General features: G+C 37.1%; 176 protein-coding genes, 3 rRNA genes, 4 pseudogenes, 2 riboswitches and 1 other annotated feature (2 of these 186 cut by a window edge). Of the genes and pseudogenes, 145 read left to right on the top strand and 38 right to left on the bottom strand.

From position 1 onward, the window contains the following. From CEF18_RS07550 to CEF18_RS07575, 6 genes are all read left to right on the top strand, one after another. Nucleotides 1-1,522 carry the 3' portion of a two-component system sensor histidine kinase NtrB gene (locus CEF18_RS07550; RefSeq protein ID WP_110935897.1) on the top strand. Its footprint begins 209 nt before the window's first position, so 1,522 of the gene's 1,731 nt are visible here — the last part of the coding sequence; its start codon lies off the left edge, out of view; it ends in the stop codon at nucleotides 1,520-1,522. 414 nt (nucleotides 1,523-1,936) lie between these two features. Next, the gene (locus tag CEF18_RS07555) at nucleotides 1,937-3,877 is read left to right on the top strand and encodes an ATP-dependent DNA helicase (protein WP_110935898.1); all 1,941 of its coding nucleotides are present in this window, start codon (nucleotides 1,937-1,939) and stop codon (nucleotides 3,875-3,877) included. 278 nt (nucleotides 3,878-4,155) lie between these two features. Next, entirely contained in the window at nucleotides 4,156-4,341 is a 186-nt protein-coding gene (locus CEF18_RS07560; protein ID WP_110935899.1) for a hypothetical protein, read from the top strand. A gap of 185 nt (nucleotides 4,342-4,526) precedes the next feature. After that, nucleotides 4,527-5,048 (top strand): P-loop NTPase family protein, encoded by a 522-nt coding sequence (locus CEF18_RS07565; protein ID WP_110935900.1) that lies wholly within the window; start codon nucleotides 4,527-4,529, stop codon nucleotides 5,046-5,048. A 57-nt stretch (nucleotides 5,049-5,105) separates the two neighbouring features. Next, entirely contained in the window at nucleotides 5,106-5,378 is a 273-nt protein-coding gene (locus CEF18_RS07570) for a DUF3986 family protein (protein ID WP_190238681.1), read from the top strand. Nucleotides 5,379-5,471: 93 nt separating this feature from the next. Continuing rightward, nucleotides 5,472-6,326 carry an HAD family hydrolase gene (locus CEF18_RS07575; RefSeq protein ID WP_110935902.1) on the top strand — a complete coding sequence of 285 codons (855 nt, stop codon included), beginning with the start codon at nucleotides 5,472-5,474 and terminating at the stop codon, nucleotides 6,324-6,326. Between the two features lie 460 nt (nucleotides 6,327-6,786). Here the strand turns inward: CEF18_RS07575 and CEF18_RS07585 are convergent, their stop codons facing one another. Next, a complete protein-coding gene (locus CEF18_RS07585; protein ID WP_110935904.1) occupies nucleotides 6,787-7,044 on the bottom strand; it encodes a hypothetical protein in 258 nt (85 codons plus the stop codon). Nucleotides 7,045-7,234: 190 nt separating this feature from the next. Here CEF18_RS07585 and CEF18_RS26810 point away from each other — a divergent pair, with 190 nt between their 5' ends. Together CEF18_RS26810 and CEF18_RS07590 are read left to right on the top strand one after the other, a co-directional pair. Further along, the gene (locus CEF18_RS26810; protein ID WP_259457935.1) at nucleotides 7,235-7,360 is read left to right on the top strand and encodes a hypothetical protein; all 126 of its coding nucleotides are present in this window, start codon (nucleotides 7,235-7,237) and stop codon (nucleotides 7,358-7,360) included. Next, nucleotides 7,324-7,407, top strand: a riboswitch (ZMP/ZTP riboswitch). It overlaps the preceding gene by 37 nt. A 143-nt stretch (nucleotides 7,408-7,550) precedes the next feature. Further along, nucleotides 7,551-8,750, top strand: coding sequence for a phosphoglycerate dehydrogenase (locus CEF18_RS07590; RefSeq protein ID WP_110935905.1), 1,200 nt, complete (start codon nucleotides 7,551-7,553; stop codon nucleotides 8,748-8,750). Between the two features lie 99 nt (nucleotides 8,751-8,849). Here the strand turns inward: CEF18_RS07590 and CEF18_RS07595 are convergent, their stop codons facing one another. Next, nucleotides 8,850-10,004, bottom strand: a complete 1,155-nt coding sequence (locus tag CEF18_RS07595) for an MFS transporter (protein WP_110935906.1) — start codon at nucleotides 10,002-10,004, stop codon at nucleotides 8,850-8,852. Between the two features lie 241 nt (nucleotides 10,005-10,245). On the opposite strand from CEF18_RS07595, the gene CEF18_RS07600 reads away from it, so the two are divergent. From CEF18_RS07600 to CEF18_RS25820, 15 genes are all read left to right on the top strand, one after another. Next, nucleotides 10,246-11,361, top strand: a complete 1,116-nt coding sequence (locus CEF18_RS07600; RefSeq protein ID WP_110935907.1) for a DUF6946 family protein — start codon at nucleotides 10,246-10,248, stop codon at nucleotides 11,359-11,361. A gap of 185 nt (nucleotides 11,362-11,546) precedes the next feature. After that, nucleotides 11,547-11,930: a GntR family transcriptional regulator gene (locus CEF18_RS07605; protein WP_110935908.1), complete on the top strand. Its 384-nt coding sequence runs from the start codon at nucleotides 11,547-11,549 to the stop codon at nucleotides 11,928-11,930. Further along, nucleotides 11,927-12,832: an ABC transporter ATP-binding protein gene (locus CEF18_RS07610; protein ID WP_110935909.1), complete on the top strand. Its 906-nt coding sequence runs from the start codon at nucleotides 11,927-11,929 to the stop codon at nucleotides 12,830-12,832. The genes CEF18_RS07605 and CEF18_RS07610 overlap by 4 nt, the downstream gene beginning before the upstream one ends. Continuing rightward, nucleotides 12,804-14,804, top strand: coding sequence for a hypothetical protein (locus tag CEF18_RS07615; protein WP_110935910.1), 2,001 nt, complete (start codon nucleotides 12,804-12,806; stop codon nucleotides 14,802-14,804). Before CEF18_RS07610 ends, CEF18_RS07615 begins: the two co-directional genes overlap by 29 nt. Nucleotides 14,805-14,942: 138 nt before the next feature. Further along, the gene (locus tag CEF18_RS07620) at nucleotides 14,943-15,287 is read left to right on the top strand and encodes a hypothetical protein (RefSeq protein WP_110935911.1); all 345 of its coding nucleotides are present in this window, start codon (nucleotides 14,943-14,945) and stop codon (nucleotides 15,285-15,287) included. A gap of 312 nt (nucleotides 15,288-15,599) precedes the next feature. Next, nucleotides 15,600-16,619, top strand: coding sequence for a GGDEF domain-containing protein (locus tag CEF18_RS07625; protein WP_183041121.1), 1,020 nt, complete (start codon nucleotides 15,600-15,602; stop codon nucleotides 16,617-16,619). 402 nt (nucleotides 16,620-17,021) lie between these two features. Continuing rightward, entirely contained in the window at nucleotides 17,022-21,620 is a 4,599-nt protein-coding gene (gene gltB / locus CEF18_RS07630) for a glutamate synthase large subunit (RefSeq protein ID WP_110935913.1), read from the top strand. Between the two features lie 2 nt (nucleotides 21,621-21,622). After that, nucleotides 21,623-23,107 (top strand): glutamate synthase subunit beta, encoded by a 1,485-nt coding sequence (locus CEF18_RS07635; RefSeq protein ID WP_110935914.1) that lies wholly within the window; start codon nucleotides 21,623-21,625, stop codon nucleotides 23,105-23,107. Nucleotides 23,108-23,990: 883 nt separating this feature from the next. Then, a complete protein-coding gene (locus CEF18_RS07640) occupies nucleotides 23,991-24,833 on the top strand; it encodes a SurA N-terminal domain-containing protein (RefSeq protein WP_110935915.1) in 843 nt (280 codons plus the stop codon). 348 nt (nucleotides 24,834-25,181) lie between these two features. Further along, nucleotides 25,182-26,135, top strand: coding sequence for an alpha/beta hydrolase (locus CEF18_RS07645; protein ID WP_223292267.1), 954 nt, complete (start codon nucleotides 25,182-25,184; stop codon nucleotides 26,133-26,135). Between the two features lie 555 nt (nucleotides 26,136-26,690). After that, entirely contained in the window at nucleotides 26,691-27,248 is a 558-nt protein-coding gene (locus CEF18_RS07650; RefSeq protein WP_110935916.1) for a DEAD/DEAH box helicase family protein, read from the top strand. A gap of 62 nt (nucleotides 27,249-27,310) precedes the next feature. Beyond that, complete coding sequence (locus CEF18_RS26815) at nucleotides 27,311-27,433, top strand: hypothetical protein (protein WP_259457936.1); 123 nt, start codon at nucleotides 27,311-27,313, stop codon at nucleotides 27,431-27,433. 276 nt (nucleotides 27,434-27,709) lie between these two features. After that, a complete protein-coding gene (locus CEF18_RS25815; RefSeq protein ID WP_183041122.1) occupies nucleotides 27,710-27,862 on the top strand; it encodes a hypothetical protein in 153 nt (50 codons plus the stop codon). Between the two features lie 343 nt (nucleotides 27,863-28,205). Next, nucleotides 28,206-28,940, top strand: a complete 735-nt coding sequence (locus CEF18_RS07655) for an SDR family NAD(P)-dependent oxidoreductase (RefSeq protein ID WP_110935917.1) — start codon at nucleotides 28,206-28,208, stop codon at nucleotides 28,938-28,940. 124 nt (nucleotides 28,941-29,064) lie between these two features. Beyond that, the gene (locus tag CEF18_RS25820; protein WP_183041123.1) at nucleotides 29,065-29,232 is read left to right on the top strand and encodes a hypothetical protein; all 168 of its coding nucleotides are present in this window, start codon (nucleotides 29,065-29,067) and stop codon (nucleotides 29,230-29,232) included. Between the two features lie 63 nt (nucleotides 29,233-29,295). On the opposite strand, the gene cysI is transcribed toward CEF18_RS25820, so the two are convergent. Next, nucleotides 29,296-31,014 carry an assimilatory sulfite reductase (NADPH) hemoprotein subunit gene (gene cysI / locus CEF18_RS07660; protein ID WP_110935918.1) on the bottom strand — a complete coding sequence of 573 codons (1,719 nt, stop codon included), beginning with the start codon at nucleotides 31,012-31,014 and terminating at the stop codon, nucleotides 29,296-29,298. Nucleotides 31,015-31,041: 27 nt separating this feature from the next. Next, nucleotides 31,042-32,865: an assimilatory sulfite reductase (NADPH) flavoprotein subunit gene (locus CEF18_RS07665; protein WP_110935919.1), complete on the bottom strand. Its 1,824-nt coding sequence runs from the start codon at nucleotides 32,863-32,865 to the stop codon at nucleotides 31,042-31,044. A gap of 526 nt (nucleotides 32,866-33,391) precedes the next feature. On the opposite strand from CEF18_RS07665, the gene CEF18_RS07670 reads away from it, so the two are divergent. The 17 genes from CEF18_RS07670 (at nucleotide 33,392) to rrf (ending at nucleotide 58,490) form a co-directional block, all read left to right on the top strand. After that, on the top strand, nucleotides 33,392-34,387 hold the full coding sequence (locus CEF18_RS07670) for a substrate-binding domain-containing protein (protein WP_110935920.1): 996 nt from the start codon (nucleotides 33,392-33,394) through the stop codon (nucleotides 34,385-34,387). A gap of 24 nt (nucleotides 34,388-34,411) precedes the next feature. Next, the gene (locus CEF18_RS07675; RefSeq protein WP_110935921.1) at nucleotides 34,412-36,226 is read left to right on the top strand and encodes a cache domain-containing sensor histidine kinase; all 1,815 of its coding nucleotides are present in this window, start codon (nucleotides 34,412-34,414) and stop codon (nucleotides 36,224-36,226) included. Nucleotides 36,227-36,230: 4 nt separating this feature from the next. Further along, a complete protein-coding gene (locus CEF18_RS07680; protein WP_110935922.1) occupies nucleotides 36,231-37,424 on the top strand; it encodes a response regulator transcription factor in 1,194 nt (397 codons plus the stop codon). 383 nt (nucleotides 37,425-37,807) lie between these two features. Next, nucleotides 37,808-38,926, top strand: a complete 1,119-nt coding sequence (chvE, locus tag CEF18_RS07685) for a multiple monosaccharide ABC transporter substrate-binding protein (protein ID WP_110935923.1) — start codon at nucleotides 37,808-37,810, stop codon at nucleotides 38,924-38,926. A gap of 82 nt (nucleotides 38,927-39,008) precedes the next feature. Next, on the top strand, nucleotides 39,009-40,559 hold the full coding sequence (gene mmsA / locus CEF18_RS07690) for a multiple monosaccharide ABC transporter ATP-binding protein (protein ID WP_110935924.1): 1,551 nt from the start codon (nucleotides 39,009-39,011) through the stop codon (nucleotides 40,557-40,559). Continuing rightward, nucleotides 40,543-41,709 carry a multiple monosaccharide ABC transporter permease gene (gene mmsB, locus CEF18_RS07695; protein ID WP_110935925.1) on the top strand — a complete coding sequence of 389 codons (1,167 nt, stop codon included), beginning with the start codon at nucleotides 40,543-40,545 and terminating at the stop codon, nucleotides 41,707-41,709. The genes mmsA and mmsB overlap by 17 nt, the downstream gene beginning before the upstream one ends. 251 nt (nucleotides 41,710-41,960) lie before the next feature. Continuing rightward, a complete protein-coding gene (locus tag CEF18_RS07700; protein ID WP_110935926.1) occupies nucleotides 41,961-42,965 on the top strand; it encodes an LLM class flavin-dependent oxidoreductase in 1,005 nt (334 codons plus the stop codon). 170 nt (nucleotides 42,966-43,135) lie between these two features. Further along, a complete protein-coding gene (locus CEF18_RS07705) occupies nucleotides 43,136-43,981 on the top strand; it encodes a protein-glutamine gamma-glutamyltransferase (protein ID WP_110935927.1) in 846 nt (281 codons plus the stop codon). Between the two features lie 330 nt (nucleotides 43,982-44,311). Next, nucleotides 44,312-44,593: a DUF3219 family protein gene (locus CEF18_RS07710; protein ID WP_110935928.1), complete on the top strand. Its 282-nt coding sequence runs from the start codon at nucleotides 44,312-44,314 to the stop codon at nucleotides 44,591-44,593. Nucleotides 44,594-44,806: 213 nt separating this feature from the next. Next, entirely contained in the window at nucleotides 44,807-47,362 is a 2,556-nt protein-coding gene (locus CEF18_RS07715; protein ID WP_110935929.1) for a helicase-related protein, read from the top strand. A 131-nt stretch (nucleotides 47,363-47,493) separates the two neighbouring features. Next, nucleotides 47,494-47,750, top strand: a binding site (T-box leader). A 67-nt stretch (nucleotides 47,751-47,817) separates the two neighbouring features. Further along, complete coding sequence (locus CEF18_RS07720; RefSeq protein WP_110935930.1) at nucleotides 47,818-49,497, top strand: 2-isopropylmalate synthase; 1,680 nt, start codon at nucleotides 47,818-47,820, stop codon at nucleotides 49,495-49,497. Nucleotides 49,498-49,534: 37 nt separating this feature from the next. Then, nucleotides 49,535-50,434, top strand: a complete 900-nt coding sequence (locus tag CEF18_RS07725) for a fumarylacetoacetate hydrolase family protein (protein ID WP_110935931.1) — start codon at nucleotides 49,535-49,537, stop codon at nucleotides 50,432-50,434. Between the two features lie 489 nt (nucleotides 50,435-50,923). Next, the gene (locus CEF18_RS07730) at nucleotides 50,924-52,444 is read left to right on the top strand and encodes a sodium-dependent transporter (RefSeq protein ID WP_110935932.1); all 1,521 of its coding nucleotides are present in this window, start codon (nucleotides 50,924-50,926) and stop codon (nucleotides 52,442-52,444) included. Further along, nucleotides 52,444-52,548, top strand: a complete 105-nt coding sequence (locus tag CEF18_RS07735; RefSeq protein WP_110935933.1) for a methionine/alanine import family NSS transporter small subunit — start codon at nucleotides 52,444-52,446, stop codon at nucleotides 52,546-52,548. The genes CEF18_RS07730 and CEF18_RS07735 overlap by 1 nt, the downstream gene beginning before the upstream one ends. Nucleotides 52,549-53,395: 847 nt before the next feature. Then, nucleotides 53,396-54,963: ribosomal RNA gene (locus CEF18_RS07740) — 16S ribosomal RNA — on the top strand. A 394-nt stretch (nucleotides 54,964-55,357) separates the two neighbouring features. Next, nucleotides 55,358-58,297: ribosomal RNA gene (locus tag CEF18_RS07745) — 23S ribosomal RNA — on the top strand. A 77-nt stretch (nucleotides 58,298-58,374) separates the two neighbouring features. Further along, nucleotides 58,375-58,490: ribosomal RNA gene (gene rrf / locus CEF18_RS07750) — 5S ribosomal RNA — on the top strand. The 16S, 23S and 5S rRNA genes sit together here, the layout of an rRNA operon. Before the next feature lie 587 nt (nucleotides 58,491-59,077). Here the strand turns inward: rrf and CEF18_RS07755 are convergent. Further along, nucleotides 59,078-59,359 carry a YqhV family protein gene (locus CEF18_RS07755; RefSeq protein ID WP_110935934.1) on the bottom strand — a complete coding sequence of 94 codons (282 nt, stop codon included), beginning with the start codon at nucleotides 59,357-59,359 and terminating at the stop codon, nucleotides 59,078-59,080. 524 nt (nucleotides 59,360-59,883) lie between these two features. Between CEF18_RS07755 and CEF18_RS07760 the strand changes: the two genes are divergently transcribed. Both CEF18_RS07760 and CEF18_RS07765 read left to right on the top strand, forming a co-directional pair. Further along, nucleotides 59,884-61,161 (top strand): PcsB-like coiled-coil domain-containing protein, encoded by a 1,278-nt coding sequence (locus CEF18_RS07760; protein WP_223292268.1) that lies wholly within the window; start codon nucleotides 59,884-59,886, stop codon nucleotides 61,159-61,161. 461 nt (nucleotides 61,162-61,622) lie between these two features. Then, nucleotides 61,623-62,114 carry a YajQ family cyclic di-GMP-binding protein gene (locus CEF18_RS07765; RefSeq protein WP_110935935.1) on the top strand — a complete coding sequence of 164 codons (492 nt, stop codon included), beginning with the start codon at nucleotides 61,623-61,625 and terminating at the stop codon, nucleotides 62,112-62,114. Between the two features lie 78 nt (nucleotides 62,115-62,192). Here the strand turns inward: CEF18_RS07765 and CEF18_RS26820 are convergent, their stop codons facing one another. Then, nucleotides 62,193-62,327 (bottom strand): hypothetical protein, encoded by a 135-nt coding sequence (locus CEF18_RS26820; RefSeq protein WP_259457970.1) that lies wholly within the window; start codon nucleotides 62,325-62,327, stop codon nucleotides 62,193-62,195. Between the two features lie 158 nt (nucleotides 62,328-62,485). On the opposite strand from CEF18_RS26820, the gene CEF18_RS07770 reads away from it, so the two are divergent. The 3 genes and pseudogenes from CEF18_RS07770 to CEF18_RS07780 all read left to right on the top strand — a co-directional run bounded on the left by CEF18_RS07770 (nucleotide 62,486) and on the right by CEF18_RS07780 (nucleotide 64,583). Continuing rightward, nucleotides 62,486-62,809, top strand: coding sequence for a toprim domain-containing protein (locus CEF18_RS07770; protein ID WP_110935936.1), 324 nt, complete (start codon nucleotides 62,486-62,488; stop codon nucleotides 62,807-62,809). Nucleotides 62,810-62,999: 190 nt separating this feature from the next. Continuing rightward, nucleotides 63,000-63,967, top strand: a pseudogene (locus CEF18_RS07775) (calcium/sodium antiporter). A 28-nt stretch (nucleotides 63,968-63,995) separates the two neighbouring features. Further along, nucleotides 63,996-64,583 carry a DNA-3-methyladenine glycosylase gene (locus CEF18_RS07780; protein WP_110935937.1) on the top strand — a complete coding sequence of 196 codons (588 nt, stop codon included), beginning with the start codon at nucleotides 63,996-63,998 and terminating at the stop codon, nucleotides 64,581-64,583. Between the two features lie 604 nt (nucleotides 64,584-65,187). On the opposite strand, the gene CEF18_RS25825 is transcribed toward CEF18_RS07780, so the two are convergent. After that, nucleotides 65,188-65,343, bottom strand: coding sequence for a hypothetical protein (locus CEF18_RS25825; protein ID WP_183041186.1), 156 nt, complete (start codon nucleotides 65,341-65,343; stop codon nucleotides 65,188-65,190). Nucleotides 65,344-65,583: 240 nt separating this feature from the next. Beyond that, entirely contained in the window at nucleotides 65,584-65,784 is a 201-nt protein-coding gene (locus CEF18_RS07785; RefSeq protein ID WP_110935938.1) for a hypothetical protein, read from the bottom strand. Nucleotides 65,785-66,753: 969 nt separating this feature from the next. Here CEF18_RS07785 and CEF18_RS07790 point away from each other — a divergent pair. From CEF18_RS07790 to trpB, 5 genes are all read left to right on the top strand, one after another. Then, a complete protein-coding gene (locus CEF18_RS07790; protein WP_110935939.1) occupies nucleotides 66,754-67,542 on the top strand; it encodes an HAD family hydrolase in 789 nt (262 codons plus the stop codon). Between the two features lie 224 nt (nucleotides 67,543-67,766). Then, nucleotides 67,767-70,046 carry a beta-L-arabinofuranosidase domain-containing protein gene (locus CEF18_RS07795; RefSeq protein ID WP_110935940.1) on the top strand — a complete coding sequence of 760 codons (2,280 nt, stop codon included), beginning with the start codon at nucleotides 67,767-67,769 and terminating at the stop codon, nucleotides 70,044-70,046. Between the two features lie 228 nt (nucleotides 70,047-70,274). Then, a complete protein-coding gene (locus CEF18_RS07800) occupies nucleotides 70,275-71,096 on the top strand; it encodes an alpha/beta fold hydrolase (RefSeq protein ID WP_110935941.1) in 822 nt (273 codons plus the stop codon). Between the two features lie 160 nt (nucleotides 71,097-71,256). Continuing rightward, on the top strand, nucleotides 71,257-72,399 hold the full coding sequence (locus CEF18_RS07805) for a glycosyltransferase family 4 protein (RefSeq protein WP_110935942.1): 1,143 nt from the start codon (nucleotides 71,257-71,259) through the stop codon (nucleotides 72,397-72,399). A 128-nt stretch (nucleotides 72,400-72,527) separates the two neighbouring features. After that, nucleotides 72,528-73,694, top strand: coding sequence for a tryptophan synthase subunit beta (gene trpB / locus CEF18_RS07810; RefSeq protein ID WP_110935943.1), 1,167 nt, complete (start codon nucleotides 72,528-72,530; stop codon nucleotides 73,692-73,694). A 75-nt stretch (nucleotides 73,695-73,769) separates the two neighbouring features. Here the strand turns inward: trpB and CEF18_RS07815 are convergent, their stop codons facing one another. From CEF18_RS07815 to guaC, 3 genes are all read right to left on the bottom strand, one after another. After that, nucleotides 73,770-75,059, bottom strand: a complete 1,290-nt coding sequence (locus tag CEF18_RS07815) for an MFS transporter (RefSeq protein WP_110935944.1) — start codon at nucleotides 75,057-75,059, stop codon at nucleotides 73,770-73,772. A gap of 15 nt (nucleotides 75,060-75,074) precedes the next feature. After that, complete coding sequence (locus CEF18_RS07820; protein WP_110935945.1) at nucleotides 75,075-75,818, bottom strand: glycerophosphodiester phosphodiesterase; 744 nt, start codon at nucleotides 75,816-75,818, stop codon at nucleotides 75,075-75,077. Between the two features lie 330 nt (nucleotides 75,819-76,148). Next, nucleotides 76,149-77,132 (bottom strand): GMP reductase, encoded by a 984-nt coding sequence (gene guaC / locus CEF18_RS07825; RefSeq protein WP_110935946.1) that lies wholly within the window; start codon nucleotides 77,130-77,132, stop codon nucleotides 76,149-76,151. 290 nt (nucleotides 77,133-77,422) lie between these two features. Between guaC and CEF18_RS07830 the strand changes: the two genes are divergently transcribed. Further along, on the top strand, nucleotides 77,423-78,592 hold the full coding sequence (locus CEF18_RS07830) for a TraB/GumN family protein (RefSeq protein WP_110935947.1): 1,170 nt from the start codon (nucleotides 77,423-77,425) through the stop codon (nucleotides 78,590-78,592). Between the two features lie 186 nt (nucleotides 78,593-78,778). On the opposite strand, the gene CEF18_RS07835 is transcribed toward CEF18_RS07830, so the two are convergent. From CEF18_RS07835 to CEF18_RS07845, 3 genes are read right to left on the bottom strand one after another with little or no spacing between them, the layout of a single operon-like run. Next, nucleotides 78,779-79,786: a substrate-binding domain-containing protein gene (locus CEF18_RS07835; protein WP_110935948.1), complete on the bottom strand. Its 1,008-nt coding sequence runs from the start codon at nucleotides 79,784-79,786 to the stop codon at nucleotides 78,779-78,781. Between the two features lie 11 nt (nucleotides 79,787-79,797). Further along, nucleotides 79,798-81,360 (bottom strand): response regulator transcription factor, encoded by a 1,563-nt coding sequence (locus CEF18_RS07840; protein WP_110935949.1) that lies wholly within the window; start codon nucleotides 81,358-81,360, stop codon nucleotides 79,798-79,800. A 4-nt stretch (nucleotides 81,361-81,364) separates the two neighbouring features. Continuing rightward, on the bottom strand, nucleotides 81,365-83,107 hold the full coding sequence (locus tag CEF18_RS07845) for a cache domain-containing sensor histidine kinase (RefSeq protein WP_110935950.1): 1,743 nt from the start codon (nucleotides 83,105-83,107) through the stop codon (nucleotides 81,365-81,367). Nucleotides 83,108-83,479: 372 nt separating this feature from the next. On the opposite strand from CEF18_RS07845, the gene CEF18_RS07850 reads away from it, so the two are divergent. The 8 genes from CEF18_RS07850 to CEF18_RS07885 all read left to right on the top strand — a co-directional run bounded on the left by CEF18_RS07850 (nucleotide 83,480) and on the right by CEF18_RS07885 (nucleotide 100,491). Continuing rightward, nucleotides 83,480-84,586 carry an ABC transporter substrate-binding protein gene (locus CEF18_RS07850; protein WP_223292269.1) on the top strand — a complete coding sequence of 369 codons (1,107 nt, stop codon included), beginning with the start codon at nucleotides 83,480-83,482 and terminating at the stop codon, nucleotides 84,584-84,586. A 100-nt stretch (nucleotides 84,587-84,686) separates the two neighbouring features. Further along, entirely contained in the window at nucleotides 84,687-86,210 is a 1,524-nt protein-coding gene (locus CEF18_RS07855) for a sugar ABC transporter ATP-binding protein (RefSeq protein ID WP_110935951.1), read from the top strand. After that, a complete protein-coding gene (locus CEF18_RS07860) occupies nucleotides 86,207-87,247 on the top strand; it encodes an ABC transporter permease (RefSeq protein ID WP_110935952.1) in 1,041 nt (346 codons plus the stop codon). The genes CEF18_RS07855 and CEF18_RS07860 overlap by 4 nt, the downstream gene beginning before the upstream one ends. Beyond that, nucleotides 87,234-88,250 carry a galactofuranose ABC transporter, permease protein YjfF gene (gene yjfF / locus CEF18_RS07865; protein WP_110935953.1) on the top strand — a complete coding sequence of 339 codons (1,017 nt, stop codon included), beginning with the start codon at nucleotides 87,234-87,236 and terminating at the stop codon, nucleotides 88,248-88,250. Before CEF18_RS07860 ends, yjfF begins: the two co-directional genes overlap by 14 nt. A gap of 51 nt (nucleotides 88,251-88,301) precedes the next feature. Further along, nucleotides 88,302-91,862: a LamG-like jellyroll fold domain-containing protein gene (locus CEF18_RS07870; protein WP_110935954.1), complete on the top strand. Its 3,561-nt coding sequence runs from the start codon at nucleotides 88,302-88,304 to the stop codon at nucleotides 91,860-91,862. Nucleotides 91,863-92,294: 432 nt separating this feature from the next. After that, nucleotides 92,295-96,761, top strand: coding sequence for a family 43 glycosylhydrolase (locus CEF18_RS07875; RefSeq protein ID WP_110935955.1), 4,467 nt, complete (start codon nucleotides 92,295-92,297; stop codon nucleotides 96,759-96,761). Nucleotides 96,762-97,173: 412 nt separating this feature from the next. Then, entirely contained in the window at nucleotides 97,174-99,852 is a 2,679-nt protein-coding gene (locus CEF18_RS07880; RefSeq protein ID WP_110935956.1) for an immunoglobulin-like domain-containing protein, read from the top strand. A 477-nt stretch (nucleotides 99,853-100,329) separates the two neighbouring features. After that, entirely contained in the window at nucleotides 100,330-100,491 is a 162-nt protein-coding gene (locus CEF18_RS07885) for a YqcI/YcgG family protein (RefSeq protein WP_223292362.1), read from the top strand. 20 nt (nucleotides 100,492-100,511) lie between these two features. Here the strand turns inward: CEF18_RS07885 and CEF18_RS07890 are convergent, their stop codons facing one another. Together CEF18_RS07890 and CEF18_RS07895 are read right to left on the bottom strand one after the other, a co-directional pair. Continuing rightward, nucleotides 100,512-101,534, bottom strand: a complete 1,023-nt coding sequence (locus CEF18_RS07890; RefSeq protein WP_110935957.1) for an alpha/beta fold hydrolase — start codon at nucleotides 101,532-101,534, stop codon at nucleotides 100,512-100,514. Beyond that, nucleotides 101,515-101,916 carry a hypothetical protein gene (locus CEF18_RS07895; protein ID WP_110935958.1) on the bottom strand — a complete coding sequence of 134 codons (402 nt, stop codon included), beginning with the start codon at nucleotides 101,914-101,916 and terminating at the stop codon, nucleotides 101,515-101,517. Before CEF18_RS07895 ends, CEF18_RS07890 begins: the two co-directional genes overlap by 20 nt. 258 nt (nucleotides 101,917-102,174) lie before the next feature. On the opposite strand from CEF18_RS07895, the gene CEF18_RS07900 reads away from it, so the two are divergent. After that, entirely contained in the window at nucleotides 102,175-103,542 is a 1,368-nt protein-coding gene (locus CEF18_RS07900) for a cytochrome P450 (RefSeq protein ID WP_110935959.1), read from the top strand. Nucleotides 103,543-103,606: 64 nt separating this feature from the next. On the opposite strand, the gene CEF18_RS07905 is transcribed toward CEF18_RS07900, so the two are convergent. Then, nucleotides 103,607-104,266 carry a DsbA family oxidoreductase gene (locus CEF18_RS07905; RefSeq protein WP_110935960.1) on the bottom strand — a complete coding sequence of 220 codons (660 nt, stop codon included), beginning with the start codon at nucleotides 104,264-104,266 and terminating at the stop codon, nucleotides 103,607-103,609. Between the two features lie 253 nt (nucleotides 104,267-104,519). Between CEF18_RS07905 and CEF18_RS07910 the strand changes: the two genes are divergently transcribed. Beyond that, complete coding sequence (locus CEF18_RS07910; protein WP_110935961.1) at nucleotides 104,520-105,461, top strand: D-2-hydroxyacid dehydrogenase; 942 nt, start codon at nucleotides 104,520-104,522, stop codon at nucleotides 105,459-105,461. Between the two features lie 65 nt (nucleotides 105,462-105,526). On the opposite strand, the gene hmpA is transcribed toward CEF18_RS07910, so the two are convergent. Next, the gene (gene hmpA / locus CEF18_RS07915) at nucleotides 105,527-106,756 is read right to left on the bottom strand and encodes an NO-inducible flavohemoprotein (protein WP_110935962.1); all 1,230 of its coding nucleotides are present in this window, start codon (nucleotides 106,754-106,756) and stop codon (nucleotides 105,527-105,529) included. Between the two features lie 217 nt (nucleotides 106,757-106,973). On the opposite strand from hmpA, the gene CEF18_RS07925 reads away from it, so the two are divergent. The 6 genes from CEF18_RS07925 (at nucleotide 106,974) to CEF18_RS07950 (ending at nucleotide 111,823) form a co-directional block, all read left to right on the top strand. Further along, a complete protein-coding gene (locus CEF18_RS07925; RefSeq protein WP_110935964.1) occupies nucleotides 106,974-107,408 on the top strand; it encodes an Rrf2 family transcriptional regulator in 435 nt (144 codons plus the stop codon). A 490-nt stretch (nucleotides 107,409-107,898) separates the two neighbouring features. Then, entirely contained in the window at nucleotides 107,899-108,594 is a 696-nt protein-coding gene (locus CEF18_RS07930; RefSeq protein WP_110935965.1) for a 2-phosphosulfolactate phosphatase, read from the top strand. Then, nucleotides 108,591-109,388, top strand: a complete 798-nt coding sequence (locus CEF18_RS07935) for a phosphosulfolactate synthase (protein WP_110935966.1) — start codon at nucleotides 108,591-108,593, stop codon at nucleotides 109,386-109,388. The genes CEF18_RS07930 and CEF18_RS07935 overlap by 4 nt, the downstream gene beginning before the upstream one ends. Then, the gene (locus CEF18_RS07940; RefSeq protein WP_110935967.1) at nucleotides 109,372-109,770 is read left to right on the top strand and encodes a VOC family protein; all 399 of its coding nucleotides are present in this window, start codon (nucleotides 109,372-109,374) and stop codon (nucleotides 109,768-109,770) included. Before CEF18_RS07935 ends, CEF18_RS07940 begins: the two co-directional genes overlap by 17 nt. A gap of 448 nt (nucleotides 109,771-110,218) precedes the next feature. Next, on the top strand, nucleotides 110,219-110,869 hold the full coding sequence (locus CEF18_RS07945; protein WP_110935968.1) for a serine/threonine protein kinase: 651 nt from the start codon (nucleotides 110,219-110,221) through the stop codon (nucleotides 110,867-110,869). Between the two features lie 207 nt (nucleotides 110,870-111,076). Next, entirely contained in the window at nucleotides 111,077-111,823 is a 747-nt protein-coding gene (locus tag CEF18_RS07950; protein ID WP_110935969.1) for a gamma-glutamyl-gamma-aminobutyrate hydrolase family protein, read from the top strand. Nucleotides 111,824-111,945: 122 nt separating this feature from the next. On the opposite strand, the gene CEF18_RS25830 is transcribed toward CEF18_RS07950, so the two are convergent. Further along, complete coding sequence (locus CEF18_RS25830) at nucleotides 111,946-112,083, bottom strand: hypothetical protein (protein ID WP_183041187.1); 138 nt, start codon at nucleotides 112,081-112,083, stop codon at nucleotides 111,946-111,948. Between the two features lie 130 nt (nucleotides 112,084-112,213). Between CEF18_RS25830 and CEF18_RS07955 the strand changes: the two genes are divergently transcribed. Further along, nucleotides 112,214-112,726 (top strand): CBO0543 family protein, encoded by a 513-nt coding sequence (locus tag CEF18_RS07955; RefSeq protein ID WP_110935970.1) that lies wholly within the window; start codon nucleotides 112,214-112,216, stop codon nucleotides 112,724-112,726. A 76-nt stretch (nucleotides 112,727-112,802) separates the two neighbouring features. Further along, nucleotides 112,803-113,447: an SDR family oxidoreductase gene (locus CEF18_RS07960; RefSeq protein ID WP_110935971.1), complete on the top strand. Its 645-nt coding sequence runs from the start codon at nucleotides 112,803-112,805 to the stop codon at nucleotides 113,445-113,447. A gap of 52 nt (nucleotides 113,448-113,499) precedes the next feature. On the opposite strand, the gene CEF18_RS07965 is transcribed toward CEF18_RS07960, so the two are convergent. Then, nucleotides 113,500-113,880: a hypothetical protein gene (locus CEF18_RS07965; RefSeq protein WP_110935972.1), complete on the bottom strand. Its 381-nt coding sequence runs from the start codon at nucleotides 113,878-113,880 to the stop codon at nucleotides 113,500-113,502. A gap of 321 nt (nucleotides 113,881-114,201) precedes the next feature. Between CEF18_RS07965 and CEF18_RS07970 the strand changes: the two genes are divergently transcribed. Then, complete coding sequence (locus CEF18_RS07970; protein WP_110935973.1) at nucleotides 114,202-114,645, top strand: HEAT repeat domain-containing protein; 444 nt, start codon at nucleotides 114,202-114,204, stop codon at nucleotides 114,643-114,645. 63 nt (nucleotides 114,646-114,708) lie between these two features. Here the strand turns inward: CEF18_RS07970 and CEF18_RS07975 are convergent, their stop codons facing one another. After that, nucleotides 114,709-115,002 (bottom strand): hypothetical protein, encoded by a 294-nt coding sequence (locus CEF18_RS07975; protein ID WP_110935974.1) that lies wholly within the window; start codon nucleotides 115,000-115,002, stop codon nucleotides 114,709-114,711. Between the two features lie 186 nt (nucleotides 115,003-115,188). On the opposite strand from CEF18_RS07975, the gene CEF18_RS07980 reads away from it, so the two are divergent. From CEF18_RS07980 to CEF18_RS08010, 8 genes are all read left to right on the top strand, one after another. Next, entirely contained in the window at nucleotides 115,189-116,430 is a 1,242-nt protein-coding gene (locus tag CEF18_RS07980) for a hemolysin family protein (protein ID WP_110935975.1), read from the top strand. Nucleotides 116,431-116,719: 289 nt separating this feature from the next. After that, the gene (locus tag CEF18_RS07985; protein ID WP_110935976.1) at nucleotides 116,720-118,099 is read left to right on the top strand and encodes an MATE family efflux transporter; all 1,380 of its coding nucleotides are present in this window, start codon (nucleotides 116,720-116,722) and stop codon (nucleotides 118,097-118,099) included. A gap of 140 nt (nucleotides 118,100-118,239) precedes the next feature. Then, on the top strand, nucleotides 118,240-118,404 hold the full coding sequence (locus CEF18_RS25835; protein ID WP_183041189.1) for a hypothetical protein: 165 nt from the start codon (nucleotides 118,240-118,242) through the stop codon (nucleotides 118,402-118,404). A gap of 6 nt (nucleotides 118,405-118,410) precedes the next feature. Next, nucleotides 118,411-119,133 (top strand): sensor domain-containing diguanylate cyclase, encoded by a 723-nt coding sequence (locus tag CEF18_RS07990; RefSeq protein ID WP_259457976.1) that lies wholly within the window; start codon nucleotides 118,411-118,413, stop codon nucleotides 119,131-119,133. A 277-nt stretch (nucleotides 119,134-119,410) separates the two neighbouring features. Next, nucleotides 119,411-120,850: an MDR family MFS transporter gene (locus tag CEF18_RS07995; protein ID WP_110935977.1), complete on the top strand. Its 1,440-nt coding sequence runs from the start codon at nucleotides 119,411-119,413 to the stop codon at nucleotides 120,848-120,850. Nucleotides 120,851-121,074: 224 nt separating this feature from the next. Next, a complete protein-coding gene (locus tag CEF18_RS08000; protein WP_110935978.1) occupies nucleotides 121,075-122,496 on the top strand; it encodes an MDR family MFS transporter in 1,422 nt (473 codons plus the stop codon). Nucleotides 122,497-122,524: 28 nt separating this feature from the next. Further along, a complete protein-coding gene (gene cuyA / locus CEF18_RS08005) occupies nucleotides 122,525-123,517 on the top strand; it encodes a D-cysteate sulfo-lyase (protein WP_110937626.1) in 993 nt (330 codons plus the stop codon). Between the two features lie 176 nt (nucleotides 123,518-123,693). Beyond that, the gene (locus tag CEF18_RS08010) at nucleotides 123,694-124,674 is read left to right on the top strand and encodes a Gfo/Idh/MocA family protein (protein WP_110935979.1); all 981 of its coding nucleotides are present in this window, start codon (nucleotides 123,694-123,696) and stop codon (nucleotides 124,672-124,674) included. A gap of 21 nt (nucleotides 124,675-124,695) precedes the next feature. Here CEF18_RS08010 and CEF18_RS08015 read toward each other — a convergent pair whose 3' ends face one another. After that, on the bottom strand, nucleotides 124,696-125,739 hold the full coding sequence (locus tag CEF18_RS08015; RefSeq protein ID WP_110935980.1) for a cytochrome d ubiquinol oxidase subunit II: 1,044 nt from the start codon (nucleotides 125,737-125,739) through the stop codon (nucleotides 124,696-124,698). 15 nt (nucleotides 125,740-125,754) lie between these two features. Next, a complete protein-coding gene (locus CEF18_RS08020) occupies nucleotides 125,755-127,086 on the bottom strand; it encodes a cytochrome ubiquinol oxidase subunit I (protein WP_110935981.1) in 1,332 nt (443 codons plus the stop codon). Between the two features lie 440 nt (nucleotides 127,087-127,526). Here CEF18_RS08020 and CEF18_RS08025 point away from each other — a divergent pair, with 440 nt between their 5' ends. The 24 genes and pseudogenes from CEF18_RS08025 to CEF18_RS08135 all read left to right on the top strand — a co-directional run bounded on the left by CEF18_RS08025 (nucleotide 127,527) and on the right by CEF18_RS08135 (nucleotide 155,624). Beyond that, entirely contained in the window at nucleotides 127,527-128,660 is a 1,134-nt protein-coding gene (locus CEF18_RS08025; protein WP_110935982.1) for a peptidoglycan-binding protein, read from the top strand. 146 nt (nucleotides 128,661-128,806) lie between these two features. Then, entirely contained in the window at nucleotides 128,807-129,415 is a 609-nt protein-coding gene (locus CEF18_RS08030; RefSeq protein ID WP_110935983.1) for an RlpA-like double-psi beta-barrel domain-containing protein, read from the top strand. A 292-nt stretch (nucleotides 129,416-129,707) separates the two neighbouring features. Next, a complete protein-coding gene (locus CEF18_RS08035) occupies nucleotides 129,708-130,427 on the top strand; it encodes a 3-ketoacyl-ACP reductase (protein WP_110935984.1) in 720 nt (239 codons plus the stop codon). Nucleotides 130,428-130,694: 267 nt separating this feature from the next. Further along, on the top strand, nucleotides 130,695-132,890 hold the full coding sequence (locus CEF18_RS08040) for an RNA degradosome polyphosphate kinase (protein WP_110935985.1): 2,196 nt from the start codon (nucleotides 130,695-130,697) through the stop codon (nucleotides 132,888-132,890). Between the two features lie 446 nt (nucleotides 132,891-133,336). Further along, on the top strand, nucleotides 133,337-134,725 hold the full coding sequence (locus CEF18_RS08045; protein WP_110935986.1) for a sigma-54 interaction domain-containing protein: 1,389 nt from the start codon (nucleotides 133,337-133,339) through the stop codon (nucleotides 134,723-134,725). 64 nt (nucleotides 134,726-134,789) lie between these two features. Then, entirely contained in the window at nucleotides 134,790-135,593 is an 804-nt protein-coding gene (gene ablB, locus CEF18_RS08050; RefSeq protein WP_110937627.1) for a putative beta-lysine N-acetyltransferase, read from the top strand. Nucleotides 135,594-135,958: 365 nt separating this feature from the next. Further along, nucleotides 135,959-137,380 carry a lysine 2,3-aminomutase gene (gene kamA, locus CEF18_RS08055; protein WP_110935987.1) on the top strand — a complete coding sequence of 474 codons (1,422 nt, stop codon included), beginning with the start codon at nucleotides 135,959-135,961 and terminating at the stop codon, nucleotides 137,378-137,380. A gap of 2 nt (nucleotides 137,381-137,382) precedes the next feature. After that, complete coding sequence (locus CEF18_RS08060; RefSeq protein ID WP_110935988.1) at nucleotides 137,383-137,658, top strand: YokU family protein; 276 nt, start codon at nucleotides 137,383-137,385, stop codon at nucleotides 137,656-137,658. Between the two features lie 32 nt (nucleotides 137,659-137,690). Next, complete coding sequence (locus tag CEF18_RS08065; RefSeq protein ID WP_110937628.1) at nucleotides 137,691-139,037, top strand: aspartate aminotransferase family protein; 1,347 nt, start codon at nucleotides 137,691-137,693, stop codon at nucleotides 139,035-139,037. Next, the gene (locus CEF18_RS08070; RefSeq protein ID WP_110935989.1) at nucleotides 139,034-139,726 is read left to right on the top strand and encodes a CoA transferase subunit A; all 693 of its coding nucleotides are present in this window, start codon (nucleotides 139,034-139,036) and stop codon (nucleotides 139,724-139,726) included. The genes CEF18_RS08065 and CEF18_RS08070 overlap by 4 nt, the downstream gene beginning before the upstream one ends. After that, nucleotides 139,711-140,373, top strand: a complete 663-nt coding sequence (locus tag CEF18_RS08075; protein ID WP_110935990.1) for a 3-oxoacid CoA-transferase subunit B — start codon at nucleotides 139,711-139,713, stop codon at nucleotides 140,371-140,373. Before CEF18_RS08070 ends, CEF18_RS08075 begins: the two co-directional genes overlap by 16 nt. A 22-nt stretch (nucleotides 140,374-140,395) precedes the next feature. Continuing rightward, nucleotides 140,396-141,676, top strand: coding sequence for a peptidase (locus CEF18_RS08080; RefSeq protein ID WP_110935991.1), 1,281 nt, complete (start codon nucleotides 140,396-140,398; stop codon nucleotides 141,674-141,676). Nucleotides 141,677-141,685: 9 nt separating this feature from the next. Beyond that, a complete protein-coding gene (locus tag CEF18_RS08085) occupies nucleotides 141,686-142,006 on the top strand; it encodes an LOG family protein (protein ID WP_110935992.1) in 321 nt (106 codons plus the stop codon). A gap of 191 nt (nucleotides 142,007-142,197) precedes the next feature. Further along, entirely contained in the window at nucleotides 142,198-142,461 is a 264-nt protein-coding gene (locus tag CEF18_RS08090) for a stage VI sporulation protein F (RefSeq protein WP_110935993.1), read from the top strand. A 152-nt stretch (nucleotides 142,462-142,613) separates the two neighbouring features. Continuing rightward, a complete protein-coding gene (locus tag CEF18_RS08095; protein WP_110935994.1) occupies nucleotides 142,614-142,973 on the top strand; it encodes a hypothetical protein in 360 nt (119 codons plus the stop codon). 350 nt (nucleotides 142,974-143,323) lie between these two features. Next, nucleotides 143,324-145,684 (top strand): nitrite reductase large subunit NirB, encoded by a 2,361-nt coding sequence (gene nirB / locus CEF18_RS08100; RefSeq protein ID WP_110935995.1) that lies wholly within the window; start codon nucleotides 143,324-143,326, stop codon nucleotides 145,682-145,684. Nucleotides 145,685-145,730: 46 nt separating this feature from the next. After that, nucleotides 145,731-147,869, top strand: a complete 2,139-nt coding sequence (gene nasC / locus CEF18_RS08105) for an assimilatory nitrate reductase catalytic subunit NasC (RefSeq protein WP_110935996.1) — start codon at nucleotides 145,731-145,733, stop codon at nucleotides 147,867-147,869. A gap of 519 nt (nucleotides 147,870-148,388) precedes the next feature. Further along, on the top strand, nucleotides 148,389-148,934 hold the full coding sequence (locus CEF18_RS26990; protein WP_310793589.1) for an amidohydrolase: 546 nt from the start codon (nucleotides 148,389-148,391) through the stop codon (nucleotides 148,932-148,934). A 43-nt stretch (nucleotides 148,935-148,977) separates the two neighbouring features. Next, entirely contained in the window at nucleotides 148,978-149,517 is a 540-nt protein-coding gene (locus CEF18_RS26995; protein WP_310793590.1) for a M20/M25/M40 family metallo-hydrolase, read from the top strand. A 234-nt stretch (nucleotides 149,518-149,751) separates the two neighbouring features. Continuing rightward, nucleotides 149,752-150,087 (top strand): PNPOx family protein, encoded by a 336-nt coding sequence (locus tag CEF18_RS08115; RefSeq protein WP_259457977.1) that lies wholly within the window; start codon nucleotides 149,752-149,754, stop codon nucleotides 150,085-150,087. Nucleotides 150,088-150,294: 207 nt separating this feature from the next. Continuing rightward, nucleotides 150,295-151,389, top strand: a pseudogene (locus tag CEF18_RS08120) (CotS family spore coat protein). Then, entirely contained in the window at nucleotides 151,386-152,807 is a 1,422-nt protein-coding gene (locus CEF18_RS08125; protein WP_110935997.1) for a glycosyltransferase family 4 protein, read from the top strand. The pseudogene CEF18_RS08120 and the gene CEF18_RS08125 overlap by 4 nt, the downstream one beginning before the upstream one ends. 217 nt (nucleotides 152,808-153,024) lie before the next feature. After that, the gene (locus CEF18_RS08130) at nucleotides 153,025-154,128 is read left to right on the top strand and encodes a CotS family spore coat protein (protein WP_110935998.1); all 1,104 of its coding nucleotides are present in this window, start codon (nucleotides 153,025-153,027) and stop codon (nucleotides 154,126-154,128) included. Then, nucleotides 154,125-155,624 (top strand): glycosyltransferase family 4 protein, encoded by a 1,500-nt coding sequence (locus tag CEF18_RS08135; RefSeq protein ID WP_110935999.1) that lies wholly within the window; start codon nucleotides 154,125-154,127, stop codon nucleotides 155,622-155,624. The genes CEF18_RS08130 and CEF18_RS08135 overlap by 4 nt, the downstream gene beginning before the upstream one ends. Nucleotides 155,625-155,775: 151 nt before the next feature. Here the strand turns inward: CEF18_RS08135 and CEF18_RS08140 are convergent, their stop codons facing one another. The 3 genes from CEF18_RS08140 to CEF18_RS08150 form a co-directional block, all read right to left on the bottom strand. Further along, nucleotides 155,776-157,011: an IS110 family RNA-guided transposase gene (locus tag CEF18_RS08140; RefSeq protein WP_110936000.1), complete on the bottom strand. Its 1,236-nt coding sequence runs from the start codon at nucleotides 157,009-157,011 to the stop codon at nucleotides 155,776-155,778. Between the two features lie 328 nt (nucleotides 157,012-157,339). Continuing rightward, on the bottom strand, nucleotides 157,340-158,290 hold the full coding sequence (locus CEF18_RS08145) for an NAD-dependent epimerase/dehydratase family protein (protein ID WP_110936001.1): 951 nt from the start codon (nucleotides 158,288-158,290) through the stop codon (nucleotides 157,340-157,342). Next, nucleotides 158,287-159,567 (bottom strand): UDP-glucose dehydrogenase family protein, encoded by a 1,281-nt coding sequence (locus CEF18_RS08150; protein WP_110936002.1) that lies wholly within the window; start codon nucleotides 159,565-159,567, stop codon nucleotides 158,287-158,289. The genes CEF18_RS08145 and CEF18_RS08150 overlap by 4 nt, the downstream gene beginning before the upstream one ends. Nucleotides 159,568-159,795: 228 nt before the next feature. Here CEF18_RS08150 and CEF18_RS08155 point away from each other — a divergent pair, with 228 nt between their 5' ends. Then, on the top strand, nucleotides 159,796-160,620 hold the full coding sequence (locus CEF18_RS08155; protein WP_110936003.1) for a UTP--glucose-1-phosphate uridylyltransferase: 825 nt from the start codon (nucleotides 159,796-159,798) through the stop codon (nucleotides 160,618-160,620). Nucleotides 160,621-160,741: 121 nt separating this feature from the next. On the opposite strand, the gene CEF18_RS08160 is transcribed toward CEF18_RS08155, so the two are convergent. From CEF18_RS08160 to CEF18_RS08175, 4 genes and pseudogenes are all read right to left on the bottom strand, one after another. Continuing rightward, entirely contained in the window at nucleotides 160,742-161,815 is a 1,074-nt protein-coding gene (locus tag CEF18_RS08160; protein ID WP_110936004.1) for a DNA alkylation repair protein, read from the bottom strand. A 39-nt stretch (nucleotides 161,816-161,854) separates the two neighbouring features. After that, nucleotides 161,855-162,283, bottom strand: a complete 429-nt coding sequence (locus CEF18_RS08165; RefSeq protein ID WP_110936005.1) for a VOC family protein — start codon at nucleotides 162,281-162,283, stop codon at nucleotides 161,855-161,857. A gap of 241 nt (nucleotides 162,284-162,524) precedes the next feature. Next, nucleotides 162,525-163,358 (bottom strand): annotated as a pseudogene (locus tag CEF18_RS08170) (RNA-guided endonuclease InsQ/TnpB family protein); the annotation flags it as partial. Between the two features lie 420 nt (nucleotides 163,359-163,778). Next, nucleotides 163,779-163,910, bottom strand: a complete 132-nt coding sequence (locus tag CEF18_RS08175; protein WP_407690388.1) for a helix-turn-helix domain-containing protein — start codon at nucleotides 163,908-163,910, stop codon at nucleotides 163,779-163,781. A 513-nt stretch (nucleotides 163,911-164,423) separates the two neighbouring features. On the opposite strand from CEF18_RS08175, the gene CEF18_RS08180 reads away from it, so the two are divergent. The 3 genes from CEF18_RS08180 (at nucleotide 164,424) to CEF18_RS08190 (ending at nucleotide 169,174) form a co-directional block, all read left to right on the top strand. Then, nucleotides 164,424-164,717, top strand: coding sequence for a DUF5316 family protein (locus tag CEF18_RS08180; RefSeq protein ID WP_110936006.1), 294 nt, complete (start codon nucleotides 164,424-164,426; stop codon nucleotides 164,715-164,717). A gap of 336 nt (nucleotides 164,718-165,053) precedes the next feature. Continuing rightward, nucleotides 165,054-166,772, top strand: coding sequence for an ABC transporter ATP-binding protein (locus CEF18_RS08185; RefSeq protein WP_110936007.1), 1,719 nt, complete (start codon nucleotides 165,054-165,056; stop codon nucleotides 166,770-166,772). 452 nt (nucleotides 166,773-167,224) lie between these two features. Further along, entirely contained in the window at nucleotides 167,225-169,174 is a 1,950-nt protein-coding gene (locus CEF18_RS08190) for an aconitate hydratase (protein ID WP_110936008.1), read from the top strand. 99 nt (nucleotides 169,175-169,273) lie between these two features. Here the strand turns inward: CEF18_RS08190 and CEF18_RS25840 are convergent, their stop codons facing one another. Together CEF18_RS25840 and CEF18_RS25845 are read right to left on the bottom strand one after the other, a co-directional pair. Further along, nucleotides 169,274-169,447, bottom strand: coding sequence for a hypothetical protein (locus CEF18_RS25840; RefSeq protein WP_183040937.1), 174 nt, complete (start codon nucleotides 169,445-169,447; stop codon nucleotides 169,274-169,276). Continuing rightward, nucleotides 169,447-169,593 (bottom strand): hypothetical protein, encoded by a 147-nt coding sequence (locus tag CEF18_RS25845; RefSeq protein ID WP_183040936.1) that lies wholly within the window; start codon nucleotides 169,591-169,593, stop codon nucleotides 169,447-169,449. Before CEF18_RS25845 ends, CEF18_RS25840 begins: the two co-directional genes overlap by 1 nt. 230 nt (nucleotides 169,594-169,823) lie before the next feature. On the opposite strand from CEF18_RS25845, the gene CEF18_RS08195 reads away from it, so the two are divergent. Together CEF18_RS08195 and CEF18_RS08200 are read left to right on the top strand one after the other, a co-directional pair. Then, nucleotides 169,824-170,495, top strand: coding sequence for a TVP38/TMEM64 family protein (locus CEF18_RS08195; protein ID WP_110936009.1), 672 nt, complete (start codon nucleotides 169,824-169,826; stop codon nucleotides 170,493-170,495). A 68-nt stretch (nucleotides 170,496-170,563) separates the two neighbouring features. After that, the gene (locus CEF18_RS08200; RefSeq protein ID WP_110936010.1) at nucleotides 170,564-171,949 is read left to right on the top strand and encodes an FAD-dependent oxidoreductase; all 1,386 of its coding nucleotides are present in this window, start codon (nucleotides 170,564-170,566) and stop codon (nucleotides 171,947-171,949) included. A 329-nt stretch (nucleotides 171,950-172,278) separates the two neighbouring features. Here CEF18_RS08200 and CEF18_RS08205 read toward each other — a convergent pair whose 3' ends face one another. Beyond that, a complete protein-coding gene (locus CEF18_RS08205) occupies nucleotides 172,279-173,367 on the bottom strand; it encodes an FUSC family protein (protein ID WP_110936011.1) in 1,089 nt (362 codons plus the stop codon). Between the two features lie 165 nt (nucleotides 173,368-173,532). Here CEF18_RS08205 and addB point away from each other — a divergent pair, with 165 nt between their 5' ends. From addB to aceA, 6 genes are all read left to right on the top strand, one after another. After that, nucleotides 173,533-177,048, top strand: a complete 3,516-nt coding sequence (gene addB, locus CEF18_RS08210) for a helicase-exonuclease AddAB subunit AddB (protein ID WP_110936012.1) — start codon at nucleotides 173,533-173,535, stop codon at nucleotides 177,046-177,048. After that, the gene (addA, locus tag CEF18_RS08215) at nucleotides 177,023-180,769 is read left to right on the top strand and encodes a helicase-exonuclease AddAB subunit AddA (protein WP_110936013.1); all 3,747 of its coding nucleotides are present in this window, start codon (nucleotides 177,023-177,025) and stop codon (nucleotides 180,767-180,769) included. Before addB ends, addA begins: the two co-directional genes overlap by 26 nt. A 19-nt stretch (nucleotides 180,770-180,788) precedes the next feature. Continuing rightward, nucleotides 180,789-181,961 (top strand): exonuclease SbcCD subunit D, encoded by a 1,173-nt coding sequence (locus CEF18_RS08220; RefSeq protein WP_110936014.1) that lies wholly within the window; start codon nucleotides 180,789-180,791, stop codon nucleotides 181,959-181,961. Continuing rightward, nucleotides 181,958-185,338 carry an AAA family ATPase gene (locus CEF18_RS08225; RefSeq protein ID WP_110936015.1) on the top strand — a complete coding sequence of 1,127 codons (3,381 nt, stop codon included), beginning with the start codon at nucleotides 181,958-181,960 and terminating at the stop codon, nucleotides 185,336-185,338. Before CEF18_RS08220 ends, CEF18_RS08225 begins: the two co-directional genes overlap by 4 nt. A 310-nt stretch (nucleotides 185,339-185,648) precedes the next feature. Further along, nucleotides 185,649-187,250 (top strand): malate synthase A, encoded by a 1,602-nt coding sequence (aceB, locus tag CEF18_RS08230; RefSeq protein ID WP_110936016.1) that lies wholly within the window; start codon nucleotides 185,649-185,651, stop codon nucleotides 187,248-187,250. 1 nt (nucleotide 187,251) lies between these two features. After that, nucleotides 187,252-188,535 carry an isocitrate lyase gene (gene aceA / locus CEF18_RS08235; RefSeq protein WP_110936017.1) on the top strand — a complete coding sequence of 428 codons (1,284 nt, stop codon included), beginning with the start codon at nucleotides 187,252-187,254 and terminating at the stop codon, nucleotides 188,533-188,535. Nucleotides 188,536-188,619: 84 nt separating this feature from the next. On the opposite strand, the gene CEF18_RS08240 is transcribed toward aceA, so the two are convergent. Next, on the bottom strand, nucleotides 188,620-190,218 hold the full coding sequence (locus tag CEF18_RS08240) for an ABC-F family ATP-binding cassette domain-containing protein (protein WP_110936018.1): 1,599 nt from the start codon (nucleotides 190,216-190,218) through the stop codon (nucleotides 188,620-188,622). A gap of 284 nt (nucleotides 190,219-190,502) precedes the next feature. Between CEF18_RS08240 and CEF18_RS08245 the strand changes: the two genes are divergently transcribed. The 5 genes and pseudogenes from CEF18_RS08245 to CEF18_RS08265 all read left to right on the top strand — a co-directional run bounded on the left by CEF18_RS08245 (nucleotide 190,503) and on the right by CEF18_RS08265 (nucleotide 197,070). Continuing rightward, nucleotides 190,503-191,459, top strand: coding sequence for a hypothetical protein (locus CEF18_RS08245; RefSeq protein WP_110936019.1), 957 nt, complete (start codon nucleotides 190,503-190,505; stop codon nucleotides 191,457-191,459). Nucleotides 191,460-191,702: 243 nt separating this feature from the next. Then, nucleotides 191,703-194,299: pseudogene (adhE, locus tag CEF18_RS08250) on the top strand (bifunctional acetaldehyde-CoA/alcohol dehydrogenase). Nucleotides 194,300-194,621: 322 nt separating this feature from the next. Further along, entirely contained in the window at nucleotides 194,622-195,557 is a 936-nt protein-coding gene (locus CEF18_RS08255) for a hypothetical protein (protein WP_110936020.1), read from the top strand. Nucleotides 195,558-195,607: 50 nt separating this feature from the next. After that, nucleotides 195,608-196,171 carry a sugar O-acetyltransferase gene (locus CEF18_RS08260; RefSeq protein ID WP_110936021.1) on the top strand — a complete coding sequence of 188 codons (564 nt, stop codon included), beginning with the start codon at nucleotides 195,608-195,610 and terminating at the stop codon, nucleotides 196,169-196,171. A gap of 32 nt (nucleotides 196,172-196,203) precedes the next feature. Then, nucleotides 196,204-197,070: a gamma-glutamylcyclotransferase family protein gene (locus tag CEF18_RS08265; RefSeq protein ID WP_110936022.1), complete on the top strand. Its 867-nt coding sequence runs from the start codon at nucleotides 196,204-196,206 to the stop codon at nucleotides 197,068-197,070. Nucleotides 197,071-197,081: 11 nt separating this feature from the next. Here CEF18_RS08265 and CEF18_RS08270 read toward each other — a convergent pair whose 3' ends face one another. Then, the gene (locus CEF18_RS08270) at nucleotides 197,082-197,606 is read right to left on the bottom strand and encodes a hypothetical protein (RefSeq protein WP_110936023.1); all 525 of its coding nucleotides are present in this window, start codon (nucleotides 197,604-197,606) and stop codon (nucleotides 197,082-197,084) included. A gap of 208 nt (nucleotides 197,607-197,814) precedes the next feature. Then, nucleotides 197,815-198,017: riboswitch (cobalamin riboswitch) on the top strand. 239 nt (nucleotides 198,018-198,256) lie between these two features. On the opposite strand from CEF18_RS08270, the gene CEF18_RS08275 reads away from it, so the two are divergent. The 20 genes from CEF18_RS08275 (at nucleotide 198,257) to CEF18_RS08365 (ending at nucleotide 224,023) form a co-directional block, all read left to right on the top strand. After that, nucleotides 198,257-200,467 carry a ribonucleoside-diphosphate reductase subunit alpha gene (locus tag CEF18_RS08275; protein ID WP_110936024.1) on the top strand — a complete coding sequence of 737 codons (2,211 nt, stop codon included), beginning with the start codon at nucleotides 198,257-198,259 and terminating at the stop codon, nucleotides 200,465-200,467. A 30-nt stretch (nucleotides 200,468-200,497) separates the two neighbouring features. Then, nucleotides 200,498-201,535 (top strand): ribonucleotide-diphosphate reductase subunit beta, encoded by a 1,038-nt coding sequence (locus CEF18_RS08280; protein ID WP_110936025.1) that lies wholly within the window; start codon nucleotides 200,498-200,500, stop codon nucleotides 201,533-201,535. Between the two features lie 200 nt (nucleotides 201,536-201,735). Continuing rightward, nucleotides 201,736-201,906, top strand: a complete 171-nt coding sequence (locus CEF18_RS25850) for a hypothetical protein (protein WP_183040933.1) — start codon at nucleotides 201,736-201,738, stop codon at nucleotides 201,904-201,906. 51 nt (nucleotides 201,907-201,957) lie between these two features. Continuing rightward, nucleotides 201,958-203,262 (top strand): prenyltransferase, encoded by a 1,305-nt coding sequence (locus tag CEF18_RS08285; protein WP_190238682.1) that lies wholly within the window; start codon nucleotides 201,958-201,960, stop codon nucleotides 203,260-203,262. Nucleotides 203,263-203,363: 101 nt separating this feature from the next. Beyond that, the gene (locus CEF18_RS08290) at nucleotides 203,364-203,786 is read left to right on the top strand and encodes an organic hydroperoxide resistance protein (RefSeq protein ID WP_110936027.1); all 423 of its coding nucleotides are present in this window, start codon (nucleotides 203,364-203,366) and stop codon (nucleotides 203,784-203,786) included. A 178-nt stretch (nucleotides 203,787-203,964) separates the two neighbouring features. Continuing rightward, complete coding sequence (gene msrA, locus CEF18_RS08295; RefSeq protein WP_183040931.1) at nucleotides 203,965-205,113, top strand: peptide-methionine (S)-S-oxide reductase MsrA; 1,149 nt, start codon at nucleotides 203,965-203,967, stop codon at nucleotides 205,111-205,113. Nucleotides 205,114-205,394: 281 nt separating this feature from the next. Continuing rightward, nucleotides 205,395-205,931: a peptide-methionine (S)-S-oxide reductase MsrA gene (gene msrA, locus CEF18_RS08300; protein WP_110936029.1), complete on the top strand. Its 537-nt coding sequence runs from the start codon at nucleotides 205,395-205,397 to the stop codon at nucleotides 205,929-205,931. Between the two features lie 89 nt (nucleotides 205,932-206,020). Further along, a complete protein-coding gene (locus CEF18_RS08305; protein WP_110936030.1) occupies nucleotides 206,021-206,977 on the top strand; it encodes a serine hydrolase domain-containing protein in 957 nt (318 codons plus the stop codon). A gap of 133 nt (nucleotides 206,978-207,110) precedes the next feature. Next, on the top strand, nucleotides 207,111-208,073 hold the full coding sequence (locus tag CEF18_RS08310; protein WP_110936031.1) for a ring-cleaving dioxygenase: 963 nt from the start codon (nucleotides 207,111-207,113) through the stop codon (nucleotides 208,071-208,073). Between the two features lie 76 nt (nucleotides 208,074-208,149). Continuing rightward, nucleotides 208,150-209,598, top strand: coding sequence for a cardiolipin synthase (cls, locus tag CEF18_RS08315; RefSeq protein ID WP_110936032.1), 1,449 nt, complete (start codon nucleotides 208,150-208,152; stop codon nucleotides 209,596-209,598). A 428-nt stretch (nucleotides 209,599-210,026) separates the two neighbouring features. Continuing rightward, entirely contained in the window at nucleotides 210,027-211,076 is a 1,050-nt protein-coding gene (argC, locus tag CEF18_RS08320; RefSeq protein WP_317624101.1) for an N-acetyl-gamma-glutamyl-phosphate reductase, read from the top strand. Between the two features lie 15 nt (nucleotides 211,077-211,091). Continuing rightward, nucleotides 211,092-212,318 (top strand): bifunctional ornithine acetyltransferase/N-acetylglutamate synthase, encoded by a 1,227-nt coding sequence (argJ, locus tag CEF18_RS08325; RefSeq protein ID WP_110936034.1) that lies wholly within the window; start codon nucleotides 211,092-211,094, stop codon nucleotides 212,316-212,318. Nucleotides 212,319-212,328: 10 nt separating this feature from the next. Then, entirely contained in the window at nucleotides 212,329-213,132 is an 804-nt protein-coding gene (gene argB, locus CEF18_RS08330; protein ID WP_110936035.1) for an acetylglutamate kinase, read from the top strand. Continuing rightward, the gene (locus CEF18_RS08335; RefSeq protein WP_110936036.1) at nucleotides 213,125-214,330 is read left to right on the top strand and encodes an acetylornithine transaminase; all 1,206 of its coding nucleotides are present in this window, start codon (nucleotides 213,125-213,127) and stop codon (nucleotides 214,328-214,330) included. Before argB ends, CEF18_RS08335 begins: the two co-directional genes overlap by 8 nt. Next, a complete protein-coding gene (locus CEF18_RS08340) occupies nucleotides 214,327-215,424 on the top strand; it encodes a carbamoyl phosphate synthase small subunit (protein ID WP_110937629.1) in 1,098 nt (365 codons plus the stop codon). Before CEF18_RS08335 ends, CEF18_RS08340 begins: the two co-directional genes overlap by 4 nt. Continuing rightward, nucleotides 215,403-218,660 carry a carbamoyl-phosphate synthase (glutamine-hydrolyzing) large subunit gene (gene carB, locus CEF18_RS08345; RefSeq protein WP_110936037.1) on the top strand — a complete coding sequence of 1,086 codons (3,258 nt, stop codon included), beginning with the start codon at nucleotides 215,403-215,405 and terminating at the stop codon, nucleotides 218,658-218,660. Before CEF18_RS08340 ends, carB begins: the two co-directional genes overlap by 22 nt. Then, nucleotides 218,648-219,607 (top strand): ornithine carbamoyltransferase, encoded by a 960-nt coding sequence (argF, locus tag CEF18_RS08350; RefSeq protein WP_183040930.1) that lies wholly within the window; start codon nucleotides 218,648-218,650, stop codon nucleotides 219,605-219,607. Before carB ends, argF begins: the two co-directional genes overlap by 13 nt. A gap of 72 nt (nucleotides 219,608-219,679) precedes the next feature. Beyond that, nucleotides 219,680-220,903 carry an argininosuccinate synthase gene (locus CEF18_RS08355; protein ID WP_110936038.1) on the top strand — a complete coding sequence of 408 codons (1,224 nt, stop codon included), beginning with the start codon at nucleotides 219,680-219,682 and terminating at the stop codon, nucleotides 220,901-220,903. Between the two features lie 286 nt (nucleotides 220,904-221,189). Beyond that, complete coding sequence (gene argH, locus CEF18_RS08360; RefSeq protein WP_110936039.1) at nucleotides 221,190-222,560, top strand: argininosuccinate lyase; 1,371 nt, start codon at nucleotides 221,190-221,192, stop codon at nucleotides 222,558-222,560. A 389-nt stretch (nucleotides 222,561-222,949) separates the two neighbouring features. After that, on the top strand, nucleotides 222,950-224,023 hold the full coding sequence (locus CEF18_RS08365) for a branched-chain amino acid aminotransferase (RefSeq protein WP_110936040.1): 1,074 nt from the start codon (nucleotides 222,950-222,952) through the stop codon (nucleotides 224,021-224,023). A 183-nt stretch (nucleotides 224,024-224,206) separates the two neighbouring features. Here the strand turns inward: CEF18_RS08365 and CEF18_RS08370 are convergent, their stop codons facing one another. Beyond that, a complete protein-coding gene (locus CEF18_RS08370; RefSeq protein ID WP_110936041.1) occupies nucleotides 224,207-224,950 on the bottom strand; it encodes an amidohydrolase family protein in 744 nt (247 codons plus the stop codon). A gap of 425 nt (nucleotides 224,951-225,375) precedes the next feature. Here CEF18_RS08370 and putP point away from each other — a divergent pair, with 425 nt between their 5' ends. The 6 genes from putP (at nucleotide 225,376) to CEF18_RS08395 (ending at nucleotide 230,114) form a co-directional block, all read left to right on the top strand. Further along, a complete protein-coding gene (putP, locus tag CEF18_RS08375) occupies nucleotides 225,376-226,863 on the top strand; it encodes a sodium/proline symporter PutP (RefSeq protein WP_110936042.1) in 1,488 nt (495 codons plus the stop codon). A gap of 272 nt (nucleotides 226,864-227,135) precedes the next feature. Beyond that, complete coding sequence (locus CEF18_RS08380; protein ID WP_110936043.1) at nucleotides 227,136-227,606, top strand: DUF6884 domain-containing protein; 471 nt, start codon at nucleotides 227,136-227,138, stop codon at nucleotides 227,604-227,606. Continuing rightward, nucleotides 227,603-228,130, top strand: coding sequence for a DNA-deoxyinosine glycosylase (locus CEF18_RS08385; protein ID WP_110936044.1), 528 nt, complete (start codon nucleotides 227,603-227,605; stop codon nucleotides 228,128-228,130). The genes CEF18_RS08380 and CEF18_RS08385 overlap by 4 nt, the downstream gene beginning before the upstream one ends. Next, the gene (locus CEF18_RS08390) at nucleotides 228,123-229,007 is read left to right on the top strand and encodes a 5'-3' exonuclease (protein WP_110936045.1); all 885 of its coding nucleotides are present in this window, start codon (nucleotides 228,123-228,125) and stop codon (nucleotides 229,005-229,007) included. The genes CEF18_RS08385 and CEF18_RS08390 overlap by 8 nt, the downstream gene beginning before the upstream one ends. A gap of 39 nt (nucleotides 229,008-229,046) precedes the next feature. After that, on the top strand, nucleotides 229,047-229,196 hold the full coding sequence (locus CEF18_RS25855) for a hypothetical protein (protein ID WP_183040929.1): 150 nt from the start codon (nucleotides 229,047-229,049) through the stop codon (nucleotides 229,194-229,196). Between the two features lie 75 nt (nucleotides 229,197-229,271). Beyond that, a complete protein-coding gene (locus CEF18_RS08395; RefSeq protein ID WP_110936046.1) occupies nucleotides 229,272-230,114 on the top strand; it encodes a cobalamin-binding protein in 843 nt (280 codons plus the stop codon). A gap of 2 nt (nucleotides 230,115-230,116) precedes the next feature. Here CEF18_RS08395 and CEF18_RS08400 read toward each other — a convergent pair whose 3' ends face one another. Continuing rightward, complete coding sequence (locus tag CEF18_RS08400) at nucleotides 230,117-230,515, bottom strand: thiol-disulfide oxidoreductase DCC family protein (RefSeq protein ID WP_110936047.1); 399 nt, start codon at nucleotides 230,513-230,515, stop codon at nucleotides 230,117-230,119. Nucleotides 230,516-230,540: 25 nt separating this feature from the next. Beyond that, nucleotides 230,541-230,686, bottom strand: the final stretch of a protein-coding gene (locus tag CEF18_RS08405) for an AbrB family transcriptional regulator (RefSeq protein ID WP_110936048.1). The gene runs 913 nt beyond the window's last position; the window shows 146 of its 1,059 coding nt (coding positions 914-1,059); its start codon lies beyond the right edge, outside the window; it ends in the stop codon at nucleotides 230,541-230,543.

Genomic DNA, 230,686 nt, shown 5'->3' on the forward strand with positions numbered 1-230,686 from the left:
AGCTTTTTACATGGCATCTCTTTTCATCTTTGGGATAGAAGAAACTTTATTCTTATTGCTTTTAAGCAATATGTTATTTGCACTGATCCGACGTGAAATAAAGATTTGGAAACATACTTTCAACCTTTCCGTATACTCTTTAATGATCAGTGCTTCTTATTATGTTTTTATCATGTTTGCTGGAGAAGTTGGAGCTCCTATTCAACCATTAATGATTTATCCTTATTTATTTGCGCTAATTGTATATTATACTCTTAATAGTATACTAGTATCGAGTTACTTTTATTTCTTATATTTAGAAAAGTTTGGTTCAGTAATTAAAAGTTTTATAAAAGAATCATTTTCAAATTATTTTATTACTCTAGCTTTTTCGTATATTTTAGCTGTTATATTAACAGATGAAAATCCCATTTTCGGAGTCCTTATATTCACGTTTATTGTTGTTTTGTTATCAATTATCTTTAGAAAAAATCACCACCTATATGAAGAAATATCTAAAGACAAAATGTACCGGGAACAAATACTTAACTCACTGCCTGTAGGTATTATTACAATAGAAGACGAAAATACGACGGTGGATTTAAATCTTTCTGCAGAAAAGCTATTGAACAGAAATGCATCCGAAGTAAAGGGATATTTAGTCGATAATTCAGAAGCTCATGACAAAGAGAACAGAAATTTTTGGGGAAATGTTTCTTCAAAAAAGAAATACAACCAAGTGAAAACTCATTATGCTTCCAGAGATAAGAACTATCTTTTTTTGATGTCACAAACGGAACTTATTGACCAATACGATCAATTGATAGGAAGAATTATTTATTTCTTAGATGTTACGGATACAGAAAACCTTGAAAAAAGGATAGGTGAAAGTGAAAGTCTTGCAGTTTTGGGGCAATCAGCCGCGGGGGCAGCTCATGAAATACGAAACCCCCTTACTGTCATAAAAGGGTTTTTGACACTCGTTGAAGAATCCTTAGGCGATAAAGACAACCACAAATTTCAAATTCCTTTACTGTTAAGGGAGATTAAACGAATTGATTCTATTGTCGGGGATATGTTACTAGTTGCAAAGCCTGTAACCCCAACATTAGAGAAAGTGTACTTGGAAGACATTGTTAGTGACATTCTCCCTTTGTATGATTACGCAATTACTGATCAACAAGTTTACATTCATGTAGATCTTATCAAGGTACCACTTCTTTTAGATGCAAAACAGATAACGCAGGTATTATATAACTTGCTTCGAAATAGTTTTGATGCAATCGGTGAAAAAGGAACTGTTCATATCTATTCTAAAGTGGCAGGCAATTATTATCAGCTTTATATTGAAGATTCTGGACCTGGTATTCCACCCGAATATAGGGATGATCTATTTGAGCCATTTCATACAACAAAAGAAACAGGTACTGGGTTAGGTTTAACCATTGTCCAACGGATCGTAAAAAATCATCACGGAACGATAGAATTACTACCTGGAAAGGGAGCGACATTTAGAATTTCGTTTCCAATACAGGTGCAATAGGAGTTTATAAGGGTGCTGAAAAAGTTTTTTTCAGCACCCTTTTTGAAGAGAGAAGAAAGTTCACCGATACCTTTACAATTCTTTAATGTTGTTTCGGGCTACCCTCATCAATATTTTATTGGGATTGCAAAATAAACGTATTTTTTTAGATGTTTCAAACTTGCTTTTTTAGTACAGATAACTTATAATTTTGCAGCTACCTATAACTTCATTACAGAAGGTAGCAATGGGTAAGGTAATAGAAATTTCAATAATTTCATGCTTATTAAAAAGTTTCGAACTTTTACGTGTATAAAAAAACAAACTGCATTGTAGTTTTTCTTAACAAATAGCTGGCATGATATATTGTAGAATTACTTTCTCAATAAGAAACACAAGAATCGTTCCACTAACAAAAAAGGGGCTATATTTTTAATGGCAAAATCACTTCCGTTTACAATTTCAAAAACAGAAAACTTCTTTGATCGTCTTGGGGATTTTGTAGGTGATGTGTTTTACGACACGTTACCGGAGCAAGGGTATGAACTTCGAGATGAGCAAATCTATATGGCATTTCAGATTGAACAAGCATTTAAAAATTCATCAACAATCTTTGCTGAAGCAGGCGTTGGTACAGGGAAAACATTTGTATATCTTTTATATGCTATTTGTTACGCGCGGTATAAACGAAAACCGGCTATCATCTCCTGTGCTGATGAAACGTTAATAGAGCAGCTTGTGAAAGAAAAGGGAGATATCGAAAAGCTCGAAAAAGCACTTGGTATATCCATTGATGTGCGATTGGCAAAAGCACGTGAACAGTATGTATGTATGAAAAAATTAGATCCACTTGCCCATAAAACTTCCGATGAAGATATCCTGCGTGTTCATGATGAGATTCCTGATTTCGTCTATGAGCAAGGTTCTTCCATGCAAACATTTGAGCGTTACGGTGATCGAAAAGAATATCCATGGGTACCAAATGATGCATGGGAAAAAATTTCTTGGGATCCCATTCAACAGTGTTCCACCTGTGATTGGCGTCATCGCTGTGGTCAGACGCTAAACCGAGATTATTATCGACATGCCGAGGATCTAATCATCTGTTCTCATGATTTTTATATGGAACACGTTTGGACCAAGGATTCTCGGAAGCGTGAAGGACAAATGCCATTGTTGCCAGAGGCGAGCTGTGTGGTTTTTGATGAAGGTCATTTATTGGAGTTTGCTTCACAAAAGGCTTTAACGTATCGGTTTGATTCACAAACATTAGCTACTATTCTAACCGAATACATGAGTCAAGATGTACGAGAAGAATCATTACTGTTAATCGAAGATATCTTAGCTCTCCACGATGAGTGGTTTGATTTATTAAAAGAGACGGCCACATTTGTTGAGGGTTCTAACCGAAAAGAAGTTCCCAGATCAAAAAAAATGATGGAACTTGCGACAAAAATAAATGAAAAAGTACAATCATTATTAGAGCAGCTAGTTTTTGATGGTGACATGTTTACCATTGAAGATTACCATGTGAAAATAATTGAAGAATATTTAGAATTTTTCTCTTACGGATTAGCAGTCCTATTAGAAGGAAATCAAGGAGTATTTTGGCTGGAAGAAACGGAATCAGAGAGTTCATTTGTGATTATGCCTCGACTAGTTGAGGATGTCTTGAAAAAAGAAGTCTTTTCTCAGTCGATTCCTTTTATCTTTTCATCAGCAACGATGTCGCAAGCTGGAGATTTTAGTTATATTGCTGATAGTTTAGGCATTGAACGCTATGATTCCTTTACTGTTAAATCTCCATTTGATTATGAGCAACAAATGCGTGTATATGGTCATGTTCAAGAAACGGAAGAAGAGAAGTGGCACGAAATAAGAAATGAACTACTAGAGAGCAATGGAAAATCATTAGTTTTATTCTCTTCGAAGGAAGAAATGACTCAATTCCGTGAGTGGTCCGATCAAAACACTTGGAATTTCTCTATTTTTTACGAGGGCGACCGTGAAATTAGTGAACTGGTTAAAAAGTTTCAGGACGATCATTCTTCTGTGCTATGTTCGTACAACTTGTGGGAAGGGTTAGATGTACCAGGAGAATCATTATCGCAAGTGATCATCGCATCCTTGCCATTTCCACCACATGATCCGGTATTTCAAGCAAAACGTAAACATGCAAACAATGCTGTTGAGGAAGTAGACATGCCTTACATGATCCTTCGTCTAAGACAAGGGATTGGCCGACTAATTCGAACGAGCACAGATAAAGGGACGCTTCACATTTGGATGAACAAAACACAAAAAGAAGCCTACAAAAACGACATCCAACAAATCCTGCCAGAAGAAACAAGGGGACGGTTCTCTGCTTCTTTTTAGGTGAGATAAAGGGAACGTTGGTTCTCTGCTTCCGATAAGTTTTTAGTGTATAAGAACTTAAGGGACAGGATGGTTTATAAGACATTCCGACTATTTTTGAATTAAATAATGGATTAATAGCCTTGTAAAGAGTAGAATACCCATCTGTCGAATGAAGCACAGAACCGTCCCTGCGAACTTTTTTAATTTGTATGCAGGAGATAAGGGCTCTTGGGAGGAATATTTAATGGAGGACAAATGATAACACGTCCAACAAATTAGAAAGGTGGTCGTTGTCTTTGAATCAAAATGTTACCTTGCAAGAAATCGCCGAAAATATCTCTAAGCCGCTATTAAACGCTTCTGACAAAGAATTGGAAGGTTTTCGCCAAATCATCGAGGAAACGATTAAAATAAGAGATTCACATATAAATTTGAAGAAAATGGTCAACAACTATGCTAGTTCTAAGATTCAACGATCTTAAAAGTTAACTGCTGAAAAAGGTTGTCCTCAATGAAGAATACTGAAAAGTCGATGTGGACTTTTTCAGTGTTCTTTTTTGCTGAAATTGACGAAGTCTGATATCAATCATTCAGATCTTCAACAAGCATTACTTTTCCATGTGAAAAATACTCACCAATAAATCATTTGTTAGGGGATGTTTGCAGAATGAATCGCATTATGGTGATGGGTGTTTCAGCTGGTGTGGGGAAGTCTACGTTTGCACGAACGTTAGGACAATCTCTAACTATACAAGTTTATCATTTGGACACTATATACTGGAAACCAAATTGGATAGAAGCTTCGTCCGAAGAATTTTCTGCTCGACAGCAGGAGATTGTTTTGCTGGATAGTTGGATCACGGAAGGTAATTATAATAGTACATATAGTATTCGAATGGCAAAAGCAGATACAATTATTTATTTAGAACTCCCACTAATTATTTGTTTATACCGAGTTTTCAAACGGTGGATGACTAATATTGGTAAAACTCGGCCGGACATGGGCGAAGGCTGTAAGGAAAAACTAGATTACCAATTTCTTAAATTCATCTGTACTACTTACTATCCACGTAAAAAAATGATGAAATCCAAATTACAAGCTTTCAAAGAAATAGATTCTGAAAATAGGGTTATTACGTTGAAAAGTAAAAAAGACATCCACTCATATTTAGACTCATTAAACACTTAAACGCTATCTTCAACTACATAAAATAAAACATCTGTTTAAAGAAAAGTGGTGAAAATTTTGCTGTTTGATCAACGATATCATCTTCATGTAGGCTATTATGATAACTCAAAAGACATCGAGGCAATTTGCCTGAAAGTTTTAAATGAGGATATTTGGTGTATGTTCTTAGATAATGATTTTTATAAACTGCCTCTCCCAGGCTCCGATTATCCTTCTCTAGAATCATTTGGATTATTGATTGGTATCTTTAACTTTACTACGAAAGAAATGTCCTATGACATAGGAGCAAAACTGTTTGAAGACTTCCTTAAGACAGAGAACATCATTTAAAGAGACTGAATAGCGACTAATTTTTTTATTTTAAGCAGACATCAGTGTATACTTACCAAAGACATTCGTTTTATAAAATTAGGGGGAATCAGCGTGGTATTAAATCCTAAGGTAATTTTCTTAGACATGGACGGAACAGTATTAAATCATTTTAATAAGGTAAGCATTCATACAAAAGAAATTATTGATGAGTTACGAAACCGAGGTATATTTGTTTTTATCGCAACAGGAAGGTCAGCAGGTGAAATTTCAGGAGTAGTGCCTCCGGGTTTTCAAGTCGATGGTTTAATTACCTCAAATGGCATGGCAGGTTATATTGGGGATGAAGCAGTATATGAGCATTCACTTTCGCTGGAATTAGTGGAAAGAATCATTGAAAAAGCTAGAGAAAACAACGTTTATTATGAACTCTTCCCTTATGGAAGACCTCGCATTACATTGAAGCAAGATAAAGAGTATGTAGAAGATGAAGTGAAAGATCCTAAGCCAGAAAGTGTTGGAATAAATGAGTGGCTTTCCCGAAAACAAGCAGTCAAAGAAGAAATTGATTGGAAGGAAAACATTGAGGGCAGTGCGTTTTCGAAGTTTTATTTTTTTGCCCGATCTACAGAGCATATCGATCAATGGAAAGATGAGCTTGATCAGCTGAAAAAAGAAATGAATTTTACGACTTCCATTTCTTCTATTCATAATGTTGAGGTAATGGTTGCGAACGTAAACAAGGCAACAGGAATGAAGCAGATGTTACAGCATTTTGGGTTATCTGAAGAGAACACTCTCGCTATAGGAGATAGTAACAATGATTTGCCAATGTTAGAGTACGCTAGCTACTCAGTTGCGATGAAAAATGCAGCTGATTTAATTAAAGAGAAAGCCGATGAGGTTACGGAATTTAATTGTGATGAAGACGGCGTATATCATTTTCTAAAAGCTAAATTTGACCTGTAATTTTTGTCAGTTTGGAAAACATTGTTTGTTGAAAAAGGAGTACCTTTTAGTGATGAAAAGAAGGTACTCGAAACGATGTACTTGATTTATAAAATAATCCAGTAGAAATGAACTGAAAGTGGTGAATAGAACGTCACCAATGGATGTGTCCATGAAACAAATGAAGCAGAGAACCGTCCCTACTTGCTTTTTTTAGAATGAATTCATCGACTAACCATTTGATGACAACTGCCTTAATAATGTAGATGGGGAAAGAGTAAATGTATCTCCAGTTATCGAGGTTATAAATCTCGAGCCAAACAGTCATAGGTTCAAAAATAACCGCCATGGTAAAATTTGCTATGATAAAGCTTCTCCATTTAGAGAAGTATTGATACAGAAACATATGAGCAACGATGATGATGCCTTGATCGATTGAAATTAGCCTTGGCATGATATTGAAAAGTTGATAAGGATAGGACTACAATTGTAATTCTAACCCAATATCATCCATCATTAACACAAGAAGGCTCATCAACGTTCCATACAATAATATTGGTGCAATTCTATTTGTATCAACAAACCGCCACCAGATAATCCACGGAATTATCAATACAGCTAAAAGTAGAAACCATTGAAATGAAAACAAGTCATGATTCAACCACTTTTCTAATCTCATTTCAAACAATCGTTCATTAAAACTTTGTATTTGCTCATGACTTGGATAGTTTTCTGGCATTGTAAGTTATCCTTTTTAGTAAAATATCTAACATTAAACCTTCATTCAAAATCACTTGCTCTTATATGGTGTACATTTTTCGTGACTTACACTCTCTTAAATGTATAAATAATAATTTTTATATTTCCCGGGGAAGCGCATGATCCGCCTTTATTCTTATATGGGGATCATTTAATCGAGAGAATTAGTAATGATTCAACAATACTTGTCAGGATATGCAACTAAAATATTTTATATCTTGAAGGTTGCGGCAGAATTTGATACGATAAAGGAAATAAAGAATCTATGTGTAACTGGCGTACACGGATTACCGTGAGGGAGCACATATTGATTGGAAAGTAGCCGTTCGCCTGGGCAGAGGTAAGGGATGTACAGGTACATCCTTTACCTCTTTCTGTTTATTTTTAGGGGGGATAGCTTAGTAGTTTGAATGTTATTGAATGAGAAGATCACACTAATTATTTCCACAGCAGTTTAAATATGAAAAGATGAAAGAGGCGGATAAAATGAGCTCAGTTATTTTAGACAATAAAAAAACAATTAAAACGTTAAACAATATTGCAGAGTCAGGTTTAAAGATCTTTAATAAAGATAATTATACGATTGATAATGAAAGTGAAAATCCTGATGCAATTGCTGTGCGTAGTTTTAACATGCATGATCTTGAATTTGGGGATAACCTGAAAGCTATTGCTCGTGCCGGTGCTGGTGTAAATAATATTCCCGTCGATAAATGTACGGAACGCGGAATTGTTGTTTTTAATACGCCTGGGGCAAATGCCAACGCAGTAAAAGAACTTGTATTAACATCTTTAATTGCTTCTTCACGGAACCTTTTTGAAGGAACCACTTGGGCAAGGACGTTAAAAGGCAAGGGAGACCAAATTTCAAAACATGTTGAGACCGGCAAGAAACAATTTGTAGGTAAAGAAATCAAAGGTAAAACTTTAGGTGTCATTGGTTTAGGAGCAATCGGTGCACTTGTTGCAAATGATGCGCTTAATTTAGACATGGACGTCATCGGCTTTGACCCGTTCATCTCTGTTGATACTGCTTGGAACTTATCTCGTACAGTACATCGTGCTATGACGATCGAAGAATTGTTTGCTAACTCCGATTACATTACTGTACATGTTCCGTTAACGGACGACACGAAAGGGATGTTCAATGAAAAAACATTCAGCATCATGAAAAATGATGTTACTATTTTGAATTTTTCACGTGACGGTCTTGTAAATGAATCGGATATGGCGGCTGCGCTTGAAAGTGGAAAAGTCGGCAAATTTATTACTGATTTTCCAAGTGAAGAAGTCTTGAATATGAAAAACGTTGTTCCATTCCCTCATCTTGGGGCTTCTACGAAAGAGTCTGAAGAGAATTGTGCTGTGATGGCGTCTCATCAAGTCAAGGATTTTCTTGAAACAGGGAATATCAAAAATGCTGTTAATTTTCCGAATGCATCTTTACCTTACACAGGAAACCGCCGTTTTACTGCGTTCCATAAAAATGTACCAAACATGGTTGGTCAAATTACCTCCGCTTTATCGAATTATGACTTAAACATTGCTGACATGGTAAATAGAAGTCGAGGCGATTATGCCTATACGATGATCGACATCGATAACAAAGTAAACGGAGATATCATTCCTAGTATCGAGGCAAACATTACAGAGATCGAAGGTATTATTGCCGTTCGTTTGATTTAATTCATTTCTAGCTTAATACTGAAAAAGCCAAGCCATTCTTTCCTTGTGAAAGTAAGGCTTTTTTTCTGTTTTCCTTTGAATAGATTACCTCGAATTCCTTTAGGTAGGTACTTTTTGCAGCGAAATACCCCCCTTAAGATACCCACTAATTGTTAGTACAATCATTCCGATTAGGAAAGCAACAAAGTATGGTGATACGGTGTCACGAATGATTCCAGTAACAGAGGAACTAACAATGATACCTAGAGAGAAAATGGCTGACATATAACCAAAGGCCCGGCCATGAACTGCTTTAGGTGCATTTTCTGTGATGGAGGTCGCCATTGCCGGCATAATAAGACCAAAGAACACACCCATCATAAATAAGAGAACGGGTAACTGTAAGAGATCACTTATTAAAGCAAAGAGTGTCATCGACATTCCGAACAAACCTGTCATAAGCCTCAAAAAAGGGCTAAACCGATTAATGAAAAAGAAAGAGAGTGTAATAAACGTCCCAATAGCCATATAGCTGAATAATTGGCCGGTTTGAAAAGTAGACAGTCCCCTTTCAACAGTTAAATAAGGAATTTCGAAAATAAGTACACCGTGGATATACATCACTGCAAAAGCTATTAAATAAACGATGGGTAGGTTGGGCGTCGATAGAATTCCACCGCCTTCAGATCCCTGTTTATGCTTTATTACCGATGTGACTTGTCTATCTTTTAGAAAAACGACAGAATACGTTGCGGTAAAGATCATTGCAGTCCCTATAAAAAAGTAGGTATTTGCGTAACCAATCCAAACGACCATTTGCCCACCGAGTAGTGGAGCAATAATACTCGCAATTGTTGATAACATACCATTAATGGCAATATTTTTCCCTTGTTCCCGACTATTTTTTGCATACCCCGAGAGTAGGGTAAAAGCGGCAGGAATTAAAAATGCTAAAGCAAAGCCGTTTAAACCATGCAGTACTAACAAATCCATAGAGTCTCCTGCGAGTCCGTGCGCGATAAATAACCCTCCGGAGGCAAATAATGGCAGAGTGATGAATAATTTCTTACCAAAGCGATCTACCAGAGGCCCTGCAATCAAATTTCCGGTTAAATTACTGAGTGAAGTAACACTTATAATAACACCAATTAAGATACTAGATGCCCCGAACGCAGCTGCATATGGAGTAAATACTGGAATTTGAATTCTCATGATCAAACTAATAAAAAACATGACAATAAAGATATTCAATTTATCTTGTGTTACTTCCCTCATACTGTTCACCTCAGAAATAATGTATGTCGGACCTTTCGTGAATAGACGAGCAGTTTTATATATGTTTTATATTCTTTTTCGAACACCAAAATAACAATAATAGGTTATAAAGATATTTTTGCAGGATAATCGCTAGTTTTATTGAAATAAGCATTATACTCAACAAGCATGAATCAATTTTACCATTTTATAGAAAGACAGCTATATGAAGACCATGTTTGAAAACTAAGGAGGGAAATCTGTGGGGAGTTATTATACAGAGACACAAGGAATCGAATCGTGGAAAAAGGAATTATCCGAACCGGAAAAACAGTGGAAGTCTGGTTTATCAGCGAAGGAACTAGCTTTGAGTTGGGAAGAGGCTAATGGTTTTCCGCTTAGTATTCAAGAAGCTTTTCAAGACAGTGGTATCCCTCTTTTTAAAAATACGACTTTTTTATTTGGATTTCCTGAATATAAGATCCCATTACCGGGTGGCGGAACTAGTTCGCAAAATGACCTTTACGTTTTAGCAAAAGCCAGTGATGAATTACTTACAATTATGGTAGATGGAAAAGTATCGGAACCTTTTGGGAAAACAGTCGGATTTTGGAGAGGAACGGACCCCAGCAGCGCTAAAAGAAAAAAGTTAGCCAAGTTACTAACCACACTTAAGTTAGAGGAAGAGGATGTATTGAATAAACGGTATCAATTACTGCATCAAACTGTATCTGCACTAATTGAAGCAAAAAGAGTCCAGGCAAAAAATACGCTTTTACTTATACATTCTTTTAGCAAGACAGCATCAGGCTTTGATGAATACTGTGAATTTGTAAAGATGTTTGAATTAATGCCCCTACGTAACTCTGTTGTTGGACCCGTTCTACTTAACGGTGTCGATGTTTATTTTGGTTGGGTCACGGAAGTAAACAACAATATAAATATGGAAGAAAACGAGACACCACAAGCCATTAAGGAGAAAAACACAACAATAAAGAAAGATACGAACAAGTTTGTTACAAAAATAAATCATGAAGTGATGTATTCTGCCGATCAATTTAATAATGATATAAATATTGGAGAATTTGTAAACACTACATTAATAGGCTTAATTAAAAACAGGCAGTTATCAAATGAGATGGTAGAGTGGTTAACGGACACTGAGTATTGTAAGGAAGTGTTTGATATTAACTACCCTGTGCTGAAGAAACTCGATGAAACGGTTCCTTCTTCCGAGCAGCGGAAGATACGAGGGTATAACCGCTACTGGACGAAGATCGTTTACATTCATCAGGCAAGGTACCTTATATGTAATGATTGGCATGAGAGAAACAGAGTTAAATATCAGAGATGGTTGGTAAGGGTTGAGAATAAATAGAGACAAGGTTTAAATCTAGTTCTGAATAGAAAGGTACATACACTGACAGCCGTATTCTCAAAACTGAGAACGGCTGTTTTTTTATGTTAAACATTCCTCATATGGAAAATAATGCTTGATTTTTGTATCATCCGTATTATAATGGGTAATACAGATAGTTTAATTCAAGATAAGGGGGTCCGAAGATGTTTAAGCTTGATACACGAAGTCGAGTCGCTATTTATGAACAACTAATGGAACAATTAAAGACGATGATTATTCGTGACGTCCTTCAAAAAGACGAAAAATTACCTTCCGTAAGAAATCTGGCTCAAGAATTAACGATCAATCCTAACACCATTCAGAAGGCTTACCGTGAATTAGAACATGAAGGTTTTATTTATACGATACCTGGTAAAGGCAGTTTTGTTTCTCCGCTTGATAAAAGTCCGAATAAGAAGAAACTTGCTTCCCTTAAACAAGATATTGAACAGAGAATCAAAGAATTCTTATTTTTGGGTGGTACTAAACAAGAACTGATCGATTGGCTAATACAGGGAAGCGAGAGAGAAGAGGGGGAAAGAGAATGATTAAAGCTGAAGCAGTGAATAAAAAATTCGAAGACTTGCAAGCAGTTCGAGATTTAACTCTTCATGTAAAAAAAGGATCTATTTATGGATTGCTCGGCTCCAATGGAGCAGGTAAATCAACGTTTTTAAAAATTATAGCGGGTGTGTACAAACCTGATAATGGTAAGTTAACAATAGAAGATCAACCTATCTATGAACAACCTGATACGAAACAAACGGTTCTTTTTATTTCCGATCAACCTTACTTCTTTAATCTTGCAACTCTTCAAGACATGGCTGATTTTTATGCAGGCGTGTACGAGCGATGGAACATGAAAAGATATGAGCAACTCACGAAGCATTTTCGGATGGATCCAAAGAAGAGATTAAACCGCATGTCAAAAGGAATGCAACGTCAAGCAGCATTTATTCTAACGTTGGCAACCATGCCAAATGTATTGGTTCTTGATGAGCCTTTTGATGGACTCGATCCGGTCATTCGTCAGCAAATGAAAAACTTGATTATGCAAGATGTTGCAGATCGTGAGCTTACATTAATCGTCTCCTCTCATAACTTACGAGAGATGGAGGATTTTTGTGACTATGTTGGTGTTCTCCATGAGGGTTCTTTATTGTTTGAAAGAGATTTAGATGAGTTACGGACAGATATTCATAAGTTACAGCTTGCTTTCAAAGAAGTGCCAAATGAGGATAGCCTCAAGCAAGACTTGGATGTTCTTCATTATGAGTTAAAAGGGAGTGTCGTATTTTTGATTGTTAAAGGACAAAACGATGAAATTCTTGCTAAAGTAAATCGACTTAATCCCGCAGTGGTGGATATGCTTCCATTGACATTAGAGGAAATATTTATTTATGAACTAGGAGGTGCCGGCTATGAAATCGAAAATCTCATTGTGGAATAAAGCCTTATTTAATTTACAGTTACGCACTGTTACTTGGTTTGGCATCCTACTTACATTGGCGCTTCTTGTCATGTTGCCAATTAGTATCTTTGTACAAGAAGTTCGTTTTGGACCAGAGTCGAATCTATGGTTTTATTCTGCAAACAGCACGCTAAACACCTTAAGTGAATTTTCACTTCCATTTCAATTAATTGTTTTTGCTATTTTCCCTGTTCTATTAGGTATTGTGTTGCTAAATTATTCGACGAAAAAAGAAGCTACGTATTTTATGCACAGTTTACCATTCACAAGACAAACCCTTTTAACCAATACGTATTTAGCTGGTTTCGTCGCATTGTTGTCACCTATTCTGATAACAGGTATTGTGTTAGGAATTTTAAGGTTTTTCCTCGAAGATCCTTTTTATTCTTTCGTTGATCTGTTCGCATGGATCGGATTATCCACGTTTATCTTAGTATTTGTATTCATCGTTACGATGATGATCGGTATTCTGGTAGGCAATGGTCTCCTTCATGGTGCGCTAACTTATACTGTCATTGCTGTGCCTGCACTATTAATTGTATTAACACTTCTCAATCTACAATATTTTATTTCAGGAGTAGCCCTTACTTCATATACGGAAACACTTGTAACAAAAGGGATATTTTTCGTTCGCTTAACCGATTTATACACCAATAGCTTTTCCATCTTAGAATATGTCATTTACATATTTATCATGGTAAGTCTCGTTCTTCTCTCTTACCTGATGTATGCCAAACGACCATCAGAGGCATCCGATCAAGCCATTGTTTATCCAGTAGTTCGATCAATTTTTCTCTACGGGCTGACTTATTTTGCGATGCTAGCAAGTGGGGTTTATTTTACGGAAGCCTTGCAGGGGGGATTTGCATGGACAATGTTCGGCTATGTCTTAGGGGCTTTTATTGCCTATACAATCTTGCAAATGATTTTGCAAAAAGCAATTCGACTTACGTGGTATTGGAAAGGATTTTTGGGCTACGTTGTTGTTATTGTCCTATTAATGATTCCAGTAAACATTGGCGGAGGCGTATATGAAAACAAAATTCCCACTACTGCAACTGTTGAATCCGTTGCGATTTATAGTTCTTATTCTTATGGAAACGAAGAGTCAGGTGAAGTACCTCGTTTGACCGACGAATTATCTATTGAGCAAGTGACGGAGTTGCACAAAGAGTTGAAAGACTATGACCATGATGATGAAGAATTTTATAGTTGGAATACAATTACATTTGATTATAAGCTGGAAGACGGCAGTTCATTAAGAAGAGAATACAGTTTAGGAGAAACAGGCAGTAAAGTCACCGAAGACCTAAGAAATAACGCTGAATTCAAGCAGGCCTATGACCCAATTTTTCAACTTAATGATTTAGATGTTACGTATGCTTCGATTCACGGTAATTTACAAGGTGACGAAAAAAGAATTTCAGATCCTGAGGAATTACAGACGTTAATCAATCTTCTTGAAGAGGATGTTACAGAAAATCCGTCACAAGTTCTTGCGCAAGAAAATGCAGTTAGTCTTGGTGACCTTCAATTTAATATTGCTCGTGGTAAAGATATTCACAGGGATGAATATGTTATGCATGACGTTGGATATGTCATGTTAACAAAAGATCACCTACGAACAATAAACTGGCTAAAAGAAAATGACTACGCCGATTCCCTATTATTGTCTGAAAATATAGATTCAGTTACTGTTGTTCCATCAACAGGAGATGACTTTTATATGGAAATAGATGAGGTTATTTATTCCTCAAACTCTATTTCAGATAAATTTCCTGATGCTTTAGTAATATCGGAGGCAAGTGAAATAGAAGAATTATTAGATGCGGGTCAAAATCACTCTAATGAAGATTATGTCGTTATTATTAATAACGAAAATGATTATCGACATTATTTCTTTATTGATAAGGAAGACATACCTGATTTTGTTTTAGAAGGATTAGAATAAATTCCTAAGACTTAGTTTGTTGCACGCGTATAAAATTGGAAGGTTACTAGAGTAAAGTGTGAGAACTTCTCTGATTAGCATAGCCTTCCTTCATAGCAATAATGTGTGAAACTCAATACAAGAAGGAGTGATTAGTCAATGGCAAAAATAACATCCATATGTGTATTACTCTTTCTTGTTTTTGTGTTCATAGGGTGTCAAAAAGATAGTATAGATTTCGATGAAAATGATCTCACTCATATTGAGGTAAATGAATGGGTGGATAATAACCACGTCGCAACAATAATCGGTCGAAATTCCATCACCCGACTAGTAAATGAAATAGAAACTACCAGCGCAGATTCACTTGTGAATACCGAGCGTGTGACCCCAGACTGTAAAGTCATATTTAAAAACAACGAAGAAATAATTTATGAAATGAATTACTATACAAATAGCGGGGACGGTTACATAGCATCCTTTTGTGACATTCCAAGGAAGTAGGGGACGGTTCTCTGCTTCTTTTTTGTGCGTTACATTAAAAGAAAGAGTTGTAAAAAACCTATTTCATAGATTTCTAAACTTAAAGTATAAAGCATAAATTTACCTGTTGAGGCAATTACTCAACAGGTTTTTAAAAGTTTTGATAATCGACAAATTTCTCGGGATTATTTATAGGTATAATGGTATAGTGCAAATGTAGACTAAATGAATGATCAGAAACTGGAGGTAAGTTTCCAGATTAGATACCACTTTGTGCCTTATTCACTTATTAATCGTTTTGAAGGAAGTCTCTAAATGATCAGGAGGGTTGTTATGAAAAGTATATTGAAAGACACACGTGAGTACAATAAACTTGCAAGTCTTGATTTTAATAAAATTATAACAGGTGTAATCATTTCGCATGGAATTTGGGCTTGTACTTTTATATATTTAAATATTCCTATATTAGTTTGGAGTTCTATCATTACGATTGCCATACAAGTAATTAACTTCAGGCTTGTTAAGAATCAATACTTCCAACTTTATTTTCTCGCCATTTTCTTACCTACTATAACAGCTGTAATAATAGCGACAATAACGATAGGTTGGGGTGCTGGTTTCCATTATTACATTCTGATATTCCCATTATTTGTTAGCTTTGTATCTAAAGGTTTGATAAAATATTTCATCATATTTTCTAGCACTATCGCGTATATTATCCTCTATTATTTAGTAGCAAAAAACACCGATATTGTTCCATTATATGTGTTTGAAACTTTTCATATTTTGAATTTCATAGGATTACTAGTTTTTACGGTATTTACGACGTCATTATACCAACGCACAAACATCTCTATGCTCCATAAATTACAAGGCATGGCTATGATAGATCCATTAACTGGTATTTATAATAGACGAACCATGTATGTTTTTTTAAATAATGCCGTGAAGGAAAATAGAGCCGGTTATGTATTATTAGTGGATATTGATGATTTTAAAGAAATAAATGATAAATACGGTCATGATTGCGGAGATGCCGCATTAATTTTCTGTTCAGAAATATTTAAGAAAATGATTACAGGTCAAGGAATTGTTGCTCGATGGGGTGGGGAAGAGTTTTTGTTTCTTATTTACAGCGATCGTGAGGAGATTGCAGAACAAATTGCCTATAACATCAAGGAAGCTATGGAACGAGAAGGTGCCTTTAGCTATGAAAAATGCGAAATAACCCTTTCTATTACAGGTGGACTGGCAAAAATAGATGACTCATCAGATATTGAAGAAACAATTAAAGCAGCAGATAAAGCTTTGTATATAGGAAAAAATAGCGGGAAAAACCAAATCGTTATATAGGGACGGTTCTCTGCTTCCTTTCTTAAGAGTTGCGGTAGGATTATTAATTGACTAAACAAAAACGATTGCTCAATGGAGCAATCGTTTTTGTTCATATTTACACCTCTAAATTATTTAAGTATATTTATTATTTCTGATTACTTTTTTGCTCATGTTGATGGATAGCCCAGTATAGTTCTTCATCTGTGTATAGGGACAAATCAATATTTTTCGTGTTTTACCCCTCCTTTGTTCTTTGTAATTACTAGTATAGTCCATGGAATCTAAGAGATGTTGTATAGCGTAAGGTTTTGTAACAGACAATTTTGGAAGCAGAGAACCGTCCCCTGCATTCCTATGTATTAAATAAAGTTGTCTTGTAAACATTAATTACAATGATGTTTGGACAGGGGTGGTTTTAGGATGAATAGGCACAATTTTCCGGCTAAGCAGGGTTTATATGATCCAGAAAATGAACATGAAGCCTGTGGAATTGGAATGGTAGCTAATATCAATGGGGAGAAAAAACATGAAATTATAACGCATGCGATTACTATTCTATGTAATTTGGAGCATAGGGGCGGTCAGTCAGCGGATACAAGTACTGGAGACGGGGCAGGTATACTGACTCAAATTCCTCATGTTTTTTTTGAAAGAGAATGTGATAAATATAATATTATTTTACCTGAAGAAGGTGGATATGGAGTAGGGATGGTATTTTTACCACAAGATCCTGAAATAAGAGCTAAAACTCAGAAACAAATTAGAACGATCGTTGAAGAGGCGGGACAAGTGTTTTTAGGTTGGCGAACAGTTCCTGTAAATGATTCGTTCGTCGGTGATATGGCAAAAAAATCGGAACCATTTATCCGGCAAATGTTTATTGCTCCTTCTGATGAAAAAATGGATCAGGATACATTTGAACGAATATTATATGTGATTCGTAAGCGGTTGGAAAAACAGATGAATGCCTCGGATATTGAACACCAAAAAGGCGTGTATATTTGTAGTTTATCGACAAGAACAATCGTGTATAAAGGCATGTTAATTCCAGAACAACTCGGTTCCTTTTTCATTGATTTAAACAATCGTTATTTCAAATCAGCGCTGGCACTTGTACATTCGCGGTTTAGTACAAATACATTTCCAAGTTGGGAACGATCACACCCGAATAGGATGACAATACATAACGGCGAATTCAACACGATTAAAGGAAATGTCAAGTGGATGCAGGCAAGAGAAGGACAGTGCAAACCGAAAATGTTTCGACCAGATGATTATAAGCACTTATTTCCAGTGATTGATAAAGATGGAAGTGATTCCTCTATGTTTGATAATTGTTTTGAGTTTTTACACCTAACTGGTCGATCACTCGCCCATACGGCGATGATGATGATCCCTGAACCATGGGTGAACGATGACAGAATGGGTGACGAGAAAAAAGCATTTTATGAATACCATAGCTCGTTAATGGAACCTTGGGATGGTCCGGCAGCGATTGTTTTTACAGATGGAAAACAAATAGGCGCATGTTTGGACAGAAATGGACTTAGACCTGGGAGGTACTATGTCACCAAAGATGGCATGATTATCTTAGGCTCTGAAGTAGGTGCGCTAGATGTGTCTGCTGAGGATATTGAATACAAAGAAAGGCTTCATCCAGGGAAAATGCTGCTAGTGGATTTGGAAAAGGGAAAAATTATATCCGATGAAAAAATTAAAAGTCACATCATTTCCGAACATCCTTACAAACATTGGTTAGCAGAAAATCTTGTTCATTTAAACGATTTACCGGAAAACACCCATAATACTGCCGATAGATTTACAGAAGACGATCGAAACAGGCAACAACTTGCCTTCGGATATACGAATGAAGAGTTAAATAAAATACTGAAACCTATGATTACAGATAAAAAAGATCCCATTGGTTCGATGGGCTATGATTCCCCACTAGCTGTATTATCAAAAAAACCACAGATGTTATACAACTATTTTAAACAAATGTTTGCACAAGTTACGAACCCACCGATAGACGCAATTAGAGAAAAAATTATCACTTCTGTAAGAACGACAATTGGACCTGAAAAAGATTTAGTTCGACCAGAACCTGAAAGCTGCAGACAGATTCAAATTGACACGCCAATATTGAAAAATAGCGAGCTGCGAAAACTCTATGACTCAGATTTTCCCAGTGTAACTTTCTCTATCTTATTTCCAGTTAATCAGGAAGAACAAGAGTTTTCAAACAGATTATCGAAGCTTTTTAATGACGTAGACACGGCCATTGAGCAAGGAGCGACACTGCTCGTTTTATCTGATCGAGGGGTAAATGCCGACTATGCAGCCATACCGACATTACTCGCAGCTTCGGGTTTGCACCATCATCTGGTTAGAAAAGGGACGCGTTCACTAGTTAGTATTATAACTGAAACTGCCGATGCAAGAGAAGTTCACCATTTTGCATGTTTACTTGGCTTTGGTGTAGAAGCGATAAACCCATATTTAGCTTATGAATCATTACAAGGTTTAATTGAAAGAGGAGACCTTCGTGATATTTCAATGGATCAAGCGGTGGATGAATACATAAAAGCCGCAACAGATGGGATTGTGAAGGTATTATCTAAAATGGGGATCTCCACCATTCAAAGTTATCGCGGAGCACAAATTTTTGAAGCCATTGGGATAGAGAAAGATGTTATTGACCAATATTTCACAAGAACAGCCTCAAGAATTTGTGGAATCGGTCTGGACATCATTGCTCAAGAAGTATTGATGAGGCACCGTCGTACTTTTGAAGAAAAGAGAGGATCAGAAAATTCTCTAGAACCCGGGGATGATTTCCAATGGCGTGAGGATGGAGAAGATCACCAATATAATCCCAAAACCATCCATCTTCTTCAACAAGCTTGCCAAACGAATAATTATACACTTTTCAAACAATATTCTTCACTTCTGACAGATACTGATTTGAATTTACAAGCTATTCGAGGATTACTATCATTTAAAAAGAGAGAGGCTATTCCATTAGAAGAAGTGGAACCAATAGAAGAAATCTGTAAAAGGTTTAAAACAGGAGCGATGTCGTATGGGTCTATTAGTATTGAAGCCCACGAAGCGCTTGCGATCGCAATGAACCGGATTGGGGGCAAGAGTAACTCAGGAGAAGGTGGAGAAACCGCGGACAGATTTACCCGGGATGAAAATGGGGACTGGAGGAGGAGTGCAATAAAACAAGTTGCTTCAGGACGTTTCGGGGTCACAAGTCATTACCTTGTAAATGCTGCCGAGATTCAAATTAAAGTTGCTCAAGGCGCAAAACCAGGTGAAGGCGGACAACTGCCAGGGATGAAGGTATATCCATGGATTGCTGAAGTGAGAAACTCAACACCAGGAGTAGGATTAATTTCACCGCCTCCTCACCATGATATTTATTCCATCGAAGACCTGGCAGAATTAATTCATAATTTAAAGAATGCTAATCCAGAGGCACGAATAAGTGTCAAACTCGTATCAGAAGTTGGTGTTGGCACGATCGCGGCTGGGGTAGCTAAAGGAAGAGCGGACCTCGTTCTCATAAGTGGATACGATGGCGGAACAGGTGCTGCTCCGAGAACAAGTTTGAAACATACGGGATTACCTTGGGAGCTAGGATTAGCGGAAACACATCAGACCTTGCTTTTGAATCGTTTGAGAGATCGAATTGTGGTAGAAACAGACGGGAAAATGATGACAGGAAGAGACGTTATAGTTGCTGCATTACTCGGCGCTGAGGAATATGGTTTTTCCACTGCACCGTTAGTTGTATTAGGTTGTATTTACATGCGTGTTTGTCACCTAGATACGTGTCCCGTTGGTGTAGCAACGCAAAATCCTGAGCTTAGAAAAAAGTTTCCTGGTAAAGCAGATTATGTCGAAAATTTCATGCGGTTTATTGCAACCGAGGTAAGAGAGTTGATGGCGGAACTCGGATTCAGAAAAATAAATGACATGATTGGAAGAACGGATGTGTTAGAAACAAATCAAGCAATTACACATTGGAAAACAAAAGGAATAGATTTAACGGAGCTGCTCTATCAACCGGAAGTACCGGAGAATGTAAGTCGTTATGCGACCGTTGAACAAGTTCATGGACTTGATAAAACAATGGACAAACAAGAACTTATTCCATTTTGTAAAGAGGCGATTGAAAATCAAGAACCTGTCGAAGGTACTTTTTCGATTCGAAATATCAATCGAGTAACAGGGACACTTTTAGGAAGTGTTATTACGAAGCGATATGGTGCAGAAGGGTTACCCGTGGATACGATACGGTTAACCTTTAAAGGCTCTGCTGGACAAAGCTTCGGAGCCTTTATTCCACCCGGTCTAACATTAAGACTTATTGGAGATGCCAATGACTTTATCGGCAAAGGAATGTCCGGTGGAAAAATAATCGTCCGTCCTTCTAGAAGGAGTACTTTTACCGCAGAGGAAAATATTATTGTTGGAAACGTTGCGTTTTATGGAGCAACTGCTGGAGAAGCTTATATAAATGGCATTGCCGGAGAACGATTTTGTGTCAGAAATAGTGGAGCAAGTGTGGTTGTAGAAGGTGGTGGAGATCATGGTTGTGAATACATGACAGGTGGGAAAGTTGTTGTACTTGGTGAAGTAGGGAAAAACTTTGCGGCGGGCATGTCCGGTGGAGTTGCCTATGTGTTGGATGAATCAAAAGATTTTCGTAACAAATGTAATCAGGAACAAGTTTTACTCGATTCGATTTCGGATGAAGAGGAATTGTCCATGATTTATAAAATGGTGGAGAACCATGTCTATTACACAGAAAGTGATTTCGGTAGCCAAGTAATCAAAAAATGGGCATCAATGAAAAAGAAATTCATTCGCGTGATTCCCGTTGATTATTTAGAGATGCAAAACAGAATCCGACATTTTGAAACAAGCGGATTAGATAAATATAAAGCGGCACTTGCAGCATTTGAAGAAAGTAAAAAAATAGTTAATTCCATAAAGGATGGAGGTTAACAATGGGGAAACCAACTGGTTTTATAGATTTTAAACGGCAATCGCGCCCAGAACGTGATCCAGCTGAGCGGACGAAAGACTGGGAAAGTTACATGTTGCCGTATGAAGAAAAAGAGCTCAAACAACAGGGTGCTCGTTGTATGGACTGTGGCATTCCGACTTGTCACACAGGTACCATGTTAAATGGCATGACTTCTGGTTGTCCTGTGCACCATTTAATACCTGAGTGGAATGATTTAGTTTATCAAGGTCAATGGAAAGAAGCCTTGAAACGGGAACACAGAATGAATAATTTTCCTGAGTTTACTGGTTTGGCGTGTCCAGCTCCTTGCGAAGGTGCCTGTGTTCTCGGGATTAATGAGCCGCCGGTTGCCATTCGGTCAATTGAGTTAGAAATTGTTGAAAGAGGATTCAAGGAGGGTTGGGTGAAGGCGTCGATCCCGGAAACTCGGACAACTAAAAAAGTTGCCGTTATTGGTTCCGGACCTGCAGGATTAGCTTGTGCTGCTCAGTTAAATAAAGCTGGACATCACGTAAAGGTGTTTGAAAAGAGTGACCGTGTCGGTGGACTTTTAACCTATGGGATACCTGAAATGAAACTTCCTTATTCGGTTGTTGAACGCAGAGTGAACCTTTTGAAGGAAGAAGGAATTAGCTTTGTAACAAATACGGAAGTCGGAAAGGATTTTTCAGTTTCAGCCCTTCAAACGGAATTTGATGCCGTCGTTCTTTGCGGAGGTGCGACAAAGCACCGGGATTTGGAAGTAGAGGGAAGAGAGCTTAAGGGCATCCATTATGCGATGGATTTTCTGCACGCAAATACGAAAAGTTTATTGGATTCTAATTTTGAAAACAATGATTATATTTCTGCAAAAGATAAAGATGTCATTGTTATCGGTGGTGGCGATACAGGAACAGACTGTTTAGCTACCTCCGTAAGACATGATTGCAAAAGTTTAACGCAATTTGACATTTATGAAAAAAAAGGAGATGTACGTGAGGATGATAATCCTTGGCCCCAGTGGCCTGTTATTCACCGAGTCGAATATGGACATAAGGAAGCAGCGGCTGTTTTAGGTGAAGATCCTCGAGCGTATGCTGTCATGACAACAAAGTTTGTTGGTGATGACAATGGTCACGTAAAAGAAGTCCATACGATAAGTGTGGAAACAACCATTGATGAGAATGGGGAAAAAGTTCGTAAAGAAATACCAGGCTCTGAAAAAGTATGGCCTGCTCAGTTAGTATTGTTGGCGATCGGATTTAGTGGGCCGAAACAAGAACTGATAAAGGAACTTTCTCTTGAAACAGATGAACGATCGAATGTTAAGGCAGAATACGGGAAATATGAAACAAATGTAAAAGGTGTTTTTGCAGCAGGAGATATGCGGAGAGGTCAAAGTTTAATCGTGTGGGCCATTAATGAAGGCCGAGAAGCCGCAAGAGAATGCGACAGATACCTAATGGGCGACACAAGATTACCATGAAGCGGGGGGATGCAAGGGACGGTTCTCTGCTTCATACTATAACTACTAGTGGCTATGACTTTGCTTTTTCATTATAGCTTAATCAATTTTAATCTAATGAAAGAGACAAGAAACGATTGCCCTTTAGAGCAATCGTTTCTTGTCTTATGTTCAGAGATAAGAATTCAAATAATCGCAGCTACCTTCACACCGCACGTATCAAGGGAAACCCACCCTTCCTTTCGAGTAGCACCTACACGCACTACGTAGGTGCTACTCGGGGCGGTGGAAGCTAACACTGTATTTAACAAAAGACGCTTTGCGTTTTTCTTAGTATTATTTTACTGCAAGTTTAGTATGTTTACTTTTACTTTTTTGCTCATGTTGATGAATAGCCCAATACAACTCTTCATCAGTATAGAGGGACAATTTAATATTCTTCATATGTTATCCCTCCTTTGTTCTTTGTAATTACAAGTATAGACCAAGTAATTTAAGGGATGTTGTTTTGCGTAAGATTTCATAACAGAGAAATTTGGATATGAGCAGGACGATAATCTGCATTTCTGGTATAAGCTTGGTTTATATCTTACGAAAAACTGCTTGATTTCCCTGAGTGATTCGCGAGTAATTGAACTAATTACAGCATAGCGGGGCTCGCTTGGATCATTCTTCAAACAAGAAGCAGAGAACCGTCCCTTGTTATTACATACTTTTACAATTTCAATCAATCTTACATCATAATTTGCCGATATCACTAGTATTTTGAAGATATTCAGAGATATTTTATGATTATTTTTGAGGATTTTCATCTTTTTGGTCTATTGAAGCCTAGTTACAGTTTTACGCTCCGGAACGATATGTTAAGATTAGCATCAAGTTCAATATAGAGAGGGGAATATCAATGAATAAAAAACACCTATTAAGTTTATCACTTGCAGGATTAGTTGCTGTGAGTGTTGCATGTAGTAACGATGAAGAGACAAATCAAGGTGGAAATGAAGGAAACGCAACACAAGAAGAAACAACAAATAATGAAGCTACAGAATCGCAGGAGGAAGAGCCCGCTGAAAATAACGAAACAGCTGTAGAGGATGAGGAAGCCTCAGAACAAATGGAAATGCCTGAACCTGACTTAGAAGGCGTTCCAGATATCGTGGCCGAAGTAAACGGAGAAGAAATACCTAAAGAAGAATTCGAAGTTACTTACGAAGGGCAATTTCAACAAGCCGCTATGCAATCACAAATGACAGGCGAAGAGGTTGACCAAGATCAATTAAAGCAACAGATTGTAGAGAGTATGATTGGTACGGAGCTTCTCATACAGGCTGCGGAAAACGGTGATTTTGAAGCTTCAGAAGAAGACATTCAGGAAACATTGAATCAAATAGCTGCACAAAACGGCATGGAATCAGGAGATGAATTTATTGCAGCTATAGAAGAACAGGGTACTGATGAAGAAGAAGTCATGTCTCAGTTAGAAGTGCAAGTTAAAATTGATCAACTGATTGCGAGCGAGACAGGGGAAATAAACCCGACGGATGAAGAGTTACAAGAATTCTATGATCAGATGATCGCACAACAAGGAGAAGTAGAAGGAGAGAATGGGGAAGAGGCAGAAGTCCCTTCTTTCGAAGAAGTAAAACCACAAGTTGAAGAACAAGTTAGAAGTCAAAAAGAAGCAGAAGCAGCACAATTACTTGTAGAAAAACTGCGTGAAGATGCAGATGTCACAATTAACTTATAAAAATATGTAAGACGACTTAATATTCATTAGGTTCTGTTTTTCTTAAATATAATAAAATAGTGAGGCAGCTAAATCAGATTGATTATAGCTGTCTTTTTGCTTTGTAAATACCTGAGGGACAGACTACTCTTAAAATAATACATTCTTCTTAGTAGTAACTTTTATCTTAAATAAAGAAGTTCATTTACTACATACAGCTGATAAATGTTGAATTATTTTAGTCGACAACGCTTTAAAAACATTTATAATTGAATGAGAAGCTTCATTAATATTTGATTCACAATTATTGCCAAATTTATGAAGCTCCAAAACATAGATTAGAACACCATAGGACGGAGAGAGAAGTTCGTGAAAAAGTTTATTAGTATCATAAGTAGTTTGATAGTTTTAGTAATCATTGCACTCATGATAGGGGGAGATTATTTTTATCGTGAAGCAGTAAAACGGGGAACAGAGGTCGAATTGCACCGCGAGGAAGACGCAATCCCTGCAATGGTAAATGAGAAAAACGAAGATATGATTAACGAAGCAGCTACTTGGTATGAAGAACAGAATTTTGAAAAAAGAACAATAACTACCTATGATGATCTTATATTAGAAGCGGATTTTCTAAAGAACGAAGAATCAACTGGTAAAGCCGTGATCCTTGCTCATGGTTTTAGAAGTCAACGAGCAGATATGAGTGATTTTGTTCAATTTTATCATGAGCAAGGTTTCGATATTTTGATCCCAGATTCCCGAGGTCATGGGGAGAGCGAAGGGGATTATATTGGTTTTGGTTGGCATGATCGCCTAGATTATCAGAAATGGATTAAAGAACTTATCGATGAAGAAAACAGTAGCGATATTTTCCTTCATGGTGTTTCCATGGGTGCTGGAACCGTGTTAATGACAAGCGGAGAAGATCTTCCTAATGAAGTAAAAGGCGTTATCGCCGACAGTGGATATACATCAGCAGAAGATATTTTAACGTATCAACTGCAACAAATCTATCAATTGCCTGCGTTTCCAATCATCCAGATCACCAGTGGTTTAACAAACGTTCGAGCCGGCTTTAGTTTTGGTGAAGCATCTGCAGTAGCCCAAGCTGCAAAAAATACGAGACCACTTTTTATTATTCATGGGGAAGCTGACGAACTCGTTCCAACTGCAATGGCTGATGAAATATATGAAGCTGCTGGTGGGGATAAAACGTTATGGACTGTTCCGGGAGCAGGCCATGTTAAATCTTATACAGTGGAAACGGTAGAATACCAAGACCGTTTGATGAAATTTTTTGAAGAAAGTATGAAAAACAATTGATTTAGAGAGAGTTTTTCCTAAAAAAATTTTGTTGCATTAGTGCATGGGATATCTAAAAGTGAAATAGAGAAAAGATTATGTGCTTCGAGCTGCTAACACAGCTCTTTTTTTTGAATCAAAGTCCAATTAACTGGAAAATGATGATAAAATATATTTAATCGATGTTGACCATAAAGACCTTAACAGCCCAGAATCCAATTTTTATTTATAGTTACAATACATGAACCAATTTCATAATACAATTTTTCAACTTTTTCAACGAACGTTTGAATAAATACTGATATCAATATTCGTGAAAAAACGAATGATTGAAGTGCAAGACGGCGAATCCTGTGGGATCAGCGAAGTCTGAAAATCCATTCAGACGGAGATTTTCGGAGGAGGAATTAGTTGAAGACGAGCCCCACGGAAAGCGTCCGTCTGAAATGGAGATCATTTAGAACGTTCGGAAATCAATATACAACGATGACTTATGAAATTCATTCACATATGAATTTATTTAAATAATTCGGTTTTTAAACTTCACAGTTAATATCAATCGTTTAGGAGGCTTATATGAATTTTATTTTAATATTTGGACCACAAGCAGTTGGTAAGATGACAGTTGGACAGGAAGTAGAAAAACTGACGGAATTAAAGCTTTTTCATAACCATATGACGATTGATATGCTTTATCCTTTATTTGGATTTGGTCCGGAGACATGGAGGTTATCAACATTATTTAGACAAGAGATATTTAAAGAAGTCGCTTCAAGCAACATGGCAGGATTGATTTTTACATTTGTATGGGCATTTGATGAGAAAGAAGACTGGGATTTTGTGAATAGTATTTGCGATATTTTTGAGTCCAAAGAAGGTAGTGTATATTTTGTCGAACTTGAGGCGGATATAGAAGAGAGACTCGTGCGTAATAAAAGTCACCATAGACTCGAGCATAAGCCTACCAAACGAGATATTGAGCAGTCTGAATATAATTTAAAAATTACAATGGAGAACCATAGACTAAACTCTATGGAAGGAGAAATTACACGAGAAAACTATATTAAAATTAACAATACACATTTAAGCCCTGAAGATGTTGCTTCTATTATTACAGATAGGTTTCAAATTTAGTTGTCGTACTATGAAAATTCTGAGCATTTGAAGAAAACCAAAAACTATTGGAGGAAGAATGTATGTGGATTTTATTAACTCTTATTATTATAGGAGTGGGCACAATTATTGGACAATTAAAAGAACAAACGAATCAAAATGAAAGAATAATAGAGCTTCTAAAAGAATGTAATAAAAACAATTAAATACTTGGATATAATGCATGTTTTCATACAGAACTGTGGATCGAAATAAATACAAATCTAAGAAACTTACTTTAACTAATATTCAGATTTGTCGAAGTTTTTCACTCGAATTTTTTAGAATAAAACCCCTATTAAATATACAAAAGATATCAATAATTGTTGCATAAAAATTGTATATATTTTATAAATTGGTATCTTTACCATTTTTCTTTTTGTATATAATGCACTTTATTGTAAATTATATGGAAGTGAGCAAAATATGATTAAGTGGGGAGAATGAGTGCGGAAAATTTTCACCCAACAAATGAAGAACGTCGTTTAAAATTAATCATGCAATTGTTTATACATTTACAGGGAATTTTAGATTGGCAAAAGAAGTCATTGATCCGGATGCTTTTGTATATACCTGTTTGCTCAGTGAAAGCCTAGCTATTAAAACAGTCATTTAGAAAATCGTTTTAGAGAAAAAAGGAAAATTGACTATTTAAGATGGTATACCTTTGCTTTGTGACATTCAAAGGAGTTTGTCTCTTGTGAATGTTACTATTCAAACTATTTAGTAACATTCGATCTTTAATTTAGGGTAGATTTGTTACTAAACACCCTGATCTATTCTATTCAACATTAACTTATCACATCCATTGTAATAAGAATTCAATCATATCAAAACTGGTTAATGTTTACATTATTTTGCGGAAATTTAAAATATAAGTGTAATTATCTGAAGCCGAGTTTAAACTTTTAGAATTCATTTAATAAAGGAGAGGTTTCTGTGAAATTAGAAAACAAAGTAGCTGTCATTACGGGAGGAGCATCAGGAATTGGTGCTGCTACAGCAAGACTATTTGTTGAAGAGGGTGCAAAAGTAGTACTTGTTGATTTAAATGAAGAAAAAGGAAAATCTTTCGAAGCTGAATTAAAAGAGCAAAATGTCGAAGCGATTTTTCTAAAAGCAAACATCACTATTGAGGAAGAAGTACAAGAAGTTTTCAAAAAGACTATGGATAGATTCGGAAAAGTAGATGTCGTATTTAATAATGCAGGGATAGGAAAAGTGACACCAACAGATGAGCTTTCCTATGATGAATGGCGTAACACAGTTAATGTGGATTTAGATGGGGTATTTTTAGTCGCTCGTGAGGCAATCCGTGAAATGTTAAAGTCAGGAGGAGGATCTATCATAAACACCGCTTCCATGTATGGGTGGGTCGGATCACCGGGATCGGCAGCATATAATGCAGCAAAAGGTGGGGTTCTCAACTTAACACGCTCGCTTGCATTAGAATATGCTACCAAAAATATCAGGGTAAATTCTTTAGCTCCAGGTTTTATTGACACACCAATAATTCCTGAAGAAAGCAAACAGGAACTTGCTTCTATTACCCCAATGAAACGTCTTGGCAAATCAGACGAAATGGCAAAAGCTGTGTTATTCATGGCTTCGGATGATTCATCTTATATGACAGGAAATTCATTGACAATTGATGGTGGATATACAGCTCAATAATAAAGAATTTGTCTATGAAAACTAGAGAATATATATTGTTTAAAAGTGAATTTCATCTAAAAAGGGTAACTTTCTTTTCTTCTGGAGATCATAAGACAATCACGAATAGACAGGAGTGGGATATATGAAAGACAATGAGCAAAAGGTACAACAATCAGTGTCCGATACTAACCAAATTCCAGATACGAAAGAAGCTACTCAAGAGCATGACAGTAATACGAATAACAATAAAAATGAACAGATTCAATCTGAAAAAATGAGATACAAACATGCTGACGAAATCTATGAATAAGAAATGAGGGGTGTCGTTTAAAAAGTCATTAAGACTTTTTACGACACCCCTTATTGTATATTCTTATTTGTGAAAATTCGTACCATCTGTTGTTGCTTCAATGACGCCGGCACGAATGACAAAGTCACCGAAATGCTCAGCATCGTTTCTTTCTTTTGCATAGCGGGAGAGGAGGGTGTTCAGTTCACTAAGAATTTCTTTTTCTCCAATGTTTTCCCGATACATTTTATTTAATCTACTACCATCAAATGCAGCGCCTAAATACATATTGTATTTACCTGGGGCTTTACCAATAAAGGCAATCTCTCCAAGAGATGGGCGTGCGCAACTGTTTGGACAGCCTGTCATACGAATAGTAATTTCTTTGTCTCGTAGTCCATTCTCATCAATGATTTCATCAATTTTACCGATGAGTTCCGGCAGATAACGCTCTGCTTCTGCCATTGCAAGACCACAGGTTGGCATCGCGACACAGGCCATAGAACTTCGTCGAATCGCTGAAAAATATTTGCCGTCTGTTAGACCATATTGATCAATTAATTCATTGATTTTCTTCTTTTTTGCGGAAGTAACATTTGCAATAATTAAATTCTGATTGGCGGTTAAGCGGATGTCACCTGTATGAATAGAGGCAATTTCACGCAATCCCGTCATCAGTTTATACCCGTCCGTATCGGCAATGCGACCACCTTCTACAAAAAGGGTATAATGCCATTTACCTTTGACACCTTTTTGCCAACCGTAACGGTCTCCGTTATCGTCAAAATGGAACCGCTTGGCTTCTGCCAAACTCCAACCCAACCGATTTTCAAGTTCTTCTCTCACTGCATCTAGTCCAAGACGATCAATTGTATACTTGAATCTAGCGTATTTTCGAACAGAACGGTTCCCGTAGTCGCGTTGAATTGTGATAATCTTTTCTGCCAGATCAATAATTTGCTCGGGCTTACAAAAACCGATCAACTTTCCAACTTGAGGATATGTTTTATCGTCCCCGTGAGTCATACCTAGTCCGCCGCCGATAGTTACGTTAAATCCGATCAGTTGACCTTCTTCAACAACAGCAATGAGTCCAAGATCTTGAGAAAAGACGTCAATATCGTTAGACGGGGGTACGGCAATACCAATTTTAAACTTACGCGGTAAGTAAAGTGGTCCATACATTGGTTCTGGATCTTCGACTTCTGGTGTTCCTGCTACTTTTTCTTCATCCAACCAGATTTCGTGATACGCCCTTGTTTTTGGAAGTAATTCATCACTTAGCTTCTTTGACCATTCATATACTTCACCATGTACATCAGACTGATAGGGGTTCGGATTACACATCACGTTACGGTTAACGTCACCACAGGCAGCAATGGTATCTAAAAGAGAATTGTTGATTTCTTGAATAGTATTTTTCATATTCCATTTTAGAATCCCGTGCATTTGAAACGTCTGACGTGTTGTTAGTTTTAATGTTCCATTCCCATGTTTATGTGCAAGCTCATCCATAACGAGCCATTGTTTTGCTGTTGAGACGCCGCCAGGCATTCTTACGCGAAGCATGAATTGAAAGGCTGGCTCAAGCTTTTGTTTTTGACGCTCGATTCTCTGGTCACGATCGTCCTGTAAATAGCTTCCATGATGCTTCATTAAGCGATTATCATCGTCAGAAATCCCAGAACTGATCCGCTCTAGCATCGATTCTTTTAATGTGCCACGTAATAAATTACTTTCTTGTTTTATGCGTTCCACGTCACTTGGTGGACCCTCAGGTGCTTTTAAATTATGATTAACCATTTTAAATGAACTCCTTTCAATCCCAAATCAATATACATCTCGCTGATATCGTTTTTGTTGTTGCATATCCGCTAAATACGCTTCTGCTTGTTCACGGTTCATGTTACCCTCTTTTTCAATCATTTCAATAAGAGTGTTTTGAACATCATGAGCCATGTTTTTCTCATCACCACATACATAGAGGACAGCCCCCTGTTGCAGCCATTCAAATAATTCTTTGCTATGCTCCTTAAGTCTATGCTGCACATAAACTTTCTTCTCTGTATCACGAGAGAAGGCAACATCCATTTTCGTAAGAACCCCATCCTTCAACCATTTCTGCCATTCAATCTGGTAAAGGAAATCGCTCATGAAGTATTGCTCACCGAAAAATAACCATGATTTTCCTTCCGCCTCGATTTCTTCCCGTTCTTGCATGAAAGAGCGGAATGGAGCGATCCCTGTGCCAGGTCCAACCATAATGATCGGAGTCTCAGGATTTTCGGGTAACTTAAAGTTTTCGTTATGTTGAATATAAACCGGAAGCGTATCTCCTGGCTCTAATCGTTCAGAGCAAAGAATGGAACATACGCCATTCCGTTGGCGTCCAAACGATTCATATCGGACAGACCCGATTGTTAAGTGTACTTCTTCCGGGTTTGCGTTCAAACTACTTGAAATCGAGTAAAGACGAGAAGGCATTTTTCTGAGAATAGAGACAAACTCTTGCACCGTTGAGTTCCACGGACCATAATCGCTCACTAAGTCTAGTAAATCCCGACCAAGAATATATTCTTTAACTTGGTCTTCTTTTCCAGGTGATAAAAGGTCTTGCAAAGATTCATTTTCAGAAAGCTTAGCAGCTTTTTCGAGAAAAGGTTTTGATAAAACAGTAATCTCAAAATGAGAAATCAGTGCATCCTTTAATGGTAAAGACTCGCCTTTTTTATTCACTACTACTTGTTCTTCAGCGTTCCATTTCATTTCGTTTATAAGCATATCTACAAGTGCAGGATCATTTTCCGGATATACACCAAGACTGTCACCTGGTTTAAATTCCAATCCAGAACCTTCTAATGAAAGCTCAAGATGGCGAGTTTCTTTATTAGAACCCCGACCGTTCAAATTAATGTTTTCCAATACTTCTGCGTGAAAAGGATTTGTTCTAGAATAGATGGTATCTGTTGACTCAGCAGTTGTGTCTTGAGCAGGGGCAGTGGTGCTACTTTCTTGAGCCTCACTCAATCCGTTAATGACACCCGTCAACCATTCCTCCGCAGGTTCATCAAAGTCTAAGTCACAATCAACTCTAGGGTGTAAACGTGTAGCTCCAAGTTCTTCTAATCGCTGATCAAAATCGGCTCCTGTTTTACAGAAAAACTCGTAAGAAGTGTCTCCAAGTGCCAAGACAGAAAAACGAAGATCGTCAAGTTTCGGAGCACGTTTGCCGAGCATGAACTCGTGGAAGGTTATTGCATTGTCCGGTGGATCACCTTCCCCGTGCGTACTTACTACAATAAGCAGATTCGACACCTTTTTTAGTTGTTTTGGTTTGAAATCACTCATTGACGAAACTGTTACATCAAATCCACGGGACGATAATTTTTTACCCGCATCTTCTGATAATCCCTGAGCATTCCCAGTTTGAGAACCATAGAGGATCGTGACATCTTTTGATACAGGCTGTGCAGATTGTTCAACTGGACTTTCTTTTAAATCCTCTCCAGCAACAGAAGCAGAAGCTGCCGTTTGGGACGCAGACAGATACCCGTTAAGCCATAGCTTTTGCGATTCTGTTAACGTAGGCAGAAGACGATTAAGTAGCTCTGCTTGTTCTTGATTAAATGGACTGTTCGTTTCTAGAAATTGCAACAATATTCACCTCACAAAGAATATAAACTATCTTTTAAAAATTAACCTTACTTACTAAACTTCCATTTCATTTTAAAAAATCAATCTTCAGAATTCATATAAAAAAGACTAATTCTATTATAGCTTTATTATTCCTATAAATTCAATCGGTTTTATTGGGATATTCAAAAAATAGTGAATTTTCATCAGTTATTGACTAAAAAATTAGTTAAAAACAATTATTTATTTAAAAAACGACACTATTAGATAATAAATAACTTCTTAGATTTAGTAAATGGTCAAATCACTCGAATACTCGGAGATGATAAAAAGGAGAAATTGTGATTATAAATGAGAAATTTGGATGGGCAACATAAAAAGGGGAACTAAGACAGCTTTTTGCACCTCGAGTTTCTAATCCGACAACACGCTTATTTAATAAAGAAGGTTGCCGAAAGGCGGAAATTTAGGTACAATTTCGATACAATATCATTCTAATGAACTACGCCTTTATATATTCAGAACAGTTTTGAAAGGGGTTTCACTATTGAGGATCTTGCTTTTCTTCTATTTGTTATTAATTGGTTTATTTGTAGGATACGTTTATAACTATCAAACAACAGATTCGATCGAACGAGAGTGGTCGGAAAATGAACTTACAGGAAATATGGATGAAACTTATGTAATGGTAACATTTCAAGTAGGAATTGATTATTGGAAACGATCATTAAAAGGCTTTGAAGATGCAGCTGAAGCAATGAATGTTTCCGTTGAATATCGAGGTGCAACGCAATATGATGTAGATGAAGAAATTACTGTTCTTGAACAGGTCATTGCAAAAAATCCTGCGGGAATTGCTGTATCAACGATGGACCCAAGAGCATTAAATCCTGTTATTGAAAACGCAGTGGATGCTGGTATTCCTGTGGTTATGTTTGACTCCGATGCACCGGAAAGTGAAGCTTATTCTTTCTTAGGAACCGATAATTATAACGCTGGGGTAGAAGCAGCAAACAAGATGGCAGAATTACTAAATGAAGAAGGAGAGGTGGGTGTGATTACACAGCCACATCAATTGAATCATCAAGAACGTACTCAGGGCTTTCAAGATACTATATTTGTCGAATATCCTAATATGAAAGTCGTTTCTATTAAGGATGGCAGAGGAGAACAGATGCTCTCTAAAGCTGCTGCAGAAGATATTATGAGGGAGTACCCTGATATAGCTGGAATTTTTGCCACGGAAGCAAATGGAGGAGTTGGAGTCGGACTTGCTACTGTAGCTAATAATCGTCAAGATTTGATTAAAATTATCAGTTTTGACACGGGAAAAGGGACCCTTGATATGATAGAAGATGGTGTTATATCTGCAACATTAGCACAGGGCACGTGGGAGATGGGGTATTGGTCATTGCAATTTTTATTCCATCTTCAACACGATATTGTTGAACAAGAAAATGACAGCATGCCATTACCGCGCTTTGTAGACACGGGAGTGACGATCGTAACAAAAGAAAATGTGGATTCTTATTATCCGCAATAAACCCTCAAGAATGGATTGATTATATTGAAGCGCTGGATCCAAATTAATAATTTACCGATTCGATATAAGTTGATCTCTCACTTTTTAATTATTAGTATTATTCCGATTATTTGTTTAGGAATGTTAATTAATTGGACAGTTGAACGTGTACTGGAGCAACAGGTCAATGAAAATACGTTACAGCTTATCAGTAAAGTCAACGAAACCTTTGAATTTCATATAAATAACTTACAAAGTATCACTTATTTTATTGCTTTTAATGATGATGTTCAAAATTTTTTTAATCAACAAGATGACCAACTAAATATAGATACGAATACGGAGTATGATATCCAACGCTATCTCCGTAATTTTACGACATTAGCTCCCGAAGTAGCTGGATTGTTGATTGTCAACAACGATGGAAACTATGTTAGTAATGAATTCTATGCACAAGCAACAGAGGATTTAACAAAGGAATCCTGGTATAAAGAAGCAGTGGATAATAAAGGTATTTTTAAAATCATCGGTCAACCGGAAAACCGAAATATATCTTCCTTAGTAAATTATCAAAATGATGATGTCGTTTCTGTAGTTCGAGCAGTAGTAGACCCTTACACACAGGAAGTCCAGGGAGTTATATTAATTGATTTGAAATTAAGAGTGATTGCTGAAACATTGGTAGATGTCCGTTTAGGGAAAACCGGTTATTTAATGGTTGTTGATGATCAAAACCAAAATATTTATCAGCCTGATGATCCTTTAATTGACACAATTCCAAACGAATGGTTAGAAGGGAAAAATTCTGGTACTTTCTCCAAAGAAATAAATTCTCAAAAATTACAATTTATTTTTCAGGAATCTTCGTTTGCTAACTGGACGACAATAGGGGTCTTTCCAGCTGAAGAAACAATTTTCGAAATGCGGGAGATTAGATTTTATTTAGTTGTTTTTGTTTTTGGCCTTATGTTATTTGGGATACCAGTTTCTTATTTTTTATCAAATTCGATATCTAAACCGATCTCACAATTAATGACCTTTATGCGAAAAGCAGAAGGTGGGAATCTTAACGTTCGTTACAAGGAAAAACGGGATGATGAAATTGGCTTACTAGGGCGCAGTTTTAACAAAATGTTAACCCAAATAAATCACTTGCTTCGATTAACAGAGCGGCATGAAAGGCAAAAACGAGAAGCAGAGTTCAGAAGTCTCCAAGCAAATATTAATCCACATTTTCTGTACAACACACTCGATACGATACAGTGGATGGCTAGAAAACAAAAGGCAGAGGATGTAGCAGAGGTAGTTGAGTCGCTGGCAAAATTATTCCGGATAGGTTTAAGTCAAGGCAGAGACACGATTACATTAACAGAGGAAATTGATCATATAGAAAGTTATCTAATGATACAAAAGACAAGGTATCGTGAGAAGTTGAATTATCACATTGATGTCGATGGCGGTACTCGTTCTTTCTATGTTTTAAAATTTATTCTACAGCCGATTATTGAGAACGCCATCTATCATGGTATTAAGGAACGAAGAGGCCCTGGCCATATTAGTGTTAAAGCGAAAGAAATAGAAGACCAATTAATGATTGTTATCCAAGATGATGGAGTAGGAATGTCGGAATTAAAACTTCAAGAAATGCGCCATTCATTAAGTGAGGCTATTATGAGAACAGAAAACCAAGGTGACACAAGAGATAAAAAAGGATATGGCATGTTGAATGTACAAGCTCGCATCAAACTTGCCTTTGGAGATCGCTACGGTATGTATATCCAGAGTGAAGAAAAAGTTGGTACTATAGTTGAAATTTCATTACCAATTCTAGTAAACGATATGATTGTAAAAGGGGATTAACACAATGAAAAAATGGAAGGTATTAATCGCAGATGATGAATTCATAATACGTGATGGTATTCGTTCTTCCGTTGACTGGGAAAAATATAATATGGAAGTCATAGGCGAAGCGGAAGATGGAGAGGAAGCTGTGGAATTAGCAATTACACATCAGATTGATATCTTATTGATTGATATAAATATGCCGATTATGAATGGTTTTATTGCAATGAAGCAATTGAAAGAGCAACTTCCCAATTGTAAAATGCTAGTCATATCGGGTTACGATGAGTTCAGCTATGCACAAGAAGCTATTCGTTTGCATGTTGAAGACTATTTACTGAAGCCAGTAAATCCAGAAAAATTGCAAATTTTGCTAATGGAAATAAAGGAAAAGCTAGACATAGAAGTGAATAAGGAAGTTTACTTAAAACAAGCGGCCAGCCAAATCAAAAAAAATCAAGCTCAAATGAAGAGAAGGTTTTTTCAGGATTGGATTGAACGTAATCTATCATCTGATGAAATTAAAGAACAGTTACATTTTATCGATTTACCTGTCAGTTCACCAAAACAGTACATGGTAATCAGGTGGCCAGAGTATCATCAAAACCAAACGTATATGCAGGAGAACGATCGGCAAATTTTCTTGTTCGCTATTGAAAATATTGTGGAAGAGAAATTAGCAGCTGAAATGTCTGCTGTTTTTCGTGACCAATCAAATCTATTTAATGTATGTTTATGGGAAACAGTGGATAATGACCAAATGAAAGAAATAGAAGAAGCAATTTTAAAATACCTTAAAATCAAAGTATATTGGCATATAGAGGACGTTGACGTTGACGACTTAACGAATTTATATAAAACCTATGAAATGTGTAAATTAAAAGTAGATAAACAAATAAGAGTTTCCCCAATCGTTAAAGAGGCACAACTCTATGTGCAACAGAATTATCAGGATTCTTCCCTTACGTTAGAAAGGGTTGCGGAACAATTGCATGTATCATCTGTATACTTAAGCCGTATGATGAAACAGGAGTTAGCCATTTCTTACGTCGGCCTTTTAAAACAGATGCGCATAAATAAAGCTACTGATTTATTGAAAACAACGGATATGTCCATTCGTGCCATCGCAGAGGAAGTTGGTTTTGACTCTCAGCATTATTTCAGTACAACTTTTAAAAAAATGGTAGGCGTATCACCAAATCAATTTAAGAAATGAACGCTAAGCGAAAGCACTTTCCATATATAATGGAAGTGCTTTCTCTCGAGAGATAAGTATTTATAAAATTGGCAGCTACCTTCACACCGCAAGTATCAAGGGAAACCAACCTCCTTTCGAGTAGCACCTAAACGAAAACCGTAGGTGCTACTCGGGGTGGTGGAAGCGGACGCTGTATTTAATAAAAGACGGCTATGCTGTTTTTTATTTAAAAAACAAATATCTATAAAAAAATAACCTAAATTCATAGAGTTTGTTCTCCCTTTGTTACATTTAGATTAAATTTTTATAAAAACAGTTTAAAATAATGTAAAGGCTTTCAGCGTAAAGAATGATATTCTATATTTAGAAAGAAAATAAAAGTAATGAAAGGGGTTTCAATTATGAAGAAATTAGGTTTATTCGCACTATTATTTGGTTTTATGTTGTTTTTAGCTGCTTGTGGCGGAGGAAATGATAACGCTTCTGGAGAAACTAGCAATAATGGAAATGGAGAAGAAGTAGAGTCAAAAGATGCTTCAATAGGTATCGCTATGCCAACAAAATCATCAGCACGATGGGTAGATGATGGAGATAATATGGTTAAGCAATTAGAAGCACTTGGTTATGAAACTGATTTGCAGTATGCAGAGGACGATGTGGATAAGCAAATCGAACAAATTGAAAACATGATCGTAAAAGGAGCAAATGTACTAGTTGTTGCATCGATTGATGGAACAGCACTTACAAATGTTTTAGAAAAAGCGGCTGACCAAGGTATCGAAGTTATTGCGTATGACCGTTTAATTATGGGATCACCAGATGTTAGTTATTATGCAACATTTGATAATTTCCAAGTAGGGGTTTTACAAGCTTCATATATTGAAGAAACATTAAATCTAGCTGAAGAAGAAGGTCCATTTAATGTTGAACTATTCGGTGGATCACCGGATGATAATAACGCTAATTTCTTCTGGGATGGTGCTATGTCCATTCTTCAACCACATATCGATAGTGGAAAAGTAGTCATTCAAAGTGAGCAAACAGAATTTGAACAAGCAGCAACAATGCGTTGGGATGGAAACTTAGCAAAATCTCGTATGGAGAACATTTTAAGTAAAGCTTATTCTGATGGCGAAACTGTTGATGCAGTATTGTCACCATATGACGGCATTAGCCGTGGTGTTATCCAAGCATTAAAAGGTGTAGGTTATGGTTCTGGCGATCTACCAATGCCAGTAATTTCAGGGCAAGATGCTGAATTAGCTTCGATTAAATCAATCATTGCTGGTGAGCAAACTCAAACAGTTTTCAAAGATACACGTGTTCTAGCTGAAGTCGTAGTTAACATGATTGATGCAATTTTAGCTGGTGAAGAGGCAGAAGTTAATAATACAGAAACATATGACAACGGTGTAGAAGTAATTCCTTCTTATCTAGTAGAGCCTGTTTCAGTAGATATTGATAACTACCAGGAAGTTGTTATGGATGCCGGATATTACGAAGAGTCTGAATTAGAATAATAATAAACAAAACTGATTTAGTGGTGATCTCGATCGCCACTAAATCGTTTCATTACGTATTTCCGAGAAAGTGGGTGCGAGAATGTCAGATTATATTTTAGAAATGAGAAGTATAACGAAAACATTCCCCGGCGTTAAAGCGTTAGATGATGTGAATTTAAAAGTTAATAGAGGCGAAATCCATGCATTAATGGGTGAGAACGGTGCTGGTAAGTCCACTTTAATGAAAGTGTTAAGTGCTGTTTATCCAAGCGGTTCTTATGAAGGTAGTATTTATTTCGAAGGGGAAGAATGCCATTTTAAAGATATTAAACAAAGTGAAAATTCCGGAATTGTAATTATTCACCAAGAATTGGCTTTAAGTCCTTTTTTATCAATCGCCGAAAATATTTTCTTAGGAAACGAACGACAGTCTAATAAAATTATGAAATGGCAGGCAACGTTTTCGGAATCTAAAAAACTATTAGAACAAGTTGGATTAAAAGATTCACCCGAAACGATTGTAAAGGATATTGGTGTTGGTAAACAACAACTCGTTGAAATTGCCAAAGCCCTATCGAAAAATGTAAAACTATTAATTCTCGATGAGCCAACAGCGGCACTAAATGAAACAGATAGTGCAAATTTACTAAAACTGTTGGATGAACTTAGAAAACAAGGAATTACTTCTATTCTTATTTCTCATAAATTAAATGAAGTCGTCAGTATTTCGGATTCTATTACAGTTTTACGAGATGGAAAAACAATTGAAACAATTGATGCTCAAGGAGAAGATGCTTCAGAGGATCGCATTATCAAGGCAATGGTTGGCCGAGATATGACAAGTAGATTCCCTGTACGGGTTCCAAATATTGGTGAAACTGTATTTGAAGTAAAAGATTGGAATGTCTATCATCCTCAACAACGAGATCGTAAAATGCTAGACAATGTGAATATACATATTCGTCGAGGTGAAATTGTAGGTCTAGCTGGCTTAATGGGAGCAGGCAGAACCGAACTTGCGATGAGTATATTCGGAAAAACTTATGGTAAGCAGATAACTGGAACCTTACACAAAAATGGCAAACTAATTAAAGCTGATACTGTAAGTGATGCCATTGCACAAGGTCTTGCGTACGTTTCAGAAGACCGAAAAACTTATGGTCTGAACCTTATTGATGATATTAAACGCAACATTACCTTGTCTAACTTAAAACGAGTTTCCAAAAATTCTATTATAGATGAGAATAAGGAAATAACGGAAGCGCAATTTTTACGAGAAAAATTAAATATTAAAACTCCGTCACTTACACAATTAGCCGGTAATTTAAGTGGGGGGAATCAACAAAAAATTGTATTAAGTAAATGGATTTTTACTGAGCCGGATATTTTAATTTTGGATGAGCCTACACGTGGTATTGATGTGGGTGCTAAGTTTGAAATATATTCTCAAATAAACGAATTAGCGGCTGAGGGATTAGCTGTGCTTGTAATATCTTCCGAGTTGCCTGAGATTCTTGGACTCTCGGATCGAATTTATGTAATGAATGAGGGTCGTATATCTGGGGAGCTTGAGCGCGGGATAGCGAATCAAGAAAATGTGATGCGTTATATGACCGGATCTGGAGGTGCTAGTAATGAAAACATTAATTAATTTATTTAGCAATAATATTCGTCAATACGGTATGATCATTGCACTTGTGTTTATAACAGCCTTATTTTTTATACTAACTGATGGAATCTTATTTAAACCTTTAAACCTGACCAACCTAATCCTACAAAACGGCTTTATTTTAGTTTTAGCCATTGGTATGGTTTTGGTCATTATTACGGGAAATATTGATTTATCAGTAGGATCTGTCGTTGCTTTCGTTGGTGCCATAGCTGGGGTACTCATGATCAATAACAATGTGCCAGTAGTGTTAGCAATTGTATTATCCATTCTTGTAGGTGCTTTAATTGGTGTTTGGCAGGGATTTTGGATTGCCTATATAGGAATACCTTCCTTTATTGTAACCTTAGCAGGGATGTTAATTTTCAGGGGTTTAACTTTATATCTATTAGATGGGCAATCACTTGCACCATTTCCTGAGTCTTTCAGAATACTAAGTGGTGGCTTTCTACCCGATGTATTTGGTGCAGATGGATTGCATATATTAACACTTATTTTAGCGGGTGTCTTTTCACTCGTCCTGATTTATATGGAATACAGAAGCCGCAAAAAACAAGCGGCATATAGCTTTGATGTTCTTCCTCTTTGGATCTCAGTAACAAAGATGGTTTTATTGCTCTTTGTTATTAACTGGTTTGCTTATCAATTGGCACTCAATAAAGGGATTCCAATGGTATTGGGAATAGTATTTGTACTGATCCTGATTTACACATTTATTATGAACAATACAGTCATGGGTCGTCATATCTATGCAACAGGTGGAAACAAGAAGGCTGCTGATTTATCTGGAATCAAAACCAAACGTGTTGTATTCTGGGTATTTGTAAATAATGGTGTTATTGCAGCTTTAGCTGGTTTAATGTTTGCTTCTCGTTTAGATTCTGCAACACCTGCAGCTGGTAACATGCTAGAGTTAGATGCGATTGCTGCTGTATTTATCGGTGGTGCGTCGATGGCTGGTGGTGTTGGTACAGTCATTGGTGCTATTATTGGTGGACTTGTAATGGGTGTCATGAACAACGGTATGTCCCTAATTGGTATCGGTATCGATTGGCAACAGGCCATAAAAGGTATGGTACTATTACTTGCAGTAGGATTCGATGTATACAATAAAAATAAATCCGGAAACTAATTAATATAAAGAGCATTGAAAAAGTGATTTTTACTTTTTCAATGCTTTTTACATTTATACAAATTATCATTTTATTAAGATTGTTGTTTTCGTCGAACAGAGAGGCTCAAATCCGCTCTAGGCGGACGCTTTCCACGGGCAATAAGTTGAAGTCTCCCCATCCCTTTAAACCCCTAAGCATTTAAATTTGTTTTCAGTGAGCAAACTGATATTATTGGATGGAAACTTCAATTAAGAAAGGATACGTTCATATGTCAACTATACAGATACCCGTTTCAGTTTTAAATCTTGCCCCGATACGACAAGGGGAGGACGCAAAAGGTGCAATTGCTTCGATGGTTGACCTGGCGCAAGCCACTGAGAAAATGGGCTACACGCGTTATTGGATTGCGGAACATCACAATACACCAACACTTGTCAGTTCAGCTACCTCGATGTTAATTAAACATACATTAGAGCATACAGAACATATTCGAGTCGGATCTGGTGGAATTATGCTTCCAAACCATTCTCCATTAATCGTTGCTGAGCAATTTGGCACGATGGCTACTATTTATCCAGACAGGTTGGACTTAGGTCTTGGGCGCGCTCCAGGGACAGACATGAATACGGCTCGTGCATTAAGACGCTCACAAAGTGATGATTCAGTATATACATTTCCAAACGATGTAAAAGAATTACTTACTCGTTTTGGACCTGAAGAAGTTCAAGGTCAAGTAAAAGCCTATCCCGGTGTTGGTACGAATATTCCAATATATATCCTAGGTTCGTCAACTGATTCCGCTGGTTTAGCCGCTAAGTTAGGCTTACCATACGTATTTGCATCTCACTTTGCTCCAAAATATATGGAGGAGGCGATGTCGATTTATCATAATCAATTCCAACCTTCTGCCTATTTGGAGAAACCTTACATGATGGTGTGTCTCAACGTCATTGCCGCTGAAAGTGATGAAGAGGCCAAGTTAGAATCAACAACGATGCAGCAGTTTTTCTTAAATGTTGTCAGAGGTACTCAAAATCCTCTCCAGCCTCCTGTTAAAAATATGGACGAAATTTGGAGTCAACGCGAAAAAGAAATGGCTTCTTCGATGTCCAGTGTAACGATAATGGGAAGTAAAGACTCCGTTAGAGAACAGCTTATTAATTTTCAAGAAAAGTATCGCGTCGATGAAATCATGGCAGTATCGTATATTTATGATCCTGAAAAGCAAAAACGTTCCTATGAGATTTTAAAAGAAGTAGTCGATGAGAAATAAAAATAGGTATGGAAAAAGCAAATCCTTTTCAGTAAAGGATTTGCTTTTTTGTGCTCTAAAGATATTAAATGCAATTATATGTGAAATAGTCAAAGTTTTTAACAAGAATTCTGTCATTTTCGAATAGGCTAATAATGACTAAAAATAGGTATTAGAAAGGGGCATATATTATGATTCGAATATCGGGAGAGCCCTTTCAACATAATCAGAATTGGCCTAGTGGCAGCCCAGAAGGTATAATCGTTCAATCGATGCAAGAAGCTTCTATGGTTTATTCCTATGAAACCAAAGATCAGCTATCTTTCGAACTTCAGTTACGAAAAAACATCATGAACAGTGCAAATCAGATGAACAAAAGCAATGCACAATTTGCTACCTTTGAAAATTCTCGTTGTAACCCTCAATATTGGCAATTAACAGACACAGGGGGATTTCGCCTCCAGCAAGGAGTGCGTCCTTCCGTCGCCATTCGAGATATTTTCCAAAACGGTTCGCAATACGCTTTTGAATGTGCTGGAGCCATGGTAATTATTTATTACCATGCGGTTTTAAATCAAATTGGAGAGAGCCTATTTAATCAATTTTTTCAGGATATCTTTATATACAGCTGGCATTTTGACGCTGATCTAGGAATACGTCCGACCTATATAAATTCGTTTTTACTTGGCGATGTTGTCTACTTTAAGAATCCGGAAGTGGCTCCTAACACTTCCTATTGGCGAGGAGAAAATGCTGTCGTTATGGGGGAAGATCTCTATTTTGGTCATGGATTAGGACTAATGACAGCCGATCAGATGATTCAATCATTGAACCGGTATCGTATTCCAGGCGCTAATGCATCCGCTTATTTAACAAACGTAGTAGCTAGACCATCTTTCAAAAACCTGTATCGTATTTCGATGCCATCTCGAGAATCTTCTCTTCGCAAATATCAGTATGTAGTCATTGAGCATAATGAAAGCTCGATTCCATTCGACCGGTACCGATTTTTCCTGAACGGGATTTATAATCGGTAAATTTTAATTCTTGAAAAATGTCGGGATTGGAACAGTTAATTTCCATCCCTTTCTTGAAAGTTAAGAATTTATAAGTTGACAGCTATCTTTACGCCACAAGCATCAAGGGAAGCCCATCTCCTTTCGAGTAGCACCTACAATCACTACTTAGGTGCTACTCGGGGGTGCCGAAAGCTCACGCAGTAATTAACAAAAGTCTCTTTGCGTTTTTCTTAAACAGTTGTATTGATTCATGAACTAAGGCAAAATAAAGAGTATCAAAATAGTTTTTTGATAAAATTACGAGTCCGTCACCAGGTCTTACCGTGTAGTTGAAAAGGAGATGTTTTTTTGGTTAAAAAAGTCATTTTAAATGAAACACCTATTGATTTAGAAGGATATGAGGAAGACATTGTTGATGGTTTAATCAAAATATCCCTTCTTTTTAACGTTAGTCATCGGGACTATCATGAGATAACAACATTACTTTATAAAGGAACGTTTGATGTGAAAGTTCCTGATAAAAACCTATCCTTTAAAGGAACAATACATAACTATTCAACCTCGATTACGAATTTATATAAGCAGGAAAGCGTTGGTGAGTTTCACTTAAGTTTAATAGAACTTGCCTAAAGTCAGTCACTTGAGATTTCAACAGTCAAGACCCTGTGTGGCATTTGAGTGTCACTAAACAACACTTTTAGCATCACTCAGATTCAAGGAGATACTTACTGTCGCTGACTGTTATCACGTTGTCATTATTCCCCGGGGGTAGTTCCATGCTTAAGTGCGTATTATACTAAGGGAAGAAGTTTTAGCTCTACCTTTTTTCTGGAAGGAGAAGCCATGGATTACATGTTAGATATTCACAGTCAAGCAGTAACACATACAAAAAATAAAATTTTAAAAGATATTGATGATTACCTGGGAAGTAAAGAAGAATTATCATCTTATGAGCAATACCTTATGGAAAGAAGACATTATGTTGATCAAATATGGATAAATGTTTGGCTAACGAAAATAACGAATGACATTTCTAAAAAGGAAAAAAAACAGTTTTTAAAGCAGAGGGAGTACGAAGTTGACGGTGTGGACCGAAAAGTAATTAATCGATTGTTTCGAACTGAAATGAGATCGCACCATCCGTTTGATGTATTAAGTTGGCTGAATGACACGTTTTTCCGGCAAAAAAACGTGTGGGAAAAGCGATACCATGCTGCAAGGGAACTTTTCCTGCAAGAAAAAGCTGAAAATAACCTGGAACATGAAAAAACTTCCATGAAATTGGCTATAACTCGTGAAATAAAACGACTTATTAAAAAAGATGCTTTTCTTTTTTATCTTTATATTCGGCATTATATTTCTCTTCAACTAAAAAATGATTTGACTAATCATAAGTATAAAACCGCTGATACGTTTAAACTGGAAGAGAAATTAATTCCAGAGGGATATCTAAGTGATAGAGATTACATAAAGGTAAACGACTTTCTCTATGAGCTCACCGGTTCTATACAAAAAACTAATTATTGGGAATATGAAACGTACCATGATAAATATGACAAAGCTGTTGGAGAAATCTTATCAGAACGTGTATCCGAAATCCTTCTAGATCAATTACCGGAAACCGTTAAAAAAGAGTACAGTAATGTGTACCACAGAGAGTTAACGCCTGTTATTTTATACGAACTTAGTAGGCAAAGAATGTATGCATTACAAGAAGAATTTCTTGAGAAAATAGCAGAAGAATATTTTTCTGATCTCATTAACCTAGCAGCGCTTCCATTTGATGAAGCTACGCATCAAGAAAGATATCATGAGGATCTGATGGAGCAGGAACATAGAAAAGAACAAGAGTTATTGGCTATTAAACAAGAAGAAAAAGCAGAAGAACGGATGTTAGAGGATATTTTTGGACGTGAGTACAACCTTTCTTTAGGTAGAGATATTGATTACGTGCTTCATATTGGAGAAACGAACACCGGGAAAACTTATCGTGCACTAGAACGAATGAAACAATTGCCAAGTGGTATTTATCTTGCACCTCTTCGTCTGTTAGCATTGGAAGTATACGACAAGCTAAATGCAGAAGGAGTCCTCTGTGGTTTAAAAACCGGTGAGGAAGAAAAAGACGTGGATGATGCTACTCATATTTCCTGTACCGTTGAGATGTTTCATGAACGGGACCACTATGATATTGTAATCATCGACGAAGCCCAAATGGTTGCCGATAAAGACCGGGGTTTTTCATGGTACAAAGCCATAACGAAAGCCAATGCTAAGGAAGTCCATATAATCGGTAGTAAAAATTCGAAAGAAATGGTCTTACAGCTATTAGGGGATTCCACCGTCGACATCCGAGAATATAAGCGCGATGTCCCTCTAGAAGTGGACCAGAATATTTTCCGTATCAAGCATGCAACAAAAGGAGATGCACTCGTTTGTTTTTCCCGAAAAAGAGTGTTGGAAACAGCATCAGCATTAGAAAATTCGGGACATTCAGTGAGCATGATCTATGGCAGTATGCCACCGGAAACAAGAAAAAAACAAATGAAACGTTTTGTAAAAGGAGAGACAAGCGTTATTGTTTCTACAGATGCGATAGGAATGGGTCTAAATTTACCGATAAGACGGATTGTTTTCCTGGAAAATGAAAAATTTGATGGAACAAGAAGAAGACGTCTAACCTCTCAAGAAGTGAAACAAATAGCGGGTCGTGCAGGACGTAAAGGCATCTACAATATAGGAAGAGTTGCATTTTCAAACGATATTAAAATAATGACACGACTGCTTGAGCAAGAAGATAAACTTGTACAGACGTTTACAGTAGCACCGACAAACGCCATATTCGAACGGTTTCAAAGCTACTCACGTGACTTTGGTTATTTTTTAGAGATATGGGAAAAATTCGAATGCCCGTTTGGAACGAAAAAAGCATCATTATCTGAGGAGAGAGAATTATATCGATTTATTCAGGATACAGAGATTGAAGCACGGTTTTCGTTAATTGATCTTTATGGATTTTTACACCTGCCTTTTTCCAAAAAAGAATCGGAGCTGACGAGACAGTGGAGGTTAACGATGGAGGCTATCGTTAGCAGTACAGAACTACCAGAGCCACGAATCAAAAGTAAAAATTTGGAGGAATTAGAGCTTTCATATAAAGCTGTTGGATTACATCTCCTGTTTTTGTATCGATTAGGGAAGCGGACCGAAGCTTTATATTGGGAACGATTAAGGCTTGAACTGAGCGACGATGTTCATGAACAGTTAAAGACAGACGTCAAAAAAATCATCAAGAAGTGCAAACATTGTGGCAGAAACTTACCAGCAGATTTCAGATTTCACATTTGTGATGCCTGTCATTGGTCTCTAAAAGGAAGAAATATGCAGTATGAGTATTGACATAGATACCATCATTTCCAAATCGGGCCCTGACCTAGAAGAAAAAAGCTGAATGAACGAACCATAATACTTGTTTTATTAGGAAAATACCTTGTTTTTCTACTGAAAATGTAGTATATTTATCTAAATATTCAAATACATTGAAGAGGAATAGTAGGATTTTTGGAGCGTACAGAGAGCTGTTGGTTGGTGTAAAACAGTGGCAATCAAAATTCGAACTCGCCTTGAAGTAGCTCACTGAACTGGAAAAAGTAGGTGGAGACGGTGCCTGACCGTTACATTAGGAGGATATAAGGGTTTGAACCTTGTATCTGTTCGAGTGCATACCTTTATTAGGTATGAAATCAGAGTGGTACCACGTGGGATATTAATGTCTTTCGTCTCTATAGTTATAGAGATGAAAGACTTTTTTGTTTTTTAAAAGATAATTCAACCAATGAAAGGGTGTTTAGTATATGAAAAAAATTGAGAAGTATTCCAGAAATTATTTTATGCCGCCAGTAAAAAGTATGAAGTGGAGTGAAAAAGAATATATCACGGAAGCTCCGGCATGGTGTAGTGTCGATCTCCGAGATGGTAATCAAGCTTTGGTGGTACCGATGAATCTAGAGGAAAAGTTAGAGTATTTTCAATTATTAGTAGACATTGGCTTTAAGGAAATAGAAGTTGGATTTCCGGCTGCATCAGATACAGAATATGCATTTTTACGAACACTCATTGAAAAAAACTTGATCCCGGATGATGTGACGATCCAAGTTCTTACACAAGCCAGGGAACATATTATTCGTAAAACGTTTGAATCACTGCAAGGTGTCTCAAAAGCGATCGTCCATCTGTATAACTCGACTTCTGTTGCGCAGCGGGAACAGGTTTTCAAAAAGTCGAAAGAAGAAATCATTAGCATTGCAATAACAGGAGCAAAGCTATTAAAAAAATATGCATTGGAAACAGAAGGTAACTTTACCTTTCAATATTCACCGGAAAGCTTCACTGGAACCGAGATTGAGTTTGCGTTGGAAATCTGTAATAACGTGCTTGATGAATGGCAGCCTACTGCAACTGAAAAGGTTATTATCAATTTACCGGCGACAGTGTCCATGTCTATGCCACATGTCTACGCAAGTCAAATTGAGTACATGAGTGATCATCTGAAATACCGTGATAATGTGATTGTTTCTGTTCATCCTCATAATGACAGAGGAACGGGAGTGGCAGATGCAGAATTAGGAATGCTTGCCGGTGCAGACCGGGTCGAAGGTACTTTATTTGGAAATGGAGAAAGAACTGGTAACGTGGATGTTGTAACACTTGCACTTAATATGTTTTCACATGGTGTAGATCCTCAACTAAATCTTGAGAACATTCCAGAAATAATTGCTGTTTTTGAACGGATGACGAAAATGAAAGTAAGTGAAAGACACCCTTACGGCGGGGAACTCGTTTTCACTGCGTTCTCCGGCTCACATCAGGATGCGATATCAAAAGGTATAAAATGGCGAGAGGGTCACGAAGATAAATATTGGACGGTTCCTTACTTGTTAATCGACCCTAAAGATATTGGTAGAGAGTACGAGGGGGATATTATCCGTATTAATAGCCAATCAGGTAAAGGCGGCATCGCTTATGTACTTGGTCAAAAATATGGTTTGGATTTACCTACAGAAATGCGGGAAAGTTTCGGTTACAGCGTGAAAAATATCTCGGATCGTTTACACAAAGAACTTGTTCCTAAAGACATATACGACATTTTCGTGAAAGAATACGTAAACATAGAAAAACCTTTTGCGTTTATTAATTACCAGTTCAAAAGTTATGATGACTACCATACTACTGTTAAAATTAAAGTTAATAATGACGTTCAAGAGTTTGAAGGGATTGGAAACGGTCGTCTGGATGCCATAAGTAATATCATTCAAAACAAATTAGATATAAAATATACAAATCTCGTTTATAAGGAACATGCATTAGAAATAGGTTCTGGTTCACAGGCTGTTTCCTATGTAGGTATCACATCCGAAGATGGCAGTGTTTATTGGGGCTGCGGCATTGATATGGATATCATGGCTTCTTCTATCAAAGCATTGTTCAGTGCCGTCAACAAATTAATCAGCGTGGAAGCTACTCCAGTGAAATAATTGATCTAATGATACAAGGATTGGGGATGAAATTAGAATGCGCCTATTAACATTTATGAAAGCAGGAGAGTATGCTTTAGGTATCAAATTAGATCATGGAATTATTGATATAGAGGCAGCTTTAGCTGTTGAACCGGACAATCGAGTACCAGTTAGTGTCACGCATATCCTTGAAGGGGGTGATCGCGCTGTCGCTTCCCTTGAAAACTATCTAGAGAAACTGGATAACAAAAGCGATTCATCCTATATGTTGAATGAAGAGGAAATTGTATGGGGACCCAGCGTCACCCATCCGAATAAAATTATCTGTATCGGACTGAACTATCGAAAGCATGCAGATGAAACAGGAGCTGCATATCCTGAGTATCCGATTCTTTTCAACAAGTTTAATAACGCACTAACCGGTCATCAATCTGATATAGCTGTTCCAAATGTTACGAAAAAGTTGGACTATGAAGTAGAGTTAGGAATCGTCATAGGAAAACAAGGGAAATATATCTCTAAAGACAACGCATTGGATCACGTCTTCGGTTACTGTACTGCTAACGATTTGTCAGCACGTGATTTACAACGCAGAACCCCTCAATGGTTACTCGGGAAATCTTGTGATGGTTTTTGCCCAATAGGTCCATTTCTTGTTACAAGTGACGAAGTGGCAGATCCAAACCATTTAAAATTACAAACAACGGTAAATGGAGAAATTAGACAAAACTCGACCACGGCAGATATGATTTTTGGCTGTGACGAGATTATCAGCTACATTTCTCAACATATGACGCTAGTCCCCGGAGACATTATTCTCACAGGCACACCTGAAGGAGTAATCATGGGTTATCCCGAAGCTAAACAAAATTATTTAAATCCAGGGGATAAGGTAACAGTAGAAGTAGAAGGATTAGGAGCTTTATCAAATAGTTTTATAAAAGAAGAGTCATAGTATGATCATTGAGCTATGTTTAATCCGGTTGGGTTTGAACATTCAATGATTAAAAAACTTTTAATAAAAGATAGATGTTATTTTCTTGCTGTCTAGAAAAATGTTGTTTTAAAGTGGCTATCCTTATGCAGTAAGTGGATTTGGGTAGTCGCTTTTTCCCTGTGAATATTATTAATAGAACAATTTGTTTCCTTCAGAACAGTGGGGCTCGAATGCGCTAGATCAACATATTCCTGTCAGAAGGTATTAATAATATTAGCATTTAATAGAATATTACAGTGTTATATTCCTAAAATTAAAAGGCTTTTCTTTAATTCCAATCTTTTTGGATAAATACTTTGACAAACCATGATTATCAAGCTAGTATAGTGATAGAATAATCTGAATATTAGCGAACTTTGTACAAGTATTATTTGTCTGCAATAGTAATAAAACTTCGCTAAATTCAAAGGTATTCAAAAATATATCTCATGAAAGGTGGTCGTTTTTTTGGAAAATCGTGAACAATGGGGGACTAGAGCAGGTTTCATATTAGCTGCTGTCGGTTCTGCAGTAGGGCTCGGGAATATTTGGCGTTTCCCGTATGTCGCTTTTGAAAATGGTGGAGGCGCATTTTTTATACCATACTTATTTGCACTTTTAACTGCTGGTATTCCTTTGCTGATTATGGAATTTACATTGGGTCATAAATACCGTGGGTCTGCACCACTTTCATATGCACGTATGAATAAAAAGGCAGAATGGCTTGGATGGTGGCAAGTGGCGATAGCATTTGTTATATCCACATACTACGCAGTCATTATCGCTTGGGCTATTGCTTATACGTACTTTGCAATCGGACAGCAGTGGGGTGATGCTCCAAGTGATTTCTTATACGGAGAGTATTTACAGCTTTCTGAAGCACCAGGTCAAATAGGTAGTCTTGTACCATCGGTCTTTATTCCATTAATTTTAGTTTGGGTTATTACGTTAGGTGTTTTATTTAAAGGCGTTAAAAAAGGTATTGAAAAAGCTAATCGTATTTTCATTCCAGTACTATTAATAATGTTTTTAATTATTGTTGTCCGCGCACTAACATTAGATGGTGCTGCTCTAGGTTTAGAGACATTCTTCAAACCTAATTGGAGCGAAATCATGTCACCGAGTGTTTGGGTAGCAGCATATGGACAAATATTCTTCAGTTTATCGATAGCATTTGCAATTATGGTTACTTATGCAAGTTACTTGCCAAGAAAAGCAGACATTAATAATAATGCCTTTATAGCAGCTTTTAGTAACTCAAGTGTCGAGTTATTAGCTGGTTTTGGTGTATTTGCTACGTTAGGCTTCATGGCCACTACACAAGGTGTAGCCGTAGAAGAAATTGCCGCAGGGGGCATTGGTTTAGCATTTATGGTATTCCCAGAAATATTAAATTCATTCCCTGGGCTTAATGGTTTTTTCGGTTTCTTATTCTTTGGTTCATTAGTCTTTGCAGGACTGTCCTCATTAATTTCGATCGTAGAAACATTTGTGGCCGGTGTTCAAGATAAATTTAAAGTTTCAAGAGCAAAGGCAGTTATGATTGGTGGTGGGTTATCCGCATTAATCTCGCTCTTATTTGCAACACAGGGTGGGTTATACTTCTTGGATGCAGCGGATTACTTCATTAACACATTTGGTATTGCTTTAGCTGGACTTGTATCCGTTGTTACTGTATCTTGGTTTTTAAAAGAACTAAAGCCACTTCAGGATCACGCGAATACTACATCAGATTTCCGTACTGGCTTATGGTGGAAAATCTGTTTAGGTATTATTACTCCACTCGTACTCGGGTATATGTTTGTATTAAACCTGATTGATAACCTAAAAGCTAATTATGAAGGTTATCCAACATCATTTGTACTTTATTCTGGTTGGGGAGTTGCCCTGGCAGCACTTATCATCGGATTCATTTTTGCGGCGATGAAGTGGGATAAAAAAGATCTTGATGCTTCGACTTACTCAAAAGATGAAGGAGAAGATGTATAATGTCTGGAAGCGCAATTGTTATGATGATTGTAGGAATAATTATTATTTGGGGGGGACTTGCAGCTAGTATTTTAAATGCTGTTAAAGTTGCTAAACAAAAATAACGAAGTTAAGGCATAGGCGAAAGCTTCTGCCTTTTTCTATTTAGAGTAAAGTTTATTGTATTTTAGGCTGATTTTTATAGATTGTTTTTCCCAATGAGAACAAATCGTTACTTTAACTGGCCACAAGCAGACGTTTTCCGTGGGCAACGTTTCAGTCCTTGGACAGAGACAGTACTCTAGGTGCTTCAGTTGCTTGCTCCTTAGGATTAATAGCCGGAAGATCCTTTGTTTCTATATTCCCGCTGAGTTATCCAACTTTCACTTCCTAGAGACTAGCAATTAAATAAACATAAAAGTTTATGCTAGCAGTCACAGTTTATAACTATGAGTTTAACTTGTCGTGTAATCTAGAGTTCTGAAAGTCGTCCCTTTAAATATATTGTATCTATTATAATTAGCTTGGATGTCCTTTAGTATAGAAGAAATGTAATATCCATTCATTTAGTTTTCAAAACTTGTAGACTATATGATAACTTCGTGTTATTATATCTATCCGCCCTTAAAAAAGTCTTTTAAGCCGGTTCGTTTTATCAATTACAAAAAACATCTTGCAAAGATGGTGTTATTCTGGTATAGTTAATACCTCGCTTCGGATAACAAGCGTAACAAGTTAAATAAATAGTTGTTGACTTTCAATTTATATATTGATATAATATAAAAGTTGACTCGAAAAACAACGATCAACACATTGACCTTTGAAAACTAAACAAAAAGCCAAGCAAAGTGGGATATTTTAAAATATCCCGTCAAATGAAACAAATCGTTGAATGGTAACATTCGACAAACGCCAGACGAAAGTTTGGTTTTGATGTCTAGGACATCAAGCTTGATGATAAGTCATCATACTTTATCGGAGAGTTTGATCCTGGCTCAGGACGAACGCTGGCGGCGTGCCTAATACATGCAAGTCGAGCGCAGGAAACAAGCTGATCCCTTCGGGGTGACGCTTGTGGAATGAGCGGCGGACGGGTGAGTAACACGTGGGCAACCTGCCTTGTAGACTGGGATAACTCCGGGAAACCGGAGCTAATACCGGATGACCAACGGAATCGCATGATTCTGTTGTAAAAGTGGGGATTTATCCTCACACTACGAGATGGGCCCGCGGCGCATTAGCTAGTTGGTAAGGTAATGGCTTACCAAGGCAACGATGCGTAGCCGACCTGAGAGGGTGATCGGCCACACTGGAACTGAGACACGGTCCAGACTCCTACGGGAGGCAGCAGTAGGGAATCATCCGCAATGGGCGAAAGCCTGACGGTGCAACGCCGCGTGAACGATGAAGGTTTTCGGATCGTAAAGTTCTGTTATGAGGGAAGAACAAGTGCCGTTCGAATAGGGCGGCACCTTGACGGTACCTCACGAGAAAGCCCCGGCTAACTACGTGCCAGCAGCCGCGGTAATACGTAGGGGGCAAGCGTTGTCCGGAATTATTGGGCGTAAAGCGCGCGCAGGCGGTCTCTTAAGTCTGATGTGAAAGCCCACGGCTCAACCGTGGAGGGTCATTGGAAACTGGGGGACTTGAGTGTAGGAGAGGAAAGTGGAATTCCACGTGTAGCGGTGAAATGCGTAGATATGTGGAGGAACACCAGTGGCGAAGGCGACTTTCTGGCCTATAACTGACGCTGAGGTGCGAAAGCGTGGGGAGCAAACAGGATTAGATACCCTGGTAGTCCACGCCGTAAACGATGAGTGCTAGGTGTTAGGGGTTTCGATGCCCTTAGTGCCGAAGTTAACACATTAAGCACTCCGCCTGGGGAGTACGACCGCAAGGTTGAAACTCAAAGGAATTGACGGGGGCCCGCACAAGCAGTGGAGCATGTGGTTTAATTCGAAGCAACGCGAAGAACCTTACCAGGTCTTGACATCCTCTGACCACCCAAGAGATTGGGATTTCCCCTTCGGGGGACAGAGTGACAGGTGGTGCATGGTTGTCGTCAGCTCGTGTCGTGAGATGTTGGGTTAAGTCCCGCAACGAGCGCAACCCTTGATCTTAGTTGCCAGCATTCAGTTGGGCACTCTAAGGTGACTGCCGGTGATAAACCGGAGGAAGGTGGGGATGACGTCAAATCATCATGCCCCTTATGACCTGGGCTACACACGTGCTACAATGGATGGTACAAAGGGCTGCAAGACCGCGAGGTCAAGCGAATCCCATAAAGCCATTCTCAGTTCGGATTGCAGGCTGCAACTCGCCTGCATGAAGCCGGAATTGCTAGTAATCGCGGATCAGCATGCCGCGGTGAATACGTTCCCGGGCCTTGTACACACCGCCCGTCACACCACGAGAGTTTGTAACACCCGAAGTCGGTGAGGTAACCTTTTTGGAGCCAGCCGCCGAAGGTGGGACAGATGATTGGGGTGAAGTCGTAACAAGGTATCCCTACCGGAAGGTGGGGATGGATCACCTCCTTTCTAAGGAGCATTTAAGCTCAACTTATTGAATCGAACTTTGTCTTGGACTTTTTGTTTAGTTTTGAGAGGTTAGTCTCTCAAAGCTTCTTTTCTTTGAAAGAAGCCTTTGTCCTTTGAAAACTGGATAACGAAATGACTGAAAAGAATCACCGGTTATACCCTTTGAATACGTTCAAAGAAAGTGAACCGAGTGTCTTAGATGTAGGCTAAGAAAGACGCCACCAATTGTGAGTGGAAATTATCCGTAGAATTTTATATTTGATAGATAATTTTTGCAAGGAGAACCAAGGAGATCGAGGAAGCAAATGACGAATCCTCGGAGCGTACAACCGTACGTGAGGAGATGAGAAGTGTAGCTGACGATGAGATCTGTCGGTAATCCGCAGCAAAAAATGGTTAAGTTAGAAAGGGCGCACGGTGAATGCCTTGGCACTAGGAGCCGAAGAAGGACGGGACGAACACCGATATGCTTCGGGGAGCTGTAAGTAAGCTTTGATCCGGAGATTTCCGAATGGGGGAACCCCTTATCCGTAATGGGATAAGATCCACACTTGAATACATAGAGTGTGAGAAGGCAGACCTGGGGAACTGAAACATCTTAGTACCCAGAGGAAGAGAAAGCAAATGCGATTTCCTGAGTAGCGGCGAGCGAAACGGAAACAGCCCAAACCAAGAGGCTTGCCTCTTGGGGTTGTAGGACATTCCATATGGAGTTACAAAGAGTCTGTGTAGATGAAGCGACCTGGAAAGGTCCGCGAGACAAGGTAAAAGCCCTGTAGTCGAAATGCAGACTCCTCCGGAGTGTATCCTGAGTACGGCGGGACACGTGAAACCCCGTTGGAAACTGGGAGGACCATCTCCCAAGGCTAAATACTACCTAGTGACCGATAGTGAACCAGTACCGTGAGGGAAAGGTGAAAAGCACCCCGGAAGGGGAGTGAAATAGATCTTGAAACCGTGTGCCTACAAGTAGTTGGAGCCCGTTAATGGGTGACAGCGTGCCTTTTGTAGAATGAACCGGCGAGTTACGATCCCATGCAAGGTTAAGCTGAAAAGGCGGAGCCGCAGCGAAAGCGAGTCTGAATAGGGCGAATGAGTATGTGGTTGTAGACCCGAAACCGGGTGATCTACCCATGTCCAGGGTGAAGTCCAGGTAACACTGGATGGAGGCCCGAACCCACGCACGTTGAAAAGTGCGGGGATGAGGTGTGGGTAGGGGTGAAATGCCAATCGAACTCGGAAATAGCTGGTTCTCCCCGAAATAGCTTTAGGGCTAGCCTCGAGGGAAGAGTTTTGGAGGTAGAGCACTGATTGGACGAGGGGTCCCCACAGGATTACCGAATTCAGTCAAACTCCGAATGCCAAAAACTTATCCTCGGGAGTCAGACTGCGAGTGCTAAGATCCGTAGTCAAGAGGGAAACAGCCCAGACCATCAGCTAAGGTCCCAAAGTATACGTTAAGTGGAAAAGGATGTGGAGTTGCTTAGACAACCAGGATGTTGGCTTAGAAGCAGCCATCATTGAAAGAGTGCGTAATAGCTCACTGGTCGAGTGACTCTGCGCCGAAAATGTACCGGGGCTAAACGTATCACCGAAGCTATGGACAGACACCTTCGGGTGTCCTGTGGTAGGGGAGCGTTCCAAGGGCGTCGAAGCATGACCGGAAGGACATGTGGAGCGCTTGGAAGTGAGAATGCCGGTATGAGTAGCGAAAAGAGGGGTGAGAATCCCCTCCGTCGAAAGCCTAAGGTTTCCTGAGGAAGGCTCGTCCGCTCAGGGTAAGTCGGGACCTAAGCCGAGGCCGAAAGGCGTAGGCGATGGAAAACAGGTTGAAATTCCTGTACCACCACGTTTCCGTTTGAGTAATGGGGGGACGCAGTAAGGTAGGGTAAGCGCACCGTTGGTTGTGTGCGTCGAAGCAATTAGGCTGACAAGTAGGTAAATCCGCTTGTCGTGAAGGCTGAGTTGTGATCGCGAGGGAAATTTAGTACCGAAGTTCCCAATCCTACACTGCCAAGAAAAGCCTCTAGCGAGGAAGCTGGTGCCCGTACCGCAAACCGACACAGGTAGGCGGGATGAGAATTCTAAGACGCGCGGGAGAACTCTCGTTAAGGAACTCGGCAAAATGACTCCGTAACTTCGGGAGAAGGAGTGCTCTATTAGGGTGCAAGCCCGAGAGAGCCGCAGTGAATAGGCCCAAACGACTGTTTATCAAAAACACAGGTCTCTGCCAAGCCGCAAGGCGATGTATAGGGGCTGACACCTGCCCGGTGCTGGAAGGTTAAGAGGAGGGGTTATCCCGTAAGGGAGAAGCTCTGAATTGAAGCCCCAGTAAACGGCGGCCGTAACTATAACGGTCCTAAGGTAGCGAAATTCCTTGTCGGGTAAGTTCCGACCCGCACGAAAGGTGCAACGATTTGGGCACTGTCTCAACGAGAGACCCGGTGAAATTATATTACCAGTGAAGATGCTGGTTACCCGCGACAGGACGGAAAGACCCCATGGAGCTTTACTGTAGCTTGATATTGGATGTTGGAACAGCTTGTACAGGATAGGTAGGAGCCTTGGAAACCGGAGCGCTAGCTTCGGTGGAGGCATTGGTGGGATACTACCCTGGCTGTTTTGACATTCTAACCTCGGACCGTGATCCGGTTCAGGAACAGTGTCAGGTGGGCAGTTTGACTGGGGCGGTCGCCTCCTAAAGAGTAACGGAGGCGCCCAAAGGTTCCCTCAGAATGGTTGGAAATCATTCGTAGAGTGCAAAGGCATAAGGGAGCTTGACTGCGAGACATACAGGTCGAGCAGGGACGAAAGTCGGGCTTAGTGATCCGGCGGCACCGTATGGAAGGGCCGTCGCTCAACGGATAAAAGCTACCCTGGGGATAACAGGCTAATCTCCCCCAAGAGTCCACATCGACGGGGAGGTTTGGCACCTCGATGTCGGCTCGTCGCATCCTGGGGCTGAAGTAGGTCCCAAGGGTTGGGCTGTTCGCCCATTAAAGCGGCACGCGAGCTGGGTTCAGAACGTCGTGAGACAGTTCGGTCCCTATCCGTCGCGGGCGCAGGAAATTTGAGAGGAGCTGTCCTTAGTACGAGAGGACCGGGATGGACACACCGCTGGTGTACCAGTTGTTCCGCCAGGAGCATCGCTGGGTAGCTACGTGTGGAAGGGATAAGTGCTGAAAGCATCTAAGCATGAAGCCCCCCTCGAGATGAGATTTCCCATCACGTAAGTGAGTAAGATCCCTCAGAGAAGATGAGGTAGATAGGTCTCGTGTGGAAGCATGGCGACATGCGGAGCTGAGAGATACTAATCGATCGAGGACTTAACCAAATGTTTTACTCTAAGCAACGATTCTTTTCAGTCCTTCACGTTATCCAGTTTTGAGAGGTCAACGACCACTCACTATGTCCAGTGACGATCGCGGAGAGGTCACACCCGTTCCCATGCCGAACACGGAAGTTAAGCTCTCCAGCGCCGATGATAGTTGGGGGTTTCCCCCTGTGAAAGTAGGACGCCGCTGGGCAATTATGAAAAGACATTCTCTTTGGAGAGTGTCTTTTTTGTGGTTTTAAAGAGTTGTGAGTCTATAATCTTGGAGGTAGGTGCTACGGCGGTAGCACCTACAAAAGTAGCAGGTAGAAACCAAGAGTATGAGCGAGAATAAGTGAGTTTGAAAAGCTCTTTTCAAGGTAGGTGCTACGCTGGTAGCACCTACAAAAGTAGCAGGTAGAAACCGAGAGCATGAGCGAGAATAAGTGAATTTGAAACTAAATATATATAAGGTACACTTTTAAAATACAATTACATTATGTTGGGGCAGTGAGTGTATCCATCCATCTACATTGGTTTGTAACAACCATTAATTGTATAGTTCTCAAAAGGGAATAAACCATTTCCTAGCTAGACAGGATTCTGACTTCTTCCTCTGAATGTTACTATAGCTACATTATCTTGCCTTTTGTTAGCTAATTGAAAACAGAATAAACAATAATATAAAACCAAAGCAGAACATCCTCAATGGTATACACAGTATGAAATTTGCCAACTTTGAAACTTTATGAATTCAAGTAAACTGCTCTAATGGGAATGATCTATTTTAACATAAATTAATTACATTTTTAATCCGGCAAGGATCAGAAAAACACCAATTCCTATCACAAATAATTTACTAAAAGGAAGGCCACCAGCTACACCTATGAGCCCTAAAGACATTGTAAGAATCAATGTTAGCGGACCAACAATAGCCAAAACAGCATTAATAGCAAGTGCTTTCTCGATACTGTTGAATTTAAGCATTAAAAGAGCTGCTGTTATTTCAAAAGTACCTGATAACAAACGAAGTAAAACCATCCCGATTAAAGCTACTTCAATAGTTGCTAACCATGTTTTCATAAAATCACCTACCTCTAGTCCTTTTGCTCTTACTACTTCTATGATGGACAAGAGATAAAGTTGCCAAAAATCAAAACTATTTTATTTTATTTATTAATACGATAACTTGGTAGTATGCATATACCAATATTATTTATATATATTGGTAATATTTATCTATTTTAACGGACAGTCTTTCTATAAAAGACAAATTTCTGTTCATTGCTTTTTAAAACTGATATACTATTGAAGGAAATTAAATCTATAATAGAAATCCTTGCTGATATATAAACCAGTAAGGATTTTTATTGTTGTTGTTTTGTTACAGTTATTTGACATGAGCGACAATTTTAGTGCGAAATATGTTAATATCGCCTGGAAATTAGATTAAATCTATGAAAAGTTACAGTTTTGATACAGAAATATAATACTCTTATTACAAGAATGTCATATTTCTCTGTTATTGTTTTGGAAGAGACGAAAAGCACTTTCTATCATTTGTAGCCGATATAGATGGAAACTTGTAACTATTAGGGGGAAAATCTGTGCTTAAAAAGTTAATAGTAACCACCTTGGTCTTAGGGTTAGGGCATTCTATTATTGTTGATAATGCCTATGCCACAGAAGGACTTAAGGATGAGCAAGAGCGAACTGAACAAGAACGAGAAACTGTAAGGTCAGAACTTTCTGATGCAGAGGTTTCACTTGTTGCATTAGTTCAGGAACTCGACGTATTAAATAATCAACTCTCGGATCTAGATGAGAAAATTATGGAGAATCAAGAGAAGATAATTGAGACCGAAGAAAATATAGCGGAAAATGAGGAAGAAGTCGAAGTTTTGACGGTGGAAATGGAACGACTTCAAGATGACATTGATCAGCGATTTGAGTTATTAAAAGACCGAGCGAGTTCTTACCAGAAAAATGGTGGAGCCAGTACTTCATATATTGAAGTTGTCTTAGGATCTGAGAGTTTTGGAGATTTCGTGACTCGTGTAGTGACGATTTCAAGAATTGCACAAGCAGATGATGAATTTATTAAGCAACTAGAGCTAAATCAAAAAAAGCTTGAAAATGTACAAAAAGAACATGAAGACATAATTCAGGAGCTTCATGATCAAGTTACTGAACTTGAGGTCTTACATGCTGATATTAAGGAACAACGTGAAGAAACAACTCAAATTAGAGATGATTTGAAAGAAAACGAAGAAAAGCAAGAAGCTCTCATTGCTGAGTTAATAAAAGAAGAGCAAGATCTTGCTTTAAAGGAAGAAGATATACGTGAGAGGATTGAAGCAGAAGTTCAAAGGCAAAATGCTGAAAAAGAGGCTCAGGCTGAAGCTGAGAAAGCCGCCGTTATCCAAGAAAAACCTGTAAATCAATCAAAAGAAAATAACAATAACACTAATAATACTAATAATAGTACTAATAACAATAATTCTTCAACAGCAAACACTTCAAGCAATTCAAGCAACTCTGAAACCTTGACTAGCAGGGGACCATCAAACTCTAAATCTTCTGATTCAGAAGTACAGAGTTGGAAAACATTTTCCGCAACAGCATACACTGCTTCTTGCGCAGGGTGTTCAGGAATTACGAGTACAGGAATTGATTTAAATAGAAATCCTAACAGTAAGGTTATTGCAGTTGATCCGAGCGTCATTCCACTTGGATCTCGAGTTGAAGTGAAAGGCTATGGGACATTTTTAGCAGCTGACACTGGTGGCGCAATTAATGGAAATAAGATTGATATTTACATGTCCAACCGCGGAGATGCCTTATCATTCGGAAGCCGATCAGTTGAACTACGGGTGTTAAATTAATTAAGTATCGTTTTATGAGAGTACTACGCTTAAAAACGCTTGGATAAATATCCTAGCGTTTTTTATTTTTCACCCATTGGGTCGTAAATTATTCTGTATAGCCGACTATACATCGTTCACTTTAAAATTAGAATAGAACATCCGCTTTCTTTGAAGGAACTTATAATATTTTTTGGGAAAAATATCATTCGTCAATTCGATATAGTTAGTTACATAACAAGAACATTAGGGATATCTGTTATAATAGAGACTTATAAATTAATTCGCCATTATGAAGGATAAACATCACATTCTGAATCCGCATTTTTAAACCATAACTATTTAATCATCTTTCAATGTGAATGTTTTTAAAAATGTTTGTTTTCTACTTACAATGTAACCTATCTATTTTGGTGGATCTTGGTTGAAGAGGAAACGAATATCATCTATAATAATGAAGACAAATAATTCGGAGGTATATTATGGCTAAAGAAAGTTCATTTGATATTGTTTCCCAAGTAGATTTTTCCCGTGTGCAAAACGCGGTTGTGATGGCGACGAAGGAAATACAAACTCGCTATGATTTTAAAGGAAGTAAAAGTAGTCTTTCTTTAGAAAAAGAAGAGCTCGTTCTTGTTTCTGATGATGAATTCAAGATGGATCAGTTAAAAGATGTCTTCATCAGTAAGCTCATTAAACAAGAGGTTTCTTTGAAAAGTCTTGATTACGGAAAATTGGAAGGTGCATCTGGTGGTACTGTTCGTCAACGGGCAAAACTTGTCCAGGGTATCGATAAAGATAATGCTAAAAAAATTACGAAGCTTATTAAAGATAAAGGTCTGAAAGTAAAAACTCAAATTCAAGACGACCAAATTCGAGTGAGTGGTAAAAACCGAGATGATCTACAGACAGTTATCGCTGCTATTAGAGAGTCAGACCTGTCTATTCCAGTACAGTATGTGAATTATCGCTAAGATTAAAGTGATACAGATATATTTATAGAATAAAGGCATCTCCCATGAAAGGCCGGGAGAAGCCTTTTTAATTTACATTTAGTTCTTAGATTTCACATTATTGTTTTCTTTCGAAGCTAGGACCGCTTTTGCTTCGTTATAGGTCAATCCAGACTTATCATTAAGACGTTTAACTTCATTAATATCTGTTCCTGTTACCGTTTTTTTCCCCATGATCGAATACCTCCTTTATGATTTGCATTGTATGTTTAGTTTTGGCAATTCAAGAGAAATATATTGGTATAGAAAAGAATTATCTTTAGAAATCTGTTAGTTCTATCGTACGTAGAAGAAATCTTTTTAAAAGACACTCAAAAGCGAGAGGATAAATGATGATTGATAAAGTTTTGATCGTAGAGGGGAAGAACGATCGTAAACGAGTGAAGCAAGTACTTGATGAAGCAGTGGAAGTGATTTGTACTTACGGCACGTTAAGTGAGGAGAAATTGGAACGATTCATTTTTCCAATAGAAGATTTGGATGTTTATATTCTAGTTGATGCTGATCAATCAGGTGAAAAATTGAGAAAACAATTGAAAAGAGAATTACCTAACGCAACTCATATTCACACAGAAAAGACGTATGGTCAAATAGAAACAACTCCTTTTTATTATCTCACAGAAATATTAGGGGGTCATTTTAATGTCAAAGAATAGTAACCAGCAAATGGACAACTGTATTTATTTTTTACAGTAAAATTAAGTTCAGGTAATTTCTTAACGTAGGAAGAATAATCAATACGCAAGAGTTTTAAGATAAGCGTTAAATCGAGAATAGTAAATCTAAGTAGCAGACTATATCTCAAAAGGTTTTATAAATGTTTTTTAAGAAAGGTGGAATACGACATTGGAATATTTATTTTTAATTATTGGATTTGCTTTATTAATACAAGGCGCTAATTATTTTGTGGATGGCTCGTCTAACATTGCAAGCTTACTTAACGTATCACCGATGCTTATAGGATTAACGATAGTAGCTTTTGGCACGAGTTCACCCGAGGCAACAGTTAGTATAATGGCAGCATTGAATGGAAATGCTGATGTTGCAATGGGGAATGTAGTAGGGAGTAATATTTTTAACATCACGTTAGTAGTTGGTGTAACTGCCATCATTGCTCCTTTAACAGTGGAGAATGAAACAATTAGAAAAGAAATCCCTTTTACATTACTAGCTAGTGTTGCCTTATTTATATTTATGAGTGACATTGCGTTGCAGTCTGGAAATTTGAATGTGGTAACGAGAAGTGAGGGCTTAGTCTTATTATTGATCCTTTCTGTTTTCATTTACTATATTTTAGAAGTTGCAAGAACAAACAGAATAATATTAGTCCTCTGGTGGAAGAAAAACAGAAGGATAGTCCAAGCCCTAAATGGGGCAAACAAATTTTCTTGACTCTTATCGGTCTTGCTGCAATCATTTTTGGTGGGAATTTAGTCGTTAACAGCAGCACTGAAATTGCTTATGCATTAGGCATGAGTGAAACATTAGTGGGTTTGACTATTGTCGCTATTGGAACTTCTCTACCAGAACTTGTAACATCTATTACAGCAGCTATTAAAAAACAAACAGAAATTGCACTGGGTAATATTGTTGGAAGTAACATCTTTAATATTTTATTTGTACTAGGTGCTTCGGCAATCATTGTTCCTTTGCAAATCGATCCAAAAATCTTTATTGATGTTTTATTAATGATTATCCTCACCGTCGTATTGCTTGTCTTTTCTAGAAGTCATTTTAAAATCGGTAAAAACGAAGGGATATTTCTAGTTATTGCTTATGTAATCTATCTTTTCTATATCATTGCAAGAAATTAATACATGAATAACAGTCAGGAGAAATCAGATGTTATTACAGCCTTTGTCTAAAACCTTTTACGAACAAGAAGCGTTAATTTTGGCCAAGTCATTGTTAGGGAAACTCCTTGCGAAGAAAACAGAAGAGGGCATAGCGACAGGTAGAATTGTGGAGACAGAGGCTTACATGGGACCAATTGATCAAGCAGCTCACAGCTATCAAAACAGACGAACGAAACGAACGGAGGTCATGTTTGGTCCACCAGGATATACTTACACGTATTCGATGCACACGCACTGTCTCGTTAACGTTGTTTGCGGAGAGGAAGGCCAACCACAAGCCGTGTTAATTCGGGCCGTTGAACCTCTTTCCGGGATTGAACTAATGTATCAAAGACGTGATAAAGTAAAAAAAGAAACAGATTTAACGAGTGGCCCGGGAAAACTTACAAAAGCAATGGGGATCACAATGAATGACTATGGAAAACCATTAGATAGTGATACCATTTTTATCGCTGAAGGTGAAACACCACTCTCTATTTCCCACGGACCAAGAATTGGAATTGCAAATAGTGGCGAGGCAAAAGATTATCCTTGGCGGTTTTGGGAAACAGGTAATCGTTTTGTTTCTCGCTGACGATAGTAATTAGTTAATTCAGAGCAAAGGGTAATATCAAAAAAACATATTTAAACTAAACAAAGCACTTGTTCGATTAATCGAACAAGTGCTTTGTTTATATATAACTTTAACCAGTATATTTATTTCTTTTTATCTTCTTTTGCGGCTCTTTTCCTAGCTATTTTGCTTTGATTTCCATCACTTAATCCAAGGTCATCAGGAGTACTATTTCCTATTTCCTTTTTACTTATTAGACATCACTTTTTGTTCACCCTTTTCTGGAATATTTCTCCTTTACATATATTATTATGTAAATAAACTGAAAGATTATTCAAAAGGTATTATAAATAAAAATGAACCAGCTCTTTTTAGTTAACATAGTGCACAGATATGAAGGAGAGTGACTTATAAGTCACTCTCTTTGCTCACGCACTTTATATTTTTTTGTAGTTAGGACCCCGCTTATTTATGTTGATTTTTTTGCTCGTATTCGTAAATAGCCCAGTATACTTCTTCATCTGTGTATAGGGACAGTTCAATGTTTTCCATTTGTATATCCTCCATTTGTTATTATTAAGTTTAAAACAACTGATTTAATTCACTTTTAGAATGGAAGTCCTAATCAAGTACAGATACTTGTTCTAGTAGCATTTTTATACAAACGCTCATTTCTGTTACGAACCAATTTATATTTTGTTTGCTTTCTATTTTGCTCATATTGATAGATAGCCCAGTATACTTCTTCATCTGTATATAGGGACAGTTCAATGTTTTCCATTTGTGTATCCCCTCCTTTGATAATTTTAGTATAGTACAGGTTAGTTAATTAATGTTCCATTGCGTAAGGTTTTATGACAGAAAGATTTCTGTCAATTCAAATTATTGAATAAATAGACAAGACTGTTCCTTATCATTTATTGCTATCATGTAATCAACACTAACCCCCCTCGTAATTCGAGGGGGGTTAGTGTTGATTGATAAAAAGTAAATTCAATCTATTTTGCTTATTTAATTTAAACTATACAAAGAAGAAATAAACAATTGTCCCTATAAGTGCTGGAACAAACGTTACGACATAAATAATGCTTAAAATAATTAAGCGAGATTTTGTGTCTTTACTATAGTTTTTGTCATCTGGTTTCATACCAACAAGAACGGTTCCGACAAGACCTGCTAAGCATATAATTAAGGTTATGATGAGGTAAGGAATAGAGTCCATAGTGTTAAAATCCTTTCTGAAAAAATATTAGAATATTATACGTAATACCAGTATTACCAAATGTCTCATCCGTTATTGATTTAGAAGAACATATGTGAGGAGAGTAAAAGAAATATATTAAATACTTCTTTAAATGTAACACACTTTAATAAAGTTATAAATAAGTAAAATAGATGACGATAGAAAAGAATTAAATATTTTCACCATCACTTCACTTAAGGGTAAAAAAAAGGGGGGGGGATTCTTTTGTTCGAAAGGAAACAACAATCTCTAAACACTAAGACTTAATCAATTTTTATTTACACAAAAAAACGTTAAAGCAATAGAAACATACTTTAACGTCATGTAATGTTAGTTATTCAACAACAAGCATTGCTGTCATATCATCGTGATCTGCTCCGCACATGATACTGCAAAGTATTTTATACTCCCCAGGTTCAAGGTTAACAGTTGCACTTTCACCATCTTCAATATCTACATCTGTACCTTCAATTTTAATCCCATGGTTGCCCTCACCATTTACATAATTAATTGCTACTGTTTATAGATTGAAATTCAGATAAACTAAGTGATTTATATCACAGGGAAAAGGAAGACATTGAACATTTTGTGAACCACCTTGGTTTATTTAAGTTAGAAAACGATCCATGCAAAATCTCATGCAGAAAGTAATTGACTAAGTTGGGCAGTACACTGGACACTTTTTTTATCGTTTTTGAAATAGTTAAGTAACAATAAGCTTTTATAGATTTGTTTCTTCCTTAATAGGTAGATAGCCCTTAGATCCCTAATAATAGGGGAAACGGGTTCATATAAATTAAAACTGCTACTTCACCAGAAACGGAATGTGAAATTTTCCTTTACGTTTGCTTTACGAAATTCATCTAAATAAAACAATCTGTTAAAAAGTTCTTAATATCCAGATGATACGATGATCTCATCAAAGGAAACGAGGAGGTAATTTTTACGATGGATGTGCGCGCAGTGTTTATCGACATGGATGGAACGCTCTTAACAACTTCAAACGAAATTTCTCAGAGAAATAAGGAAGCAATTCATGCACTAATTAATCAAGGGATCAAAGTTTTTCTCGCAACGGGCCGACAATATGAAATTACTGCTCCCTACCATAAAGCGCTAGGATTAATGACACCAATGATATGTCTGAACGGGGCTTCTATTCACGATGGTCGAACAGGTAAAGCGATTCAGAAAAAAACAATTCTATTAGATGATGAGTATTTTCACCAATTGACGGGGGATGATCCTTGCAATGTCATTGTTCATACGGCAACTGGACTATATTGTAAACGGACCAGTATTGAAATAGATGAGTGGACGAGAGAGGGGAACATACCTCCATCCTATATTGGAGATTTAAGGCTTGCTAACTATCGGGATGTACTAAAGTATAGTATTCGGACAGGAACTTCGAGTACAGAGTTTGCAAGGAAGTTTTCAAAGCATGGTGAGGTCATTGATTGGAATGATGGATTTGAAATTCTCGCTAATGGCGTATCAAAATGGTCTGCTATCCGAACATTGCTTCGGGCCTATAGTATTCCAACGACTGAAGTAGTCACCATAGGGGATGGACCAAACGATATCCAAATGCTTAGCAATGCAGGAACAGGCGTCGCTATGAGTAATGCTGGTAGTTTGGTAAAAGAAGCTGCGGACTTCGTCACCGGTCATCATGAACACGATGGTCTCGCCGAATTTATTGAGCGCTATTTAATTAGCTCCTATGCTGTATAAAATGACAGAAGCATTGTATAACGCGGTCTAAACTAAAAAGTTACCACCTAACCGAATCGCTCAACCCGATTCGGATTTGTTGTGTTTAAAATACCAGATTATCCAGAAGAAAAACACATTCCACTATTATCATATTTAATTCTATGATAATATTTATTTATATTATCTAATTAATCTATTTATTAATGAAATAGGTTTAATAGGGTTAAAAGGAGGACGATTATATGGATAAAGTTACTTTATTAAGTGGAATATTCAAGGATTCGCAGCAAAAAGGAAAAGATTACTTGCTCTATCTTGATGTTGATCGTTTAGTCGCACCTTGTTATGAATCGGCTTCACAAAAGCCTAAAAAGCCCCGATATGGTGGGTGGGAATCGACAGGAATAAGTGGTCACTCGATAGGACATTGGTTATCAGCAGCTGCTCAAATGTACACGATTACAAAAGATGGTAAACTCTTAGAAAAATTGGAATATGCCGTTGACGAACTTGCTCATATTCAACGTTTTGATGATAAGGGATATGTAAGTGGATTTCCAAGAGATTGTTATGACAAAGCTTTTTCCGGCGATTTTGAAGTAGAACATTTTAGTTTGGCTGGACAATGGGTTCCTTGGTACAGCTTACATAAAATATTTGCCGGACTCATAGATATTTATACACTTATTAGTAATGATAAAGCTCTGGAGGTTGTTATCAATCTAGCAGACTGGGCGAAGAAAGGCACGGATAATTTGTCCGAAGAGCAATTTCAAAAAATGCTTACTTGTGAGCACGGTGGTATGAATGAGGCAATGGCTGATCTGTACACGATTACAGGAAATGAAGACTACTTAAATCTCGCTATCCGATTTTGCCATCTTGCTGTACTGGATCCTTTATCAAAAGGAATCGATGACCTAGAAGGAAAACATGCAAATACTCAAATTCCTAAAGTAATCGGTGCTGCAAAACTCTTTAATATCACTGGGGATATGAAGTATAAAAAAATCGCATGTTTCTTTTGGGATCTAGTTACAGAATCTCGTTCCTATATTATTGGTGGAAATAGTATTAATGAACATTTTGGTCCAAGCAATGACGAAAAACTTGGTGTTCAGACAACGGAAACTTGTAACACTTACAATATGTTGAAGCTGACGGAGCATATATTTGACTGGTTCAAGGAGGCTAAACACATTGATTATTATGAAAGAGCATTATACAATCACATATTAGCATCTCAAGATCCACATTCAGGAATGAAAACATATTTTATTTCTTCACAACCTGGCCATTTCAAGGTCTATTGCTCACCAGATGACTCTTTTTGGTGTTGTACAGGAACAGGAATGGAAAACCCGGCTCGATATACGCGAAACATTTACCAATCAAGTAATGACGATTTATATGTAAATTTGTTTATTTCATCGGAACTTGATATGGATGAAAAACAGGTTAAAATCAAACAAAAGGCAGATTTTCCGCATACTGATAAGACTACGTTAGTTTTTGAAGAAGCGGAAAGTGAACGATTAAATCTTCATATTCGTGTTCCTTATTGGGTTGCAGGCGAAGTATCGGTTGTGATAAATGGTAAAGAGAAGTATTCTCGCTCTGAAAATGGATATTTAACACTCAGTAGAGAATGGCAATCTGGGGATACAGTTGACATTCATCTCCCTATGAATCTGCATACCTATAAAGCAAAAGATCAATCGAATAAAATAGGAATTATGTATGGTCCTCTAGTACTAGCTGGGGCATTAGGGAAAGAAAATTTTCCTGAAAGCGACATTCTTGCTGATCACTTAAAGTTAAATAATCACCCGTTAATTCAAGTGCCTACACTTGTAGCAGACAAAGAAAATGTGCAGGATTGGCTAAAACAAGTCGATGGTAAACAATTAACATTTGAGACAGAAGCTATTGGTCAACCTGGGAATCAAAAACTGACTCTTGTTCCATTTTATAATCTCCATCATGAAAGGTACACATTGTATTGGAATGTGATGGAGCAACAAGAATTTGAAGTGTTTGAGGATAAAGAGCAAGATGAACTCGAAAAACGCCGAGCACATACGGTAGATGAGGTTCAGCCAAATGAACAACAACCTGAAGTGGAACACAATATCCAAAAACAAAATTCGCAATCTGACTATCTGGCACTTGTCCAAAGAGGATGGCGTGATGCAAGAGATGGAGGATTCTTTAGCTACGACATGGCTGTTGAATCGGACAAAAAAATGTATTTAGAAGTAACCTATTTTGGCGGCGATCGAACAATAATAGAAAATGAGAAAAAATACGTTCGTGAATTTAACATTTTAATTGATGACACCCCAATTGTAAATCAAACGTTGGATGGTCACGGTTCACCTGTTAGTACATTTGAAGTTCAATATGCTATACCACAGGATCTATTGAAAGGAAAACAAAAGATAGAAGTAAAATTTAAGTCCTCCGAAGGAAAAATTGCTGGCGGTATATATGGTGTCAGAATTGTTAAGTTAAACGAATAAAATTCTTTATTTTGCCTGATTTCTCGATGAGAGATTAGGCATTTTTTTATTTTAATAAGGTAAAATAAGGCGCTGTGAGTTTTCCTTAATAGAACAGTTAGTACTTCATCTTCACCTTTCTCTATTTTGAGCTCGTACATAAAGTTTTACAAAAATTCATGGATTAAATTACTGTATTAGGGAATGTTGTCTAAGAGTGGTTATAGAAATTAATAGAGGAGAAAAGTGATGAAAAAGCTCGATATAAAAAATGAAATATGTTTAATAGATGGATTAGAGATTCATTGTGAGTATGTCATGAATGGCAAACCTCCTATTTTACTTTTACATGGTTTCTTGTCTTCAACGTATACATTTCATCGTATTATCCCTATTCTTCAAGAGCATTACTCTGTGATTGCGATTGACTTTCCCGGTTTTGGAAAAAGTGAAAAATCACAATCCTTTATATACTCCTACCATAATTACGCTAAATTTGTGAAAGAATGTGCAGACTATTTCAACTTGGGGCAATTTTATATAGCTGGTCACTCTATGGGAGGACAAATTGCTTTGAATGTTGTTAAATTAATGCCACAAAGAGTGAAGGGTCTAGTATTACTTGGATGTTCTGGTTATCTTAAAAAATCACGTAAGATTTGGATTTACAGTTCTTACCTTCCTTTTTTTGATAGATTCATTTATTTATACGTTAATCGGACAGGCGTTGTTAAAGCATTAAAAAATGTCGTGTATAATCAATCATTGATTACAGAAAAACATGTTGAAGAGTTTGGTAAACCATTAACAGATAAAAACTTCTATAAAGGTCTTGCTAGGCTGTTACGTTACAGGGAAGGAGACTTAACATCGGAACAGCTTCAAGAGATAGCCATACCCTCTTTATTAATTTGGGGAGAAGAAGACCGCGTGGTCCCTATTCACATTGGTAATAAATTAGCGGAAGATTTACCCGAAGCTCGGATGATCACCTTCAAAGAGACTGGACACCTTATTACCGAAGAACGTCCTAATGAAGTTTGTGAAGCGATCATCTCTCATTGCTGTTAGCAAGTTTTTCAGTAGGTAAGCTAGTTAAATGAATGTTGTAAAGAATATGTATAGATTTTGTTTACGTGAAAACGAAACCTTTAAGTTACCTCAACAATGAGTTCACAATTATCTGTTAAGTTTGAAACAGATAGTTAATGATCAATTGGGAGGTTATAAAGTGAGGATAGCAATTTTTTCTGATACGTATTCCCCAGAAATAAATGGAGTGGCCAGAACGTTGAAGAGATTGACGGATTATTTGGATAAAGTAGGTATTGAATACAAATTATTTGTACCTGAAAATCAGCTCAGTACTCCTGACATTACTAGTGTTGAGAGGTTAGCGAGTATCCCGTTGCTTTTATATCCTGAATGCCGACTGGCGTTTCCGAATATGAACCTGTTGAAACAATCTCTTCATGATTTTTCACCGGACCTAATTCATATAGTGACTCCATTTAACGTTGGTCTTTACGGTCTTTACTACGGTAAAAAATACAATATTCCAATGGTAGCTTCCTATCACACGCACTTTGACGAATATTTGGACTATTATCACTTACCACTTTTAAAAACATGGTATTGGCGGTATATGGTGTGGTTCCATCGCTCATTTGAAAAACTGTATGTTCCATCTATTAGTACAAGAGATAAATTATATAAACACAAAATCCACTCTGAAATTGATGTTTGGGGAAGAGGTGTCAATCATCAGTTTTTTTCCCCTGCCAATCGTACAATTGAACTGAAGAAAAAATACGGAATAAAAGAAAAAAATATTTTATTGTACGTTGGACGATTATCCGCTGAAAAAGGCGTCCAAATAGCATTAGACACCTTTCACTCGCTTCCTCCCACCCTATATCATCAAACACACCTCATTATTGCAGGTGATGGACCTTTATTAAACCAATTAAAACAAGCTAATCAGGAAAAAGTGACCTTTACAGGTTTTTTAGAAGGAGAAGCACTAGCTGAAGTGTACGCTTCAAGTGATCTGTTCATTTTCCCATCCTCTACGGAAACATTTGGAAATGTTGTGCTCGAAGCTTTATCCGCTGGGTTACCTGTTATAGGAGCAGAAGCAGGAGGGGTTCAACATTTGATTGACCACGATACTACTGGTTATTTATGTCCTCCTGATGACACAACTTATTTTATAAAATATACGGAACGATTACTTTCAAATGAGGAGCAAAGGAAAGAAATGAGCTCTCAGGCAAGAACATACGCTTTAACTCAATCATGGGATGAAATCTTAGCGGAGTTAATCAAAGGATATGAAAATGTATTGAAAAAGACCATTCGGCATTCTGCTTAATTGTTCGTTAGATCAGATTTCAGAAGAGTGTTAAAATTAATATAATTATATATTGATTGAATAGTAGTTAAGCTTTATAATTAAACTCATCTTTATAAAATAGCTGAGAATAGAGGAGTGTAGCTGAGATGAGTAGAGAAGTTGAAATGAAAAAAGGGTATTTTGGTGAGTTTGGAGGTAGTTTTATTCCTGAAGAACTTCAAAAGGTCATGGACATACTCGAAGAAAACTTTGAATATTACAAGAATGATCCGGAATTTATTGCAGAATATAACTATTATTTAAAAGAATATGTGGGTAGAGAAAACCCATTAACGTTTGCTGAAAACATTACTGAATATGCGAACGGAGCCAAAATATATCTCAAACGGGAAGACTTAAATCATACGGGAGCCCATAAAATTAATAATGTCATTGGTCAAATTCTGCTTGCTAAACGCATGGGTGCCAAAAGAATTATTGCTGAAACAGGTGCAGGACAACATGGTGTAGCCACGGCGACGGCTTGCGCAATGTTCAAAATGGAATGTATTGTTTACATGGGTAAACTGGATACGGAACGTCAAGCATTGAATGTTTTTCGTATGGAGGTTTTAGGTGCAAAAGTTATCTCTGTTGATGCCGGTCAAGGAAGATTAAAAGATGCTGTAGATGCTGCATTAAATGACTTAGTAGAAAACTATCAACATACTTTCTATCTACTAGGTTCTGTTGTAGGTCCACATCCATTCCCTACGATGGTAAAACATTTTCAATCAATTATAAGTGAGGAATCGAAAAAACAGATTTTAGAAAAAGAAGGTAAACTCCCAACAGCTGTCGTAGCTTGTACTGGTGGTGGGAGCAATGCTATCGGAGCATTCGCGCATTATATCGACGAGGAAGATGTTCGATTAATTGGCGTAGAGCCAGCTGAAGCACCGACCTTAACAGAAGGTGTCTCAGCGGTTATTCATGGATTTAGATGTTTGACGTTGATAGATGAAGAAGGAAATCCCAAACCAACTTATTCCATTTCTGCAGGGTTAGATTATCCAGGCATTGGTCCAGAGCATAGTTATTTAAAGGAATCCGGACGAGCTGAATATGTTACAGTAACTGGAGATGAAGCCCTGGAAGCCTTTCAGCTTCTATCCATAAAAGAAGGAATCCTTCCAGCCTTAGAAAGTGCCCATGCCATCTCCTATGCTATTAAACTTGCAAAAGAACTGAGTCACGATGACATCATTATTGTTAATTTGTCAGGTCGGGGAGATAAGGATGTAGAGCAAGTCTTTAAACTATTAAATAAATAATGTTGAAAAGAGGATGTCTCAAAAGGTAGAAGAACCTTAGAGACATCCTCTTTATTTTACTTTCACCGCCTCTTATTAAAATGAGATACTGTCATTAATCAGAGCTTTATTTTTTCTAACAATATTACTTCCTTTTTTCAAGAAATAAAAAGCAATCACAAACGTCAAAGCTGCTCCATAAAACAAAGAAGGAGGGGAGAACACATCCATTATTAAACCAAGTAATCCAGGAGCTATAATAGAAGAGGCCATGGAGAACAAATAATATAATCCTGTGAAAAAACCGATCTTACTCATTCCACCTAGATCAGCAACTAAAGGATAGGCTTGCACATTAATGAACGCCCAAGCTATTCCTCCACTAAACAGAACGAGTTGCAAAACCAGCACTTGGTTTAATTCCGGAAATACAGTATTTAATAACGGAAGAGAAGGAATGGAAATGAATGTGAGTGGTAAAATAACTAAACCTATGAGCATAATCGGCAATTTACCTAGCTTACTTCCCAAAAGACCAGCAGGAACAGCAAAAATAACAAAAGCTAAACTGAAAAATCCAAGTGTAAAACCTGCCTTACCGGCTTCCATCTTCAAGAACTCAACAGCGTATACTGTGAATTGTGCTTCTAAACCTGCATAACCAATAAAATACAAAAAGATCGCAAAAAGGATAAAGAAATGTCCTCTGAACTCAGGCTTTAATATTTTGCCAAATCCATGAAAAAAAGACTTAGACGCTTGTATTTCCTCTATTTCGTCTTCGGATGAACCAACATAAGGCGGACGTCTATCTACAGTAAAATAAAGAAATATAAATGACAGTAATAGAAGAATCCCAGCCACAATAAAAGGGTAAGTCCTCTCTATTCCGTATAAGGTGGATAAACCAAATAATGCAATTAGCGCGCCAATACCACCCATGAGATTAATAATCCCATTCGCTGTTGACCGTTTTTCAGAAGGGGTGTGATCAGGCATTAATGCGATAACTGGTGCACGATAAATCGTCATTGCAAGCAAAAACATGATATCTATAGCCAGCAGCAGCCATAGTGTATTCAGAGCTCCATATGGAATCAGAATAAAGAAAAGAGCGGCAGCCGGCATACCTACGACAATAAAAGGCAGTCGCTTACCAAGCTTAGTATCAACTTTATCCGACCAAGCACCAATGAAGGGTATGAGGATGACCGCAAGTAAATTGTCTAAACCCATTATTCCCCCTCGAATAGCTCTACTTTCAATGTAGTCACCAAGAAGAAGCGGCATATAAGCATTATAAAACGTCCATCCAAGCGTTAATGCAAAGAATCCGCTGCCAATAGCGAATATTTTCCCGTACGAAAATGGCTTATCCTGTGTCATTAAAACGCCTCCAGTTTATCCCTTTTGCATTGCCTTACGAATGTGTACTGCTTTTTCTGGCCAATCAGTAATAATCGCTGCACAGTGTCGTTTTATCAAAGCTTGAATATGGTCGTCTTCATTCACAGTAAATGGTCGAACTGCCATATTTGCTTGATGAGCACCAGCCAGTAAATCAGAACCTGCCACTGGTAAAAAACAGTGTAATCCACTAGCCCCAATACTATGCGCATAATTCCATGGCTCGTACAGACCTTCCATGAATAAAATAGCTGTCTCCATTTCAGGATCTAATCGATGGCACTCAACAAGGCTATAATGATTAAATGATGAAATAATCACACTATCTTTTAACTGATACTTGGTGATCAAATCTATCACTATTTTTTCCATGCCAGGGTAATGAATAACGCCACTTTTAAGTTTTACGTTTAATTTAAGTTGTGTATGGACAGCCCAACTAAATAATTCTTCAAGTGATGGGATGATGACTCCTTGAAAAGAAGGCGCAAACCAGCTTCCAGCATCGAATGATTTCAACTCCTCGTAGGTGAAGTCTTTAACCCATCCATGAGCATTTGTCGTTCGATTAACCGTCTCGTCATGAATCACCACAGGGATGTCATCTTTCGTTAGCTGCACATCAAATTTTATGCCTTCCGCACCAGCTTTTAAGCCAGCCTCAAAAGATACCATTGTATTCTCTGGATGAGTACCCGCAGAACCCCTGTGAGCAAAAATTGCAGTATTATGTATCATTTCAATCAATCACCTCAACTTGGTTAGTCTATTATCTCTCTATACATATACCATCCTCAAGGTATCAATTCCTTTAGTCTGATAAATATTTACAAAAAGTTTACATAGGATAAGAAAAACGCGTAGCGTCTTTTGTTAAATACAGCGTGATCTTTAGCCACCCCGAGTAGCACCTACGTAATACGTGTAGGTGCTACTCGAAAGGAGGTGGGTTTCCCTTGACACTTGTGGCGTAAAGATAGCTGTCAACTTATACTTTCTCAAAAAAAAGAACGAGGATTGAAAAATCCCCGCTCATTTCATAAACGTATTCGATTTGTCTAGCAAAGCCTAGTAGACTTTATCGCCATTAAAGATAGAATTCTTCACAATGACGTAATCAACAGTGCGAATTGCTTCTAACTTATTTCCTCCAGCATAAGAGATAGAGGATTGGAGATCTTGTTCCATTTCTTTCAGCGTTTCTTCCAGTGAACCTTTATGTTCGACATACATTTTTTTACCTTCAACATTTTTCTTTTCACCTTTTTGAAATTCTGAAGCTGAACCAAAATATTCTTTAAAAAGCTTTCCGTCTTTCTCAAACGTTTCACCAGGTGATTCTTCGTGACCGGCAAATAAGGAACCAATCATCACCATTGTCGCTCCAAATCTGAATGATTTAGCGATATCTCCATTCGTACGGATGCCTCCGTCAGCAATAATTGGTTTACTAGCTGCTTTTGCACACCAGCGAAGAGCAGCTAATTGCCATCCACCAGTTCCAAATCCTGTTTTAATTTTCGTAATACAAACCTTACCTGGACCAATACCGACTTTTGTTGCATCGGCACCAGCATGCTCTAATTCACGTACAGCTTCGGGTGTACCAACATTTCCAGCAATAACAAAACTTGTTGGAAGGTGTTTTTTAATATGTTGTATCATATCAATCACTTCATTTGAATGACCATGAGCGATATCAATAGTAATGTAATCAGGTATAAGACTTTCGGAGGCTAATTCTTCGATAAATTTATATTCTTCCGCTTTGACTCCTACACTAATAGAGGTAAATAGACCTCGTGACTCCATATCTTTAATAAATAATTGTCTTTTTTCCGGCTCAAAACGGTGCATTACATAAAAATAGCCTTTCTCTGCTAAAAAAGTTGCAATTTTTTCATCAATAATTGTCTGCATATTCGCAGGTACAACAGGCAATTTAAAAGAACGTCCACCCAATTCAACCGTTGTATCACACTCGGATCGACTTTTCACTACACACTTTGCCGGAATTAACTGTATATCTTCATAATCAAACGCATTATCCATAATATCCACTCCTAAAAACGAATAATAAATATTTTTTTTGTATTAATGTTCGCCCAATAGATAATTTACATCAATCAATAGAGAATGTCAAAGTATTCGTGATGATTCTATTTATTATTTATATCGGTATGTAAATAACGGTTACAAGAATTCACTAGAAAGATTACACTTACACTATTGAAAACATAGCGATATAATGAAGATAAGTGTTATGCTAATTATTGTTAACCATTGAATCAAATAATATAATAACTATCGTAACCAGTGAATAGTTAAAAGGAAGGTAATATATGACAGAGCAAAATATAACTAGATTAAACATAGGTGATAAGGAACTGATCCTTATAGGCACTGCTCACGTTTCCAAGCAAAGTGCCGAACAAGTAAAAGAAGTTATTGAAGCTGAAAAACCAGATACTGTATGTGTGGAATTGGATGAACAAAGATATACGGCGGTTATGCAGGATAGCCAGTGGAAGGATATGGACATATTTAAAGTTGTGAAAGAGAAGAAAGCTACCTTACTTCTTATGAATCTACTGATATCTTCTTTCCAAAAAAGAATGGCAAAGCAATTTGATATAAAGCCCGGTCAAGAGATGATTCAAGGGATTGAATCAGCAAATAATTTAGGGGCTGAAGTAGTACTTGCGGATAGAAATATTCAAATTACTTTTTCTCGTATTTGGAATGGAATAGGTATATGGGGAAAAGCGAAACTAATTACAACTATTGTAGCCAGTATTTTCAGCAAGGAAGAACTTTCCGAAAAAGATTTAGAACGAATGAAGTCGGAAGATATGCTGAATTCCGCGCTTGAGGAATTCACGAATTCTTTTCCAAAATTAAAGGTTCCTTTAATAGACGAAAGGGATCAATATTTATCTCAGAAGATCAAAGAGGCTCCAGGGAAAAAGATCGTTGCTGTCTTAGGTGCGGCACATATCCCAGGTATTAAAGAAGAAATAAAAAAGGACCACGATTTAGAAGCATTATGCGAAAAGCCAGCTAAATCAAAAATTCCAAAGATTCTTGCTTGGGCAATTCCGTTAGCTATAGTTGGTATTATCGCGTACACATTAATTGCCAATCCTGCTGATGGGATCCAACAAATTATTAGCTGGATACTTTGGAACGGTTCTTTTTCTGCAATAGGTGCTTTGATTGCCTTTGGTCATCCGGCAGCAGTTCTCACAGCTTTCCTCGTTGCGCCTATAAGTTCTTTGAGTCCGCTTATAGCAGCAGGATGGTTTGCTGGAATTACACAAACATATTTTAGGCGTCCAAACGTGAGTGATTTTGAAAGCTTATCAGAAGATGTCTATAATTTTAAAGGCTTCCGGGATAATAAAGTAACACGTATTTTACTCGTAGTAGTTTTGAGTAATATTGGCAGTACGATCGGAACCTTTATTGGTGGTGCGGATGTCATCCGTTTGTTCCTGCAAAACTTCACGTAAAATAATAGAAAAACTCGTATAATGTGAGCTTTTACCATAACATTTAAGTGTCAAGGTTGTTTTTCTCTTGACACTTGTGGTGCAAAGAGAGCTGTTAACGTATACATATTAATCTTTTAAAAAAACGCCTAACAAATCATAAAGATTTGATAGGCGTTTCAATGTGCCGGCATGAAAATTTAAGTTTTAATTGTTATATGGAACGAGTTTTGAATCATTTATATACTGATCAATATTTTTAGAATTTACTTCGAGCGTTTCGGTCTCCTCAAAAGAGGGGACCTCATTGCCAAGATAGGAATCCAAGAGATTTTCTACAATTAATTCGCCCCAGGTATACTGACTTTGGGAAATCGTACTTGATATTTGATTGTTAGAAATTCCATCAAGGATCATAGGTAAATCATCGAAAGTAACCATTTTTTTATCCGTAAGCCCTTTAGCTTTCCATACTGTTACTGCTGCTGGACCCGAAAGCGAATCTACTCCGATTAACGCATCAAATTCAGGAAAGTCCTCAATCATATTTTCAATATTTGTGATAGTATCAGAAGGAATTCCATTACTGAATCTGATATCGAGAACTTCGATATTCGGATAATCCTTAAGAGTGTTTTTGACCCCTTCAATTCTGGAGTTAAGATTCTGCATCGTTGATAATCCAGTACTTACGATGATTGTTCCTTCTTCATTCAGTAACCGTGCAACTACTTCTCCAATATGTTTACCAGCTGCAAGATTGTCTGTACCGATATAAGAAATTCGTTTGCTTTCAGGTGCATCTGTATCAAAACATATCACATTTATTCCAGCATCTATTGCTTGATTAATATAAGGGGTCAATGCAGAAGAATCAGTTGGTCCAACAGCTATACCGTCAACTTTTTGCTGAATCAGGTTTTCCATTATTTGAATCTGTTCTTCAACACTAGCTGCCGCGGGGGCACGAATAAGAATATCAATTCCTTTCTCGACATTTTCAGCTGTTTCTTTTGCACTTAATGTGACTCCTTCAAAGAAAGGGTGTGCCACAGGGTATACAATGGCAAAAGTTAGTCTTTCTTCGTCTTTAATTGATTGCTCTGCCTCCGGTTCTATAGAGACAGGTTTTTCAGTCGACTCAAGGGGATTACAAGAACTCATTATGATGATTCCGCATAATCCTGTCATTACAGTAAACAACATTTTCATCATGGTAATCCCCCTTAAACATAGGACTCCAGTGACATATCCTTTGTTTTGAATTCTTTGGTGGTCATGCCCGTATCTTTCTTAAACAGTTTACAGAAATAATGTGCGTCACTATAACCAACTTTATGAGCAATCTCATATGTTTTGTCATTCGTTGTTTTTAGAAGTTCTTTTGCCTTATCAAGACGTACCCTAGTTAGATATTCACTTAAGGTTTGATTCGTTTCCTGACTAAACATATGACTGAAATACGAGGAACTGACGTTAACTTCACTGGCTATCATTTGAAGAGACAAATGCGCTTCATTAAAATGTTCCTCAATATATTCCTTTGCCTTTTGTATAATAGGATAAAATCTACTATTAGAATCTTCACGATTTTGAATGACGATACAAAGTATCTCATTCATATATTCCAATACTTCCGAAAGTTCGCTGACACGGGAAATTCTATTTTCTTGCACTGTAATTTCTTCTATTATGCTTTTAGGAGGCTGCACATGTTCTTTCATATATTCTGACACAGTTATCGTAAAATCTATTAAAAAATAATAGTAGTAAAAGGATGTTTGACTTCTTGGTTTATCAAGGTGAGCAGAGTAGTATTCACAAAACTGAGCGATGTTTTTTAGGTCACCAAATTTCAAAAAATGGATTAATTCTTTACGATTAACATGCTGGATATCTTTTTTAGATAAAACATCCTCGCCGGATTTTAATAAATGATATTTGTTTACAATACAATAAAATATTTTATCCTCATTTGCTTCTGAGAAGGAGAGAGCAATACCTTGTACTCGACTTCTTACTTTTCCAAGCCCAAAAACCACCGGATTGTCCGGATCAGTATTTGATAAATGAATTAATCTATGTTTGATTAATAGTGCCTGGCTTTCCAGATGATTTCTGGAGTTACTTCTCATTATATATACTGTTTCCTTGAGATTGCTTTTAAAACTAATCGTAGAAATATCATCCGTTAACCATTCCTCTAAATCGCCGGGAATATCTTCTAACTTTAATATTAAAACTAGGTAGTAGTTCGAAATAATGTCTATACGATGGTTCGCTGCTTCATTAATCGCATCAGAGGTGGAGTAAGATCCTTCACACAGTTCCTTTAAAAAATCTATCTGGGAACGTGATACATTTTGTGACGCTTGATCTTTTAAATTCTCCAGTAATTTTTCGTCTTGTTTCTCAAGGTCAATTTGTGAAATCACTTTAGTTAAGATGTTTAAAAGGTCATTTGAACTGATAGGTTTTAGACAGTATTCATTTATTTGGATACGCATAGCCTCTCTAGCGAATTCAAATTCATCGTGTCCACTTAGAATAATTATTTTAATAGATGGCATTTTCTCTTTTAGGATGCGACTTAACTCTAAACCATCCATGAAGGGCATTTTAATATCCGTGATAACGATATCAGGATTTAATTTTTCTATGAGAGGTAGTGCAATTTCTCCGTCAGGTGCATCACCACAATAAACGAGGCCTTCGCTTTCCCAGTCAATACAGTTGCGTATTCCTTCACGAACAACAATCTCATCGTCGACCAGAAATATCTTTTTCATAAAATCACCTCTTAGCAGGAATAGTTAAGCAAACAGTTGTACCTGTACCATAAATGCTGTCAATCGTTAAACCGAATGGTTCCCCGTAAAACAACTTGGTTCTTTCCTGGATGTTATACATACCGAATCCTCCGTCAGCTTTGTTTAACGTTTGTCCCTTATCTAAATGATCGCGTATATTTAACAAGTCTTCTTCTTTAATTCCTATGCCATTATCTAAAATACAGAAACAAATGTGACCATTCGAATCATAATCAGCATCAATTTGTACATGACCTTTTCGGCGTTTATTTTTTATACCATGGTATATCGCATTTTCCACAAGTGGCTGAAGAGTGAGTTTTAGGATGATGAAATTCAGAATTTCTTCGTTTATTGTGATCGTTACATCCAATATATCTCGATATCTGTTTTTTTGAATGATTAAGTAGTTTTCTACATGTTTGACTTCTTCTTCTATCGTAATTAAGTCTCTTCCTTTACTCAAAGATATCCGAAAAAAATGGGAGAGGGCCTTCGTGATATTAATGACGTCTTTTCCTTTATTTGCTTCTGCACTCCAAATAATCGTATCCAACGTATTATAAAGAAAATGTGGGTTTATTTGAGCTTGTAATGCACGTAATTCTGCAATTTTTAGTTTTTTCTCTTCATCAATACTGTTCTGAAGCAACGATTTAATTTTAGTGATCATCCTATTAAATGAGATTCCAAGATCAGCTATTTCATCCGAACTCTCACTTATAACTTTGACATCAAGATCACCTAGGGAAGCTTGCTTCATTTTTTCTTTCAAGTTACGTATCGGACGGATAAGTCTAGAACTAATAAAATAGTAAAGCGTAATTGTGAACATAATACTGCTTAAAACACTAACTATAATAAGGCTTCTAATATCATTAGCATCTTTCATAATTTCTTTTTTAGGAGCTGCACCAACTATGTTCCAACCAGTAACATCGGATGTGTGGCTAACAGTAAAGATAGATCGGTCAGAAAAATCCTCTTGAAAACTAGCAATCTTTAATGAAGAGTTATCATTCTTAGAAGATGAGAATGAATCACTCATGTATGGAAATATAAATTGCTCATCCGCACTTGATGTTATGAAAAATGAACCAGTGGTTCCTATTAGAGCATTTTCTACCTTTTCCTGAACGACTGTTGAATCAAGAAGTATCGTAATATAGCCAATGACTTCATAAGTAATATCCCAGATTATCGGTCTCGTAATCGAAATAACAGGTATATTATTGACAATTATCGTTTCGATTTTAATATCATTAGATGTGCCATTTACTTCTTTCTCCACAAGATTTACTAGTTCTGATTGATCTTTTTTGAAAACACCTTTACTTTCACTTATCGTTTTTCCTTCATGATTCGTTATGCTTACATCCAGAATATTTTTACTCGAGGGGATAATTTCACGATAGAAAGCAAACAGACTTAAAATTGTTTTCGCTTCCTCATATGTGTCAACACCAGTTCTGTTCAAAAATCTCATCGTATCTTCTTGCTTACCAATTTCTGTGAACCGAAGGGCATCCTGAAAGATAACATCTATTTCCTGACTTAACTGGGCCGCTTGAAGTTCAGCAGCAGTAAAAGCGTTCTCGGAAATGAGTTTTTCTGACTTACCATAAGAAATCATTCCTACAAAAATCAGTGGGAATACTGTTAAAAGAATAAACATAATAAGAAGTTTTGAACGCAAACTGGAAACTAAAAGCGCTATTATTTTCATAGTTTTACACCCATCCAGTAAAAGGTTTGCTTCATTATATCACATTTGTAAGCGCTTCCTTATTAAAATTTCAGCATTTTTACAATACAATATAATAATCTCCACCATTCATGAGTATCGTTCTTTGGTAAAGAAATCATTATCTATTTTATTTTACATCAAATTTATACGGCTTTAGTACATAAACAGTCACTATAATAAAATAGTCTATTATTTTTAAAAGATATTACACTTTTACATTAACTACGAACAGAAGAATCCATAAAAAATGAACAATTCTCGAAAGAAAATCTATTACCTCTTTAATGTAAGCGCTTTAAAATTAAACTACGCTTATAAAATCACAAGCGAAATTTAAGGAGGTAATAATCAATGAAAAATATATCGGGGGCAAAGTTTCTACTATTTATAGGGATGGCGTTATTGTTCATTTTGACAGCATGTGGAAATTCTAATGATGAAGCAAGTGGAACAAACAACACTAATAATACCAGCACCACTACTGAAACGAACAATACTTCTGAAACTGATGCCAATAATAGTAACGAAGCAGAAACAAATGAAGAGGGAAATGCAACGGAAGAAGAGGCTACAAGTGAAAAGCTAGTGATAGGATTTTCTCAAGTTGGAGCAGAAAGCGAATGGAGAACAGCAAATACTACTTCTATTCAAGATGCTATTACAGATGCTGGACATGAATTACAATTTTCAGATGCACAGCAAAAACAAGAAAATCAAATTTCAGCGATTCGATCTTTTATATCTCAGGAAGTAGATGCCATTGTGTTCTCACCAGTAGTTGAAACTGGTTTTGAAACTGTATTGCAAGAAGCTAAAGATGCAGATATTCCAGTTTTTTTAGCTGACCGTGCTGTAGATATAGAAGATGACTCATTATGGGTAACATTTTTAGGTTCAGACTTTATTGAAGAAGGACGCAAAGCGGCAGAATGGTTAGTTGATGATATGGCTGACCATGAAGGTGACATTAATATCGTTGAGTTACAAGGTACTGTTGGTTCCGCACCAGCAATTGATAGAAAAGAAGGATTTGAAGAGATTCTTGCAGATCATTCACAATTTGTTATCACACAGTCTCAAACGGGTGACTTTACAAGAACAGATGGAAAAGAAGTTATGGAGTCATTCTTAAGATCTGATGGAGATAATATCGACGTTTTATATGCGCATAACGATGATATGGCGATTGGTGCTATTCAAGCAATTGAAGAATACGGTCTAACTCCCGCTGAGGATATTAAGATCATTGGTATAGATGCAGTTAAAGGTGCATTTGAAGCGATGGCTGCCGGAAAAATGAACGTTACAGTAGAATGTAACCCACTATTTGGACCGCAATTAGTTGAATTAATTGAAGCCCATATGGCTGGTGAAGAGTTAGAGAAACGAATAGCAGTTGAAGAAGATATGTACACGATGGATCAAGCTAAAGAATTATTAGATTCTCGAGAGTACTAAAGTATAAAAAACTAAACTCTTAAATGCGATGAAAGCCACTCTATGTCCTTTCTAATAGAAGTGGTTTCATTACATAAAAAGAGAGTGAGGATGTATGAATATGATAGAAAAAGCTCCTATACTTGCAATGGATGGTATTACAAAAGTATTTCCAGGAGTTAAAGCATTATCAAATGTGTCTTTTCAATTGTTCTCAGGAGAGATTCATGCATTAATGGGAGAAAATGGAGCAGGTAAATCTACACTTATTAAAGTATTAACAGGAGTTTATCCATTAGACAAGGGTACTGTCAAATTGGAAGATGTGCCAATTGTGGTACAAAGTCCACTCCATGCCCAAGAATTAGGGATTAGTACAGTATATCAAGAAGTGAATTTGTGTCCAAATTTGTCGGTAGTAGAAAATATTTTTATAGGCCGTGAAATCATGAAGAACGGTCGTATTGACTGGAAAAAAATGAATGATCGTGCGGAGGAACTGTTATCAAGATTAAAATTAGATATCGATGTGACAAAGGAATTATCGTCATACTCGGTTGCCATACAACAAATGATAGCAATAGCGCGTTCGTTAAACGTATCTTCAAAAGTGCTCATTCTCGATGAACCTACTTCCAGTCTGGATGTAAATGAAGTAAACCAACTTTTTGAAGTTATTAACAATTTAAAAAAAGCGGGAATAGCAATTATTTTTATTAGCCATTTTCTTGACCAAATTTATGAAATATCTGATCGTATTACTATTTTGCGAAACGGTGAGTATATTGGTGAACACAAAACGAAAGACCTTCCACGACTTAAACTAGTTTCACTGATGATCGGTAAGGAATTAGAGGAGTTCGATGCACAGTCAGAAAATAAAGATACAGGATCCGAACACGGTGATAAAAAAGAAGTGTTTTTAGAAACGGAAGAATTAACTAAAAAAGGTAGTATTGAACCATTTGATTTAAAATTGCATGCAGGTGAAATTTATGGTCTTGCGGGACTACTTGGTTCAGGAAGAACAGAGTTAGCAAGACTACTTTTTGGTGCAGATAAAGCTGATTCAGGAACACTAAAAATCAAAGGAAAGACAACTAATTTGAATTCACCAAAACAAGCGATACTCAATGGGGTGGCATTCTGCTCCGAAAACCGAAAAGCAGAAGGTATTATTCCGGATATCTCTATTAGAGAGAATATGATTCTAGCCATCCAAGGAATTAAAGGCTGGTTTAATTACATTCCAATAAGAAAACAAATAGAAATCGCAGACAAATACGTGAGTTTGTTGAATATTAATCCACCGAATCCAGAACAATTAATGAAAAATTTAAGTGGTGGCAATCAACAAAAAGTACTTTTGGCTAGATGGTTAATTACGAATCCAGATTTATTAATTTTAGATGAACCGACAAGAGGTATTGATGTTGGCGCTAAAGCCGAAATTCAAAAACTTATGCTTTCATTGAAAGATAATGGGAAATCAATTTTATTCGTTTCCTCAGAGTTAGAAGAAGTAGTGCGTTGTTGTGGGAAAATTGCCGTTTTGAGAGATCACAAAAAAGTGTCAGAAATAACGAATGATGGGAAAATTGACCATCAGTATATTATGCAAGAGATTGCTGGAGGGAATTTATGACAAAATCTAGATTATTTTGGCCATTAGTTGTCTTAGCAATATTACTTTTAATAAATTTGATTTATGATCCTAGCTTCTTTGTAATTGATATAAGAAATGGGCATTTAACAGGGAGTCTAATAAACATTTTGAATCGGGGTGCCCCACTTATTTTAATCTCGATAGGAATGACACTTGTCATCGCGACTAAGGGTATTGATCTAGGTGTCGGTTCCGTCATTGCAATGTCGGGTGCGATGGCTGCCTTTATAGTGGATGGAAATCTTGGAGATTCAGAGAGATTATTTCCATTGTTTCTTGCTATTGCCCTTGCAATTGGACTATCTGCAGCAACTGGGTTGTGGAATGGCATGCTAATATCTCGAATCGGTATACAACCAATTGTTGCTACATTGATTTTGATGGTAGCAGGAAGAGGTGTAGCCCAACTTATTACTGGGGGGCAAATCACTACAATTTATTATGAGCCCTATTCATTCATTGGTGGAGGCTATTTGTTTATGCTACCGTTTTCCATTTACATTGTGGCTTTTGTTCTCTGCGTAGCATTATATGTGACTCGAAGAACAGCTCTTGGTTTATTTATTGAATCAGTCGGAGGAAATCCACTAGCAAGCCGTTTATCAGGGATTAGTTCAAAAAATATTGTATTGATGGTCTATATGTTCTCTGGTTTGTGTGCCGGCATTGCGGGATTAATATTAAGTTCTAACGTCGCTAGTGCTGATGGAAATAATGCAGGTCTTTGGTATGAATTGGATGCTATATTAGCAGTAGTAATAGGTGGTACATCTTTGATGGGAGGAAGATTTTTCTTAATGGGTACGGTGATTGGTGCATTGATCATTCAAACTTTGACGACAACTATATATTCTGTAGGTATTAATGCAGAAGTTATACTTCTTGTCAAAGCTGTTGTTGTGTTAATTGTATGCCTTTTGCAATCTCCAGAATTCAGAAAAAAGATTTCGGGTTTATTTTCTTCTTCTCGGAAAACGCCAAAAGATGAAGGAGTGAATCATCATGAATCGCTTTAAACTAAACGATAGAATGATACCTGTAATGATCACTCTCATGTTATTTGCTTTTATGTATTCATTTGGGATGTTCAGGTATTCCAACTTCACCTCTCCACAAGTTTTCTTCAATTTGTTTATTGACAACTCTTTTTTAATTATAGTTGCTGTTGGAATGACGTTTGTTATCTTGTCTGGAGGTATTGACCTTTCTGTTGGGTCAGTAATTGCCTTAACTAGTATGGTAGCAGCAAGCTTACTCTTGGCGGGACTTTCTCCAATAATAGTCATTCCAATTGCTTTATTGGTAGGTCCTGTGCTTGGGTTTCTCATGGGGTGTTGTATTCACTTCTTTAATTTACAACCTTTCATTGTCACGCTGGCGGGGATGTTTTTCGCTAGAGGACTAAGTTTTTTAATAAGCGTTGAAACGGTATCGATTAATGATGACTTTTTTCGATTTATGGCAAGCACAAGGATACCCATTGGAAACTATTTTATTTCCACAAGTGTAATCATTGCGATTATTGTTGTATGTGTTGCAATATTTGTGGCCCATTACACAAAATTTGGTAGAAATGTATATGCAATTGGTGGAAGTGAACAATCAGCATTGTTAATGGGCCTTCCTGTAGGGCAAACGAAAATTCTAGTGTACACCGTGAGTGGTTTCTGTGCATCACTTGCTGGATTAGTTTTTACTTTTTATATGCTGTCTGGATACGGTTTGCACGCAAACGGATTAGAACTCGAAGCCATTGCTGCAGTAGTTATAGGTGGTACGTTATTGACTGGTGGAGTTGGATATATGGTCGGAAGTGTGATCGGCGTACTTATGTTAGGTACAATACAATCCCTTATAGCTTATGAAGGATCACTAAGCGCTTGGTGGACAAAAATTGCAATTGGATTATTATTATTACTGTTTATTGGGCTTCAAAGGGTCATTGTTCATAGAAATGATAAAAAGAAGAATACAATATCTCTAAAAGATACAGAAGGCTCAGATCAGATCGCCCGATGATTTAAATTTAAAGAATAATCTATATGAATCTATATTAATGGGGAGGAAAGTATGATTACAAAAAATAGGATGAAATCTATGTCGATGTTTTTACTAGTTCTCATGATATTCAACTCCTTTTCTGGGATATTTCCAGAAGTGTCATATTCAGAAGGAGATAATCTGATTCTACATTATGATATGAAAACGAGGGAGGAAAAAGGGGGACAAACCCTAGTTAAAGACGTTTCAGAAAGTGAAGTTTCGTTCGACGGTGTGTTTAAAAACCCGGAGAATGGTCAATTCGTTCATAATAGTGAAGCGGGATTTGTTGGTTTCGATGGTGGAGGTTCCAATTCTGATAGCGGGTACATCGAAATTCCCAAAGGTACGGACGGTGAAGATCTGTTAAATAACTTAGAAGATGTCACGGTTTCTACCCTTGTCAACTGGGATAATGATGGTCAAAATCGGTGGATTTTCGGGTTAGGAAGAGTAGATAGCGATATTGAGTACGGTAACGGTTATCTTTTTGCTACACCGAGACATGGTATTGATAATAGTAACGTTGTTGCGACAGGCATATCAGAAAGTGGTTGGAGAGGGGAGACCCTTATAAGAGGACCCGCAAGTTTACAACCAAGAGATTGGGAGGTCATTACTGTAGTCTTTTCAGGATCTGATGATACGTTAACGTTATATATTAACGGTGAAGAGGTAGCTTTAGGATCTGCTGGGGAAAAAGCGCTAACCAATATTATAGATTCATCTGCGGATTTTTCAGGTTTTATAGGAAAATCGATATTCAGTAACGATCCTTATTATAAAGGATTGGTAGGAGACTTTCGGGTTTATGATAAAGCTCTGACCGATGAAGAAGTAGATGTTTTGTTCGAAGAAACGGTTCAAGAGGTGGATAAAATTGGTGATTTAGTTATAAACGATGCTAGAGATTCTTTAACGATCTCAGACTATTTAGCAGAAGGGGATCAAAATTTAGATGAGATTACTAAAAATTTAGCACTTCCATCAACAGGGAAACATGGTGTAGCCATCTCATGGAGTTCTAGTGATTTAGACGTGATTAAAAATGACGGCACCGTAACACGTCCGAATGTCAATGATTCGGACGCTATAGTAGAACTTACTGCGAATCTTTCATATGAAGAACATACTTTAGAAAAAGTATTTAGTCTAGTCGTTCTAAAAGAGTTTGGGGATGAGCAACTTGTAAATGAAGATGCAGCTAAAATAGTTATTTACAATCAAGATCAGGTGAAAGGAAATCTGAGATTGCCTACAACTGGTGAACATGACACGATGATTACTTGGAAATCATCAAATCCAGAAATTATTAAAGGGTCAGAACAAGCTAAAGATGACCAGCAACAACTTGGTTGGGTAATACGGCCAGATTCGGATACTGATGTAACTTTAACTGCAACTGTAACAAGAGGAACTGAACAGGTAGAAAAATTATTTGATCTTCAGGTGTTAAAAAACCCTGGTGAAATAGATTATGATGCTTATTTCTTTTCTTACTTTACTGGAGAATATGAAGGAGGAGAGGAAATTTCCTTTGCTACAGCTGAAGACCCTTTATACTGGAGAGCATTAAATAACGGAGAATCTGTCATTCAATCAACCATGGGTGAAGAAGGTTTAAGAGACCCATTTGTTATGAGATCTCCTGAAGGTGACAAATTTTATATGATTGCAACTGATTTAAAAATGGGAGAAAGCACTAACTTTGACGAAGCTCAAATTACGGGAAGTCATTCTCTAATGATTTGGGAATCCGATGATCTTGTGAACTGGAGTGATCAAAGAATGGTTGAAGTTGCACCAGAAAATGGTGGCAATACGTGGGCACCAGAAGCCTATTATCATGAACCTACAGGGGAATACGTTGTCTTTTGGGCATCTTCGATGAAAGTTGAGGATACTTATGGTCAGTATCAAAATGGTAGACCCTCAGGTCAGTACAATGTTATGTATTATGCTACTACGAGAGACTTTCATTCTTTTTCTGAACCGAAAGTAATGATCGATGATGGTTTCCCTACAATCGATACAACGTTTATTGAGAATGAGGGTACACTTTATCGATTCACTAAATCGGAAGTGGGATACAAAGTCTATTACGAGAAAGCAGATGACTTTTATTACGATGAAGATGGAATTGAGGAAAATGGTTTTCAATTTGACCCTGTTCTAGGCACACAAAATGGGAACCGGGGATTAATAGGACATGGGGGTAACAATGAAGGTCAGACTATATTTAAAGACATTCACGCAGATAAAGATTTGTGGTATTTGTTTTTAGATTCGTGGCCGTATCATGTTCGTTGGACGGATGATTTAGAAGATGGACAACAATTAGTTAATAATCTCATAGAAGATTCTGAATACGCACTTCCTCCAGGACCCCGTCATGGAACCGTCTTGCCGATTACACGTGCGGAGTATAATGCCCTACAAAAAAAGTATGCATTACCTGCACCAGAAGTTTCCGAGAAGCCTGTTGTTCATTATTCGTTTAATCCTGAAAATATTGACGGATCTACGATAAAAGATGTTTCAGGAAATGGATTTGATGCTCAATTAATGGGTGGCGCAGAAATTACAACCGAGGATACCGTAGGTGAATCAGGTGGAGCAGTTGAACTTGATGGAGAGTCAGGTTATGTGGAACTACCAGAGAATTTAATTAGTGATTTAGATTTGGAAAGCATGACAATGTCTTCATGGGTCAAAGTAAAAGAAAATCAAACAAATCAACGTATTTTTGACTTTTCTTCGGACACTGGTAGAAGTGTCAACCGTAATACTATGTATTTAAGCACTCAAGGGGATTCCGGTAACTTAGAGTTTGCAATCGTAACTCCATTTACCGAAAAATTCGCTAACCAAAATTCTATTTTAGGGAATAATTACAAATATGCCTTAAGAGATGCGAGGTTACCTACTACTCAATGGCAACATGTAGCGGTAACGATTGAAGGATTCGATGCTGTCCTTTATGTCAATGGGGAAGAGGTTTCAAGAAACTCGACCTATAATGTTGAACCAAGAATGCTATTAGAAACAACATTGAATTATTTAGGGAAATCCAGAAGAGATTCCCATCATTTATTTAATGGTATGTTCGATGATTTCCAAGTATATAATCGTGCGCTTTCAAGTGCTGAAATTGAATTATTAGCGGATGAATATTATACAGCACCAGTTGATGAACGTAATGTAACAGGAGTAACGTTAGATCAGGAATTAGTTAAATTGGCAAAAGGTGAAGAAGTAATGCTGACTGCAACAGTCACACCTGAAAATGCAGGGAATAAGAATGTTGTCTGGTCTAGTAGCAATGAAGATGTAGCGATAGTGGACGAGGGTGGGAAAGTAACTGCACTTGGAAAAGGAACAACAGACATTACTGTTACTACAGTTAACGGAGGTTTTATGGCAGTTAGCGAAGTTATTGTCTATGAAGAAGATGATGAAGACACTACGTCACCGGGCAACAAAGGTAAAGGGAGTGATAACGGAAAAGGCAAAGGGCTAGATAAAGAAAAGGGTGAAGGCAAACAAAATGGCATAGGTAAAGGGTTAGACAAAGAAAAAGGTAAAAGGTAAACAAAATGGTATTAGCAATGGTTTAGACTAAAAAAATTAAATGCCGAGTTTGTTTGTAGTGTATTACTAGCTTTCAAGCATATTTTTGCTTGAAAGCTAGTAAGTAGAAAAAACGAATATAACTACAAGTTACATTATATTTATTAATTTAATAGCTTCTTATTTAGGGGGTGATGTTAATGTAACATACATTAGTTACACAAAGTTACATGAAGATGATGCCACACAAGACTGTAATGTATCTGTAGTTAGGAGTTGAATGCTCTTTATGGAGTTAATGTTTCAACCAATTTTGCAACCCCTACCATAGACTCCAATCTATTTGAAGTAACGTTTGCAAAGTACCTTAGTTATTTAATTCGTGCACAGGTCTCGTAAACAAGATTAGAGAAAGATAGTGAGTCAAAACTTCAATAAACTAAGGAGAATAAAATGAAAAAACCTACAAAAATACTTTTCTTATTATTATTTCTTCTAGCTTTTACCTCAATGGCAAGTTTATCTTTTGCAGCAGGTGAAAATCAAATTCTTCATTATGAGATGAACAATATTGATGGTACAACCGTACCAGATACGACTGGTAACTTTGATGCCGATTGGATAAACCCAGAAAATTCTCAGTGGATTAATGGTGGAAATGTGGGAGCTATTAACTTCGAAGGGGGCAGTACTTCTTCTTATATTGAAATGCCAGAAGGGGTATTAGATGATTTAGAAAGTGTAAGCGTTTCAGCAATAGTTAATTGGAAAGGAAATCAATCTGCGGAATGGTTATATGCATTAGGTCAAGACAGCGATAAATATACCTTTTTCACTCCGCGTAATGGAGCAGGAGTTGCACGTCTTGGATTAGGGATTACAAGCTGGCGAAATGAGGCCAATGCAACGTCATCTTCAGATGCATTAACATCTGGTGATTGGAAGCTTGTGACAACAGTTATTGACGGAGAAGAGGAAACGTTAACACTCTATATTGACGGTGTTGAAAAAGCAACAGGTTCTACAAATGGTTATACATTAGAGGAAATCAATAATACAAATGGTAGAAGTGGATTTATTGGGAGGTCCTTCTACTCTGGTGACCCATACTTCGGAGGAATGATTGCTGACTTCCAAGTACACAATGGTGCGTTATCTACATCAGAAATAGCAGCCTTAATAGAGGCGAGTGAATCAAAAATAGAAAATCTAGATGGATTAACACTAAATTCTGTTTTAAGTCAATTAGATTATACCGATTTTATTAATCAAAATGGAAGCAAAGACGAAATTACAACCGACTTATCTTTGCCTAGTACTGGTTCCTACAGTACGACGATCACTTGGGAATCGCTAAATCAAGAAGTTATTACAAATAAGGGACAAGTAAACAGACCTTCTTATGAAGAAGGAAGTCAAGAAGTTGTTCTGATTGCAACCGTATCAGATGGAAACACTTCAGTATCGAAAGAGTTCGAAGTTACTGTATTGAGAGAATTATCGGATTCAGAAGTTATTATATATGATATGGAAGAATTAATGGTTCATAATATCGATAATGTTCTAGGGAATTTAACTTTACCAACAACAGGGGAGTATGGTTCAACAATTTCATGGGAATCTGAGGATTCTTCTATTATTACATCGACGGGGGAAGTAATTCGACCTTCGTATGGTGATGGTAATACATCTGTAAAACTGACAGCAACGCTTAGCAGAAATGATGAAACTATAATAAAAAAATTCACTGCTGAAGTAAAAGAATTGCCTTTAGAAGAAGATTTTGAAGGCTATTTGTTTACGTACATGCCTGGTGAAGGCTTTCCGAACGGGGAACAGATTTATTTTGGCTTAAGTGAAGGAAATAATCCTTTAAATTGGAATGCATTAAACAATGGGGAAGCAGTTATTTCATCAGTATTAGGTGATGAGGGGGTGAGGGATGCACATATTATTCGTTCCCCTGAAGGTGATAAATTTTATATGATCGCTACAGATTTGCGTATTCGCAATAACACAAGTTGGGGTCAATCAGTACGTAATGGTAGCAGATCTATTATGGTTTGGGAATCTACTGACTTAATACATTGGTCTGAACAAAGAATGGTGGAAGTAGCACCTCCTGAAGCTGGAAATACATGGGCTCCAGAAAGTTTTTATGATGAAACAACAGGCGAATATATTGTGTTTTGGGCTTCAAGTTTATATGAAAATGAGGAACAAAGAGCCAATGGAAATAGTTATCACAGAATGATGTATGCAAAAACAAGAGATTTTCATACATTTACAGAGCCAGAAGTGTATATGGACTTTGGCTATTCTATTATTGATACAACTATGATCGAACATGATGGAGGTATCCACAGAATTACGAAAGGTGGTTATTCATCAGACACAAGACCTGTTAATGACTTTGTTTTTCAAGAGGTTGGTGATTCTGTTCTAGATCCTGATTTCGAATTCATTAAGGAAGGAATCGGAATAGGAGACATAGACCGCGGAGAAGGTCCAGCAATATTTAAATCAAATACAGAAGAGAAATGGTATTTATTAATTGATGAGTATGGTGGCAGAGGATATATCCTATTTGAAACAACAGACTTGATTTCTGGTGATTGGAAATTATCTGAAGATGTTAATTTACCAAATCGCGCCAGACATGGTACCGTCTTACCAATTACTCAAGAAGAGCACCAAAGGTTACAAGAGTATACTCCTGGAGTTAAAGAACCATCTCCATTAGATCCAATTGAACCAAGTGAAAAGCCAATTCTCAAGTACAACTTTGAAGAAACAAGTACAGATAATTCGATTCAAGATGGCTCAGGAAATGATTACACAGGTACATTACATGGAAATGCTGCTTATGTGACAGATGAAGAAAAAGATTCACAAGTGTTATATTTAGATGGAACGAACAATACATTTGCAGCCTTCCCAACAGGTTTTTTTGATGGGAAAGATACTGTAACTATTTCCATGGATATTAAGGCGGAAACAGTATCAGGAAACTTCTTTACCTTTGCTATAGGAAGCAATAACCAAAGGTACATGTTCTTACGAACACGAGATACTGCAATTCGAAATGCCATTACGGTTGATGGGTGGCAAAACGAAGAGGTAGTTAGCGCTAATACTGCTTCTATTGAAAACGATTGGATAAATGTCAATCTTGTGATCACACCAACAAGTATGGCAATGTACAAGGACGGCATACTTGTTGATGAAAATAACAATGTTACAACGTCTATTTCAGACCTTGGTACAGATTTATTAGGGTACTTAGGAAGATCTTTTTACACTGGAGACGCATTCTTCAGAGGTTCTTTCGATAACGTAGAAGTATTTAATCGTGCTCTTTCAAAGGAAGAAATTCAAGAAAGGGAACTTTCATCAACTGGAATTGCCAATTTTGAAATACCTGAGCAAAGAGGTCAAACAGAAATAGACAGCAATGCAAGTACTATTAAAGTTGCCTTTAAAGGACGAAATGTTGATGTTACAAATTTAACACCATCAATCTCTGTTTTATCTAATTCAACAGTAACTCCAGCTTCAGGCGAAGCACAAGATTTCACCGATCCAGTCATCTACACGGTTACTGATGAGGATGACAATACCCAAGAATGGACTGTAAGTGTTGAGGTTTATCCTTCTGCTACATTACCAGGTCTCTATGCCGACCCACAAATCCATGTTTCTGGCGATACTTTTTATATGTATCCAACAACAGACGGGTTTGAAAGTTGGTCTGGAACACAATTCAAAGCATTTTCATCTAAGGATTTATTAAATTGGGAAGATCATGGTGTAATTATTGATCTTGCTACTGATGATGTAGAGTGGGCAACAGGTAATGCGTGGGCCCCAGGTTTTGCAGAACGTGATGGATATTATTATCACTATTTCTCTGCGAACCAACAAATAGGAGTATCAAAATCTTCATCACCTACGGGTGGATTTGAAGATGCGCTGGACGAGCCTCTAATTCCAAGGGGACAATATGCCGGACAGGCGATTGATCCCTATGTATTTACAGATGATGATGGGGAGTCATATTTTTACTGGGGAAATGGCGCTCTTTGGGGAGCTAAATTAAATGAAGATATGATTTCACTTGCGGAAGAACCAGTAAACATGACTCCGGAAAACTTCAGAGAAGGGGTTGTTGTTTTCAAGCGTGAAGGAACCTATTATCTCATGTGGTCAGAAAATGATACGAGAGATGAGAATTATCAAGTTGCTTACGCAACTGGTCCATCCCCAATGGGACCATGGACGAAAAATGAAGTAATTTTAAGTAAAGATACAGAAAAGGGAATTTTGGGAACAGGGCATCATTCCATTTTACAGATGCCAAATTCAGACGATTTTTATATTGTTTATCACCGTTTCGCTATTCCAGACGGAAATGGAACTAACCGTGAAACAATGATTGATAAGATGGAATTTAATGAAGATGGAACGATTAAAAGAGTTGTGCCAACTTTAGAGGGGATTACTGAACCAGTATATTTAATTCCAGATGATTCAAGTGAAACCACAACTGAAGAGCTCCAAAGCTTACTGGACACAGCAAAATCCTACACAAATGAAGGAAAATATACAGAAGAATCGTTTGCTACATTAGAGTCAGGGATTGCAGCAGCAGAAGAAACGCTTGAAAATGAAAAAGCAACGCAAGAGGACATTGATGCAGCTGTGACAGCCTTGCAAGCAGCAATTGATCAACTAGAAGAAGCAACGGAACCAGACCCAGACACTACGTCACCGGGCAACAAAGGTAAAGGGAGTGATAACGGAAAAGGCAAAGGGCTAGATAAAGAAAAGGGTGAAGGTAAACAAAATGGCATAGGAAAAGGGTTAGACAAAGAAAAAGATGAAGGTAAACAAAATGGGATTGGCAATGGCTTAGACTAAAAAGATTAAATGCCGAGTTTGATTGTATGTGTATTGCTAGCTTTCAAGCATATTTTTGCTTGAAAGCTAGTAAAGAAAAAACGAATATCAAGATATAACTACAGTTACATTATATTTATTAATTTAATAGTTTCCTTATTTAGGGGGTGATGTTAATGTAACAAACATTAATTACAGACAAAGTTATATGAAGATGATGCCACACAAGCCTGTAATGTATCCGTAGTTTGAAGCGAAGACTCTTTAAGGAGTTAATGTTTCAACCAATTTTGTGACCGCTACCATAGACTCCTATCTATTTGATGTAACGTTTGTAAAGTACCTTAGTTATTTAATTCGTGCGCAGCAGTCTCGTAAACAAGATTAGAGAAAGGTAGTTAGTCAAAAACTTCAATAAACTAAGGAGAATAAAATGAAAAAAACTTCAATAATACTTTTCTTATTAATATTTCTTCTGACTTTTACCACAATGGCAAGTCTATCTTTTGCAGCCGGTGAAAATCAAATTCTTCATTATGAGATGAACAATATTGATGGTACAACCGTACCAGATACGACTGGTAACTTTGATGCCGATTGGATAAATCCAAAAAATTCTCAGTGGATTAATGGTGAAAATGTGGGAGCTATTAACTTTGAAGGTGGCAATACTTCTTCGTATATTGAAATACCAGAGGGTGTTTTTGATGGGCTAGAAAGTGTAACTGTCTCCACATTAGTTAACTGGAAAGGAAACAGTCAAGCAGAATGGATTTTCGCATTAGGTCAAGATAGCAATAAGTATATGTTTGCAACACCTAGTCGTAATTCTGGAGACAACTCTGCACGTCTCGGCCTAGGTACTACAAGCTGGCGAAATGAAGCCGCAGCTAATTCAATAGAAGGGGCAATGGATTCAGATGAGTGGAAGCATGTGACAACAGTAATGAATGGTGAAGAGGAAACATTGACTCTTTATATTGATGGTGAGGAAGTAGGATCAGGATCTACAAGAGGTTATACATTAGAGGAAATCAATAATACAAATGGTAGAAGTGGATTTATTGGGAGGTCATTCTACTCTGGTGACCCGTACTTCGGAGGAATGATTGCAGACTTTCAAGTATACAACGATGCATTATCTGCATCAGAAGTAAGAGATTTAAAAGAGGATATGGGTGAGAAGATTGAAGAAATGGATGGGTTTATAGTCGAGCATGTTGCAAATAAACTTGATTACGAGTTTTTTATCAATCAAAATGAAAAGAAAGATGAGATAAAAACCAATTTATCTTTCCCGACGAACGATGACTATAATACGACATTAACATGGAAATCGAGCAATCAAGACCTTATCTCAAATGAAGGCACAGTGACTAGACCCTCTTATGAGGAAGAGAGCCAGGAAATTGTCATCACAGTAACTGTAGCTAATGGTACAAATTCGATTACGAAAGAATTTACAGTAACAGTCTTAAGAAAGCCCTCAGATTCTGAAGCTGTCACCGAAGATGCTAAAAACTTGATCATTTATAACATCAATGATGTACGAGGGAACCTGACGTTACCTACGATGGGAGAAAATGGATCAACAATTACCTGGGATTCCAGGAATTCTTCTGTGATTACACCAACAGGGGAGGTTGATCGTCCAACTCATGGCAGTGGAGATGAGATAGTTAGATTAACGGCTTCAATCACCTTGAATGATGAAATGATTACAAAAGCATTTTTAGCATCAGTAAAAGAAATGCCAGAAGAAGAAGATTATGAAGGATACCTCTTCAGCTATATGAGAGGGGAAGGTCGTTCCGACGGAGAACAAATTTTCTTTTCTTTGAGTGAAGGGAATGATCCGCTTAGCTATCAGCCTTTAAATAATAATGAACCTTCGATTATTTCAGAGTTAGGAGAAGAAGGATTAAGAGATCCGTTTATTATTCGTTCACCAGAGGGTGACAAGTTCTATATGATAGCAACTGATTTGAAAATTTATGGAAATCATGACTGGCACGGAGCCCAGACTACAGGGAGTAGATCGATTATGGTTTGGGAATCTAACGATCTGGTAGAATGGTCTGAACAACGAATGGTAGAGGTTGCTCCACCAGAAGCCGGGAACACATGGGCACCGGAAATATTTTATGACGATACAACGGGCGAATATGTTGTTTTCTGGGCGTCTAAACTTTATGAAGATGAAACTCAAAGAAGTTCAGGTGCCACACATAACCGAATGATGTATTCAAAAACAAGAGATTTTAATACATTTACGGATCCTGAAATTTATATAGACTATGGCTACTCTGTCATTGATACGACGATGATAGAACATGAGGGCAAAATCTATCGATTCCATAAAGATGAAAGAAATAATTCCACTGATGCACCACATGGAAAATACATTTTCCAAGACGTAGGAGATTCGGTTTTAGACGAGAATTTTGAACTTATTAAAGAAAGTGTAGGGCGTGATCATGTAGGTCATACAGAAGGACCGATCATTTTTAAATCAAACATAGAAGAAAAGTGGTACCTATTTGTAGATGAGTTTGGCGGAAGAGGTTATGTACCATTGGAATCACCAGACTTAAACTCTGGCGAGTGGACAGCGCCGGATAACTATAGCTTTCCGTCAGGTATCAGACATGGATCTGTGTTACCAGTTACAAAAACAGAACATGAAAGCTTATTGTCAAACGTGCCTAGTATTGAGGAGCCGAGCACAGAAATCGGTGTAACTGGTGTAACGCTTGATCAGGATCTAATAGAGCTGTCAGAAGGCAAGGAAGTCAAGCTTATTGCGACTGTCATACCTGAAAATGCATTGAATAAGAATGTTGCCTGGTCTAGTAGCAATGAAGATGTAGCGATAGTAGACGAGGATGGAAAAGTAACAGCACTTGAAAAAGGAACAACTTACATTACTGTTACTACAGTTAATGGAGGTTTTATGGCAGTTAGCAAAGTTATTGTCTCAAAAGAAGATGACTCAGACACTACGTCACCGAGAAACAAAGGTAAAGGGAGTGATAACGGAAAAGGCAAAGGGCTGGATAAAGAAAAGGGTAAAGGTAAAGAAAATGGGATAGGTAAAGGCTTAAATAAATAAAAAGTTTAAGTGAAAGGAAAAGCAAGACTAAATTAATTACTAGCTTTCAAGTCTATATACTTGAAAGCTAGTAAAAATAATATGTTCCGTTGTACAGTTCTTATTAGTATTGTTATAGTAAATTCACTTGAGAATGAGAATGAGTTATAAGGGAGTAAATTGTGTGAATATTTAACATAAAGAAATGGCAAACTGTTTCCTTTTGTTATTTAATTTAAAGTGACAAATAAACCTCATAAAAATGCTTTGTACTCTTCCCTCACTATTTTCGTCATCTAAGATTACGTTAATTCACATAAATTATTAAAACACTAGTGTTGTGAGGTTTAGACTATCCCTTTAGGCATCTAAAGCAGGACTAAGTTTATAAGATGGACAGGAACTATATAGCCTATCGCAATAATAAGGACAATAATGAGTGAATTATAAAAAACACTGGGAATTTGGATTGCAAAGTAACTATGATGGATTGAAATCATTCGACGTCTACCGGGAAACTACGATAATACTCCCGTTCATTCAGACCTTAAAACGTATGGAGAAGACCATAACCATGAATGGAAACAATATTTTATTCGTGATGACAATACGACAGCTTCAGAATGCCCTTTTCACCGAAAAAATAAAAAGGACTCATAAACATTTTTTGTTTTTCAATATTAGGTCTCATTCACTGAAATGGATCTGTCATGAAGCCATTTTTCCAGGAAGTAAGGTAATTCACCTTTAAGGGCAAGAGAAATGTGGCCCCCTTTTACTCTTTTATACGTTTTATCTATGCTCGAAACTTTGTTCATAATTGGATAAGTGAGTTTTTCAGGAACAATAAGATCATCAGTAGTAGAAATAACAAGCAAATTTGCTTTTAAATTTGAAAGGTATACCGTTTGCCCTTGAATTTTCAGTTTATTTTCCATTAATTTATTCTTTCCACCAAGGTCATCCATAAGTTGTCTTAAAGTTAGAGCAGAAAACGGGATATGACTGGACAACCATTCGTTAACGAGTTGACGCTTTACATTCGTCTTCTCACTTCGGGATGGGGTCAGTGAGGCTAACTTAGAACTGATTGTAAAGGGGGAAGTCGCCAATCGTAAACCAGTATTAATAAATTTGGATGGAATCATTCCGTAATCGTTCAATAATTGATCAACGCTACTTGAATCATTCTTCAAAACTTGAAACCAGTTAGGGAAAACATCGTAGGAGCTAAAGTCTAGAGGAGGAGCAAATAAGATGAGATTTTTAATAGACTCATTAATGATAGCTGTATAAATAACCGCCAAAGTTCCTCCAAGACAATAGCCAACCATACTCATCTCCGTTGTTTGAGCATGTCGCAGGGCCCTATCTACACCAGTTTTGATGTAACTCATAATATAATCATCAAGGGACACATCTTTATCTTCATAACCCGGTCTGCCAAAATCAAGCAAATAAACGTCATATCCTTGGTCTGTAAACGTCTCAATCATACTCATACCAGGAGCTAAATCAAGTATATACGCTTCGTTAATCAAAGAATAAACCAAAAATAAAGGCGTACGATAGACTTTTTTAGAAGCAGGGTAATACCATAGTACTGTTTTATTCCTCTTCCATACTACTTCTCGCGAAGATACTCCGACTTTCCTTTTTCTTTTTATACTTTTTTCTTTTTTATCACCCTCGTCTCTCCGCATATCCTTTCTTCTCCTTTTTAAAAGTTTTCGGTTTTGCAGGCATTTTAACGATTTCATACGTTTGTTGTTTTTCTTCTTTTTGAGCTTTTAACTGATGTATTTCTTCTTCGATGGTGTCTAGCTTTTCTTCTAACTGCATACAAAGTCTAGCAACGTTTGCTACATCATCCTTGGTAGGAATGTTTAGTTGTAGAGCTAAAATTTCACTGTACTCATGTAGCTTTCCTAAAATAGAAGAATGCTTTTCCATAAATTTGTGCGCTCTTTTTATTGTTTTAGGATCATCCAATAACTCTTGAACACGTTCATTTAATCGCGCATCTGTTTGGGAGGCGAGTTCCGATAGATAATCACGTAACATTATTTTTTTATCATTGCTCATGTGAATACATCCTTTCGCTTTTCGATCATTTGAAAGAGTTGAGATGCACTCTTTTTATACTATACACATTCGAACAAGCATTGGTTCACAATTTAGTTGTTTGTCTTCCAACAGGAGTATTTCATACAGTTAACTATAACCATGATAAACTTCCACTTATTCACTGATTTATCTTAATCTCCACTCATATACATCCCTTCTTCGATAGATTTACATAGAATGACTAAGTCACCATCTTAGAAGGAGGTAGAAAAATCAATGTTAAATAGAGTTAGGAAACGAAACCAGCCTCCTGGACCAAAAGGGAAGGTAATAAAAGGCAGTTTAAACGATTTTCAAGCTGGACCTCTACCATTTTTATTCAAAACAGCAAAGGAATACGGACCAATTAGTTGCTTTCGATTTGGACCTTTCCAAAATGTTTACCTTGTAAATGAACCAGACTTAATAAAAGAAATACTTGTTACAAAACAAAAGTCATTTGTGAAATCACGGGATATCCAAACACTTAAAGCTGTGGTGGGTGAGGGACTGTTAACAAGCGAAAAAGACATGCATATGCAGCAGAGAAGAATGATACAACCCTCTTTTAAAAAATCGCATATTTCAAGTTACGCACAAGATATGATAGATACAACACATTCTTTTATTTCAAAATGGAAGAATGAAGAAGAAAAAGTGATCACTGACGACATGATGGATATTGCACTTGGCATCATCACAAAAACAATGTTTAGTATGGATTTCGAAGAGGGTGCCAAAAAACTAGGGGAACCGATGGATGCAGTAATGAAGATTGGGGTTAAAAGAATGAGGTCACTTATTCAACTACCTCTCTGGCTTCCAACAAAAAACAATCGTAAATTAAAAAAAGCTGTATCCAAACTTGATCAAGAGATTTATCAGATTATTGAAAGGCGTCGACAAGAGCCAGGTGTTCACTCTGATCTATTAGGTGTTTTAATGGAAGCAAAAGACGAAGATGACGGAGAAGGGATGTCTGACTTGCAGCTTCGAGACGAACTAATGACGATTTTTCTCGCGGGTCATGAAACAACGGCTAATTTGTTATCCTGGACGCTTTACTTACTGTCTCAAAATCCAAAAGCGGAGAAAAAACTCTATGATGAAATCGTCGGTGTCACTGGCGATAATCAAGTAACTCCTGAGAACTTTGCTGACCTTCCCTATACTCAATTTGTTATCTGGGAATCCATGCGTTTATATCCACCTGCATATGTTATTGGGCGACAAGTCGACAAGAAAGTGAACATTGGAGGATATCATTTTAAAAAGGGTGAAATGGTGTTAATGAGTCAATATGTCATGCATCGAAATTCTGATTACTTTGACAATCCTGAGGAATTTATCCCCGATCGATTTGCCGATAATTTTATGAAGAAACTACCAACTTATGCCTATTTTCCATTTGGAGGAGGTCCCAGAGTTTGTGTTGGAAATCATTTTTCATTAATGGAGGGAGTCCTCGCATTAGCTGTAATGATGAAAGAGTACAGTGTGAAAATGGCACCAAATCATGGAGAAATTAAACCACAACCTCTTGTTACTCTTAGACCTAAGTATGGGCTTCGAATGATTATAAAAAGGCGGGCAAGCAATTCATAACAGCAATAGAAAAGGGTGTTTCAAAAGGTAAAGACTTTTTGAAAAACCCTCAATTTCATTCTATTTAATTTTTAGAAGGTGGCTCGCAGCCATCTTCATCACAAATAGCACCTGTCGGACTATTCGCTGCTTGAGAAAGTTCATCTTGGTCGATAATTTGTTGTAAAGATTGTACCAATGCATCCGTTGGTTGAGCACCTGTAATTGCGTATTTTCCGTTAATGAGGAAAAAAGGAATACTTTGTATACCATGATCCTGTGCTTTTTGTTCGTCTGCACGAACTTCTTCACTCATATCATTACTTGCAAGCATTTCAGCAACATCATCGCGATTTAAACCAACCTCTTCGGCTAACTTTATGAGCATATCGTGATCACCAATATGCTTTGATTCAGAATAATGTGCACGTAGAAGTCGATCAGTCATTTCATGCATTAGGCTATGTTTTTTGGCGAACATCGTTAAACGGTGTGCATCAAATGTATTGGTTAATACTTGCGTCTCAAATTGAAAATCCAAACCAGCCTCTTGGGCCATTTGTTCCATATTATTACAATTGGATTTAGCCTGTTCCAAACTCATTCCATATTTTTCTGCTAATTTCTCGTAAATATTATAATTTACGTCCCGTTCCATGTTGGGATCCAACTCAAAGGATCTATAATTTACAGTAACAGGATGGTCTATTTGTTGAAGGGCGTCTTCCAGACGCTTTTTGCCAATATGGCAAAATGGTCAAGCGAAATCCGTCCACATATCAATGAATAGCATAGTTAAAACCTCCATCTATTTTTCTTACACAGTTAGTATATCTATTATGATTTAATTTGACCAATTATTTGCTCTTTACTATTGAAAATAATTCTATCTTCAAGAAGGTAATAAATTCATGCATGGGGATGCCTCAAAATTCAATCATGATATAATTAACTTCGTTCGATCACAATATAGAGGAAACAAAGGAGGGACATTACATATGTTAATAAATAATATTTTATTTGCCAGTCCTATGCACAATGAACTTGAAATACTTTTGAAAGATAAAGAAGTATACCAGAGGAAACAATTCCGATTCTGCTCAGAGGAAAATGTAACTACGGAAGATTATAAATGGGCTGATGCTTTCGTTTCATTCAAAAGGCCAGGAAATTTCCTGTTCGAAAATATAAAATGGGTTCATTCTTTAGGTGCAGGTGTAGATAAGTTGCTAGATGATTCAGAATGGAAAAAAGATGTTTTATTAACAAGAACAATATCTTCTTTTGGTCAAAAAATCAGTGAATACTGCTTAAGCTATATTTTACGTGACACTCAAAACCACGAGAAGTATTCTGAAATGAACGTAAAAAATGATTGGAATCCTATACCTCCAATTCCTATGCATGAAAAACACGTGGTTATATATGGAACCGGGGTCATCGGCCAAGAGGTAGCAAAGTCACTATCCTATTTTGGAGTGAAGGTTGATGGGGTTTCCCTTAGCGGAAATGCCAATGAACATTTTAAAAACGTATATTCTTCAAAATCCGATTACTTTCGTGTTTTATCAAAAGCAGATTATATGATTAATACAATGCCTTTAACGAAAGATACGAAGCTGCTGTTTAACACATCACTTTTCAGCCAATGTACAAACACAGTTTTTATTAACGTCGGAAGAGGGGAGTCTGTTGATAATCATGCTTTACTTGAAGCCTTGGACAGTGGAAACATAAACTCAGCCATTTTAGATGTGTTTCAAGAGGAGCCTCTTCCAAAAAAAGATATGTTTTGGACTCATTCAAGAGTTATTGTAACGCCACATATATCCGCGGTAACAACGCCTGAGGAAGGACTAGATTGTTTTCTCGACACATTATATACTATCGACACCGACAGAATACCTTCTAACATAGTAGATGTAGAAAAGAGATTTTGACATTTGTAGCTCTATAAAAAAAACGAAAGCAAATGCTTTCGTTTTTTAAAATGATGCTGCATCTATTAATTTAATTGTTCTGCTGGTCCAAAAAATTCAAAATGATACTTATTTTCAGGTACTTCCCACTCGGTTAATGCATCTTTTACAGCCTTCATAAAAGGTAATGGACCACAGAAATAAAACACTTTATTGTTATCAGATAAGATAGATTTTAACCACTCTAGGTCAAGGTAACCTTCTTTTTGAAATGTTTTGTTTTTTTGATCTAACTCGCTTGGCTTTTCATAGCAAACATAGTAATCTACCGTATTATATTTGTTGGCCATCTCTTTTACATGGTCATCCATTGCATGAAAACCGCTGTTTATTGCAGCATGAATAAATGTAACTTCCCGTTCAGGCTGCTGTTCGACTATTGTATTCAACATACTAATCATCGGAGTTAACCCCACACCTGCGCTAATTAGTACAACTGGCTCAGACTGCTCCAAGTCTAATATAAAATCTCCTGCAGGTGATGTGATTTCAACAATATCGCCTTCATGAACAGACTTATGCAAGTAATTAGATACTAAACCATCAGGAACATCATTGTCGGTAGTTTCTTTTTTCGGAGTAATGCGGAAATAGTCTTTCCCTGGAGAATCAGATAAGCTATACTGTCTGATTTGGGAATATTCTCCGTCTCGTATCGTACAGCGAATACTAATATATTGACCGGGAACAAACGTTGGAATTGCCCCTCCATCTTTTCGTTTCAAATAGAATGAGGTTATAGCATCTGTCTCCTTCACTTTATTTTGGACAACAAATTGTCTAAAGCCATCCCATCCACCTTTAAGAGCAGACGCTTCTTCATACATATCTTTTTCAACTTGAATAAACACATCAGCAATCACGCCATACGCTTTACCCCAGGCGTCAGTAATATCATCTGTATCTGCATCTCCTAAAACATCTTTAATTGCTAGTAACAAATACTTTCCAACAATTGGATAATGCTCCGGCTTAATTTGTAAACTTCTATGTTTATGTGCAATCTGCTTCACGACAGGAACGATCGTTTCTAGATTATCAATGTATTGTGCAGCGGCATAAATCGTATTAGCTAAAGCTCTTGGTTGGGTACCTTTTTTCTGATTCGTTTGGTTAAAAATATTTAATAGTTCAGGATGATTGTCGAACATCATTTCATAAAATCGTTTTGTAATAGTTGCTCCATGCTCTTCTAATACTGGGACAGTTGATTTTACAATTTCAATTGTTTTAGCATCTAATTGTTCCGTTGACATTTCTAAAACCCCTTTTTTATTGTAATCACAGCGTTAAACATATATTCTTAATACATGTTATATTATACTTGCACACGACAACTAAAAGCAATATATTTAATACATGTTTAACGGAATGTTCACAATTCAAAATAATATTTCCCTGTTCATTCTTATGTTATAGTAAAATTTAATGATTATTTTTTCATATTTTATGATGAGGAAACAAGGTGATGTCATGCAATTAACTTCATTCACGGACTATACGTTACGTGTTCTTATATACCTAGGAGTGCAACCGGAAGACAAGCGATCAAATATAAAAGAAATCTCTGATTTTTATAGCATATCCTTTAATCACTTAAGTAAAGTTGTCTATGAATTAGGAAAGTTAGGTATGGTAGAAACAGTAAGAGGTCGAAATGGCGGGATCAAGATCGCTAAAAAACCTTCGGAAATCAATATTGGTTCATTAGTACGCCATACCGAAAGTCCAATAGAAATCGTCGAATGTTTTAATGAAGAAAAAAATACATGCAAACTTAATTCGGCATGCCGATTAAAGGGAGCATTAAAAGAAGCACTTGAAGCTTATTTGAATGTACTTGACTCCTATACGTTGAGCGATCTTCTTGTAAATAAAGAGGATATAAAACAACTTCTTATGAAGTAAATAAGAAAAATGCATAGTGTCTTTAAAGTAGAAGCAATTGCTTCCTTTTAACCCTGGATTTTTAAAAGCTCGAAGTAGCGAAAGTGGCTCCTGCTGCAAAACCAATAGCCAAAGGAGTTGCTCTCGGAAAGCAGCTGCCGTGAGCTAACTCGAGCCCTCTGTTCGAAAGAAAACACAGCCGCTAAAAAAAGATGGTACTCAGACAAAATAACGTCTGTACCATCTTTTTTGATAGATTACTTCACAATATTTGCAAGAGAACAATATGTCAACTAATTAAATATATCACTCGTTACAAAAAAAATGACAAAGCCTCTTACCTCTAAATATTAAAGGACCATTTCTTTAGCAAGTTCCTCCTCCAATTCTAAATGACCCTCCACCTGTAAATCACATTTATAAAATTCCAAGAACTAATTTAACACCTATCGGGCTATAGGTGAATATGCATAATTGCATACAATAGAATATTTGCGTAGGAGAGATAGAGATGCTCATTAAGATCGTTCAAGGAAATGACAAAGAACTGGAATTCTCAGATGTGAATGTTGTCATTGATGTGATACGAGCATTCACATTTGCACATCACGCTTTTATTCAAGGAGCTAAACAAATACTGCTAGTAAAAACAGTGGAAGAAGCCTTTGAATTAAAGAAAAGTAACCCATCATATTTATTAGCAGGGGAGGTGAAAGGCAGAGGTATAAAAGGCTTTGATCTAGATAACTCCCCTTCCTTAATTAGCAAATATAATTTAAATGGGCGATCATTAGTTCAAAAAACAACAAACGGAGTTAATGCAACTTTACATGCACTAAATACAGACATTGTTTTTGTAACAGGGTATTCAAATGCAAAAAATACAGCTGATTATGTGAAAAATTTATATTGTTCTATCAACCAAGATAATTCCATTCATCTCGTTGCTTCACATCCAAGTGGTGATGATGATTTAGCATGTGCGGAATATATAAAGGGGATTCTAGAAGAAAATATCATTGAATCCGCAAAGATGGTAGAAAAGAGAATACAAGCTTCTCATGTAGCGGAGAAATTCTACGATTCTGAACGACCGGAATTTAAAGAAGAAGACATTGCTATATGCTTAAAAGAATTGGAAAGTGATTTTGTAATGATTGTGAATCAAACGAATCGCGTACCAAGGATCGAGAGGGTAGATATATGAGAGAATCAGGACTAAATTTACCGATTAGAGAACCCAAACCAAGAGAAAACGGATTAACAATATTAATAGATAATGGTCTATCCACTCAACTGTTTAAAGACATGATAAACAGTTCTTCAGATTTGATTGATTTCGTTAAATTTGGCTGGGGTACTTCTGTTATAACAAGACAATTAGAGGAAAAAATGCTGTGTTTACATGCACATGGGATTGAATTTTTTTTTGGAGGAACGTTGTTTGAAAAGTTTCTTAGTCAACATAAATTAGACGACTTTTATAATTATTGCAAAGAATTCGACTGTAAATATATTGAGATTTCAAACGGGACCATAGATATTACAAACAAAGAAAAGGCGTCTTACATTTCAGATTTTTCTTCGGATTTCCAAGTTTTTAGTGAAGTAGGCTACAAGGATTGTGATAAATCTGAGTTAATTACCTCAACTGAATGGGTCGAATACATTCAAGAAGATTTCGAGGCTGGAGCAGCAAAAGTCATCACAGAAGCAAGAGAAAGTGGTACAAGTGGCTTGTGCACAAAGGATGGAGAGATAAAACTGCAATACCTTCAAGATATTTTGGCCGCTGACATTAATATGAAAAATATCATCTTTGAGGCTCCATTAAAAAAATTACAGGCATTATTTATAAAAATGATAGGTCCGGAAGTGAACCTCGCAAACATAGCTTTTCAGGATATTATTTCGCTTGAAACCTTAAGGCTTGGATTACGATCCGATACGTTTTATTTAGTTAATCTTGATTGGGGGAGTTTACATGAGAGACAAAAATAAAGTATTCCACCTTGCTATACCTTGTAAAAATTTAGATGAGACAGTGAATTTTTATGAAAAACTAGGGTGTAAATTAGCTAGACGTTATCAAGACAGAGTCACATTTGATTTTTTTGGAGACCAGGTTGTTTGTCACCTTAATCCAGATGAGATTGATGAGATTCCTAAAATGTACCCAAGACATTCCGGTATTACGTTTACTAATAAAGGCGAGTATGAGACTTGTTTGCGATTAGCAATGGATGAAGAACTACCTTTTTTCCAAGAAGAAATGGTTCGCTTTAAAGGAAAACCTGAAGAGCATCTTACTTTTTTTCTGGTAGATCCTGCAAACAACCTATTAGAATTTAAATATTATCATGACATAACTATGGTTTACTAAAAATATTTTTGACACATGACAGGTTGGGCAATTCGTTCAATCTGTTTTTACGTTCATTTGTACTGGGGATCACATCGAATTAAATTGGTAGATAAAAGGTACATAAATGAATGAAAGTAATTGACAGAATAATAAAAATCAATTATAATGACTGTATATAATTGAATACATCTCCTTAAAGGGGAGTAGCTTTTACAACATAGTCGTCATCTCGGAGTCTTGTACTCTCGGCTTTGTTGGCAACCGAAACGTTGTTAGCAAGACCTTTACCGGAAAGTGGTGAAGGAATTTTTTGTTTATAAACCTTTACCATAGTTGGTAAAGGTTTTTTCTATATTATTTTTAGGTTTACGGCTATCCTGACTGAAGAAAAAATTGTCATAACATTGTGACAAGCGCTTTTGTACTGGATAGAAAGGCGTAGGATTAAGTAAAAGGGAGGCCTTCAATGAAGTCATTCAGCGAATTGGCTTACAGTGTAAAATATGAAATAACCGGCTCGAGAACAAGAGTTAAAGATAAAGATCCAGCATTAGAATTAATTGGTGAAGGCAGAAGTGCTTTTGTGTTCAGAATTAACTCTACAAATAAAGTAATAAAAGTATTTTTCGCGCCTTTTTGTCATCTGGCAAAAGAGGAGGCTGAAATATACAAAAAACTAATCGGCATTCCATCTTATCCGGAATTATATGAATTTGGAGCAAATTATTTAGTTATTGACTATGTAGACGGAAACACGTTATTTAACTGTCTAGTTAAGGGAATAATGGTCACAAGCGACCATATAAAAGAAATTGACTCTGCTCTTTTACAAGCAAAGAAAAAGGGACTAAATCCGTCAGATATTCATCTAAGAAATATTATGATCACGTCTCATGGAGACATAAAAATAATTGATGTTGCTCGTTTTAGACAAACAAAAAAGTGTTCACAGTGGATAGACCTGAAAACAGGATTTTATCACTATTATAAATATCGGATTTTCCCTAAAAAAATACCTGCGTTTCTTTTAAATACAATAGCATTCTTTTATAAGAAAAAATTAATTCATCGTTTTTTTATTAAGAAATCAAATTTAAAAAATAAAATGGTAGGTTGATTTCAAGGGGAACTAAGTAGTAAATTAATCATTCTAATAAATTGTGATTTCAAAAACTGCTAGCCATTGAATACTTTAGACAGTGAAAGAAATTCTTTCGCTGTTTTCTTTTCGTTGCTCAGTTTTTCATAATGGAAGATACTATCGTTATTATTATGTTAAAGTATTTGAGAAGTTAGAAATACATTCGGTGGGGAGAGTTTCCATATGTCAAAACCAATGATTGCCGTTTTACCACTCTATGACAAGGCCAAAGAAAGTTACTGGATGTTACCAGGGTATATGAAAGGGATTGAAGAAGCAGGGGGGATTCCGGTCATAATGTCCTTGACTGCAGATGAAGAAGATATTTTGGCAATAGCAGAGAATTTTGATGGATTTCTTTTTACAGGAGGTCAGGATGTAAATCCAAATCTCTATGGTGAGAAAAATGAGAATTATTGTGATGAAATCTGTGAAAAACGAGATTTTATGGAGGGGATTCTCTTTCATCATGTTTTGCGCCTAAATAAACCTGCATTTGGAATTTGTCGTGGATTGCAACTTTTTAATGTTTTATTAGGTGGTACACTATACCAGGACATTGCTGCACAACGGCCTGGAGAAAATCAGTTAGAGCATAAACAAACTGTCTCTTATGATCAAGCAGTCCATCATGTATACATACAGAAAGACAGTACTTTTTATAACATAATGAAAAAAGAAGTAATCATGGTCAATAGTCTACACCATCAAGGAATTAAACACTTAGCTGACGTATTAGTCCCAGGCGCTAAATCTGAGGATGACCTTATTGAGGCTGTATATATGCCAGGGAAAAACTTTGTTTTAGCAGTGCAATGGCATCCGGAATTTAATTATCACATTGATGAAAACAGCGCTAAGTTATTTCTCGAATTTGTAAAATCAAGTGAGCTGTCATTAAAAATTACGAAACCTGTGTCCAAAATATAGAATAATGAAGGGAATTATTGTAAAAAAGGGTACGAAAAAAGTTAAAACCGCTTTTTTCAGTACCCTTTTGCGAAAATGGAATATCAAGTTCTCCATACATTGAACTGGAAAAATACAGATAATTATATTTTTTTATTGTGAGGTTTTTCAATTTCGCGATTATGTGACTCCGGGTGTTCGATTTCATGATCAGGGAGACTTTCAGTAGGGGTTTGATTGTTGGTTAACGTTTTATTTTTATTCGGATTTCGTTTTTTCATTTTTTCCTCCTTGAAGTAATTAATAAAGATAGTTTAAGTAAGTTTTAGAAATCTATACGATAAAGTTTTTATAAGTTAGAGGATAGAAACAAAATAAATAGACACCTTATTAATTGGAGGTGTCTGATTCATGAAAAAAAGTAAAGAAGTATCTTTTCTAAGGATTACGACAATGGTTGCATTATTTCTCTTACCTTTTGCAATCTATAAACGTTCATTCAAAGATTGGATAATAATTTATCTAGTTAGTTGCATCGGGAATACATTTGCCGACCGCACTCTCGTTTCCAAAGGCTATGTCAAATATAAAATAAGACCGAAATCAAAAATATTTTCTGTACATCTTCCATTTGATCTAATCCAGTATCCTTTAGCCTTACTTTATTATAATCAGTGGACACTAAACAGCAAAATTACCGGGATATTCCTAAAACTTTTAGTTTTTGTTATACCACAGATTATTATTGAAACAATAGCTGAAAAAAAGACAGATTTAATTACCTTTAAAAAGGGTTGGAAATGGTATCATTCTCTTCTGTCGATGGCTATGAAGTTTTTGTTATGCCGCCTTATAATTGCTTCTATTAGAAAACTAAATACTAAGAATGAAACCATCTTAAGTGATGCCCAATCTCAAGAGTAATACCTGAGAAAAGTTTGAGCACTAATTCTACAGGGAACATGAGGAAAGATGAAGAGAAAAAGGAGTTGATCTTTAAATGAAAGTATTAATTGTAGGTGCAAACGGTAAAGTTGCGAGACGTAGTTTACAACACTTTAAAAATTCAAGTAAACATGACGCTGTAGCGATGATTCGAAAAGAAGAACAAGCATCTGAGTTGAAAGAATTGGGTGCTGCTGAAACGGTCATTGCAGATCTTGAAGGAGATATTTCCGAAGCATTTAAAGGAATAGATGCTGTCGTATTTGCAGCTGGATCCGGACCTAGCACCGGAGCTGACAAAACAGTTCTCATTGATTTATGGGGCGCTATGAAAACGATAGACGAAGCAAAAAAGAATGGCATTAAACGTTTTGTTATGGTTAGCGCTATAAATGTGGATGAACCGGAAGCAGCACCTGAAAAAATGCGTCATTACGTCGTAGCTAAAAAATTGGCGGATGATCACCTGAAAGCTAGTGGTTTGGATTATACGATTGTAAGACCAGGTTCTCTAAATAACGAAGATCCAATAGGCAAAATCTTGCTAGAAGAAAAAATTGGACATCGAAATGCCGAAATTACTCGTGCAGATGTTGGGCATATAGTTTTTGAAACATTGGATAAGACTAATACTTACGGTAAAATCTTTGAGGTTTTAAACGGTGAGACGCCTATTGAAGATGCTATTAAGAAAGTTTAAAGAAGCCCTGTAGCGAACAGCGACTAAAACTGTTCGCTACTTTGCTAAATTGTTACATCGTTTTCTTTCCTTCTACTACATTAAAGGTTATTGCAGTATGTTCAGTCTCTACTTTTAGTTCTTTATTAAAAAATCCTTCAACAGCCCACTTAATCCAGAATTCCATGAAAGAATCCACTATATCTCCATTGGGAAGTGATGCTTTTTCTTTTACAGCACCTTCTTCAAATTCATATTCATATTCTAGTTCTAAACTATTGTAATCAAATTCTACTAAAATTTTATCTTTACTATTTTTAACTTCAATATTAGAAATATCTATAGGGGTACATTTGATATAAGTCTCTGCTATCGAATCAAAGGCACTTTCAAATCTCTCAAATAGTTTTTCAGAATTATATAATATACTTATAGTGACAGTGTTTTTCTTCACAACTAACTCTCCTCGATTTATATTTGCATTTAATCTACGATTAATTTTTAACACTATTTCATATTCTACTTCTAGTGTATCTTAAATGTGCAATATAAGTACATTAATTTGCAATTAATATAGAAACCAAATAAACGAACAAGAGTTATTTTTAGAATGATACTACTCGCTTCTAAAATCATTAATAATTAAATTAAACGAAAGATCACAGTACAATGGTAGTTTTACTGTATAAATAAGTATTTAAATGCTAAGATAATGGTACAATAGCTAATAGGAATTTTTTATCAAAAGTTTCAAATATGAAAGGGATTGAATAGTTTGAGTAATAACGAAACAAAAGCACAATTACCAGAGAACTTTAATGAATTAAAAAAATCGGTTAATAGAATGTCTAATTGGAGAGCCCGTTTAGATGCGGTTGAAGAGTTAGGTCAGTGGAAACACCGCGAAGCAATTGAACTTTTACAGCACAGTATGAGTGGAGATCCTGTATATAGTGTCCAGGTTGCCGCCTACCGCAAACTCGAAGCTTTAGGTGAAGACGTAACAATGCCGAAACAAAAAGACGAGGATCCTATCAAAGGCACGAAAAAAATTCTAGTCAGAATTAAGAAAAGTCTGCCAGAAGATCATTCTTATGAAGATTTCAAAGAAAAAGTGAAAAAAATGAGAATAGATGTCTACGATACGTATGAGGGTGAAAAAGGTACTGATTTTGATAAATGGCTGGAACAAACATGGTCAGAATTACGCACAAGATAAATAAAGCATGCCCATCACGTTCATAGTGATGGGCATGCTTCTTATAAGCTGGTTTATCACCAATTACAAGGTTAAATTAATATCTCCATCTTCCGTAATTTCAACAGTGGAGTAACTTTCAAATGTTTCCATATTCGTAATTTCGTGCTCGATTGGTTTGGCGAAAGTCTCCATATACTGCTGATACCTTTCCTGATCTTTAATGATATGATAATAAAATACTTTTTTACCTTCAGATTCTCGCATGTCCATCAGTGAAAATCTTTCCTCAAATTGCTGTTTAAACCATCCCCTTGCTTGATCGTGATTTACAAAGTTAGGCATTTCATTACTCAGACTAATAAGATCTATGTTCATTATCCCACTCCTTATCTAAGGTTTATTTTGTCCTCTTTCTTCAGGAAAATTCGGATTATTTTGTTCACTTTATTCAGGATAAAGCCGATTATCTAACAAATAATACACCTGTTAAGTATATCTATTCTGTTCAGAATCTTTTATTTAATATATAATAAATGAAATACATTACAGGGAGTGAAAGAATTGGAAGAAGTTCCACTTAGTTTAATTTTGTTATTTATCGTACTTCTATTTCTATCAGCATTTTTTTCATCAGCTGAAACGGCTTTTTCTAGTGCAAATCGTATTCGTTTAAAATCAATGAAAGATAAAGGTAATAAAGGAGCAGGTAAAGCTCTTTATATAACAGATCATTTTGACCAGGCGCTTTCCACAATTTTGGTGGGTAATAACTTAGTAAACATTGCTGCAGCAACGATCTCAGCTCAGGTTGCCACTCGGATTTTCGGGCCGAATTTAGGCGTTTTTATTAGCACATTTGTTGTTACTATTCTTGTTTTAATATTCGGAGAAATATTACCAAAATCCCTAGCTAAGGAATATGCAGAAACCTTCTCTTCGAAAATATCAGGAATTTTACTTTTGCTAATTAAGATTCTCCATCCAGTGAACTGGATTTTTCTCCAAATTAAGAAGGGTGTATCTTTATTAATTGAGAAAAATGAAGAAAGCCCTTCAAATACGGAAGAAGAATTAAAAATGATGGTTCAAATAAGTGAAGACGAAGGGGTAATTGGTTTAAACGAAAAAGAACTTGTTCATCGCTCTTTCGATTTTAATGATATTATCGTTACTGAGGTGTTTAGACCTAGAACGGATATGATTGCTTTAAATGTAACTGATAGCATTGAAACAATTAAGAACAAGTTTTTTGAACAGCGCTTATCAAGAATCCCAATTTATGAGGGTAATATTGACAATATTGTTGGAATATTATCTGAACGTGATTTTTTAACATCATATATTAAAAACAACGTTGAAGTAAGGCAACTGCTTAGAGAACCAATTTTTGTTGTGGAGTCAATGAAAATAAATACTTTACTGCCACAACTACAAAAGGAAAGAACCCATATGGCCATTGTAATCGATGAATATGGTGGAACTAGCGGTCTTATTACACTTGAAGACATTCTAGAAGAACTTGTAGGTGAGATTTACGACGAACATGATAGCGAAGTGAAGCTGTTTAAACAAGTGGATTCATCTACCTATCTATTTCACGCCGACTACCCGTTGGACGGCTTTGCACGAGTGACTGGAGTAGAACTTCCGGATACAAGTTACCATACACTTGGCGGCTGGTTATCCGAAAAATTCCAGCGCATTCCTCATAAAGACGAAGAACTTCGGTATGAACATACACTACTTAAAATACATGAGTCGGATGAACGACGAATTCGTTCCATTATGGTAAATACACAGTAGTGATTGAACAAGAAAATATATAAGCATCCCATAAAACTGCGTTCTCTTTCAGAAGGGATGCAGTTTTGTTGTTTAAAGAAATACTTCTGCTGCACACACCCACAAAAAAATTAATGACATATTGAGCATTTTGATGCCAGTTTCGGTATAATAAACAAAGTGCTTAAAGAGCGTATCAGCATAATTTAATAAAACCTATTTCCATAAACGTTAGTTTTGGGGGATTTGCTTCTAATAACAACAAGCTTTAAGAAAGATTAAATCTAAGATGAAATATCAGGTGAAAAAAATGAAACATGTAGAATTTAGAAAAGAAAAAATCCAATTATTTATAAGAATTTTATGGCCTATAATGATTACTCAAGTCGGGATGTTTGCCATGAATCTAGTGGACACCATTATGTCCGGTCGAGTTGGAACGGATGACCTAGCAGGCGTTGCCATTGGTTCTAGCTTATGGATGCCTATTTTTACAGGAATAAATGGCATATTATTAGCAGTTACAACAATCGTTGCTCAGCTGATTGGAAGTGGTCGCCGCGATAGAATATCAGAAACGGTGACTCAAGGTTTGTATTTATCGATGGTGCTTGCATTTCTCGTAGTAATTAGTGGGATATTTTTGCTTGAACCTATTTTATCTGTTATGAATTTAACAGAGGCAGTAAATCATATTTCATTTCATTATTTAATTGGTTTATCCTTTGGAATTGTACCACTGTTTTTAGCTAGTGTATTACGAAATTTCTTTGATGGACAAGGGTTTACACGAATAACGATGATTATAATTCTTTTAGCAGTACCTTTTAATGTTTTGCTGAACTATGGATTTATATTTGGTAACTTTGGATTACCTGCTCTAGGGGGAATCGGCGCTGGATACGCCACTGCAGTTACGTATTGGATAATCTTGGTTTTCAGTATTTGGATGACGTTTAAGGTTTCAACAATCAAACATTACAAAATATTTGTAAAATGGATGAAACCATCATGGACTACCTGGAAAGAACAGCTTTCAATTGGAATTCCTATCGGGCTTTCCATTTTCTTTGAGGCAAGTATATTTTCTGTCGTTACCTTGTTAATGGGGATCCTGTTTACGACCGTTACGATTGCTGCGCATCAAATAGCACTAAGTTTCACCTCATTAATATTTATGATTCCGTTGAGTATTTCAATGGCTTTAACGATTGTGGTAGGTTTTTCAGTTGGTGGAGGTAAACTGGAAGCAGCAAAGCAATACGGCCGTCTTGGTGTATTTGGAGGAATTGGTTTTCTCGCAGTAGGGGCCGTCTTTCTTTATTTTTTCAGAGAACCAATTGCCTATATTTATACCGAGGACAGAGAGGTAGTGTTAATGGCTGGTCAATTCTTTATTATTGCGATCATTTATCAACTTTCTGATGCTGCTCAAGCTTCTCTACAAGGTGTATTAAGGGGTTATAAGGATGTGAAGATTCCTTTTATTATTGCATTTACGTCTTATTGGATTATCGGTATACCTGCAGGCTATTATTTAGCTGCATACACACGATTAGAACCTTTCGGACTCTGGGTTGGAATTACATTAGGGTTAACTTTTGCTGCAATCGGGTTTCAACTCCGACTACAAATAGTCCAACGACGTGCAGAATTAGAAATTGCAAAGAATACATTAAGCAGTAAGTGATGTCATGTCCAAACGATAGTTAAATAACTATCGTTTTTCTTTTGTTACATTAATATTCCTTTCGAACCGAGGGGAGTATGTTATTATTACCTTTATTATATTAAAATTAAAGACGGCATATTGAAAAGGGGAATTGAAAAATGGATTATAAGGCAGTAGATGATTTAGTGGAGTTAGTTAATCTTCTTATAGAAGGAACTATTTTTGTATCTCGGACAACAGAAGAATCTCTTTCGATTGTTAAAGCAAGTGATGAAAGATTCTTTAAAGATGGTCAGTCGATTCCGATAGCTGATTCTTTTTGACATAATATTTATTTTGGTGGTCGGGAACCACTTTTAATTAATGACACTCACAGTCATCCTTTAACTTTAGAAAAATCTGTCATATATAGTTCAAATATTCATTCTTATCTAGGTGTTCCGATATTATATAAAAATGGTGATATGTTTGGTGCCCTATGTGTCATGGATTCTATAAAAGGTGATTTTAAAGAAGAAGATTTTAAAATACTCGAAAAATTTTCCGCATTATTCACTAGTGTAATTGAATTGGAAAAACAAGTAACATTTGATTCTTTGACTGGACTTTATACTCGTAATTATTTTTATGAAAATTTTGATAACTTTATAAATAAAGGTACATTAATGCTCCTCGACTTAGATGGCTTCAAACAGGTCAATGATAATAATGGACATGATGTTGGTGATATTGTCTTGAAAGAGGTAGCAGAGCGTATTACGGAAATTTTATCTGAAGATGGAATAGGAGTTAGAATAGGTGGTGACGAGTTTGTTATTTATTTTCCGAATTTAATAGATACTTCTTCCATTAAAGATAAAGGAAAATCTATTAAGAACGCGTTGTCTGATTGGGAATCTATTCCTTATAACGTAAATATATCTGCTAGTATTGGAATTGTGAAATTTGAGAGTGATGAATTAAACTTATCCACTCTTTTAAAAGTAGCCGACACTGCAATGTATCATGCAAAAAACAAAGGTAAAAACTCCTGTCATTTTTTGAGTATCTAAACTACTCATAACATGAAAATTCTAATCAGAAATGACCTTCCAAATATCAGAAACTGCATACACTAGCTTTTTATACGCAAGCGAACGGCTTATTATCATAGCTGTTTGCTTTATTTACCTTTGCGGATTTTCATGGTTAACAAGCGGCAATTCTTAAGATGTAGAGAAGCCTAATATTTATTATATTGCATAATTAGTGGTAGTATATTATGAGTCGTTCGTATAATTTTAAATGGATTAAACGTAAGTTGAATATCTACAGAATGGAGATGTCGTTTTGGAAACGAAAGAAAATACAGAAGAAGTACCGAGTTATAACAGGAATTTAATAGTAATCGTTCTGCTAGCAGGCGGTTTTGTAGCGATCTTAAATCAAACCCTAATGGCTATAGCTGTCCCTCATATTATGGCTGACTTCCAAATCACGGAGAACACAGCTCAATGGGTGACGACCATCTTTTTACTTGTAAATGGGGTAATGATACCTATTACGGCCTTTCTGATTGAAACTTTTACAACACGTAAATTATTCATCACTGCTATGACACTTTTTGGTATCGGTACACTCATTTGTGCTTGGTCCCCTACGTTTAGCGTCCTGATTGCAGGCAGGATTGTTCAAGCAAGTGGGGCTGGAATAATTCTTCCGTTAATGATGACACTCTTTTTAACTATATTCCCTGTTGAAAAACGAGGAGCTGCAATGGGGTTAGTAGGATTAGTTATATCCTTCGCACCGGCTATAGGTCCAACTCTCGCGGGGTACATTGTGCAAAATTATGATTGGAGAGTGATGTTTTATATCATTTTTCCATTTATAATCATTGATATTGTACTTGCCTACCTATTATTAAAAAATGTAACGAAACGAACTTTTCCTAAAGTTGATTTTTCTTCCATAGCTCTATCAACCCTTGGATTTGGTGGATTGTTGTATGGATTTAGTAGTGCTGGAAACCAAGGTTGGCTTAGTGCTACAGTAAGTGGTTCGATTTTATTGGGTGCTGTTTCACTTACATTGTTCATCCTGCGCCAATACAAACTTAAACAACCGATTCTTGAATTCCGAGTCTTTCAGAATAATACATTTACGCTGACAACGATCCTTGGTGTCATCGTATTCATTGGTTTAGTTGGTGCACAAACCATTTTACCGATATACATGCAAAACATGGCCAATTTCTCTGCTTTAGAATCAGGGATTATGATCTTCCCTGGTGCCTTATTAATGGGATTAATGTCTCCAATCACTGGTCGGATCTTTGATAAAATAGGAGCAAGAAAATTAGCGATTACAGGAATGGGACTAATGACATTAACTACATTTATGTTTACAAACTTAACTGAGACTACTTCATTAACTTATTTAACGATTGTATTTGCTATCCGAATGGCAGGAATGTCGATGGTTATGATGCCTGTAACAACGGCTGGTTTAAATCAATTGCCTTTAAGGTTAATTCCTCATGGGACAGCAATGAATAATACGATGAGACAAGTAGGAGCATCTATCGGCACAGCTATATTAGTAACGATTATGACTACGACCGCACTTAACATAGGGAATAGTCCAACATCAAGTGATCTCATCCATGGTGTCAACATCACTTTTTGGGTCATCTCTTTCGTTACATTAGCGGGTTTTATCATGGCGTTCTTTTTAAAGGGAACAACCCCTGCAGAAGATAGAGCAGCTCAGCTGGATAGCAATAAATAAAGGACACTATTTAGATCAGAAGAGGATGTGTCAAAAGGTGTTGTTACCCTTTTGATACATCCTTTTTCTTGCAGTCTGATCAGCCACTTGTTTATTAAATAAAAGTACTTCTTGTTAGCAAGTCGTATAATTAGATACAATAGAAGTATGATTTAATTTTGATAGATAAAAACTCGAATTAATAATTAGTAAGATGGGGTAAATTGTGAAAGGGATGTACATACATGGATCATTATCAACGCAAGATTGTGATTGCCCTGCTGATTGCGACTTTTTTATCTGCCATTGAGGTTACTGTAATTAGTACGGCAATGCCTAGTATCGCGAAAGATCTAGGAGGGTTTGATTTAATTAGTTGGGTATTTGCAATATATCTCTTAACATATGCGGTTACGACACCGATTTTCGGTAAACTAGCTGATATTTTTGGCAGGAAAAGGATATTTATTACTGGGGCATCTTTATTTTTAATAGGTTCCGCTTTGTGTGGGCTTGCACAATCGATGGAACAACTCATTTTTTACCGAGCGGTTCAAGGAATTGGGGCAGGGGCATTATTGCCGATGACGTTCACGATTGTTGGGGATGTTTTTAAGTATGAACAGCGAGCAAAAGCTCAAGCACTTATTGGTTCAATATGGGGAATCGCCGGGGTTTTCGGACCGTTAGTTGGGGGATTCTTTGTGGATTTTTTCACCTGGCATTGGATATTTTATATCAACATTCCATTTGCTCTCGTATCTATGTATTTAATAGGTAAAAATCTAGAAGAAAAAATTGATAAAAGAAAACGTTCCATCGACTATTTTGGAGCTATTACCTTTATTATAGGGACAGGAGCGTTACTTTATGCTTTACTTTCAGGTGGGAATGAGATCGCGTGGAATGAGCCTACGATGTTTTATTTGTTTGGAATTGCGCTCCTTTTATTAGTTACTTTTGTTATTATTCAGTTAAAGGTGCAAGAACCAATGCTACCTTTCTATCTTTTTAAAAATCGTCATTTATTAATTGCTAATCTCTGTGGTTTGTTACTCGGATCTATTTTAATTGGATTAACTGCTTATTTACCCTTATGGGTGCAAGGAGTTCTTCTTTTGGCAGCAACTTCTTCAGGATTAACATTGATACCTATGTCTATCGGCTGGCCTTTAGGTGCTTTTTTCAGCAGTCGCTTTATTGTTAAAATAGGAACGAAACCACTTGCACTTGCTGGCGTTATATTTATTGCATTAGGCTCACTTTCACTTACCTTTATTTCAGTCGCAACACCAAATATCGTTTTAATTGTAATTATGTTTTTTGTAGGGTTAGGATTTGGTTTATCCATGACTGTTTTTACGGTGATTGTACAATCTTCCGTCGATTGGAACAACAGAGGAACCGCCGCATCGTCCAATGCATTTTTGCGAACGTTGGGCCAAACACTTGGTATTACTGTGTTAGGGACTGTACTTAATCAGCACATTGGAGGTCAAACAAACAACGGTGCAGATGTTGCTCCCGAGCTTTTAGGAGCTGGACTTCACTCCGTCTTTATTATCTTAGTAATTCTAGCAGTTGCCTGTGTTCTCGTAACAAGTTTACTTCCCAAAGAATTGCCGGAATATGCGTATAAGGAAAACGAAGTTTCTAATGAATCTTAGGATGATTGAAAATGGAATGGAGGATCCAATGAATATTAATCAGTTTCCACGAAATCGTTATACACTAGCGCCAACACCCATTGAACGAGCACCTCGTTTTTCCAAGGCACTCGCAGGTCCCAACGTATATATTAAACGTGATGACTTACTTGGTCTCACAGAAGGTGGCAATAAAACGAGAAAACTTGAATTTCTTATTGCAGATGCACAGGCAAAACAAGCAGACACAGTTATTACAGCTGGCGGGATCCAATCTAACCATTGTCGACTTACTTTAGCAGCGTGCATTAAAGAAAATCTCTCATGTATTCTCATATTAGAAGAAAATGAAGTTGAACAATACGATACACAATCGAATGGAAATTATCTTCTTTATCAACTGTTAGGAGCAAACTCCATCAAACTTGTACTAAATGGGACAGATATAGAAGCAGTGATGCAGAAAGTCGCGGCAGAAAAAAGGAAAGAAGGAAAACAACCATATGTCATTCCTGTTGGAGGTTCTAATGTTACAGGAATAACAGGTTACGTGTCTTGTGCAGAAGAAATTGAGCAACAATCGAAAGACCTTGGGATTGCATTTGATTATATAGTGTGCGCCAGCGGCAGTGGTGGAATGCATGCTGGTTTAGTTACCGGTTTCGGTGGTTTAAATAATAGAACTAAAGTATTAGGCATGAACGTGAGCCGAAAAAAAACAATCCAAGAAGAAGCAGTTTACCATCTTGTGCAAGAAACATCTCAGAATATTAATTTGGAAATTAATATCCCACGTGACGCAGTCACTTGTTTTGACTCTTATGTAGGGCCAGGTTATGCCCTACCCACAAAAGAAATGGTCGAGGCAGTAAAGCTTTTAGCAAGTACCGAAGCAATTATACTCGATCCAGTTTACACAGGAAAAGCAATGGCCGGATTGATTGACCTTGCACGGAAAGGATTCTTTACACCAAGTGATACCATTTTATTCCTCCATTCGGGTGGAACACCAGCCGTGTATGCTTATTCTCAAGTTTTTTAGAAGAGATAAGAATTAATAAAAGACGGCTATGCCGTTTTTATTATGAAAAGTAAACTGGATCAGAAGCTAATAATTGAAAAGCTTGGTACAAATAAAGGATTCTACTCCTTAACCTAGAATAGGATATAGATGACGTAAATATCAAAACATGATGATTAACTTTTAGGGAGGTTGCTATGACATTACGTATTGGAATGGTTGGCACTGGCTCATTTAGCAAAATGCATGCAACGATTTTATCTGAAATGAAAGATGTAATCGTTCCATCTTTTTGTGGATCCAGTAAAGAAAAGGCAGATAAAATGGCTGCAAGTTTCGAAGGTGCAAAAGGATACGGCCTATTAACCGAAATGATAAAAACGGAACAGCTAGATGCTGTTTATGTTTGTGTACCTCCGATGGCACATGGAGAAATTGAACAGCAATTAATAGATCATAAAATTCCTTTTCTAATTGAAAAACCACTAGCTGCAGAGGAAGAGACACCTCTCTCAATTATAAATCAGCTTAAAGAAACATCTTTGATCACCTCAGTCGGTTATCATTTTCGTTATAAAGGCTCAGTCCAAAAATTAAAAGAAAGCTTAACAGATTCGCAAATTGGTATAGTCTCTGGTCAATGGATGGGTGATATGCCACAAGTTCATTGGTGGAGAAAACAAGAGGGTTCAGGTGGACAGTTCATTGAACAAACGACTCACATTGTTGATTTACTCCGTTACATAGCCGGAGAAATTGAAGAGGTATATGCATCTTACGGAAATCTTGTGAATCACAAAAAATTTGATAACGTGACGGTAGCTGATGTAGGTACGGTCAGTTTAAAGTTAAAAAGTGGCGTTGTAGCTACGTTATCGAATACGTGTATATTGCCACCAGGCATGTCTCAAGTTGGCATGAGTTTTTATACAGATAAATCAATATTCACTTGGGAACCAGATAAACTTGAAATTACACAAGCCATTGGTCTAAAACAGGAAGAATGGCAAGAAGATAACGCTTATAGAAAAGAAACCGAAGCATTTCTGCATGCAGTCAGAACTGGCGACACTTCCCGCATTCTTTCCGACTACGCAGATGCATACTTGACCCACCAAATTACTTGCGCTGCCTTGGAATCTGCACGTAAAGGCGTGCCCATTAAAATTAACTCGTAATAACGCAGGAATCCATTGGAACTAATAATTATTTTCATCGTCTTGCTTTATCTGTAAATAGTTTTTATCCTTCATAAATAATCGCCAAAAGACAACGAAGGCTGGAACTAATACAGCAAATCCACCTGCATAGCCATATAATAACCATTTGAACATGGTCGGATCGGTAAAAGCATCAAATATTGTTAGATCTGGGTAAAGAATATAAGGCATGTGAGAAAGTCCATAGGCAAAACTAGCTAAGCCAAATTGCAAAATGATAAACACTACACCAATCCTGGGTCGCCCAGGATTGGCTTTTTTTGATGGCCACCAAAGCGCACTATAACCTATTGATGCAGCGACTAAAGACAAGGCGAATAAATACCAAATATCAATCATTGTATCAACCATCCACGGGGCCTCAGGGATTAATGTCCACAAGGCAGTAACTGCAAAAAACAACGTAATGGGACCTAATATTATCGCATTTCTTCGGTATACAGCGTATGTTTGTTCAGAACCGGACTCACGAGCGTAATCACTTAGAAGCAGCGCTGCTAAAAAAAGCTCCGTTGCCAAGCCAAAACCTACATGAGTATACAAAGTCGGACTTGAAAGGACTTGATCAAATAAAATATACTGTTGCTCACCAGTACCACCGATGAAACCACCGATAGAAATTGGTAATATTGCCACCATTAGTGCAGGGATTAAAAGCCCGGTTAAACCGGAAATAACTACAAGTGGTTTCGTATATCTTTGCACAGTAAAAGAAAAAACCATAAAGGCACTCCGAATGATTAATAACATTAAGACAAAACTGACCGGAAGAATCATTAACGTTCCCATATAGTAAGCTGCACCAGGGAAAAAACCAACAATGGCAATAACAAATAAAACGAGAAATACATTTGTAACTTCCCATGAAGGAGACAAGTACCGATTTGCAAGGATGGATGCCTGCGTTTCTTTGTTTGAATAATACATCGCCCAAAAACCTGCGCCAAAATCAATAGAGCCTGCTATTGCGTAGATAAATAAGAACGCCCAAATAATCGAAATTGCTACATACGTTTCAGTCATAATTTAAATAAACACCTACCCATTCATTACGGTTAAATCTTGCTGTACCGGATTCCGTGAAAAGTAAAATCGTAAAACTAAAGCTGTTAATACAAGTAGCATGATATAGAGTCCAATGAAAAGGAAAAATAACATTCCTACATTTCCTGATTGTGTAGCGGCGTCACTTGTTAGCTGAATTCCATATATGGTCCAAGGCTGTCTGCCAGTACAACTGAAAATCCAACCCATCTCAATTCCAAACATGGAAAGTGGACCTGTTGTAACTAATGCGACCAATAACCAAGCAGGCAAATCTTTTTTTCTGAAAATAATAGCCCAAGCTAATGCAAAAACCGCAAGCCCAAGCAGAGTAAAGCCAATCCCTACCATAAGGTTAAAAAGCGTATGTACGAAAAGTGGGGGCCATTCATCTTGTGGAAAGTCATTCAAACCTTGAACAACGCCGTCGGTTGTCCCTGTTGCAAGCCAACTTAACATCCCTGGAATTTCGATTCCGCCCACAACCGTTTGAGCTTCAATATTCGGTGTCCCCATTATTGCTAACGGGGCATTGGCCTGCGTTTCAAAAAGACCTTCCGCCGCAGCAAGTTTTAACGGCATTTCTTCATGCAACATACCAGCTGTAGCATGTCCATTCGACGCCGTATAAATGCTTGCAAGTAAAGCAATAACCAGTGTTAACATTAACCCCTTTTTATGATAAGCACGTTCTTGCTCGGAGCTGGTTTTGCGCAGTAACCGATAAGCAGCAATAGAGACAAGTACAAATGCACCTGTCATATAGGCAGTTGCTAAAACATGTTTAGACGTATAAGGCATACTTGGATTTAATACTGCTGCCCATGGATCCACATCCGTGACAATACCATCCGTTACTTCGAACCCGCGAGGTGTATTCATCCAAGAATGGGCAATATTTATTAACCAAGCAGAAGAAGACGCACCAAAAGCAACGAAGGTCACACTCACTATCCTCATCATATGAGATAAGCGGTCTGCAGCATATACATAAATGGACATAAATACAGCTTCAAGGAAAAAAGCAAAAATCTCTATCTGAAATGGCACAGCAATAACTTTTCCGACAATCTCCATAAAACCGGGCCATAACAACGAAAGCATCACCCCTACAATTGTCCCTGAAGGTATTGCAACTCCTAAAAGAATGGCGAATCCTTTTGTCCACCTTTTTGCCATAAGTCCATAATCACTGTCTTTCTTAAACCAATGCATGAGCTCTGCAAACAAAATCATTAACGTTACTCCAACACCTAACGTTGCAAAAATGATATGAAATGCCATTGAAGTACCAAATAACATACGGGAAAGTATTACTGAGTCCATGTAACCACATCTCCATTCACCAGTTGTCTCTAGTAGAATGCTTCTTTTAGATAATAATATTCATTAATTTACCAATGGAGGTATTTTTGGGTGATTTTTAGGAGTTTAAATATTTCCCGTTAAAGAGAATTACTTCATAAATATATCTTTCAATAGGTTGTACTATATGAGGTAAACTATTAGTCTATTCTATCAATTATTGATTTATGCCTAATTCCGCAAAAAATATTACTATATTATAAAAACAAATTGTGATCATTTTTTAGGTGAAAAGAACGATAAAAAGAGAATTAAGTCGATTAAAAAAGAAAGAGTGAATCCATATATCAAAGTGATTACAGTTATATTTCAATTTACTTAAACTCTTTCATTCGGTCTTCTCTTTTCCTGCTTTTTAATATACTGTAATAGTAGATAGAAATTAAAAGGAGGCAACAACATTGAGAAATTTAATAATAGGATATAAAAAGAGTCATTTCATAGGTATTATATTGTTTGTGTTTGCAACCTTTTTCTTTATGAGCCCGGTATTAGGTGAAGCTAACGAGGAAGCTGAGTTTGGAGATCAGCTTTTAATAGAAGGAAAGAACAATGACCACGTTTCAGAGCTACAGGAACTTTTGAATGAGCGAGGATACATAAGTAATAGTGTATCAGAAGGCTTGTATGACAGCGCTACACGAGAAGCGGTAATAGATTTTCAAGAAACTGCAGGAATATATGTAGATGGAATGGCTGGAACTCAAACCATTGGAGCACTTAGTATTCTGGAGAAGGGGGATGAGGGCAAAGCGGTATTAGCTCTTCAGCACTCCTTAAACAGCCTCGGATATTATAACGCTAAACTAGATGGTGTTTTTGGTCCAGTCACTCATGAAGCTGTAACCGGTTTTCAAAAATCAGAAGGATTAGTTGTTGACGGCTTAGCTGGCCCTAAAACATATGGGGCACTGCACAAGGCCATTAATATCCAGGGAAATTCAAGTTCAACCAGCGTAAAAGGAACCGAAACAACTGAAACTGCTGTCGCCGACACAAGTGAATCTTCTACTAGTGACGAAGCAAGCGAGCAAGAGACGAAAACCGAACCTGACGAATCTTCCAGTGAAGGAGAAAAAGCACCGGAACCTTCTAGTAGTGAAGATGCAAGCGAGCAAGAGACAAATACCGAACCTGAGGAATCGTCCAGCGAAGAAGAAAAAGCACCGGAACCTTCTAGTAATGAAAATACAAATTCTAAAACTGAAGAATCAACGGAAACAAGTCGTTCCAATCAGAGTGGCGGTAGAACAATGACAGTGGAAGCCACTGCTTATACAGCGTATTGTAATGGTTGTTCGGGAACTACTGCTACAGGCATAGATTTAAGAAATAATCCAGGAAAAAAAGTTATCGCAGTCGACCCAAGTGTTATCCCATTAGGTTCAACAGTTGAAGTGGAAGGATATGGAACAGCCATTGCAGGAGATACAGGTGGGGCAATTAAAGGTAATAAAATTGACCTGTTCATGCCAAATCGAGAAGATGCGTTAAATTTCGGGAGACGAAGTTTACAGATCACCGTGTTAGAATAATTTTATAGTCTTATTCTGAAAAAGAGCCGAAAAATTGGGCTCTTTTTTTCATTTAGATTCCCTAAATATAAATCAATGTCACAGGCCAACCTGATCATTGCATAACTTACCACAGCATCGATTATCTTAGCCAAAGGAGGAAATAAATGATGTACCAATCCTATTACAATAGTAGTTATGAAGCATCAACTGCTTCCCTTTATTCATTTAATCGTCAACAGCGGGTGAGAGGAGAAGCAACTTGGACTGAGGGGGGAGAAGTAACGAAGTGTGGTATTCCATGGTCACACAGTCAATATATGACAGTTGCTGTAGCGGCAAATACACCATACAGGTGTGGGGAAACACTTATTGTCAAAAATTTGTCTGAACCCGAACAAGAAATAGCGGTGACAGTAGTCGATCAAATTGGTGAATCTGGTCAAGGGAATATTACATTGCATCGTAAAGCTTTTGAAGCCTTAGGAGCTGACGTGGAGGAGGGTATCATTCCTGTCGAAATTCTTCCATCTAACGATACCAACCAGGAGTCAAGAGCTACTTATCTGTTAAATGTCATTCAATCCGCCTACCCAAGGTTCAATATAGTTAGCTATCAGTCTATAGATAACGAAGAGATCTTCCGGGATGAAGTGAAGGAAATATACGAATATTCTTTACTATCCCCTTCTTCGGAACAAGTTTTAGTGCGAACGAACCTAATCTTCAATCCATTCACCAATAAAATGATTTCAATTGATATAAAAGGATTGTAAATGTAAGCTAATCTCTTTGATTTTCTTTTTTTTAACGAATAACTCGAAGTAGCGAATGCGGCGTCTCTTGTGGGAAATCAACGACTGAATACCCCGCGGCAAGCGTCCGCCCAAAGCGAAATCGATCCCTCTGTTCGAAAGCATAAAAACAACTAGTGTTTATGCAGTGTTTTTATAATATAACAGGCAGTCTTTTTGACTTAAAAATTTTCCTTTTGTATGATTAATAATCATACTACAAACACTATCCTTCATTTAGGATAATGAATCGGAACTTGGAGGGATCGATCAAATGAGCCAATCATTAAAAGGAAAAACAGCACTCATTACCGGAGCAGGTAAAGGGATTGGTAAAGCAACGGCAATTGCTCTAGCAAATGAAGGTGTAAATGTTGGACTGTTTGCACGAACAGAGGAAGATTTGAAGAACGTAGCTTTGGAAATAAAAAAAACCGGTGTAAAAGTTGCCTATGCAACAGTTGATGTTTCATCATTAGAAAAAGTGGAGGCAGCTGTAGATCATGTGACAGACGAGCTAGGTCCCTTCGATATTTTAATTAACAATGCTGGTACTGCAAAGTTTGGTGGTTTTCTAGATTTAACTCCAGAAGAGTGGAAAAATATCATTGATGTTAACTTAATGGGAGTTTACTATGTGACTCGAGCGGTACTTCCTCAGCTTATCGAAAAAAATGGCGGAGATATTATAAACATTTCTTCTACAGCTGGTCAAAAAGGAGCACCAGTTACGAGTGCCTACAGTGCTTCTAAGTTCGGGCTTCTCGGTTTAACTGAGTCCCTCGCAATGGAAGTTCGCAAGAAAAATATTCGCGTGTCTGCTCTCACACCTAGTACGGTAGCTACAGATCTTGCGATGAGAGAAAACTTAACTGATGGCAACCCTGAAAAAGTTATGCAGCCCGAAGATTTAGCAGAATACATCATCTCCCAACTAAAACTTCACCCTCGTGTTTTCGTGAAATCAGCAGGACTATGGTCTACGAATCCTTAAATTAATAAAGATATATTATAGAAAAGCTATTTAAGAAATCCTCTTAAATGGCTTCTTTTCTTTGATTTATATTTTAATGAGTTTACTTAATGTATGATCTCCAAGTCAGAGGCATATTTATAAATGTAACTACTAATAAAACTAATTTTGTGCAATTTACAAAAAATTTACACAAATATAATATTTAATCAATTGTAAATAAAAACAAAGTCATATATTATCGAATTAAGGAAGAAATCGTGTTTATTTAATAGGGGGGCATTACAATTGGATCAGAACCGAAAACTAAATGATCCAGTACTTTTTAACAATAGGGAAATAAGTTGGCTAGCTTTCAATCAACGAGTACTGGAAGAAGCCATGGATGAAAGAAATCTATTAATAGAAAGATTTAAATTTTTAGCTATTTTCAGTGCTAACTTAGATGAATTTTTTATGGTTCGCGTTGCAGGACTTACAGACCAAGTAAAAGTTGGTTTCAAAAAACCAGACAATAAATCGGGATTAACCCCAAAACAACAGCTATCATCCATTGGCCAAAAAACGAAAGAACTAGTTGAAAAACAGTATTATACTTATAACGAAAATCTTCTCCCTTATCTAAATGAGTTAGACATTGCCATCACCTCCGTTAATCAATTATCAGACTCTCAAAAAACTCAGATGGAAAAGTTTTTTGACGAAGAGATTTTTCCCGTCCTAACTCCCAGAGCCATCGATAATTATCGACCTTTTCCTCAGTTTCTGAATAAGAGCTTAAACCTGGCGATTATCATTGACGATCACGACGATTACGATTCTAATGAAGAACAATTCAAATTATTTAAAGGCAAAATGGCAATCGTACAAGTTCCGGGAGTGATCGATCGTTTAGTCGAAGTGCCTTCCTCTTCAACAAATAAGATATTTATACTACTAGAGGATCTCATTTCATTTTTTATTCATAAGTTGTTCAGTGGTTATAAGATCAAAAGTGTGACACCTTTTCGCATTACTAGAAACGCAGACTTAACAATTCATGAAGATGGGGCTGCCGACTTACTCAGCGTTATCGAGGAAGAATTAAAGAAACGTAAATGGGGAGCAGAAATTCGCTTAGAGATACAAGGACCTCATTATGATAAAAATCTTCTATTATATTTGCAGAAGAGATTAGAAATTCATAGAGGGGATACTTATATCGTAGATGGCCCTTTGGATTTAACCTATTTATTTTCGTTTTATAAATGGATCGAAAATCATTACGAATCTTTAGTGGATAAACCTATGACTCCCCTGTTAAATCCTGAATTAGCTGGAGGAAAAGATATATTCACCGTTGCATTGAACCAAGATATTCTTTTGCATCATCCTTATAATTCTTTTGAACCGGTTAACGATTTTGTCTCAAGAGCTGCGACAGATCCTAGTGTTTTAGCAATAAAACAGACACTATATCGTGTCAGTAGAGACTCCACCATCATAAAATCGTTAAAACAAGCAGCTATCAATGGCAAGCAAGTAACTGTCCTAGTTGAATTAAAAGCAAGATTTGATGAAGAAAACAACGTAAGTTGGGCGAAAGAACTAGAAAAAGAAGGCTGTCATGTTATTTACGGAATGACCCACTTAAAAACCCATAGCAAGATTACCATGGTTGTCAGAAAGAAAAAGGGACGTATAGAAAGATTTGTTCATCTAGGGACCGGAAATTACAATGGTGCTACAGCAAAGCTTTACACTGACATTGGATTAATTACTACAAATGAAAAGATTGGTGTGGATGCTACTAATTTCTTTAATTATATTAGTGGTTATTCAGAAAAACCAAAATATCACCATTTGTCAGTTGCACCATTTGATATTCGGGAAGAATTTATTAGATTAATAGATCAGGAAATGATGCATCACAAGCTGCATAAAAATGGTCATATGATTTTAAAGATGAATTCATTAACGGATGATGTGTTAATAAAAAAATTCTATGAGGCATCTATTTTAGGCGTGAAAATTGAACTGATTATTAGAGGAATTTGTTGCTTAAGACCCGGAATTGAGGGGATAAGTGAAAATATTAAGGTAAGAAGTATCGTTGGAAGGTTCCTTGAACATAGTAGAATTTTTTACTTTTTTCATAATGGAGAAGAAAGGCTTTATTGTTCTTCCGCGGATATGATGACTAGAAATATGGAAATGCGTATAGAAATCCTGTTTCCCGTCCTTGATAAAGTATTAAAACAAAAAGTAAAAGAATGGTTACTTTTATATTTGGCAGATAATGTGAAAGCTCGGGAGCAAGATGAAGAAGGTAATTATTATTATGTTAAGCCTGATGGCGATAGCTTGTTAATTAACAGCCAACTGGCAATCAAAGAAGCTATCGACAGGTCAGCTCCTAATACAAACATATCTAAATTAAATCCGGAACATTCTTTATTTATAAGATTTTTACTTAATCTAATGAAAAGTGCCAAGACTAAATAAACGTAATTACACCTTTAATTTGGGTATTAGTCTAACTATAAAGCAAACACTAGCATCTGAAAAATACCTTTCGGCAGCTAGTGTTTATTTGCGTTCTTGTTACGTTCGGTGAAGCTAGAAATAATCAAGTTTACAATTGGGACTAATTCAGTGTTATGTATAGAAAAATTATGATAGTTTTTAGAGACAGGAATAAATACATTTAACAACTCATCACTTCACCTACATGAAGTGAATTCTCAGGTTCATTTGTAAAAAGTATTTGACCGACTCAAATACATTTGTCATTTAAATCCTCATATCCAGTAACATACATAAATTCCCTAAAAAGCAATTAAAATACATTTTAAAAGAAGATTTAGAAAAAGCTTTATAAATCCACTAAAATTTTGTTTTAGGATTAGCCTTTTATCCATATAAATGTACAAAGATTCGAGGTGATTTTAATGCAATTAAATAATTCTGAGACAAAACAAATGTTAGAGGATATATTAGCAAGTATTGATGAAGCCATTCACGTAATTAATGTGAATGGTATGACTATTTTTTATAATCAAGTAGCTGCGTCAAATGATGGTGTGAAAATCAATGATGTACTTGGTAGACACTTACTTGATGTATTTCCATCTTTAAATAGACAATCTAGTACACTATTAAAAGTCATTGAAAACGATAAACCAATTTATCAACAATCACAAACCTATAAAAATAATAAAGGACAATTAATCGATACAGTCAATACGACGTTGCCCATTAGAGTTGGAAACAAAATTGTGGGGGCAGTGGAAATCGCCAAAGATTTAACAACCGTTAAAAGACTTTCTCAATCTTTGCTTGAGCTTCAAGGAAAAGTAAATAATCAAAAAGCAAAACCAGTTTCTATATCAGGAGCAAAATATAACTTCGATGATATTATCTCGGCTTGTCCAGAAATGGAACATGTGAAAAATCTAGCTAGACGGGCTGCTCATACCTCATCTCCAGTCATGATTTACGGAGAGACTGGAACAGGTAAAGAGTTACTGATTCAATCCATCCATAATTCATCTCCACGTCAAAAAAACCACTTTATTGCGCAGAACTGTGCCTCCTTACCAGCTTCATTGCTTGAAAGCACATTATTTGGAACCAAAAAAGGAAGTTTTACTGGTTCTGTAGATAGAGCTGGTTTGTTTGAACTTGCTCATAAAGGCACACTGTTTTTGGACGAAATTAATTCAATGTCTCTCGATTTTCAAATGAAATTGTTACGGGTCCTTGAAGATGGGGTAATCCGCAGAGTTGGTGGAACTGACTCTTATTTAGTGGATGTTAGAATGATTGTCGCAATGAATGAACACCCATTATCTTGTATTGAGAGACAACAATTGCGTACTGATTTATATTATCGTTTAAATGTAATTTTCATTGAAATTCCACCATTAAGAAAACGAAAAAAAGATATTACATCGTTAGTTGAGAATTTTATAAAAAAATATAATTATCTATTTAATAAATTAGTTCTTGGTGTAGAAAAGGATGTTCTTAGGAAACTAAAAAGCCATGAGTGGCCAGGAAATGTTCGTGAACTTGAACACACGATCGAATACGCAATGAATATGACCGATGGCGATACGATTACGATGGAACATATTCCAACTTATTTAAAAGAAATACCAGAAAAGCTAAATGAACAGGTAATTCTAGATTCTCTTAGAGTTACTTTAGAAAAAACAGAGATCGATATGATCAAAATGGCACTAAAAAAATCAAACAACATTCTCCAGGCGGCTAAACTTTTAGATATACCAAGACAAACACTTCAATATAAAATGAAAAAATATAAATTAAACTGAGGGGAGAATTTCGTTGAAAACACCTTCTGAAACAAAAATCCTAACAACTTCAAACTATACAGCAATGTTGACCTTAGATTTTTTTAATGAACGCCTTCGAGTCATTGATTTTCGTGGAAATGTCCTGAGCATTGTGAATGATATACAAGATCTATTTAATGAACATGCACTTTCAAAAATGATTTTTCATTGTAGGCCTGAACATTGGAAATTATTGCTTTCATTCGGTTTTGAACTTGAAGCAATTTTTCAAGGTTTTTTTAATGGAACAGATAATTATGCAATGGCCTTATATAAATCAGTTGAAAGGAGAACGAATAATAATTGGATTAAAGAAGATCAAATTTTAACTTCTATTTTGAATACAGGTCGGAATCAAATAGCAATCAAAGATATTCCTGAAATTTACCAATACCGAAAAGCAATTGTTAGGGATGCTGAATCACTCGCTATGCTTTATGAACAAGTTTTTCCAATTTACCCGACACCGATGAATGACCCAAATTACGTAAAAAAAGTTATGATTGAAGGTGCAATTTTTTATATAGTCGAATGTAACAAACAAATTGTTAGTGCTGCTTCAGCAGATGTTAACAAAACATATAATCATGCAGAATTAACGGATTGTGCTACTGCACCTGAACATCGAAAGTATGGATTAATGAAAAAGTTACTTATTATGCTTGAGGATGATCTAAAAAACGAACAAATCTTTTGTGTATTTTCGATTGCAAGATCCCTGTCTTTTGGCATGAATGCTGCTTTTTATCAACTTGGATATGAATACAGAGGTAGAATGGCAAATAATTGTTACATTTATCATGCGTTAGAAGATATGAATGTCTGGGTAAAGGATTTATCAAAATAGAGATGCCAACTTTTTAATTACTTTGCCAGAAATTCAGCACCACATGAAAGCAAAACTATATATTTTATTAAAAAATGCCAATAATTGAGCAGTTTTTTTGTTTTTAACCAACAGGAGAGTACATCCACAGTTTAAATTAAAATAAAAAAATCCTGTAATAATAGGGGCCACTTAAAAAGGTAATTCTTCTCCTTTTTAAGTGGCCTTTAAGCAAAGCAAAGGTGAAGCCATTGCTGCTTCCTTGAATCTGTTAAAGGAACTTTTTCAGTGTCATTGTAATAAAGTAGGTTATCTTGTTTGTATCATTACGTTTTGGCACAACAATTGCAAGTATATTGGTAAGCTGTTAACTAGGAGGAAACCTAATGAAAATGGATTTATATCAACCAAACCGTCACTGGAAAGAGATAGATATATGGAAGGATGTAACAGATGAACAATGGAATGACTGGATTTGGCAATTAACAAACACGATTAGAACTCTTAATGATCTAAAGAGAGTGATTAATCTAACTCTTGAAGAAGAAGAAGGAGTTAAAATATCTACTAAAACAATTCCGTTAAACATTACCCCATATTATGCAGCGCTTATGAATCCCGATGATCCACGATGTCCGATTAGAATGCAGTCAGTTCCTATTGATAGTGAAATTTATAAAACGAAATATGATTTAGAAGACCCCCTTGAAGAAGATGAAGATTCACCAGTTACAGGGTTAACTCATCGCTATCCTGATCGTGTTTTATTTCTTGTGACGAACCAATGTTCGATGTACTGTCGTTATTGTACACGTCGACGGTTTTCAGGGCAAATCGGTATGGGGGTCCCTAAGAAACAACTTGATGGTGCCATTGAATATATCAGACAGACACCACAAGTTCGAGATGTTCTTCTCTCAGGAGGGGATGGTCTACTAATAAATGATAGCATTCTTGAATATATACTCAAAAACCTTAGAGAAATTCCCCATGTTGAAATTATTCGAATTGGTACAAGAGCACCTGTCGTGTTCCCGCAACGTATTACAGAAAACCTTTGCAATATTTTAAAGAAGTATCATCCTGTTTGGTTAAATACACATTTCAACACATCCATTGAAATCACGGAAGAATCAAAAAAGGCCTGTGAGATGCTTGTTGATTCAGGTGTACCAGTAGGGAATCAGGCAGTAATTTTAGCAGGAATAAACGATAGCCTACCCATTATGAAAAAGCTTAATTACGACTTAGTAAAAATAAGAGTAAGACCTTATTATATTTATCAGTGTGACCTCTCTGAAGGAATTAGTCATTTTCGAGCACCAGTTTCTAAAGGTTTAGAGATTATTGAGGGATTGCGGGGCCATACATCTGGTTATAGTGTACCTTCATTTGTTGTCGATGCTCCAGGCGGGGGAGGCAAAATTACTTTACAGCCAAACTATTTAATTTCTCAAAGTTCAGAAAAAGTAGTTCTTCGAAATTTTGAAGGTGTGATCACTAGTTACCCTGAGCCAGAAAACTACGTTCCTGGTCGAGCAGATGACTATTTTAATGGTATATATGAAAATTTCCAAGAAAACCACACGATTACAGGAATTTCATCTTTATTACAAGATAAACAAAAAACAATTGTTCCTAATTCATTGGAACGATATGACCGTAGAAAAAACTATCAACAAATTGAAGGATATGAAACGTTAAAAGATAAACGGGAAAAACGTGATCAACTAAAAGAAAAGAAATATCAAGCGGAATTAAAAAAACAAGGTAACACTCCAAACTGTGAAGATTCGAAGGAGGTCTAAATATGAGATGCAACTGGTGTGAAAAGGACGAAGCTAAATCAATTGTTTGTACAGTTTATTGGGAACTTCCTGATGGATTAAGAGCTATCGAAATTTTAGACACACCTGCAATTCATTGTTTATCCTGCGGAATGGAATATCAAACAGAAGATATTATTGAAGAACTAGAAGATCACCTGATGTTAATCGATACAGAAAAAATAGGAAAAAGCATCACTTATGACCAGCTAATGAGTCTTCCAAAGCTGTTGAAAAGAAACTATTTTCGTTTTAACTGAATGTTTTACGACAGGAAAGAGGTACCGCGATGATGACACGTTCTTTATTAATTAAACCAAACATGGATGATTTCTACCCAAAAGCAGTTCGTGGCTCAGGTATTTACCTTTTTGACGATAGTGGCAAACAATATCTCGATGGTTCATCAGGAGCTGTAACAGCGAGTCTTGGCCACACAGTTCCAGAAATTATTGAGGCCATGCATGAACAATCAAAAAAACTATCTTTTGTCTATCGTTCGCAATTTACATCGGATCCAGCAGAGAAATTAGCAGAGAAATTAAATCAACTTGTTAATGCTGAAACTGATTATTGGTCATTTTTTGTTAACAGTGGTTCAGAAGCAACTGAAACCGCATTGAAAATCGCGATTCAGTATTGGCAAGAACGGGGGCAGGACAAAAAAAATAAAATTCTTTCTCGTTGGATTAGTTATCACGGGATAACAATTGGGGCGCTATCAATGTCAGGTCATGTAAAAAGGCGTGAACGATTTGTCCCGCTATTGGAAAATTATCCATCGATCTCGGCTCCCTATTGTTATCGTTGTCCATTTAATCTTGAGTACCCAGATTGTCAGCTTTTTTGTGCGAGCGAACTGGAAACAGCCATTCAGCGTGTTGGAGTCGATCATGTCGCAGCCTTTATTGCCGAACCAATGATTGGAGCAGCTGGGGGAGTGATTGTTCCACCGAAAGGATACTATGAACAAATCAAAGAAATTTGTGATAGATATGACATCCTTTTTATTGCTGATGAAGTGATGACAGGAATCGGACGGACTGGAAAAATGTTTGGACTTGATCATTGGAACGTGAAGGCAGACATTATCGCCCTAGGAAAAGGAATGAGTGCAGGATATAGCCCTATTGCTGCTGCACTTGCAAACGAAAAAGTGATGATGTCAATTGTTGACGGATCTAAATCAATCATGAGTGGTCATACGTATAGTGCGAACCCACAATCAGCAGCAGTTGCTTTAGCTGTAATTGACTATATTGAGAAAAATCAATTGGTGGATAGAGTTAAGGAATCTGGAACTGTTTTATTTCAAAAACTAGCAAACTTAAAAAATAACTATCCCATAATAGGTAATATCCGAGGAAAAGGACTCATGATAGGTATTGAGTTTGTTGCTGATTTGAAAAAAAAAATACCCTTTAACAAGGCAAAAACCTTAACAAAACTAATCGTTGAAACAGCGAGAAACAAAGGATTACTTCTCTATCCAGCCTCTGCAGGAAAGGATGGAATAGACGGTGATGCAATCATCATCTCACCACCATTTACTATAACAAAAGAAGAAATCGATTTGTTAGTCACTCTCTTTGAAGAGACGCTGCGTGATGTTCAAGCTCGATTGGAGGAAAACATATGAAAGCAAACTCATTAAATAAAGTTGCCACTTTAGAAGAAGCCATTTCACATATAGACAATGGTTGCACTTTACTTTTTGGAGGATTTGGTGGAATCGGTAGTCCTCCCACTTTAATTAATGGAATCATCGAAAAAGATGTAAAGGATTTAACTCTTATTGGCAATGATACCGGTTTTCCTGAGATCGGAATTGGAAAAATCGTTAGTCAAGGGAGAGCAAAAAAAGTAATCGTCTCTCATATTGGCTCCAATCCAGTTGCAGGTCGTCTGATGGTTGAGGGTAAAATGGAAGTTGAATTTTCCCCTCAAGGGACACTAGCAGAACGTATTCGTGCAGGAGGAGTAGGTCTTGGTGGAATTCTAACAGACGTAGGACTTGATAGTATGATTGAGGAAGGAAAACAAAAAGTGATTGTTAATGGAAAAGAATTTTTACTGGAAACGCCATTAACTGCAGGGATAGCTATTGTTTATGCTAACAAAGCAGATACGTATGGCAATCTTATTTATGAAACAAGTGCCCGTAATACGAATCCATTAGTAGCCATGGCGGGTACATTTACCATTGCAGAAGTAAATGAAATTGTATCAATAGGTGAACTAGATCCAGGGGAAATTGAAACTCCAGGAATTTACGTTGATATGGTCATTGAAAGCAACGGAGTTGATTGGAAATGGCCATGGGAATAGATAGCCGAAATCGAATGGCCAAACGAGCTGCAGCAGAAATTAAAGACAGCATGATCGTCAATTTAGGAATAGGTATCCCATCACTTGTTTCCAATCATTTGCCCCCAAGTATCGATGTGATGTTTCACGCTGAGAATGGCATTTTAGGAATGGGTAAATCTCCTGAAAAAGGAGAAGAAGACCCTAACTTATGTAATGCTGCTGGTTTTCCGGTAACGATTGTTCCGGGTGGATCTTTTTTTGACAGTGCTACTGCTTTTGGGATGATTCGATCGGGTTATCTCGATATATCCATTTTAGGTGGATTAGAGGTAAGTGAACAGGGGGATTTGGCCAATTGGATTGTTCCTGGAAAAAGAGTCCCCGGGATTGGCGGTGCAATGGAACTTGCCAAAAAAGCAAAAAAAGTAATTGTCTTAATGAACCATACAAACAAAAATGGAAAACCAAAAATACTAAAGGAATGCACGATGCCCCTCACTGCTAAACGTTGTGTTAACTTAATTATAACAGACATGGCAGTTATTGATGTGACAGAACGGGGGTTAGTATTAAAAGAGGTGATGGCTCCTTACACAATAAATGATGTTATTGAAAATACGGCATCCTCACTTCTTCTTTCTAATAATGTAACAACAATCACCTAATTAAAAATTGGGAGGATGAACGATGGGGGAAAGAACAAATATATTACAAAAGAACATTCATCAGTCAATCACAGCAAATCGAAAAGACGGAATCCACCTCCTTAAACGACTTGTTCAAATAGCTAGTACACAAGGAAAAGAAGCCGATGCACAACGAATTATATTGGAAACACTTTTTGATATGGGATTAGATGTTGATCTATGGGAGCCTAATGGAGAAGAATTACAAGCAAGTCCTTATTTTGCTTCTTCTAGATACGATTTTAGCGGAAGTCCAAATGTGGTAGGGGTTTTGAAAGGAACGGGTGGGGGGCGTTCAATCATATTAAATGGACATATAGACGTTGTACCGGCAGGAGACAGGAATCAATGGGAGGAAGATCCATTTAGTGGAATCGTAAAGAATGGAAAGATGTACGGTCGAGGGGTAACTGATATGAAGGGTGGAAATGTTTCTATGCTAGTAGCACTGAAAACACTTCAAACCTTAAATATTAGGCTAAAAGGGGATGTCATATTCGAAAGTGTGATTGAGGAGGAGAGTGGCGGATCTGGAACATTAGCAGCCATCCTTAGGGGATATCAAGCAGATGCAGCTCTCATTCCTGAACCAACCAACATGAAAATTTTTCCTAAGCAGCAAGGATCAATGTGGTTTCGAATTCATGTGAAGGGACGATCTGCACACGGTGGTACGCGATATGAAGGGGTTAGTGCAATCGATAAAAGTTTGATCGTTATTAAGCATATTAAAGAACTTGAGGATCAACGAAATAAACGAATTACTGATCCTTTATATGCGAAAATCCCCATTCCGATACCAATCAATATTGGAAAAATCGAAGGGGGAGAGTGGCCATCGTCCGTTCCTGACTTTGTCATCCTAGAAGGGAGAATGGGCGTTTCCCCCGATGAACAGATGGAAGATGCTCGGTTGGAGATAGAAACATGGATTGAAGGGTTAGGTGAAGTTGAACCGTGGTTTAATGTTCATCCTGCTAGTATTGAGTGGTATGGTGGCAGGTGGCTTCCAGGTTCAATTGACAGCGATCACGAATTGCTTAGTTTATTGTCCGAAAATTATCGTTTTGTTTTAAATGAGGAAGCTATAATTGAAGCCTCCCCATGGGGTACAGATGGAGGATTATTGACTCAGGTCGGGAATATACCATCGATTGTTTTTGGACCAGGCGTAACTGACCAAGCTCATTTTCCAAATGAATATATTGAGCTAGATCGCGTATTTGAAGCAGCTGAAATCATTGTTTTAACACTGATTGATTGGTGTGGAGTTGAATATTGATTACAAGGTTTGTTAACTAACAGCAAACAACCGCTATCATTTGATACGGTTGTTTGCCAAATTTGGGCTCAGCTCGGGTATCATCATAAACCTTGTGCACTACTCAATATTAATGACTACTATACACCCATCGCTGCATTGTTCGATCACATGGTTAGTCAGGGGTTTGTAAAGGTAAAGTATAGAAAAATGGTCGTCATGGAAAATGATGCAACAACACTAATTGACCGAATTACTAATTATAAGGTGAGTAACTACATAAATCGTAAAATCGACTTTATTAATCGAGTATTTATTTTAAAGAGATGCTTTCCTTCAAAAAAGGAATAGCACTTTTTTTTATTAATATTAGATTCAAATTATATTGAAAATCATAAAGTTTTTAGCTTCAAATCGTTATGAACCCAAACAAATAAATTTAAGATGCATACTTTTATTGTAAGTCTTCCAAACAATTTAGATTTATCAGGTGATGCAAATTTTGAATTGTTGACTTCTACAATAGAAAGTAGGTGTTTACTATGGCATTCGATAAAATATTTAAAAACATCCAGAAAAAATCAGGTGTAAAAATTACAGATATTATTAAATTAGCTAATTCTATTCAGGGAGCTAACTTTAAAGACGAAAAGACAGTAAGAGAAATAGTCCAAAAAGTTGCTGCCACTGCAAATAAATCTATAACTAAGGAAAAAGAAGATCAAATCGTCAAAATTATAACCGATGACCCAAACGCAATAAATATAAATAAAATCTCTAACATGATGGATAATAAGAAACAGTAAATTCTTATATCTAGTGTGATAACTGGGTTTATATTTCAATCGAAAAGAATTTCTTACCCTCGAAATTCTTTTTCGTTATTTTTTCCAATAGAATGAACGGGGACTTATTTGGGAAAAGTACAATTTATATAAGGAAAGAATGGAGGTTTAAAGTGGACAAGCACATTAATGAATTATCAACATGGTTAGAATCGCATACAGGTGAAACAGTATTTATTCAAAAAGGAGAATTATCTACAGGATTAAAGGAACTCTTTGATATTGATCGAGTCACATTTCAACTTGAACATTTTTCTATTGAGTCAAACGAGGACACCTTTGATGATTACATTTCAAGCAAGGAATTAGTACTTCACGGAAACGGCATTGTTCAAATAACCGAAACCGAAGAAAAACAATTACCTCAAAACATTTATGAGATCCCACTTAACGGGAAAATAGTAACCTCGAGTAATAAGAAAAACTTAAAAGTAGAAACAGAAAATGCTGTTTACGACATTCAGGTTCAGTAACTAATTTAGTAAGCAAATGCAATAGTACATATAGAAGCTTGAAGAGGAATTTATTCAAGCTTTTTCGTATGCTTATTATTACATTTCTTTAAAAATCTCAACCTTTTTAAGGTTTCTAAGTGCCCCTTGGTTGTAAGCGTTTCACATTTATTCTCTAAAATGCTTTAGATTTAAGTGCTTAGATTTCCTTGTCAATTCATCTGACATAGTAGGAGATTTTATCACGAACAATCGTTAAGATTAAAAGATATAATCATTAAATGAGCACTTATATACAAATATTATCAGTTTATGACCATGAACGGTATTAGAGGAATAAGCGATTAGATTCTTATCTGGAGGTTTCATAAATGAAAAAGCAAAAGCTAGTCTTAATAGGAAATGGTATGGCAGGCATGAATTGTATTGAGGAAATCCTCAAGAAAAATCCTAACATGTTCGATATTTCCGTGTTTGGCAGTGAACCGCATGATAATTATAATCGAATTCTATTATCAACTGTACTTCAAGGGAATACAAAGGTCGAGGACATCACATTAAAAAATAGCGCCTGGTATGATGAAAACGATATTGTACTTTATAAAGGTGAAACCGTACTGAAAGTGGATACTGATAATAAAACACTTATTACTGATAAAACTCGAGAAGTTCCTTACGATAAACTCATTTTTGCAACTGGTTCTGTCCCCTTTGTCTTACCCATTCCAGGATCGGACAAAGAGGGAGTTATTAGCTTTAGGACTATAGAGGATTGTCAGAAAATTATAAACGTTTCAAATACAGGCAAAAAAGCAGCCGTTATTGGTGGTGGACTTTTAGGTCTTGAAGCTGCAAGAGGATTACTTAATTTAGGTATGGAAGTAGATGTGGTACATATTGCTGGTAGTTTAATGGAGAGGCAATTAGACCCAACTGCTGCTAAAATGCTTCAACTTGAGTTAGAAAAACAAGGAATGAACTTCCTTTTAGAAAAAGCTACCGAAGAAATAATTGGAGATACGCATGTAGAAGGCTTACGATTTAAAGACGGCTCCGCTATAGAAGCTGATGCTGTAATTATGGCTGTAGGTGTTAAACCAAATATTCAAATGGCAAAAGATAGTGGCTTAGAAACGAAACGTGCCATTTTAGTTAATGACTATTTAGAAACAAGTGTGCCAGATATTTATGCAGTCGGCGAATGTGTAGAACACCGTGAAATGGTTTATGGACTTGTAAAACCTCTTTATGAACAAGGAAGAATACTTGCGGACAAAATTTGCGGGATAGAATCTGAAGGCTATCGAGGTTCTACCTTATCTACACAATTAAAAATTGCTGGAATTGATGTCTTTTCTGTAGGTCAATTTTACGCTGATGAAGATGCAAAAACGATTTCTCAATATGACGAATTAAGCGGAAATTATAAAAAAATAATTTTGAAGGAAGATAAAGTAATAGGTGCTGTGTTATTCGGGGATACTCAGCCTGGTAACAAACTGCTAGATATCATTAGCAAACAAAAAGTCATCACTGATGAAGAAAAAATGCTAATATTACACGCATCGGACCAGACGTCTCAGGTTGCATCAATGGAGCAAACTGAATTGATCTGTAATTGCAATGCTGTACCAAAAGGAACAATTATTGAGGCCTGTCAATCACAAGGTTTAACAACTGTTGAAGAAGTAAAACAATGCACAAAAGCTTCAAGTGCATGTGGTGGCTGTAAACCATTAGTGACAGACCTGCTGATGTACATCCAAAGTGAAGATTTTGATGAAGTGATTGTACAAGAACCAATGTGTTCTTGTACAACACTTACAGACGAAGAGATAGTTTCGCAGATGCAAGTTAGAAACCTAGCTTCCATTCATGATGTGATGAGGGAACTTGGCTGGTCTAAACAGGAAGGTTGTTCTACATGTGTTCCTGCTTTGCAATATTACCTTGGCATGATTTATCCAGAATATGAGTTAAATAAAGAATCGTTATTTATCAATCAACGGATGAATGCAACAAAGCAAAAAGACGGAACATTTTCACTTACACCACAAAGCTATGGCGGAGTTACAAATGCAGCAGAATTACGGAAAATTGCAAATGTCGTTGAGAAATACGAGATTCCCAATGTTGCGATAACTAGTGAACAAAGAGTTCATCTATTCGGTGTGAAAGAAGACAATCTTAAAGATATATGGCGTGATCTAGACTTACAATTAAGTAGTACTTTTGGAAATACGGTCCAAAATATCAAAACCTGTATTGGTGAAACCGTCTGTACTTGTGAAAAACATCATGCACTTCAATTAGCGGTTGAACTAGAAAAGAAAACGGATTATCTCGTAACTCCACATCGAATCAAAATGGGAGTTTCAGCTTGTATGCACAATGGAGCAGGTTCGACAACAAAAGATATCGGCGTGATCCAATTTGATCGAGGCTGGGAAATCTATGTTGGCGGAAGCAGTGGTCGAAATGCACTTCCTGGACAGTTGCTTTGTGTCGCGGATTCAGAAGAAGAAGTAATCGGTATTATTATTGGGTTTATCCAATATTACCGTGAGACGGCAAAATTTGCTGAACGAACTTGGGACTGGATTAGTCGAGTCAATCTATTGCATATAAGAGAAGTTTTATTTGATAAAGACTTGAGAGAGCAACTAATTGAAAGCTTGGACAACGATGCCTACCAAAACAGAAAAGCATTAGAAAAGTCTGTTCAGATATAATAACCTGTCCTATCGTGGCAAATACGCAAACAAAGGATGAGAGACATTGACTGAAAAGTTATTAAGATATTTCAGAACGAGACAAAAGGAAGCAGAAACAGAAAAATTGTACGACACACAATGTCCCTTTTGCAGTATGCAATGTAAAATGCAGCTAATTGAACAGTCAACGGTCACTAGGAAAAAGTACCAAACGGTAGGAAAAGATAATCCCACCTCGGAAGGACGTTTATGTATTAAAGGCTTAAATGCTCATCAACATGCTGTGCACACGGACCGTATTAAACATCCATTAAGAAAGATAAATGGTGAATTCCATCCAATTTCTTGGGACGAAGCATATGCTTTAATAAGCGAAAAATTTGCCGCCATTCAAACTAAACATGGGAAAAACGCATTATCCGTGTATGGTAGTGCAACCATTACTAATGAAGAAGCCTATTTACTTGGCAAATTTGCCCGAGTAGGATTAGAGACGAAATATATCGATTATAATGGTCGCTTGTGCATGTCTGCAGCAGCTTCTGCAGCTGCACAGACTTTTGGGGTTGATCGGGGTTTTACTAACACAATCAGTGAAATCCCTCACACAAGATGCATTGTTCTTGCTGGAACGAACATCGCAGAGTGCCAACCAACAATTATGCCTTATTTTGAGCGGGCAAAAGAAAATGGAGCATTTATTATAGCAATTGATCCACGCGAAACGTCAACTACAAAAATGGCTGACTTACATTTGAAAGTAAAGCCAGGAATGGATTCCGCATTAGCTAATGGACTTCTAAAAGTGATTGTAGATGAAAATTTGATAGATGAAAGCTTTATAGAAGAGCGTGTTAATGGGTTTGATGAAGTTAAAGAACACATAGCTACATTAGATTTAAATGAGATTGCCGAACAAACAGGAGTCCCAGTTGAGCAAATTATCAAAGCAGGCACTGTTTTTGGCAGAGAAGATTCCGGGATGATATTTACTGCTAGAGGAGTAGAACAACAGACGGATGGATCGATCTCTGTGCGAAACTTTTTAAATATTCTGCTTGCTACTGGGAAAATAGGCAAGAAAAATTCTGGATTTGGAGCTGTAACTGGACAAGGAAATGGACAAGGCGCAAGAGAGCATGGACAAAAAGCAGATCAATTACCTGGATATCGATCTATTGAAAATGAAGAACATCGAAAGTATATCGCGGATGTTTGGGGCATAAAAGAAAAAGACTTACCTCGAAAAGGAGTTTCTGCCTTTGAAACGATTCAAAAAATAGATGAAGGTGAAATTAAAGGAATGTTCTTGATGTGTTCGAATCCAGTAGTTTCTAATCCTAGCGCTGAATTTGTGAAAAAGGCACTAGAGAAACTCGATTTTTTCGTAGTCGTAGATATGTTCATTTCAGAAACTGCTAGATTAGCAGATTTAATATTGCCAACTACCTCCTATTTAGAAACACCTGGTACGATGACGAATGTAGAAGGTAGAGTTACTTTGCGAGAAGCAAGCTTTCCGGTTCAAGGGGAAGCCAAGCACGATTGGCAAATTATTTGTGAAGTAGCACAAGTTCTTGGAAAAGAGAAATATTTTTCGTTTTCTTCTCCAGAAGAAGTCTTTAATGAGCTCAGAATAGCAAGTAAAGGTGGAAAGGCAGATTATTCAGGGATAACATATGATCGAATAAGAGAAAAAGAGGGAATTTTATGGCCTTGTCCAGATGAAGATCATCCTGGAACGGAAAGATTGTTTGAGAAAGAGTTTGCCCATGATGATGGGAAAGCATCCATGGTTGTAGTGCCAAATACACCTGAAATACCTAAGGACACTCCGACGGTAGATTTCCCTCTATATTTAACAACTGGAAGAGTCATGGCTCATTATTTAACTGGTGTCCAAACAAGAAAAAGTTCAACGCTAGCCGCACACGATTTCGAATCATACATGGAAATTCATCCATCAACAGCGGAAAAGTATCACATACAAGATAACACCTTGGTGAAAATTGAATCAGAACGTGGAAGTATTGTTGTACGAAGTAAGTGGTCTGAAACGATCCGAAAAGATACTGTTTTTGTCCCTTTTCACTGGGCTGATTCACAAAATGTGAATCGTTTAGTTTCAAAAAAGCTAGACCCAACCTGTAAAATGCCAGGATTTAAAGTAAGTGCGGTAAAACTTAGTCCGGTAGCAAACTAAACTTCTTTTTACCCTACATTTTATTGAGACATAACACATGTAATTCTAGCTTTGTAGCTTAATTACATGTGTTTTTCTTGTCGTTTAGCCAGGAAATTATAGATTTTGGGGTTGTGGATAACTTTTAGAGTGAAGTTATTCTTTGGTTCACAGATAAGATAAAATCTGGCACTGGCTCCACTCGCTCAGCACAATGCATGTAATAAAAGACGCTACGCGTTTTTCTTATTATATTAAACCGATAGTGTAACGAGCCGACTTAAGGAGGTCAAAGTTTATTTAGCGACGAGTGATCGTAGTCCGAGAAGCGCCTACTGAGTAATGGTTTTTCAATCTCTCTCATTCTCGCTCATACTTCTGTTTTCTACTTACGCCGTTAGCACCTACACGCAACTAGCTGGTTTTACTACCTAACATAAAAATACACGAGAAATTATCAGAGAAATACAAAAAAAGTAATACTACACTCTTTTCAGTATTGTTATAATGTAAAAAAAGCTATTAACGGGAGCTATGAATATGGTGGAAAATGTAGAAAGTATTCAACCAATACTTGAAAAAACCTTTCAACATCTTCACACGAATCCCGAAATTAGTTGGGAAGAAGTGAATACAACCAAGTATATTAAATCTTTTATAGAATCCTATGGTTGTAAGGTCAAAACATTTGATAATTCAACTGGTCTAACTGCTGACATCGGACAACGGAAACCGATCGTAGCAATTCGGGCCGACATCGATGCTTTGTGGCAAGATGTAAATGGTAAATTCCAGGCGAGTCATTCCTGCGGCCACGACGCCCATATGACAATTGTGCTCGGCACATTCCTTGTTTTAGTAAAAGATCAAACTAATTTAAAGGGAACCGTCCGATTTATTTTTCAGCCGGCAGAAGAGAAAGGTACGGGGGCTCTGAAAATGGTGGAACATGGAGTTGTGGATGATGTGGATTACTTATATGGCATGCACTTACGCCCGTTTCAAGAGCTTGATAACGAAAAATTTGCTCCAGCGATATCTCATGGTGCCGCCCAGTTTATCTCAGGATTCATAGAGGGGGGATGATGCTCACGGAGCAAGACCTCATTTAAATTCGAACGCTATTCAAATTGGCGCAGAGATCGTACAAGCAATTAATAATATGAATTTTAATCCTATGATTTCTCATTCCATGAAGGTTACCTCCTTTCATGCAGGAGGATCAAGTACGAACATTATCCCAGGAAAAGCTACATTCACCATCGATATGAGAGCACAGAGTAACGAGCTAATGGAAGAAATGACGAAGCGCTTAGAAAATACTGCAAGCTTACTAAGCGAATACCATAATATCTCTATAAAATTAACACTAGATGCTGCTATGAAAGCAGCTGTCGTTAGCGATGAAGCTCGTAGTATTATCGAAGGGGCGATTCGCGAATCACTAGGAGAAAAAGCATTGAAACCGATGATTACAACGACAGGTGGCGATGATTTTCATTATTACACGATAAAGCGACCAGAGTTAAAAGCATCAATGCTTGCAATAGGCTGTAATCTTCAGCCAGGACTACACCACCCCAACATGAGATTTAACCTCGAGATGATTCCCGTCGCCGTAAAAATTCTTTTAAAAACGATTGAAAAAACGTTAACTAAAAACGGATAAACAACCATATTTTTAATATCTAGGAAATTAAATTTGGTATCGTTTGCAAGGAAGCGTAACCCTCATGTAGTATTAGAGTTAGAAATAGAAATAACTATTACTTTCGTTTTAAAAGGAGAATTTGATGGGAAAAGCAGAAGAAAAGATTAGTCCAGAACTAGTAGAATCACTTCAAGGGGAAAAATAGTATCTCTTGTAACAACTGACGCAGAAACAAACAAGCCTGATTTGAGTGTGATTTCCTGGTTAGTGGCACATAAAGATGGGAAGACGGTAAAATTTGCGCTAGGTCATAAAGCGAAAACGGCAACAAACATTCAGCAGAATCTGCAAGTTATCTTGGGTGTGACAGGTGCAGGAAGTTGCTTTTCCGTTAAAGGTAAAGCATCCGTCTCGGACGTATTCGATAAAACCATGAAGTTACGAGTGGTTACAGTTGAAATAGAGACTGTTGAGGACGTCATCTTCTATAGCGGGAAAATAACAAAAGAGACAGAATATGAAAAAACATATGATCCGAAACTTGCTGAAAAGCTTGATGCAGAAGTTTACAGTTTGTTAAACGAATAACTTAAAGGACGATTCTAAAGGCCTGACAATCAGGCTTGCAGGGATCGTCTTTTTTTATGAAGATTTTTTATATAAAGCAAACCTTCGAATTCCGTGTTCCACATAAATAAGTATTATGGATTTAAATAACAAAACCGTGATATTTGTACAACCTAAATTCGTGTCTAAAGAATATGATATTAAATATCGTATCTAGGAAGTAATTGAATGAGTAATGAACAGCTAATTATTCCTTGGGATTTAGATGGTTCTTTGGGAGATTTATATGTCCCATCGTTCATTGAAGATATGGCCATAGATGTAATAAAACACTATAATTTCAAAGTAACTCAAATGGAAGTAATAACTACCAAAGCAGATAAAGGAGGATTCATTTGGAAAATAGAAACTGATGAAGGACCCAAAAGTTTAAAGATCCTTCACAGAAGACGACGAGAAGCTTATTTAGCATTGGAGCACAAGAGTATTTAGTGGAAGTTAAAAAGGCAAGAGTACCTCCAATTGTTAAAACTAAAACGGGGGAAAATACTGTTGAAATGGGTGGAAAGATATGGTTTGTAGCCGAATGGATTGAGTCTTTATATCAAGTATCGGAAGATCTAGAAGGTGCAAAACTGCTAATCAATGCTATTGGTAAGTTCCATCAGCTATCAAAAGGTTACAATCCACCAATAAACGCTGAAAATGCTTCACGACTTTATCGTTGGCCTAAAACGTATAAAAAAATTGCTAAAAAGATGAATTGGTTTAGAGATTTGGCTAATGCTTATCATGAAATGCCTGCAAGTGAAATAATTTTATCAACTGTTGATGTTTTTGAGGAGCATGCTCGAAAAGCATTGACAATGCTTGAAGAATCTTCTTATAAAAAGCTAATCGCTAGAGGAAATAAAGAGTGGGGACTTGTCCATCAAGATTACGGATGGTCAAATGGGAACTGGCGGAATGTGGATTATTGATTTGGATGGGGTTGCTTATGATTTACCAATTAGAGACTTGCGTAAATTAATTATAGGTGCCATGGATGACCTTGGAAGATGGGATATGGATTGGATTGTTGGCATGATCGAAGCTTACCATGAAGCAAATCCAATTGAAGACGAGGTTTCTGACATCTTGGTTATTGATATGACCCTTCCTAATTTATACTACAAAAATGTAAAAGAAATGGTGTTTGACCCTCGTTTATTTTTGGATCATGAACTTAAATTAGATGTGGAAAGAATAGTAGAAATAGATAAAACAAAGTGGCCTATTATTGAACAACTTCGAAACGAATGGAAAGGAGGATATACAACATGAGAGTACTGATTATTTGTACTGAAAAACTGCCAGTCCCCCCAGTTAAGGGTGGGGCAATTCAAACGTATATAGCAGGCGCAGTCCCTTATTTGAATGAAAATCATGCCATAACGATTTTAGGCAGGGATGATCCTTCACTACCAGATGAAGAAATAATTGATGACGTTCAATACGTTAGAGTCCCAGGTAAACTACTAGAGACATATCGAGAGGGTATAGTTAATTTTGTGAAAGATAACACGTTTGACTTAATCCATATCTTTAATCGTCCTCGTCTGGTTTGTCCTGTGCGTGATGTTGCACCAAACTCTCGGATAATATTAAGCATGCACAATGATATGTTTAAAATTGAGAAAATAGATCCTGCAGAAGCGACGAAAGCCATTAGTCAATTAGATAAAATAATTACAATTAGTAATTATATCGGAGAAGCAATCGTCAAACTATTTCCAGAGGCAAAACCCAAATTACAGACTATTTATTCAGGGGTTGATTTGGATCGGTTCGTACCCATCTACTCTGATAAAGGAAGGAAATTAGGAGATTGGATTCGCAAAGAGTACGAACTCGAATCTAAAAAAATCATCTTATTTGCGGGTAGACTTTCCGCTAATAAGGGTGCCGACGTCCTTATACGTGCTGTCCACAAGTTAACTAAAAAACACTCGAATGTTGCACTCGTCTTAATGGGAAGCAAAGGGTATAGTGATAATCGCATGACAGATTACATCGCTTATATTAATGCTATGGCGAACCGCTTTTCTATACCTGTTATCACAACAGGATTTGTGCAACCAGATCAAATTCAAAACTGGTTTGCAGCAGCCGATATATTCGTTTGTCCATCGCAATGGGAAGAACCATTGGCCCGTGTTCACTATGAAGCGATGGCTGCAGGATTACCAATTGTGACGACAGCAAGAGGAGGAAATACTGAGGTTATAGAAGGAAATAAAAATGGATTAATTGTTGAAAATCCAGACAACCCTGAAGAATTTGTCACTCATTTATCCACATTGCTTACTAATCCTAAACTCTGTAAACAAATGGGTCAACACGGACGAAATTTTGTTGAAAGGAATCATAGCTGGGACCGAGTAGTGAGTGATATTGCAAATGTGTGGAAAGAGATTGATTATAACATTCAAAACAATACAACCATTGGAAGTGTTACATTACAAGGCAAGAAACAATTAATGGAGAACATTCAAGATACTGAGCAAAAAGAAGCAAATGCTGACCAAGAGATCCAAGGGGAAAAAAGAGATAAGAATATAAACACTCGGTTATCTGTAATAGAAGAACAACAGTCTCCAATTACCCAAAAAACACAATTACGAAAAAAGAAAAAGCTTCCTTATAGCCCATTCAATAGGTCACGTTCAAAAAACCTAGGTTTAGTTAGTATATTATTTTAAAAATTTACAATGAATAACAGGTATAAGACAACGTACATTCGTATATGTCTTATACTTTTTATCGGCTTATTTTATCATCTAAAGAGAAGTACTAGCGAATATTTCTATAAATAGATAGGTATTCTGGTATAAATTACTTTGCCAAGATAATTGTACAATCTAGATGCTCTTATCGAGAATATAGTAATAATTATAGAAACGTTTGGGAGGTAATCGAATGAGTGAAGAACAACTAATTATTCCATGGGAGATAGATAGTACTTTGGGAAAGTTATACGTTCCACCGTACATCGAAGAAATGGCCCTAGAAGTATTACAACATTATAATTTTAAAGTCAACCAAATGGAAGTGATGGCAACGAAAGAAGAAAAAGGGGGCCTTATTTGGAAAATAGAAACAGATCAAGGACCAAAAAGTTTAAAAATCCTCCATCGAAGACCGATACGAAGCTTATTTAGTATCGGTGCACAAGAGTATTTAAGAAAAATAAAAAAGGCTAGAGTACCTTCAATTGTTAAAACTAATACGGGAGAAAATACTGTGGAAATGGGAGGGAAGATTTGGTTCGTTGCTGAATGGATAGAGTCATTATATGAAGTAAAAAAGGATTTAGAAGGTACTAAGATACTAAGCAATGCTATTGGAGAATTTCATCATCTGTCCAAAGGTTACGTTACCCCAATAGGTGCTGAACACGCTTCACGGCTTTACCGTTGGCCAAAAGCGTATAAAAGAACCATAAAAAAAATGAAATGGTTTAAAGATGTGGCTAATACACACAATGATATGCCTGCAAGTCGACTAATTTTATCAACAATTGATACATTTCAGGAACAAGCACGTAGAGCTTTGACAATGCTTGAAAACTCTCCCTATTCGCAGTTGACCGCTAGAGGAAATAAAGAGTGGGGACTGGCCCACCAGGATTATGGATGGGGGAATGGGAAAATGGGTACTGGTGGCATGTGGATTATTGACCTTGATGGTGTGGCTTATGATATACCAATTAGAGATTTACGTAAATTAATTGAAGAAAGTTTGGAAAATCTAGGGAAATGGGATGTTAGTTGGATTCTTGAAATACTGGAAGCATATCATGAAGCAAACCCTATCGAAGATGCTGTTTTTGAAATTCTTCTTATTGATATGGCTCTGCCTAATTTATTTTACAAAAACATGAAAGAAATGTTATATGAACCTCGTTTGTTTTTAGATGAAAAACTAAAATCGGATGTTGAAAGAATCATAGAACTCGATCATACAAAATGGCCAGTAATAGAACAATTGAGAAAGGAATGGAAAGGAGGAAAAAATAAATGAAAGTACTAATTATTTGTACTGAAAAGTTACCCAATCCTCCTATTAAAGGTGGCGCAATTCAAACATATATAGCTGGTGCGATCCCTATCCTAAGCAAGAACCATCAGATAACAATTCTAGGCACTAATGACCCTAAATTACCTCATGAGGAAACAATTGATGGCGTTCATTACGTCAGAGTCCCAGGGAAATTATTAGAGACGTATCGTAAAGGCGTTGCCACTTATGTGAGAGAAAATAGGTTTGATCTAATCCACATCTTTAATCGTCCTCGTCTTGTAAGCGCCGTGCATGATGTGGCTCCAAACTCTAGAATTATATTAAGCATGCATAATGACATGTTCAAAAAAGAAAAAATAGAGCAAGAAGAAGCGAAAAAAGCGATAAACTGCTTAGATAAAATTATTACGATTAGTAACTATATTGGCGAAGAAATCGTCAAGTTTTATCCGGAAGCAAAATCAAAAATACAAACCATTTATTCAGGAGTCGACTTAAAACGGTTTGTCCCCGTTTTTACTGAAATGGGACAAAAATTAGGGAATTCAATTCGGAAAGAGCATAATCTGGAGTCAAAAAAAATTATCTTATTTGCAGGACGACTTTCGGCTAATAAAGGTTCTGATGTTCTCATACATGCTATCCATGAGTTGGCAAAAAATCACCCTGATATTGCTCTCGTAGTTATCGGAGGTAGGGGGTTTAGTGATAATCGTATGTCAGATTATATTGCTTACCTTCGCGCAATTACGTATCGTTTTCCTGTACCGGTTATCACACCAGGTTTTGTAAACCCTGGACAAATTCAGAACTGGTTTGCAGCAGCAGATATTTTTGTGTGTCCATCTCAATGGGAAGAACCATTGGCACGTGTCCACTATGAGGCAATGGCTGCGGGGTTACCAATCATAACGACAGCGCGAGGCGGAAATCCTGAGGTTATAGAAGTAAACAAAAACGGAGTAATCGTTGAAAAGCCAGAAGACCCTATGGAATTTGTAAAACACTTAACGAAATTACTATCAAATCCTAGTCTCTGCAGAGAAATGGGGCAATATGGAAGAAGATTCGTTGAAAGAAAACATAGTTGGCATCGGGTTGTTAGTGACATTTCTCAAGTCTGGGATGAGATCAGAACCAGAATTGAAAACAACACAGCCACTGCAAATATTTCATTGATTAACGAAGAAAAACAAAATTTAAATGAAAATAAGTCAGAACAGACACTGCAAATAACTGAAGAAGAGGTTCAAGGTCACGAGAAGAAACTAAACGATAGCTTAGAAGAGTCGACTGAGGTAGAAGATGATCAAACGGTTCAAGATAAAATGAAAAAAGATAAAGAGAAGAATGGTAAAGGAAAGAAAGATAAAGGGCAGAAAGAAAAGAAGGAACAATACTCACGGAACAAGAAAAAACTTCCTTACAGTCCATTCCGAAAAACTCGTTCAAAAAACCTCGGCTTAGTGAAAATAAAAATCAATATATTTAATTAAATTTTGCGACAACAACAAAACCAGCCAATAGTTGTCAACATTTTTCAATAAAAATATTAAAAATATCATGTTATACTGAATTTGTGCATGCCAAATACCCTTCCAAATACTATGTTTAGAAAGTTTTGGTTCACTTGGTTAAATTGTTAAATCAAGTTAAATCTTGGAAAGGGGTTTTGTTTTTTAAAAGTGCATAAATCCAATGTAATAGTTTGTTTGCACAAGCTATTACAGCTACTCTAAAAGGTTTTCCTTCTTCCCGTTTCTTATCATAAAACGCTCGTAATCTCTTATTACGAGGAAGGATTTCATCCGTTGTTTTCTGTTTGCGGCAGTCACGAATAGCACATTTAACAGCCATATACAAAGCTTGCCGTAGTCTGCTAGATCCTCTTTTGGTAATTCGATTGTAAGTACCTTTGAATGTGCCAGATTCAAAGACACTTGGATCAAGACCGGCAAATGCCACTAGTTTCTTAGGGTGATTAAACCTTTCAATTTCCCCAGTTTCAGAAATAATCGTTGCTGCGATTTTTTCACCGATACCGGGAATTGATCGGATAATCTTAGATTCTTCAAGACTTTTTGCTAAAGCATCTATCTCATTTTCAAGCATGGATAGATGTTTTTTGTGTTCAAAGAGCATACTAATATACATATCTAAGCTTAGGGCAAGACTAGAGTATAAAGTCTTCTGAAAAGGGTTTTGAGCTGCGGCAGTAATTAGTTTTTCAGCCTGTTTGTTTGCCCATTGTAGTGAACGAGTGTTACAGAATTCTTTTATTTTAGTTGCTAAAATTTCAGTATCAGCTTTTAAGGCATCTTCTGAAGTAGGAAATACTTGTAATGTTTTTAAAGAAACATCCGAATATAAGTCCCCAAAAACCTTACTATATTCAGGAAATACTTGATCCAAAACTGCATGAAATTGTAGTTTGGTTTGTACAAACATCCCTGTTATATTATCGTGCTGTCTCGTAAGATGACGTAAGTTCATAAGTTGGATACCACGCTTTTTATAAGGCTCTAAATCCTCTTTATAATACAGCTCGCAGAGGTGATTGGCATCAATGATATCTGTTTTTACCTTCCGCAAACTAGAACTTTTTGCTTTATAAGAGATGAGTGGATTTACGATAATGATTAAATAGCCTTTGTCCCCAAAATATTGAACAACAGGTGTGTGATAATGACCAGTTGATTCCATTACAAGAGGGGGACGTTCTCCTAAAATATCTTCTATCTCTTTAATAAAATCTAATAAACTAGCTAACCCATCAAGATCATGTTTTACTTTGAAACTTTTCTTGTAGGGCTTCTTTCTTTCCAAGTATGCTTGAACCTGACTCTCACCTTTTGCTACATCCAGACCAACGACTGGATTCATTAAAATTCCTCCTTCAAAAATATGATTGCCGGTAACCCCCAAACCCTCCTCATAGTGTCATAGCTTCGCTTGTTATACGAGATCATTGTCCCAACCAGCCTCAAACATGTCTCTACAAGTAGGGGGCGAACTGTTTTGCGGACGGGGTCATAGCCCCACAGGCGCGAACGTTCTACCACGGCTACCGTTATCATATATCGATATAAAAAATGGTCAACCAGAAATATTTTCTGGCTGACCTTATAATACGAAAGGTATAAGACTTTCAAACAAGTCTTATACCTTTTTATTTTTCTGTATACAGTTTCTCATTATCCAACTTTTACACTCATTTTCTAGTAAGAATATTTCGTAAATCATTTAATTCATATCTAATACCTTCTTTTATAGAAATTTTTGGTTGATAGTATAGTAACTGTTCTGCTTTTGTTATATCTGCCCACGTATGCCTTGGTTCTCCGCGAGGGTTGCCAAGAAAATTCAATGTTGCTTTTTCCCCTAAGATTTCTTCTAATATTTCAATCACTTCTAATATAGACATGCGTTCTTTTCCACCAATATTGATTGTTTTTCCTATGACATTTTCGGCATAAAGAACAGCAGCAGTCCCTTCCACACAATCAGATACAAAAGTAAAATCACGAGTTTGAGTTCCATCACCGTAAATTGGTATTGGTTTGTTGTTTAACATACAATCAATGAATATGTGAAATGCCATATCGGATCGTTGTCTCGGTCCGTATACAGTAAAGTATCTAAGAATTGTCAATGGAATACCATCGTTTTCTGCGTATACCTTACATAGATATTCTCCGGTTAGTTTGGTTATTCCGTAAGGAGATAGAGGCGAAGGTGTTGACGTTTCTAAAACCTTGCCAACACTTTCTCCATATACAGAAGAAGTAGACACGTAGATAAAGTTTTTTAGAGAAATGCTTTTACAAGCTTCTAGTAGCCGTTGAGTAACGTTAATATTATTGATCGTGTACAATTCGAAATCGCTTCCCCAACTGGTACGAACTCCTGGTAATGCTGCTAAATGATAAATCGCATCAACATTCGAAAGGGCCGTGCTCCAATCTATTTCTAATAAATTCTCGTTTAAAAACTGAAATCGAGGATGACGTAGAAGTTTTTCTATATTTTTTTGTTTAAACGTTATAAGGGAAGGATCAATAAATCCATCGATACCAATGACTTCGTTCATTTCATCTTGTAATAATTGTTCACATAAATGTGAACCAATGAATCCAGCTGCACCTGTCACAATGATTCTCATGGCCTTGCCACCCCAATGTAATGAAATCCATGTTTTTTCACGATCACAGGATCAATGACATTACGTCCATCCACTATTACACTCCCTTCCATAGAATCTTTTACCTTGATCCAATTCACTTTTTGAAATTCACTCCACTCTGTCGCAAGAATAAGTGCATCTGAACCTTTGATCGATTCATAGATATCTTGATGACAGGTAATTTTGGATGAAGGAAGGTGAACAATTGGGTCATAAGCGTAAACATTTGCGCCTTTTTCTATTAATTTGTCTATTAAATGAAGAGATCTTGAATCACGTATATCGTCGGTATCTGGTTTAAATGATAAACCCCAAACAGTAATTTTTTTATCGGATAGATCATATAATTTCTCGATTAATTTCTTTATATACAGATCAGTTTGTGTATCATTGACTTTCTGAACAGAGATTAATATATCGGTGATGATATTTTTTTGTCTGGCTGTATATTCCAATGCTCGTAAATCTTTAGAAAAGCATGAACCACCGTAACCTAATCCTGCTTTTAAGAAATGAGGACTAATTCTTTTGTCTGTTGCTAATCCACTCACTACATCTGTAATCTCAACATCAAATGCATCACAAATGCGTGCTATTTCATTGATAAAGGATATTTTAGTTGCTAAGAAAGCGTTTGAAGCATATTTGATCATCTCTGCTCCAGTCAAAGAAGTCACTACATAAGGAGCATCAAGTTTTCTATAAAGACTTTTAACGAGTTTTATAGACTTTTCACTATGTGAACCTATAACAATTCTGTCAGGATTCATCATATCGAATACGGCATATCCTTCTCTTAAAAACTCAGGATTAGATACAATATCAAATAAACCATGATTAATTCCCCGTTTGATCAATGTTTCTTGAACCGATTCATTTGTACCTGGTAATACTGTACTTTTCATAATAATTGTTTTATGAGCAGTGATGGTTTGAGCAAGAGTTTCTACCACCTCGTCCAAAGCAATTAGATTTTGACTCCCATCCTCATTTGGAGGAGTACCTACCGTTATAAAAAGGATCGAACATTCTTTGATTGCTTTATGAACATCACTTGTAAAATGCAGATTGTTTCTCTGTTTGTTTTTAATGATAAGTTCTGATAAACCAGGTTCATGTATGGGGACTTCTCCTTTATTTAACCTTGATATTTTATCTTTATCCTTATCAACACAAAAAACTTCATGACCTAATTCAGTCAAAACAGTACCAGTTGTTAATCCCACATAACCAGTACCTATCATACATATTTTCATTTGTATCACCCTTTTCACATAAATTAATATAGATAAATTAAATTATATTATATTATTATATTTTATTTTCGATAGTACGAAGGGTGATGGTATAGGAGTGTAATTACTGAAAAATAGGTATTATATCAAGATAGATGAGCAATCATTTCACCCTTTTTATAGAGGACAAGTTTCAAGTATGTCTTTCTTTAATAATATATAAAAATAGTGAATAGGGGGGAATTGAAGATGAGAACAGTGAAAAAGGCAATCATTCCAGCAGCAGGTTATGGAACGAGAAATTTACCCATTACAAAAGTAATTCCAAAAGAAATGTTCCCTGTTGCAGGCAAACCAGCCATTCAACTCATTGTTGAAGAAGCAATAGAAGCAGGAATTGAAGAAATATTAATTGTTGTATCTCGTAATAAAAGCGTGATTATAGATTACTTTGATCGATCTCTTGAATACGAATACTTTTTAGTACGAACAAACAAACATCACTTATTGGATAAAATAAAGCAACTTAACGTTTATATTCAATATGTACGTCAACCCTTTCCGGAAGGGTTAGGCGCTGCTATTAATCTAGGAAAGCAGTTCTCAGGTAGTGAACCGTTTGCAGTTCTTCTACCAGATGATATTTATATTAGTTCCAATAAACCAGCATTAACCGAGCTTTTAGATGTGTACCATACTTATCAAACCAATCTCATTGCTCTAGAGAATGTTAAACAAGATCAATTAAAAAACTATGGGGTAGTTAAAGCAAATAGTATTCAGAATAATACTTATGAAATTCTTGATATCGTTGAAAAGCCACAGTCATCTCCTCCCTCTAATTTAGCGGTTAGTGGTCGGTATATTTTTGAACCAACGATTTTTTCGTATTTGGAAAAAACAGCACAGGGAACTGGAGGAGAAGTTCAATTAACAGATGCAATAAAACAATTATTAACATCAGAAAAGTGCTTTGGGGTTGAAGTAGTCAGCGAAAGATTCGACATTGGTTCTGAACAGGATTACTTCAATCTAATCCAGAAAATAATGGGTCAGAAGATGACTGAGGAATAAGGGGATAGTAGATTTCAATAAGTTAAATTTATTTTTATTATTCGAGAACTTAAATAAGAGAGGAGATCATTTTACTTCCTCTCTTCAAACGCGGTACGAGTTCTAAGGCACAATTATTGCACTAATTCACTTTGAAATCACATCTTGTTTTCTCTGCACCATTTATGAGAATTGAAATGGTGTGAACACCAGGATAATGTGTTCGCGTCGTCATATTCTGAAAAGATTGAGAACGAGTGTATGTTTTTATTTGCCCCTCTCGTAGATCTGTTTCAGAGATCTTGAAAATCTTCCTTGTTCGCTTCTCACTCTTTTTAACAAAATCAATGGCGTATTCAATTCTTACTTTGGTTATGCCTTTAGCAATAATTTGAAAAGAATATGTAAGAGCTTCTCCAATAGCTACGTTCGTGTCCTCTAGCTTAAGATTTCTAACTTGCGTCAATTCGTTGGCTTCATAGCCAAACAAAGCAAGTGCTTCTTTGTTAGCTTGTTTTAATAACGTTCGGGAAGCATGTCGCAAAATCCAATCTGTTCTTTCATCTTTTCCAAACTCATTTCGAACCATGTTAATAACAACTTCAGGATGTGCCTTAGTAATGTCGTTTAAATTATTCGCAACGCTTTTTCTAACGTATAAAGATTCGTCGCGGATTAAATTCATTAAAAGTGGAATTAGCGGCATCGGATTCTTTTTAAACGATGGGAGGGATTGCCCCCAAGGAAGCCTCGGTCTGCACCCTTCGCTAGCTAATCTTCGAACGTGTTCGTTCTTATCGTTTGACCATTGGAACATTTTCTTTAACATTTTATCCTCATCTGCCATTAGAAAAGCTCGGATCGCAAATTCCGATGTAGAGAACTTCGTGAAATGTTCAAGGGCATGCATGGAGGCATTCCAGTTTTTCACCCCAAATTGCTCCACATAATCAGGGAAGATAATGCCGGATAGCCCTTGAAATTCCGTTGCAACTTCTTTCAATATTGGAAGTGTTTCTTCGTATTCTTCAGGGAGTGTCTCATACATAGCTGTAGACAATCTACGCACTCGTTGTTTAAATTCTAAGTCATCCCAGTCATCACGATACACTGCCGCATAAAAGTTCTCAGAGTTGAAAGAACTGGCCGAATTGTGTAAAGCATCTGCTAGTCGTTCGATAAATTCCTCACTATAAATCTCTTTTACTTTTGCCAAGCTAAACACTCCTTTCTTAGGTATACAAGCAGAAAATTTTTATTTCTTTTTTTCAATCTCTGGATAATCGCAATATTCAATAATGGTACCTTCTGTATCAGCAGGATTCAAATAGATTAATCTTCTACCGTGCTTATTTATTCTTCTTGTATCTTCCATTACCCGTATCCCTTTTATGTCCAGTTCTTTAATTGCTTGCTCTAGATTCTCGACTTGATAAGCGACATGATGTACGCCTTTTCCCTTTTGTTTAATAAAACGTGCAATCGGGGAGGTAGTGTTATTTGTAGGGGCCAACAGTTCGATACGACTATGATTTATTTCTAAAATTGCAATGTCACTTTCAACGCCCTTTGCCTCGCTCTTGTAACGATCGATTAATTTCGCATTTAACACTTCTATATAAAAGGTCATGCTATATTCAAGGTTACGGACTGCAATGCCGATATGATCAAGTTTTTTATCCATCTATGGTAATCTCCTTCATGAAAGAATAATTGCTTCATTTTATCACAGACAAACCGATCATGTCGTTTTTAACCATTTTCAGGATTATATAGAGGGTTTTTAGGTAACCGTGAACTGCCCCTACTTAATTCTTCAGAATTTGAAGTGGGGGCTTCTCGGATAATAGTCGCTTTTACTAGCCAACTAAATCAGTCGAGCTAACTCCGCTGTACCAGCGGTTCAAATAACTAATTATATTTATTTAGGCTACTTTCGTTTGGGAGAGGAGTCTTATTCCTTCCTTTTTTATATTTTTTGCAGCGTTATCGTCCCGGTCTGATATGTGACCGCAAGTACAAGAGTATGTTCTTTCAGAAAGAGATAGCTTTTCCTTCACTTCTCCGCAGTTCGAGCACTTCTTTGAAGAAGGAAACCATTTGTCGATTTTGACAAAGAATTTTCCTTGGTCTTCGAACTTGTATTTTAGAAATGTCTTGAACATGCCCCAACCGTTGTCGGATACACTTTTGACAAAGTTAAGAGCTCTGGACATGCCTTTCATTTCAAGGTCCTCGATAGCAATAGCATCATAATCATAATTAACAGCTAACGTGTAGCTCTTTTTGTGTAAAAAATCACGACGTTGATTTGCCGTTTTTTCCAGTAGCTTTGCTACTTTTCGTTTCTGCTTATACCATCGGTTAGAACCTTTTTTACGACGCGATAAAACACGTTGCTCTTTGGCTAATTTTTCGAGGGATTGTCGGTAAAAACGAGGGTAATTGGCTTTTTCACCATCGCTTGTTACGTACAAATCGCTAATGAAAAAATCTAATCCAACAACGTTTTTAGGTTCTACACGATTAGTTTCAATCTCATATTCTGTAAGAATAGATACATAGACTTTTCCAGAACCAGTCATCGAAATGGTTACAGACTTTAATCGATGGGTTTCTGAAATCTCTCTATGGTGTTTGATTTTAACCCACTTGAGTTTAGGTAACTTGATATGACCTTCCAAAATGTCACTATTTCCGTTCACGACGTTCGTTGTGTAGCTTTGTTTGTGCTTCTTGCTTTTGAATTTTGGGAATTTCGCAAACTTTGTTGTTTTTGCTCAAAACCTAAAAGAAGCGAAAGGCGGTGACTCCAGGAACAAAAGCGCAAGCGCCTTGAACATCGACGTAAGAGCTGGACTGAATCGAGTGAGATAAAGGAGAGTTGAAAGAGAGTTCTACTCTTTCGTTCTCGACTTATCGTAGACGAGGTGAGGGAAGCTACTCTAGTCGATAGGCGCTGGAGCTAAACGCCAACTTCCGTTTAAGATGTATCCACAACTCATAAATCTATAATTTCCTATGCAGCGGAAAAGCAACAACTGCAGACCCCGCAGGGACGAGCGTTACTTCACGAATAAGCTTCGAGTTGTCTCGACGGATACCCTTCGGAGCGTTGCTAGCAGACAAGTTCTTTTTCCCGAAGGAGGCTGAAGCGTTGCCCGTGGAAAGCGTCCGCCTCAAGCGGATTCATGGGGTATCATATCCTTTAAGTAAGTAAAACTCACACAACCAAAGGTTTTACGCAATAATTGCATCTGTTCTTTCGATGGATATAATCGACATTTGAACGCCTTGTTCTTTTTAGCCATATCAAGCCACCTCCAAACGTACGTTTGTCTATAATGATACCAAAAATCACATTATTTGTCCTTCATTTTTCCTTTTATTTTCAGAAAAAACAAAAAAAGGACCATTCATCTCCCACCTAAAATTCTACTAAATTTTTGAGGAAGGAGAATTCTGGCTTAAATCTGTTAAAAGCGACATTTGCATGCAAGGATTTAACTATGAACACTATGATGGGCTCGGGCTTGCGGACCTGATTAAGAACAAAGAGTTGGCGCGGTCGTGTTTGGCAAAGAGCTTCTTCAGAGCTAGTTGTCTCAAAAACCTTCTGAGATAGTGCCGCAGATTTGGATGTACTTCACTCAAAACCACCCAAGAAGCTAAGTTCGAAAGTATTACCCAGCAAAGCATGGATAAAGCTGGATTTAGGGTTGCCTTCACCAAGGTACTCTGGGTAAAATAGGGAAGGCTATAGATGAAAGCCTATGAAACTTTAGCTTTCATGAACCGTATGTAGAACTATAGGAGGGGATCGTATGCTCAAATATCTAGGCTTTGGAGTAATACTTGCTGGTATATCTATACTTATTGGCTTGCTAGTTGGGAGTGGATGGGATGCCGTTTTTGCCATAGCATGTTTCATTTCCATTATTGGAATAGTGCTTTCAGGACTTTTTTTAGGAGCATTTATAGGTGGCGGAAGAAGTAGTGCTACCAGTGAAAGGGAATCTAAAAAGGAGCGTCGACGAAAGACAAAAATGGGAACAGACACTATTTTGATAACAATCCCTAGTGTTATCATGGCAATTATCTTACTCTTTATCATCTAAGTCCATTTGTCTATAACAGATCTAAATATATAATTTAGAACGATGCCTTATCAAATGGGACATCGTTCTTTTCACTTTATATTCCCCCGATACTATGAAGACATTTAGGAAGAGCTAGCAGTCCCTTCACAGGAAGTTCTTGCCTAATCATAAACCTTTATCTATAATCCTAGTATATGTGTAAAATTACAAGCTTTGTTAAGTAATAGTGTTGGTTAAAATAGAACATTCTTAGCTGTAAAAAATATAGCAATGGAGAACAGCTTACTCTACCTAGAATGCAGATAAACTACAATAACAACCTATTTCAGTAATAAAGCCAAAGGAGGACCATGCGTGATCAAGCGTTTTTTGTCATATTACATCCCTCATAAGAAATTATTCGCAGCTGACTTTGGTAGTGCTATCATTGTTGCAATTCTTGAACTAGCATTCCCCCTCGCTGTCCAGTGGTTCGTCGATTCATTACTCCTCTCAGGAGATTGGTCAACGATCATGTGGGTTAGCATAGGTTTGTTTTTAGTCTATGGGGTTAGTACTCTACTACAGTATGTTGTCAACTACTGGGGACATAAACTAGGAATCAATATTGAAACTGATATGCGTGAAGAATTATTTGAACATACACAAAAACAATCATTTCGCTATTTTGATAATACTAAGACTGGACATATAATGAGTCGATTTACAAATGACCTTTTTGATATCGGCGAGCTCGCCCATCATGGTCCAGAAGATGTTTTTATTGCCATTATGACTTTTATGGGTGCATTTTGGATAATGATGACGATTAATTTACAACTTGCCTTAGTAATATTACTCGTAGTACCAGTTCTAATCGGATTAATCGTATTTTGTAATTTACGAATGAACAAAGCTTGGAAGCAGATGTTTCGTGACATTGCTGACGTGAATGCGAGAGTAGAAGATAGTGTTTCTGGAGTGCGTGTCGTCCAGTCCTTTACAAATGAACGATTTGAAATATCACGCTTCAATCGCCAAAACAATAAATTCAAGAACGCAAAAATAAAGTCATATAAAGTAATGGCATTTAGTGTATCAGGAATTTATATGATGACTCGCTTTATTACATTAATAGTACTCGTTTTCGGTGCTTGGCTCAGTATATCTGGTCAATTATCCTACGGGGAACTCGTTGCGTTCATTCTTTATGTCAATGTTTTGTTTAAGCCAATTGATAAAATAAGTGCGCTTATGGAATTATATCCAAAAGGGATGGCTGGCTTTAAACGTTTCACAGATATGATTGACACCGAGCCAGAGGTGAAAAATGCCGAAGATGCCATTCAAGTTCATCATCTAAAAGGTGATATATCACTTGATAATGTTGGCTTTAGCTATGAAGGCAATAAACAAGTGCTAGAAGGAATTAATCTGCAAATAAATGCCGGAGAAACAATTGCATTTGTAGGACCTTCTGGTGCTGGGAAAACAACGATTTGTTCCTTAATTCCCAGGTTTTATGATGTGAATGAAGGGGCAATTTCTATTGACGGATTAGATATTCGAAGCATGACGAAAGATTCTTTACGCAGCAAAATTGGGATAGTCCAACAAGATGTATTTTTATTTACTGGAACGTTACGGGAAAATATTGCTTACGGAATGTTAGATGCAACCAATGAACAAATTGAAAATGTCGCTCGTCAAGCAAAGTTAGATACATTTATCGAATCTCTTCCTTATGGATATGAAACCCAGATAGGAGAAAGGGGTCTGAAATTATCTGGCGGTCAAAAACAACGGATTGCCATAGCTAGAATGTTTTTGAAAAATCCACCTATTCTAATTTTGGATGAAGCAACTTCGGCACTTGATACAGAAACGGAAATGGTCATCCAAGAAGCTTTATCAGTGCTTGCACAGGATCGAACCACATTAATTATTGCCCACCGATTAGCGACAATACGGAATGCAGACCGAATTGTCGTCGTCACAGAGGAAGGTATTGCCGAAGAAGGAGCTCACGAAGAACTGATTGAGCAAAATGGTATTTTCGCAAACTTACACAGAGTTCAATATGCGCGACGTTAGGAACTAATTCATAAAACACACATAGGCTAAACTGAGAATCTTCGCTCAGTTTGGCTTATTTTTTATGTTAGGAAATGATAGATTTATAAGTTGGCAGCTACTTTCACGCCGCACGTATCAAGAGAAAACATCCTTGATACTTAAATGATGGCGGCGGAAGCAGAAGCTGAATTTAATAAAAGACGGCTATGCCGTTTTTCTTAGAAGATAAGAAAGTTTTCTTTAGAACTGTCTAGCTTCTACGTCGGTGTTCAAGGCGCTTTCGCTTTTTTTGTTAAATTTTATGGATTCTTAATAGGCTCATCTCTAACTCTAATGATTATTCAATTAATAATTTGCATTTAAATGGTAAATCCTAAGTTTTCAATGGCTAATTAAAAGGAAACATCTTAAGTGTAGGCTTGTTTAGTTGAGGGAATTATATATCAATAGTATTAAAAGGAGGAGCATGCATGGCTTTAAATGTAACACAAAAGTTAATCCAATCTCATTTACTCTCGGGCGAGATGAAACCAGGTGAAGAAATCGGTTTAATAATTGATCAGACGTTAACACAGGACGCAACGGGAACACTTGTCATGCTAGAACTGGAAGCAATGGGAATAGAACGGGCTCAAACAGAAGCGTCCGCTCAGTATGTTGATCATAATATCATTCAAGTGGACAGTAAAAACCCAGACGATCACTTGTTCTTAGAAAGTGCTACTCGGCGCTTCGGCATGTATTATAGTCAAGCAGGAAATGGCGTAAGTCACCCTGTCCATATGCAACGATTAGCCAAGCCTGGTAAAACTCTCTTAGGATCTGACAGTCATACCTGTGCGAATGGGTGCATGGGAATGCTTGCGATGGGTGCTGGCGGCATTGATGTTGCCATGGCGATAGCTGGAGAACCACTTTACGTAAAAATGCCAAAAGTGTGGGGCATTGAGTTAACAGGAAAACTTCCCGATTGGGTTGGAGCAAAAGATGTTATTTTAGAACTGCTTCGACGATACGATGTAAAGGGTGCGGTGGGAACGGTCATAGAATACTATGGGGACGGATTGAAATACCTTGATGCAATGGACCGACACGTCATCGCCAATATGGGTGCTGAATTAGGAGCAACTACATCGGTTTTTCCAGCAGATAGTGAAATAAAACGATTCTTGAAAACGCAAAAAAGGGAAAATGATTGGAGCGAAATAGTTGCAGATAAAGATGCAACTTACGATATTAATGAAAAAATTGACCTTTCGACATTAGAACCGTTAATTGCAAAACCATCTAGTCCAGGTAATGTCGTGCCTGTTTCCGAAGTAGCCGGGGAACCTATCTATCAGTCATATATCGGTTCTTCAGCAAATCCCGGCTATAATGATTTCGCTATTGTCGCTGAGATTGTAAAAGGTAAATCCATCGCCAAAGGAGTATCTTTTGATATTAACCCATCTTCTCGACAAATTTTAACGGACCTTATTAATGAAGGTCACATTACAAGTCTTTTAACTGCAGGTGGGCGCCTTCACCAAGCTGGATGTAATGGTTGTATTGGTATGGGGCAAGCTCCTGCATCAGGTCGTAACAGTTTAAGAACTACGCCTCGGAATTTTCCTGGAAGATCCGGGACGAGAGAGGATAGCGTGTTCTTATGTGGACCTGAAACTGCAGCTGCATCTGTTTTAACAGGAGAGATAACTGATCCACGAACATTGAAGATGAAGTATCCAACAGTAAGTGAACCTAAAAAACCTACCATTGATATCGATTTACTGGATGCACCATTACCATTAGAGGAAGCAAAAATGGTTTCGTTATATAAAAGTAAAAACATTACCTCGATACCGGAAATGCAACCTTTACCAGACGAGTTGGATGTTCCAATACTGCTTCATTTAGGTGATAATGTTTCCACGGACGAAATATTAGCAGGTGGAGCAAGAGTATTACCATTCCGAAGTAATTTACAAGAAATCAGTAAATTCAGTTTTGAGATTTTAGATAAAGATTATTATAATCGATCCCTAGCACTGCTTGAAGATGGAGGGCACTCCATCGTAGGAGGGTTTAACTATGGGCAAGGCTCAAGTCGTGAGCACGCTGCTTTGGCTCCAAGATTCTTAGGTTTACGAGCAGTATTAGTGAAGGATTTCGCACGAATTCATTGGCAAAACCTAGTTAACTTCGGAATTCTTCCTGTAACCTTCAGTAATCCAGATGACTTCGACAAACTTAGTGAGGGAGATGTTCTTTCCTTTAAAAATTTACGTGAAAGCTTACGTAACGACATCGCGATCTCAGCAAAAGTTGAAGCAAAGGGATTAGACATTCCATGTGTTCATGTAATGTCTAATCGGCAAGTAGACATTATGTTGGCCGGTGGTTTAATCAACTGGGTGAGAGAAAGAACGAAGGCGTAAAAGTTACGATTATCTTTAAGTTGTATTACAAAACAACCCGTAAGCCTGCTATATACAGCGGGCTTACGGGTTGTTTACTCTAACTGAGAAAATTACCTCTTACGGTTGTGTCCGACGAGGTGCTCCCTCTACTTCTAAATTCCTTGAATTTTCGATTATCCCCGAATTTTCTCTTGGACTTACAGTTCCGCCCCCAAGACCCTCGTTAATCATCCGATCCTCGTCAAGAGCTAGATTTTTTTTTGCTATATCAGAATTTTTCTTATCTTTCATTACTTTTTACTCCTTTGTTGATTGCTGTTACTCCCATCTAATTCAGGACTACTTTTAGAAATAGTGATTCGTTCCTTTCCGTCGTGCGGTTGAACAGCGTCTTTACTGTCTTGCATATTCCGTTTAGATTTTGAATGTTTACTCATCGTATCTAACCTCCTTTTTAGAAAGCTCGTGCCTTTATATTTTTTCCTAATTAAATGATATTATGAGCAGAGAGAAAATGTTGATTGAGTCATCGGGCGAAGTCTTGTAAAATGAATTCACCGAGATAATAAACTTAAAGATCACAAATATCCATATGTTTCCCAGATTAAAACTTTTAATAAAAGGTTATATATACATTATGGAAAGAAATTATAAAGGGGTACCATAAATGCCGTTTAAATTGATAATAAAAATACTGGTTTTTCTAATTTTGATTGGTTCACTTCTATATTTCAATTTTGCGTATATTGATATAAATCCCGATCACATCCAAGTACTCATGCAATCGTTTGGAATCTGGGCCCCACTCGTATTTATTGGTATTTTTACGATTCGCCCTTTTGTTTTATTTCCTGCATCTATTTTAGCAATCGCGGGTGGACTCTCATTCGGTCCGTTTATAGGACCTTTAGTGACGTACATAGGGTCTCTCAGTGGAGCTGCTGTGTCGTTTTTAGTCTTTCGAAAATTAGGTGCTAATTTAAGAAAAAAAAACTGGAATGGAAAAGGGAGCGATCTGCAATTAAAGATAGAAGAGAATGGTTTTTTTTATATAATGGCGCTTCGAATCATTCCAGTTATAAATTTTGATTTTGTGAGTTATTTATCTGCCTTATCAAGAATTAAATTTCGTAAATACTTTGGAGCAACAATGGTGGGTATCATACCTGGAACATTAGCTTTTAATTTTCTTGGTGCGTCGTTTGTTGACTTAAATTTAACGATGATTCTTATTACTTCAGGCTTGTTTATCGTCGCTTTTTCTATTCCTATCATTATAAGGCGAATCATGAAAAAGAAGAACATAGATATAGACCTTTTACCGGATGAAAAATTATAGTAGTGATCAGTAATATGTACCCAGTTCCAGACGAAAAATGAAGCGTTCATTTTTCAGTTAATCGGAGGATGCACGAAACACAGTTACCCTCTATGCCGATGTTGGGAAGGACAGTGGTAGCTTTGAACACATATGATGTAGTTATTATTGGCGGAGGTGTAGGAGGACTTACATTATCTGTTAAGTTAGCTCAAGCGAATTTAAAGGTTTTGGTTGTTGAAAGAGAGAAGCAACCCGGTAAAATTTATAAGGGAGAGCTTCTCCAACCAAAATCATTGCAAGGTTTTCAGTTAATGGGAATATCGCAGGAAGTATTAAGCGAAAGTTTCTCTCTTCCTAAAATACACACGTATGAAATGAATAAAAACAAAAATGGAGAGTTAGAAGAGGCTCTATATATTCCTTTAGATTATTTACGGCTTCCAGCCCCTTTTGCAGAAGCACGAATGATTCCTCACGAAACATTAAAGAAGATCTTACTGGATAAAGCCAAGGAATTTTCCGGGTTTCATTACTGGAATCCGGCAACATTCCATTCTTTTAGCGAAATCGATGAGCAAAATAATGAATTTAAGCGTGCCAAAGTGAAGTATGAAAAAAAAGAAATAGATATTGAAGCAAAGTTTTTTGTTGGAGCGGAAGGACGTGCTTCTATCATTCGTAAAGCCATGGGGGAAGTCGTCACTACAACCAAATATAACCATCAGTTTTTAACCGTGACATTTCCTCGTCCAAGTGATTTTACCGAGGCAAGAATGTATGCAACTCATGAAGATTTCATCGGACTGTTTCCACTTCCAAACAATAAAATTAGAAGTGTAATGTTGATTAAACCAGGGGACTATAAGTTGATGAAAAACGAAGGATTAGAAACCTTTTATGATTCCATAACTAAATTCGAACCCTCATTAAAAGGTTATGTTCAAGAAATAAAATCGTGGAAAGAGATTCAATTAATGATTCCTATTCGACATAATATTAAACAGTATGTGAAAGGAAATGCGGTCATTCTTGGAGATGCAGCTCATAGCGTCCACCCAATGGCAGGGGAAGGAATGAATCTAGCTATTCAAGACGGCATGGTGCTGGGAGAATTACTTGATTGGATGTTTTCAAATGACAATACAGACCCAAAACATTTGCGCTATTACGAGAAAGTACGAAAGAATAGATCTGACCGTATTTCCCGCCTGAGTCATTTATCTGCGATGGCTTATACGTGGAATTTCAGATGGTACCAAAAGTTAAGAATGTTTGGATTAAAACGATTAGAGAGAAATCCTATTCTGCACTATAAACATATGTTGAATATTTCGGGAATAGGTTGGTGGCCATACACTGTACTGGATGGTTTGCGGTTCTTAGGTCCTAGATGGGCATATTCAAAAAAAACTTTCGCACGTAAGAAAAATAATGTCATTTTTCAGAACAAGCATGATCATCCATGGAAATAGAGTAGCCCGTAAAATAAAATAATAGGAGTGATCCCATGAAATTAAGACTACCACAAATGCTTTTACTTTTAAAAGGCGGAAAAATGCTTTATAAATATTTGAAAAAAAGAAGAAAATAGAGTTAACTTGAAATGTCACAAAAAGTTTTAAAACCTTTTGTGACATTTTTTAAAAGCTAAGAATTTATAAAATGCTTTCGAACAAAGGATCTCATTCGCTCTAGGCGGACATTTTCCACGAGCAACGACCTCAGCCTACTCGGGAAAAAGACCGTGTCTCTTCCTCTTGCAAGTTCTCAAATAACAATCTATAAAAATCAGCCTCGTTAATTAAGTAGACCTGCTTTGCTCATTGCCCCAGTACCTTTTAGTAACCCGTTTATTTAAATGGTAATGGAGGTCTTCCACTAAATCGAAAAAGGCAACTAACTCATAAAATAAACTACTTTTTTCGGTCAGATGATGATGGTCGTGACTATAGACGTTAACTGGATGTGCACGCGTAAAATTGGAACGAAGATGATTATCTAATTCATCGATAAATTTAAAATACTCATCATTCAACGGTGCTTCCGTATCCTCTAACGTAGTCCTTACAATACGGTCAGCCCTCACCAAAAGTTCCTTTTCATAATTTGTTAACGGTAAAGTGGAAGATAAATAATGCAAGTTACCAAGGTGCAGAACAGCCCGTTGAATAAAGTTGGTTGTTTGTTTATACAAATGAAAACGACGGTAATTTCCCATTTTGAAGCGATGAAATCTCATTTCTCTCCGTTGCGACCGGATTAAATATTCTGTCCTCGATACTTTATTCCGTAATACATCATAGGAAGATGTTTCATTTATGCTTTTTCGTTCTTTTTTGGCAAATAATAAATTTCGAATTTCAGCTTGTACCGCTTTTTTTAATTCCAATACATGTTGGTTGTTTCGTGAACGAATCTCAGAAAGATAGTTAACAGGAAGTATAAAAGCATTGACTAACGATGATACAGTGAGACCAATCGTTGTTGTTCCTAATCGCAGTAAGAATGATATAAATACATGATCATGTAGTTCCGGAATCATCGCTACTGCAGTTAACGCAGCGACAAGAGTTCCTTCTTGCAGTTTAAGTTTTTGACATAGAATAATCGTTAAAAAAGCTGCGATAGTATAGGTCAAAGCTGTTACTCCCAAAAAATAATAAGAAGTGGTTGCTAATCCTGCACCAATCGCACTTGCCGGAAAACGAATGATTCCTTTTCGAATGGAATCCGATGTCGTCGGCTCAATGGAAACAATAGCTGTGATCACCGCAAAAATTACGGGTAAATCAAAATAGATACAAATTGCAGAAGTGAGAAACACCGCTATGCCTGTTTTGATTACTCGATTACCGATAAACCTTTTTTTATTTGTTTTTTTTATTGCCATAAAGACTTCCTCCGATGCATTACTAATACTTGTCGATTATACCATGATTTTACCTCAAGCAAATCAGTGATTATCAAGGTATATCTATTGTAAAAAGCATGTTTTTCGATACAATAGAGATACGAACATATGGTTGGACGAAATACTCGGTAAAGAGGTGAGAGCATGGCTGTAACTTTTATTTTAGGGAGATCAGGATCAGGAAAAACGACGAACGTTCAAAATGAGATTGTCAGGAAGATGCAAGAAGATCCAATGGGTCCACCGATTATATACATAGTACCGGATCAAATGACCTTTCAAGTCGAAAGGAAACTAGTCGAAAAATTAGGTCACGGGATGACGAGAACGCAAGTCCTTAGTTTTTCTCGACTAGCCTTACGTGTGTTACAGGAAGTTGGCGGGATATCTCGTTACCATATTCAACAAACAGGAATACAAATGCTTTTGCGGCAAGTTGTGGAAAGAGCGAAACCTGATTTTACTATTTTCCAAAAAGCACTTTCCAGTCCAGGATTTATCAATCAGTTAGAACAAATGCTTTCGGAATTTAAACGTTACCAGATAGACTCTGACACTCTTAGAGAAGAAATGAATAAGCTTGCTGAAAGTGAAGAACAAGATTCACCAACCGAGCGGACATTAAAGGATAAGTTGCATGATATTCACATTATCTTATCCGAAGTTGAAAAGTCCTTATCGGAAAAATATATTGCATCAGAGGACTATTTACAACTACTAGCCGATTCCTTGAAAGATTCTCTCGTTCTTCAAGATGCAGTTGTTTACATTGATGGTTTTCATAGTTTTACACCTATTGAAATAAATGTATTACATGAAATATTCCTCAAGATAGAAGAAGTAACCATTGTCTTAACGGTGGATGAAGCAGTAAAACAAGACGAACTCATTCATCCACTAGATTTATTTTTTGAGACGCAAAGCACGTACCAGCAATTACAGAATTTATGCGATGACTGTAAAATCTCCCATCAGTATATCTCGAATTACAGTAAAAGATTCGTTTCGCCGGCTCTCGCTTATTTAGAAGCAAATGGTGCAAAAAGGCCAGCTGATCCGATTTTAGAACATGATGGTATTCAAGTGATTAGTGCGGTGCATCGGCGTGCAGAGATTGAGAGAATAGCTAGAGAAATTATCTCCCTCGTTCGGGATGACAATTATCGTTATGGAGAGATCGCTATTCTTGTCAGAAATATGGGAGAGTACGATGATTACTTTGAAACGATCTTTCATGATGAAGGGATACCTTTCTTTTCTGATCAAAAACGTTCCGTACTGAACCATCCGTTAATAGAATTTATCCGCTCAACACTTGAAATCATTGAAAGACATTGGCAATACGACGCTGTTTTTCGTGCATTAAAAACAGAAATGCTATTTCCAATTGAGGACGAGCATATGAGAGAAAAAGTGGATCAATTAGAAAATTATGTTCTCTCATATGGTATCAAGGGTAAAAAGTGGTATGGGTCTGAGGAATGGACATACCAACGTTTTGCCACAACCACTGACTATGAAGGGGATAAAACGGATAACGAAAAAATATTTGAAGAAGAAATAAATCTTGTTCGTAAACAACTACTGTCACCAATAATAGATTTTCAAAAAGCTGCGAAAAATTCATCTACGGTTTTTGATTATGCTAAAGCACTATTTGAATTGCTCGAGGAAATAAAAGTAACCGATAAAATAGAACAATTAAGCAAAGATGCCATGGAAAACCATCGATTAAGAGAAGCACGTGAGCATGATCAAATGTGGAAGGAAATCATTGATTTGCTCGATCAAATGGTAGAAATAAGTGGCAACGAAAAAGTCAGTTTCAAGTTATTTATGCAAATGGTCGATACTGGCATCGAAAGTATGAAGTTTGCGATCATTCCACCGGCGATCGATCAAGTCGTGATAGCTAATATGGAAACCTCTCGGATTTCAGATGTTCGGGCGGCATTTATCATCGGCATGAACGATGGGGTAATTCCTGCAAAACCAAATGAAGACAGCATGGTGTCCGAAGAAGAACGTACATTTTTAGAAAAACAAGGATTGCAATTGGCACCTGGTGCTCAGCGACAGCTTTTAAATGAATCATTTGTCTTATACATGTCGCAATCCTTGGCCTCTGAAAAACTTTACATGAGCTATCCTTTGGCGGATGAAGAGGGAAAAAGTTTGCAGCCCTCGATGATGCTTAACCAAATTCAAGAAGTTTTCCCGGAATTGAAAGTAGAAGTCGCATTGGAAGGGCCTGCTGATGTTCAGACAGACAAAGAGGTTGATTTTGTAACGAATCCTGAACGAACGTTGTCTCATTTAACAAATCAGATGCAAGCATGGAGACGCGGCTATCATGTGTCTGAAATTTGGTGGGATACGTACAATTGGTTTATGTCACAAGAACAATGGCAAGAAAAAACAAAAAATGTGTTTGGCAGTTTAAGCTATAAAAATAAGCCGTCTTCATTGCCTCTTTCACTATCTGAAGAATTATATGGAACAGAATTAAAAACAAGTGTATCCAGACTTGAGCAATACAATGCTTGTCCTTTTTCACAATTTGCTAATTACGGACTGAAACTTAGGGAGAGAGAAACGTTTAAGCTTGAGGCTCCTGATATTGGGACCCTGTTTCATGCTGCGCTAAAAGAAATGGCGGAAAGCTTAAGGCAAGATGGAAGAGACTTTTCCCATTTATCTAGAGACGAAGCGAAAAGCCTTTCCAAAACCATTGTTGAACAGCTGGCTCCTAAAATTCAACGAGAAATATTGTTAAGTTCTAACCGATTTAAATATATCCAACAAAAACTGGAAGAAGTGGTCGCAAGGGCATCGACTGTTCTATCTGATCAAGCCAAATTAACAGGATTTTCCCCTGCTGGTTTAGAGGTCGGATTCGGACCAAACCAGCAATTACCACCTCTCACCTTTGAAATTGAAAACGGCCATAAAGTAGAATTAATAGGTCGAATTGATAGAGTGGACAGGGCTGAAGACGAAGAAGGCGTTTATGTTCGCATACTAGATTATAAGTCCAGTTCGAAAGATATAAAACTTGACGATGTTTACCATGGACTAGCCCTGCAAATGCTCATCTATTTAGATGTCGTTGTGAGCTTTGCTGCAGAGTGGCTTGGTACGGAAGTGACTCCAGCGGGTGTACTGTATTTCCATGTGCATAATCCAATGATTCAAGCAGAAGAAAAGCTATCCATTGAAGATATCGAAGAAGAAATTTTAAAACGATTCAAAATGAAGGGTCTTATTTCTTCCTCATTAAGTGCCATTAAACAGATGGATTTAAGTTTAGAGACCGGAAGATCATCCATGCTTCCTGTTGGTTTGAAAAAAGATGGACAACCATATTCGAATTCAAAAGTAATCTCGCAAACAGATTATGACGTCTTACGGTCGTATCTAAGAAATCACGTGAAAAAAGTAGGAGAATCGATTCTTCGTGGCGATATAGATTTGAAGCCATATAAAAAGAAACAAAAGATTCCCTGTACATTTTGTTCTTATAAATCGTTTTGTCAGTTTGATCCAACGATAGAAACGAATAACTATCGTCATTTAACGGATCAATCGAATGATGAAATTCTGGAATCAATCCGTGATAAAGGAGGAAACGTTAATGAATATAGAACCGAAACCGAATAACGTATCCTGGACGGATGATCAATGGAAGGCAATCGCTGCAGAGGGGAATAACATCCTCGTTGCAGCAGCAGCAGGAAGTGGTAAAACAGCCGTGTTGGTAGAAAGAATCATCCGCAAAATTGTCGATGTTGAGAACCCGACAGATGTTGACAAACTACTCATTGTTACCTTTACAAATGCTGCTGCTGCAGAAATGAGACATCGTATAGGAGAAGCGATTGAGAAACAAATTCATGACGATCCAAGATCCTTACATTTAAGAAGACAGCTCTCTCTTCTTCATCGCGCCAATATTTCTACGTTACATTCTTTCTGCATGAACGTAGTACGAAAATTTTATTATGACGTGGATATTGATCCAAGTTTTCGTATACTTGATCAAACAGAAGGCCAATTAATTCGCGAAGAAATTTTGGAAGATCTTTTTGAAGAAGAATACGGGGCAGAAGATAACCAATCATTTTTCACACTCGTCGATCAATATAGTGGTGACCGAACCGATGATAAATTGCGGAGCCTTGTGATGCATTTATTTGATTTCTCGAGGTCAAATCCTCAGCCTTTTCAATGGCTGGATGATCTCGTTTCGACCTTTAAACTAGAAGGAATTACTTCTATTGAAGAACTGTCATGGGCATCCTCGACATTAGAGAATGTACGTCGTCAATTAGAGAGTGCAAAAGACCTACTTCAACAAGCACTGGAAATGACACGAGAGCCTGATGGACCCGCAAAATATGCAGAAACACTGGAGACCGAATATACACAGATCCAAACAATTTTAAGCGCGAAGACGTGGGAGGAGATGTTTCAAGCATTTTCCGTGATCTCTTTTCCAACAATTCCACGCATTACAAAGAAAGACCTTGTGGATGATCAATTAAAGGAAAAGACAAAAGCACTTCGCGATCAAGCAAAGGATATTTTGAAAACTAATAAAAAAGCCTATTTTCAATACTCCCCCGAAGTACTTTTAGCTGATTTAACCGAAATGGCTCCGAGTATCGAAAAATTGACTACCTTAGTGAAAGATTTTTCTGCGAGGTATCTCTTTGAAAAACGAGATAAAGGCGTCTTGGACTTCAGTGACCTAGAACACTTATGCTTAGAGGTTTTGATTGATCAAGAAAAATCAAGTCTCCATGGACCTGTTCCTTCAAAAGCAGCCGAAGAATATATCTATCATTTTAATGAAATTATGGTAGATGAATACCAGGATACAAACCTCGTTCAAGAAACGATACTTACTTTATTGTCAAACGGGAAAAATCTATTTATGGTAGGGGATGTTAAACAATCGATCTATCGCTTTAGATTGGCAGAACCTACATTGTTTATGAATAAATATAAGTTGTTTGATTTAGATGGTGATAAGGATGGTCTCCGCATTGATTTGGCGAAAAATTTCCGAAGCCGATCGCAAGTGTTGGATGCAACAAACTTTATTTTCAGACAAATCATGGATGAGGAAGTTGGAGAAATTACTTATAATGACGTAGCAGAACTAAAACTCGGAAATACATCTTACCCTGACCAGGCTAACTTAGAAACTAGATTAATGCTCGTTAACAAGGGGGACAAACTGACGCAACATTCTGAGGAGGAGTCAGAAGAACCTGTACTTGATATGGAAGAAGAGTTGGAGACGTCTCAATTAGAGGCGCGTGCGATGATTCAAGAGATCAAACAACTGATCCAATCTAAGAATCCGGTCATGGATAAAGCAACAAAGCAGTCTCGTCCAATTCGTTACAGGGATATTGTCATCTTAATGAGATCCATGCCTTGGGCTGACACAATTATGGAGGAGTGTAAAACTGCTGGAATTCCTGTATATGCAGAATTATCAACAGGATATTTTGAAGCGATCGAAGTGAAGATCATGGTTTCTTTACTCAAGATTATCGATAATCCATATCAAGATATCCCGCTAGCTTCTGTATTACGCTCGCCGATTCTCAATTTCACAGAAGAAGAACTCTCTAAAATCCGTATTTTAGATAAACAATCTCGCTTTTATGATACATTGAAACTAGCTGGAACGAGTGAAAATCAAGATGAATCAATCAAAAACCGTTGCGCTAGCTTTATCGAACAGCTCACTCAATGGCGTAAAAAGGCTAGGTCGGGATCCTTATCCGAATTGATTTGGCAATTATTTCGAGAAACTGGTTTCTATGATTATGTCGGAGGGATGCCAGCCGGAAAGCAAAGACGAGCGAATCTTCGAGCATTGTATGACCGCTCACGGTCGTATGAATCTACTTCTTTCCGCGGCCTGTTCCGGTTCTTGCGTTTTGTGGAAAGAATGCAGGACAGAGGTGATGACTTAGGAACAGCAAGAGCCTTAAGCGAACAAGAAGATGTTATACGAATTATGACGATCCATAAAAGCAAAGGGCTTGAGTTCCCGGTTGTTTTCATGGCAGGTACGAATAAAATGTTTAATCAGCAAGATTTACGAGGTGACTATTTGCTTCATAAAGAGCTTGGATTGGGCTCTAAACGGATAGATCCGGAACTCCGACTTGCCTATCCGACCATTCCCCAACAAGTGATAAAAAATAAAATCAGGTCTGAATCATTAGCGGAAGAAATGCGGGTACTTTATGTAGCACTAACACGTGCCAAGGAAAAACTTTATCTCGTTGGAACTTTAAAAGATGTTGATAAATCATTAGAAAAATGGACTGAGAATATAGACAATCAATCCTGGTTACTTCCTAACATTCAAAGAGAAAAAGCGAGAAGTTTTTTGGATTGGATCGCGCCATCTGTGTTACGTCATCATGATGCCATACCTTTGTTAGAAAATCATGAGATAGATACTCAAGGCAGAGCCACCCAAGTCAGCGAAGATCCTTCCTCGTGGCTAGTAGATATTTTAGAAAAGGCAGAGCTTCAAGTGGAAGCCTCGGTTTATTCAGAGGTTGATCAAGAAATTGAACAACAACTTTTGACACACGAACCGGTTAATCTCGAATCTAGTTCAAGAAACAAAGTCTTACATCATTTAGAATGGTCTTATCCAAGACAAGATTCAGTCACTCATCGTGCAAAACAATCGGTTAGTGAATTAAAAAGAGCCATGCAAGATGAATACAGTGATGATCTAATGGCGACAAGCTTTCAGTCAAAATTCGCCGATAGACCGAAGTTTTTACAAAAAAATTCGTTTAGACCTGCGGAAAAAGGCACATTGATGCACACGATGATGCAACACGTTTCTCTTGTAGAAGAACATTCGCTGGAATCTCTTGAACGTCAACTTTTGCGTCTAGTTACAAAAGAGATAATTACATTAGAAGAATCCGAACAAATTAATCTGGAACACCTTCATCAATTTTTCCAGAATTCGTTAGGCAAGCAGCTAATCGCTGCTAAAAACGTATGGCGTGAAATTCCTTTCAGTTACCTTATCCCTGCCTCTCAAGCGTACTCAACTTGGTCGCAGCAACAGGATGAAACAGTATTTGTACAAGGAATGATCGATTGTGTGTTCCGCAATGAAGAGGGAAAACTAGTTTTACTGGATTATAAAACAGACACAATTACCGGCAAGTTTACTGATAAAACGGAAGAAGAAATTTTAAATTATTTCAAGGATTTATATCACTATCAAGTCGATTTATACAGTCAGGCATTGGCAGATAGCTGGCACGAAGCGATTGAAGAACGATATCTGTACTTTTTTGACGGAAATTATTTAGTAAAGATGTAGAGGAAACGGGGCTGAATTCATGAGATTATTACACACCGCTGATTGGCATATCGGCAGAACGATAGAAGGCAGAGACCGTCTTGAAGAACATGAAGACTTCTTTGAGGAACTAGTTGAAATATGTAACGAAGAAAACATTGATGCTGTTCTTATGGCAGGAGACGTCTTTGATTCCGTAAATCCGCCAGCCAAAGGGGAAGAGTTATTTTATGAAAGTATGGCCCGCCTCTCGGATTATGGGAAACGTCCAGTTATTATTATTTCCGGCAATCACGATCATCCAGAAAGGCTAGCAGCCGCGAGAACTGTTTTGAAGAAGCATCGTATATATATCCAAGGTTATCCTACGATGGAACCTTTGCGTATTTCTATCGATGGGTGTAAAGAGCCTCTAGCAGTAGCTGGACTGCCTTATCCATCAGAATCACGCTTAAAAGAAAGTTTTACTGAATCAAATGATGAGTTACAGCTTCGGGAAGCTTATGATGAAAAAGTAACAGATATTTTTAACATTTTAACCGAGTCTTTTACTGACAAAGAGATTCGAATAGCTATGAGTCATTTATTTGTTGCTGGTGGTTCCAGTACAGAATCCGAACGACCAATTGAAGTTGGTGGAGCATATACCGTTCGAGCAACGCAGCTTCCTGCTAATGTACAGTACACAGCGCTAGGGCACCTCCACCGTCCTCAAGATATTAAAAACGCCCCTGCAAGGGCCAGGTATTCAGGATCACCTTTAGCTTTCAGTTTTTCTGAGGCAGGTTATGCAAAATCAGTGTCCGTCGTAGATATCAAAGCTGGAAAAGTAGCAGATGTAAAAGATGTTTACTTGCGATCTGGACGTCCATTAGTCAGGTGGAAAGCAACCGAAGGGTTAGCCCAGGTACACAGCTGGATCGATGAAAAAAAAGATAATCTTGCATGGATCGAGTTAGATATTCATGTGGATGACACACCTTCAATGAATGAAATCCATAAAATTAAAAAAGCCTACCCTCATTTGTTAACGATACGGCCGATTTTCCCGGAGAATCAATCCGAAACACTTCCAGAAAGAAAACATGTAGCAATTGATGAGTTATTTAATCAGTTTTATCAACGTCAAACAGGTGGAGCTACTCCGGATCAGGAATTGACGCGACTGTTTTTAGACATCGTTAATGAGGAAGAGGAAGGTGGTTCTTCATGAAGCCTATCGAATTAACATTACAAGGGTTGCATAGTTTTCGTGAAAAACAAGTGATTGATTTTGCATCGTTGTGTGAAGGAGGGGTCTTCGGTATTTTCGGACCAACCGGCAGTGGAAAATCATCGATATTAGATGCCATGACTCTGTCCTTGTATGGAAAAGTCGAACGGGCTCCTAGTAATACACAAGGAATCTTAAATCATGCCGAAGATCAATTGGCAGTTTCTTTTACTTTTTCATTAGGTGAAGGACGTTACAAGGTAGAACGTACATTTAAACGTGTAAAAGATGACGGGTTGAGACAAGCCACAGCAAGATTTATTAATATAACAACCGAAGCTATCGTAGTAGCAGATAAAGCTGGTGATGTTACTAGAGAAGTAGAGGCAATGTTAGGGCTTTCCATTGATGACTTCACCAGGGCAGTCGTCTTACCTCAAGGGAAGTTTTCAGAGTTTTTATCTCTAAAAGGAACAGAACGGCGTCAAATGTTGCAACGGTTATTTCACCTTGAAAGATATGGTGATCAATTAAATCAAAAGCTTCGTCAGCGTTTGACCGCAACCAAACACGATAAAGAACTGATTGAAAAAGAACAACTTGGACTTGGTGATGCATCTAATGAATCACTGGAAGTTGCGAAAAACAAAGTAGTATCTTTGAAAAAGGGGATAAAAAAGCAAGAAGAGAAACTAGATATCTATCAAAAAGAGTATGAAGAATCAAAACAACTCATGGAATGGATAGCACAACTCCAGTCGGTCGAAAAAGAATTAAATGAACTTGATAAGCAGCAAAGTCATTTTACTGAATTAAAACAGGAAATCGTTCGGGCAAAAGAAGCCAATATCTTATTTCCTTACGTACAAGAAGTAGAAGAAAGCCAACAAGAAATCCATGCCTGGGAAAAGAAAGAAGCAGAGGCAAATAAAGATGTCAATATCCTTCATGAGAAAGCAGAAAGAGCGAAGAAGTCGTTTGAAAAAGCATCTTTTGAAAATCAGACACATGAAGTTCCGCTTAAAATGAAGCTTGACCGCTTTGAGTCTCTTAAAACAAAAGTAGAAGACTTAAAACACCGAACCACAGAGGTAAGTCAACTTCAATCGACGATAAAAGATTTGAATAAGACGTTGAAAGGGTTAGAGCTAGAGCAAACAGAGGCGAAAGAAACGCGAAAAAAATATGAAGAAGCCCAACAGGATTTAAAAGAAGAACTTAAACTGCTCCAATGGGACTCAGAAGAAAAACAGCTGTTAAATAAAGCTAATGAGCAAAAGTACACCCTACAAGAAACAGAGCGTCGTATCAAGGAATTAACAACACAAGTTACGAAACAACAGAAGGAAACAGACAAGGCTGTAGCTGCTATACATGAAGTCGAAGCGCAGCAAACAACTGCAAGTGAAGCCTTACATGAACGATTTCAGCAAATGATGCATTGGTACAATATTGTGTTAGAAAAGAAACAGCTCTTACAATCTGCCATTCATGATATTCAAGATCAAAAAGAACTTCAACAAGAAAATCAATTAAAAGTAGCCGTTCAAGAAATGAGACAAGCACTTACAGAAGGAGAGATTTGTCCCGTTTGTGGATCTACGGAGCATTTTTATGAGCACGATACTGGTCAAGTAAACAATGAAATAAGGGAAGACTTTATCCGTAAAGAAGTACTCCTAAAATTCGAAGCTGAACTAGGCAACTTGGAAAAAATGCTTGGAGAAGCGGGATGGAGACTTGATAAAGAAGCACGTCAATCTCCAATTAACCCAGAAGTTGCTGCAAGTACTGAAACTCTGCTTGATAATCAAGTTACTCCACTTCCTTCTGTACGGAAGGCTGAGTTTACTGACTCTTTAGAGAAGTGGTCAAATCAATGGCAAAAAGAAGATGAAGCAATATCTCGAGTGATTCAGCAATGGGAACAGCAGAATCATTCATGGACCAAACTTGAAAATAAATGGAATGAATCGAACATACATGTTAAACAAGCGAAAGAACGTCTGAAAGAGATAATGGATGAACTTGAAAAAGCACAACAAACCCATAACACTCAATTAACGGAATGGAAGACCAAATTTCCCGAGCATCCTTATTCCAACATTGATGAAATAGTTTCACGTATGCAAAAAAACGAACACGATTCTGATAAACTGCGAATAAGAATTGAGAAAAGCGTTCCATATATTGAAAAAATTCAAACTCAGCTGGATAACGTAGCAGGAAAGATTCAAGAGCTCATCGTCGATATTTCAAAGAAAGAATCTGAGTTAAACGAGAAGAAAACGATCATTAATGATATGAACAAAGATATAACAAATGAAACAAACGGAGAAAATATCGATACATTAATCGAAGGAAATAAAGCTAAGCTGGAAAAATTACAAACTACTGTCGAAAAGACGAAAAGTGAAAAAGAGAAATTAGAAGGACAAGTTAATACATCTGAGCGTTACTTGGCTGACTGTTCTCATTCTAAAACAGAGGCTATATCAAGAAATGAACGAGCATTACAGCGTTGGACTGTACAAAAGGAATCATCCTCATTTAATGATATGTCTCTCGTTAATGAAAAAATTAAGAACCTGGAAACAATAAATAGCTGGGAACTAAACGTATCTGACTATGAAAATAATCTGCGTGATGTTACGTTCAGTAAAAAACAAGTGGAAGATAAGCTGCAAGGAAAGCACATTACGTCAGATATGTACGAAGAGAAAAAAACAATATTTGTACAAGCAAAGCAAGAAATTGAGAATATGAGAACAGCATTTGGAGCTGCAAGTCATTATTTAGAAGAAATTGAAAAGAAAAGGGAACGTTATGATCACTTAGAGGAAAAGCGAATAGAATTAGAAAGTCTATTTGCTCAGCTGTCGAAGTTAGACAAAGTTTTTCGTGGAAAAGAGTTCGTCGAGTTTATTGCAGAAGAGCAATTAGTTCAAGTTAGTCGCCTTGCTTCTGAAAAATTACGTGCTTTAACGAGAGGACGTTATGCGATTGAAGTCGATTCCAGTGGCGGCTTTATTATGCGGGATGATCATAATGGCGGCGTGAAAAGACCTGTCACGACATTGTCAGGCGGAGAAACATTCCTTACCTCTTTAGCATTAGCATTATCATTATCAGCTTCCATTCAGTTAAACGGAGAGCATGCGTTAGAATTTTTCTTCTTGGATGAAGGATTTGGAACACTCGATCCTGAACTTTTAGAAACAGTCATAACTGCACTAGAACAGTTGCATACAAATCAATTATCAGTAGGTGTTATTAGTCATGTACCGGAACTCAAAGAGCGATTACCTAGAAAAATCATGGTTACCCCTGCAGAACCGGGTGGCAGAGGCAGTCGCACAAAATTAGAAAGTATTTAATTAGGAAATAACAACTCTATCTAATTAGAGCGGGAAGTGCTTGATCGCTGACGCTTCCTGAAGTTTCTACCTAATTGGTATAAATGAATCAATAAAAAAGATTGTGAATTTTTAATAGTCAAAGTCTGGTAAATCAGGCTTTGACTTTTTTTGGTTGCCAATATGGAAAAATTTACAGAAAAAATGGTTGCAATCTTAGTTATGTGTTATATAATAATAAACATATTACAGTCTGTATCATAACAGGTGTAGAGAGAGAGGAGAGATGTAGAAGTAATTTTCATCTTTTAAAAAGGAGGAGCTCTTGTTTATGAAAAAACTAGACATTAACCAAACCGTTGATAAGGATTGTACTTTTCTTTTTAACGAAAAAGCATCTGATTTTCTATCGAAATTACATGAAAAATTCGAGGAAGAACGAAAACTGATTCTAAAAGAGCGAATAGACCGTCAAGAAGAAATTGATGGAGGACTCCTTCCACATTATTTAGCAGATACGAAGCACGTTCGAGACAAAGAGTGGAAAATTGCTTCTATTCCTGCTGACATTGAAGACCGGAGAGTAGAAATTACTGGACCCACCAGTCAGCGGAAAATGGTTATCAATGCTTTGAATTCTGGGGCAAAAGTATTTATGGCTGATTTCGAAGATGCTAATTCTCCATCTTGGCAGAACACACTGCAAGGTCAACGGAATATGTATGATGCCATTCGCAGGGACATTGATTTCACAACTGATAATGGAAAAGAATATACCCTGCAACAAGAGGTTGCGACATTATTTGTTCGACCAAGGGGATGGCACCTAAAAGAAGAACATGTTTATATCGGAAATGAAGCCATATCAGCGTCACTGTTTGATTTTGGTCTATATATCTTTTTTAATGCAAAAGAACTAATAAACAGAGGCTCTGGCCCTTATTTTTATCTACCAAAACTTGAAGGATATAAGGAAGCTAGACTATGGAACAACGTATTTACTTTTGCAGAAAAAGAATTAGGTCTCATTCACGGTACGATAAAAGCAACTGTTCTCATCGAAACACTTACGGCTTCATTTGAAGCAGATGAAATATTGTATGAACTTCGAGATCATAGCGCTGGCTTAAATTGTGGACGATGGGATTATATTTTTAGTTATATTAAGCGCTTACGAAATCATAAAGCTTTTATTTTACCAGATCGCTCCGAAGTAACGATGACCACTAATTTCATGAGAGCGTATACACTTTATGTTATCCAAACTTGCCACAAGAGGGGCGCTCAAGCCATCGGGGGGATGGCCGCGCAAATTCCGGTAAAAGGGGATGAAGAGAAAAATAATCTTGCGATGATAAAGGTGCAGGAAGATAAAGAAAGAGAAGTGAAAGATGGTCATGATGGCACATGGGTGGCTCATCCCGGGCTAGTTCCTGTCGCACTTGAAGTCTTTAACAAGCATATGCCTAACGCAAACCAAGTAACTAGACTAAGAGATGATTACCAAATCACAGAGAAGGATTTACTTGGAATTCCTAAAGGAAACATAACCGAAAACGGAGTTCGTTTAAATATAACTGTCTCTATTCAATATATGGAAGCTTGGCTTAGGGGGCAAGGAGCTGTACCAATCTTTCATTTAATGGAAGATGTTGCTACTGCAGAGATATCACGGACTCAATTATGGCAATGGGTTCACCATCCAAAAGGGAAACTGAACTCCGGTGAAAAAATTACTGTCTCTTATGTGCAAAAATTAGTAGAAGAAGAGATGATAAAGTTGGAAGAATTATTTGGGGATGAAAACATGCAATCGGGCCTTTTTAATCAAGCCAAACAGTTATTGATGGAAATGGTTGAAAAGGAAGACTTTGTTGAATTCCTTACCATTCCAGCCTATAAAAAATTAATTATGAAAAAGGAGAGAGTCTAATATGACTAAAACCAATCAACTGGAACAGATGGCGAAAGAATGGAATACGGAACGATTCAAAGGCATTGTTAGGCCTTATTCAACGGAAGACGTGTTTCAACTCCAAGGGTCGGTACAGATTGAACATACACTAGCTAGAAGAGGAGCCGAGAAATTGTGGGAGCTTATTAATGAAGAAGACTATGTTCCGGCGTTAGGGGCTTTAACTGGTAACCAAGCTGTTCAACAAGTAAAAGCAGGGCTAAGAGCAATATACTTAAGCGGATGGCAAGTTGCCGCAGATGCAAATATTTCTGGACAGATGTATCCCGATCAAAGCTTGTATCCCGCTAACAGCGTTCCACATGTCGTAAAACGTATTAATCAAGCACTTCAGCGTGCAGATCAAATTGAGCATAATGAAGGAGGTGCTAAGAGAGATTGGTTTGCCCCGATTGTAGCGGATGCTGAAGCTGGCTTTGGTGGCCAATTAAATGTATTTGAATTAATGAAAGGTATGATTGAAGCAGGAGCTGCTGCCGTTCACTTTGAAGATCAATTGTCTTCCGAGAAAAAGTGCGGTCATCTGGGTGGCAAAGTTTTATTACCAACGCAACAAGCCGTTAAGAATTTAATTTCTGCTCGTTTGGCAGCGGATGTATCTGGCGTTCCAACCATTATTATTGCCCGAACTGATGCAAATGCAGCAAATTTAATTACAAGTGATGTCGATGAATATGATCATGATTTTATTGAAGGAAAGAGAACACCTGAAGGATTTTATCGAACGAAAGCCGGAATAGATCAAGCGATTAGTCGAGGTCTAGCCTATGCACCTTATGCAGATATGATTTGGTGCGAAACGTCAGAGCCTAATTTAACGGAAGCAAAACAATTTGCCGATGCGATTCACGAAAAATTTCCTGGTAAACTACTCGCTTATAATTGTTCACCTTCGTTTAATTGGAAGAAAAAATTAGATGATGAAACCATCGCCAGTTACCAAAAAGAATTAGGTAAGATGGGTTATAAGTTTCAGTTTGTAACGCTTGCAGGTTTTCATGCATTAAATCACAGTATGTTTGAATTGGCAAAAGGGTATAAAGAAACTGGAATGACAGCTTATTCAAATCTCCAACAGGCTGAATTCGGTAATGAAAAAGCTGGTTATTCTGCAACAAAACATCAACGTGAAGTTGGAACAGGTTACTTCGATTCGGTTTCAACCATTGTTTCTGGAGGAACATCATCAACCACAGCATTGAAAGGATCCACTGAAGAAGAGCAATTTACTACTAGCGGTTGATAGGAATGGCACCTTGTTAATTCAATAGAAAATACAAAAAACACCAGAAGGTAAATACCTTTTGGTGTTTGCTCTTTCAATTACCTATTTTTTTACTTTCTTTAACTCAAGATACTCATTATAAGAGATCTCTTTATCTAAGACACCTTCATCTTGTATTTCAATGATGCGATTGGCGATAGATTCATTAAACTGATGGTCATGTGTCGCAAAGATGATAGAACCTTTGAAATTAATTAAGCCATTATTTAATGCTGTAATTGATTCTAAATCCAAGTGGTTTGTCGGTTCATCCAACATAAGCACATTCGCTCCACTTAACATCATTCTGGATAACATGCAGCGAACTTTTTCGCCCCCGGAAAGAACACTCGCTTTCTTCTTCGCTTCTTCACCGGAAAAGAGCATACGGCCAAGGAAACCCCGTAAAAATGTTTCTGTTTGATCCTCCGGTGAATATTGGCGCAGCCAATCAATAAGACTTAACTCAGATCCTTCAAAATACTCTGCGTTATCTTTCGGGAAATACGTTTGAGATGTTGTTACTCCCCATTTATAAGAACCACTGTCTGGTTCCATTTCCCCCGCAAGAATTTTCATTAATACTGTTTTTGCATTCTCGTTAGGCCCTACTAATGATACTTTATCATCTTTATTGAGAATAAAGCTAACGTCATTTAATACCTTTTCACCATCGATCGTTTTAGTTAGGTGGTTGACAGTTAACAAGTCATTTCCAATTTCTCTTTCAGAATTGAAGGCTACATAAGGATATTTCCTTGATGACGGCTTAATGTCGTCCAACTCGATTTTTTCCAATGCTTTTTTACGGGAAGTAGCCTGCTTCGATTTTGAAGCGTTAGCGCTAAATCTAGCAACAAAAGCTTGTAATTCCTCGATTTTTTCTTCCTTTTTCTTGTTCTTTTCTTGAGCTAATTTCAATGCTAATTGGCTGGATTCATACCAAAAATCATAATTCCCTATAAATACTTTGATCTTACCGAAATCAAGATCAGCTATATGAGTACAGACATTATTTAAAAAGTGTCTATCGTGGGAAACAACAATGACGGTATTCTTAAAATTGAATAGGAAATCTTCCAACCATTGAATAGCTTCAATATCCAGTCCATTTGTAGGCTCATCAAGGAGAAGTACATCAGGATTACCAAATAACGTTTGAGCTAAAAGTACTTTAACCTTTTGGCCACCAGTTAGTTCTGACATCTTCTTACTTTGAAGATTATCACTGATTCCTAGTCCTTTAAGAAGAACTGCAGCATCCGACTCTGCTTCATAACCGTTCATTTCCGCGAATTCTCCTTCAAGTTCAGCTGCTTTCATACCGTCTTCATCAGAGAAATCTTCTTTCATATAAATAGCATCTTTTTCTTTCATCACATCATATAAACGTTTATGACCCATCATTACTACTTCAAGTACTATCTGCTCTTCATACTCGAAATGATTCTGCTTTAAAACAGCCATACGATGACCTGGAGGCATGCTCACTTTTCCAGTTTGTGATTCTATTTCTCCAGATAAAACTTTTATAAAGGTAGACTTACCAGCACCGTTTGCACCGATTAATCCATAACAATTTCCTGGAGTGAATTTAATATTAACGTCCTCAAACAGCTTTTGATCTCCAAATTGCAAGCTGACATCTGTTACATTTATCATTTACCTCATCCTTTGCATTAAATTACCTTGAAAATTATATCATTTATTCCATTGAAATACGAGGTTTTAAAAGAATTGTTCTAATCTTAAAAGTCGGCGCATACACTATATACAGGGTCCATAAAGAAAAAGGGAGGAGTGGAAATGCGTTTCGAATATCCTAATTATTAAGGTATGTGTATTTTCTACTTAGAAGAATAGAAGGTTTATTCCTGACTCATATAGGATAATTTATTTAGTGGGACGCTCAAGTGAGTGGCCATTAGAAAGGATGTTCAGAAAAAATGCGACCAGACCAAGACCTAGTAATGCTCATGAAAAAACATCCACAATTAGTTGTTGAATCTAATTTTTCCTTTAAAAACTCAACAACTTTTTTTTCGCAAAGGATGACAAAATTAGAGTATACGGACAACCACAAACAAAAAATAGTTTATTTTTTTCACGGAAATCTATCCTCAGAAGAACTAGGTTATTTTATGGATGAATTTTCAAAAATGTTCCTACAAAAAACAAATATTTCACAAGTCATCCTAGGGGCGAAAAATATACCTACCGCTTATAGAAATATGCTTGATCACTTTGATGTTTCTTGGTTCGAAATTGATTTAACACTTGCTAAAAACATGATAAAACAACAAGAAAGTACGAAAATAAACTTTAAAAATCGAATTGAAAGATCAAAGTATCATGATGCACTGCTTGTTTTCACAGAAGGATTCTTAGGTGCAGACTTGAACACTTCCTGGGACGACTTTTCATTACTTGTTTCGGATCAACAAGTCTCTAAAGTAGAGGGTGAGTCCCCAAACTGCAAGGAAAGAGTATTTCAAATTTATTACCGCCATCAACTGCGTTATGAAGGTCTCATTCAAATAACCTATCAGAAACGTAATGAATTGATGCAATGGCCAGATCTGTTAACTGTGTGTATGACAGAAGTTAATTCCTTAAATGAAGATACTCTTAGAAACGATGTATTTAAGTTAAGTATAGATTTCCAAACGTGTGTAGATTGGAATACAGGTTATCTTTTTACAGAAATCCTTTGTGATGATGAAAGGTTAACAGAAAGAGATGCAGAGAGGATTCAATATATTTTGCAAAAATGGAACCTTCATCATAATTACTCTTTTCATTTAGCGGAGTATGACCAAGCAGATCTGGAATATTTCATTAAGAAACTAATATCAATAACTTTATTAAAAAGTACTGCCCATAGCAAACAGCCTATTTCTTAATGTCAGACGAAATCCTCCAATACACTGGAGGATTTCGTTTACATAAAGCAATAATAGATGAGCGTAATTCACTAAATAGCCATAATGAAAACGGCAACATTGTGAATGTGAATAATTTCACAATATAACTATAGCTTTATAAAATTATGTACGATATACTAAATTTGTAAACAGATACAAACATTATATTTTTTTAAAAACAATTGTGAAATACTTCACAATAATTTAAAAGGAGGAATTAAAATGGCCGTTGACGAGAAGAAATTAAAAAATGTGACAGATGCTGTAAAAGAGGTTAACAGGTTGGTGGAAAAAGCTCAAAAAGCCTATAAAGCATTTTTTAATTTTGATCAATACCACATTGACACCATCGTAAAAGAGATGGCTTTAGCAGGGGCAGATCAACACATGCAGTTAGCTAAGATGGCGGTAGAGGAAACAAACAGAGGCGTCTACGAAGATAAAATCATTAAAAATATGTTTGCAACAGAATACATTTATCATGCCATCAAGTACGATAAAACAGTAGGCATTGTTGCTGAAAACGAACATGAAGAAATGATAGAAATTGCCGAACCAGTTGGGGTTATAGCTGGGGTAACCCCGGTTACAAATCCAACTTCAACGACGTTGTTTAAAATTCTTATATCAATTAAAACAAGAAACCCGATTATTTTTGCTTTTCATCCATCCGCTCAAAAATGCAGTCAAAAAGCAGCCGAAATACTTTATGAAGCAGCACTTAAAGCTGGAGCGCCTGAAGGATGCATTCAATGGATTGAGAAACCATCTATTGAAGCAACGCAACAACTAATGAATCACCCAGGTGTGGCCGTTGTTTTAGCGACAGGTGGAGCTGGAATGGTTAAATCGCCTTATAGTACTGGGAAGCCAGCTTTAGGAGTCGGGCCAGGGAATGTACCTTGCTATATCGAAAGAACAGTTAATATTAAGCAGGCAGTGAATGATTTAATTCTGTCTAAAACTTTTGATAATGGCATGATATGTGCTTCCGAACAAGCAGTTATTATTGAACAAGTCATCTACGAACAGACTAAAAATGAGTTAATTAAAAATAATTGTTATTTCTTAACAAACAATGAACGGAAACTAATTGAAGAACTAGCTATCAATGAAAATACATGTGCGGTGAATCCAAAAATTGTGGGGATGCCAGCAGCAGAAATCGCAAAAATGGCAGGATTAAGTGTTCATCCTGATACGAAGATATTAATTGCTGAGTTGAAAACAGTTGGACCAGAATCACCGTTATCAAGAGAAAAGCTAAGCCCGATCCTAGCTTGCTTTATAGTAAAAGATGTAAAAGAAGGGTTTGATCGTGCCGAAGAAATGTTAGAGTTTGGTGGTCTAGGTCACACAGCTGTGATCCACTCAGCCAATGACAATGTCGTTCGTGATTTTGCCTTACGTATGAAAGCCGGAAGAATTATTGCCAATTCTCCATCTTCACAAGGGGCAATAGGCGATATATATAATGGTTACCTTCCATCTTTAACATTAGGTTGCGGCTCATATGGTTCTAACTCTGTGTCTCAGAACGTTGGTACAGTTAATCTTGTGAACTATAAAAAAGTAGGAAACAGGAAAAACAATATGCAATGGTTCAAAGTCCCGCCAAAAATCTTCTTTGAAAAAAATTCTAAACAGTATTTAGAAAAAAATGCCGGATATTTCTCGTGCGATGATCGTTACAGATGCCATGATGATCAAAATGGGGTATGTAGATAAAGTTCTTTATTATTTAAATAAGCGCCAGGACAAAGTACAATATGAGATTTTTTCTGATGTAGAACCTGACCCATCTATTGAAACAGTAATGGCCGGTGCTGAAGCGATGAAGGCATTTGAGCCTGATGTTATTATAACCCTGGGTGGAGGATCAGCCATGGATGCTGCAAAAGGAATGTGGGTTTTCTATGAGTATCCAGACCTTGATTTCCAAGGCTTAAAACAAAAGTTTCTTGATATTCGTAAACGAGTATATAAATATCCGAAGTTAGGAGACAAAACAAAGTTTGTTGCGATTCCAACGACTTCTGGAACTGGCTCTGAAGTCACCTCATTTGCAGTAATTACTGATAAAAAAAATAACGTCAAATATCCTTTAGCAGACTATGAATTAACTCCTGACGTAGCCATTATCGACCCTGTATACGTACAGTCTGTACCACCGTCTGTAACAGCTGATACAGGAATGGATGTCTTAACACATGCGATAGAAGCCTATGTTTCTGTCATGGCAAATGACTATACAGATGGATTAGCAATGAAAGCAATTCAACTTGTATTTGACTACCTGCCAAGAGCCTATCGAAATGGAAATGATGAACTTGCCCGAGAAAAAATGCATAATGCTTCTACGATAGCCGGGATGGCATTTGCTAATGCATTCCTAGGGATTAACCATAGTTTAATTAGGTGCAGAATTCCATATCCCTCATGGACGTTCAAACACGATATTAATGCCACATGTGATTCGTTACAATGCTGCAAAACCAAATAAATTTACTGCGTTTCCAAAGTACAACCATTTTATAGCAGATGAAAGATACGCAGAAATTGCTAGAATGCTAGGATTACCAGCTAATACTACCGAACAAGGGGTGGACAGTCTTGCCCAAGCCGTAACAGCATTAGCGAAAGAACTAGCTATTCCAATGAGTATTGAAGCGTGTGGTGTAAATAAAAAAGATTTTGAAGCAAAAGTAGATAAACTCGCTGACAGAGCATTTGAAGATCAGTGCACAACAGCAAATCCAAAACTACCTCTTGTAACCGAACTAGCCGAGATATACAGACTAGCATATAAAGGTCTTTAACACGTTAGACATTGTTGGATCACCTCTAAGTCGAGGTGATTTTTTTCTTTAAGAGATAAGAATTTATAACATTGGCAGCTATCTTTACGCCACGCGTGTCAAAGGGAAACCCATCTCCTATGGAGTAGCACCTACACGTATTACGTAGGTGCTACTCGGGGGTGGCAAAAGATAACAATGTAATTAATAAAAGACGCTACGCGTTTTTCTTATGTTAATCTTATTACGACAAGCTTTTACATTGATGCATAGATATATCCTTTTATATTTGCAACTATGTGGTTATCCCGTACAATTAGAAGATGAGAGGAGAGATACCGAAATGAAAAGTTTAAATGAAGATCTGATGGAAATAAAGGATCAACTTCGAAGACAATTGAAGTGGAAAGAACATGCGGAAAGACTTCAAACGCAAATTAATAATAAGAAAGAAATCACTTCCATTCTTGCAGAAAAACTTGCAGATGAAAAAGAAGACGTCGAAAGCTTAAGAAATCTCTCCATTGCAAATATCTTTTCAACGATCGCTGGCAATAAACAAGAGAAATTATTGGTTCATGAAAAAGAAGTAATCGAAGCGAAATTAAAATACCAAGAAGCCTATAAGGTTTTATCTGAATTAAAAGAAGAGCAACAAGAATATTTATTAAAAATAAAGAAATTAGGAGACCTAAATTCTATTTACTCTAAGATGTTAGACCGGAAAGAAAAGCTCATTCATGATGAGCAGAGTATTTGGAGTCAAGCTCTTTTTGATCTGACCGAAGCTGAGGTTGATGTATTGGGTGGGCTGCAAGAATATGAAGAAGCAATCGAAGCAGGAGGGATTGCCCAGCTAGCACTAGGTGACGCAAAAACCTCTTTTGAGAAAGCTAAAGGTTGGTCAACGTTCGATATGTTTGGTGGAGGCGTTATCTCAACTTCGATGAAGCACAGTCATTTGGATACTGCTAAAAACACGGTTCATGAAGCCGAAAAACGATTAAGACAATTTCAAGATGAATTGTTGGACATTCAAAACCATATGAAAATAGATCTAAGCATGAGTGAACTATTAACTTTTGCAGATTATTTTTTTGATGGAATCGTCATAGATTGGATGGTCCACAATAAAATTACCCAAGCAATGACCCAAATTGAAGAAACATTTGACTTAGTGACAAGAACGTTAAAAAAACTGGAAGAAGAACAAATACTACTACGTGAAAAAATCGACGAATTATCATTAGAAAGAATAAAACTTATCGAACAAGCTTAGTTGTCGATAAAATAATTATGTAAACTAAAATAGAATGGGTGAAATGGTAGATGACTGAAAAGGTGAAAATGATCGAGGGAGAGATGTATTTTTCCAATGATCCCGAATTACTTGAGTTAAGAGAAAGAGCCAGAGATTGGATGAAAAACTTTAGTGAACTTCCGATTAGAGCCTATAAACAAAAAGAATTGATGATAAAAGAGTTTTTTGGTCATGCTGGAAATACCCCCTTCATCGAAGCGCCTTTACGATGCGACTATGGCTTCAATATATATGTTGGGGATGATTTTTTTGCGAATTTCAATTGTACACTTTTAGACGTCTGCAGAATTGATATAGGGGACCGCTGTATGCTGGCTCCTAATGTTCAACTATATACGGCCACTCATCCCATCGATCCTGTTCAAAGAGCTTCAGGTAAAGAATATGGTAAACCAATAAAAATAGGAAACGATGTTTGGATTGGCGGGGGTGCAATAATTAATCCAGGTATAGTAATTGGAAACAATGTTGTTGTCGCTTCAGGTTCCGTTGTGACGAAGAATGTTCCTGACAATGTAGTAGTCGGGGGAAATCCCGCTGCAGTCATTAGATCCATCGAGCTCTCAGAGTAATATAATTACGAATTTGTATAGGAGGCACACTTGTGAAACTATTTGTTTACGGAACGTTACGAAAAGGACAGAGTAATAATCAAATAATCGAGAATGCAAGTATTTTTTCTGCGCAAGCCCGAATAAAAGGAAAACTATACGACACAGGGTATGAGTATCCAGCCTTGGTTTTAAAAGGAGATACCTATGTGTTTGGTGAAATTCATGAGGTTGATGATAAACTACTCCCTAAATTAGATATGCTTGAAGATTATGATGAATCAAGGTTAGATAACCTTTATTACCGAACTAAAAAAATGATTGAAACAGATAAAGGTGCAGTAGAAGCCTGGGTATACGTCATTGATCATCAACACGAACAAGAATTGAACCAGCTTGTTCCGTTCCAAGATTGGAGTATCTACCAATGGTATGCATCTGTAAAAGAAGTTAATTATTTTGCGTACGGTTCGTGTATGGATTTGGAAAGAATCGAGAAGGCTGGAATGAAACGAGAATTTTCAAACGTAGTTGGTATTGGAACATTAGACTCTCATACGATGGATTATTTAATTTCTCAAAATGATGGGGGACGGGCGGATATCATTGAGTCGGATGTTACTGATAAGGTAGAAGGGATCATTTATGCAGTTTCAAAAAAGGCCATCGATTACCTTTTTCATCGGGAAGGCGTACACTCTGGAAACTACCGCCCTATACTAATTAACATTCAAACAGAACAAGGAACACTTAAGGAGGTCTTGTCATTCACCGTCATACATAAGGAGACCCCCTGTGCACCGCCAAAGCACTATTCAACAGAGATTTTGCGAGGTGCTAAAGACAGATTATCTGCAGGTTATTATAAAAAACTGGAGAAAAACTTAGATATTCTTACTAAAAATTCAAATAATCGTTAAAGAAATGCCTGTCACATAGGTTGCCAAATGATTTCGCCTTTCTTTTCTTCCGGTTCTAATTCCACGTGAAAACGATGTTTTTTATAGAAATATTCTAAACGATCTACATGTCCCCAATCGCGCTTTGAAATCGCACCGGAAATAGCACGTATATTTTTACGTTCCGCTGTGTACTCTTTCAGAAATCTCATACAAACAGAGCCAAAGCCAAGGTTTTCTTTACCGCGAATATCATCTATATGGACACAGAAGTCATTTTTATAATGTGCGTGTATTGAAAAATCCCATTTCCCTTGGTAAGGTTTTTCACAATCATGAGCCATAACTTTACAAATATTGCCGTCATCACTAACATAAATAATGACCCACTTATTTTCTTTTGTTTCATCTATTCCGAGTACATCGTGGTGTTTAGAGATTTCCTTCATATTTTGCTGCATACGAAATACTTGAAATTCTAATTCTTCTAATTCACTGAAACGATCTTCTTTCGTTTTTTCCTGCTTTGGATCAAAAGCAGTTGGATAATAAAGCATTAGATTCACCTTTCTTATAAAAATTTCAATTCTACACTCACAAGTTTAGTATTCTACTAAAAACGACACTTAAATTCAAGGGTTAAATTATATTTTTATATATTAAAAAAGAAAGATTGCATCCCCAAAAAAAGTAAGATAGAATAGTAGGATAATCAAGATATCGTATTTCGTTAAATTATAAATCTATATCTTGTATGTTAATTTCATAATAATAAGAAAATTAGGTGCCTGGATTGCTAGGCTTAATCGGGAATTCGGTGCAAATCCGAAGCTGTCCCCGCAACTGTAAATGTGGACGATTTGAGGAAACCACTGTATAAATTTGTCATCTTTTGATGGTGATTATACAGGAAGGCTCAAAGTAGGATGAAGCAAAGTCAGGAGACCTGCCTTGTTTTCTTAGTTTCTGATCTTCGGGGGTTGAGCATGAGAAACGGTAGAGGATTAAAGCAGACGATTTTTTCGTGTGATTTTGAACGTCACTCGTTACCCCTCTTACCGTTTTATGTTACCTTCCCACCGATTGGGAAGGTTTTTTTGTTTTAATCTTTTAATTTTTTATGCTATCCAGCATCTAAAATAGAGGATTAAACTTCTCCCAGTGAGACGAGACGGTACCGCTTTTCTACTTTGAAAGGATGAGATGAATGGTAAACACAACAGTTATAAGAAATGATATAAAAACAGGAATCAAAAATTTACAAACTCGATTTCCTGATTTATCATGGGAAGCATTTCAAACCCGTATTGATCACATCGATGCTGGCAGTGGTAAAAATAAATCGGCATACGTACTAGGTGCTCTAGATCAATTACATGCAGAGGAATCAAATTGGACATATGTGGCAGCAGATCTTTATGCTAAGCAGTTATACGAAGAAGTGGAATTGAACCGTTCTTTTCCTGCTTATGAGAATTTCTCTGGTTTCATCAACAAGCTGGTTGATGAAGGTTTTTACAAAAAAGAACTAGCCGACAACTATTCAGCAAAAGAACTCATCGAAATTGAAGCAGTAATCAACCATAAGCAGGATGAGTTATTTACATACATTGGACTCAAAACATTAGCTGATCGATATTTAGCTCGTACACACGATGGCAGGCTTTTAGAATTGCCGCAAGAAAGATTTATGGTCATTTCGATGAGTTTAATGATCAAAGAACCAGAATCACAACGATTAGCACTTGTTAAAGAAGCTTATTGGGCATTATCTAATCTTTACATGACCGTTGCTACACCGACTCTCGCTAATGCAGGGAAAACGCATGGTCAGCTTTCTAGTTGCTTCATAGATACAGTGGATGACAGCTTACGAGGAATATTTGATAGCAATACCGATGCAGCTACTGTTAGTAAAAACGGTGGTGGACTTGGTATTTACATGGGCAAAATCCGCGCTAAAGGTTCTTCGATTAAAGGGTTTAAAGGGACGTCTTCAGGTGTACTACCTTGGATGAAGCAATTAAATAATACTGCTGTCAGCGTCGATCAATTAGGCCAGAGACAAGGAGCCATTGCTGTTTATCTTGACGTTTGGCACAAAGATATCTTTTCATTTTTAGATGCAAAGCTTAACAATGGTGATGAGAGACAACGTACCCACGATTTATTTACTGGGGTGACATTGCCTGATTTATTTATGGAAAAAGTCGAAGAACGGGCTGACTGGCATTTATTTGACCCCCATGAAGTTCGAACAGTGATGGGGTTCTCTTTAGAGGATTTTCACGATGAAGAAAAGGGTAAAGGACAATTCCGCCAGCGTTATGAAGAATGTGCAGCAAATGAAAAGTTATCCAAGGATACGGTTCCCGCTATTGACATTATGAAGCGAATTATGGTTTCTCAACTTGAAACAGGGACTCCTTATATGTTTTATCGTGACACGGTAAACAGAATGAATCCAAATCAGCATAAAGGGATGATATATTCTTCTAATTTATGTACGGAAATTATGCAAAACATGAGTTCCACAACAGTCGAAGAAGAAGTGACCGAAGATGGCATGATGATTACCAAGAAAAATCCAGGTGATTATGTAGTGTGTAATTTAAGTTCTATTTCCCTTGCAAAAGCTGTGCAGGAAAACGTGCTTGAAAGACTGATAAATATTGAAGTTCGGATGCTTGACAATGTGATTGATCTTAACACAATCGAAGTGCCTCAAGCACAAATCACCAATCAAAAATACCGTGCTATCGGACTAGGCACATTTGGTTGGCATCATTTACTGGCTGAATTGAAAATAACTTGGGAATCAGAGGAAGCTGTCTCTTACGCAGATGAACTTTATGAAAAAATTCACTACTATACGATGAAAGCAAGTATGAAACTAGCAAAAGAAAAAGGACCTTATCCAGCTTTTGATGGCTCTGATTACGCAACCGGCTCTTATTTTAAGAAACGGGGATACGAGTCTGAGAAATGGAGAGAGCTTCAAGAAGAAGTAAGGTTGTCTGGCCTTCGTAATGGATACCTGATGGCAGTGGCACCAAACTCCAGTACTTCCTTAATCGCAGGTTCCTCGGCATCGATTGATCCTATTTTCAAAAAAGAATATGCTGAGGAGAAAAAGAATTACAAGATTCCTGTAACTGCGCCAAATTTATCAAAGGAAACAACCTGGTACTATAAGCCAGCTCACACGATTGATCAGCATTGGAGTATTAAACAAAATGGTGCCAGACAAAAGCATATTGATCAATCTATTTCATTTAATTTATATGTAAAAAATAATATAAAAGCAAAAGAACTGCTAGGTCTTCATTTAGCTGCTTGGGATAATCAACTGAAAACAACATATTACGTACGTTCCACATCAAGCGAGCTCGAAGATTGTGACAGTTGTTCTAGTTAATCATCTGTTTTACTAATGGAGGAATAGAAAATGACGAAGCTTACACAAAGAAAACTATACGATGTTAATGCTCCTAATGCGTCAACAGGAATTATCCTGGGAGAAAGTTCCAATATTTTAAACTGGGATGATGTACGCTTTAAATGGGCATATCCACTTTATAAAAACATGCTAGGTAACTTTTGGACTCCTTTTGAGATCAATATGAGTACGGACGTAAAGCAATTTAAATCACTTACACCACCAGAAGAAGATGCTTTTAAGAAAATCATTGGACTACTTGCATTTTTGGATAGTGTTCAAACTGATTATGCGATGCACGTTTCGAAATATTTAACTGATTCCAGTTTAAATGCACTCATGACCGTGCTAGCATTTCAGGAAGTTGTCCACAATCAAAGTTATTCTTATGTCCTATCCAGTCTTGTAAATAAAAATGAACAAGATGAGATTTTCGAGTATTGGAAACATGATCCAATCTTAAGAGAAAGAAATGATTTTATTGCTGAGGGGTATGAAGCATTTGTTGAGAATCCGACGCCACGAACGCTATTAGAATCCATTGTCTATGATGTAATTTTAGAAGGACTTAATTTCTATTCTGGATTTAGTTTCTTTTATCACTTAGCACGAAATCAAAAAATGGTTTCCACATCAACCATGATCAATTATATAAACCGCGATGAGCAGCTACACGTATTTCTTTTTGCGAATATCTTTAAAGAGTTACGAATAGAAAACCCTGAATTACAAACGGAAGAAATCGATCAGTTTGTAAAGGATACGTTTATTAAAGCTGCCGAACTTGAAATAAAATGGGCTAATTATATTATTGGCGAGAAGATCCCTGAAATTCCAATTCAAGATCTAGAAGATTATATTAAGTTCATGGCAAACAAACGGGTCAACGAACTAGGTGTGGAAAGACCTTTTGAAGGATATCGCTCGAATCCGATGAAGTGGATTAAAGTTTATGAAGATGTAAATCAAGGGAAGACCGATTTCTTTGAACAAAAATCCAGACAATATACCAAGGTCTCAGAAGATAACGACTTTGATGATTTATAAGAAAAACGCGTAGCGTCTTATATTTAAACCTCAGTAAAAAAGTTAAAGACATCTAGTGTCTTTAACTTTTTTATATTTTGAAGAAGTTTTTCACGAATTCAGTCTTAGAGTAAATCATGGCAGATTTCTTTACTTTTTGAATCGTCTAGCGTAGCTTTGAGATAGACATCATGATAAAAAATCAAAAGGAGGAAAAAGGAATGACACAGCGATCAAAACAAGAAATTTCAGATTTTTTAAATCGTGCAGAAGTCACTTCTGTAGGGACTTCCAACATGGGTACTCCCAGACAACGAATGATGCATTATGCTGTAGACGAATCTTTTAATGTCTATGTAACGAGTATGAAAGGTGATCCGAAAGTTATTTAATGGAGTAATATTCCAGAAACAGCAATGTTGATCCATCAAGGTCAAACATTTATGGAAATGGAAGAGTGTGAAATTATTGGACGAGCTTCAGTCGTTCGTTCCGAAGAGGAAAGAGCAAAAGCAGCCAAACTTCTTGGACCCAGATCCCCAATTGTTGCACAGTTCCAGGAGCAGGATGCCGTCGATCGACTGGAATTCATAAAAATATTACCATATACAGTAAAATATAGATTTGTCCCTGAAATTCTTCAAGGGGAAGCTCCTACAGTTATTGAATTAAAAGAAAATCAAGATAAGTCAACAGATAAACAAGATTTAAAATCGCGTTTTAATGCTTGGAAAGAAGCAATTAGACCGCTATCATTAACTGCTTCATTTATTCCTATTGTTATTAGTGGTGCAATGGCCTTCGCACTTACTGATTTCTTTAATTGGTCATTATTTATTCTAACGTTACTTGGAGGTCTTATGGTCCAAGCTGGTACGAATATGATTAACGACTGGAAAGATGCAGAAAGGGATACTGAAAACACTCAAGGAATCCGTCCATTTACTGGTGGTTCAAAAATGATTCAACTAGGTCTTATTTCCAAGGCGGATATGGGGTTTTTCGGCATTCTACTAACGATAATCGCCGGTTTAATAGGTTTATTTCTAACCTTTCAGAGTGGTTGGGGAATAGCACCTTTAATCGGTTACGGATTAATCGCTGGTTTCTTTTATACGAATGGGAAAGATAGGTTTTCATTCATTAATCTATCTGTCGGGGTTGCCGAAGTGTTAATTGCAACTACCTATGGTGCGGCAATGATGCTAGGTGCTTTCTATGTTCAAACAGGAATGCACTCTACAGAGGTATTACTTATTTCTATACCAGTAGCTTTACTAATAACGAACGTTCTGTTAATTAATCAATTTCCAGATGCAACTGCTGATGAAGCAACCGGTAAAAATACCTTGGTAGTCAGGCTTGGCAAAAAAGGGGCAAAGAATGTACTTCTTTCATTATTTATCATTGGATATGGAGTAATTGCCTTTCTTCCACTTGTCGGTTTTGCACCTTATACCATCTATATTTCGTTTTTATCCTTGCCGTTTATGCTTCAAGCAATTAAGTATGCTCAAAAATATTACGACAAAGCACCTACAGACTTAATTTCCTGTAATGCGCACACAGCAATTCATCATTTATTTACTGGCCTATTATTAGCAATAGGCTATCTCGCATTATCACTCCATGTTTGGATAATTACGTTTCTATTTATTGGTGCTGTGTTATTTGTCTTATGGGTTTGGAAATATATTGAACGCAGACGACGTGTGATGAGTGACTTTAAGAAAGCCTTCTCTTCCTAATAATATTTTTCTTTGAAACGGATGTTTAGAAAGTTATATTTAAGTGAAAACAGTATTGAGTAGGATAAATTTAGAAAATCTCACTAAGGAGTGATGTACACATGGCAGATATCATGTTAACAACAAAAGCAACAGCTAAAGGTGGACGTGAAGGGCACGTAAAATCTGACAACGGTGTCATAGATCTTGATTTATCAATGCCAAAAGGTGACGAAATTCCTTCTGGTGTTTCAAATCCTGAGCAGTTATTTGCAGCGGGCTATGCAGCGTGTTATGACGGGGCATTAAACTTAATGGCGTCTAAAGAAAAAAAGAAAATTGATTCCTCCATTACTAGTGAAGTTAGTTTAATGAAAGATTCTGCAGACGGTGGCGTAAAAATTGGTGTTGTACTTCATGTGAATATTGAAGGTGTAAGCCAAGGAGAAGCAGAAGAGTTGGCTCATAAAGCACACGATTTTTGCCCTTACTCTAAAGCTACACGAGGAAATATAGATGTAGAATTAGTTGTAACTGCAAAATAAATGTTCTTCAAGGGTCCGGAGGCTTTGCTTTCGGACCCTTTTTTTATGGCTGCTTTCCGCGGCCAATGCTTCACAAATTATGATATTAATAAAGAATTAGGAAGTCACTTTTCGTGAGAATTCAGTTAAATCACTGTATAATATAAACAAAGGTTACCACTGAAAAGGGGGGACTATTTTGAAAAAGTTAACTATACTATCGTTAACTATCTTATTCTCCATCATTGCACTAATATTTGTACCAATTATATATGACTATTTCACAAAGCGTTCTTATGGTAGTGAACCACTTGAAGTTGATGTCCAAGAAGACACGAGAGAAATAGCTACCTTTGCTGGAGGGTGTTTCTGGTGTATGGAAAAACCTTTCGAATCAATCGAAGGTGTGAATGAAGCTGTAGTAGGCTACATTGGCGGTGAAACTGAAAATCCGTCCTATGAAGACGTCTCTGCTGGTAAGACGGGTCATGTAGAAGCAGTTCAAATTTTATATGATCCAAACTTGGTTAGCTATGAGGATTTGTTGCAAGTTTTGTGGAGACAAATAGATCCGACCGACGAGGAAGGTCAGTTTGTTGACAGAGGTGAACAGTACACTTCAGGAATCTTTTATCATGATGAGGAACAACAAGAAATCGCCGAAGAATCAAAAAAACAATTAGCTGAATCTGGTCGTTTTGATGAAGATATTGTCACCCCTGTAAAATCAGCAACTACTTTTTATAAGGCGGAAGAGTATCACCAGGATTTTTATTTAGAAAACAGTGTACGATATGAGTTTTATCGATCTAATTCTGGCAGAGACGAGTTTATCGATGAGTTTTGGGGCGAAGAACGTGACTATGAAATAACACCACCAGGTGATGGGGAAGTAGTATTCTGGCGTGAATATGAAAAAGAAACGGAAGATGAATTAAAAGCTCGTCTATCTGATATTCAATATAAAGTGACACAAGAAGATGACACGGAAGAAGCCTACAATAATCAGTATTGGGATAACGACGAGGAAGGGATATATGTCGATATCGTTTCTCAAGAACCGTTGTTCAGTTCCGTTCATCAATATGAATCTGGTACTGGTTGGCCTAGTTTCACGGAACCCATTATCCAAGAAAATATCGTCGAAATCGATGCATGGGGATTCCTCACAGAAACAAAAGAAGTTAGAAGTCAGTATGGAGATTCTCATCTGGGTCATGTCTTTACGGATGGACCTGAACCTACCGGACTCCGTTATTGCCTGAATTCCGCTGCATTGGATTTTATCCCCAAGGAAAACATGGAAGCGGAAGGTTATGGAGAGTTTCTTTATCTCTTTGAAGGTTAAGAAAAACGGCATAGCCGTATTAAATACAGCGTCAGCTTCCACCGCCCCGAGTAGCACCTACGTAATGCGTGTAGGTGCTACTCGAAAGGGTGGGCGGGTTTCCCTTGATACGTGCGGTGTGAAGGTAGCTGCCAATTTTATAAATTTTTATCATCTGAGAAACAAAACTTCAAAGCATCATTTATATAAAAGGGTACTGTAAAAGTAAAACAACTTTTTCAGTGCCTTCCCTTTTTATAAGGAAAGGAAATAGATTAAATAAGAGATAACGAGGTGTCCTCATGAAAAACACTTATAAAAAAGCAACATTTGCTGGAGGATGTTTTTGGTGCATGGTTAAACCATTTGATGAACTTCCAGGGATTGAAAAAGTCGTTTCCGGATATACAGGGGGTTCCGTTAGTAATCCTAGTTATAACGAAGTTAAGACAGGTGTAACCGGCCATTACGAAGCTATTCAGATTACATACGACCCATCGCTTTTCACATACGAAAGTTTGTTGAATCTTTACTGGCCCCAAATTGATCCTACTGATGATGGAGGGCAATTTTTTGACCGTGGCAGCCAGTATCGAACGGCAATATTTTATCATGATGAGGAACAAAAAATGCTTGCAGAAAAGTCGCTTGCTGAAATTGAGCAGACTTCTCGCTTTAAAGCACCGATCGTAACAAAAGTATTATCCGCATCTATCTTTTATGAAGCGGAAGAGGAACACCAGAAGTTTTATAAGAAAGAGCCGGAAAGATATGAGCAGGAAAGAGAAGAGTCTGGCAGAAAAAAATTCATTGAAGAAAATTGGAAGACCAAAGTATAAGCTTGTGAACAACCTAAGTGATGATTCTTTCTGCATTCGGGAATAGTATCCTTGAATCTCACTAAACTATAAACAATAAAGGAGTTACTATGAATAAAAATAGTTTACATCCTTTTTCTAGGTCGACTAAAGAAGAAGAAGGATTACCAAATGAAGCATTATATAATCTTGAAAAAGAGTGTAAACAATTTGAGATGGAAACATGTATTATTTATCGTAATAATGCTATTTCCTATACCTATGAACAAAAACAAGGTTTACTTACAGAAAAACACCGATTAAATTCAGTGACTAAATCAATTGTTTCATCTTTAGTTGGTATTGCATTAGAGGAAAATAAAGGATTTTCCATTGACAAAAAATTAATTAGTTATTATGACCAGATTGACAATGAGTCGATGAGCCAAGTTACCATTGGAAACCTTCTGACGATGAATTCAGGTTTTAAACCGGAAGATTGGAAACAAGTAACTGAATCACAGAATTGGATAGATACCACTTTTTCATTATCTTTAGAAGATAAACCCGGTGAACAAATGAATTATAACAACATCGATTCGCATATTTTAAGTGATCTGATTCAAAAAGTCACCGGTCATTCATCAACAGAGTTTTTAAAAGAAAAGTTGTTAAAACCAATGGATATCCACGACTATGTTTGGGAAGCAGACCCTAATGACATTCCAATAGGTGGATACGGCATATACTTAACACCAATTGATCTTTTGAAATACGGTGTGTTAATTATGCAAAAAGGGGTATGGAACAATCAACAGTTAATTCCTGCATCATGGGTTGAAGAAGCTGTATGTGGGAAAGTAAAGACGGATAAATGGAAACAACAGTATGGATACCATTGGTGGGTAAGTGAGGAAGTAAATGAAAGACAACCAAGCTTTTTCTATGCTGTTGGACGTGCTGGGAAGTTCATATTTATTTATCCTCAAAAACATCTTGTAGTTGTATTTACAGGGGCACTATCATCAAAAGATAGCCTGTTACCTTACCAATGGTTTGTAAAATATATATTAAAGAACTTGGACTAGGCGGACTTTAATGTGTTAAAAAAATGCAACGTGAACAACCTTCACTTAGTATCAACATAGAAGGTTGTTTCTTGTATCACAAGAGTAAAAGTTATATACTATAAAAAAGTAAGTAGTTGTGGAGGGATAAATTATGAAATCACTTAAGGGCATTCATCACGTATCAGCTTTAACTGCAAACGCTCAGGATAATCTACATTTTTACACAGAAATTTTAGGCATGAGACTTGTCAAAAAAACCGTTAACCAAGATGATACAAGTGTCTATCATTTATTTTATGCAGATGAGAGAGGAAATCCTGGAACAGATTTAACTTTTTTTGAAATTCCTCATGCAGCTAAAAATAGAGAAGGAACTCAGAGTATTAGCCAAACAGCACTGAGAGTCTCAAGTGATGAAACATTAAATTACTGGTTAGAACGTTTTGTAGAATATAACGTGGATAATAGTGGTATTCAAGAGCGATACGGTAGAAAAGTGATTGATTTTAAAGACTTCGAGGATCAGCGTCTACAATTAATTTCAGATGAAACGAATTCTGGAGTAGAGGGTGGTATACCGTGGGAAAAGAGTCCTGTTCCACAAGAGAAAGGAATCATCGGTTTAGGCCCCGTAAGATTATCAGTTCCGCGACCGGAAAAGACACATAAAGTTTTAACAGATGTCCTAGGATTTCAACAACATACAACGTACCAACTGAATGGTGACGAAGTAACTGTTTTTTCTACTGGTAAAGGAGGAACTGGCGCGGAAGTTCATGTTCACGCCACAAAAGATATGCCACGAGAACGTCCAGGGCGAGGAAGCGTTCATCATGTTGCTTTCAGAGTGGAATCAGAAGAAGAACTTCTTAAATGGGTTACGCATATCCAAAGCCTAGGTTATATGAATTCAGGATTTGTCGAAAGATACTATTTCCGCTCTCTTTATTTTCGAGAACCGAATGGCATTCTGTTTGAGCTTGCAACAGATGGTCCTGGATTCGAAGGCGATGAACCTTTTGAAAAGCTTGGTGAGAATCTTGCATTACCACCTTATTTTGAAGATCAACGCGAAGAAATCGAAGCAAAATTAAAACCATTGGAAACTAAATAGAAAATTACTATACAGACCGCAAGTAAATAGATTAAAATACAATAAGCGGATCAAGCAGTAGTTAACAGGAGGACTTATGAATATTGTTTCTATTTTAGTTGCGGTTTTATTTATTATTAATATGCTTCTTGCCATAATTGTCGTTTTTATTGAAAGAAAAGATGCTTCTGCGACTTGGGCTTGGGTAATGATATTATTTTTCATTCCCTTTTTAGGATTTATATTCTACCTTTTTTTTGGTCAAAACCTAACAAGGCGAAGGTTATTTAACTGGGCAGGTATGAGAAAGATTGGTATTGTGGATATAATCACCAAACAAATTGATCAAATCCGCGATCCTGAGTTTCGTTATTACGATGACAATGTTGATCCATACCGAGATCTCATATACATGCACCTAATAAATAACGATGCTATTCTTACTCATGATAATAATGTTCAATTATTAATGGATGGACAGGAAAAATTCGATCACGTTTTTGATGATATTAAACAAGCAGAGGATCACATTCATATTCAATACTATATTTTTAGAAATGATAACTTGGGTAAAAAACTTATTCAAGAGCTAGTTAAAAAAGCTAACGAAGGTGTAAAAGTGAGGGTTATGTATGATGAACTCGGTTCAAGAAACCTATCTAGGACACACTTCAAGACACTGATAGCTGCGGGTGGAGAAGTGGCTGTATTTTTCCCTTCAAGATTTCCTCTCATTAATCTACGACTAAATTATCGCAATCACCGGAAATTGATTATCATTGATGGTCAGATTGGGTATGTAGGTGGTTTTAATATTGGTGACGAGTACATAGGTACAAGCAAAAAATTTGGTTATTGGAGAGATACTCACCTTAGAATTCAAGGTAATGCCGTTGATCCAATGCAAACAAGATATATCTTAGATTGGAGTCAAGCATCCAAAAAAGCTAATATTGATTATGAATCAAGATATTTCCCGATGAAAAAAAATCTAGGCAACGCAACAATGCAAATCGTATCCAGTGGTCCAGACTCAGAATGGGAACAGATAAAGAACGGATATATCAAGATGATTATGAGTGCAAAAGAATCTATTTTTATTCAAACTCCTTATTTCATTCCAGATCAAAGTTTGCTTGATGTATTAAGGATTGCCTCCTTATCAGGGAAAGATGTTCGTGTCATGATTCCAGACAAACCAGATCATCCTTTTGTGTATTGGGCAACATATTCTCACATCGGCGAATTACTTAAAACAGGTGCAAAAGTGTATATTTATAACAAAGGATTCATTCACGCAAAAACGATTGTTATTGATAGAAAAATGAATTCCGTAGGTACAGCAAACATAGATATGAGAAGTTTTAAGCTGAACTTTGAAGTGAATGCATTTATTTATGATCAAGAAGTTTCAGAAATAGTGGCACAATCTTTTGAAAAGGATATGCTCGATTCAACTAGATTCACTGAAAAAATGTATGAAAACCGCTCGAAATGGATTCGTGCGAAAGAATCTGTTTCTAGACTTCTATCACCAGTTTTATAGTAAAAAGCACATTTAAATAGTTGTTGATTAAGTCTTCAGAAGAAAGAATGCTAAGATGCTTTAAGAAAAACAGACAATCCCTGGTAATCAGGAGTGTCTGTTTTTTTATTGCTTCTGTAAGTAAACATTGTTGTTTTAGATAATTAACTTGAAGAAACGAAACACTGAAAAGCATTAGCCTAAAGCGAATTTGAGTAACCTTCTCACCTGAATTAAAACAGCATTCAAAAGTTATTAAGGCCATTCTAAAAAAAATCGCCCGAAAATAAAAATTTGAGTTATACAACCTACATTCAATAAAAGGGCGTATATACTATACTATTATTAAAAATCTTGAATATTTATTTAAAAATACTTATAAATAATCTTGCATAAATATGTTTGAAAGCTTATAATAATAAACAATATACTAAGGAATCGAAAGGAAGATGATTTTCTTGAAACACGTAGCAATTATAGGCGGAACTGGATATGGAGCGATAGAATTAGTTAGAATCCTCCACATGCATAAACACTTGCAAATAACGAAAATCATTTCACAATCTCAACAGGGAGAATATTTAGCATCGATTTATCCGCACTTGATTGAATTCGTTGATACTCCTATGGAAGAGTTGGATATCAACCAATTAAAGGCAGAAATTGATGTCGTATTCTTTGCCACTCCAGCAGGTGTGAGTAAAGCACTCATTCCTCAGTTCAGAGGGACGAATGTTCAGTGCATTGATCTTTCCGGGGACTTACGATTGAGTAATTCACAGGATTATGAAAAATGGTATGGCGGTGAAGCTGCTCCTGAAGAAACTTTGAAAGAAGCAATCTATGGCTTGCCTGAAATAAATAAAGAAGAAATTAAGAATGCTAGAATCATTTCAAATCCTGGCTGTTATCCAACTTCTGCATTACTTGGATTAATACCAGCTCTGCAGCAACATATTATTCAACCAACAAGGATCATTATAGATGGTAAAACAGGAGTCTCTGGAGCCGGCAGAACACCTTCATCCATGACTCACTTTTCAGAAACAAATGATAACCTTAAACCTTATAAGATTGGTAAACATCAACACATACCTGAAATTGAGCAATACTTATCTGAATCAGTAAATAATAAGATTGCCGTTACCTTTACGACACATCTGATTCCTATGACAAGAGGTTTATTATGTACCGCTTACGGACAATTAACTTCGGATATTACCATTGATGAAGTGATTGAAATCTATCAATCTCATTATAAATCTCATCCGTTTGTAAGAATTAGAAAAAAAGATTCCTATCCAACTACAAAAGACGTATATGGAAGTAATTTTTGCGATATTGGCCTTTTTGTAGATGAACGGACGAATCAGCTTATTATCATGTCCGCCATAGACAACTTAGTTAAAGGAGCTGCCGGTCAGGCAATCCAAAATGTTAATTTAATGAATGGATGGGATGAAACTCATGCATTACATACCATTCCGATGTACCCATAGAAAGGAAGATAATCAATGCTTGCAATCTCAGAAAAAAATATCAAAGTAGTAACCAATGGACATGTGACTAGTCCTATAGGCTTTTCAGCAGGAGGGGTCCATTGCGGATTGCGTAGATCAAAACTTGATTTTGGCTGGATTCATTCCGAAGTACCGGCTGCAACAGCAGGGGTATACACGTTAAACACTTTTGAAGCACCACCCCTTAAAGTCACGAAGGCCAGTATAGCAAAAGAAAAAAAGATACAAACCATCGTTGTTAATTCGGCCATTGCAAACTCCTGTACCGGTAAGCAAGGTATGGATGATGCTTTGCAAATGCAACAATTAGCAGCGACTCAAATGGGCGTTAAGCTGGACCACGTTGCAGTAACTTCCACAGGAGTAATCGGGGTAACTTTACCAATGGAAAAAATCCGCCAAGGTATATCTTCCATGAATGAACCAGAGAACTATTCTGCAGAAAAGTTTGAAACTGCTATTTTAACGACTGATACGGTTACGAAACATGTCGCTATTCAATTTGAAATAGATGGAAAAACAATTACAATTGGCGGTGCAGCAAAAGGGTCCGGTATGATTCATCCGAATATGGCTACAATGCTTTCTTTTATTACTACAGATGCACAGGTTGATCCTGACAGTCTTCAAAACGCATTACGTGAGGTAACGAATAAAACATTCAATATGATCACTGTAGACGGTGATACAAGTACAAACGACATGGTTTTAGTACTCGCTAACGGATGTCAAAATAATGACACCTTATCAGAAAATCATCCACAATGGCCACTATTTGTTCATGCGCTACGCGTTGTCAGTGAAAACCTGGCTAAACAAATTGCCCGAGATGGTGAGGGTGCTACTAAGTTGGTCGAGGTACAGGTTAAAGGTGCAGCCTCAGAAAAAGTAGCAAGTCAAGTAGGCAAAGCAGTCATTTCTTCTAACCTGGTCAAAACAGCTGTATACGGAGCTGATCCTAACTGGGGAAGAATAGTTTGTGCAGTTGGCTATAGTGAGCAACCAATAGATCCAGATAAAGTCTGTGTCTCATTAGGGCATATTGATGTGGTTAAAAATGGGCTTCCTCTTGAGTTTGATGAATTGGAAGGAAAAAAATATTTAGAGCAAGAACAAGTTAAACTTATCGTTGACTTACAAGATGGTTCCGCAGAAGCAACAGCATGGGGCTGTGACTTAAGCTATGAATACGTCAAAATCAATGCTTCATACAGAACGTGAGGTGTACAGGATGAATGTAATGATTTTAAAAGTTGGTGGAAGTGTTTTGGCAAAACTTCCACAATCCTTTTATGAAACCGTTGTTCAGTTGAAATTGTCGGGTTTATGCGAACCTATTATCGTTCATGGCGGCGGTCCTGAAATTAACCATGCATTAGAACAGTTAAACGTTGAGAGTTCTTTCGTGAAAGGTCTTCGTAAGACCACGCAGGAAGTACTAGACGTTGCGGAAATGGTTATGAGTGGTTCCATTAACAAACAAATCGTCACAAAGCTTGGAAAAGTTGGCGGAACTGCACTAGGTCTAAGTGGGGTGGATTGCTCTCTTCTGAAAGTATCTCCAGTGGATCCATCGGGGGCATTAGGTTTTGTTGGTCAGGTAGAACAAGTAAATACAGACTGGCTAAAGCTGATTATGAACAATGGCGGGATTCCAGTCATTTCTCCTATCGGAATTGACGAGTCTGGCCAGCGTTATAATGTGAATGGTGATATGGCAGCTGCAGCAGTTGCACAATCATTACAAGGAAAACTGATCCTAATCAGTGACATTCCTGGTGTTATGGAAGACATTGATGGAAAATCAATTATTCATTCAGAGCTCACAAAAACACAAATCGAGAAAATGATTCTCTCCGGAGTTATCTACGGGGGAATGATTCCTAAGGTTCGCTCCGCACTTAAAGGACTCTCTGGTGGTGTCAAAGAATCTATCATACTAAATGGACTCACCCCAATTGACCTAGCTAATTATATCGCTGGAAAACAAGTTGGAACAAAAGTGATTATTGAGAAGGAGGCTCACTATGCCTAAATCAGTTATGTCAACACCATCTGCACGAATAATGAACACATATCAGCGTTTTCCTATTACTTTAGTTAAAGGAAAAGGAAGTTATGTATGGGATAAAAACGATACAAAATATTTAGATTACACTTCCGGGATTGCTACATGTAACCTCGGCCATGTGCCGGACTTTGTGCAAGCAAAATTGCATGAGCAACTGGATTCTTTATGGCATTGCTCGAACCTGTATGAGATTCCTTCTCAACAAGCACTCGCAAATATACTGACAGAGAATAGCGTTTCTGACCAAGTCTTTTTTTGTAATAGTGGTGCAGAAGCAAATGAAGCTGCCATCAAGTTAGCTAAAAAATATGCGAAAGACCAGGGACATGCTGAGAGAACAGAAATAGTTACCTTTTCTGATTCTTTTCACGGAAGAACTGGAACAACACTTGCAGCTACTGCACAGACAAAAATACATGAGGGATTCACTCCGATAACACCAGGTTTTCGTTACTTGCCATTTAATCATCTCGAGTCATTAACCGAAGTGAATAATGGTAAAACTACAGCGGTTCTTCTTGAATTAGTACAGGGGGAAGGCGGGGTACGTCCTGCAGATCCATCTTGGATTCAAGAACTAGCAAAAATTTGTAAGGAGAATGATATTTTATTCATGGTCGACGAAATCCAAACAGGCATGGGCAGAACTGGAACTTTGTTTGCTTATGAGCAATTTAATATTGAGCCTGACGTGATAACCTTAGCAAAAGGACTTGGGTCCGGTTTTCCAATCGGAGCAATGATGGCTAAGGAAGCCGTCGCTAACTCCTTTCAACCAGGAACTCACGGTAGTACTTTTGGAGGTAATCCTTTAGCAACAACAGCAGGATTAGCAACTATAGAAGCGTTAACTTCTCCTGATTTTTTAACAACAGTCACGAATAAAAGTGCCATGCTGACAAAACAACTGCATCAACTAAAAGAAGATTTTCCGAGTATCGTTGAAGTTCGTGGCATGGGGTTACTGATCGGAATCGAATTCACTCATCCTGTTAAACCGATCATGGAATCACTCAGAGCGAAGAAGATTCTCGTCCTTATCGCGGGTCCGAAGGTGTTACGTATCCTTCCTCCACTTGTCACGACGACAGAAGAACTCGAATTATTTATGGATGAATTAAAACATACTATTAAAGCCGAAGAACAGGGGGTAACATCATGACAAAAGGATATCTTATGCTGGAAACCGGAGAAGTTTTTGATGGAGATTGGATCGGTTCCAATGACGAAATGACGGGCGAAGTTGTGTTTAATACGAGCATGACAGGCTATCAGGAAATGATGACAGATCCTTCTTATGCAGGGCAAATTCTAACGTTTTGCTATCCTATTATCGGAAGTTACGGAGTGAATGAAGATGACAACGAGAGTCATTCACTAGCTGTCTCAGCTGTCATTATAAGTGATGTTTGTGAAGAACCGAGCCATTATCAATCAACGAGTTCTTTTTCAGCACAATTGGATAAAGCAGGAGTGCCCGGCCTGAAAAATGTTGATACTAGAGCACTAGTTGCAGTGATTCGAAAACATCACACGGTTCGTGGAAAACTTGTACAATCGAAAGAAAGTGTCATTCCTCTAAATGGATGGGGAAATAAGCATGATGGAGAGTTAGTTTCCCAGGTTACTGTATCCAAAAAAGAGGTTCATGGACAAGGAGAATCGCATGTTGTACTCGTCGATTTTGGTTATAAAAAGTCCATATTGGATGCTTTACTAAAGGAACAGTGCAAGGTTAGTATCGTACCTTATAACACCTCATTCGAAGAGATTGAAGCATTATCACCCGATGGTATTCTTTTAAGTAACGGACCAGGAGATCCAATGGAAATGGCACCTTTTTTCCCTCAAATCCGAGCCTTAACAGAAAAGTATCCGACACTTGGAATTTGTTTAGGTCATCAGCTCATTGCACTCGCTTATGGTGGAAAAACGAAAAAAATGCCTTTCGGTCATCGTGGCGGTAATCACCCTGTCAAAGAGCTTCTTACAGGCAAAGTTCGCATGACATCTCAGAATCATGGCTATGTTGTCGTTGAAGAAAGTATTGACCAACAATCTTTTCAAGTTCTATTTAAAAACGTAAATGACCGGTCTCTTGAGGGGATGAAGCATGTCAGTCTTCCCATTCAAAGTGTGCAGTTTCACCCTGAAGCTCACCCAGGTCCAAGCGACACAGCATATATATTTAATGATTTCATACATCAAGTGGTTACATCAGGAGGGAAACAAGTATGTGGAAGCGTGAATCTCTAAAAAAAGTTCTCGTGATAGGTTCAGGACCGATTGTCATCGGGCAAGCAGCAGAGTTTGATTATGCAGGCACTCAAGCATGTCTTGCATTAAAAGAAGAAGGCATAGAAGTTGTTTTAGTTAATAATAATCCAGCAACCATTATGACAGACAAAACAATCGCAGATCATGTCTATATGGAGCCTCTTGACGTGGAGTCATTAGAACGGATTATTAAGAAAGAGCAACCAGATGGAATGATTGGAAGTTTAGGCGGACAAACAGGACTCAATTTAACTGTCGAACTGTTCGAGAAAGGTATTCTCGAAAAATACAATGTCGAACTGCTTGGTACCTCGGTTAAATCCATTCAAAACGGGGAAGACAGAGAATTATTCCGCCAGCTGATGATAGATATTAAAGAGCCAATTTCAGAATCTAAAATTGTTCAAACACTAGATGATGGTCTTGCTTTCCTCGAAGAAATCGGATTTCCGGTTATTTTAAGACCAGCTTATACCCTTGGGGGAGCAGGCGGCGGTTTTGCTTACAGCGAAGAAGAATTTCTTACACTTTTAAAACATGGTCTTACATTGAGCCCGATCAACCAAGTATTAGTAGAAAAAAGCATAAAGGGTTGGAAAGAAGTCGAATACGAGGTTATGCGTGATGCCAACGACACCTGCGTCATTGTCTGCAACATGGAGAACATGGATCCGGTTGGGGTTCATACAGGTGACTCCATTGTAGTAGCACCTTCACAAACACTGTCAGACGTCCAGTACCAAATGCTGCGCACGTCGTCTCTAAAGGTGATTCGAGCTTTGGACGTCGTTGGGGGCTGTAATATCCAATTTGCACTAAACCCATTATCTAATGAATACTGCATCATTGAGGTAAATCCAAGAGTGAGTAGATCTTCCGCCTTAGCTTCTAAAGCAACGGGATATCCAATCGCTCGTATTGCAGCTAAATGTGCCATTGGATATCCTCTGGATGAAATCCTAAATCCTATAACTGGTAACACCTATGCTTCATTTGAACCAGCTTTAGATTATGTCGTCGTAAAACTACCGAGATTTCCTTTCGATAAATTTACCGAGGCTGATCGCACGTTAGGGACGCAAATGAAAGCCACAGGGGAAGTAATGGCGATTGACCGTACATTTGAAGGAGCCTTGAATAAAGCTTTACGTTCTTTGGAAATGAAGGTTTTTAGCCTTAAATGGCCAAACATGGATAAAAAGAGCTCCACCGAACTCGATGACTTATTATTGATACCTAATGATTTACGGATTTTTGCGATCGCGGAAGCTTTTTCAAGAGGTAAAACAGTATCTGAATTACAACTACTTACTGAAATAGATTATTGGTTTTTGAAGAAAGTAGAGCGTATGGTTCAATGTGAAGAAAAATTGGCAACATATGATTGGCCAGAAATTCCGGAAAACGTACTCCGAGAAGCAAAACGGTTTAACGTCAGTGACGAACGAATCGCGGAATTACTAGGTACCACATCAAAATCAGTCAGAAAAACGCTAAAACAACATGGCATTCAGCCAGTTTATAAATTAGTGGATACTTGCGCCGGCGAATTTGATGCTATTACACCATATTATTACTCCACATGGCACGGCCATGATGAAGTAACGACAAACCATGATCGTAAAAAGATTTTAGTTTTAGGATCAGGACCTATTCGAATTGGCCAGGGTGTTGAATTTGATTACTGCTCTGTTCATGCAGCTTTAGCAGTGAAGAAAATGGGATATGAGGCTGTCGTTATTAATAATAATCCGGAAACAGTCAGCACGGATTACTCTATTGCTGATAGACTGTATTTTGAACCATTAGCGTTAGAAGACGTTCTTTCTGTGATAGATAAAGAAAAAGTGGATGGGGTTCTTATTCAATTTGGTGGCCAAACAGCGATTAACTTAGCTAACAGCCTGGAAGAAGAAGGTGTCAATATCCTTGGTACTTCTCCGTTTCACATTGATCAAATGGAAGACAGAGAACAATTTTATGAGGTATTAAATAGATTAGATATTCCTCATATAGCAGGACACATTGTTCATGAAATAGAGGAGTTATCCTCATCAGCATCTGAATTAGGATTTCCAGTCTTAATCCGCCCATCTTATGTTATTGGCGGGCAATCTATGTTTATCTGCTATAGCTATAAAGAACTTAAACAATATGTATCCCGTATACAGAAGGATACAAATGATCAGTGCTGGCCTTTGCTCATTGATCAGTATGTTCCTGGTTTAGAATGTGAAGTGGATGTTATCAGTGATGGTAAGGACATTGTTATACCCGGTATTTTTGAACATTTAGAAAAAGCTGGTGTCCATTCTGGAGACAGTATGACTGTTTTCCCACCTGTTTCGCTATCCGAAGAAGAAAAGAAGACGATTATCGAAATTGCAAGTCAAATCTGTAAAACGGTCCCGATTATTGGAATGATGAATATTCAATTTGTTATTCACAAAGGTATTATCTACGTGTTAGAGGTGAACCCTAGATCTTCAAGAACGGTGCCGATTATGAGTAAAGTAACCGGAATTCCGATGATAGAATGGGCTGTGATGTCGCAACTTGATATACCGTTAAATACATTGTCTGATGAACTCAATTTATTAACTGCACCGGATTATTACACAGTGAAAGCACCTATCTTTTCAGCCAGCAAATTAAAAGGTGTCGATCATGTGCTCGGACCTGAAATGAAATCTACCGGCGAAATCATTGGGCTTGGCTGGACAAGAGATGAAGCACTTAAGAAGGTATCTTCTTTCCTTGGTAAAGTACAGCACATCCAAGACGAACCTATTCAATTATTTGCGTCCATCTCAAATCGAATGAAAGAAGAGAGTCTTCCTGTTATTGCTTCCTTCGCAAAGCTTGGTGCTGTAATCACAGCAACTCGAGGTACTTCAGAATTTCTTGCGAAGCATGGTATTTCCACGGTTGCTGTTTTAAACACAAAAGAAGAACTTTTGCAGCATTGGAAAGATTCACCACCACATATGGTAGTGAATATACCTAATCAAGGTCGTGAAAAAGAAAAAGTTGGTTTCTATATTCGAGAACTTTCTGTGCGGTATCAAGTTCCTTACTTTACAAGTTTAGAAACTGTCGTAGCGATGACGAATTGGATTACAGGTGAACAAGTCGAGGATTCACCGAACTCTTTACAATATTATGAAAATACATTAGCGCAAAAAAAAGAGGGGGCGACAGTATGGAAGGCATAGAGCAATTAGAAAAAACAAAGAACCTAAAACATTTTTTAACGATGACCGATTTAACCGGGGATGACATCCACGAGTTAATTGATGATGCCATTTTAATGAAACAACAAGTTAAAGATGGGGTACCTCATCCTCATTTACAAGGAAAAACATTAGGAATGATATTTGAAAAGTCGTCAACTCGTACTCGAGTTTCGTTTGAAGTAGGAATGCTGCAGCTCGGCGGTCACGCTTTGTTTCTTAGTTCACAGGACATACAACTAGGAAGAGGAGAAACAGTCTCTGATACGTCACAGGTACTTTCTAGATATGTAGATGGTCTTATGATTCGAACGTTTGCTCATGCAACAGTGGAGGAATTCGCTGCTTCTTCCTCTGTTCCAGTTATCAACGGGTTAACGGACCCACATCATCCAACCCAGGTATTAGCGGATCTCATGACTATTTATGAGACTAAAGGAAAGCTAGCTGGTCTTAAAATGAGTTATATTGGAGATGGAAATAACAATATGACTCATTCCTTATTAGAGGGTGCAGCACTTGTCGGAATGGATATGGCTGTCTCTAGTCCTAAAGGATTTGAACCTGACGAATCCATTTTCCAAGCCGCAAAGGCTATCGGTTTAGAAACAGGAGCTAACATCACTTTTCATAAAAAACCGGAAGATGCTGTTCATCAAGCAGACGTCATTGTCACAGATGTTTGGGCTAGCATGGGAGAAGAGGATGAGCTCGAAACTCGGAAACAATTCTTTAAACCATTTCAAATTAATCAAAAAATAACGGAGTATGCAAAAAATGATTATTTATTTTTACACTGTTTACCTGCCCATCGAGGAGAAGAAGTAACAGCTGAAATCATTGATGGAAAGCACTCTAGAGTGTTTGATGAAGCAGAGAACAGACTGCATGCTCAGAAAGCTTTATTAAAGAAATTACTAAAAAATTAATATTTTGTGTAGATTTCTGCATAAAAATACGTTATTATATATAAAAATACTACTTTCGAGGAGAGATTACCAATGAGTAAAGGAAAAGTTGTTTTAGCATACTCTGGAGGATTAGATACCTCCGTTTCTATTAAATGGTTACAGGAACAATATGATTATGAAGTTATTGCATTAGGTTTAGAGATCGGTGAAGGAAAAGACCTTGAATCTATTAAGGCAAAAGCATTGGAGGTTGGTGCAAACAAAGCAGTAATTATTGATGCAAAAGAATTATTAGCAAAAGAATATTTATTACCTGCGTTAAAAGCTAACCTTCTCTATGAAGGAAAATATCCTTTATCCTCTGCATTATCACGTCCTTTGATTGCGAAACTGCTAGTTGAAGTAGCAGAAAAAGAGGGGGCAATTGCTGTTGCTCATGGCTGTACAGGAAAAGGGAATGATCAGGTACGTTTTGAAGTTTCTATTAAAGCATTAAATCCTGATATAGAAGTCATTGCTCCAGTTAGAGAATGGGGAATGAACCGAGAAGAAGAAATTGCTTACGCAAAGGAAAAAAACATTCCAATCCCGGTTAATTTAGAAAAGCCTTACTCTATTGATGCAAATATTTGGGGGAGAGCTTGCGAAGCAGGAGTATTAGAAGATACTTGGGCAGAAGCACCGGAAGAAGCATTCGATTGGACTGCATCTATCGGAGATGCACCCGATGAGCCTGAATATGTTGAGATTGAATTTAAAAATGGTGAGCCCGTTAGTTTAAACGGTGAATCGTTACCTTTAGTTGATATCATTCAACAGTTAAACAAAATTGGCGGCAAACATGGTATCGGAAGAATTGACCATATTGAGAACCGACTGGTTGGAATCAAAGCAAGAGAAGTTTATGAAAACCCTGGTGCATTAATTTTAATTAATGCTCACAAAGAAATGGAATTCTTAACATTAACGAAAGAAGTAACACAATATAAAACACTAATTGACCAAAAAATGACTCAACTTGTCTATGATGGGTTATGGTATTCTCCACTTAGAAATGCACTCGAAGCATTTGTTGATGATACACAAACAAGTGTTAACGGTAAGGTCCGAGTTAAGCTATGGAAAGGCACTCAGATGGTTGTAGCAAGAAAGTCTGATAACAGCCTTTACAATGAAGCATTAGCAACGTACTCTAAAGGAGATATGTTCGATCATCACGCGGCCGTAGGTTTTATCAAACTTTGGGGATTATCGACACAAATTCACTCTCAAGTCCACAACAAAAAGCCTGACTTAGTGAACACAGATAAGTAAGCGGATATAAACTTTATAAGCTTGCCTCTTCTCTTAAGAGGGGCAGGCTTTCTTTATGAGATAAGAATTTATAAAACTAGCAGCTACCTTCACACCGCACGTATCAAGGGAAACCCACCCTCCTTTCGAGTAGCACCTACACGGACTACGTAGGTGCTACTCGGAGCGGTGGAAGCTGACGCTGTATTTAATAAAAGACGGCTATGCCGTTTTTCTTATGGAAAAGTCTCTGGTATATTTTATTTTCAGGGACTAGTATGAAATATAATAAAGGGAGGACCAATCCATGTCTAAGCTTTGGGGCGGCAGATTTACAAAAGAAACGAATAAATTAGTAGAAGAGCAAACGGCTTCCATTTCATTCGATCAAAAATTAGCAAATGAAGACATTCAAGGAAGTATCGCACATGTTAATATGCTTGCAACCACAGGTATTATTACTGAGGACGAAGGTGCGACAATTACGAAGGGATTAAAAGCTGTTCAAAACAAATTAGAAAATGGAGAATTAACTTTCTCTGTCGAACATGAAGACATCCATATGAATATTGAAAAATTCTTGATTGATGAGATTGGACCCGTTGGCGGAAAACTACATACAGGTCGTAGTAGGAATGACCAAGTAGCTACAGATATGCACCTGTACTTAAAAAATCATACAGAAGACATTATTGAGCTAGTAAAAGGCACGCAAAAAGCGATTCTAAATCAGGCATCAGAGCACATCGACACCATTTTACCAGGTTATACACACCTGCAAAGAGCACAGCCTATTTCATTTTCGCACCATATATTAACCTATTTCTGGATGCTCCAACGAGATAAAGAGAGGCTTCAGGATAGCCTGAAAAGAGTGAGTGGATCTCCTCTTGGCGCGGGTGCCTTAGCTGGGACTACATTCCCTTTAGACAGAAAACAAGTAGCTGATGAATTAGGCTTCGACTATGTATATCCAAACAGTATCGATGCAGTAAGTGATCGTGATTTTATTCTTGAATTCATGTCTGCCGCATCTATAATGATGATGCATATTTCTCGTTTAGCCGAAGAAATGGTCATTTGGAGCAGTCAGGAATTTCAGTTTATTGAATTAGATGATTCCTTTTGTACCGGTTCGAGTATCATGCCACAGAAAAAAAATCCTGATGTTCCTGAATTGCTGCGAGCCAAAACAGGGAGAGTTTACGGAAACTTGATGGGGTTACTAACTGTACTTAAAGGGTTGCCTCTTGCCTATAACAAAGACATGCAGGAAGATAAGGAAGGCATGTTTGATACTGTAGAGACGTTAGAAGGGTCCTTAATGATGCTTGCACCGATGATTGATACGATGATGGTGAAAGTAGACAATATGAAGCAAGCTGTCTCCGAGGATTATTCCAATGCAACAGACATTGCTGATTACTTAGTAACAAAAGGTATGCCATTCCGTCAATCGCACGAAGTGATTGGAAAAATCGTTCTTTATGGCATCGATAATAACAAATACCTACTTGATTTAACGATGGAGGAATACAAGAGCTTCAGTGAACTGTTTGAAGACGATATTTATCGTGTCCTAGCTCCTGAAGAAGTAGTTGCAAATCGTCGCAGCTATGGGGGCACATCACAATCACAGGTGAAAGAGCAATTGAAGTTAGCTAAGGGACTCATGTAAAAAAAACGCGTAGCGTCTTTTATTAAATACAGCGTGATCTTTCGCCACCCCGAGTAGCACCTACGTAGTGTGTGTAGGTGCTACTCGAAAGGAGGATGGGTTTTCCTTGATACTTGTGGCGTAAAGATAGCTGTCATTTTATACTTTCTTATCTTTTAACAAAAGTTTTATTTTCGATCCCCTAACCCCCGATCCGTAATTCAGGTGTGAGTTAGTGGCAAGTATTACAGGTTTAGCTGATATCCATTTTATAATTTCTAATTTAAATAGATTGAATCATGATACAATATTAAAATGAAATAAATCTTTTTTTATTAATTAACTGTAAACGAAACGCTGGGATTTATTTTGATCCAAGCGTTTTTGTCTAGAAAATAAGGAGTGGAAATATGACAGAGGCAAAGCTAGTTATTAATGAGAATCCTAACAAAAAAACAAAACCAGATCCTGACAACTTGAAATTCGGAAAATTGTTTACAGATCATATGTTTACAATGGAATATTCAAGAGAAAAAGGCTGGTTTCAACCACAAATTGTCCCGTATGCACCGGTTTCTTTAGAGCCAGCATCGATGATCTTTCATTACGGGCAATCAGTATTTGAAGGCTTAAAAGCTTACCGTGACGAAAATAATGATGTATTACTTTTTCGCCCGGATGAGAACTTAAAAAGATTAAATCGTTCTAATGGTCGACTAAGTATTCCTCCGATTAATGAAGAATTGGTCATGGATTACTTAAAACAGTTAATTAGTTTGGAAAAAGATTGGATTCCCCAGGCAGAAGGGACTTCCTTGTATATTCGGCCGTTTATTATTGCAACGGAGCCCAGCTTATCAGTAGCACCTTCTAATAATTATACTTTTTTCATTATTTTATCTCCGGTTGGCTCTTATTACCCAGAAGGCATTCATCCGGTTAGCATTATGGTGGAAGAGCACTTCACTCGAGCAGTACGCGGGGGAATGGGCACAGCAAAAACAGGTGGAAATTATTCAGCAGGTTACAATGCGCAAGAATATGCTGCTAATCAGGGGCATGCACAAGTTATGTGGCTAGACGGAGTAGAGAAAAAATATATTGAAGAAGTCGGTAGCATGAATGTTTTCTTTAAAATTGACGGTCAAGTCATTACTCCAGAGTTAAATGACAGCATCCTTCAAGGGGTAACAAGAAAATCAATTATACAACTTTTAGCGGATTGGGATATCCAAGTCATTGAAAGAAAAATTTCAATGAAAGAAGTATACCAAGCATACGAGGCTGGGACATTAGAGGAAGCGTTTGGTGCAGGAACAGCAGCTGTTGTTTCTCCGATAGGAGAATTAATCTGGAAAGATGAATCTATGATTATTAACGGTCGCCAAACCGGGGAGCTAACGAAATCTCTTTACACGACACTTACAGGGATACAAACAGGGAAAATCCCAGATCCTTTTGAATGGACAGTCCAAGTAAAGTAAGTAAAGGCTAGGCTGACTTCCAAACTTTGTTTTTTTGAAAAACGAAAGAGCGATATATAAAAAAACGAACGGTAATATACGCATCTTAAATATACATGAAGATAGCACCTATGATTAATTTCTAGGTGCTATTGCTATGAGAATTAATTATTTTTTTAGAACCAAAGTCCTTTATATTTTCAATTATTTCTTATACCATCTTTGTGCATTCTTTAATAACACTTTCTTTGCTCCATATTCATCTAGTACGTTATAAATAAGATTTATATCCGAATGGTGAAAAGGCCTCTTCGCTCTGGTGGAGGGGAGATCTGTGCCGAACATTAACGCTTCGGGGTTTATGTGATAAATTTCACGAATAGCATCTTCCGGATTAAAATCCAATCTGCCAAATCCAGTAGCTTTCACTTTTACACCATGGTCAACTAAATCCAGCAGTGTGGAGAATCCGTCTCTGGACAAGCCTAGGTGATCAATAGAAACAGCAGGAAGCTCAGTTAATGTACTGGCAATTTCAATAAGAGATCGTGAGTCGATGTACAACTCAGTATGCCAGCCCGCAAGGTCATGAACACGCCGTGAAAAGGAGTCTAGTCGTGCCAACATTTCCGAGCCACCCCGCTTCACATTAAACCGAACAGCCTTGACTCCTTTTTTATCGAGATTAATAATTTTTTCATCCGATGTATCATAAGGTAGTTGTGTAACTCCAATAAAAGATGGACCTAATATTTTTAAAGCATGTAATAGATATGTTTGATCATATTCTTGAAAAGAACCAGAGACTAATGCACCCCCGATAATATTTAAATCTTTCGCCTTTTCTAAGTAGTCATAGCTTGTGAACGTATCTGGTAAAAATCCCTGATTTTCAACTAACGGAAATTGTGGATCAATGATATGAAAATGCGCATCAAAAATTTCCATGTAGATCACTCCTCCTATTTTTTAAAAGACAAAAGATTTCCTTTTTGGTATGAAAGTTAAAAAACACCTCTCATACGCAACATGCTTAGAGGGTAGCGCACCCTTCCTTTCGAGTAGAACCAAAACTCCAATCATCATTGCTAATCAGGGTGGCGAAAGATATCGCTGCAGTTAACCCAAAAGACGCTATGCATTTTACTTATATTTTTATTATAACATGTAGTTACTTTTAAAATTGAGAGAAAAATGTTTTTAAAATAGACAAAAGGGTACGGTAAAATAGTAATGAATTATTTCCATAGGAGGTGGAATTGTGGAAGACTTTGGATTAACAGGAGCTACGACATTTTGGCTTTTTATTCCAATGGTAACGCTTGTTCTTTTATCCATCATTACATTCTTTACAGAAAGGAGAGAATAGTACGTTGAATACGGCTACCTTAATTACGTTTATAGTCTACTTAATAGGGTTATTAATTATAGGAATTATTGCGTATCGAATGACTAGTAATTTGTCTGACTATGTCTTGGGTGGAAGAAGGCTAGGTGGGGGAGTCGCTGCTTTAAGTGCAGGAGCTTCTGATCTAAGCGGCTGGTTGCTCTTAGGCCTGCCTGGTGCGCTTTATGTCGGCGGAATGTCTGAAATGTGGATAGGTGTTGGTCTAGCAGTAGGTGCTTATTTGAACTGGCAGTTCATTGCCAAAAGATTACGTCAATACACAGAGATTGCTGGAGATTCTATTACATTGCCAGACTTTTTTGAGAACCGCTTTCGCGATGAATCCAAAATTCTACGTGTTGTCTCCGCTTTATTTATTCTCTTATTTTTTGCCTTCTATACATCCTCTGGTTTAGTTGGTGGGGCATTATTATTTGAAGCTTCATTTGGATTACCTTATATCCAAGCTTTATGGATAGGGGCGATTGTTATTATCTCTTATACTTTCCTTGGTGGATTCTTAGCTGTAAGTTGGACTGATTTCTTCCAAGGTATCCTCATGTTTTTAGCGATCATCATTGTTCCGATCGTTGCTATTCAAAACATGGGTGGTTGGTCAGAGACGATTACGCTGGTCGGAGAGATTGATCCTACCCTTTTAGACGCTTTTGCAGATATGTCAACGATTGGTATTATTTCTTTACTTGCATGGGGATTAGGGTACTTTGGACAGCCCCATATTATTACTCGGTTTATGTCTGTAAAGTCTTCAAAAGAAATACCAAAGGCTCGTTTAATTGGTATGGTTTGGTTAGTACTGTGTTTATTAGGTGCGATGTTCGTCGGTTTAGTAGGAATTGCATATTTTGAAAACTTTACGGCATCCCCACTGGCTGATGAGGAAACTGTTTTCATACTGTTTACTCAAGTTCTGTTTAATCCTTGGGTATCTGGTTTCTTACTTGCAGCCATTTTATCGGCCATTATGAGCACGATTGATTCACAGTTGCTTGTTTCTACCAGTGCACTCACTGAAGACTTTTACAAATCTATTCTTCGCAAAACTGCTTCTCAATCCGAACTAGTCTGGGTCGGAAGAGTTGGTGTTCTGCTTATCGCAGGGATTGCAATCGCACTTGCTTATAATCCAGAAAGTTCGGTGCTGGAGCTTGTCAGTTATGCTTGGGCTGGTTTTGGTGCTGCATTTGGTCCTCTTATCATCATGTCTTTATTTTGGAGGCGTGCGACTAGAAATGGGGCACTTGCCGGAATAATTGTAGGTGGAATAACTGTCATTATCTGGTCCAACCTTGGTGCGTGGTTCGGTCTAGAAGGCGGTATTTGGAGTCTCTATGAAATAGTACCAGGATTTGTATTTAGTTTAATTGCGATTGTCGTTTTTAGTTTCCTAGGCAAAGGTCCTTCACGAGAGATTTTAGATGAATTCGATTCCGTAAAAACATCAGAGATTTAATTTCGTTACTAACGATCCTCCTTTTCAAAGGAGGATCGTTTTTCAGATTTAAACAGCTTTAGCCTTCCTTAGCTATTCTCCAAAACTAATTCTGTGCTTCGTTCAAGGTTATACGCTTTCTATCCATACATAATTATAAAATCGACTCAATGAACACATCTGAGACTTTCCTCTTTTCCGTAAATCTTTCAATAACTAAGTTTTCCTTGACTATTATTATTATTTTTTATGATAAAATAATTACTAGCGTTAATCTTAAGGAGAATCAGTTGATGAAAGAAATATGTATCATTCCATGTGGTAATAAGAAAATATGGAGTAAATACCCCGAAAGGCAGGCAGTTCCTGCCGCAGAAGCTTATATTGGAACATTTCACAATCTATGTAAGTCATATGCCGAAAAATTCTTTAACACACATCTTATTCTTTCCGCGAAACATGGCTTATTAAGACCGGAAGATGAGGTAGATGGGATGTATGATGTTAGTTTTTCTATGAAAATTCCTGAAGTTATTACATTAGAAGAGTTACAGCTTCAGATGAAACAAAAGAGTTTATACATGTACGATAATTACGTCGTTTTAACAGGGAAGAAGTATGTGCCGATTTTAGGGGGAATTATTCCCAGTTCTGCTCAATTAGATTTTCCACTCCTTGACTGTAAAGGTATTGGTTACATGCAACGCAGACTTAAGCAAGCGATTGAGTCTGACACACCAATTCATAAGGTGATCCAAGCATGATTGAGATTACTTCCATGAAACCCGTCATTAGAAAAGATGTAAGGGTCCTTATTTTAGGATCTATGCCTGGTATGGAGTCGCTAAAGAGACAGCAGTATTACGGAAATCCTAGAAATCATTTTTGGTTAATACTTGGAGAACTATTTAATCAAGAACTACATCAGTTAAACTATACCGAAAAGATTACCTTTCTTCATAAGCATAAGATTGGTGTTTGGGATGTTATAGCTTCTTGTGAACGAATGGGTAGCTTAGACTCAGCTATTAAAAATGAAAAAATGAATGACTTAGCGTCATTAGTAGTAAAGTATCCTTCGCTACAGTGGATAGGACTTAACGGCACGAAAGCTTATCAATCATTTAGAAAATACTTAAAACAACATCAACTCAGTATTTCATATGAGAAATTGCCTTCATCAAGTCCAGTTCCGGGACGGAATGTGAAAAACTTTAAAGAAAAAGTAGTGGAATGGGAAAAAATCTTGAACTATTTAGACACTAACGGAGGAATTTACAATGAGTGAGCAAAATTTATTATTAATTGACGGATTTAATTTACTGAGCAGAGGATATTTCGCAACGTCCTATGGAAAGAGCGACGATCAGCTGGCGAAAAATGATCAAGGAGAATATATAAATGCTGTCAGAGTATTCTTCCAAAAACTGTTTCAATTAAAGAGAAACTATAATATCACTCATATTTCCGTGGCCTGGGATGGGAAAAGAGAAGATACAGCAAGAAATCAAAAATACTCTTTTTATAAAGCGCAACGAACAGGACTTCCAGAACCTCTCATTGACCAATATCGTTTAATTGAAAAAATCTTAGCTCGTCTGGGTGTGCATCAACTAGCTGTACCCGGTTTTGAGGCTGATGACATCATCGGAACATTTTCAACGAATTGGTGTACGCAAAATATTGGTAAAGCATTTATCTATAGTAATGATCATGACTTGTTTCAGTTACTAAATGCAAGTACGTCTCAAATTCTGTCAAAGAAAAAACAAGAAATTGTTTATTCACTCGATAGCTTTCAAGAAGAATATAATATTTCTCCAACACAGTGGGTTGATGTCAAAGCATTATTAGGTGATCCTAGTGATAATATCCCAGGTTGTGCAGGTGTAGGAGAAAAATCAGCATTGCCGTTGATTAGGCAGTATGGTGATCTTAAACAGTTGTTTAAAAATATAGATATATTAGATGCCTCTTACAATCGCTATAAGAAAAAACTGGTTGCAGGAGAAGAAACTACTTGGATTAGTCGTGAGTTATCCGAGATTGTCACTAATATCGACAGTGTCAGAGATATTAATTTTGATAACTTAATTCCACAGTGGGACGAAGAACTCATTTTGGAAGAAATGGGCACACAAGGAATCCGTGTTAAACTTAAATAGTATTTTATTTTTTCATCCGAAATAGAAGGGGTGGCAGGAATGTTTACTTGGTTTAATAGAAAATGTGATTTTTGTAAAAGAAAATTAAAAAAACCTTCAAAATATATAGATGTGAACGATCGGGAAATCAACGTTTGTTATCAATGTGTTCCACAGGCAGAGCGTAAAGCATTACGTAAGAAAAACTAGGATAGTTAAACTTAGTTTCAGCCGTTTGGAAACGCATAGACTAAAGATAGTCAATTTTATAAGAGGAGGAACACGATGCGAATTATCTCACTGTGCCCAAGTAATACAGAAATAGCAGCCTATGTCGGACTGGAAGAATCACTTGTTGGACTTGACAAATATTCCGACTGGCCTGCGTCTATTCAACATTTACCACGATTAGGTTCTGATTTATCAATAGATATGGACAAGGTAGAAGCGTTGGAACCAGATCTAATCTTGGCTTCTTTATCAGTACCTGGGATGGAGAAAAATATTGAAGAGCTAGAGAAACGCAATCTACCATATGTGATCATGGAGAATCCTAAGACACTGTCGGATATAGGCAAACTTCTATTGTGGCTTGGTGAAAAAACCGGGAAGCAAGAACAAGGTCTTAAGGCTCATGATAGATTTTATCAATGGGTAGATAAATATAAAGATTTGAGCACAACAGTTGTTAAACCAAAATCTGTATATTGGGAATGGTGGGCGAAACCCATATTTACTCCTGGTAAGACAAATTGGTTAACGGAGGTTTCAACACTCGCAGGCGGTGAGAATGTGTTTGCCGATATCGATAAGTCAAGTGTTAAAACAGATTGGGAGGATGTCTTTCAACGGGATCCTGATGTGATGGCAATTGTATGGGTAGGAGTCCAACAGCACTTAGTAAAACCACATGTGATTAAAAAAAGACCTAACTGGATGGAACTAAGTGCTATTAAAAACAACCAAATGCACATTTTGGAGGAACCTTATTTTTGCAGACCATCCCCGAGACTCTTGATTGGTCTAATGAAAATAGCAGCGATCCTGCATCCTCAAATTTATCCTACTTATCCAGATGGGTTTGATCCAATGATAGATTCATTTGAAGAGGCAGAGGAGAGCATATAGCTTTACTTGTCTAAAAATCGTTCCCTTTGTTCTAACGTAGGAATCATACATTCGTTTTTCTTGCCAAACCATTTATATCGATTAGCAGCAAAACGATTATAAAAAAAATCTCTCAGAATTGAGGGAATCACTAATAAAATACGTAATAACGTCCAGCCGCCTTTGAGTCTCATTCCTACTCGAAGAGCGGCTGTACTTTTATCGTAGATCAAACCATTATTCTCAATGAGTATCAAACTATCTAAGTCTTTGCTGATATTATATGATTCTACTAATTCTTGTCCAATTTTACTTTGCAGCGAAGCAAATTTAAATGTGCCTTTAAGGTCACGTTTCATAATAAATTGGACACTGGAGCTGCATACATTACAAACACCATCAAATAAAATGACATGATTCACTTTCTGACACCCCCTTAAGTAATACCTAAGCCACCGTTTTCTTCATTTTTCTTTTGAAATACCATTTTAATCCAATTGGGACACATACTACAATAATTAGAATTCTCGTAAGCTGAAGGGAAGTAACGATTGCCGGATCTCCGCCAACTATAGATGCGGTTAAAACCATCT

The organism is Salipaludibacillus neizhouensis, from assembly GCF_002886185.1.
GTDB classification, from domain to species: Bacteria; Bacillota; Bacilli; order Bacillales; family Salisediminibacteriaceae; genus Salipaludibacillus; species Salipaludibacillus neizhouensis.

Excerpts from the sequence above, each read along its gene's own strand:
- CEF18_RS07555 (WP_110935898.1), top strand. The coding sequence starts at position 1,937 with ATGGCAAAATCACTTCCGTTTACAATTTCAAAAACAGAAAACTTCTTT.
- CEF18_RS07565 (WP_110935900.1), top strand. The coding sequence starts at position 4,527 with ATGAATCGCATTATGGTGATGGGTGTTTCAGCTGGTGTGGGGAAGTCT.
- CEF18_RS07585 (WP_110935904.1), bottom strand. The coding sequence starts at position 7,044 with ATGCCAGAAAACTATCCAAGTCATGAGCAAATACAAAGTTTTAATGAA.
- CEF18_RS26810 (WP_259457935.1), top strand. The coding sequence starts at position 7,235 with ATGATTCAACAATACTTGTCAGGATATGCAACTAAAATATTTTATATC.
- CEF18_RS07590 (WP_110935905.1), top strand. The coding sequence starts at position 7,551 with ATGAGCTCAGTTATTTTAGACAATAAAAAAACAATTAAAACGTTAAAC.
- CEF18_RS07595 (WP_110935906.1), bottom strand. The coding sequence starts at position 10,004 with ATGAGGGAAGTAACACAAGATAAATTGAATATCTTTATTGTCATGTTT.
- CEF18_RS07605 (WP_110935908.1), top strand. The coding sequence starts at position 11,547 with ATGTTTAAGCTTGATACACGAAGTCGAGTCGCTATTTATGAACAACTA.
- CEF18_RS07610 (WP_110935909.1), top strand. The coding sequence starts at position 11,927 with ATGATTAAAGCTGAAGCAGTGAATAAAAAATTCGAAGACTTGCAAGCA.
- CEF18_RS07615 (WP_110935910.1), top strand. The coding sequence starts at position 12,804 with ATGAAATCGAAAATCTCATTGTGGAATAAAGCCTTATTTAATTTACAG.
- CEF18_RS07620 (WP_110935911.1), top strand. The coding sequence starts at position 14,943 with ATGGCAAAAATAACATCCATATGTGTATTACTCTTTCTTGTTTTTGTG.
- CEF18_RS07625 (WP_183041121.1), top strand. The coding sequence starts at position 15,600 with ATGAAAAGTATATTGAAAGACACACGTGAGTACAATAAACTTGCAAGT.
- gltB (WP_110935913.1), top strand. The coding sequence starts at position 17,022 with ATGAATAGGCACAATTTTCCGGCTAAGCAGGGTTTATATGATCCAGAA.
- CEF18_RS07635 (WP_110935914.1), top strand. The coding sequence starts at position 21,623 with ATGGGGAAACCAACTGGTTTTATAGATTTTAAACGGCAATCGCGCCCA.
- CEF18_RS07640 (WP_110935915.1), top strand. The coding sequence starts at position 23,991 with ATGAATAAAAAACACCTATTAAGTTTATCACTTGCAGGATTAGTTGCT.
- CEF18_RS07650 (WP_110935916.1), top strand. The coding sequence starts at position 26,691 with ATGAATTTTATTTTAATATTTGGACCACAAGCAGTTGGTAAGATGACA.
- CEF18_RS26815 (WP_259457936.1), top strand. The coding sequence starts at position 27,311 with ATGTGGATTTTATTAACTCTTATTATTATAGGAGTGGGCACAATTATT.
- CEF18_RS25815 (WP_183041122.1), top strand. The coding sequence starts at position 27,710 with ATGAGTGCGGAAAATTTTCACCCAACAAATGAAGAACGTCGTTTAAAA.
- CEF18_RS25820 (WP_183041123.1), top strand. The coding sequence starts at position 29,065 with ATGAAAGACAATGAGCAAAAGGTACAACAATCAGTGTCCGATACTAAC.
- cysI (WP_110935918.1), bottom strand. The coding sequence starts at position 31,014 with ATGGTTAATCATAATTTAAAAGCACCTGAGGGTCCACCAAGTGACGTG.
- CEF18_RS07680 (WP_110935922.1), top strand. The coding sequence starts at position 36,231 with ATGAAAAAATGGAAGGTATTAATCGCAGATGATGAATTCATAATACGT.
- chvE (WP_110935923.1), top strand. The coding sequence starts at position 37,808 with ATGAAGAAATTAGGTTTATTCGCACTATTATTTGGTTTTATGTTGTTT.
- mmsA (WP_110935924.1), top strand. The coding sequence starts at position 39,009 with ATGTCAGATTATATTTTAGAAATGAGAAGTATAACGAAAACATTCCCC.
- mmsB (WP_110935925.1), top strand. The coding sequence starts at position 40,543 with ATGAAAACATTAATTAATTTATTTAGCAATAATATTCGTCAATACGGT.
- CEF18_RS07700 (WP_110935926.1), top strand. The coding sequence starts at position 41,961 with ATGTCAACTATACAGATACCCGTTTCAGTTTTAAATCTTGCCCCGATA.
- CEF18_RS07705 (WP_110935927.1), top strand. The coding sequence starts at position 43,136 with ATGATTCGAATATCGGGAGAGCCCTTTCAACATAATCAGAATTGGCCT.
- CEF18_RS07715 (WP_110935929.1), top strand. The coding sequence starts at position 44,807 with ATGGATTACATGTTAGATATTCACAGTCAAGCAGTAACACATACAAAA.
- CEF18_RS07720 (WP_110935930.1), top strand. The coding sequence starts at position 47,818 with ATGAAAAAAATTGAGAAGTATTCCAGAAATTATTTTATGCCGCCAGTA.
- CEF18_RS07725 (WP_110935931.1), top strand. The coding sequence starts at position 49,535 with ATGCGCCTATTAACATTTATGAAAGCAGGAGAGTATGCTTTAGGTATC.
- CEF18_RS07735 (WP_110935933.1), top strand. The coding sequence starts at position 52,444 with ATGTCTGGAAGCGCAATTGTTATGATGATTGTAGGAATAATTATTATT.
- CEF18_RS07755 (WP_110935934.1), bottom strand. The coding sequence starts at position 59,359 with ATGAAAACATGGTTAGCAACTATTGAAGTAGCTTTAATCGGGATGGTT.
- CEF18_RS07765 (WP_110935935.1), top strand. The coding sequence starts at position 61,623 with ATGGCTAAAGAAAGTTCATTTGATATTGTTTCCCAAGTAGATTTTTCC.
- CEF18_RS26820 (WP_259457970.1), bottom strand. The coding sequence starts at position 62,327 with ATGGGGAAAAAAACGGTAACAGGAACAGATATTAATGAAGTTAAACGT.
- CEF18_RS07770 (WP_110935936.1), top strand. The coding sequence starts at position 62,486 with ATGATTGATAAAGTTTTGATCGTAGAGGGGAAGAACGATCGTAAACGA.
- CEF18_RS07780 (WP_110935937.1), top strand. The coding sequence starts at position 63,996 with ATGTTATTACAGCCTTTGTCTAAAACCTTTTACGAACAAGAAGCGTTA.
- CEF18_RS25825 (WP_183041186.1), bottom strand. The coding sequence starts at position 65,343 with ATGGAAAACATTGAACTGTCCCTATATACAGATGAAGAAGTATACTGG.
- CEF18_RS07785 (WP_110935938.1), bottom strand. The coding sequence starts at position 65,784 with ATGGACTCTATTCCTTACCTCATCATAACCTTAATTATATGCTTAGCA.
- CEF18_RS07790 (WP_110935939.1), top strand. The coding sequence starts at position 66,754 with ATGGATGTGCGCGCAGTGTTTATCGACATGGATGGAACGCTCTTAACA.
- CEF18_RS07795 (WP_110935940.1), top strand. The coding sequence starts at position 67,767 with ATGGATAAAGTTACTTTATTAAGTGGAATATTCAAGGATTCGCAGCAA.
- CEF18_RS07800 (WP_110935941.1), top strand. The coding sequence starts at position 70,275 with ATGAAAAAGCTCGATATAAAAAATGAAATATGTTTAATAGATGGATTA.
- trpB (WP_110935943.1), top strand. The coding sequence starts at position 72,528 with ATGAGTAGAGAAGTTGAAATGAAAAAAGGGTATTTTGGTGAGTTTGGA.
- CEF18_RS07815 (WP_110935944.1), bottom strand. The coding sequence starts at position 75,059 with ATGACACAGGATAAGCCATTTTCGTACGGGAAAATATTCGCTATTGGC.
- CEF18_RS07820 (WP_110935945.1), bottom strand. The coding sequence starts at position 75,818 with ATGATACATAATACTGCAATTTTTGCTCACAGGGGTTCTGCGGGTACT.
- guaC (WP_110935946.1), bottom strand. The coding sequence starts at position 77,132 with ATGGATAATGCGTTTGATTATGAAGATATACAGTTAATTCCGGCAAAG.
- CEF18_RS07830 (WP_110935947.1), top strand. The coding sequence starts at position 77,423 with ATGACAGAGCAAAATATAACTAGATTAAACATAGGTGATAAGGAACTG.
- CEF18_RS07835 (WP_110935948.1), bottom strand. The coding sequence starts at position 79,786 with ATGATGAAAATGTTGTTTACTGTAATGACAGGATTATGCGGAATCATC.
- CEF18_RS07840 (WP_110935949.1), bottom strand. The coding sequence starts at position 81,360 with ATGAAAAAGATATTTCTGGTCGACGATGAGATTGTTGTTCGTGAAGGA.
- CEF18_RS07845 (WP_110935950.1), bottom strand. The coding sequence starts at position 83,107 with ATGAAAATAATAGCGCTTTTAGTTTCCAGTTTGCGTTCAAAACTTCTT.
- CEF18_RS07850 (WP_223292269.1), top strand. The coding sequence starts at position 83,480 with ATGAAAAATATATCGGGGGCAAAGTTTCTACTATTTATAGGGATGGCG.
- CEF18_RS07855 (WP_110935951.1), top strand. The coding sequence starts at position 84,687 with ATGATAGAAAAAGCTCCTATACTTGCAATGGATGGTATTACAAAAGTA.
- CEF18_RS07860 (WP_110935952.1), top strand. The coding sequence starts at position 86,207 with ATGACAAAATCTAGATTATTTTGGCCATTAGTTGTCTTAGCAATATTA.
- yjfF (WP_110935953.1), top strand. The coding sequence starts at position 87,234 with ATGAATCGCTTTAAACTAAACGATAGAATGATACCTGTAATGATCACT.
- CEF18_RS07870 (WP_110935954.1), top strand. The coding sequence starts at position 88,302 with ATGATTACAAAAAATAGGATGAAATCTATGTCGATGTTTTTACTAGTT.
- CEF18_RS07875 (WP_110935955.1), top strand. The coding sequence starts at position 92,295 with ATGAAAAAACCTACAAAAATACTTTTCTTATTATTATTTCTTCTAGCT.
- CEF18_RS07880 (WP_110935956.1), top strand. The coding sequence starts at position 97,174 with ATGAAAAAAACTTCAATAATACTTTTCTTATTAATATTTCTTCTGACT.
- CEF18_RS07890 (WP_110935957.1), bottom strand. The coding sequence starts at position 101,534 with ATGCGGAGAGACGAGGGTGATAAAAAAGAAAAAAGTATAAAAAGAAAA.
- CEF18_RS07895 (WP_110935958.1), bottom strand. The coding sequence starts at position 101,916 with ATGAGCAATGATAAAAAAATAATGTTACGTGATTATCTATCGGAACTC.
- CEF18_RS07900 (WP_110935959.1), top strand. The coding sequence starts at position 102,175 with ATGTTAAATAGAGTTAGGAAACGAAACCAGCCTCCTGGACCAAAAGGG.
- CEF18_RS07910 (WP_110935961.1), top strand. The coding sequence starts at position 104,520 with ATGTTAATAAATAATATTTTATTTGCCAGTCCTATGCACAATGAACTT.
- hmpA (WP_110935962.1), bottom strand. The coding sequence starts at position 106,756 with ATGTCAACGGAACAATTAGATGCTAAAACAATTGAAATTGTAAAATCA.
- CEF18_RS07925 (WP_110935964.1), top strand. The coding sequence starts at position 106,974 with ATGCAATTAACTTCATTCACGGACTATACGTTACGTGTTCTTATATAC.
- CEF18_RS07930 (WP_110935965.1), top strand. The coding sequence starts at position 107,899 with ATGCTCATTAAGATCGTTCAAGGAAATGACAAAGAACTGGAATTCTCA.
- CEF18_RS07935 (WP_110935966.1), top strand. The coding sequence starts at position 108,591 with ATGAGAGAATCAGGACTAAATTTACCGATTAGAGAACCCAAACCAAGA.
- CEF18_RS07940 (WP_110935967.1), top strand. The coding sequence starts at position 109,372 with ATGAGAGACAAAAATAAAGTATTCCACCTTGCTATACCTTGTAAAAAT.
- CEF18_RS07945 (WP_110935968.1), top strand. The coding sequence starts at position 110,219 with ATGAAGTCATTCAGCGAATTGGCTTACAGTGTAAAATATGAAATAACC.
- CEF18_RS07950 (WP_110935969.1), top strand. The coding sequence starts at position 111,077 with ATGTCAAAACCAATGATTGCCGTTTTACCACTCTATGACAAGGCCAAA.
- CEF18_RS25830 (WP_183041187.1), bottom strand. The coding sequence starts at position 112,083 with ATGAAAAAACGAAATCCGAATAAAAATAAAACGTTAACCAACAATCAA.
- CEF18_RS07955 (WP_110935970.1), top strand. The coding sequence starts at position 112,214 with ATGAAAAAAAGTAAAGAAGTATCTTTTCTAAGGATTACGACAATGGTT.
- CEF18_RS07960 (WP_110935971.1), top strand. The coding sequence starts at position 112,803 with ATGAAAGTATTAATTGTAGGTGCAAACGGTAAAGTTGCGAGACGTAGT.
- CEF18_RS07975 (WP_110935974.1), bottom strand. The coding sequence starts at position 115,002 with ATGAACATAGATCTTATTAGTCTGAGTAATGAAATGCCTAACTTTGTA.
- CEF18_RS07985 (WP_110935976.1), top strand. The coding sequence starts at position 116,720 with ATGAAACATGTAGAATTTAGAAAAGAAAAAATCCAATTATTTATAAGA.
- CEF18_RS25835 (WP_183041189.1), top strand. The coding sequence starts at position 118,240 with ATGGATTATAAGGCAGTAGATGATTTAGTGGAGTTAGTTAATCTTCTT.
- CEF18_RS08000 (WP_110935978.1), top strand. The coding sequence starts at position 121,075 with ATGGATCATTATCAACGCAAGATTGTGATTGCCCTGCTGATTGCGACT.
- cuyA (WP_110937626.1), top strand. The coding sequence starts at position 122,525 with ATGAATATTAATCAGTTTCCACGAAATCGTTATACACTAGCGCCAACA.
- CEF18_RS08010 (WP_110935979.1), top strand. The coding sequence starts at position 123,694 with ATGACATTACGTATTGGAATGGTTGGCACTGGCTCATTTAGCAAAATG.
- CEF18_RS08015 (WP_110935980.1), bottom strand. The coding sequence starts at position 125,739 with ATGACTGAAACGTATGTAGCAATTTCGATTATTTGGGCGTTCTTATTT.
- CEF18_RS08020 (WP_110935981.1), bottom strand. The coding sequence starts at position 127,086 with ATGGACTCAGTAATACTTTCCCGTATGTTATTTGGTACTTCAATGGCA.
- CEF18_RS08030 (WP_110935983.1), top strand. The coding sequence starts at position 128,807 with ATGATGTACCAATCCTATTACAATAGTAGTTATGAAGCATCAACTGCT.
- CEF18_RS08035 (WP_110935984.1), top strand. The coding sequence starts at position 129,708 with ATGAGCCAATCATTAAAAGGAAAAACAGCACTCATTACCGGAGCAGGT.
- CEF18_RS08045 (WP_110935986.1), top strand. The coding sequence starts at position 133,337 with ATGCAATTAAATAATTCTGAGACAAAACAAATGTTAGAGGATATATTA.
- ablB (WP_110937627.1), top strand. The coding sequence starts at position 134,790 with ATGTTGACCTTAGATTTTTTTAATGAACGCCTTCGAGTCATTGATTTT.
- kamA (WP_110935987.1), top strand. The coding sequence starts at position 135,959 with ATGAAAATGGATTTATATCAACCAAACCGTCACTGGAAAGAGATAGAT.
- CEF18_RS08060 (WP_110935988.1), top strand. The coding sequence starts at position 137,383 with ATGAGATGCAACTGGTGTGAAAAGGACGAAGCTAAATCAATTGTTTGT.
- CEF18_RS08065 (WP_110937628.1), top strand. The coding sequence starts at position 137,691 with ATGACACGTTCTTTATTAATTAAACCAAACATGGATGATTTCTACCCA.
- CEF18_RS08070 (WP_110935989.1), top strand. The coding sequence starts at position 139,034 with ATGAAAGCAAACTCATTAAATAAAGTTGCCACTTTAGAAGAAGCCATT.
- CEF18_RS08075 (WP_110935990.1), top strand. The coding sequence starts at position 139,711 with ATGGCCATGGGAATAGATAGCCGAAATCGAATGGCCAAACGAGCTGCA.
- CEF18_RS08080 (WP_110935991.1), top strand. The coding sequence starts at position 140,396 with ATGGGGGAAAGAACAAATATATTACAAAAGAACATTCATCAGTCAATC.
- CEF18_RS08090 (WP_110935993.1), top strand. The coding sequence starts at position 142,198 with ATGGCATTCGATAAAATATTTAAAAACATCCAGAAAAAATCAGGTGTA.
- nirB (WP_110935995.1), top strand. The coding sequence starts at position 143,324 with ATGAAAAAGCAAAAGCTAGTCTTAATAGGAAATGGTATGGCAGGCATG.
- CEF18_RS26990 (WP_310793589.1), top strand. The coding sequence starts at position 148,389 with ATGGTGGAAAATGTAGAAAGTATTCAACCAATACTTGAAAAAACCTTT.
- CEF18_RS08125 (WP_110935997.1), top strand. The coding sequence starts at position 151,386 with ATGAGAGTACTGATTATTTGTACTGAAAAACTGCCAGTCCCCCCAGTT.
- CEF18_RS08130 (WP_110935998.1), top strand. The coding sequence starts at position 153,025 with ATGAGTGAAGAACAACTAATTATTCCATGGGAGATAGATAGTACTTTG.
- CEF18_RS08135 (WP_110935999.1), top strand. The coding sequence starts at position 154,125 with ATGAAAGTACTAATTATTTGTACTGAAAAGTTACCCAATCCTCCTATT.
- CEF18_RS08140 (WP_110936000.1), bottom strand. The coding sequence starts at position 157,011 with ATGAATCCAGTCGTTGGTCTGGATGTAGCAAAAGGTGAGAGTCAGGTT.
- CEF18_RS08145 (WP_110936001.1), bottom strand. The coding sequence starts at position 158,290 with ATGAGAATCATTGTGACAGGTGCAGCTGGATTCATTGGTTCACATTTA.
- CEF18_RS08150 (WP_110936002.1), bottom strand. The coding sequence starts at position 159,567 with ATGAAAATATGTATGATAGGTACTGGTTATGTGGGATTAACAACTGGT.
- CEF18_RS08155 (WP_110936003.1), top strand. The coding sequence starts at position 159,796 with ATGAGAACAGTGAAAAAGGCAATCATTCCAGCAGCAGGTTATGGAACG.
- CEF18_RS08165 (WP_110936005.1), bottom strand. The coding sequence starts at position 162,283 with ATGGATAAAAAACTTGATCATATCGGCATTGCAGTCCGTAACCTTGAA.
- CEF18_RS08175 (WP_407690388.1), bottom strand. The coding sequence starts at position 163,910 with ATGGCTAAAAAGAACAAGGCGTTCAAATGTCGATTATATCCATCGAAA.
- CEF18_RS08180 (WP_110936006.1), top strand. The coding sequence starts at position 164,424 with ATGCTCAAATATCTAGGCTTTGGAGTAATACTTGCTGGTATATCTATA.
- CEF18_RS08190 (WP_110936008.1), top strand. The coding sequence starts at position 167,225 with ATGGCTTTAAATGTAACACAAAAGTTAATCCAATCTCATTTACTCTCG.
- CEF18_RS25840 (WP_183040937.1), bottom strand. The coding sequence starts at position 169,447 with ATGAAAGATAAGAAAAATTCTGATATAGCAAAAAAAAATCTAGCTCTT.
- CEF18_RS25845 (WP_183040936.1), bottom strand. The coding sequence starts at position 169,593 with ATGAGTAAACATTCAAAATCTAAACGGAATATGCAAGACAGTAAAGAC.
- CEF18_RS08195 (WP_110936009.1), top strand. The coding sequence starts at position 169,824 with ATGCCGTTTAAATTGATAATAAAAATACTGGTTTTTCTAATTTTGATT.
- CEF18_RS08200 (WP_110936010.1), top strand. The coding sequence starts at position 170,564 with ATGCACGAAACACAGTTACCCTCTATGCCGATGTTGGGAAGGACAGTG.
- CEF18_RS08205 (WP_110936011.1), bottom strand. The coding sequence starts at position 173,367 with ATGGCAATAAAAAAAACAAATAAAAAAAGGTTTATCGGTAATCGAGTA.
- addB (WP_110936012.1), top strand. The coding sequence starts at position 173,533 with ATGGCTGTAACTTTTATTTTAGGGAGATCAGGATCAGGAAAAACGACG.
- addA (WP_110936013.1), top strand. The coding sequence starts at position 177,023 with ATGAATATAGAACCGAAACCGAATAACGTATCCTGGACGGATGATCAA.
- CEF18_RS08220 (WP_110936014.1), top strand. The coding sequence starts at position 180,789 with ATGAGATTATTACACACCGCTGATTGGCATATCGGCAGAACGATAGAA.
- CEF18_RS08225 (WP_110936015.1), top strand. The coding sequence starts at position 181,958 with ATGAAGCCTATCGAATTAACATTACAAGGGTTGCATAGTTTTCGTGAA.
- aceB (WP_110936016.1), top strand. The coding sequence starts at position 185,649 with ATGAAAAAACTAGACATTAACCAAACCGTTGATAAGGATTGTACTTTT.
- aceA (WP_110936017.1), top strand. The coding sequence starts at position 187,252 with ATGACTAAAACCAATCAACTGGAACAGATGGCGAAAGAATGGAATACG.
- CEF18_RS08240 (WP_110936018.1), bottom strand. The coding sequence starts at position 190,218 with ATGATAAATGTAACAGATGTCAGCTTGCAATTTGGAGATCAAAAGCTG.
- CEF18_RS08245 (WP_110936019.1), top strand. The coding sequence starts at position 190,503 with ATGCGACCAGACCAAGACCTAGTAATGCTCATGAAAAAACATCCACAA.
- CEF18_RS08255 (WP_110936020.1), top strand. The coding sequence starts at position 194,622 with ATGAAAAGTTTAAATGAAGATCTGATGGAAATAAAGGATCAACTTCGA.
- CEF18_RS08260 (WP_110936021.1), top strand. The coding sequence starts at position 195,608 with ATGACTGAAAAGGTGAAAATGATCGAGGGAGAGATGTATTTTTCCAAT.
- CEF18_RS08270 (WP_110936023.1), bottom strand. The coding sequence starts at position 197,606 with ATGCTTTATTATCCAACTGCTTTTGATCCAAAGCAGGAAAAAACGAAA.
- CEF18_RS08275 (WP_110936024.1), top strand. The coding sequence starts at position 198,257 with ATGGTAAACACAACAGTTATAAGAAATGATATAAAAACAGGAATCAAA.
- CEF18_RS08280 (WP_110936025.1), top strand. The coding sequence starts at position 200,498 with ATGACGAAGCTTACACAAAGAAAACTATACGATGTTAATGCTCCTAAT.
- CEF18_RS25850 (WP_183040933.1), top strand. The coding sequence starts at position 201,736 with ATGACACAGCGATCAAAACAAGAAATTTCAGATTTTTTAAATCGTGCA.
- CEF18_RS08285 (WP_190238682.1), top strand. The coding sequence starts at position 201,958 with ATGGAAATGGAAGAGTGTGAAATTATTGGACGAGCTTCAGTCGTTCGT.
- CEF18_RS08290 (WP_110936027.1), top strand. The coding sequence starts at position 203,364 with ATGGCAGATATCATGTTAACAACAAAAGCAACAGCTAAAGGTGGACGT.
- msrA (WP_110936029.1), top strand. The coding sequence starts at position 205,395 with ATGAAAAACACTTATAAAAAAGCAACATTTGCTGGAGGATGTTTTTGG.
- CEF18_RS08305 (WP_110936030.1), top strand. The coding sequence starts at position 206,021 with ATGAATAAAAATAGTTTACATCCTTTTTCTAGGTCGACTAAAGAAGAA.
- CEF18_RS08310 (WP_110936031.1), top strand. The coding sequence starts at position 207,111 with ATGAAATCACTTAAGGGCATTCATCACGTATCAGCTTTAACTGCAAAC.
- cls (WP_110936032.1), top strand. The coding sequence starts at position 208,150 with ATGAATATTGTTTCTATTTTAGTTGCGGTTTTATTTATTATTAATATG.
- argC (WP_317624101.1), top strand. The coding sequence starts at position 210,027 with ATGATTTTCTTGAAACACGTAGCAATTATAGGCGGAACTGGATATGGA.
- argJ (WP_110936034.1), top strand. The coding sequence starts at position 211,092 with ATGCTTGCAATCTCAGAAAAAAATATCAAAGTAGTAACCAATGGACAT.
- argB (WP_110936035.1), top strand. The coding sequence starts at position 212,329 with ATGAATGTAATGATTTTAAAAGTTGGTGGAAGTGTTTTGGCAAAACTT.
- CEF18_RS08335 (WP_110936036.1), top strand. The coding sequence starts at position 213,125 with ATGCCTAAATCAGTTATGTCAACACCATCTGCACGAATAATGAACACA.
- CEF18_RS08340 (WP_110937629.1), top strand. The coding sequence starts at position 214,327 with ATGACAAAAGGATATCTTATGCTGGAAACCGGAGAAGTTTTTGATGGA.
- carB (WP_110936037.1), top strand. The coding sequence starts at position 215,403 with ATGTGGAAGCGTGAATCTCTAAAAAAAGTTCTCGTGATAGGTTCAGGA.
- argF (WP_183040930.1), top strand. The coding sequence starts at position 218,648 with ATGGAAGGCATAGAGCAATTAGAAAAAACAAAGAACCTAAAACATTTT.
- CEF18_RS08355 (WP_110936038.1), top strand. The coding sequence starts at position 219,680 with ATGAGTAAAGGAAAAGTTGTTTTAGCATACTCTGGAGGATTAGATACC.
- argH (WP_110936039.1), top strand. The coding sequence starts at position 221,190 with ATGTCTAAGCTTTGGGGCGGCAGATTTACAAAAGAAACGAATAAATTA.
- CEF18_RS08365 (WP_110936040.1), top strand. The coding sequence starts at position 222,950 with ATGACAGAGGCAAAGCTAGTTATTAATGAGAATCCTAACAAAAAAACA.
- CEF18_RS08370 (WP_110936041.1), bottom strand. The coding sequence starts at position 224,950 with ATGGAAATTTTTGATGCGCATTTTCATATCATTGATCCACAATTTCCG.
- CEF18_RS08380 (WP_110936043.1), top strand. The coding sequence starts at position 227,136 with ATGAAAGAAATATGTATCATTCCATGTGGTAATAAGAAAATATGGAGT.
- CEF18_RS08385 (WP_110936044.1), top strand. The coding sequence starts at position 227,603 with ATGATTGAGATTACTTCCATGAAACCCGTCATTAGAAAAGATGTAAGG.
- CEF18_RS08390 (WP_110936045.1), top strand. The coding sequence starts at position 228,123 with ATGAGTGAGCAAAATTTATTATTAATTGACGGATTTAATTTACTGAGC.
- CEF18_RS25855 (WP_183040929.1), top strand. The coding sequence starts at position 229,047 with ATGTTTACTTGGTTTAATAGAAAATGTGATTTTTGTAAAAGAAAATTA.
- CEF18_RS08395 (WP_110936046.1), top strand. The coding sequence starts at position 229,272 with ATGCGAATTATCTCACTGTGCCCAAGTAATACAGAAATAGCAGCCTAT.